This is a genomic window from Schleiferilactobacillus perolens DSM 12744 (assembly GCF_001435585.1).
In the GTDB taxonomy this organism is placed as follows: domain Bacteria; phylum Bacillota; class Bacilli; order Lactobacillales; family Lactobacillaceae; genus Schleiferilactobacillus; species Schleiferilactobacillus perolens.
In genome coordinates this window covers 1-230,686 of the sequence record NZ_AZEC01000005.1, presented here as the reverse complement: position 1 = coordinate 230,686, position 230,686 = coordinate 1, and the positions used below count along the sequence as shown (strand labels likewise).

Here is a 230,686-nt window from a genome sequence, read left to right as displayed (position 1 = left end):
TCAGCGGCTGCATTAGTTTGGTTTAGTATTGTGGAATTGTCACTTGGAAAGGCTTTTTTGTCAGGGTTGGTCTGAGCATAGGGTCCCCGCATCAGTGTCATGGTCTGATTCATCGCACCCATGATGGGATCGTTATTACCGTCAAATTCCTTTCCCGGTACAGGCGCTGGAATATAAGTGCCATTTAACATGTTCATCGTGTTGTACATGGCATTCATGACCGGACTCTCATCACCATGAAAAACCTTGGTGTCGGGTTCAGCTGGGTTATACTCCCCATTCATCTGGTCGATAGCCGCATTCATGGCAGACCGCACCGGGTTTGAATCACCTTCCAACACTTTCGGTTCCGGATTCTTAGCGGTATTGTAAAAGTCGATATCAATACCAGCATCAATAAGCTTTTGTTTAGCATCTGAATCGTTGATCAACAATTGCTTAGTGATGTCATCCAACTGACCAAATAGGCCATACTTAATGACCATATCCGCTAGAGCTGGCGCACCTTGGGCATTTACAACTGCTGTTTTTTCTTCCAGCGACATATTTTGCCACTGGTCGGTTTTTTGCAGGAGCGTAACAAGCGGCACGGTGGCCTTATCCTTGACAATCGCCTGCTTCTCTTCAAGAGTCATTTCGTTCCACTGGCTAGTTTCCACCAGCGCGTCCACGATTGCTGTGTAGTCACCCTTAATGACCGCTTGCTGTTCCTTTAAACTCAGGCTGTCCCAGGACATAAAGTTATCCATGACTTCGGCTAACTCTTTATGCCCGGTGGACTTGATGACAGCAGTTTTTTCTTCCGGTGACAGGGAGTTCCACTGGTCTGTAGCAACCAGTGCCTCCGCGATGGACTGTTTGGCGTTGGTGCTAATCTTGGCGTGCTTTAAATCAAAATACAGTCCCGCCCAACCTTCTTTGGTCTTGGCTGTATTCGCCAACACCTCCGGCAGATTTGTCACAACATTACCGGTTTTTGGATCAAGTACCAAGTTGTTCCATGCCTCACCGGCTTTTCTAGCGGTAGTGCTGACCCTGCCCGCGGTGTCCGCCACCCATTCGGCCATATGTTTCTTTGACCGGTCAGCCGCGGAATCGAACTGTGCAAAGGCCGCACTGATTTCCTTTTCCGAAAACCCATCATGGAGCATATCCTTCATGATTTGGGCAGTTTCTTGTCCCATGGACTTTCGAGCTTGAATTTCTGTCAGAGCTAACCCGGCCATTTTACTGTTATGGGTTTGCTCTAGAGCTTCCAGGGCGTCGTTTCGTGTTTTAGCCGCAATTGAACTGTCACTGGAAATTGTCTTTTGTTTTTTACGATAAGCGCTAATTTCTTTTTGAGCCGAGTCATTAACGGTGAATAATAGCTTGTTGGCTTCTTCCCGAGATAGGTTTACCCGCTCTCCGGTCATACCTTTAAGGACGGCAAGTTCTTGTTTTTTAGATAGCCCAAGGGTTTTAACCGACTCCTGAGCCATCTTGTAGTTGATGTTGCTGATCATTTGCCGCTGGTCATTCGTGAGGGCTACATTTTTATCTCGTGCCTCTTTAGTAATGGTCTCGACTTGCTTAGCATAGCCTTGCATTACTTTGATTCGGGCGGTGTTTTCCTTTTTGTCTTTTTCAGCTTGATCGCTGATAATCTTGCCAGCTGCGCCGCCTACATCCTTTGCCACTTTCTGCGCGTGCTCATAGGCTTCGTCAGCAGATTTTTTTGTGTCACGGACCATCTGGTCAAAGGCTTGGGTGATTAACTTGGCATTCTCTTGTCCAGACTTTGTTTCGTCATCAAGCGCTCGACTGACCGTCGTCTGATGGGACTGCATCTTCGTCGCGGAACGATCAGCAGCCTCGCCAATATCCGTGCCCCAACGTTGTGCACGTTGACCTGACTCATAGGCTTTCTTGCCCCATAATTCCCAGACAGTAATGCCTGCAATCACAGCGGCCCCAGCAATTGCTAAACCTGGTGCGATTGGACTAATGGCGGCTAGCAACCCCTTACTACTGAGGGCTGCACCGCCTAATGTTGTTTCTAATCCTGTGGCGGCATCTCCTGTCGCCGCTATTGCTGGAGCGGTTTTCAAAGCCTCAAACGCCGTCTTGGAAAAACCAGACTTAAGGACATCAAAACCAGTGGCACCTAACTTGGCTGCCGTCGATGCCCGGCCAATACCCCCGGCGACGGCCATAAAAGCACCGGAGCCTTTGGACACGACGTTGAATACTGATCCAAGTGTACGACTCACGGGGCCAATAACCATTGCGAGTCCTGCCCACTTGATAATGTTTTGCTGAGTCGCAGAATCCAGTTTGCCGAACGCCTGAACCATCTCGGTAGCATTTTTGACGACAGGCATCAATGCAGGTAAGACCTGTTGCCCGACCGTGATACTCAATACTTGGAGACTCGACTTAAATTTATTAAAGTTGGCCTGAGCCGTGTTGCCCATGGCTTCAGAGACTTTCTTCGTGGCACCAGTCGCCTTTTCGGTCTCGGCAGTCAACGTCCGTAAGGCAGGTGCACCTTGGTTCATCAGCGCCAACATCGCTCGGCCGCCACGCTCGCCAAACGCGGCGTTGATGGCGGCAATCTTTTGCACGTCAGACATCTTGCTGGTGGACTTTGTGACCTGCTCGATCACTTCCGGCAAGCCAATTTGGCCCGCCTTAAAGGCCTTGACGTTTACGCCTAATTTAGCCATTGGCTTATCCGCATCGGAGGATGCAGCCGCCAGCTTTTGCAGCATGGCGTTAAAGGCAGTCCCGGCCATGGAGCCTTGCAGACCTGCATTGGATAGCAGACCGATAGAGGCCACCGTCATGTCCAGAGACACACCTGCCGCGTGGGCGGATTGCCCAGTGTACTGCATGGCCTCACCCATGTCACCAAAGCCAGACTTAGTGGCATTAGCCGCATAGGTCATGGCGTCGGTCACTTTGGTGGTGTCCTTAGCGCTCACGTTAAATTGGGTCATGGTGGACGTGACTACATCCATCGTGGTGTTAAAGTCATCACCAGACGCTCGAGAGGCATCCAAGATAGCGGGCATCATTGCCATGGACTGTTGAGCCGAATAGCCGGCCCGGACTAGATCAGCCAACCCTTGGTTGATTTGGGTGGTGGAAATGCCGTACTCGACAGCCCACCGTTTGGAGGCCGCAGACATCTGGTCCAGCTCTGCCCGGTATTTGCCAGTGACGGCGGCACCATTGGTCAATAATGGCCCGATGGAGTCAATTTCGCTGTTGAAACTCATCGCGGACTTTGCCGCTGCTGTAAATCCCAGCGCCAGCGGTGCGGTCACTCGGGCGGTCATCTGAGTGCCAAAAGTACTTAAGGCGCCGCCTATTTTACCGGTAACGGACGAAAACTTACCCGCTGCCTCAGATGCTTTGGTCCAACCGCTGGATTGCAACGTCATCTCTTTGTTGAGCTGACCCATCTCCGCTTGGAGCTTAGAAATTTGTGCTTGAGTCCGGTTGTAAGCTGAGGCAGCATTAGCCGTCCGGGTATTGAACTGTTCCTGAGCCTCTGCGGATTCAGCAGATTTTTTGGAGAGGGTGTCATAAGTCGCACCTTGCTGTTTGAGCTTGGCTTGTAGCTGGTTCATTTGCTGGCCCATCGTTTGATAATGAGTCCGCAAAGAGTCGATCCCGCGCTCACTGCCCTTAAGTGCTGCGTCCTGAGCTCGCAAAGCGCTCGCAGTGGTCTTGATAGACGCGTTTAGGACTCGTGCGGACGCCTGGAATGGGTTGATATCCAAGGTAACTGTCCCGGCGATTCTGCCTAACTTCCCGACCATTATTTACCTCCTTTCCCCAAAAATAGCCACGGGAAGGCCTTGTCGATTGTTGTTTCAACGACGGGCTCTTCTTCTCGGGGCTGACCTTTGCTGTCTTGACGCGGCATGACTTTAAGTATTTCGGAGTACCGCCGCATTGCTTGGATCGGCATGTTGTCTATCTCAGCGAGCTTGTAACCGTCTTGGAGACGGGCGGCATAGAAGCGTTTGATGTTTTTAAGCGCCGCTTCGTAGTCTTCGCCGGTGATTTTTTTGGGTTTTTACCGTCATCCTTCGCGTCAGTGCTGGTGTTGTACTGCATGGTGTCGGCAATCGCGGCATTGATGGCGTCAACGGCGGCGGAAGTGGCACCGTTGATAATATCGTCCAACGTAAATTGACCGTGCCAAAAATCGACCGCGAACTGGGCCAACAATTTTTCATTGACATCAAAATCATTTTCCGAGGGGCCCTCTGGCTTGCCCCACATTTGGAGGCGTTGTTGCTGGAGTTTCAGGCCATTAGTAATGTCGGCCAAATGGGGTTCATCATTCCGGACAAATTTTGCTGGTTTGTTATTAATATCAAGCGTTATTTCGTGTACCATAATTTCCTCCAATCAGCCGCCCGGTTATCCGCATTGTTTATTTCGATGGCGACTAAAGTCCTTTATTAAGCGGGTTCGGTAATGGTGATTTTGCTGGTGGCGATTTTGCCGCCATCTGCGGTGGTGACCGTAATGGTCGCCTCACCAGCTTTAACAGCAGTCACCAAGCCCTTGCCGTCCACAGTAGCCAGCGTGTTGTCGCTGGACTTAAAGGTGATGGATTTATTGGTCGCGTCTTCGGGAGCAACAACGGCAGCCAGTTGTGTGGTCTTACCAACGGCCACACTTGCTGTTGCCGGAGTTAAAGTCACTCCCGTTACGCTTTTGGGACATCTTCACTGATGACCGCTTCTTCCTCGGTCTTCGGAAATACCCACTTCTTGAATTGAGCCAGGCTAAACTCTGGGTCAGATTCACGGCCGACCAATACCAAGTTGCCGGTATCCGCATCACCACGTGGTGCACCCGTACCCTCAATTTCATCAGCATTAGGATCGGGAGCACCATCTACCGTCTTGGTGTCCACACCGGGGATGGTGTACTTAGCCTTTAACAGGGCGAAGTAGATACCCTTACCCTCTTCGTCCTTCGTCCGAAACATCAAAGCAATGTCGTTGGGCTTTAAATTTTTGGAGTAAACTTGCACACCCTTGATGGTGGGCACACCGTAAAAGTCCTTTTGTGCATCAGGACCCACGTCCCAGGTATTGACCGTCAGCTTAGCCTCGGAAATGCCGCCAGACAGCACCACATACGGACCATCATCAGCAGTCAACTGCTTAAGTTCAGCAGTCATTTCCAATTTTGCCGTGGTCAAACCAGGGAGTTTCTTAGTGCCATCGGGGACTAAGTCACCCGTTACAACACCGTACTCACCTTGGCTCACACCAAATTTAACTTTTGTCATTTGTAAACCTCCATTAAAAAGGGCTACCCGATGGGCAGTCCTTGATATTGATATTGTGTAATCACCATACGGAGCTGAGGTGTATCGCCGTCGATCATCGAGTATCGGTAGTATCGCTCCCAGCCCGCCTTGTGCATTTTGTCGTAAAGATAGTCCTCTATCTCATCACAATCCGCAGTTTTTGTCTTATCCACCCAGTAGTCCAGCTGGACTTTGGGATATTTGACCACCCGCTGGTCATCGGCATAGATCGCATCATCGCCAGGAATCGGTGTCACGCGGATCCAGGGAGACAGATCAATAATTGTCTGGCTGGTTTGGTTCGTGAAGTCAGGTGTACTGGAGTACACCGGAATATCACGTGGCTTGTGACCCCGAACGCGCGTCATTAAAGCCATCAGGTCTGTATCAGCAGACAAGAGTTTCACAACTGTTGTTTCAGGGGACAAGTCTATTCACCAACTTTCAGATTTTTAAGAAATGCCTCCAGCACTGGTGTGGTGGCCTCTTCTTGGGCGGCCTCCATAAAGTGCTGCGGGTCTTGCTTGGTTGTGCCCCAGTTAGGGAAACGGATATAATTCGCCGATTTTGGACCGTAACCGACGTCAACAGACAAATCACCAGTGGTCTGACTCACGCTGGAGTGCGTCACGTCATCAGCTGCATGGACGTTGTCCGCGTTAGGCCCGGCCACGTATTCTGGGGTCTTGGCTTTGAGCACTTTTTCGTAGGCTTCCGCACCATCAACAAGCGCTTTTTTGGCTCGTTTTTGCACGCCAAAATTAAGCTCCTCAATGGCGGCGATCATTTCGTCGTCACCCGTTATCTTTAGACCCATTAGTCACACTCCTTGCTTTAGCCGTGATGGTCGTGATATCCCGCCGTTGATAATCAGGATCAACCCCGGTAATCTCATACTCCTGGCCACGCCAAAGGACCCGCCAAGTTGGCTGAATTTCCTCAGCGGTTAAAAACCGGACTAGAAAAACTGGACTGTCTCGGCGGGTGCCAAGTTTAGTCTGCGGGTCCACCACTTCGCGGATAGGCACCTTAGGCACTTCCGCCCAGAGCGTCAGATGCGTCGTCATCACGTCGTCGACAGGCACACCATCGGGCGTGCGGCCGGGGTCATAACTGATGAGTTGGATGCGTTCCGTCATCCGATTGGTCCGCATCAAGATCACCACCAATCTCCGTACGTAACTGATTAATAATGTTTGTCGCTGACGTTTGGAGCGGGAAGCGCATGACTTCTGCGCCCATGCCCCGGTAGTCATAATCCTCTTTGACCTGCTTCATCAGAGCCGTGAAGAACCGGTCCCGTGATACAGGTTTATTAAGATAATCCTCCGGAGTACTGCCGAATTGAACGGCCTTGGCCAACTCATCCGCAGCATCATGGACAAGCATCATAATCATGTCGTCCTCAATGTCTTGGTCCACTTTGAGATACATTTTGAGCACGGCAAATTGCTCTAGGGTTAATGGACTGGTATTAAGCTCAGCCATTAGCAATCACCTACTCTGCTGGGACTAATGCAAGCAAATCCGCCTTAGTGGTTTTACCCGCGAAGTCAATCTTGTGGGCGGTCAGCCACGCTTTAATTTGGTCGACTGTCTGTGCCTCTGTTGGCTTCACACTGCCTGCCGGGTCAAAACCCCCGTCATCACCGGGGGTTACGCTTTTGGGGTGTAGGTCAAGAAATAGCCTGCCTTTTCATCGGCCTTGGCTACACCAAATCGCATACCGGCTTGTAAAAACTGACCGTAAATTTGGTCGTCGACCCAACGCACCATAAAGTCTGCACGGTTAGCAAATAACACTGCGCGCTTGACATCGCCTAAGAAGGCATGGGCCTCGCCAGCAGCACCAAGAGTTTTGTCGGAAACCACAGCGATGGGCATGCCCAGAACAGACTTGCCAGACGGAGTTAGGATGGAATCCTGTAACAAGTACCGACCATTACCATCCTTGACCGTGTCCAACCATTGATAGAAGCTTTGGGACGCAATAATGGCCCGGTTATAGGCTGGGTCCAGGTCCACATTGTTGATATGCTTCAAATCATCAATCGTGCTGACCGTCTTGGTAGCAAAGGTTACCAAAGCCGCCGCAATAGCACTGTTGGTCGTGTTGACCTTGATTTGTTGCGCATTAGTTTGGATCAGGCCAACCAAGTCAATCTGAGAATCATCGATGGATTCTTGGGAGATGGGCAGGGCCTGACGGTAGGTCGCAACTTCCCAAGGCACCTGCTTGAATTCAGGCTTGGCCATCGCCGGGTTCTTTTCCAGCTCAGCCACGGTGGCCATCTTGGTAGTGGCGTTGGCTACTGTAGGATAGTTACCCTTTTGGGTTGACGCTTGGAACACTTGGGCAAAGGGCTTTAAATCCACAACCGTCTGCAATTCACGTTGCGGCACATAGCTAATGGTTTCTGGGATTGTCGGCTTTACGTCGGGAGACTTAACACCAGCATTCGCTACATCGCTGGCGTCAGTTGGATCCGCCCGTAAGACAGCAAATGTGCCTTGGTCTGTCTTTTCAAACTGGATGCCTTCGCTTTCTCGGCCACGAGAGTGCAAATAACGATTCATTGCTTCTCGGTAGTCATGCTTTTCTGGTTTCTGCGCGGGTGTGTTGGTTGGTTCTTCGGTACCCTTGATGGCCGCCTCATACAAGTCCCGCTTTTCCTCCAGGTCCTTAATTTCTTGTTCAGCAGCAGCCACGGCGTCGCGCTTTTCCTTAGCCGCCTTAAATTCTTCGTCAGAGTCGGCCTTTTCGATTAAAGACCGAGCTTCCTTGGTTAATGCAGGCAGCGCGTTGCGCTTTTCTTCAAGCGCCTTCTTCGCAGCTGCCAGTTTTTCGGCAATGTTCATTTGATAACCTCCATTTTTTGAGTACTAAAAAAGCCCCCGATTGAGGGCCTCGCGTTTGAGTTCTTTGACCAGCTTGTCACGCTCGACTTGCCATTCTGGCGGGGCGTCGAGAGCTTTAATATCCTCCAGCGACCGAGCGCCAATAGTGACCTCAGTATCGGGGTACGCTGGCGTGGTTACGGGGGAGACATCATATAGGTGATCAATACTGCGGATAATCCGATGGTATTTCACACCGCGTTCATTGGACTTTTCCCATTTTTGAGCGTCCTTGTCAGGCGCAATCGTAAAAGCAAAAGAGCTTTGAGAGATGATCCCAGCGCGGATGTTTTCGACCAAATCGCGACCGAGTTGCGTATTGGGTGGCGTCAGAGAGTATTTGAGGCCCGTCTCGTCGACGGTCAGCTCCAAATTGACACCCGTCCGGCCCAGGACCTGGCTTTGGTCGTGATTAAAGAGGGCCACGACATTACGCATGTCCGTCTTGTCCAACGCATGAGGGTCGATAGACTCGCGGAAATTAAGTCCGCCGCCCATCACCTCCGATGCCCGATTAAATTTAAGGGCATACCCCTCAATGACTGCCGGGTGATCATCATCACCCTCACGCACCGTGACCGGCGTCGCGGTCATTCGAATTTCCTTGCTTGGCAGTGCCATTAGCATCACCTCCCTTCAATGCGCCTGAATTACTGGCTTGATAAGCCTCTTTGACATCTAAAAAGACCGTATTCAGAGTTGATTGAATACGGTCCATATTCTTGTCTTTGAGCGGCTTCTTACCTATATCCGTGCGTCCCTCGTTGCCGGTGAGCAAACCCGCATTAAGAGCAGCCGTCGCATCCTGTACAGGCAACCCTGTCACGCTACGGGTGTCAAAACTGACTTGATACTGATGCCGTTGCGAGTCGTTGAGATATTTGAGCTGGTACTCGCTGGTGATCCCCTCAAAGTAAAAGGGTAAATCATTTTTGATGTAATCATCAGAAAGCTGTTTGACCGACTGGTTGGGGCTGTTTTGCGCTAACCGATAGGCGGGCACCCGCAAGGCCTTAGCAATTTGCGCCGTCGAGTAGTTGTTGCTGTTGATTAGATTAAGCACATTGGTATCGACCTCCAGCGGTTGATAATCCATCGTGGAGTCAATCACAATTGGCGCTCCAGCGGATGCCCCTTCTTGCGCTTTTTCAAAGTCTTCGCGCATTTTCTTACGTGCATCAGCACTCAGCTTGCTGTTCTTAGCCGTCAGGATTGAACCCTTAAGCCCATTCTGGAAAAACTTTTGCAAAGTGCTAACCCCAGACTCTTGCAAGCCGATCTCGTCCCCCAATGAGAGCAGCGGTGAGCGGCCCATCAGCGTGTCGTAGGAAAAGAATTTCCAATGCACCACATCATCAAACGAACACACCTTTTGGTAGCTGGAATTGTACGGCGTGAACCGGTAAATTGGATTGTCTGGGTCGTTGGTATCCACTTGGGTCTGACTGGGCGCGTAAAACTCCAACATCGAGGGTTCCCCAGTAATGGGGTCCCGAATGATTCGAGAATAAGCGTTGCCAGTCAAAATAGCGTTGACCATCATGCTGAATTTCCATTGATAAGCCGACAATCGCTGATTGACCTTGGTATTCATCAGATAATCCAGCTGGGGCAATTCCACAATAGCATCGTTCGACCGGTCTTTGATGACCAGCGGAAAACGACTTACATCACCCGCCACAATGGACACCGCTGTTAACACATCGGAATTGCGCAATGCAGAAATACCTAAATAGCCACCCCGAAACGACGGCAGAATGCCATTATCCAGCAGTGTATTGGCCCAATTTGGGTCAATATCGGTGGCGTAATCCAGCCCACGAAATAGCTTCATTTGTCATCACCCCCTCCCTGCTGGATCGGGGAGCCACAGAATGACTGCTAAAAGCACCATCAACCCGCCAGAAACAAACAATCCGACTGTTCTGCCCAGGCTAAAAGCACCCGCGCCAAGTACAAAAAAGCCGGAAATTGCAAGAATTCCGACCAAGTTATGCCCTAATAAAGCAAAAAACGCCAATATTTGCGTTTGTAGCGATTTCATTCCATCACCTCCTAAAATCCAAAATCGTCCGAGAATACGCGCTCATCGTCCAGAAAGTTGTCCAAATCCTCGGTAAATGCGATTGCATAAGCATCCAAAGCAGCGTCGATCATGTCTATTTTGTTGGCGTACTTGTTTTTGTTGATCCGCACACCGTTGTTGTCGGACATCAAGACCGCGTTCATCGCCGCCGCCCGCAGAATCCGATTATCGGAGTGCTTAATTTTGCCGCTAATAATATCATCCCGAAACTGCTTGGTGGGCATGGACAGTGTCAATGTACCTTGACGAACCGCAACCATTGACCATTCTGGATGGTTCTTTTCAATAGTCGTGAGTAATGGGCCAAACTGATAAGGGTCGTACATGATCCCCTGGACATCCAGGTCATTGCGCTCGATAAAGTCTTCGAGCCATTCATAAACGCGGTCATTGTCGATAACGCCCGACTCCAGCCGAGATATTTCGCCTTCGCCAGCTTTTTCCGCCGCCAGGTAATCCACACGGTCAGTCTTAATCTTGTTTTCAATTCCACCTTTAGAGGCCACAAAACCATAACCATCAAGCCACCACCAGCCCTTTTGCGGAACCAGCCATGTTGTGGCAAATAAGTCACTGGTCCGACCCACATCAACCCCCAACCAAACTCTTGAGCCTCGGATATCGGGCTTTTCTTTTAGCTCTGAGGATTCCCAGCTGTCCGCATCTAGATAACTATCCTCGGAGGCTTGCCGCCAGATATTCCAGTTCTTGACCAACTTTGAGTTGAGCGTGCCATCAGCGCGAGCAGATTTAAGCTTATCGGTCAAATAGTCCATAATCTGGTCATGCACCACATCCACATCAAGCAAGGGGTTGGCTTTAATCCAAAGCTTCGGGTCATCAACCTCTGAAACATCATCCATCTCTGCGATAAACGCAAAGTACCGTTCTGCCTCGACTTCACCGGCGAGCACTTTCTTCGCGTAAGGATAGTTTTGGGTAAACATCGGCACGTTCATGTCAAAACCTGCGGTACTGATAATAAAGGTCAAATAAGACGGCAACAGCACTTGCCCCGAGGCCAGGGTCTCAAGCATGTCGGTGGTTTTAGCGTTGGCGTACTCATCGACTACTGCCACGTGTGGCTCATATCCATCGACTAGCCCAGCGTCGCGCGAGAATGAGCGGATAGTCGAGCCATCCTCCAAATTGACTATCTCATCTCGGGTGATTTTAACCATTCGTCTGATGTTCTGGTCTTTTCTAATAAGTGCTGTGAGCCGCGTTTTGACCATGTCAAACACGATACCGGCCTGCTTCCGATCATTGGCAGCGGTGTACAATTGCCGCTTGTTGGCCGGATTTTTGCCAAATAGGAACTCATATAAAATGACCCCACTAATCAGCAAGGACTTACCATTCTTCCGCGCCATTGAAATGAACACGTCGGTAAATCGTCTGATTGTGGAGTCCTTTTTATCAACCCAACCGTAGATGACGCCAATAATAAATTTTTGAAATGGTGCGAGTGGCTGTGGCTTGCCAGATTTTGGTTCCGGCAGCAACTCCATAAACTTAACGGCTTTTCCTGCCAGTTCTGGATCATATCGCCAGCGCCAATCCGCCCGCTTTAAATCATTCTCTTGCCGTTTGACTGCGTCGAGTACCGCGTGAGAAGTGACCAGTCGGTTTTCGAGCACACGTTTAATAAAATTGGGTAGCGGGTCTCTAAATTTAGCCATTTTCTGGTCACCTCCTCCATTAGCCGAACATGTCGGTCAGGCTCTGGGTTTCTTTTGGCTCTTTCGGCATATTCATCGCCATCCGACTGTTCACGTTCAGCCCCAAATCACTGGCCAAGCCTTTAATGGCGACCGTCGCTTTGTTCAGGACACCGACATAGCTGTAGTATTCTTCTTCATCACCAGCGCTGAGCGCGTGCTTCATGTTGATCGACGTATTTTTATAGACCGAATACCATGTGCAGTAGTTTTCCAGCTCTGCCCGATCCAGGTTTCGAAGTGGCAGCTTGCCGAGACTCGCGATGATCCGCTTATATTCTTGTCGAGCAATCGGGTCCAGGTGATTGGGCGGCGAAACCTGGAGCGGCGTTAAACCATCCGCCGCCAAAATCTCCGCTTGCAGCTTGGCTTCCTGTTGTTTCTTGGTCAGATTGCCCTTGGACATTTGTAGCACTTTATATTTTCCTGCCATCCCCACTTTCACCTCCTAAACCATCAAAAAATGGGTTATATCACCCCCCTGACCCCCTAAAATCGTTAGAAATTGGGATGCGAAAAAGAGGACGCCCGTTCAAGAGCGCCCGTTTTCATAACCCCCGATAAAATTGGCGGGGGTAGGTCGGGAGTCTCCAGTCCCCGTGGCGCGCGGTTTACGTCGTCGGGAAACTGGAATTAAATATCAAAATTAAATTCAAAAACTTTTTTCTTTTTGAATTTTGTGTTTTTAACAACTTTGAATTTGTCGAATTTGTTTTCGGCTTTTAACTTGTCGACTTTATCCAAGACTTTGAGTAATGAGATCACATCTCTCTTGTCATGACTCAATCGCTTGATGCAATCATCTTTGCTTGTGTCCAACATGATGTGTCGCAAGTCTCGACTCGCAAGCAATGAGTCAAGCTTGTCATCAGGATATGTCATGACCAGCCACACATTGTCGAAGGTCTGCTCAGCCTTAAGCTTGCGAACGATGAGTTCGTAAAACAGCTGAATGTAATCATTGACGTCAATGTTATGATCGTGTCCAGGTTGACCAGTGAGTGCTGACATCAGTCTGTCATAGTCATAGATCAGGTCATGTGATCCCGCATGGTCAAGCACATATGTACTCTTGCCGCTGCCAGGATACCCAGCCACTACCGTGATTGTCATAGCCCTTTGCTGTCCCTTCTTGCGCTTGGTTGTTTCACGTCGAGTCTTCCAGTAATGACAGTCGCGACACAACGCTTGCAGATTGTCTTGGTTGAGTCTGTCGTCCCAATCATCCTCACTTGGAATAATATGATCGACTAATGATGCAGCCAAACCACATCGCTGACAGATACTGTCATCCCTAATGAGGACTTGCTCTCTGGTCTTTAGCCAGGCAGCAGAGTGATAAAACTTGACGTACTCTGATTGTCTTTGGTTGCGGGCTTGATTGTATTGGCGATCAGAGTCCTGTCTGATTTTGGTGGCAGCATCAACTAAGACACGTCGGCCATTAATCATCGCCAGCTTCTTATTCGCCATTGTACTGACCAAACTGTTCCTCGAAGTATGCAACACGCCCTTGCATCAGCATCTTGGTTACTAGCTGCACCTTCTTCATTACAACATCACTCTCAGCAGCTTCGACCCATAGTGCTGGGGCAATCCCAAAGTATTTAACCTTCAAACCATCTGTGTGAAGCAAAGTGTTGACTGACTCGCAACAAACCTCATCGGGATTCACATAATACTTTTGATACATTTTTGCCTGTGCTTTATTCGCACAAATTAGCAGCTCTTTCTGCAAGATAATCAACCTCCAAAGCATAATAAAAAGGAGCCGCATACCACTGGACGGCTCCCTCAAAAGGAGAAAGATAATGAAGAATGTGGGCTGGGAGTCTGTTGTCAACCAGCCAAAGAGTTGCACGGGATTTGCACCCGCACAACCCAGATAATCAGTGCACCGCTCTTATCAAGACGACTGGTAATGGTCCAGTCAATGCAGTAGTTTGCCGGCAACTCAATTATCTTATACTACCAGTATCAACCCTAAAAACTTTTATATGTTGCAGTTTTGTCTCACTCTCGCACCCAGCCGAGTTTAACACCGAGACAGGTGATGAATTTACGTCGGAGACGGCTCACTTTGGACTTATCCATGTGCAATAGTTGGCCAAAGCCTAAGAGCGACAAGTTAGGATGCGGGTGGAGATAGATTGCCTCAATCACATCCCGGGTCTCGTTGTCACTCTCATCCCAGGTCCGTTGAATCTGGAGTTGATAATTACGCAACTGACGGATAGACCGCTGATTTTCCAACATCAAGACCCCAATCAGTTTATTTTCTGTAGCTTGGGGGTTTGGTGAATGACCACCCCCAATGTTTTCATCAGTATTCTCCTGCCGGAAGGCAAATTGCTCATCGGCAATGATCTCTTCTATTTCTTTATCCATGTGCGGATACTGTCGCAACAGCGACTCAATGTGTTTGTAAATGCCGTAGTCAACTCGTGCCAAACCCAATCACTCCCCTAACTGTGCTTTAACCGCATTGAGCAGTGCGGCTTGACCCCTGGCTTTGCCTTGCAAAACTGTCATGACCCGCTCGTCGATGGTGTCCTTAGTGATAATGTGATGGACGATCACCGGCTGAGTCTGACCTTGACGCATCAGGCGGGCATTGGCCTGCTGATAATACTCCAGCGACCAGGTCAGCCCGAACCACACAATGATATGCCCGCCCGCTTGGAGATTCAGTCCGTGCCCAGCTGATTGCGGCTGAGCCAAGAGCATTGGTATCTTGCCCGCATTCCACCGATGGACATCATCGCTACCTGTGTCCAGCCGTTTAGCCTGCGGAAACTTTTTGAGTATCCGCTCCGCGTCGTGCTTAAATTGATAAAACACCAGCACCGACTGGCCTTGGGCCTCGTCAATGATATTAGCCAGTGCATCCAGCTTGTGGTCGTGGACCTTGATTGTTTTACCATCATCGTCATAGATGGCCCCGTTGGCCAGCTGGAGCAGTTTGTTAGCCAGGACTGCTGCATTGCTGGCAGTGACACCATCGTCTCCCAACTCGGGAAGGACATAATCCTTTTGCAGCTGCTTGTACTGCTCCGTCTCCTTTGGTGTCATCTCCACCTGCACAATGTTGTCGGTGCGTGGCGGCAAGTCCAGCAACTCTTTGGACTGCATGGAGATGGTGATGTCGCCAATGCGATCGTAAATCGTCTTATCCGCTCCCGGGTTGAGTACCCAGTTGTAAACGACATATCCTGACTGCATTCCTGGGTGAAAATAGGTTCGACGATAGTCGCCGATGGTCAAGCCCAGCCGTGTTCCCCGGTCCAGCAGATACATCTGCGGCCACAAGTCCATCAGGGAGTTGGGTGCGGGTGTTCCAGTAAGTCCAATCACTCGATGCATCAGCGGCCGCACTTTGCGTAATGCCTTAAACCGTTTTGCTTGCGGTGACTTAAAGCTGGAGAGCTCATCGATGACCACTGTCTTAAATGGCCACTTACGACCGTAATACTCGACCAGCCACGGCACATTTTCGCGGTTCGTGATGTACAGGTCGGTTGTCTGCTGGAGTGCTGCCGACCGTTGTTGAGCTGAGCCGAGTATTGTTGAGTAACTCAACCCTTTTGTTGAGTCCCATTTGTGGATTTCATCCGGCCAGGTGTTTCGGGCGACAGCCAGCGGTGCAACGATCAGCACCTTGCCCAAATCCTCCAGCAGCTGCAAGTCAGCAATGGCCGTCAGCGTGGACAAAGTTTTGCCAAGGCCCATATCAAGGAACAAACCGCAATACCGGTTGTTGATGATGAAATCTACGGCGTATTGCTGGTACCCTCTGAGTTTTGCTTCCAAGATTTCACCTCCTCAACAAATTCACTGGCGGCGATTTTACTATCCACGATGTTCACCTTGAAACCCTGACGAGCTAATCGCTTATGCATCATCACCTGATTCATTCGTGGCTTCTTGCCCGGCTGCTGCAATTCAACAAACCAGATTCGTCCCGCATAAATCACTAACCGGTCTGGTACTCCTCGCACACCTGGAGCGGTCCACTTGAAACATTCCGCCCCGATCCGTTTGACTCGTGTCACCAAGAAATTCTCCACGTCGCGTTCAATCGTCAATTTTTCACCTCGTCATGGTTGTGTGTCAGAAATCGCATTTTTTGCTCAACTATTTATACGCTATATACTTTTTACTTTTTACCCTCTGCCCTTTACTCTTTATATACTCTTTTTAAACCTCTATATAATAGTAGTAAAAGTTGAATTTCTGACACAGAATAGGCTATAGCCCTTGAGGCTGTTGAGTTTTCCGCTGTGTCACGAATTGCCTTTTGTGCCAGAACAGCGGCACAAAGCACTGAAATCAGTGGACGAATTTTTAGGTGCGTGCTCCGACAGCCAGATCGGTCGGCCACGAATTCTATTCTTCATCAATTCTGTCTCCAAATTCTGGAACTCTGACACATTCAGTCAAAATCTGACACAGCCAATTTAACGTCCTGCCAGATCCAAACTGGGTTTTTTTCGATTCGCTTTCGAGTTCTCGTGAGTCCCAGTTCTTCTAGCCGCTGGCCAAACTTATATCGGCCCAGAGCCTTTTCACCGTTCTCCATGCTGTAATTGGTATAGGCGTTGTACATATCCTCAACTGTAGTAACTTGACCGTCGACCTTGTTAACTGCCTCGGTGACAAAGCGTCCCACCTGGTCGTTGCCGATTACCCAGTCTTGCAGCTCGCGTTCCATCATAGATGATTCCGTAAAGCTGCCACTCTTAATCAGTCGCCGCAGGCCATCCATCGCCCGGTTAAAGATACCCGGTGCTTCTTTGAGCATCTGCTTAAGCGGGAATTGCTTGATAATCTCAGGTGTCACCTTCCGGTTGATTTTCAAGATGATCGCCCGCCGAGTCAGTCCGCCGCTGAAATCCCGCATCGCCGGCAGCTTGTTCATGGAAAATGTCAGCTTGGCGAAATTGTAAAATTTCAGCGGGTCGGAGAATTTCACGTCGGCATAGGTGATATCCTCACCGGTCAGTGTCTTAAGGATGGCGCCATCTTCCAAGTACTGGCTCTTGGCATCACTGTCGAAGTTGGCCGTCTTTTGATACAGTCCCGCTGGCGCAAAAGGCTTGGTCATCAGGGCCTCTAAGGTGACTGCCGCTGATGCCTGCTCGCCGATCGCGTTGCGGATGACGTTGATGAGTGTCGATTTCCCAGTTCCGCCGCCGCCATACAAGAACAGCATTTTTTGAATGGGGTAGCCCCGGAAAAACATATAGCCGATCCACTCATAAATGAAGGGCATGTTCTCCTCACCCAGCAGCCACCGGGCGTAGCCGTCAAACGTCGGGCAATCGGCACGGTGGTCATACTGCACCGGATAAAAGGCTCGTGCGTGCAGGTCTGGGTGATAGCCCTCGCTAAACGTGTTGTCCTGCCAGTTATAGATGCCATTGGCCAGCACCAGCTGACTGGTGTCTGGTGCCGGAAATGGGTCATCCGCTTTGATCAGTCCCTGGATGGCCGTCTTGGTCTCTCGTATGAGATTGATCTTAGTCAGCTTGCGCAGGTAGTCTTTGGTCAGAATACTGGTCAGATAGGTGTCCGTATCATCCCGCCAGATGCCGGTCTTGTCGTCGTACCGTAGAAACTCACGCTTGTCGAAAAACAGCGGGTGCTCAGCGATGACATGCTCGGCCAAATGATATGTGTTGATGACCGGATTGCCCTTATCTGTGATGGTCAGCCATTCAGCCAGGTCCTTGGTCTTATCCGCCTCAGCGCCGTCCTCTTGGTCTTCCCACGTGTCAAAATCATCATCGGCGGTTCCGATCACGTCTTGCTTCCACTCGGCGTTGACGCCTTTATCTTCTAAAGCAAATTGCGTCATTGCTTTGGTACTGGGCAGTTTGTTGACGGGTGTGCCATCTTTGGCTTTGGCGTCCAAATCATTAAACTTGTGCAGCCGGACCAAATCAAACGCGTTGGTCAGCTGGCCCCCAGTGGGGTCTGTCCCGTGGTGAGAATAGGCAAACTGGTCATCGTACAGCACCAGTCCGCCGACCGTGCTTCCCGGAATATAGGTGTAACGGTCCGGGTGTCGAGTTGGCGCATACACGTCTGGCAGAAACTTTTCGATGGCCTCACGAATCGGGTACACCCGATTAAAAGCGCCAATTGCCCCTGGTTTGGTCAAGGGGTCGCCAGCCATTTTGGCCTCATGCTGGTGGACTTCGGCCTCCCGGTCAGATACCGGCCAAAAACTGGAATCTTGCCAGTCGGTGTACTCCCCCAGCACTTTGTCCGGGTCGAGCAGCTCCCCGTCTTGGTGGCGGTAGAAATACTCCGCGTCCTGGGAGTGCGACGGCCAAAACATCAGCCGTTCCGGCTCATAGGTTGAGTCGTCGAAATTGTTCATGCCTAACTCTGACGCGACTTTTCGAGCCAGCGGTACGTATTCCTCTGCTGTGACCACACGGGACAAGGGAATCACAAACCGCATCCGGGGATTGTCCGGCCGATACTTATGCGTGCTGTACACGGCCAGGCTGAACCCCCAAAGCAGCTCCGCGTCGTCCCACAGGTTGTGATCTGGGAAGTCGACGTCCAGGGTGAGCAGACTGCGGTTTTGCACGCTGCCGACTTTCCGGCGGCCCTGTTTGAGCCAGCCACCGACAAATCCACCGACATCTTTAATCTCTTCCTGCTGCTCCCGCGACATTTTAGCCCACTCGGCCATTGTCTCGGGTGTTATCGTCGGATGGCTGAGCCGGTCCAGCAAGTCAGACCAGAGCATCACTTTATTGCTCCACTTCTTGGTCTTGCGGCTGGGAGCCATAGCAATATGCAGCTCGGGATTTGGCTTAGATTCGGTATTTTGTTCCAGCATTATCCGCTCTCCTTCCTATTAAAAATCTGACCAACCATCTTCGCTCTCTCCAGGTTTCAACTCAGCCAAGTTCACTTCTTCGCCCCCTCCTCTTTTTTGATTAGCCGATTGAGATACGTGCGCGCCTTGTACAGGTCTTCCACACCGTTCTTGCCCTTGTATCGGTAGACATACTTGATGATGTTACCGATGAGGAATGTCCGGGCATTCGCGCCATACAGATCATACATGGTGTCGATCACGTCTCTGCCGTCGTGCTGGTAATAGGTAGGCTTGATGTCTTTCGTCATTGTGCGCCCCCCTTATCGCAGGTCCTGAATTAATGAATACACGGGTGAGATGGCGTCAGCGAAGCTACTAAGTGAGGCCATTAATAAGATGAATGCGAGAATGGCAGCAATGCTAGCGATAGTAACAAACATGAAATGCATGGAATCTTCATGCACAGACCGCTTCTCATAAGCTGGTATTTTCATCGATTGCCGCAAGCAGACAAAACTCGCCACTCCTAAAATCACTACCATAACAGCAAAGACCGATCCAATCATCCACTTACGCAGTGCATATTGCTGGACAATGATGTTCAGTGATTGAGGTAATTGCTTAACCCCTTGATTCAAAAGCCGCAGCAACTCTTCAATTTGTTTTTCCATTAATTTTCCTCCAATCGACGGCCACACATTGGGCAGAAATTCACACTTGCTGAATTTCTGATGCCGTTCGAGCTCGCATCACTGACAAGCTCATCTTGTGCATTGAGATGGATGCTTGCTCCGTCCCACGAACGGTTTTTAACGATTTCGTCGAATGGCTCATGGCAGTATGGGCATTTTTTTTGCTTTTCTGTTAAAGGGGTCGATTTCGACCCCTTTTCTTGGGAAACCGCCTTGGCGAAACGCTGCCGAATAGTCATGTCATATACTGACAATCCTCTTGGCCCACGGGGACATCCTTGCCCGATCTCCAACTCCAAAACACTGCAAACCAGCTCATATCGGTTCCACAGCTCGTCAAACACGTCCTGTACTGATTCAGTCATGTTGTGCCTCCAAGATGTTCCCGTTCAGTTCACGCAACCAAACCTCCATCAACATATCGTGATCGTTATAGTACAGTTGCTCATTCTCATCTCGTTCAACATCTTGCAGATCGATGTCCATGAGTTTAGCAATTCGCCAAAATTCGGCTTCCAGCTTTTTGGGGTCATCAAACGCACCAACAACCGGGTTGTCTTGCATTGATGCCTGGAAGAGCAATACATAAATCATTCGTTTCATTTCTCCGCCTCCAATTTCACGATTTCACCGGTTTCCTCAACGCGCCAGGCGCCTAGCACCCATGCAGTAGCGAAGGTGTTTTGATTGGCAATTATCCATGCCAATGGCTCACTAACCTTATGTCCGTTTCTGGCCGTGTCCAACACGCCAAGCAAATTAGTTTGCCCGTGTGCTGATTGCAACATCTCTCCCACCACTTTCGGAATCACCGGCAGATCATCTGGCAGGGCGGCGGCGTAACGAGCACTATAATCAGACAGACTTTCCGACCAGTCTTCAAATGACCCGTCCCTAGGCAAACTACTAATAAAATTTTGTTTCCAATCATCTAGTGCCCGCTCTATAACGTCCCGCTTCGTCTCATTGCTCAATCTAAGTCGCCCCAATCCCTCGCGGTCATGGCCGCTTCTGAGCCTTCTGTGTGTGGCAATAGGGGCAGCTACTCTGGGCATCAGTCTTGCCTAATTCAATCATTCTTATTCCTCCAAATCGGTAATTCGGTCTAATACTGCTTGCACTGGCTTGTGCTCGGGTTTAATTTTGTCGACAATGGCGTATAAATCGGCGGCAAAAGCCGGTGCACTCTTGCCACTGGCAAAATAATTGGCAAACGCCATGTGGATTTGAGTTTTTGCTTCTTCCTTATTCATGTTCTCGTTTCTCCATATTGATGAGCAGCCGATCCCGGCCCTCTTGCTTGATACTGGCTTTAACTCCCCAGCTCCAGAGCGCTGACGCGATGAGCTGGTCCAGCGCACCAGTGTGCTCAGGGTTATAGTTGAGCACGTCAACTGTGATTTGAGTTTTCATCGTTCCACCTCATGCCATTCGTTATCATAGTTGACCCAGATCCCCTGCGAGATGCGCCAGCCGTTTTCCGTGACGCGAGGTATCATTCTGAGCTTCCACCGCAGACTCATAATCCCTGATTTGTCCCGGGCTTCGTTCAAGCTGATAAAGTAATGCGTGCTACGATCGACCAGTTGGTATCCCAGATAATGGGCAACCGGATAAACGGTCAGCTTATTTTCGCGGATGATTCGCCATACTGATTTCGGCTGGAGTCCCACCAAGTCTCCGATTTCGGCCTTAGAGTAGCCCAGCTTAAGGCATTTCTGGATTGCTTCAATCTGCTTGCCTTTTGCTTGTGCTCGCAAATTTGATGCTTTGGTCGGCGTATTTGTCGGAACATGCGGCTCACGCCAATTTCCAGCACCGTCTTGATACCAGCGGCCATGCTGCACGCGCCAGTTTCTAACGGTCGTGTCCAAGTCGCCATCGTTGAGTACCAGCCGATTCCGACCAAGGCGGACCATTTTGTAGACTGCCGATCGACTCTCGGGGTAGTTCACTTCGCCTGTCTCCAAATTTGTGACGCGCCAGTAACGGTGGGGCAATACCTCGAAATGTCCATAGCGCAGGTCGCTTGTCACGGTAGTTGATGAGACCCCGAGAACAAAGGACATATCCATTACGTGCAGACCCGCTTTAATGAGTTCCGAGTAGCGTCTCATTCGAGCTAAACGGGCCTCACGCTTTTCAACAATGTTGTGTGCCAGTTTTGGTTTGGTCACCTTTTTGTTGACAGGGTCTTCTCTTAATGCTTTCCGGATTGGCTTCCACCGGGGGTCTTTTCGTGGTGCATTGACTCTTTCTAGAGCGATGATCTGCTCCAAAATTTCAGGGTGTTTCGATAGTCGTACCCTTTTCTTTCCCTCCAGAATCGTTTCAGCTGGGCCTTTTAGGGCTTACTCGTCTCTGTTTCTTCTTAGTCTTTCTTGTAATACAAGCTTTCAAATCCTGCAGCGTTCAGCGGCAAGCCCTTGGCCCACGGCTCTGCCTGACACATAATGTCGCGCAGCCGAAGCCGTCAGGCACATCAGCCACGGCCTCATCGTGGATGTGCATGATCACCGGATACCCGCCGGCCTCCAGCCGGAGCATGGCATCGGCCAGTAAATCACGGGCCGTAGCCTGCACGATGTTTTCCACGATTTTGCCGCCATAGGTGTCGAGCCGCATGAACCCAACCTTGTCGCCTTGGCCGTCGTAAGTGATGTGGCTGCGGCCATCAGGCTGCTGCTCCAGTCGAGGCTTGGCATAAGCCAGCCGCCGGCCACTTGGCAACTTGATAAAAAGAAACCCTTTGCGTTTGTAAAACATCAAACCCTTTTGTAGTCGGACAACGCCGCCGCCAGACAGCACGGTCTCCACCGCCCGTTGACAGTCATACCAAAACCGCACGATGTGCTTATTGGCGTTGCGCCATTTGTCGACCAGCTCCGGCAGCTCATCCTCGGTCAGGCCCATGTTGAGCGCCCCCATCGCTTTGAGCGCGCCGACCGACCCCTGATAGCCCAGGGCCAGCGTGGCGACTTTGCCCTTCTGCCGGGTCTGTTTATCAATGCGGTCCATGGGGATGTTAAACATCTGACTAGCCGTCGCCTCATAGATTTTGCCGTGCGTCCTAAACGCATCCAGCGTCCATTCCTCACCGGCATACCAGGCAATCACTCGCGCTTCGATGGCCGAGAAATCGCAGACCACCAACCGGTGACCAGGGCTTGCCGTGAGACCCGTGCGGATGAGTTGCTTGAGCACGTCCGGCACATCGCCATAGAGCAGGTCGATGGCTTCAGCGTCCTGGGCTTTGACCAGTGATCGGGCCAAGTCCAGGTCCGGCAGATAGTTTCTGGGCAGGTTCTGGACTTGGAGCAACCGGCCCGCCCACCTTCCGGTTCGCGAGGCTCCGTAGAACTGGAGCAATCCGTGGACCTTGCCGTCAGCGCACCGCGCATCCTCCATCATCAGATACTTCTTAGTGCTGGAGTTGGACAGCTTGAGCCGTGTCTCCAGGGCATCGGCAACCATCGGCGGCAGCTTGCCGCTGTCCAGTGCTTCCTGGACCAGGGCCTTGCCGAGTTTCTCCATCGGGGTGCCTTGGTCCCGCAGCCACTGTTTGAGCTGCATCAGGCTGTTGGGGTTGTCGAGACCCGTGACAGTCTTGAGATGAGCCATGTTAATGGCATTGGCGTGCTCCATGATGTGGATGGCGCCATCGGCCAAAGGCACGTCCACAGCCACACCTCGGTCGTTGATGCGCTGGTCCATGGCCCACAGATCCCACTCATGGGCTTGCGTTTTGATGGCAGCCAGCTTGTCGCTGATGGCCGCTTCGGTCCGCACGTCTTGAGCGTTGTAGGACTTGTATAGCTCCCAGTCCTCAGGTGCGTCTGCCGGCATATTGCGCTTGCTCTCCGGCTGCTTGACCGTTGGTTTCGTCGGCGTTGAGAAATACCGGATGAGCCGGACCCCGCGGGGGTCCTTGACCTGATCCACACCGAGGTAGTTGGCGGCTTGCTTTAGGCTAGCGGGCAGGCCCAGCTCCATTGCTTGGACCATGGTGTCGCGCCACTGGCGTGGGTCCAGCCACTCGTCGGGTCCCAGCCGTTTCAGCCGCCGCAGAATCCGAGTAAATGACACCCGCTCAAACTGGGCATTCCAAGCTTCCTTGACATACTCCGGGTCGGTCAGCGCATCGAGGAACCACTCCGGTATCGACTGCTCGGTCAAGTCCACCGTCTCCACGTCTGCGTCGTCGATCTTGTAGCTGAGCAGAATAATCTCAAAACTCGGGTCATCGGTGTAGCGGTAAACCCCGACGCTGGGCAGGTCGGCAGCCGAATACGTTTCGATATCACATAGCAAGCGAGTCAAGTAATCGCCTCCTTTAACCACCAGAATGTCCGCTTGTGTTTAATGGAACTGATGGCATTTTCGGAGACTTGATACATGTAGGCTAGATTTACAACCCGGTTGTCTCGTGGATTTCCATTTAGATGCCGAACACCTCGTGCAGTCTTTTGAACACGATCTACACTTTTGATTCGGCCGCAGTTTGAGGCTCGGTATCGTCCTTCAAAGCCAGGAATATCTTTCCAAATCTCGGCTTGTTCCATAAGCTAGAACGTCCGTAGCGGCGTGATCAGATAGCTAATGCCCCCGTCGTCTACAGAGAGAGTGATCGGCCGCAGTGCGCCGTACCAGTCGACCCGGACGAGTCCGTCGGCCCGCCCAAAGTAATCAACGAACAGGCGGAAGGCGTTGTACAGGTAGCGCGGGTTGATTCCGGTCGGCTCCAACTGGTCCACACCCAGAGCATTGTGCGTGATCATCGTCACCTGACTGGTGTCAGAGCCGATTTGCAAATAATCCTCCGAGCGGTCGTCTTTGCGGAATTGCATTCGCACGACTTGGCTATTGTCGGGACCCGCTGCCGGGTAAAACATCGACTTAATGACCGGCAGAGCCTTGCGCAGCTCCGGGGTCAGCAGTTCGAACGTGACATCACCTGGTCCAGCTGGAATCAGCCGATCAGTATCTGGATAAGCGCTACCGATGAGCGGATCACCCTCTTCGAGTTCGGGCATAAACTTAAGCAGGTTTAAATTGACATTGATACCTAGATTGTGAAACTTCCGGACACGGAGCAGGACATGTGTATCGGTCGCCACCGCACTGCCATCGCTGGTCAGGTGCAGATTTTGCAAAATGGGGCGATTATCATTCTTGCTGACGACATCCTTAAAGGCCCGCTCCAGTGCACCGGGGCGCATGTTGTCAAATCCTGGCAACCGTTTGATAGGTTGTTTTGTTGCTTTAATCAATTTGCTCACCCTCCTAGCCTAACAAGTCGTCATCGTCTTCTTCGTCGTCATCCCATTCGTCGAAATCATCATCCGCAGAAGTCCGACCGTCCAGATGCTCACCATCAGCAACCACCTGGACATTATTCAGACCAGCCGAGATACCCTTATTGCCACTAGTGTTATACGCATAAGTGTTCAGGCTCACCCGGGCGTACACGCCGGAGTAGACTTCTGCTTCCGAGGTCACCGGGTTCTTGGCGCCGTCAATCACTTGGGGTTGGGTAGTGCTGGAAAGGTTCATAAAATAATGACCCTTCAATTCTGGATAATCGCCGGTATTATCGTTGGGGTCATCGCCATCTCGCAAGGTGGTCTTGACCTGTTCAAACGTCAGTCCCTTAAGCTTGTCGGCCTTAGCCGCGTCATATGCGACCTTCTGAGCGCTCTTAATTTTTTTGAGCGTCGCCTTGTCTGCCTTGTCGATGATGATCATCGTTGAATACTTGGCATCCCCGCCGTTGATTGCGTGTGGTGCCAGCAGGTGGACAAATGAGAGACGGACTTTTCCAGTAACTACTTTTGTTGTTAATTTAGCCATGATTATTTTTCTCCTTTGATTGTGTCTTCGTTGTATTCGTCAAAATCGTCTTGCGCTGAGCTGGGTGTGAAGGGCTTGCGGTGGTCCTCTTCCGGGACCAGCGTTGGCTTGCCTTGCGGCTTGTCGACCAGCTCGCCCAGCAGCTCATTAAATTCTTTCTTGCCGACTAATCGCTCCAGCGCGGTGAGGGTCTTAAGCTCTTGGGGCTTAAAGATATCCTCGATCCCCGCCGACTCCAGAATGGACTCGGCCTTATCCTTGTCAGTGATCACGCGGACACTGCGGCCTTCGACCACCTTGTACCCAGGAATCTCTTTGCCGTGCGTGAGTACCTGGTCGGTGGCGTAGTCCTCTACTGCGGTGAGCCAACGCTTGATGCGTGGAGCTTGGTCGAGAATGTCCGCAATCTCTGCATCCGTGAGGGTATTGGCCTCTTTAAACTTGTACTTGCGGATTTTGAGATTAGCCTCAGCCAGATGCTTATCAAACCCCGCCGCCCGATAGAACGCGGTACTGCTGGGGTTTTCAAAGTTCCACGGGCCCTCGCCATTGAGTGCTTTGTCCGCCGCCGGCATCACGACATTTTTGCCCCAGTCCAGCAGCTCTTGCAGGCTCATTTCAAAGCTGGCGAGATTGTCAATTCGGGGCTGGTTGATGGTCATCCGCACCGTGGAAAAATCGTACAACAGACCTAAGTCGTGATATGCTCCTAACGCGTATAGCATCAGCTGCACGTTGTGGTCCGCCCGGACGCGAACGCCCTTGCCGTACTTGTAATCCCAGATGGATAAGACATCATCGTTGACAAGGATCGTATCGGCTGTCCCCCAGCCGCCGGGTGCCCACTCCCCGAAGTCGACACGCGTCTCGGAGTACAGGTCGGCGCCCGGCATACTGGCCAGGTCCTCCATGACCAAATCGACGTGTTGCTGGGCATAATCCTCCATGGACTGGCCATAATACTGTGAGCTGGCTTTGAGCCGCTTGACCTCGGTGTTGTATTTGCGCTTGGTGATCTGCTCGGTGACCAGTTTGAGTTTGAGTTCCACCAACCGGTGGGCGTCGGTGCCTTCTTGCGCATAGGGACTAGACGGGTTGGGGATGCCTTCTTCCATCCAGAGAGACGGTGGGTTGTTGAGCCACTTTCCTGCTCCGCTCGCGCTGAGCTTGGAGTGCTGTGTGGGTGTAGCCATTTATTTCAGCTCCTCGGTAACCTTGTTGGCGAACCAAGCAAAGTCTGTGGGGTCCAATTCTGAGAGATTGGTGACCCCAAAGCTCTTAAGGATGGTCTTGAGCTTCTCCCGACCGCCATTTTTGTGGATGAGGTCGGTGGCGATTGCCCGGATTTGCGGCAGCGTGTAATAGCTGGAATTGTTATCCGGCTCAGGTGTCTCGGTGTGGGCCTTGGGTGCCTCAATCGCGGGATCGGGTTTAGGTTTTGGTTCGGTCTTCTTAACTGGCGTCGGTTTTTCAACAGGTGCTTTGGCCTTAGTGGCCACTGGTTTCGGGTCCCAATTTGCAGGGCCGTCCGTGAGCGTGGCCAACAGTGTCTGTAAGCCGTCGACGAGTTCTTTGCTATTGTTGCCGGTAACTTTTACTTCTAACATTCTTCATACCTCCAGGTGTGTGGTATACTTGTGACGAGAAATGTTTTGCTGTGCGACCTTTACCGACTACCATCGGTGGGTCGCTTTTTTAGTACACTCAATTTGCTTCACCACCTTTAATGAGCTGTTCCAGGCGTGGCCGCCAATCGGCGTAGACACCGTTGATATTGCTGTTGGCATCGCGTCGCGCACTGTCTTGGCGTAGCCGTTTGTCCGTCATTGCAATTGATGGGGCGCCCTTGACCGGTTGCAGGTAATTGGCTCGCTCCCAGTCCTTCCCTAAGTCAAATTGCTCTTGGAGAGTGGATGCAATTTCGTCCAGCAGTGCGTTAAGTTCCTTGTTTTGCTTCATGCCAGTGCCTCCTCCTGGTTGTGTTGACGGACCAGACGCTGAATCTTGTTATCGGCGATACGGTGTAGGTCATTGAGTGGTTCCGATGGACCTGCCAGGATACGCATCACTGTGATTTTGTTCCGCCACTTAAGCAGATTGACGAGGTGCTGTTCTTCAATTGTCATTTGGTTTCTCCTTTCCGCCGATCCCGTCGCAGGTAGCACTCCTGATAATCATTCGAATTGTGTCCGCACGCCCTGACGCAAATCCTAGAAGGAAATATGGATTCTGCGCGCGGTCAAGTGCTAGGCCTTTAATGCTGTTGGCTAAGTCGTAAATCCGTTTTAAGTCGTCTTCGTAAATTGATACTTTCTTGTCGTTCATTGCGACCACGAAGGGTTCAACTCCTTCCTTTTCTTCCAGCCCAATTAGATAGGCAGTTGGTACGTTGAGCACCCGACTTAGGGATTCCCATGTTTGCGTTCGTGGTTCTCTAGCTCCGCGTTCCCAATTGCTGATCGTTTGCCTGGTGACGCCAAGTTGTTTGGCAAGATCGCCTTGGCTAACCCCCGTTTGCTCACGTGTTTCCCTCAACCTGTTGGCTGATATCATAACTTCACTTCCTCTCTTTACTGGCTTCCCGCGCAATTTCCGGGAAATAGTCGCTCATGAATTTGCCAAACCGCACCGGGTCGCATCGGTAGCCCTTGACACCACTGCCCGGATACATCACTGACTGCCCCCGCAGCATTCCAATAAATCGTGGATTTTGAAAAATATTGTCAGAGAACCAGGTCACCTTTTGGTGATACCGCTGAGCCAGGTCAATTGAATCCCACCACCGATAGGTATCTGCTTGTTCGACGAGCCGGTCATACTCGGCCTTGCTGATAAGCACCTGATCGGCGGGAATCTCAATACTGATGGTTGGTGTGATGGTGATTGATTGCGTCATTGCCCTCACCCTTTCTTTGGCTTCGGCGGAATAAAGGCGTCAACCCCATCCGGCAACTCTTCAACGCCATGGTATTGAGTCACCAGATAATCGTATGTGGCCGCCAATCCACGCATCGCTGCCACACGGTCTGTGATTTCGCTGAACTTTTTTCCCGCGAGCGAGGATTCGGTGGAAACAATGCGTTTACCGTCCTTATCCAGGTCGGTGATGAAGCCGTCAGGGTTGAGGACGAAATCTGCGCAGTCGGGAATATCATTGGCAATTCGCATAAACTCGCCGCTAACACCGTCAATCATGTCGTCGAGCAACTGAAGTTTGATGTCTTTCCACTTTTTGATGCTGATTGTTTCCGTCATTTTGCTTCACTCCGTTCAATCATTGGCAGAATACCGTGTCCCTTTAGCTGGTCGTAGATAAACAGCCGACCTTTTTGTGTCCAGTAGGTGTTCATGTGGGAAGTCTCCGTGTCATCTACGAAGGTCTTGCTCTGGGTGTAGCCTAGGTCCTGATATGCGGCATACAATAACCAGATCCGACCTTGCTTGTATTGAATACCGTAGTCATGCAGTAGATCATTCAACTTCCGGCCGCTAAGGCCATAGTCCTTAGCAATTTTCGTGATGGACATCAGCGATTTGTTCCGCAGGATCAGGTCATAATAGGTAGCTTTGGGTTCCAGTTCTGCCACTCGCTGCTCGGCGATCAGGCGCCCCTGCTTCTGTTTGTCTCGCTCTTCGGCCAGGTCCGCCGCCAACCGCAGGGCCTCTGGTAAGGACTGCGGAATCGCTGGTGCGGTCGACGGGTTGAAGTAGTTCTCTTCCAAACTGTCAAATACATCCCATGCATTATCCGTTCCCAGCATTTTAGAGTGCCGCGCGGCGCCCCGGCGAGTCCAAAGATAGAGGTGTGCTGTTCGATCTGCGACCAGGGAGCTATTTGCTACTTGGTCCTTGAACCCCTTAAGGGCCGCGCCCTCAAGCAGAAAGTAATGAAGACCTTCAGCAAATTTGTCGGCATTGCGCTGAAAATTCTGCTTGATTCGGTCAGCCGTGGTTCCATATAACCCGGCCAGTTGTTCCGTGGTCAGCACCCGCTGCCCCTGATTTTCGATCGGTTTCAGTTCGTTCATTTCTGGTCTCCTTCTTTCTTCAGTCGGGATAAATCCAAGATGTACGTGCTTGTCACCCCGAGATAGTCGGCGACACGCTGGAGGGCTTTCGCCGAGGGATCATGTCTTGCCCATTTCGAGATACGCCCCGTGGTCAAATCCAAGTCCTTTTCAATCCGATAAATTGAGACACCTTTGTTCTTGGCCACGGTTTGAATTGCAGAGTATATAGTCATAGGTTCTCCTTTCTAAATGCTGAATAATCGGTAACCGCAATTTTCCCTAGATTCGACGAAACGAAAAAGTGCGGTTGGACAATATTATTTTTCTGGGTGTCGGTGCTCAACTACAAATGTTTTGTAGTCGTCAGGCAAAAAAATAATATTGTCAAAGGGCTGGTTATAAAGCCCAGCCAGTTTGTAGGCCATGTTGATACGCAAGGACTTCCGGTATTTCTCATAATCAATGTACGTCTTTTGGGAGAAACCCAGGCGTTTAGCGGCTTCATACTGGCTCAAACCGGCGTTTACGCGAGCCGCTTCGATGGTAATCATTGTGCATCGCTCCTTTCGATAACCATAGCGTACTACAATTTATTTGTAGTTGCAACCCCTATAAATAAATTTTTTGCTTTTTGCACTTTACTTTTCTACAAATATATTGTAGTATTTAGATATATTAAGTAGTAGGGAAAACGAGGGATGACCAAATGAGCGTAGGGGACAACATTAAACACCTCCGGAAAACACATAAAATGACCCAGGAAGAATTAGCCAAGAGGCTGGATATTGCCGCGACCACGGTATCAGCTTGGGAAACTGGGCGAGCTAATCCCTTAATGGATAAAGTCACGCTGATGGCTCGTATGTTTGGTGTGCCGCTTTCGGACATTGCCGGTGATCCCTCTACTATTCACTCCAACAGCAAATCGAAACATGTGAAATTGTTGGGAGTAGTTTCAGCGGGGGCGCCATTGGAAATGTTTGAAAATCAAGAGGATGTGGAAATTCCAGAGAACATCGCAGAAATGTGGCCCGAGGCCTTTCTGCTCGAAGTCGGAGGTGACTCGATGAATTTGGTCATCCCGCAAGGATCTTATGTGCTAATTAATCCACAGCACGATTTTTCTGACAAAGATGTCGTCGTGGTTGAATTTGATGGGGAGGAAGCAACACTCAAACGGCTGTATCATGCGGGTAAAAACCTTGTGCTCCAGCCAGAGTCCACAAACAAAAATTACACCCCAAAAATTTATACCCCACAACAGGTCGAAGAAAACGAGATCAGTGTGCTGGGCAAGGCGGTTTGGTTTATGGCTAATCCAAATCAACGGCTATAAAAATAGCCCTTACACCGCTGCAACGGCATAAGGGTTGGGGTTGGTTCTTTTGCTCAAAATAATTGTATCACATGGGAGAGACTAGTAATGGAGAAATTTAAGCACTTACTCAAAACACCGTTGTTTTGGGTTGCGACAGTTTTGGGGGTACTGGTTATTATCATGGGGGTCAACAATGTCCGAAACTCGGACAAGTACGAAAAGATGTATGCCCAATTGGTGTCAGTGACTAAGCAAAACACCAAACTGGACAAGAAAAATAAGTCCTATGAAAAAATATTCAGGGCGTTGGCGGGCGGATCTAGCTCCAGTGACTCTGATGACTCGGGGGATGATGATGACAGCTCCTCCGCCGATACCTCGCACAGCGGGGATGTCGGCGGCACAATGGAGTTTAAGAGCGGCGAGAAGGTAACCGTGAATAAAATCGCAGATGATCCCAGTGCTCCTGTACACGATATGGCAGCAGGTGAGCACCCCGTCGCCGTCACCGTCACCGTGGAAAACACCAAGTCCACTCCACTCAGCTTTAACGCTCAAAACTTTGACCTATATGATGGTCAAAAAGAGATTGGCGATTTTAACGCGGGGAGCTACAGCAACAATATCCCAAATTCGATCGCAGCGGGCATGAAAGCAACGATGACCATTTACTTCGGGGCAAAGAACAATGGCCCTTACTCTGTCACCTTTGGTGATTATACTTGGGTCCAAAAATAAAAAATAGCACCTACCCTCTTAACCTTTGGCCGGGTCTGGGTAGATGCTGACAAGAACCACACCATTAATGCGCGCCCTTTGGTTACATTATATCAGAAACGGAGTGATAAAAATGGCCAGTATTACAAAACGCGGCGGGAGCTGGCAGTATCGAGTCAGCTACAAGGATAAAGATGGCAAGCGTAAATACATCAATCTCTCCGGCTTTCCAACCAAAAAAGCGGCATCCATCGCCGCCGCCGAAGTGGAACGACAGTATAACCGCGGGGCAGATCTGTCTGCGCACAACGTGACTCTAATCGAATATTGGGACCGCTGGTTGGCTCTTTATAAGACTGGCAAGCACGCTCGCATCACGGAGGCCAGATATCCAACTATCCGTAAGCACCTATTGAGCTACTGGGGCGAGGAACGAGAGCTTAAATCCATCAGCAAGTCCGACTGGCAAGAGTTTATTAATGCTTTTGGCAAAGGCCGCGCCAAAGACACCGTGAGCAAGCTTAACGGCTATGTGCGGTCTATGGTCAACTCCGCTATCGACGACCAGATTGTCTACTCAAATTTCACCCATGGCGCAATTCTGACGGGCCGCAAGGGCAAAGCCCAGGACTTAAAATATCTTCAGCTGAGCGATATGAAGCGCCTCTACGACTACTGTGCCGACCACGCCTCGCTCCGCTCCCTCTATAATTACATCATCACCACGGGTCTCAAAACGGGAGCGCGCTTTGCGGAGATCATCGGACTCCAGTGGGACGATGTGGACCTTGACAATTCCCTCATCCACATCACCAAGACCTGGGACTACATGTATCGGACGGGCTTTGCTCCGACCAAGACGCCCTCCAGTGTCCGCGATGTGGAGATTCCGACCAGCCTAGCCACCCTGCTCCGTCAACTCAAAAAAGAGCAGACCGCCGACAATCTCAAAAAGGGCTATCGCGATCCGCTCAATTTGGTTTTTCGGAACAACCGCCATGAAGTCCCCTCTAATGCCGCCATCAACAAGGCTCTGCATCAGGTCGAGGAAAAGCTGGACATCAATCCACGAATCACCTTTCATGGTCTCCGCCACACCCATGTCAGCTATCTCATCTCCCAAGGGGTCGATATTTATTACATCTCCCACCGGTTAGGCCACAGCAACATCGAAATTACACTCCGTGTTTACAGCCATCTATTAGACCAGACTCGGCAGGAACAGGCCGTCAAAGCCATTAAGGCCCTCGACGCTCTCTGATTTTCCCTAAAAAAGTCCACCAACTGGTGAGCTGCATCTCAGGCTTGGTTTCGTCGTTGTTGAAAGTGGCGTGGTAGCGGGCCAGAATTCGAATCTCCTTGTGCACCGTTTGTGCACCGCGGGTGCACAACGAGTAGAATTCAGGAGAAATGAAAAACCGTAAATGCTGATTTAACGGCGTTTACGGTCTCAGTAGAACTGTATAGAAACATAAAAAAGGAGAGTACAGGATTTGAACCTGCGCGCCGGTATTAGCCGGTTCGCCGGATTTCGAGTCCGGTGCATTACCACTCTGCCAACTCTCCAGAACGCCTACTATCTTATCAAAAAGTAGCAGGCTTGTCCATGACAGAACTGAAAAAAGCAGTCATCCAAGGACTAATACTGCATCAGCGTAAACATGTCATAACCCTTGATCTTGTCCCGGCCGTGAAGATCCGTTAACTCAATCAAGAAGGCCGTGCCGACCACAATTCCGCCTAGCTCTTCGACCAGCTTAATCGTGGCGGCTAACGTACCGCCAGTGGCCATCAAGTCATCGACAACCAAAACCCGTTGACCCGGCTTGACGGCATCTTTATGCATAAAGAGTGATGCCTTCCCATACTCCAAATCATAAGTCACGGAAACTGTTTCCCGTGGCAATTTGCCCTTTTTCCGTGCTGGTGCAAACCCAACACCTAATTTATAGGCAACTGGACAACCCACAATGAAACCCCTAGCTTCCGGTCCGCAGACCATTTCCACGCCCTTGGCCTGGGCGTAATCAACAATTGCATCGGTCGCCGCCGCGTATGCCTTGCCATCTTCCATTAAGGGCGAAATGTCGCGAAAGATAATGCCCGGATCTGGAAAGTCCTTTACATTTGCGACGTAATCTTTAAAATTAATTGCCATTGTTTTCTCCTACCTTATAAGTTAATGAAACTGCTGATTAAGAATCGATCGTACTTTGTCCCACGATCCTGTTTGTAAGGTTTGTACCAATTGAATATGTTTTAACCGTGCTTGATAGTGCGGCGCCTGATCTAACGGTTGCGGAGTCAGATCATTTTGAAACGTGATTGCTTGTCCGTCCATCGCTAAGAAGCCAAGATCAAAGAACACTTGAATTATAAAACGCAACGTGGCCATATCCAGTTGCAATCGCTTGGCAATTTGCGGTAACTGATCTGGATTCACCGGGGTATGCGCTTTGAACTCGTTAAACACAGATCCGAACATCCGCTTGTCTGGCATCGCGGTACCTAATAAAGATTGCGATGCATAGAAAATGACCCATACTTGTTCCGGTACCGCATTTTGTCCCAACTGTTGTAACTGTTGAATGCTTGTCGGCGCATCAACCAATACCAGCTTAGTGTACTGTTTGAGTTGGGGGTCGTCAAACATTATTCGGGGTTGATCGTTTAAATATGTGGCCAACCGCTTAGCATAGGCTTTCTGAAAAAAAACATAGGCCGCATCTAAACTGAATTGGGAACGTTGGAGGCTGGGTGACCTTAAATCGTTCAGAACAGGTGTGACGACGTTAATATCCATTAATTGAAACTGGGGAGTCGTCCGTCCTTGCCACGTATTTTTCTGCAAAGTCCCATACATCGTGACGTCTTGGGCATTCATTAAACCGGCACCGCTTTTTGCCAGATTAAAACCGACGGTATTGACCACGCTTTGACCACTCACCATTTGACACCGTAAATGCGCGTTGGTTTGTCCCATCGTTTGAACACCTCGGACTAATTCCGGCTGGACCGCGAGAATTGGTTGGGTGTTGTCCGTACCAAAGGGCGCTAACACTGCTAATTGATCGTCAAAATCCAATGTCAATTGCGGTACTGTCACGGCCAAATCGGCAGCTTTAGTTGGTTTAGCGCCAGGCTTAAACTGTTGATCCTGAGCCGCTTGTTCCAAAACGGCCGCCAATTTCGCCATTTGCTCAGCAGCAATGGTTAACCCAACCGCTGCGGCATGACCGCCAAACTTAATATAGTCTTCACGGTGCGGATCCATCGCGTCGAACAAATTATAAGCTCCAGCCGTGCGTCCGGACCCCTTATAATCATCGGTCAACTTTTCCCGACTCAAGACAATCGTCGGCTTGCCGGTATCCTCCGCAATCCGGTTTGCGACGATACCCAAGATGCCCTCGTGCCAGCCCTCACCCGCAATGACTAGCGTCCGCCGCTGCTGATTGGCCGAATTACGCGCTTGGACCAATGCTTGATTCACCACGTCTTGGACCCAAGAACGGCGCTTTGTATTGGTGTCCTCCACTTGCTGTGCCAACGTATCTGCCTCATCCGGATCAAAAGTGGTGAGCAGGGTCACTCCGACCGTCCCATCATCCACCCGTCCCAGCGCATTCAGCCGCGGCGCAATGACAAAGCCAACCGTTTCTTCATTAATCGTAGACGGATCAATCTTAGCCACTTGGTACAATGACTGCAATCCTAAGCGATCAGTGGTCTGCAGCTGCTGCAGACCGTAATAGGCAATGATTCGATTTTCATCCACTAAAGGCATCACGTCGGCCAGCGTCCCAATCGCCGCCAGATCCAATAAATCAGCGGGTACGTCTTCCATTAATGCACTGGCAACTTTGAAAGCCACCCCCGCACCGCTCAGCTGACCAAAAGGATACGCGGTATCGGGATAACGAGCATGCACGATGGCGTAGGCTTCTGGCAAAACGGTCGGCAACTCGTGGTGATCGGTCACAATGACGTCGGTGCCGTGATCTTGAGCGTAAGCAATCTCGTCATGGCCGGTAATCCCGTTGTCCACGGTCACGATCAGCTTAGTCCCAGTTTCTACTAGATATTTATAAACCGCCATGTTTGGCCCATAGCCATCGGTAAATCGGTTAGGAATATAAAACTCCACTTCCCCACCAAGGTTTTCAATGGCCTCTTTCATGATGGCCGTGCTGGTAATACCGTCTGCATCGTAGTCCCCATAAATGGTGATTTTTTCACCTGCAGTAACGGCTGCCTTAATGCGGTCACAGGCCTTTTGCATGTCGTGTAGAACAAATGGGTCATGCAGATTCGACAATTCTGGGCGCAAAAATTCATTGACCGCCGCCGGGGTAGCCACGCCGCGCTGCCGTAGCAGATGGGCGATGGTCACGGGTTGGTCAATTTGTTTGGCAAATTCTTGATCCTGTTCATCAATGGCTTTGGGGCCAGTCCACGTAAAGCGATTCAAACAATTACCCTCCGTCTTTCTTCCAGAACACAGGCTTCCATTATAGCAAAAGCCGGGACAAACCAAAACAGCCGGGACCACCACACCCACCGTTGTTTCTTCGGCCAAAATAATAAACCTTCAGAATCTGGAAAATAGATTCTGAAGGTTTATGACGCTTGAACAACCAGTCATTGTGAACATGTGAATGACCACATTACTGCGCACTGAACACAGCCAAGGTTTGTTTGTTTGCTGGCTCTCGACTCACCAAATGGCCGCGAATGGCCCACCGGTTGACCCCGCCATCGGCACAGGTGATTAATGTGACCATTGTATCCCCAGACACATCGTTAATCAGGTACACCGCCGTCGGGTCGACAATCTTTTTCCAAGTAATCTTATAAATATAGACATGTTCCAAATCAGTCAGATAAACTTGCTGTCCTAATTGAGTATCTTCTAAAGGAGAAAACAAGATACCCTTGTTAGTCATATAGTGGCCGGCAAGGGCATAATTACCCTCGCCCATAACCTGATCGGGTTTCATCGTACCGCCGCCAGTGGACAAAGCCGCGTCACTAAGGCCTTTCACAATAGGCAGACGCATACCAACAGCAGGGATGGCCAATTTGCCAATCACACTCACATCACTGTTGACAGCGGCTTGGACCACCTGGGTCGTATCGATGCTCTTAACCTTGGCAAAGTCGAATTGTCCCTTGTGCAGCTCGTTCTCTTGAATTTGCTGCCGAGACACATTCATTTGCCGTTCCGACATTGTTGATACCAGCCAATTTTTGATCGGTTCATTGAAGATCAACAATATCCCCACCACAAACACAATAAATAGGAGAACACGTACCAGTACCTTTCCCGCTTTTTTCACACGCGGAATGCTCCTTCCCCGGTTTGGAAACCTGCTGACTATCCATATCATATAGAAAACACGAATTGCGGTCAATTTTTCTGTTCGCCAAAAAAGTTGTAACGGTTACAAATTATTTACTAAATTTTACTAAATGCATGTTATACTGAGGCTGTAAAATTATTGAAAGAGGTGCTCATTATGGATCAAGCAACAATGTTAGAACAATTCCAACAAACCTTCGACAAACCCGCCACAGCAATGTACTTTGCCCCCGGCCGGATCAATTTGATCGGCGAACATACTGATTATAACGGCGGACATGTTTTTCCTTGTGCTATCAGCTTAGGGACATACGCTGTGTGTGCGCCAATCAGCGCGCGTGAGTTGCATGTTTACTCCGCCAACATCCCCGATAAGGGAGTCATTACTATCGACTTGGATGACCTTGTAAACAAGAAAGAAAATGATTGGGCAAACTTTGTCGCCGGCACGACCAAGTTCATGGCTGAAAACGGCACGATTGACCACGGCTTCGATATCTTCTACTGGGGCAATCTTCCAGATGGTGCTGGCTTGTCTTCCTCCAGTGCCCTGGAGATGTTAACGGCAATGTTGTTAAACGATCAATTCCACATGGATATGGATCGGGTCACCATGGCTAAGTTAGGCCAACGGGTCGAAAACCAATTTATCGGCGTTAATTCGGGCATTATGGATCAATTTGCTATCGCCATGGGTAAAAAGAACCACGCCATTTTATTGGATACCAACACGATGGAATATGCCTATCAAAAACTAGACCTGGGTGATGCCAAAATCATCATCATGAACACGAATAAAAAGCGCCAGCTGTCCGATTCCAAGTATAACGAACGCCGCGCTGAATGTGAAAAGGCTCTGGCCCTGATCCAAAAAAAAGATCCAGTGAAGAGCTTAGGGGCACTGTCTTTGGATCAATTTGATGAGGATACTTACCTGATTAATGATGCCACCTTGCTGAAGCGGGCCCGGCACGCCGTTTTTGAAAACCAACGGACGATGCGGGCAGTCGACGCCTTACAAAACCACGATCTAACCGAATTTGGTCACTTAGTCAATGCCTCCCACATTTCTTTGGAGTATGATTATGAAGTCACTGGTATCGAATTGGATACTCTGGTGCATACTGCGTGGGCGCAGCCTGGTGTGATTGGTGCCCGGATGATTGGTGCCGGTTTTGGCGGATGCGCTATTGCAATTGTCAAAAACGACGCCATCGAAGCTGTCGAAAAGGCTGTTGCGACAACTTACAAAGAGAAGATCGGTTATGCCGCTGACTTCTATGTGGCTGAAATTGCCGACGGTCCCCACCGTGTGGCACTTTAATCCCATTGGCCTTTGACCCACAGAACAAATTCGCGAACCCATTACATTTGGAGGTAATAGTTTATGACAGTATTAGTACTTGGCGGTGCCGGTTATATTGGATCTCACACTGTCGATCGGTTAATTGATAAGGGTTACGATGTGGCCGTGGTCGACAATTTGATCACCGGCCACCGCAAGGCTGTGAATAAGAAAGCCCGTTTCTATCAAGGCGACGTCCGCGATAAACACTTCATGCGGGAAGTCTTCGACAAGGAAAACATCGAAACGGTGATCCACTTTGCCGCTTTCTCCGTTGTACCGGAATCAATGGCTAATCCGCTTAAGTATTTTGATAATAATACTTACGGGATGACCGCTTTGCTGGAAGTGATGCACGACGCTGGTGTGAAACGGATCGTCTTCTCTTCTACGGCCGCCACTTATGGCGAACCAAAGCAAGTACCGATTAAAGAAACTGATCCGCAAATTCCAACGAATCCATACGGTGAAAGTAAACTGGCCATGGAAAAGATCATTCACTGGGCAGACGTGGCCTACGGGATCAAGTTTGTTGCGTTACGCTACTTCAACGTGGCGGGGGCCAAAGCCGATGGTTCCATCGGTGAAGACCATCATCCTGAAACCCACTTAATTCCCATTATTCTGCAAGTTGCGGCTGGTAAACGGGACAAGTTAACTATTTATGGCGGCGACTACCCCACTGAAGACGGTACCAATGTTCGAGACTATGTTCATGTGGTCGACCTGGCGGACGCCCATATCTTGGCCATGGAATATCTGACGAAGGGGAACGAATCGGCCGCTTTCAATTTAGGTTCTTCCCACGGCTTCTCGAATAAAGAAATTGTCGATGCGGCTCGGAAGGCTACTGGCAAACCGATTCCGGCTGAAATTGGGCCCCGCCGTGCCGGAGATCCAGCCGTTTTAGTGGCATCCAGTGAAAAAGCAAAGAAAATTCTTGGTTGGCAGCCGCAATACGACGACATGGAAAAAATTATCGCGACGGCTTGGCAGTGGGATGAGAAACATCCCAACGGTTATGGCGATCGGTAATTTAGACCAGCAGAAAGAAGCGACTAACTGATGACACAACATACCGGACTTGTCGCAGCATTTGTTAAAGCGGTGATTGCGGCTAATCCAGATTACGGCGCGTTGGATCGTGTCTATCTCACGAATCGCGTTCTCGCTTTAGTCGGTGATGGTGCCCTTGCATTGACCACCACCACGACGAATACCATTGATCTAAAAAATGAATTGGTTGATTTCGCCCAGCAGCAGGATCAAATTGGTGCTTCCGCACCAGAACGGGATATTTTAGGTGCCCAGTTAATGGACCTTTACACCCCCACTCCGAGCACGGTCAACCGCACTTTTTGGAAACAGTATGCCCGCTCTCCCCAAGCTGCCACGGAATATTTCCATCAGCTGTCAGAATCCAATGACTATATTCAAACCCGCCAAATTGCGAAGAATATTCGTTATTTGGCGCCCACCGACTATGGTGATCTAGAAATTACCATCAATTTATCCAAACCGGAGAAAGATCCAAAGGCGATTGCAGCCGCTGCGAAGCAAAAAAGCAATCACAGCTATCCGCAGTGCCAGTTATGTTTGGAAAACGAAGGCTATTTAGGTCGTTTGGACTTTCCCGCTCGAAGTAATCACCGTATCATTCGTTTTGACATTAATGGTCACCATTGGGGTTTCCAGTATTCGCCGTACGCTTATTTCAATGAACACAGTATCTTCTTGGACACGATTCATGAACCGATGCATATCACTCGCCAAACCTTCGTGAATCTTTTGCACATTGTCGATATTTGGCCGCACTACTTTGTCGGCAGTAATGCTGATTTACCCATTGTGGGTGGTTCAATGCTGGCCCACGAACACTACCAGGGCGGTCGCCATACCTTTCCCATGGCCGTAGCTCCGCTGGACTATGCCTTTGCTTGGCCCGCCCATGCCGACGTCTCTTGTGGTGTCGTGCATTGGCCAATGTCTTGCATCCGGTTAACAGCCAGTAATGAGGCACCGCTAATTGCGGCAGCTGAAAACGTTCGCAGTGCTTGGCAGGAATATTCTGATGAATCCCTGGATATTCGCGCTTATACAGGCGGCACGCAGCATCATACGGTCACACCAATCGCCCGCCGCACTGCAAGTGGTGACTATCAACTGGACCTGGTGCTACGGGATAATCAAACATCATCCAAGTACCCAGATGGTATTTTCCATCCCCATCAGGATGTCCAACATATCAAGAAAGAAAATATTGGATTGATTGAAGTGATGGGCTTGGCTGTTTTGCCTGCGCGTCTAAAATCGGAGTTGGCTGAGGTAGAAAAATTTGTGTTGGGCCAACCCAACGCAATGAAGGAATACCACCGTCCCTGGGCGGACCAACTCGCCCATGCTCATGCTGGCCAGATTACAGCGGACAATGTTCATGGGATTGTCCAACAGGCTGTGGGTCAAGTCTTCCGTCGGGTCCTGCTCGACGCGGGTGTCTTCAAACGAGATGATGCTGGTCAAGCGGGGTTCAAACAATTCGTCCGCGCATTAACCCAGTCAGCCAAATAAGGAGGTTTACACCATGGCCACGATTAAGGACATCGCGGCGCGTGCAGGAGTTTCCAGCGCCACTGTCTCCCGGGTGCTCAATTACGATCAGTCCCTGAATGTGACAGAAGAGACTCGACGCAAGATCTTCCAAGTGGCCAATGAATTGCAATATACCAAAAATCGACGTCAACCGCCCCGTGAAAAACGCATTGCCATCCTCCAATGGGTGGACGAAGCCGATGAGCTCAGTGATTTGTATTACTTGTCGATTCGGATGGGCGTGGAGGAAGCTGCCGCCGAACGTGGTTATTCCGTCATTCGCCTTTTTCATTCACTGGACACAAACGAGTTGAAAAACATCGTGGGGATCATCGCTATTGGAAAATTTGGCGATGAACGCCGCAAACTATTGCAACAATTTCAGCTCCCCCTGGTTATTGTTGACGACGATGTGCTCGCCAACGGCGTCGATTGTGTCGTTGCCGATTTTACTGGGGCAGTAAACCAGGTGGTGGACTTTTTCATTAGCCACCATCTGGAACGGATTGGACTGCTCCAAGGAACTGAAAAAACGAGTGACGGGCAGCCATGGTTTGATTTACGGCCGGCTGTCTTCACCCAAGCGATGAACCGTCTGGGATTATTCCATCCAGAATGGGTGTTCAAAGGGCCTTTCAAACCTGCAACTGGGGAAGAAATGATGACCACTGCCATTGCTCAACTGGGAGATCAGTTGCCCGATGCGTTTTTCGCGACCAGTGACGCCTTAGCCATTGGTGCACTGAAGGCTTTGCGTAAAGCTCATATTGATGTGCCTCATCGGGTGGCATTAATTGGCTTTAACGATATTTCGATCGCCAAATACTTGGAACCGCCCTTGACCACTGTGCAGGTGGACACAAAAGCAATGGGCCACCAAGGGTTTGACCGACTGGCCCAATTGATTGAAAAAGGACCGGATATCGCGATGAAGATGACGTTAGCCACGCACCTGGTCATCCGCCAATCAACACCGCAGAAACATTGATTAATTCACTTGCCAACATGTTTTCTTTACACTAAGATTAAAAGGTTGTCTTGACGTCCGCATTTATGCGGATGTTTTTGTGTCGGAAATGTTCCCATTTTCGTATAATAGAATTAAGTAGACGAAAGGGAGCTGGATGCCGTGAGTACCGTCTTGTTGGTTTTGTTCGCGATCGCCGTCTGTACGTCAGTGGTCGGCCTAGTTTGGTCGATTATTGTCGCTGTGCGTCCCCATCACCGCCGTTCTTGGCGCAGCGCTGCCGCTTTATTGGGCGTTGGCCTGATTGTGAGTGTTCTCTCCTTCACAGGTCTCGGGGCAGCCGTCCAGGGAGAAGGCCGCGAATCTGCTGCACAACAAACCAGCACTCCTGATCCGCAGGCCGCATCATCGTCTAAAGCGGCCAGTGAACGGGCTGAAGCGCAGGCCGCGCAGGAAAGCAGTCAGGCGCAATCTGAACAGGAATCGTCCTTGGCCGCACAAGCTTCAGCCTCGTCAGCTTCGTCGGCCAGCATTGCCGCCAAGAATAGCGAGATCGCACAAAGCGCCGCTTCATCTTCCGCCGCCCAGGCGGCCAAGGAAAGTTCCCAAGCCGCTTCCGCTTCTCGGGAACAGGCAGCCCAATCTTCATCCGCTGCCAGTCAATCAGCCAGCACATCTTCAGCCAGTCAAGACAACCAATCTGTTGTCGGTGATTCTCGCAATCACGTCTATTATCCGGCGAATCAAGTCCCATCCTCCGTCCCGGCCAACGCCCGGACATCGTTTGCCAATGCTGCCGCGGCTCAAGCCGCAGGGTATCAGGCAAGTGGACAATAAGTGCCATTATTTCTGTCCGTATATTTTGATTTGTCATGGCAGTGACCATTCGCGCGCTCCCGCTGCACCACGCAAATAGCCGCCGCTTTTTATATTTAGAAAGTAGGAAATTATTATGGATTTTGCACTCACCGCGCGATTGGCTGCGGAAATGATTGGTACCGCCATCATGGTCATTCTTGGTAACGGCGCCGTGGCCAACGTCGATTTGGAAGGAACAAAAGGGAACGGCTCCGATTGGATGCTGATCGCAGTCGGGTACGGTGCTGGGGTCATGATCCCTGCCCTCTTGTTTGGCAGCATCTCTGGCAACCACATCAACCCTGCCTTCACCTTGGGCTTGGCCACCGCGGGGCTGTTTCCTTGGAGCGAAGTCGCACCATACATTGCCGCTCAGTTTACCGGCGCCATTGTCGGACAGCTGATCGTGATAGCTGCTTACAAACCGCACTATGATTTAACCACCAACTCTACACGAATCTTAGGCACATTCTCCACTATCGATGCGACTGCAAGTCAAACGAACGGTTTTATTACTGAATTTATCGGTTCCTTTATTCTATTTTTCTCTGCACTCGGGATTACTAAAGCCCCCTTCTTCCAAAACAATCTCGGTACCGCCCATCTGGCCTTGGGCTTCCTGGTCGGAACATTGGTTGCTTCCTTGGGTGGTCCTACTGGCCCCGCGCTAAACCCTGCCCGTGACTTGGGCCCACGAATCGTTCATGCCCTAATGCCTTTGAAGAACAAGGGAGATTCCCAGTGGTCTTATGCTTGGATCCCAGTCGTCGCACCCATATTGGCGGCCATCGCGGCCGTTGGATTGTACAAAATCATTTTCATGTAAAATAAAACCGCGCCAGACAAAATTTGCGATGTCTGGCGCGGTTTTTTTATTAATTAGCGATCGTGAGTTTCTTCTTCGTTTGTTTTCAATACCACCATAAAGGCTTCCTGTGGAATTTCCACATTGCCCACGGCCTTCATTCTCTTCTTGCCGGCTTTCTGTTTCTCTAGCAGCTTGCGTTTTCGCGTGATATCCCCGCCGTAACACTTAGCCAAGACGTTCTTACGGTATGCCTTCACGGTGGTCCGCGCAATAATCTTATTGCCGATGGCTGCCTGAATTGGGATTTCAAATTGCTGCCGAGGAATCGTGGCTTTCAATTGGGTAGTGATGTCGCGCCCGCGCTGATAAGCGAAGTCTTTATGCACGATAAAACTCAATGCATCAACCGGTTCACCGTTAATCAGGATATCCATCTTCACCAAGTCGCTGGCGCGATAACCCACGATGTCGTAATCCAACGAGGCATAGCCTTTGGTGCTCGACTTGAGTTCGTCGAAAAAATCGTAAATGATTTCAGACAACGGCATCTCATATACGATACTAACCCGGTATTTATCCAAGTAATTCATTGTGACGTATTCGCCGCGTTTACGCTGGCAAAGTTCCATAACAGCTCCGATGTAGTCACTGAGTACCATGATTTCTGCTTTGACATACGGTTCTTGAATTTCTTTGATCGTTGTCGGGTCCGGCATATCCGCCGGATTATCCACCACGTGGGTATCGCCATCCGTGGTAATGACGTGATAGTCCACACTGGGGGCAGTCATGATCAAGTCTAGATCAAATTCCCGCTCCAGGCGTTCTTGAACCACATCCATATGCAAAAGACCCAGGAAACCGCACCGGAACCCGAAACCCAGGGCCTGGGATGTCTCCGGCGTAAATTCTAACGCCGCGTCATTCAGCTGCAATTTTTCCAACGCTTCACGCAAGTCGCCATATTTGGCATTTTCCACCGGGTACATTCCTGAGTAAACCATGGGCTGGATTTGGCGGTAGCCTTTCAATTCTTTGGCCGTTGGATTGACTGCGGAGGTGACTGTATCCCCCACCCGGGTATCCTTAACCGTCTTGATAGAGGCCGCCAAATAACCCACGTCACCAGCCATCAACATATCCCGTGGTTGAGCTGTCGGGGACATCACACCGACCTCGGTGACTTCGTAGGTTTTGCCAGTACTCATGAGTTTGATTCGATCGCCGACTTTGACCGTCCCGTCAAATATGCGAACGCTCAAGACCGCACCACGATAATTATCGTATTTGGAATCAAAAATCAGCGCCTTGAGCGGCGCATCCAAATCGCCGTCTGGTGCCGGAAAATCATGAACGATACGTTCCAATAACTCAGGAATACCGATCCCCTCTTTAGCACTGGCCAAAACGGCATTCGAAGCATCAATACCGATCATGTCTTCAATTTCTTGTTTAACCACATCTGGCTGCGCACTGGGTAAATCAATTTTGTTAATGACTGGAATAATCTCCAAATCATTATCCAGAGCCAGATAGACGTTGGCCAAGGTTTGGGCTTGGACCCCTTGGGCAGCATCCACCACCAGAATGGCACCTTCACACGCCGCTAAAGAACGCGACACTTCATAAGAGAAGTCCACGTGTCCCGGGGTATCAATGAGATGGAAGATGTATGTTTCGCCATCCTTGGCTTGGTAATGCAGTTCCACCGCGTTCAACTTGATCGTGATGCCCCGTTCTCGCTCCAGAGGCATATTATCCAATAACTGATTGGTCATATCGCGTTCCGCCACCGTATGGGTCATTTCCAAAATACGGTCAGCAATCGTGGATTTGCCGTGGTCGATGTGGGCCACAATGGAAAAATTACGAATGTGTTTTTGCCGTTCGATCATTTGTTGCCGATCCATTTTCAGCCTACTTTCCGTGTGTTCAATATTGTCGATTATACCATAGGAATCCCGCTAAGCGTGACTGGGCCGTTTCGTCGATGAAGATACGAAAAGGACCGCTCCCAAGATACCGGGGCGGTCCTTCAACAACTCATTTTATTTGTCCGCCACGGTAAAGCGAGTATCTTCATGGGCGGGTTGTTCAATTTCATTGAGGACGGCCACGGCCATCGTACCAGCTGATGTGTGCGAATCACCAGCAGCGTTGTGGAGCAACACATCCTCTCCCAACAACGCTTCTTTCGCTGGACCTGGCGCAAACTGTTGACTCGGCGAAACGCCGACCCAGTTCACGTTCTTTACTGTCCGCAGAAACTGTAATTCGTCATATTGATTCTCTGGGACGGCAATAAATGTCTCACTTTGGGGAAGTTTGCGCAGGTCATCAACCAATAAATGATGATCCGCGCCCGTTTGCAGAGAACCAGCACCTAAAATAAACACCAGGCGGGGTGTCATCGTTTCTCGAAACATCGTCACTAACCGAGTGGCCAGATCCACATGCCGATAAGCATGTGCCGGATCCGTCGCAAAGGCATCGACAATTGCATCTGCGCCGGATAATTCCGGCGCAGAAAGTGAAAAAACATCAGCCGCACGGGTATGGATTCCCGGATTTTTCTTAGTCAGCTCATCCAAATCTTTCTGTGACCGGGCGATCCCGGTCACCTCATGCCCCCGGTGCAATGCTTCCTGGACAATGGCGGAGCCGGCCATACCGGTGGCGCCAATCACAATAATTTTCATGTGCGCTCAACCTTTCTCAACAGTTTTTCTAAACAATACTTGAATCAAAAGCACGAAAGCAATGGCCAGAAGCGCAATGACAAAGAATAATGCATTTTGTGCCCCGTTAGCGGTCCCGACCGCCTGTGTCACATGCGGCGCCGATTGTCCCAGCGCGACAATTGCCGCGACTATCGCAGTGCCGACCGCACCGGAAATTTGTTGAATGGTGGTCATAATCGCATTACCATCACTCTTGGTCGGGCCAGTCAAGTAAGACAAGCCTTGAGTCATAATGTTGCCAAACGACATCCCCAATCCCACCATATAGACCGTATACAACACGGCGATGAGACTATTACTCAGCTGATGGGCAAAAATTGCCAGCGTGACATTACTGCCTAACGCCAAAAGGATGCCGGTCATCAGAGGCGGTTTAGCACCCCAATTATCATAAATCCGACCGCCCAGCGGTGACATCACAGCACCCAACAGCGCCCCTGGTAACACCAGCAATCCGGCTGCGTTAGCACTTGTCCGATTGACTAACTGAATATAATTCGGCAAAATAAACGATAAGCCAATTGTCGCAATCTGAAAGGCAAACAGACCAAACGTCAACGAAGCAAATCCACGATTCCGCAGTACGCCAAAATTAATAATTGGGGTTGCGATCCGCTTTGACCGCCACAATAGGAATCCAAAAGTGACCACTGCCACAATCAGCATACCACCCACCGTCAAGCTGATAAACGGCTGCGCACCGAGGCTGGAAAAGCCCAAGATCATCGTGACAAAAGCCACAGCCAACAGAATAACACTGGGGCCATCCAAAGTGGCCGCACTCACCGGATTCTTTTGATGAATCGACACAATACCAAGCACCAATGACGCCACCAGCAGTGGGGTGAGGAATACGAAGATAAATCGCCAACCCAGTGTATCGACAACAAATCCACCAAATGTCGGCCCAATGGCAGGGCCGACAGCGGTAATCAATGTTCCCACACCCATCATCAATCCCAACTTAGCCATTGGGACTTGGTCGATAATGATATTAAACATCAGCGGTAGCGCGATACCGGTGCCCAAGCCTTGAATACCCCGCCCCAACAATAAAACGGCGAAAGATGGCGCCGCGGCATCAATCAGGACACCGGCCAAAAACAGCAAGTTCGCAGTGATAAAAAGTGTTTTCGTAGTGAAGCGCCGTTTCAGAAAAGCCGACATCGGCACAATAATTGCAACCACCAACAAGTAAAGTGTGGTCATCCACTGAACCGTGCTGGTGGTAATGTGGAATTGACGCATCAGGGTGGGAAAAGTGATATTCATCGCCGTTTCAACGATCGTGCCACACAGGGACATGACACCAGTGGCCACAATGGCACACATGACGTACCAGGGAATCTGTTCGTTATTTTGTTTTGTTTCAGTCAATTGTTTACTCCTCATCAATATGGGCAATCTGGTGCAGAAAGTGCGTAATTAACCGCACTTCTGCCGCCGAATAGCTTTTAGTCAGGGTCTGATCGGATTGTTGCATATAGTGCCGGACCAATTGAATCTGATCCTTGGCAGCGGGGGTCAAATGCACTTCCTTTTGCCGGGCATCAGAGGTCGCGTTTTGCCGCCGCACCAGGCCCTTCTTTTCCATGGCTTGCAATACCTGCGTCGTCGTCGAGCGCTGAATTCGAAACTCATGCTCAATGTCCCGCTGCAAAATCGTACGGCCATTTTGGGTCTCCCGATATAAGTAATCAATAAACGACATCTGGGTCCCCGTTAACCCATGCTGTTGCGCAAACTGATCCAATTCCCAAGAAAGCCGATTACTCGCAATTTTCAATAAGCGTCCAATTTGAGCCGTCATCATAATCCCCTCTTTTCGTTAGGATGCTAACGTATTATACAACCATTTTCAGAAAATAAAAAGCCCCCTGACATTTTTGTCAGAGAGCTGAGAAAACCATTGGTAAAAGATTGCGCAATTTGTTTCTTGAAAATTTGAGTAACAAGAATTTTGAAAGGTGGTGGGTGATTCTAGTGCCAATGCGGAGCAAGCGAAGGTGGCATGGGGGCTCAGTGGTGGAAACAGCAACAATCTTGGCCTGGTTTTGGCCAAGATTGTATGCTGTTAGGCGACTTTGAGACCGCGCTCCTCAGCGGGCTCAAAGCGCCGTCACCACGTTCCAGCCCCCATGCCGCCGAAGCTTGCGCAGCATTGGCACGGCCGTGCACGCACTTTCTAAATGCCTACTCGTCCCCGCGCAACTTGTCCCGCATCTTCTCAAACAAATTCTTCTCTTGCGGTTTGATCTTGTCACCGCCAGCGTCTGAAAATGCCTGCAATGCTTCTCTTTGCTTCGAGTTCATGTTCTTCGGCGTAATCACTTGCACCCGCACATGCTCGTCACCATTACCGCTGCCCTGTAGTTTCGGCACACCCTTACCGCGTAAACGGAAGTTAGTACCCGACTGTGTGCCAGCTGGGACCTTCAATTTCACCTGGCCGTGAACCGTGTCCACACTAATCTCGTCCCCCAGAGCCGCCTGGGCAAAGGTGATCGGCACAGTCACATAAATCTCATAACCATCCCGTTCAAATTCCTTCGATGGCGTTACCTTAAAGACGACATAAAGATCCCCATAAGGACCGCCGTTTTCGCCAGCATCCCCTTGGCCGTCTAGCCGCATTTGCTGACCATCATCAACACCGGCCGGAACCTTCACCTTCAAGGTATGTCGTTGTTGCTCATGACCAGTACCGTGACAAGTTGGGCATTTGTCTTTAATTTCTTTACCGGTACCATGGCAGACATCACACACTTCACGTGTACGCATTACACCAATTGGAGTTTGCCGCTGAATTTCAATATACCCTGAGCCATGACACTTGTGGCAGGTGACCGGACTCGTGCCCGGCGCCGCACCACTACCATGACAGGTGTGACACACGGCAGTCCGATCATAGGCGATCTCAGTATCTTTACCAAAGATGGCTTCTTCAAATGATAAATCCATCCGGTACTGCAAATCCTGACCTTGACGTGGTGCAGTCGCATTCTGCGTTGTCGCACCACCGCCAAAGAATTGGGAAAAGATGTCGTCGAAACCGCCAAAACCGCCGGCACCGCCGCCAAAATCTCCGAAACCACCGGCGCCGCCAAAGCCGCCAGCACCGGCGCCAGCGGCACCGTTCATGCCTGCTGCGCCATATTGGTCATACTGAGCACGTTTTTGGGGATCGCTGAGCACTTCATAGGCTTCGTTAATTTCCTTAAACTTCTGCTCGGCATCCGGTGCTTTATTGACGTCAGGGTGCCACTTCTTCGAAAGCTCGCGATAGGCATGTTTAATATCGTCATCGCTGGCATCCTTGCTGACCCCTAACACATCATAGTAGTCACTTTTCGCCATCAGGCGTCCTCCTTGATTCGTTCAAAATTTACACAGACTGTCACCAATATACCATAGGTGCCAGAACAACAAAAGCCTGCCCAAAGGCAAGCTTTTGAATGGTTGAGGCGTTCAATTCAAATTACTTATCGTCGTTGTGCACTTCTGAGAAGTCGCCCTCAACGGTGTCGCCATTACCACCGTCTTTACCTTTGTCGCCGCCATCTTTCTTATCGTCGGCAGCACCAGCACCAGCATCAGCACCGCTGGCTGCGCCAGAAGCAGCTTGATCCTGTTGCGCTTGTTGATACAACTTCACAGTTAAGTCTTGAACGATCTTGTTCAATTCGTCCCGTTTCTTCTTCATGTCCTCCAAGTCATTAGCTTGTTGGGCTTTCTTCAAAGCGTCTTCAGCATCTTGAGCCTTCTTGATCTCATCGTCAGAAACCTTGCCCTTGAGTTCTTTCAACGTCTTATCAGTTTGGAAGATCAATTGATCGACATCGTTCTTCAGATCAACTTCCTCTTTCCGCTTCTTATCGGCGTCTTCATTTTCTTTGGCTTCGGCCATCATCTTCTTGATTTCTTCATCGGAAAGACCTGATGAACTCTGGATGGTAATCTTCTGTGATTTACCAGTGCCCAGATCCTTAGCAGAAACGTTCACAATGCCGTTCTTATCAATATCGAATGTCACCTGAATCTGCGGTACGCCCCGGGGAGCAGCTGGAATATCCGCTAATTGGAACCGACCCAGCGTCTTATCATCGGCAGCCATCGGCCGTTCACCTTGCAACACATGGATATCAACAGCAGGTTGATTATCGGCCGCAGTGGAGAACACTTGGGACTTGGATGTGGGGATCGTCGTATTGCGATCAATCAACTTCGTGAAGACACCACCCATGGTTTCAATACCCAAAGACAGTGGCGTCACATCCAACAGAACCACATCGTGAACATCGCCAGTGATTACCCCGCCTTGAATGGCAGCGCCTAAAGCGACGGCTTCATCAGGGTTGATGGAGTGATCAGGTTCCTTACCAGACCACTTCTTCACAGCTTCTTGCACAGCCGGTGTCCGAGTGGACCCACCATTTAAGATGACCTTGTCAATGTCGGCATAGGTTAACTTGGCATCACGCAATGCATTGTCCATCGGAATCTTAGTCTTTTCCACTAAGTCGGATGTTAATTCATCGAATTTTGCCCGGGTTAACGTCTTTTCCAAATGTAACGGACCATTAGCACCAGCGGAAATAAACGGTAAGGAAATCTGCGTACTGGTTACGCCAGAAAGATCCTTCTTAGCCTTTTCTGCCGCGTCCTTCAGCCGTTGTAAAGCCATTTTATCTTGACTCAAGTCCACACCGTTGTCGGCCTTGAAATCTTTGATCAACCAATCCATGACCCGTTGGTCAAAGTCATCACCGCCAAGATGCGTATCCCCGTTCGTAGAGAGCACTTGGAAGACGCCGTCGCCCAATTCCAGGATGGAAACATCGAATGTACCACCGCCCAGATCATAGACTAGGATCTTCTCGTCTTTCTTCTCATCTTTATCGACCCCATAAGCCAAGGCAGAAGCAGTCGGTTCGTTAATGATCCGATCCACCTTCAACCCGGCAATTTTGCCGGCATCTTTAGTGGCTTGCCGTTGGGCATCGTTAAAGTATGCAGGAACAGTGATGACCGCATCCTTAACTTCTTCGCCTAAATAATCTTGAGCGAAGTTCTTAATATACTGCAAGATCATCGCAGAAATTTCTTGGGGTTTATACGTCTTGTCCCCGACCTTAACGGTGTAATTGGGATCGCCCATATGCCGCTTGATAGAAGAAATCGTATCTGGGTTCGTAATGGCTTGCCGCTTAGCGACTTCCCCAACTTGAATTTCGCCATCCTTAAAGGCAACAACGGACGGTGTAGTCCGATTACCTTCTGGATTTGCAATGATCTTCGGTTGGCCGCCTTCCAAAACAGCGACTGCGGAGTTTGTGGTGCCTAGGTCGATACCAATGACTTTTGCCATACTCAAATTACCTCACTTTTACATTTCGTTATTAAATTAATTGTGTATCTGATTACTGTGCCACAACGACCATGGCAGGCCGCAGGACCCGGTCTTGAAGCATGTAGCCCTTTTGCAAGACTTGAACCACCGTTTCAGCAGGGTGGTCATTATCAGCAGGGACAGTAGAAACAGCTTGATGCTTGGTGGGATCAAACTTCTCACCGGCAGCCTTGATTTCAGTGATGTGATTTTCCTCCAGTGAATGGATCAAATGCTGCTGAGTCATCTCGACGCCTTTATGCAATTGATCTAACCCACCGGCCTTCACCTCTGCGGCCAAAGCTCGCTCCAGGTTGTCTGCAACCGGTAAAATTGATTTTGCCAATTTTTGCCCATCATATTTCAACATTGAGTTGATTTCTTTTTGCTGACGGGCACTCATGTTACGAATCTCTGCTTCAGCCCGTAAATATTTATCTTCAGTTTGGGCCAGTTTGTCTTTTAACTCTTTATTTTCTTGTTGTAACTTCGTGTCGCCGCTACCCTTTAACAATTCATCAAGGTCGGCTTTGGTTTCATCCAAAACCTGATCCTCAACGGATTCGGTGGCGTTGGTCTTTTTATCTCGGCCAGCAGCCACATGGGCATGGATTTGCGCGGCGGTATCTTTGTCCTGAACATGTTTTTCGTCAGGAAAAGTTGATTTTTTTGTTTCTGATTCTTTCTCCTTAGCCAATCTGCAAAACCCCTTTGTCAATTTAATCGTGGTCCCGGTAATAATCAGCAATCCGCCGAGCCAGTTCATCCCGGAACAGATCCAACAATCCAACTACCCGGGAATATGGCATGCTAGATGGCCCGAGAATGGCAATGATCCCATCCCCATATTCACCTGCATGGTACGTTGCCCGAATCAGAGACATGTGAGACAGCAGCTGGTTAGGAAATTCATGGCCCAACCGAACTGTCACCCCATGTTCACTGGGTTCGTTGGTGGTGTCATCCAAACTGAGTAACGCCGTTAATTGATCTTCTGTATCAATTAAATGATACAACGATTTCAGCTGGTCCACATCATCCATCTGGGCATAATCCAGGATGTTCATCTTACCGCTAATATGGAATCGATCCGCGTTGGCTTCATTCAAGATGCGGTGAACCACATCCAAGAAGAAGTCTGGCGAATGAATATAGCGACTGATCAACGGCACTAGATGAGTATCCAACTGGTTCATGACAGTACTAATAGGCTTGCCCACCAGCGTATCATTAATCACTCGCATGACGGCCTCTAATTGCTCGCCAGTGACGGTATCCGGAATCACAAAGGTCTTATTGACCACTTGTCCGGAAGTGGTAATGAGCAATGCCAAAACGCGGCGATTACCCAAAGGCATCAGTTGAAAGCCAGACAAACGTAAATTATTCACCTCTGGTCCCAACGTAATGGCCGTGTAATGGGTCAATTCGGAAAGGATCTTGGCCGATTGCGCCACTAGATCATCACCTTGGTAAAACTTCTGATGAAAGATCTGTTGAATCATATTCAAATCTTCTGGATTGACCATCGCCGGTTGCAGCAAATGGTCCAGGTAATAGCGATAGCCCTGATCGGAGGGAACTCGTCCAGAAGACGAATGGGTCTTTTCGATAAGCCCGGCGTTCTCCAGCGCCGCCATGTCATTACGAATGGTGGCCGAAGACACTTTCATCGGTAGTGTACCCATGATCGTCTTCGAACCGACGGGTTGGCCAGATTCGTTGTAATGCCTAATTATTTCCTTTAACACCAACATCTCACGTTTGGTCAGCATCGTTACCACCTCTTTTTAGCACTTAATGATGTTGAGTGCTAATACACTACATAATATACCAACCAAACGTTGTGAAGTCAATACGTCGCTGGGTATTTTTAGCAGGTTTTCTAGTGGACTGCCAACAATGCAAATCAAGCATACAAAAAAACCGGCCCCAGATGCATCCATCTTTGGTCGGTACTTTTTGTCGGTCAAATGTCAGTCCACATCATCCAGCAAGAACTGCTCGAAGACATCATTTCCCATAAACCGGCCCCGCTTGGTCAATGCAATATGCTGCCCATCATCTGTAAGCAGCCTGCGCTGCACTAAATCGGCCACAGTGGTGCCGAAAACATCTTCGACGCTCATGCCAAAACGTTGGGCGAAAGTGTGTCGATCAACGCCAGTGTTCATCCGTAACCCCAAAAACATTTGCTCTTCCATTTGTTCCTCTGGGGAGACTAACTGCCGGGCAAAAACCGGCACTTTATTATCCCGCAACGGCGCTAAATACTGCTGAATAGGGCCAAAATTGTGGTACCGATCACGGTCCAAATACCCCCAGGCGCCCGCGCCAAAACCAAAGTAATCTTGATTTTGCCAATATTTTTTATTGTGCACCGATTCAAATCCCGGCTTAGCAAAGTTGCTGATCTCGTATTGATGCAGGCCATGGGCTGCAAAGAAAGCCATCGCCTCTTCATACTCATCCGCTTCAGTATCATCACTGGGCAGCTGCAATTTACCCGCGCGCATCAAGTTGTAGAAAACGGTCCGCTGTTCAAGGATCAACGAATAGGTCGCGTAATGCGGCAAATCGATAGAGATTGCTTGCTTTAAACTATCAGTGAAATCAGCTTGGGTTTGTCCCGGTAACCGATAGATTAAATCCATACTCATGTTTTCGAAACCGGCACGGCGAGCATTGGCAAAAGCCGTGTACACATCTTTGGCTCGATGCGTACGGCCGATTTTTTTCAGCACGTCATCATTGAATGATTGAACACCCACACTTAACCGATTCACCCCATGGTCGCGAAAGACATGAAGTAAATCCATGGTTAATAAGTTGTTTGGATTACATTCAATGGTAAATTCAGCATTTTGCGGCAACGGCAGCAATTCATTGACCCCCGTCAGCAGCCGATCCATCTGTGCTGGTGTCAACGCACTAGGTGTACCGCCGCCAATATATACGGTTTCAATCGGTTCATCGGGATATTGCGCCGTCACCAGCCGAATTTCCTCCAATAATCGGGTAATATACTCCCCGACCGGTTGGCCTTGGATAAACACTTTGTTGAAATTGCAGTAATAGCAAATGTGTTCACAAAATGGAATATGCAGATATGCCGCCGCCATGTTAAAAACTCCTTTGCTGGTAATACCGGCGTGTGTTTTGAGCATCCTGAGCCATTTGTTCCGTTAACGCTTCAGCCGAAGCAAACTTGATCTCCCCCCGCAAATAATGATCCCAAGCAATTTTAGCGATGCGGTCATAAATGTCGCCGGAAAAATCGAGAATGTGACTTTCTACTGAAAGCGGATGGTCTGCCGTAAATGTGATGTTATACCCTACCGACGTCATTGCCTGATGCCACTGACCATCAACTAAGAAACGGGTGGCATAAACACCCACCCCAGGAATCACTTGGTTTGCACCAATGGCCAAATTCGCCGTGGGATATCCCAAGGTACGGCCCCGCTGGTCTCCATGGGCAATCGTTCCTGTATTACAGAACGTCCAACCCAGCAGCGTGTTGGCCCGATCCACATGCCCGGCGACTAACATTTCCCTGATTTCTGTGGCGCCGACTTTGACCCCATTGAACGCAACCGCGGGTACCGCCACTGACTGAAAGCGTCCTTTCGCAAAATCATGGATCGTATGCATGTTAGCAATCTCTTTGGGTCCAAACGTATAGTCAAACCCAGCAACTACAATCTGCGCGTTGAGCCCTACCACATATCGATCAATGAATTGGGCGGAAGTGACCTGCGTAAATGAATCATCCGTTTGAATGACGAATAATTGATCCACCCCAAAGCGCGCCATCAACGCCGTTTTTTCAGCAATGGGTGTCAAATATTGAAAAGTCGCCGGATCCGCATGCCGATATAAAATAGCGGGATGGTCTGCAAACGTCAAAACACTGAGGGGCCACCCGTGTTCTTGGGCAATTTTTTTACCCTGCGCTATCACCGCTTGGTGGCCGCGGTGCACGCCGTCAAAAAAACCCAATACTAATACCCGCGGTTCCTGCCATTGCTTTGTTTCTGGGATGGGACTGGCTAGTGAAATGACCTGCATTATTCCTTTTCCTCCACTTCATGCAACAACATTAACTCAGCGCGCCAGGTGTGACTGCTTTCAGCATACTGGTAAATTGCTTGAATATCGCCGCGATAGCGCAAAAACAATTCATCACCGTCTTTTGCCGGCCGATCGATCTTTAAATAATTACCATGCTGTACCCGTTCCCACCCTGCCGAGTTTAAATCGTAGTGAGGCACATCAGTAAATACGGCCTGGATCGGCTGCACATAATCATTTAATCGATCTGCCGCGGCGGCATCATCCAGCTCGGCTATGGTGACCATGTCTGCTAATTGAAAACCACCACTGGACTGCCGGGTCAATTGACTCATGACTGCCGGTACATGCAATCGAGTACCCAGGTCCGACGCCAAGGTCCGAATGTACGTCCCTTTGGATACCTTGGCGGTGAATGAAAATGTTTGTTCACCCGCCGCCGCATCGAAGACTGGCTCTGTGGTGCGGCTAAACTGATAGACATGGACCAGCCGGCGCGGACGTTCCACGCTTTCACCGGCACGAGCGTACTCATACAAATGCCTGCCGTTTACCCGGACTGCCGAAAAAAGCGGTGGTGTTTGCTCATAATCGCCTTGAAAAGAGGCCAAAGCGGCATCAATCTGATCGTTAGTCATTGGGACTTGTATTCGTTCTCGGGCAATTTCTTGACCACTAAGATCCTCTGTATCTGTGGCAAAGCCCAATGTAATTTGGCCCGTATATGTTTTCGGCATCGTCTGTAACCGATTGACCAGTTTCGTCGCCACCCCTAAACAGATCGGCAATACACCATCCACATCTGGGTCCAGTGTCCCGCCATGGCCGATTCGTTTCTGTTTGACAATTTTTCGGACCGCTGCCACGCAAGCAAAGCTCGTCATTCCCACTTCCTTATGCAGTGGAATAAAACCGTTGATCACAAAAATTCCTCCAATATACCGAATAAAGATATGTATCCTTCAGTTTACACCGGAATTGCCCAGGAACCAAAGGATGGCCGCGGACCACCGGAAAAATTACCCGACACTCATTTTTTAGACCATTGCTTAGCTAATTCACATTTTCGGCATTGTAGGATACACTAACAATAAAACGAGAAAGCGGGCACGCATATGGAGATCGCTGTCATTGAAGACAATCCGGTGATGCAAAAAGCTTTAACCACGATGTTGGCTGATTTGCCAAGAGATTTAACTTGGCATGTTTTTGCCTCTGGAGAACAGTTCTTATTTGCGTGGCCGGATCATCCTCACCTCGATTTAGTGTTATTAGATATCAAATTACCTGGTCTCAACGGGATGGCCATCGCCAAAAAAATTCGCCAGCAAGACGCCAAACTACCCCTCGCTTTCCTTTCCAATTATGATGATTACGTTTTTGACGGTTATGACGTTAACGCCCTGGATTATATTTTGAAGCCTATCACCCGGGCAAAAATGACCAAATTACTCGATCGTGCCGCTGCGATGAAGCGTCCGGCCTTCATCGTACTTCCCTTCAATACTGGTCCCACGCAGGTGCATCTTTACGACATCATGGCTTTCACCGTGGATGGCCACTATTTAACGACGATTACTCAAGAGGGGCAAAACAGGTTCAAGGAGAGTCTGGCGAATATCCAAACCCAACTGGACAATCGTTTCATTCTCGTCCATCGCTCGGCTTTAGTGAACATTGATCATATCCGGACCATCGGCAAAGACACGGTGACCCTGGCCAATGGCGTACCAGTGCCGCTGGCCCGTAATCGCACCCAGGCAGTTAAACAAGCCTTTTGGGATCGTTACCGGAAGCTGGTTCAGAAATGATGGCAGCAAACTCATTAAACTGTTTTCTTTTTTTAACAATTTCCGGACTCATCTGGTGGGAGGCGCAACCAAAGGCGAAGGCGCGGTGGTCGGTCCTGTGTTTACTGCCAATTGTTGGGGCAGCATATTTTTCACCGTGGGGAATTGTGCTGGCCGCCATGTTGACGATTGGTTTGGCCATCTGGCTGCCCCATGACAATCTGCATGCCCGCTGGCCGGATATTGTCCTCGCTGCTTTGTTACTGGCGGCTGCGATTTCTGCGATTTGGCTGCCTATTGCGACCAGTGCCACTGCCCTGTTCACAGTACTCGTCGGCGGCAGTGTGATCCATATTAGTCGCAGCCAAGCTTATCGGCCATTATGGTGGCTGTTGGGCAGTGGTGGCGGCATCATGGCAGGTCTCTTTTTCTTAACCGGCACGCTGGTCCGTTTCTTACTGCTAATCCTGTGGGTGGTCATGGTGCTTTTGGTAACGCGCTTACTCAACTACCTCTTCCAACAAACCGACATGGTCTATGCCCGTTCGCTGGATGGCATCATGGCCAACTACATCAAAGAAGTCAACGATCTGTATGCCCAGATTCGCGGTTGGCGGCATGATTACCACGACCACTTGCAGTCCTTAAAAGTATATCTGGATACCGGTGATGTCGCCCAAGCCCAACATTATCTTGGTGAACTGGAAACATCGCTGGGTGACATTGAGCAAATCGTCCGTTCCGGTAATCCCATGCTGGACGCTGTCCTCAATGCCAAACTGACCATCGCCAAACATCACCATATTCCCATGAACATCAAAGCTTTCGTTGGCCCACAACCGCTAATTAAAGATGTGGATCTGGTCGTCGTACTGGGGAATATTTTGGACAACGCCATTGAAGCAATCGAGGCTCAATCTGCTGATGACGACCGTTTTTTACGCGTGTACATTGCCATTATGAAACAGCAGCTCTATATTTCCGTCACCAATACGCGTCCGGCTGATCAGTATATTAATTACGACTATGCTTCGACAAAAAATGACAAACGCGGCCTGGGAATTCGCCGAATCAATGCCTTAGTCAGTAAATACAACGGTATGATCAATCGGCAGTATGAAGAAGGCGTGTTTGTCACTGAAATTGCCCTGCCGTTACCCGCCAAAAAGGTCGTTGACAGCGCAAACTGACAACGACCCAAAAGCAATTTGTTAGCTGATAGCATATGTGGCATCAGCGTTTTTGCGTTCCTCCTTAATTTTGTCACTGGTATAGTATTGTGCCTGGGCTTCAAACAACCGATAATACAATCCCTTGGCCTGCATTAAGGATTCGTGGGTGCCGTCCTCCACGATTTCCCCATGATCAAGCACGACAATCCGTTGACTGAAGCGCGTGGAACTCATGCGATGCGAGACATAGATGGCCGTCTTGTTCTCCATCAAATCATCAAACCGCTGATAAATTTCATACTCGGACACAGGGTCCAGTGCCGCCGTGGGCTCATCCAGAATGATGAAAGGGGCGTCTTTATACCATGCGCGGGCGATCGCAATCTTTTGTGCTTCCCCGCCAGAAATATCGACACCATCCGGGTCAATATTTTTCGTCAAACTGGTGTCCGCCTGCTTGGGTAAGGTCTGGACCTTATCCCAAACACCCGCAAGTGTGAGGGCCCGTTTCATCCGTGCTGGATCCTTGTGGGTATTGACAGCGACATTATCTGCCACAGAAAACGCGAACAGTCGATAATCCTGAAACACCACGGCAAAGATTTGCTGATATTCGTGAATGTCGTACTTTTGAATATCGATTCCATTTAAGAGAATATGTCCTTCTGTTGGCTCGGCCAACCGCGTCAGTAATTTAATTAACGTGGTCTTGCCACTGCCGTTGGGTCCGACGAGCGCCAGCCGCTGCCCGACTTTGAAGTCCAATGTGACATGACGCAATGACCACGCTTTGGCCCCAGGGTACCGGAAGCTCACATCATCCACTTTGATGGCGTACTCATTGTCCAAACGTTTTTCAACAGGTAACTTGCCCGTGGCTGGCGCATCCGGATATTCGATGAAATCGATAAACTGATCCAACCCTTTCAAAGTGGCTGCGCTAGTTCCAACCGTGTCCATCATGGTGGTCAGTGCGCTAATGACTTGTTGCAGATAACCCACGTAAGCAATCACGGCCCCGATTGAGATCGCGCCGGCCAGGCCTTTGATTCCGACCACAACATAAAGGGCGCCAACGATCACGCTCAGTACAATATTGTTGAGACTGCGGACGGCTGTGGCCTGGGTTAACAATTTGTTGTCCTGCTTGATCTGAGTTCGATTCATCTCGCCAAAATGGTGCACCAGATGATCGTGGGGATCGAATATTCGAATCACTTTGCCAATCGAGTAGTCTTCGAACACCTTTTGAATATAATACTCACCGATCCGGTTAAACTGGATATTATACTGATAGAACTTCTGAGTGAATCTGCCGCTCAATTTTGCTAATGGGAAAGCGGCAACGACCGGGATGGCAATGATGAACAACATCAATATGAGCAGCCATGGAGAATTAGCAAACTGAGCCAATGTCGTGGTCTGTGTACTCCGCGCACCGAATAAGGCGACCAGCGACGCCCCAGAAAGCAGCACGGCAACCAACAAACCACAAACGCTATTCACAATTTCGGTAATAAATGTGGCGAATCCGCCAGAATAATTAATACTGGTGTTGGCCGCCGCGTAGTTATCTCGAAACTTCGGATCAATAAAGGTTGGATAGGTGACTGTCAGCATCTTTTTGTTAGTCATTGCCTGCATGCCAAACCACGCGGACCACCCGTTCGCCTGTGCATGCATGTTCAACCAGTAGCCCAATACGGCTAAGCCAAATATAATACCCAAAAAACCTGCTGTAATTGGCCACAATTGGTTGACAGTGACATTTGGCCTGGTCAGTTGAGAGACTAACAGCCCCAAGAAGGTGACCGCCACATACCCTTGAAGGAGTGTCACTATCGCCAATGCAGCTTGGACGGCCACAGAATGCGGTTTTATCAAATTAGCGTAATGGAGATATTCACGGTAAGTATGATGATTTACTTTTTAGGCATCTTGAACCGCCTCCTCTGGCGTTTGTTTTTCGGAATAGTATTGACTTTGGGTGTGATACAACACAGCATACGCCGGACAATGCGCTAACAACTGCGCATGCGTGCCGCTGGCCGCAATTTGCCCGTGTTGTAAAAACAGAATGCGATCTGAGAAGCGCGTGGACGCCAACCGGTGAGAAATGAAGAGACTCGTCTTTCCCGCCGCCATCTTTTGGTAATTCTGATACAAATCACTTTCCGCCAGTGCGTCTAATGCCGCCGTGGGCTCATCCAAAATCAAAATGGGAGCATTTCGATACAATGCCCGGGCAATCATTAACTTCTGGGTTTGCCCACCAGATAGTGTGACCCCGTCATCCTGGATGTAGTTCGTCAATTTCGTATCAATACCATGGGCTAACTTGGCAATGTCGGCAGTTAACCCGACTTCGGATAACGCTGCCTGCACCCGCTGGGCATCATAATCTCTTGTCATTGCAACATTGTATGCCACACTACCAGCAAATACTGTACCTTCTTGGAATACTGGCGAGAAATAACTGCGCAGAGTGGCTGGCGGAATGCTTTGAATATCCACGCCATTGATTGTGATCGTTCCCTTGTCTGGTGTCAGTAAACCCATCATCAGCATGGTGATCGTTGTTTTACCGGCACCATTCAAGCCAACTAATGCGACTCGTTCACCCGCCTTCAGAGTCAGAGAAATATCCTTCAACACCGGTACTTGGCCATCTGGATACGTAAACGTCACATGATCAAAAGATACTGTAAACGGTTTGTGCCGGTCAAAGCTTGGTACTGCTTTACCTTTGGGCATATCATGGATCACCGCGTCGGCCCAATCCAGAAAACGCCGCCCCGTATTTGTATCCGTGTTGGCGCCTTTCAGCAAACCATATTGCTTTAGCAGTGCTTCAACCGTGGCCCCCACCGTACTCAGTAAAGTAAAGTAAAACGTGAACCGACTGATACTCAATTGATGGTTAACCATCAAGACAATCAACGCCCCATAACCGACCGCATTGCGAATCAAAGTTAGCAAGGCCGAACCCGTGCTAATCCAAAATTGGCGTCTTTCAATTTTCATCTGGGCCGAATCTGTGGCCTCGACAAAATGTTCATATTTGCCCTGATACCAATTCGCCATGTGATAAAGCCGAATGTCCTTCCCATTTTCTTCTCGAAAGCCAGACCGGGATATATATGTCCGGGGAGACCAACTATCTTCAATCACCTTTTGTTGTAAGCGGCGATACTGTTGAAAAGACTGTTGTGGAAAAAATGCCAGCACCGTCGTGATACCAATGATTAGCGTGATCCACCACGATGCCCAACCAAGAATGAGTGCGTCAACAACAATTAGTATGCTGTTCAACGCGGTATGGACCAGCGCATTGTAGAATATCTCAATCCCTGAGTTGTCACCGCCATAGCCATAATTCATGCTTTCACTGCGCTTGGCGCGAACTTCCGCATTGGCTGCAGCGACATATGGGATATGCAAGTAATCGGCACCGTCTTTGGTAAACATCTCCATCCGTACCACACTAGTGGCATTATGCATATACGTATCTAACACTGTCTGGCCAAACTGTAAACACCCGAGTCCCAGACCAATCCCAATCATCACCAAGGTCAGTGTGGGTAGTCCGGTTTGTTGACCCAATAAACGGACTAGCACCGCGGGAATTGCCGCACTAATTAACGTTACCCCCAACTGAATGAGCAGAATGCCGGGCAGCCACCACTTCACCTCGTCGGCCAGACCGCGTCGTTGAATTTTAAACCACTGCAAATTTTGCCAGATTGTATAATGCTTATCGGCCATTTTTCGAATCATTACGATCACCTCTCAAAAATCAAATCCATCAATTAACTGTATTCAGCATACCGCAGATGAGAATCTAAAAATCGAGATGAGCGTGAAATGAGCATTTTCGTGCCTGAAATGCAAAAAGAGGCACCAGTTAACGTTAAAACGTTGACTGGTGCCTCTTTAGTACAGTTGAGAAAGGGAATTATCCCTCTTCGTGTCCATCCACGTGCAACTGACGAATCAACTGATCAATATGCTCCCCATAACGGACAGATGGGTCCTGATGGAAAGACAGTTCTGGAATCTTGTAAGTCGTTAACCGATGACTCAACTCACGTCGAATCAGCGGTGTGGCCTTGTCTAGACCAGCTTGTGCTTTTTCTGCGGCAGACGCCAGATCAGAAAGGATGCTGTAATAGATCTTGCAGTATGCCAGATCTTGGGTCACATCCACGCCGGTAATCGTGACGCCTTCAACCCGTGGATCGCGCACACGCTTCAATAGGATGTCGGTGACTTCCCGTTGAATTTCTGCTTCTACTCGACCAATACGATGTTTCACATCAGTTCACCCCGCTATCATTATTGAACTGGTACTTCTTCCATGACGTAAGCTTCTAATTCGTCGTCAACCTTGATGTCATTGTAGCCATCAATCGTTAACCCGCATTCAAAGCCCTGCCGAACTTCCTTCACGTCATCTTTAAACCGTTTCAGGGAAGCCAGTTTACCTTCATGAACGACAATACCATCTCGGATTAAGCGTACACCGGAATCCCGAGAAATGTAACCACTGGTCACCATACAACCCGCAATTGTCCCAAGCTTAGAAGCATGGTAAATTTCTTGGACCTTCAAGTTCCCAGTAATCTTTTCTTCGTATTCTGGTTCCAACATACCCTTCATGGCCGATTCAACTTCATCGATCGCTTTGTAAATTACCCGATGCAGTCGAATATCGACCTTGTCAGAGTCAGCTTGTTGCCGCGCTAACGGAGTCGGCCGAACGTTGAAACCAATAATGATGGCGTTGGAAGCTGCTGCCAACGTCACATCACTTTCGTTGATCGCACCCACGGCCTGGTGAATAATGTTCACTCGGACGCCTTGGACTTCGATCTTCTTCAGTGAGCCAGCCAGCGCTTCAACGGAACCTTGGACATCAGCCTTGATGATGACGTCAACTTCTTTCAGTTGACCTTCCTTCATCGTTTCAAACAGATTGTCCAGAGTCACATGGTTCGTGTTCTTCCGTTCCTCTTCTTGGGCATTCTTAGCCCGCTCTTCACCGACAGCGCGAGCGGTTTTTTCGTCCTTAAAGACAACGAAGTGATCAGCCGCATTCGGTACATCACTCAAACCAGTGATCTCCACAGGTTCAGCGGGTAAAGCTTCTTTAATCCGCCGACCGCGATCATTGGTCATGACCCGAACTTTACCAAAGGTATCGCCGACAACAATTGGGTCGCCTGTCTTCAGTGTCCCTTGTTGCACCAGCAATGATGCCACTGGGCCCCGGCCCTTATCCAACTTCGCTTCCAAAACAGTACCCACGGCAGGTTGTTTCGGATTGGCCTTCAATTCCATGACGTCAGCCTGCAACAGGATCATTTCCAACAATTCATCCAAGTTCTTACCGTACTTGGCCGAAATATTGACGAAAATCGTGTCGCCGCCCCAGTCCTCTGGAATCAAATCATATTCAGTCAATTGTTCCATGACGTGATTGGGATTGGCCCCGGGCTTATCGATCTTATTGACGGCCACGATAATTGGTGCTTTGGCCGCTTTGGCATGGTTGATTGCTTCAATAGTCTGAGGCATGACACCATCATCGGCAGCCACAACCAAGATAATGATATCTGTGACGTCTGCACCGCGCGCCCGCATTTCTGTGAACGCCGCGTGCCCAGGGGTATCAAGGAAGGTGATCACCCGGCCATCGAGCTTTGTCTGATAAGCCCCGATATGCTGAGTAATCCCACCAGCTTCGCCCTCGGTCACATGGGTATGTCGTAACTTATCCAGCAAAGTGGTCTTCCCATGGTCAACGTGTCCCATGATGGTCACCACTGGCGGCCGTGGTACCAAATTATCCTTGCTTTCTTGTTCCTTTTCAAAGACCGCATCCAAGTCAGAAATGTCTTGTTCGACCTTCTTCTTAGCATCGATACCATAATCGGTGGCCACGAGTTCGATCGCTTCATCACCCAGGGATTGGTTTTGGTTGACCATCACGCCCAGCATGAACAACTTCTTGACGATTTCGGCAGGTTCCCGGTGCAGCAATTTACCCAGGTCCTGAGCGTTCATCCCTTCGGTGTAAACTAATACATCGGGTAACGGACGATCCTTACGCTGGGGCATTGGCTTCTTGTGTTCATTCTCCCGGCGCCGGTTATTACGTTTGTTGCGGCGATTCCGCTTGTTGCCGCCAAACCGATTATCGTTACTGCGATAATTGTTGTTATTGGTATTACTGTTGCGATTGCGATTCCGGTTGTTGTTCCGGTCGCTGCTCTCACCTGTCGTCGCCGCGACTGGTTGGCGACTAGTTTGCGTATTACCAGTGTTGGGCCGGTTGCGTGATTGACTAGTCGTATTTGTATTCGGTCGGTTGCGATTTTGGCTCTGGTTCTGGTTGCTGCTCGCATTCCGATTGCGGTTTTGATTGCTGCCGGTGTTGTTGCTCCGGTTGCGATTTTGACCTTGATTTTGATTGCGACTCTGGTCTGGGCGGGCACCTTTTGTTTCATTTCGATTGGTGCTGGCGTTTTGAGTGCGTTGTTCCTGGCGCGGACGATTTGTACTCGTCGCGCGGGCGTCTTTTTCTTTTGTGGTTGTAACCGTAGCTTTAGGCTCCTGACTGTTGGTAGTGTGATGGGTCGGTGGCGTGGTCTGTTGAGCAGACTGAACGGTGGGCTGTTTGTCTGTTTGCGGGGTCGCGGTCACGGATTTCACCGGCTTGGTTTCTTCCTTGGCCACGGGTGTCGGCTGTTTAGCCGGCGCCGCGTTCACTGCAGGTTGCACAGTCGGCTTCGTTTCTGGCCGCTGGCGCTCCCGCCGCGGTAAGTCCCGCGGAATACGGGTCGTACTGCGAACGCCGTGCACACTGGCATGGGCCGCATTCGGCTTGCTCTTCGGACGACGAATCGCAGAGACCAAAATTTTGGTCTTCCCTGTGTGTTCGTCTTTTTGTACTGGCTTTTCATTGTTGACACTTGGGCGCTCTTGAGCACTCGGTTGTTTAACAGGCGTGGTTTGCCCGCCCTGCAAGGCCGCTTTGACCTTGGCTTGTCCAGCATCGTCAATCATGGCCATATGATTCTTAATGGCCAAACCTGCCTTTTCAGCAGCCTCGACGACTTGTTTGCTGGGTACTTTTATTTCTTTTGCGAATTCATAGACACGCTTTTTCCCCATATCTTCACACTCCTCTGTTCAGTTACATAAGAGCCTCCATACTGCGGGCGAAACCAGCCTGGGTGACCGCAAGAATCTTGCGAGGTTTACCCAACGCTTGCGCGATTTGCATACTGGTTAATGCCTGCGTGAGGGGAATCTGGTAGAAGGCACTCTTGTCTGTGATGCGTTTGGTCGTCGCGGCACCGGCATCTGCCGCCAGGATGACAAGTTTTGCCTCCTTGGCGCGAATAGCCGCCAGTACCTGGGGCTCACCAGCAGTCAGCTGTGACGCTGCCTGGGCAAGACCAATCAAATTCATCAATTTCTGCGTATTCATTGGCGTCATGCGTCTGGCCCAAATAGTTCGACGCGGGCTTTGCGATGATCCACATAAGCGTACAGATCATCATAGAATGTTTCTGAGACGGTACCAGTCAATGCCCGTTCCACCAAATGCTGCTTTTGCGCTGTGGCAATTGCTGCTGGATTCAAGGAAACGTAGGCACCACGACCAGATTTTTTGCCAGAAGAATCAATACTGATCAGACCTTCTGGATCGCGGACGATCCGCACCATCTCTTTTTTCGGACGCATTTCATTCGTGAGCAGATCCTTACGCATCGGGATCTTGCGCACTTTCTTTTGTTTCTTAGCCTTTGCCATTATTCTTCATCACCATTTAAATCATCATCTGGCTGACCATCATCGTCGACAAATTCCACTTCTGATTCTGGTTTGATGTCAATCCGGTAGCCCGTTAGGCGCGCTGCCAACCGAGCGTTTTGGCCTCGTTTGCCGATTGCTAAAGATAGTTGCGAATCGGGCACGATCACTGTGCAATTACGCTCGTTATCATCGGCGAATTGAACGGCAATGACTTCAGCAGGATTTAACGCATTAGCGATATATTCCGCCGGATCATCTTCATACTGGATGATATCCATATTTTCACCGTGGAGTTCATTCACCACGGCCTGTACCCGTTGACCCTTTGGTCCCACACAGGTGCCGACAGGATCCAAGTTCGGGTCATTGGACTTGACTGCAATCTTCGTGCGGTCGCCGGCCTCCCGGGCGATACCAGCAATCTCAACAGTACCATCGTAAATCTCTGGCACTTCTTGTTCAAATAGCCGTTTAACAAAATCCGGGGCAGTCCGAGAAACGAATACTTGCGGACCCTTCGGACTATTTTCGACTTTAGACACATAGACCTTGATTCGGTCGTGCGCATTGTAATTTTCGTTGGGCATCTGATCCTGCTTGCTCAAAACCGCCTCAATGCGGCCTAAGTCGACATAGACGAAGCGATTATCACGCCGTTCTACAACACCCGACATAATCTCATTCTCGTATTGGCTATATTCGTCATAAACGATGGAACGCTCGGCCTCACGGATCCGCTGCATAATCACTTGCTTAGCGGTCTGCGCCGAAATGCGGCCGAAGTTGGTGGGGGTGACCTCAAAACGAATGTGGTCACCGACTTCGTAAGCTTTATTGAGCGCTAAGGCGTCCTTCAACGCGACTTCCAATCGGGAATCAAAAACCGTGTCCACGACTTCTTTCACGGCGTAAACATGGAATTCACCCGTTTTATCATCAAAGTCGACCTCCACGTTTTGCGCCTGGCCGTAATTGCGCTTATACGCAGAAACCAGCGCTGCCCGAATGGCGTCAACCACCACTTCTTTTTTGACGCCCTTTTGGCGCTCCAATTCATCTAATGCGGTGAGCATTTCAGCACTCATATTTACTAATCCCTTTCCTCAAAATTCAATGGCTAAGCGGGCGTGGGCCACTGCTTGGCGCGCAAATGTTTTATCAATTCGCCGCGTTTTATCTTTAACGGTCAAAGTCAAAGACTCTGGCGTGACCTCTTTCAGCGTACCCTCGAATACTTTTTGACCATCCTGTGGCTGGTATAGCGAAATATGAATATAATCGCCGACCGCATTCGTCATATCCTGATCCGTCTTCAACGGCCGCTCTGCCCCGGGAGAAGAAACTTCCAATACATAGCTGGCGGGAAATGGATCAGGCTTAATCGCATCCAGTGCCGTGCTGATGGGTTCACTGATCTTGGCGATCTCTTCCACGTCAATACCGCCACTTTTATCCACATACACTCTGAGGTACCAATTCTTGCCCTCTTTCACATACTCGACATCGACGAGTTGTAAATGGGCATCGGCCACGATTGGCTGCACAATGTCAGTCACCGTTTCGACAATTGTTTGCTTTGCCACGACATCAACTCCTCTCTGGCGAAACGAATTTTTGCAGACCGTTTCGCCCCTTGCTTATTGAACGTCTGAATTCATTATGAAAGCTTGCTGTTAACCTATTTACACGGCTTTTTTCTCATCTTTCGATAGACTCGATTAGTAAAACTAATTCCAAAAAAAAGTGAGCATCACTGCTCACCCCTACCGAAGTATGAGAAATCCTGCATATAATGTACCATAAACCGCACCAGTATGCAAACAGAGGGCACTTTTCAGCCCTCCTCAATTGATCCTGAATTAATTAGCAGAAGAGGCCGCAGAACCAGAAGCGGCTTGAGACTTCGCATAGTCAATCGCCAATACCAATGCCACAACCAATCCTTCGTAATCGTCATCTTCGATGTCCAGTTCATAAGCATGGCCAAAGGAAAAGACATCTTCATGAATAGACGCGACTTGCTGACCGTTCGCGAAGACGCCAAATTGGAAGTTTGTCCAACTGCCTTGAACGGTCACCGTCCCACTGTCGATATCGAAGCGGCTGCGGAAAAAGCTGAAGCGTTGCCGAATCGTGGCCACCACCGTCCCGTTCATTTCCACGTCGAACGTAGAGAAGAAATGAAACGGCTGGTGCACGACTTTGGCGATTTCCCGACCGGTATGATCGTAAATCGTAAAGTATTTAGGCACTTTCAAAAAACTGCCAGTGACGGAATAAACGGGTTTTTCATTAATGTCAGTGACATCAAATTGACCGCGAAGACTAAATACGTGCTGGTGGACGAATAATTGACTCATGGGCATCTGTCCTTTCTGGTCGTCAATTTCTAATCAGTGCGACCGCTGCTTTGTTTATGACTCCAAAAAATGGCGAGTGTGATGGCGACGACTAAGCCTTCATAATCTTCATCAAGAATTTGAACGCGGGTACCGCCGCCGCTTTTAAAGGGCGTGGCAATCGCGGCCACTTGAGTATCGCCCACTATCACGTCATAGCCGTTGAGTTGAGAATCGACGTGCCGGGTAATCTTAATTTGACCACCGTCGATGATGAAGTCACTATCCGCTTTCCTGGTGGTGCCCTCAATCGTCGCAATGACCTTTCCTTGCATCTTGATCACAAAATGGTTCACTAGGTCGCCGGGTGCTTCCAGTCTAGCGATCTCATTGTCCTCTGCATCTCTGATTGCATAGGCTGTCCGGATGACTCGGCCGTTGCCATGGATGCGGTAGCGGACGGTCTGGTCATCGTCGAGGATGTCGTACTGGTTGCCTAGGCTGAGCGGGTACAGTTTGAATGTTAGAGTGCTCATTTTAACATCTCCCACCTTAAGTTACGTTAAAGATAGCACATAGGGGCGGGGCGTCAATGAAAGTGACAAAAATGTTAGAAAAAGGGTTGAGGCTAAAGCTGTCGATGACGGCCGTGCCAATGCTCCGCATTGGCACTGGAGACGTCAGGATTCGAGCTTTGGTCTCAACCCTTACTTGTTAGCACAAAATTTAGAACAACGACAACTGGTTCGCGTCTGGTAGGCCTTCTAGGACGCCATTGTGGTCCAGGTATTCCATTAGCGTCTTGGAGACGCCGCCGCGGGATGCGATGTCCTCTTTGGAAAGGAACGGTTTTTCTGCGCGGGCGGCAACGATATTTTTGGCTACACGGTCGCCAAGAGATGGGACGGCGTTGAAGGGTGCAAGTAAGGTGTGGTCGTCGAGAATCGTGAAGTTTTGAGCCTCTGATTTATCGATGTCGACCATTTTAATACGGATCCCCCGCTCCCAGCATTCGTTGGCAATTTCCAATACTGTGAGTAAGTTCTTCTCTTTGGCACTGGCATCATTGCCCTTCTCATTGATTGCTTGCATAGCAGCCTTAATCGTTTCCTTACCATTAGTCATGGCGACTAGGTCATAATCATCGGCTCGGACGGACATGTAAGCACAGTAGTAAGCCAATGGGTAATAAACTTTGAACCATGCAATGCGCAATGCCATTTCGATGTAAGCCGTCGCATGGGCCTTGGGGAACATGTACTTGATCTTCAAGCAGGAATCAATGTACCAGGATGGAATGTTTTTGTTCTCTCGCATCTTGTCCTGCCAATCATCAGGGATACCACGCCCCTTACGGACATGTTCCATGATTTGGAAAGCCAATTGTGAATCCAGGCCCCAATGAATCAAGTCCATCATGATGTTGTCCCGACAGCCGATCACGTCCTTCAGTTTGACTACACCCTGTTGGATCAATTCCTCTGCATTGCCCAGCCACACATCCGTCCCATGGGACAGACCAGAAATCTGCAATAATTCGGCAAACGTGGTCGGGTGCGTTTCCTCCAGCATCCCCCGCACAAAACGGGTACCAAATTCCGGCACACCCAATGTGCCAGTCTTCGATTGAATTTGCTCTTCAGTCACACCCAACGGTTCTGTCCCAGAAAATAACCCCATCACGCCGGGATCATCATACGGGATGGTCTTAGGATTAACCCCGGACAGATCCTGGAGCATCCGGATCATCGTGGGGTCATCATGACCTAAAATATCAAGCTTCAAAATATTGTCATGGATTGAATGGAAATCGAAGTGAGTCGTCTTCCACGCTGCATCCCGATCGTCCGCCGGATACTGAATCGGCGTGAAATCATAGATATCCATATCATCTGGGACAACAATGATGCCCGCTGGATGTTGACCAGTGGTCCGTTTGACCCCCGTACACCCTGCAGCTAAGCGGTCAATTTCCGCGCCCCGAATCTTTTGCTCAGTCACTTCTTGGTAATGCAGGACGTAACCATACGCTGTTTTCTCCGCCACCGTGCCGATGGTACCGGCCCGATAAACGTAATCTTCACCAAACAATACCTTGGTATAGTTGTGGGCAATGGGTTGGTAATCCCCGGAGAAGTTTAGATCGATATCAGGTACCTTATCTCCTTTGAAACCAAGGAACGTTTCGAAGGGAATATCCTGGCCCTCTTTGATTAACTCAGTACCGCACTTAGGACATTTCTTATCGGGTAAATCGAAACCAGAACCGATTTCGCCCTTGGTGAAGAACTCTGAATAATGACAATTGGGACAGCGATAATGCGGCGGCAACGGATTGACCTCAGTGATCCCGGTCATGGTTGCCACCAGTGACGAGCCGACACTGCCCCGGGAACCAACCAAGTACCCATCCTTGTTGGACTTATGCACCAACTTTTGAGCAATCAGGTAAATGACTGAGAACCCGTTACCGATGATACTCTTTAACTCTTTATCCAAACGAGCCTGGACAATCTCAGGTAATGGATCACCATACCATTCTTTTGCTTGGGTCATCGTGAGTCGGCGGATGTCCTCTTCGGCGCCAGGCATGTGCGGGGTGTACAATTTGTCCTTCACTGGGGTGATATCATCATCGACCCAGTTGGCCACGGTATGCGTATTGTCGACGACAATTTGATGGGCAGTTTCCTCACCCAAAAAGGCAAAATCTTTTAACATTTCATCTGTTGTGCGGAAATGCAGATCAGGGAAATACAACTTACGATGGGCGTTGATCTTCATTGATCGCTGTAAAATTTCCCGATAAATGGCATCTTCGGGATTCAGGAAATGGACATCACCGGTGGCGACCACAGGCTTATCCAATTCTTGGCCGAGTTTGACCATGTTGCTCAAAATTTCTTCCAGCTGGTCGTTCCCTTTAATCATTTCAGTCGCTAATAAAGGTTCATATGCCGCATGGGGCTGAACCTCCAGATAGTCATAGTAGGTTGCCAGTTCTTTGGCGTCTGCGTATCCTTTTTGCATCATCGCAGTGAAGACTTCGCCATCTGCACAGCCAGATCCGACGATAATGCCCTCGCGATACTTATTCAAAATACTGCGGGGTACACGGGCCACGCGATGGAAGTAATCTGTGAGAGAGAAGGACACGATCTTGAATAAATTTTTCAACCCTGCTTGAGTCTTAGCAATAATGATTGCATGACTAGGCCGGCCGGTACTCCAAGCATCCTTGCCGCCGATATGGTCGTTGACCTGGTTCACATTGGCTGTCTGGAATCGTTCCACCATTTCTTTCAACAGGGCAAAATACAGATATCCAGTGGCTTCCGAGTCATCAGAAGCTCGGTGATGCTGCGTTAACGTAATCTTGTACACCCGCGACAAGCTGTCTAAGGTATGCCGGCCCCGTTCAGGATGTAAGGTCCGAGACATAATTAACGTATCGATAATTGGATTCGGCACAGACGGCCAGCCGAGCCGGTGGCGAGCGACGTTAATGAAGCCAATATCAAAAGTGACGTTGTGCCCTACGACAATATCGTCCCCCACAAAATCAGTGAATTTCTTGATGATTTCCTCTTCACTGCCGCCGCTTTGGACCATTTCGTCGGTAATTGTGGTCAGGTTGATCGTGGTGGCACTCAAAGGAAAGCCCGGATTGATAAATTCATCAAACTTGGCTAACACCTTATTATTCTTCATTTTGACCGCACCGATTTCGATAATACGGTCGGTCGGTGCAGACAGTCCCGTCGTTTCGATATCGAACACGACATACTCTTCATCGCCATTCAAGGCTTGGTCGCGGAGATTATAACCAATCGGGGTGGCGTCATCCACGAGGTTGATCTCCACCCCATACATAACTTTTAACTTATTTTTTAATCCGGCCGTGTGGGCCTCAGGGAAGGCCTGAGCGACGGCATGGTCCGTTACGGCAATGGCTGGCATGCCCCACATGGCGGCCTGATTCACATAATCTGTGGCAGAATTAGTGGCATCCATCTGTGACATCGTGGTATGCAAATGCAACTCGATCCGTTTGTCACCTTCGGCCGTATCCTGCCGTTCAGGATGGGAGATCGTTTGAATATCGTAGGCATTAATCATCAGTTCTTGAGAATACTTATCCTCTTGCACCGGACCCCGTACCTTGACCCATTGGCCAACTTGTACCTGTGCAAAATCCGGATCTTCACCAGATTCACGAGAGAATTTTTTCACCGTAAAGGAAGATGTATAGTCTGTCATCTCAAACAACAGCATTTGTTTGCCACTGCGCAAAGTCCGCACATCACAGGAGAAAATCTTGCCTTGGACCACGATCGTGCGGTCCGGTTCCGTAATATCCCCCATCTGTTTGACAGGCGCATCGCTGGGAATAGGCTTGCCGATATGCACCCCGTCACCACTGGACGCGCCACCGCCATTACTGGAACCGCCAGTCACAGCCTTCTCTTGGGCTTTGATCAACGCCTGAGCCGACAGCTCTTGGTTGTGCTGTTCCTGCTGCTGGCGTAACGCCTCAATTTTTTCCTGGGTCGCAGAATCGTCCACGTAGACATGAATGTTAAACGCAGGGAAACCCAATCTGGCATAGGCCTCTTCCACGCAACTCAAGGCGTTCTCCACGACGTAGTTTTTTACCACTTCGTTGTCGACACTGATGGCCACTCGGTCGCCTTGCAAAGTCGGTGCCGCCACTTGGGCTAATGCTGGTGATGAGGCCGCACAGGTTTGGACGATATAGGGCCAATAATCGGCCAATAGTTGATTGTCGAATTGCGGGTTGGTCACGTTCAATCGGACGGCCACGGAGGCAATGTCGGCAAAGGCCTTGGTCAACTTGCTTAGAAATACACTGTATGCAGTAAACGGCAGTAATTGCGGCAAACGCAATACAAATTCCCACTGCTTGGTCTGCTCATGAACGATGACCTTCTCCACGGCGCCACCAACAAAACGGTCCCCGCCGGGAGCGGAGACCGTCATGTCGATCTGGTCGAGGAGTTGGGTCAACATTTCTTCCGGAGATAATGCCAAATGACTCAACCCTTTCTGTCAAACTAAAAAACGGTGACTTAAATCAGTGGTTACTCGGCGCTGCCTTGACCATCTAATTTGGCCCGTAAAATCGGCAGCACATTCGCCAATTCATCTTTGCGGACTTCAATATTATCACCAGTCGCCCGTAAATGCACCTCCACAATATCGTCGGCGGCCTTCTTGCCCACTGTGATCCGAATTGGGATACCAATCAGATCGGCGTCAGCAAACTTAATGCCCGCTCGCTCATTACGGTCATCCAGTAATACTTCATAGCCGGCCTTGGTCAGCATACTATCAATTTCATCGGCCAATTGTCGTTGATCATCGTTTTTCATATTCACCGGAACAACATGAATATCAAAAGGCGCAATGGACTTGGGCCAAATGATGCCGTGTTCGTCATTGTGCTGTTCCACAATCGCAGACAGCAGACGGGATACACCGATCCCATAACTACCCATGATTACGGGTACAGAACGGCCATTTTCATCTAAGACGGTGGCATTCATGGTCTCGGAATAACGGGTACCTAGCTTGAATATGTGCCCAATCTCAATGCCCTTCGTAAATCTCAGTTTACCCTCACCGTCTGGAGAAATTTCCCCGGCCTGGGCAACGCGAATGTCAGCGAAGTCATCGGGCGTGAAGTCGCGGCCCACATTGACGTTAGCCAAGTGATAACCTTCTTCATCAGCGCCGACGTAAGCGTTAGCCATATTCTTAATCGTTAAATCAGCCACCACCCGAATGTCGTCGTCAATACCCACTGGACCCAAGGAACCTTCTGGTGCATGGAGGTAATGTTGAATTTCGTCTTCAGAAGCCAAGCGCAATTCGTCCGCATCCAGGAAGTTCTTCAGCTTCACATCATTGATTTCATGAGTGCCCTGAATCAAAGCCAGGACCGGTTTTTCATCAGCAATGAAAAGAATTGATTTCACGATTTGATCAACGTCTGTCTTTAGATAATCGGCCACTTCTTCAACCGACTTAGCCCCTGGTGTCGCTACCTTTTTCAGTTCACCAAGATTTTCATGGACTTGAACAGCCGGTAATTGACTGGTAGCCATCTCCAAATTGGCTGCATAATCGCTGCCATCAGAGTAGGCAATGGTATCTTCACCAATTGGCGCAATGGCAGAAAACTCCTTGGAATCCCGACCACCCATGGCACCAGCATCACCAATAATGACCCGGTAATTTAAATCGACCCGATTATAGATATTGATATAGGCACTTTCGACATGGTCAAAAATCGTATCCAAATCGTCATTGTTCACTGTGAACGAATAAGCATCCTGCATGATGAATTCACGACCGCGGAGTAAACCGTTGCGTGGTCGATCCTCATCCCGATACTTCGTCTGAATTTGGTATAACAACAACGGCAGCTTCTTGTAAGACTTCACGCTGCTGCGAATAATGTCCGTCATGGTTTCCTCATGGGTAGGCCCTAACAGCAATGTTCGGTCATGCCGGTCTTTCAACTGATAAAGGTTAGGCCCATAAGTCTCATACCTTCCAGATTCTTTCCATAATTCAGCAGGAATCAAAGTGGGGAGTAACATTTCCACCCCATCGATTTTATCCATTTCTTCGCGAATAACTTTTTCAATCTTTTGCAGTACCCGCCAAGCTAAAGGCAAATAGACATATACCCCGGCCGCTTCCTGCTTGATTAAGCCGCCTCGCAACATAAGTTGGTGGCTGATGGCTTCCGCGTCGGAAGGTGTTTCTTTAAGTGTCGGAATTAACATTTTGGATTGACGCACAACAAAATCTCCCTTTCTGCCTGAACCGTTTAGTGGGCTCAGTGCGTGAATAACCGCTGAAAATCATTCCAGGTGACGGCAACCATTAAGAGCAGCAATAGCCCGAACCCGATCAGCGTAATCACGCCTTCTTTTTCCTCTGAAATTGGCTTGCCGCGAACACCTTCAATAATGTTCAAAAGCAACTTGCCGCCGTCCAGTGCCGGAATCGGCAGCAAGTTCATTAACCCCAGGTTGACGGAAAGACTGGCCATCATCGTGACTACCGAAATCCAGCCGAAACTGGCGGCTTGACTAGAGGCTTGATAAATCGCTACCGGCCCACCAAGTTTGTTCAAACTGAAACCACCTGTGAAGAATGATCCCAGGATTTGCAAGATGTGGGTAATGATATACCACGTTTCCGTAAAGCCATATTTAACTTTGGCCATAAACGACGTATCCAAACCGGGTGAAACCACAACACCGATCTGCGTCACCTTTTTGCCCTCTTGAGTCACCGTATGGGGTTTCACTGTGAGTGTCCGCCGGCGGCCATTCCGCAAAACTTGGACCTGAACGTCCTGGTCTGCTTTGCCCTGGATCTGTTTAGAAAAGTCGCTGAGGCCAGCCACCGCCTTGCCATCAACCTTTTCGACGATATCCTTGGTATGGAGGCCTGCCACCATGGCGGGTGAATCCGCCTGCACTTGAGCGATCATGGTCTGATCTGTGTTGGGGGCACCCCCGTTCACGAAAGCCATAATCATGAACGTGATGATGCCCAACAAGAAGTTATTCAACGGTCCGCCAAAGTTGGTCAGCATCCGTTTAGGCAAGCTGGCCGATTGAAATTGAACGTCCAAAGGCGCAATCTGCACCACGGTGCCGTCTTTTTCAACAATTAACGCATCATGATCCACCGAATAGCGTTTCAACGAACTTTCGTCGCCATTCTCATAGCCCTCGATCCAAAGTTCCTTCTCAAGATCGCTTTTGGCCACTTGCACGGGTATGCCGCTCACATTGGTGGCTTTATCACTCGTATTGATGGTGGTAACCACCCCTTGATCGTTCATCTCCAAGGTGGCCATGGTGCCTGGCTCGAGTTCATCTTCATCATCTGCCGTGCCAGCCATGCGGACATAACCGCCCAGGGGCAAAATTCGAATTGTGTACGTCGTCCCATGCGACCGGTGCCAGAATAGTTTGGGTCCCATGCCAATAGAGAATTCCCGCACCAAAATACCAGCGCGTTTGGCAAAGAAGTAATGGCCAAACTCATGCACCAGTACGATGATCCCAAAGACCAGGATAAATGCAATAACGCCCTTCATTGATTCACTCCTTTACAACGTTCGTGAAAGGTTACAGTAACCCAAACACCTGGACCAGCGGCAAGACGAATAGCAGACTGTCGAATCGGTCGAGAATACCGCCATGACCAGGTAAAATCTTGCCGGAGTCTTTGACACCGAAATACCGCTTATATGCCGATTCAACTAAATCACCAAACTGACCCACCACAGACAGCATCAAGATGATCAATACCATCCGCCACATTGCCCACGCCTGGACCTCAGGGAAAATCAAACAGTACACCGTACCCACAATGACAGCGGCCACTGTGCCGCCAATTGAGCCCTCCCAAGTCTTGTTGGGAGAAATGGGCGTCAACTTATGTTTACCAAACTTACGACCAAACATATACGCACCGGAATCTGTCGTCCAAACGATTAATAATACAAAGAGCAATTTGATGAAGCTGCCTTGATTACGCACGATTACTAAGGAGCCAAAACCGCCGCCCAAATAAGCCATGGCTAATGCGGAGATGGCAATATCTTCGACGTTGATCCGATTTTTGCTAGTAACCGTGATCACCAGCATTAACATGAACAGAATCATCAAGAACTCGGTGATATTGAACCAGTGGGAAACGTTGTTAGGCAGCCAACCTTTCAGCCACCCGTAAAACCCGGCCGGCAAGATTATGACAATGATGCCCAAACCAGCCACAAAAAAGTCTGGCGACACCACAATTCGTTTGCGCATCAAGAAGAACTCAGACAGACCAACCAGTCCGAGCAGAATAGCCAAGACCTCAATGGCCCACCCGCCAAACCAAATTGTTGGTATAAAAATTGCCAAAGCCCAAATCGCTGTGATTACCCGTTGTCGCATGCCAAACTTCCTCTCGCTTACTTTAATCCGCCATAGCGGCGCTGTCGGTGACTAAATGTCTGAACAGCTTTCTCTAAATCCTGGCTGGTAAAATCCGGCCAATGGACATCTGTAAATACAAATTCGGAATAAGCCAACTGCCATAGTAAAAAGTTAGACAGCCGTTCTTCGCCGCTAGTCCGAATCAATAGATCTGGATCCTGCCACTTGCCTAATGAGGCGGTAAATAAATGATCGGCGACGGTTTTTTCATTAATTTCGTCAACCGCTAATTGGCCTTCGGCTACAGCCGATGCAATTTGTTGGACAGCCGTGGTGATCTCTTTGCGGGCGCCATAGTTGAACGCAAAATTCAAAACCATACCGGTATTATTCTTGGTCTGATCCATGGCGTCCAAGGTCACCTGCCGAGTTTGGGCAGGTAATTCGTCCAAATACCCCATCACGTTCACCCGAACATTTTCAGCCATTAAATCGGGCATATAGTGGTTAAAGAATCTCACCGGCAAACCCATGAGGTAATTCACCTCATCAGTCGGCCGCCGCCAATTCTCCGTAGAAAAGGCATAAACCGTTAATACCTTGATTCCCAAATGGCTGGCCGCAATCGCAATCCGTTTAACGTTGTCCATGCCTTCCTTATGCCCAGCAACCCGGGGCAAATGGCGTGCCTTAGCCCAGCGACCGTTACCGTCCATGATAATGGCAACGTGCTTAGGAATCGTAATTTCATCTGATTGTGCAGCCATCGTTTCGCCTCGCTTTTTTGCAATGAAGAAGACCCGCTGCATCGCACCAACGGGTCTGATCACTCAATTAGACTTCAGTGATTTCCTTTTCCTTGTCTTGGGCGATTTTATCGACACCTTTGACCGCGTCATCTGTCAGTTTTTGCACCTTGTTTTCTAAATCGTGCATGACATCTTCACTGATCTCAGCCGCTTTTTCAGCCTTTTTTAATTCGTCCATGGCATCTCGACGAACATTGCGCACCGCAATTTTAGCTTCTTCCGCATCTTTACCAACTTCTTTGGCTAATTCTTTACGGCGCTCACCCGTTAATTGAGGAATCACCAAGCGGACGACATTCCCGTCATTGGCTGGTGTTAACCCCAAATCTGATGCCAGAATTGCTTTCTCAATATCATTCAAGGAAGACTTGTCGTAGGGTGTAATCATTAATACCCGCGGTTCAGGGATATTGATAGCCGCCATTTGATTCAAAGGCGTGGGTGCACCATAATAATTCACTTGAATTCGATTGAGTAGACCGGCATTGGCCCGACCAGCTCGAATATTAGCCAGATCGTTGCGCAGGGCATCTTGAGCCTTGCCCATTCCCGCCTTAGTCCGTTCTAATAGATCTTCTGTTGCCATTTGTTGTGGCCTCCTTAATTATTATTTTTGTCTTCATCGGCTTCCGCTTTAATGGTGGTGCCAATTGCTGCACCCTCAACCACTTTGACGATATTGCCTGGTTTGTTCATATTGAAAACCACTAACGGGATGTCATTATCCATGGATAGTGAGCTGGCCGTGTTATCCATGACCTTCAACCCCTTCTGAATAATATCCAATTGGGTCAATTCATCATATTTTACAGCGTGGGGATCTTTATTGGGATCAGCAGAATAAACACCGTCCACGTTGTTCTTGGCCATAAGAATCACGTCAGCCCCAATTTCAGCCGCCCGTAAAGCTGCAGTAGTATCGGTTGAGAAATACGGGTTACCGGTACCGCCAGCAAAAATGACAACCCGTCCCTTTTCAAGATGACGAATGGCCCGCCGGCGAATGTATGGTTCAGCGATTTGGCGCATTTCAATGGATGTTTGGACCCGGGTGGGAACATCCATATGTTCTAGGCTATCTTGCAATGCCAGAGCGTTCATGACTGTCGCGAGCATACCCATGTAATCAGCCTGGGCACGCTCCATGCCCAATTCGGCGCCGGTTTCACCTCGCCAGATATTTCCGCCGCCGCATACCACGGCAACTTCGACACCTAAATCATGGACAGCTTTGATTTGTTTGGCAATGCGATCAATGACCGGCGGGGTGATACCGAAACCCTTATCCCCAGCCAAAGCCTCGCCGCTGACTTTCAAAACGATACGATGATACTTGATCCCACTCATTGCGATTCCTCCGTTAGTTTGCTGTGTAATAGTTTACCATAAAAGAAGGCAGAGGGCGAAACGACCCGGGTAGCTCCCGACATCTAAGGACAGCCTGGACACAAATCCACCGCACTTGTGGATTTTTGGCCAGGATGGCCTTAGATCGAGGGAGCTGGGTCGTTTCGCCCGTTTACACAGAAGCGTCGGTTCTACCCGCACTTAGGTTTTTTTGCCTGCCGTCTCTTCTGTGCTAGCTTCTGGTCGGCTTCGCCCGTTTACGCGGGAATGTCGGTTCTGCCCGCACTTGTGGATTTTTGGCCAGGATGGCCTTAGATCGAGGGAGCTGGGTCGTTTCGCCCGTTTACACAGAGGCGTCGGTTCTGCGATCCGGAAAATAATTTCTTTACCAAATCAAAGCCAAAATAAAAAAACCGCACCCCAGCTTAACGCTGAAACACGGTTTTCTGACTAAAAAGTCAAAAGAAAATTAGTCCTTGATTTGGGACATCACTTCATCAACGAAGTTTTCTTCCTTCTTTTCGATCCCTTCACCGACTTCATAACGTACGAAGGAAACTAACTTGCCGCCCTTGCTGGCCACATACTTAGCCACAGTTTGGTCAGGATCCTTGACGTAATCTTGGTCAGCCAAAGCGATTTCAGAAAGATACTTGTGCAAACGACCTTCAACGATCTTGGGAATGATCTTTTCAGGCTTGCCTTCGTTTTTCGTCTCTTCCGTCAACACTTCTTTTTCGTGAGCCAAAACGTCAGCCGGTACGGCATCTTTATCCAAATACTTCGGGTTGATGGCAGCAACGTGCATCGCAACATCGCGGGCAGTCTCTTCATCAGCACCTTCCAGTACAGTCAATGCAGCAATTTGGCCGCCATTGTGCAGGTATGCACCAAAGTTTTGGCTATCTGTTTTTTCAACAACCTGGAAACGACGCAAGGAAATCTTTTCGCCGATAACCACAGTCAATTCAGTGATTGCTGCTTTCAGCGTATCTTTGCCCATTGGTAATGCCAACACAGCGTCCATATCGGCGGGCTTGTTTGCTGCAATCGTATCCGCAATATTCTTCACCAAAGTTTGGAACTTGTCGTTTGCAGATACGAAGTCAGTTTCAGAGTTCACTTCAATGATAGCGGCAGCGTTGCCGTTGATCGAAATGTGGGCCAAGCCCTCTGCAGCGACCCGATCGCTCTTCTTAGCCGCTTTGGCAATGCCTTTTTCACGCAATACATCAACAGCCTTGCTCATATCACCGTCTGCGGCAACCAATGCTTTCTTGGCATCCATCATGCCAACGCCGGTCTTTTCCCGCAGTTCTTTAATTTGTTGTACAGTTACTGCCATGGGTAAAATCCTCCTAATATAATATATGAATTTTCATCTTAATTGGCAAAAAGTGGCCCCGACCCATAGTCTTCTCCGGGGCTGGCCACTTTTCACATGTGTTCAATAATTATTCAACGGTATCATTGACATCGGTGTCACTGTCGTTGTCGCCTTCAACAGTGTTGACGATATCTTCCATGGAATCTTTCGCTGGGGCAGCTTCGCCCTCAGCAGCCGGCTGTTCCGGTTGTTGATCGTCGTTGTCTTCGCCTTGACGGCCTTCGACAATGGCATCAGCCATCTTAGAAGTAATCAAGCGAACGGCACGGATAGCGTCATCGTTTGAAGGAATGATGACATCAATCGGGTCTGGATCAGTGTTGGTATCGACCATCGCAACGATCGGAATGTTCAACTTGTTTGCTTCGTGAACAGCAATGTCTTCCTTGCGAGGATCAACAATGAACATCACGTCTGGCAAGTGCGGCATGTCTTCAATACCGCCTAAGAAACGTTCCAGTTTTTCGCGTTCCTTACCAAGTAAAGAAACTTCCTTCTTTGGTAATACGTCGAAAGTACCATCTTCAGCCATCTTCTTCAGATCCTTCAAACGCTTGATCCGAGTTTGAATGGTTTCCCAGTTCGTTAAAGTACCGCCCAACCAACGATGGTTAACGTAATATTGACCAGCGCGTGTGGCTTCTTCTTCAATAGAATCTTGGGCTTGCTTCTTTGTACCAACAAACAGGAAAACAGCACCCTTGCTAGCTTCATCCTTAACAAAATCATAAGCCGTATCGATCATCTTAACGGTCTTTTGCAGATCGATGATATAGATACCATTCCGTTCAGTGAAGATGTACTTCTTCATCTTCGGGTTCCAGCGACGTGTTTGGTGACCAAAATGCACGCCGGCTTCAAGCAATTGCTTCATTGATAATACAGCCATTGTAAAAACCTCCAAATAGTTTTGTCCTCTGCATATGTCATCCCGGCGGCGAACACCAAGTGCACCACGCCGCCGATCAATATGCATGTGTATTTAACAAATACTAAACCATTATACAGAACGAATCCGGTAACTGCAAGCAGTTCTACCATTTCACCGCATGCATCGTCAAAAAATGTTCCTTTTGTTTACGCGTCAAACGTTTAAATTTAGCCTCCGCACTGAGCGCATCATGTTTAGTGGTGAATGATTCCTGATAAATCCGGTGTACTGGGCGCCGCGACCGGGTATATTTGGCCCCCTCACCGGCATTGTGCTCCGCCTCCCGCCGTACCGGATCTGTCGTAAAGCCGCCATAAAAGGAACCGTCCCGGCACAGCAGTACATAAAACCAAAAGACCCGATCCTCAGTCTGTGAAGAGTGCACGTTTGACCTCCGCTTCATAATTTCCTTGTTCATCATACACGACGAGCGGGGGTAATACCCGCAAACCATTGGGCCGGCCACCGCGAATTGCCTCAATCAGCACCATGTTAGCCTCCCGTCCGGCCTTGGGGTATACAAACCGCAATCGCTTGGGTGCGAGTTGGTGAACTTGCAATTTGCTTAGTATCTCGCCCAATCGATCAGGCCGATGGACCATGAACAACTTACCATTAAACTTCAGTAAATCCGCACTCAACGCCACCACTTCTGTCAGCGTGACGGTCAATTCATGACGGGCCAGTGCGAAATGGGGATTACTTTTCTTTTCAATTGTCGGTGAATCCTTAAAGTAAGGTGGATTAGTCATCACAGCGTCTACACTATCCTTGGGAATCTCAGTCAGAATTTCTTGCATTGGCATATTTAATACCGTTAACCGTTGTGTGAGATCATTGAGCACAATAGAACGCCTCGCCATATCCGCTAGCCGCGGCTGAATCTCCACCAATGTCATCTGCGCCGTGGTGTGATGGGCAGCAAACAAACTCACCGCGCCGTTGCCGGCGCCTAAATCCACCACTTGCCCGCCGCGCTTTGGCAACTGGGCAAACGCCGCCAGCAACACCGCATCTAATGAGAAAGCAAATACGTGGGGATGTTGAATGATCCGAATCCCCGCAGGTGCCAACTGGTCGATCCGCTCTCCCGGTAAAAGTGCGACTTCCCCCACTATCTCAGGCCTCTTTTCTGTTATAATCGAAAACAGATTATGATCTGATGTGTCACAATCTCCGTCCTATTTTAACTGTGAACGAAATTAATTGAAAGAAGTTGAACACCCGATGTTCTATCGAATATTCCGTGTTATCGTCCGGTTCATTATTTTTGTACTCAATGGCCACATGGTGGTCTTAGGCAAAGAAAACATTCCAGAGGGCACGTACGTCTTAGTCGCTCCCCACCGCACTTGGTGGGAACCCGTATTATTCGCAGTCGCCGGTAGTCCGATGGAATTCTCTTTCATGGCCAAGGCCGAATTGTTCCATAATCCCATCATCCGCTGGATTCTCACCCACGCCCACGCCTTCCCCGTGGACCGAGCCCATCCCGGCCCCAGCGCGATCAAGACGCCGGTCACGAATCTGAAAAAACGAAACTTATCCGTGATCATTTTCCCCACCGGCACCCGTTATTCTAATGACGTCAAAGGCGGGGCAGCATTAATTTCTCGACTTGCCAGAGTTCAACTCGTGCCGGTGGTTTACCAAGGGCCGTTGACCTTCTGGGGCCTGTTGAAACGGCAAAAGCTGATCGTCGGGTTTGGCGAACCCATCACCGTCTCCCGCCAGGGCCGGCTGGATGAGGCCGCGATTAATGAAGTGGACAAAGAAATGAAAGCCGCCTGGAAGAAAATTGACGATGGTATTAACCCGGATTTTGTTTACGTACCGGATACGCACAAGGCGGAATTAGAGCACGAAGAAGGAAAACTTTAAATTGATGAAAACACCCATACGCTGGGTGTTTTTTCTTTCCCCATGTCAGGAACCTTGCCATAACCTATCGACAACGACGGATACCACCAATTATAATGAGATCCATGTGAGATAATTAGAAAGTGGGTGCGTCATGCATCGAAAATCCTATTTAACCGCGTTTACCACACTCTTTGTGGCTCTCCTTTTCACACTTTGGCCGGCCCCAACTGCCCAGGCCGCTGAAAAGACTTACACCATTGGAACCGATGTGACCTATGCACCGTTCGAATTTGCTAATGAAAAGAACCAATACGTCGGGATCGACATTGACTTAATGAACGCCATCGCTAAAGTAGAAGGCTTCAAAGTTAATATCAAACCAGTCGGCTTCAACGCCGCCGTACAGGCGCTAGAGGCTGGCCAGATTGACGGCGTGATTGCCGGCATGTCCATCACACCTGAACGTCAGCAGAAGTTCTTGATGAGTGACCCCTACTACAAAGTCGGAGTGGTCATGGCCGTCAAACAGGGTAGCAAGATCAAGAGTTTGAAACAACTCAAGGGTCAGCGTGTGGCCGTCAAAACCGGGACGGCCGCTGGCGCTTACGCCTTGAGCGTGAAGGATAAATACGGTTTTTCCACCGTCACCTTCGATGATTCCAATAATATGTATCAAGACGTGACTACTGGTAATTCAGTGGCCTGTTTTGAAGATTCCCCGGTCATGCAATACGCGATCAATACTGGGATGAAGCTGAGCATTGTCACAAAACCGGCGAACCCCACCGGATATGGTTTTGCTACCAACAAGAAGAACACTGCCCTCATGGCCAAATTCAATGCTGGTCTAAAAAAATTGAAGGCCAACGGACAATATACGAAAATCGTGCAAAAATACTTAGGGACAGGTTCTAAGAAATCCCAAGCCGCTGCCAATAAAAAAAACCAAGAGACGGATCGCTCCTTTTGGGGATTGCTCAAAGCCAACTGGGGCACATTAATGGGCGGTCTGCAAGAAACTTTGCTAGTTACAATCGTGGCAATTATCTTCGCAACCATCGTCGGAATCTTGATTGGCCTGTTGGGCGTGTTGCCAAATGTATTTGCTCGAGGCATATCGACCACGTTCATCTATATCTTCCGGGGATTACCGCTACTGGTGTTGGCTTTATTCATTTATACGGGCGTGCCCAGCTTAATTGGCACCAAAGTACCGGCATTTGTGGCCGGGATTATTACCTTGACCTTAAACGAAGGAGCCTACACAGCCGCCTTCGTCAAGGGCGGCATTGAGGCTGTGGATGTTGGCCAGATGGAAGCCGCCCGTTCCCTGGGACTTCCCTTTGGCAAGGCATTGCGCAAGGTCATTTTGCCCCAGGGTATTCGCATTATGGTCCCCAGTTTCGTCAACCAATTCATCATTACCTTGAAGGACACCTCCATCCTGTCCATCATTGGCATTCTGGAACTGACCCAGACCGGGAAGATCATCATCGCTCGCAATATGGAAGGTTTCAAAATTTGGACCATGGTAGCCATCATTTACGTCGTTATTATCACATTGCTCACTTGGTTCTCTAAGTGGGTCCAGAAGAAGGTGCAAGCGTCATGACAGACACAACTTATCGAGTCCAGATGCAAGATGTCTATAAAGATTATGGGACGAATCACGTCATCAAAGATGTCAACTTAAATGTCAAAAATAACGAAGTGGTCGTCTTGATCGGACCCTCAGGCGCCGGCAAGAGCACGGTGCTGCGGATGATCAATGGATTAGAAACCACCACGAAGGGCCATATTCTCATCGACGGTGCCGACATCAGTCAAGCCCATGTGGATATCAATCATATTCGGGAAAAAATCGGCATGGTTTTCCAACATTTCAATCTTTTTCCACACATGACAGTTCTAGAAAACGTGATTCTGGCGCCAGTGGAATTGAAGAAAGCCGATAAAGCCGCCGCCACTGCTGAAGCCCGGCAATTCCTCGAAACGGTGGGCTTAACGGAAAAAGCGGACGCCATGCCTGCTTCATTATCCGGCGGCCAACAGCAGCGGGTCGCCATCGCCCGGGCGCTCGCAATGCATCCGGACATCATGTTGTTCGATGAACCCACCAGTGCGCTAGATCCAGAAATGGTCGGCGATGTGCTGCAAGTCATGCGCAAACTAGCCCAACAAGGCATGACCATGGTGATTGTGACCCACGAAATGGGCTTTGCTAAGGAAGTGGCCGATCGGGTCGTCTTCTTTGATGGCGGTAAGATTCTGGAACAAGGGACACCCACAGAAATCTTCGACCATCCGCAAGAAGAACGGACACAAGCATTCTTAAACAAGGTACTGCAAGCCTAATCCATGCTAAAGGGACCAGGACGCTCAACAATTCAGTTGAGCCCTGGTCCCTTTTTAATTATCTGTGGGTTAGTCAATATCGACATGTTCGCCCATTTGCAGCCGATACATATCATAGTAACGACCCTTTTGGGCCAATAACTCTTCATGGGTGCCCGCCTCTACGATTCGGCCCTTATCCAGAACCAGAATCTGGCTGGCATCTCGAATCGTTGATAACCGGTGGGCGATGGCAATCGTGGTCCGACCTTGGCGCAGCTTGCGCAGACCGTCTTGAATCAATGTTTCAGTTTCAGTATCAATATTTGCGGTGGCTTCGTCCAGAACCAAAATCTTAGGATCCGCAGCTACTGTCCGGGCAAAGGAGATCAATTGGCGTTGACCGCTGGAGAACTGCGCTCCCCCCTCGATGACCCGCGCGTGGTACTTATTCGGCAATTTTTCAATGAAAGAGTCTGCCTGAACAAATTCGGCCGCTTTTTTTACGTCATCATCACTGATCTTTTCGTTGAATAATCGGATGTTAAAAGCAATATCCCCATAGAAGAGGAATGAATCTTGCAACACCAATCCCAGCTTGCGCCGTAATTCCGCAATCGGATAATCTCGAATATCCCGGTCATCAATCAGAATCTCACCGTGATAGAACTCATAAAACCGCATCATGACGTTAATGATGGAACTCTTACCAGAACCGGTATGACCAACCAGGCCAATCGTCTCGCCCGGTTTCACAATGAAGCTGATGTCATGAAGCACTTCGTTTTCACCATCATAGGAAAAGGACACATGACGAAACTCGACTTTCCCCTCTTGCACCACAGCATTTGCATCTGGATTTTGCTTAGGAGCCAATTCCTGACTGTCTAAGATATGGAAAATTCGACTGCCCGCCACAACCCCATCTTGAAAGAATTGAAGTTGATCCATTAAGTTCCCTAAAGGATTGAAGAAGCTTTGGATATAGGACGAGAAAACATAAATTGTCCCAGCCGCCACCACCGCGGTTTGGGCCATGATACCGAAATGAATCAATACCGCCGTCAAGGCAAAGACATAAATCAGGTTCAAAAATGATGAAAGCAGCAGCGAATTGGTCTTGATCATTGCCCGCCGTGAATCCAAGTAATCATTATTGACGCTCTCGAACTCACTGTCGACCCGTTTTTGTTGTTGGAAATTTTGAATAATTTCCACACCTTCGATTGATTCATTCAATTTGGCGTTGAGTTCCGATAATTTCGCCCGCATATGGCGGTAGACCTTGGAACTGTATCGGTTATACGCCCAAGTGACGAGGAGCAGGATGGGGATAAAAGCGGCCACGATCCATGCCGCCGTGTGGTTATTGGCATACATTGCCACCAATGCCGTAATGATAGAGAAAACACCCACCAGCAAAGACATGAAGACATTCCAAAAGTCCGTCAAGGTCATCGTATCGTTCGTGACCCGGGACACCACGGAGCCAGCGGGGGTTAAGTCAAAATACCGCATCCCCAGGCTGTGCAATTTGGCAAACAATTGTCGCCGCACATCTTCCATCGCCCGTTCAGCCCCCATTGAGAAGAAGAAGTTACTGCAAAACTGGACGATGGCCTTGATGATTGTCCCGATGGCGTACACCAGGCCCACCCCTAAGATGACTGCGGTGGTCGCATTGTGTTTTGCCAGGGAACCATTCATGAATTCCTGAATCACCCGTGGCAGCAAAATATTGATGATTGCTAGTGCGAAAGACATGACAATAGCGCCAATGAATTGTTTCTTGTAATATCGGGCAAAGCCCAATAACCGTCCGGTAATCTTTAGCTGCTCTTTAACCGGCAGATGCTGGTTCCAAGCCGATTCATATGGATTCTTCGAGGCCATTAGTCATCGCTCCTTTCAGACAGAGACTGCATCAATTGCTGTTCATCCCACATCTTGGCGTACCAGCCATTTTCTGCAAGCAGTGCATCATGATTTCCGCGCTCTGTGATTTGACCACCATCTAAAACTAAAATTTCATCGGCGTGCATGACGGAACTGAGACGTTGCGCCACAATAATGGTCGTCTTACCCGCTCGGTCTTCCTTCAAACCGTCCAAAATTTGTTCCTCTGTCTTGGCATCCACAGCCGATAAGGCATCATCCAAGATCAGGATGTCCGGTTGCGCAATTACCGCACGGGCAATAGCTAGCCGCTGCTTTTGCCCACCAGATAGAGAAACACCCTTCTCTCCGACTAAAGTGTCGTATTGCTCAGCAAATTGCAAAATATCATCATGAATAGCACTGGTCTTCGCCGCAGCCTCCACGGCCGGTTGCTGCTTGTCATACGCAGAAAACCGGATGTTATTGCGAATATCTGTGGAGAAAAGGAAATTGTCTTGCGGGACGTAACCAATGGAATTACGCAAGGCGGCCAGTGTGTATTGGCGAATATCATGCCCGCCAATTTGAATTATCCCATCATAATGATCAAATTCGCGGAGCAACAATTTAATAATCGTGGTTTTCCCTGCTCCGACTCTCCCGGTAATGCCCAATAAATGACCTTCAGGCAAGGTAAACTGAATATTTTGCAAAGTGACCTTGTCTGCGCCAGGATAGGTAAAGCTTTGTAGATCATACTGAATGTCGCTGTGCGGCACGGTGGTCAATGCATGGGGGACTTCCACCACCCGGGACTTTTCCTGCAAGAGTGATTGTACCCGATCGTAACTCGCATTACCCCGTTCAATCACATTGAACAGTCGACCAATGGCAAACATCGGCCAGACTAAGGCATTCACATAAGCCACAAACGAAATCAACGCCCCGATGGTGATGGTACCGGCATTGACCAATGTCCCGCCATAAATAATTGCAATCACGTAAGTCGCACCAATGATAATGGAAATGACCGGGTCAAACATGGAATCGATCCGATTGACCCGTTTATTAATGCCGATGGTCCGGTCTACAATGTGATTGAAATCATCCAAATCTTCGGCATCTTGACCAAACGTCTTGATTACTTTAATACCAGAAACGGATTCCTGAGTTTTATCGTTCAAGCGAGAAAAAGCCGCCTGGGATTCGGAAAAAGCTGCGTGTAACTTCATGCCTAACCGCCGGGCAGCCACCGCCAGCAGCGGCATGGGAATAATGGCCACTAGCGTTAACCGCCAATCCACAAAGATCATCATGGCGACTAAAGTGGAACCACCAGTGATAATGGAATCCGCAAAAGTTAAAATGCCTGCACCAGCAACATTTTGGATGGCATTCAAATCGTTAGTGGCATGGGCCATCAAATCCCCGGTCCGATGCCGCTGGAAGAAGGTATCGTCCATTTCCATAAAATGCCAAAACAAACGGCTGCGCAACTGTTTCTCCAGTTTAGCCGCACCGCCCCAAATCATGTTGCGCCACCCGTAACGGAAAATATACTGAAGAATCCCGGCTGTGACCAAAATTCCTATCCACCACCACACTGCTGTACCATGCACATGACCTTGGTCAAAAATATCCGCTAAAATACCGATAACCCGCGGGGGAATCAAATTCACCAGCGCCGTGCCAATCAAGGCTACGACCCCAAATATGTATCGCTTTTGTTCTTGTTTAAAATACCAACCGAGTTTCTTAAAGATGCCCACGAAGGCGCCTCCGTTCAGTGTTTAATTAGTGCCGAAAAAGGAAAGAACGGGACAAAGGATGCGTTCGTCCAGTAACGAACGCATCCTTTGTCCCGCGATAGTGACCACCCTGCGGTGATGCCGACATCTCTTATTTCGTGTCTTCTTGTTGCCGCATTGCCGCCAGCATTTGATGCAGCTTCTTCTCTGACGGTTTCTGTCCCATTTGCATCATCATCGAACGAAGCATATCTTCGTTGACGGGGGGATTATCCCGGAAATAATTTTTCATGTAACGACGGGCGCCGAAGAAACCTAAAACGGCACCGCCAATAATACCTAAAATGATCAACAACACTGCTAACCACATGGCCATCATGATGTACACCTCACTTATTCAATACTAACCAGTTTACACAATTCTAAACAAAAATTAAACACCCCGACAGAAGAAACTAGTCTTTCCGGATGCCTTTTTCACGTTGAATCCGTTTTAATTTGTCAGGAGTTACTTCTTTGCCCTCTTTGTCGACCACTTTCAAATGCTCAATTGTCTGGCGGAAGCCAGCCCGAAAGTTCGCCAGATAGGCTTCACGTAATTCATGTTGCTCTCGTTCTTCGTCGGCGCTGAGCCCTTCTGCCTTGGCTTTGTGGGCTAGTTCATTAATCCGCGCCAGTCGTTTTTCCTCTTCTGTTTGTGCCATTGATCAAAACTCCCTTCATTCGTCATTGTTCGCTATCTTTGATGGTACCACGCGCGTGGGTTTTCTGAAACAGTCAGAGGGCGGAGACCAGCGTTTAGAAGCGTAGGCGTAAGAGTAAAGACCCAGAAAACCCGCACTTAGGTTTTATGGGTCTTCGCTCTTACGACCTAGCTTCTGCTGGTCTCCGCCCGTTTATGGGAGCTGGCAGAAAACCCGGTCTTAGGTTTTATGTGCCTTGGCTCTTGTGCACTAGCCCCTGGTCGTTTCCGCCCGTTTCTGCGAGCCATGACAAGCCAATCCACCCCAGCCGTGCCAAAGCTGCGCAATCTCCAGTGAAATGGGGCTGCGACGCGCAGCTAGTGCGTAGCCGCAGGCGTAGCAAGTGGTGACGGCGGTTTGAGCCCGCAAAACCCGCGGTCTCAAACACGCCTAACCACACAGCGCGGAAGACCACCGCGCTGTGTGGTTTCCACCACTGAGCCCCATTTCACCTCCGATTGCTCCGCATAGGCACGATACCGTCGAATCCCATAATTCATGTCAACGTAGCCATAAGAATCAGTGAGATTTGCTTCTTACTTTCACTGTGAACGCATAACAACGCAACACCAGCGACGTTCTCATGAGATATCACACGGTTCTACCAAAATTACGTTGATTTCTGTGATATTTTTCTGGATTGGCCTAAGTGTTCGAATTCATGTGAGAACACTTGTCGCCCGGTTTGTACGAACGTTTGTTTGAAAAACGTTTTATTTCTTGGTATACTTAACTCAATAATATGAATGAGGTGGCATTATGGCCAAATTAGGAGAGAAACAAGCCGCGATTCTGCGGTACATCTATGACACAGTGAAAGACCGCGGCTATCCGCCGACTGTTCGGGAAATCGGTGCTGCCGTCGACTTGTCTTCCACTTCCACTGTCCACGGTCACTTGGATCGATTGGAGCGTAAGGGGTTGATCCTGCGGGATCGGACGAAACCGCGGGCCATTGAAATTACTGAAGACGGTCTGGATGAGCTGGGTGAGACTCGGGACGAGATTCCTTTGCTCGGTACAGTCACCGCGGGGGTGCCCATTTTAGCCGTGCAAGATGCCACTGAATATTTCCCGGTGCCACCGGATTTAGAGAATAATGGCGACTTGTTCATGCTGACGATCCGTGGTGAAAGTATGATCAACGCTGGCATCCTCGACGGTGACAAAGTCGTTGTTCGCCGGCAGCAATATGCAGACAATGGCGATATTGTCATTGCCATGACTGACGAGGATGAAGCCACCTGCAAGCGATTCTATCGGGAAAAGGATCATTTCCGCTTACAACCGGAAAATGATACCTTTGCCCCCATTATTTTGCAGGAAGTCACCATCCTGGGTAAGGTCGTCAGCCTGTATCGCGCCCACGTCTATTAAACATCAATAACAAATTGCACACTTCGTCTGGCGGCGAGGTGTTTTTTTGTGTACTCTATTTAATTCATCCGCACCCGCGCCACCGCATAGTGCCCTTCTGGTATCGGCATTTCTGCGTACGGCGCCTTCTCCAGAATGGCCACAAAACCCGTGGCCCGTTCTTTGGTGGAAAAAACCCGCAGTAATCGAAAAACAGCGTCTTTTTTTTGCGTATCTTCATAATAGACGACATAAACAAATTGCTGGGCCATCCTGTGTATTCCTCTCCCATTCACTGATTTTGCCAAAAAAATAACGCCCCGCACCGCCAAGAGACGATTCAGGACGCGATTTTTGCGATTTAGACGTCGCGCCGCTTCTCGCTGATACGAGCTGCCTTACCACGTAATGCACGCAGATAGTACAACTTCGCCCGGCGAACACGACCATGACGAACGACTTCAATCTTAGCCACCCGCGGTGTGTGTAACGGGAAAGTCCGTTCTACACCAATGCCGCTGCTGATTTTACGAACAGTGTAAGAAGCACTCACACCAGTTCCGCGACGCTTAATTACGACGCCTTCGAAAATCTGGATACGTTCACGGGTGCCTTCAACAACTCGGGCATGGACCCGTACCGTATCACCGGCACGAAAATCGGGAATATCGTCACGCAATTGTTTTTGCGTAATCTGTTGAATTAATGGATTCATTAAAAACTTCTCCTTATACCGGTATTCATGCGCCTGGTCCCTCGCAGCGGAATATCGTTACTATGTGGTCTTGCCACAAGATAAAACTATAGCATAGAAAACTGGCTAACGCAACGACCACGGGGACCCGTCTTCCATGCCTCAAAATTTGTGGTGCTGTTGGCAATCATTTTTCGGAGTGTTGCTGACTATCTTCGTCCCTGATCTCCCGCAGTAACTCTCGGCCAAGATCATCCATCGGATATGTCTTCAATAAATCTGGGCGCCGTTCCAACGTGCGTCGCAATGCCTCTTTATATCGCCAGCGTCCGATTTTACCATGATCGCCGTTCATCAATACCTCTGGCACTGCCATCCCGCGGTATTCTGGTGGCCGCGTATATTGGGGATACTCCAAGAGTCCAGTCGCAAAAGAGTCGGTGATGGGGGAATCTTCATTGCCCAAAACACCAGGCAAAAGACGCACGGTCGCGTCGATCATCGTCATCGCCGCTAATTCCCCACCGGTGATGACGAAGTCGCCCAGCGACGCTTCCTCGGTCACCAATGCCCGGATGCGTTCATCATAGCCTTCATAATGACCGCAAATAAAAACCAATTGATCACTTTGGGACCATTCGTCTGCGACTTGCTGATTAAATTGTCGGCCCGCAGGATCCAATAGGATCACCCGGCGTTGGGGAAGTTTTGGTAAGGCATCCATTGCCTCGTAGATTGGCCCTGGTTTTAACAACATACCAGCGCCGCCGCCATAAGGAGTATCGTCGACATGTTGGTGTTTATCATGAGTGTAATCTCGGAAGTTGACCACATTCAGCGACCATAGATCCCTGTCCAGTGCTTTCCCTAATAAGGATTGGTGCAGGGTCGCAAACATGTCTGGAAACAATGTCAATATATCGACGCGCATCTTACCGCATCCCTTCCATCAAAGTCACATACACTTTACCCGCTGGCAAATCGATTTTATGGACCACCGGGGGAATGTATGGCAACAACAGGTCCGGTGTATTCGGCTTGGTCACAACCCACACGTCGTTGGCACCCGGGCTGAGTATTTCCTGCACCTGCCCCAGGTCTTCCCCGGATTCTTCATCGATGACTTGCAAACCAATGATTTGGTGATAATAATACTCGCCATCTGCCAACGGCGGCTCATCTGTCGCCGCCGCGTATAGCGTCTGTCCCTTAAAGCCAAGCACCGCGTCAATTGTGTCATAGTTGGCCAATTGCACCAAAATGAATTGTTTATGCGGTCGCGCACTCACCACCGTCACCGGCTGGGCCTCGGCAGCACTGGTACCCACATACAGTGTTTTCCCAGCAGCGAAGCGGTCTGCGGGGAAATCCGTGATGGCAATCACCCGCAGTTCACCTTTGATGCCCTGGGTATTCACAATTTTTCCTACCCGTAATAAGTCCATCAGTTGTCTCCTCTTAAATAAATAAAAAAACGGGTCGGCGCCTCCTCAAGTGAGAAGTCAGTCGACTCGCTACAGTGCTAAGAATTTTGATCGACGATATTTAACCGTACCCGTTTGGTGTAAGGACTCCGCACAGAGTAGACAATCGTCCGAATGGCTTGAGCAATGCGGCCTTGTTTGCCAATTACTCGACCGACATCGGCATCGTCCACCCGCAAATCAAACTCCATAAAATTGTCGGTCTCTCGACGGGTGATCTGAATCGAATCCGGCTCGTTAACCAGTGGGGTCACGAGGGAACAAATTAAATGCTCGATATCTACCACGTGAATCTCCCTACTTCTTGGCGAAGCGGGCTTCGTGATACTTCTTCATGATGCCCTGAGTAGAAAGCAAGTTGCGAACTGTATCAGACGGTTGAGCACCATTTTGCAACCAACCCATGATCTTTTCTTCGTCAACCTTCAAAGTTTTAGGTTCGGTCAACGGATTGTAATAACCAACTTCTTCGATGAAGCGGCCATCCCGCGGTGAACGAGAATCAGCAACGACCAAACGATAGAACGGTTTACGCTTAGAACCCATACGCGTTAAACGAATTTTAACGGACAATGAATCCACCTCCTTGTTAATTTCAACAGGATTTACTATATCAGGAAATAGGAAGGCTGTAAAGGGGTTTTTCTTGACAGAGGGCAAAACCAAGCGGTAGAAGCGGAGACACAAGAGCCAAGGCACATAAAACCTAAGACCGGGTTTTCTGTGCCTTGGCTCTTGTGTCATAGCTTCTGCTTGGTTTTGCCCGTTTACACGAATCTCTCGGATCGCCCGCACTATATTTCATGTGTGCAACTTCTAAACGGTTTTACCCGTTCTCCTCAAAAATTATTCCTGCTTTCAGGCCAAGTCGTCACCCTACCGACTCTTAAACCGCTTCACATTCTTCAACCGCTTCTTCTTATTCTTCTTCGTCTTCCGCACCATCGAATGCATCGCCATCTTACCCAACTTGCCCTGAACACCCTTGCCAAACATACTATCCATGCCGTTAAAGTTCCCCTTCGACATCTTGGACATCATGTCCTTAGACATATTGAATTGCTTGATCATCCGGTTAACTTCCTGCACAGTCCGGCCAGAACCGGCAGCGATACGGCGACGGCGGGAAGGATTCAAAATATCAGGATTCTCTCGTTCTGTCGGCGTCATCGAATAGACAATCGCCTTGAGGTGATCGATATCCTTCTCGCCAATATTCATATTGGCTAATTGCGGATTATTCGCCATTCCTGGAATCATCTTCATGAGGTCGTCAATCGGTCCCATGTTCTGAATCTGGCTCATCTGATCCAAGAAGTCATTAAAGTCAAAAGAATTCTCCCGCATCTTCTCGGCCATTTTATTGGCTTGCTCTGCGTCGTAATCCTTCTGTGCTTTTTCAATCAGAGTGAGCATATCGCCCATGCCGAGAATTCGGTTGGCCATCCGATCAGGATAAAAGACATCTAATTGATCAAGCTTTTCCCCTTGACCAGTGAACTTAATTGGTTTGCCGGTGACGGCGCGAATCGATAGTGCCGCCCCGCCGCGGGTGTCGCCGTCCAACTTGGTAAGCACCACGCCGGTAATGTCCAATTGGTCGTTAAAGCCTTTGGCCACTTCCGTTGCATTTTGCCCAGTCATGGCATCCACGACCAACAAAATTTCGTTGGGGTGGGCCAATTCCTTAATCCGGACCAGCTCGTTCATCAGTTTTTCATCGATTTGCAGCCGACCGGCAGTATCGATGATGACATAATCATTCTTCTGAATCGCGGCCTGGTTCAAACCTTCTTTAACGATATCCACCGGGTCGTGATCTGTCCCCATTTCAAAAACAGGCACATCAATTTGTTTACCCAAGGTCACCAGCTGATCCACGGCGGCTGGCCGGTAAATATCCCCGGCAATCATTAATGGCCGCGCATGTTCCTCGTTCTTGAGCTTTAATGCCAATTTCCCGGCAGTCGTTGTTTTACCAGCCCCTTGTAGACCGACCATCATAATGATGGTGGGAATGTGGGGTGCCTTATTCAGAGGGACTGCTTCGTCCCCCATTACGTTCGTTAATTCCTCATTGACGATCTTCAATACTTGCTGGGTCGGCGTCAATGAATCCAGTACTTCGCTGCCCAATGCCCGTTTACGGACAGTGTTGACGAAGTCTTTGACAACGGTGAAGTTGACATCGGCTTCGAGTAAAGCCAAGCGGACTTCCCGCATCATATCACGGACATCACTATCGGTAATCTTGCCTTTACGGCGTAGTTTGCTAAAAGCACTTTGCAGTCGTTCTGTTAATCCTTCAAAGGCCAATGAAATCTTTCCTTTCTCGTTAACGGCCGATCTGGTCTTGCAGCGCAGCAATCAGCTGATGCAGCTGACCATCTGCCGGATAGTGGGCCGTCACATACTCGCCCAACCCGCTGGCAGTCTCTGCCAAGGTGTGGTACTGGGCGCGTAAATGCAGCTTGTTTTCATATTCTTCCAGTAAGCGTCCAGTCCTTCTGATATTATCATACACGGCTTGCCGGGACACAGAAAACTCGTCGGCAATTTCCCCCAAGGACAAATCATCGGCATAATACAACTCGATATACCGCCGCTGCTTGGCGGTTAACAAATTGCCGTAGAAATCAAACAAGTCGTTCATCCGTAAAGTTTTAACTAATTCGGAATCATCACTGGCAGCGGTCATTGAACAATCAAATCCTTAAAGAGACCATAGACAAACTTGTTGGGATCAAAGTCTGCCAGATCATTCATTTTTTCGCCTAAACCAACGAGCTTAACCGGTAAATGCAATTCATTACGAATGGCTAAAACGATCCCGCCTTTGGCCGAGCCGTCCAGCTTGGTCAAAACGATTCCAGTGACCTTCGTCGTTTTCGCAAATTCCTTCGCTTGATTCAATGCATTTTGACCCGTTGTGGCATCCAGGACCAGTAAGACTTCCTGGGGTGCCTCCGGTAATTCACGGGTGATGACCCGTTTGATCTTCGCCAATTCGTTCATTAAATTGACCTTATTCTGGAGCCGACCGGCGGTGTCCACCAACACAATATCGGCCTGCTGTTCTTTGGCATGATGGACAGCATCGTAGACAACTGCAGCAGGATCGCTTTCCTTTGGCCCGGTGACCACTGGCACATGGACGCGTTTGCCCCATTCCACTAACTGTTCTGTCGCTCCTGCCCGGAAAGTATCCCCAGCAGCCAAGATCACCTGCTTGCCCTGTTCCTGGAAACGGTGCGCCAACTTACCAATGGTCGTCGTTTTACCAGCACCATTGACGCCAACAAACAGAAAGACTGTGGGTGTCTTGTCCGTCGAAAAGTGCAACGCATTGTCCTCACCCTCACCGGCTTCACCGTATAGATCCACCATTTTGGCCACAATGGCTTTGGCGACTTCGTCTTTCTTCTTCACATTGCGCAACTTGACCTCGTCCCGCAATTGGTCGGTAATTTGCATCGCTGTTTCAAAACCCACATCGGCCTCGATTAAGGTTTCTTCCAAGTCGTCAAAGAACGCATCATCCACAGACCGGAAGCGGGCTAAGAAACGGTTGAGCCGGGCGCCAAAAGAGGACCGCGACTTAGCCAGGCCCTCGTCATATTGAGCGAGCGTATCAGCCTCTGTCGGCGCAAGTTCTGTTTCTTCTTCTGCTGCCTTTTCTTCAGGTTCTGATGCGGATTTCGGTTCTGGTACTGAAGACGCCGAATCGGAAATTGCAGAAACCGCAGATTCAGCAGAGGCAGACTCTGTGCTGTCAGTTGGCGTTGACGAGGCGGTTTGACTCGTACTCTCCGGCTTGACAGGAATTGGTTCTGCATTACCCGCAGGCGCAACCGGCGTTTCCGCTGGTTCCGGTTCTACCGGCACGACCGTTGAGTTGTTAACCGGTGCAGCGACTGGGGCTTCTTCTTCAGACTTGACCAGTGGTTCCCCATTGCTGGCACTCGCAGAGACTGATTCACTAGCGGTGGCCGCGGCCGACTCTGCCGTCGACGCTGTGGTCGATTCTGCAGTCGAATTAATATTCTGTTCTTTGTGTTCCTCTTCGTCCACGTGGCCACCGAAGGCCTTGCGTAAGCGATCAAATAATCCCATGATTTATCGAAATCTCCTTCACTTCGTCTGAGCAAATTCCTTCAAGGATACGGAAACCATCTGTGACACTCCGGATTCCTGCATTGTGACCCCATAAAGGCGGTCCGCTGCTACCATTGTACCCCGCCGATGAGTAATCACAATAAACTGCGTATTCTTTTGGTACTGTTGCAGGAAGTGGGCAAAGCGATCGATGTTAGCATCATCTAAGGATGCCTCCACCTCATCCAACACACAAAACGGCGCTGGGCGCACCTGGAGGATGGCAAACAATAGTGTGATCGCGGTCAACGCCCGTTCACCACCGCTCAGCAATGATAACTGCTGCAGTTTTTTGCCCGGCGGTTGGGCCGAGATGTCCACCCCGGTGTGGAGAATATCGTCCGGCAAAGTCAGACTTAAACGTGCCGCCCCGCCGCCAAACATGACCGGGAAGATTTTGGCAAAGGCCGCATTGACCGCTTTGAAGGTGGTCAAGAAGCGATCGGCGACGGCACTGTCCATTTCATTCATCGTGTCTTCCAATTGTTTCTTCGCCGCCAGCAAGTCATCTTGCTGCTGTTGAAGAAAGTCCATCCGTTTTTGCAACCGTTCTTGGTCGGCGATCGCGTTTAAGTTGACTGGACCGAGTTCATCAATACCCCGCTTCAGTAATTTGACCCGTTTTTGAGCGGCAGCCAAATCAAAATCTGACGGCATTTCTGCCTTGGCCGCCTCAAAACTCATCTGATAGTCATCACTCAACATTGCCAAGCGACTGGCAATTTGATTCTTGAAGCGGTCCACGTTCACCGCGACATCTTCTTGTTCTGCCAAGGTCTGATGCCGTAATTCTTGATCCCGATCCACTTGATTTTGGGCCTTGGCAACCCGTGCACTGGCGGTTTCTTTATCCTGTTGCCAGGTGGCAATCTGTGTGGAAAAATGATCAATTGCGGTCGTTAATGTCGTGATCTCGGCCTGAACGGCAGGCACATCAATGTGCTCACCAGTCGGTTGGTCCTGCGTGGTTAAAAACGAGGTGAGCTGATTGATCTGTGCGGTCAATGCCGCTTGTTGTTCCTGGCCGCTGGCCACTTGTGTCTCCAAACGCGCCTGGTTTTGACTCAACTGGACTTCTGCGTCTTTCAATTTGGCCAAGCGGCTGCTTTTTTCTGACTGGGACAATGCCGCCGCATTGATCTGGTCACTCACCGTCTTGGTGGTTTGCTGCAACTGCGCGACCCGTTCAGTCACGGTACGTAATTCTTTTTCTTTGGCAGCTTGTTCAGTCGTTAATTCCGTTTGCTGCTGGGCACGTCGTTGCTGTTGTTTCGTTAATAGCGCCTGTTGCTGAGCGGCCAAGGCATCCTGCTCGTGCAGACGGTGATTCTCCTCCTGGACGGCGGTTAACTGCTGGCGATGCTCAGCTAGTGTTGTTTGCAGCCGTTGACGATCCGCTTCGGCGGCAGAAATCTTTTCTTGCAACTGTTTAATCGCCGACTGTCGCTTATCCAACTCAGCGGACATTTGTTGAACTTGCGTATTAAGCTTAGCCTCTTCATTGCGCCGGGACAGCACCCCATTTTGGTTGTGTTTCCCCGCACCGCCGCTCATTGAGCCGCCTGGATTAATGAGGTCGCCAGCAAGCGTGACAATCCGATACCGATGGCTGCTGGCCCGAGCAATCGCCACCGCCGTGGGTAAGTCTTGCGCCACGATCAATTGTCCCAAAATATTCGTTACAATATTGCGATATTCTGGCGAACTCGTCACCAATTCACTGGCAATACCGACAAAACCGCTCATGCCCTGGATCATTGCGACAATGTTGGCGGGTATCTGCCGAGCGCGAATGACATTTAATGGTAAAAAAGTCGCCCGGCCGGCGTGATTGTCTTTCAAATAGTTAATAGCGGCTGTCGCACTGCGTTCATCGTCCACCACAATGTGCTGCAATGAGGAACCCACCGCCATTTCCAGCGCAGTGGTATATTGCTGGGGCACGGTGATGAGTTCTGCCACCGCGCCATGGATGCCTGACAATCGCTGTTTTTGTTGTAAAACAGCCTTGGCTCCAGTATAGAAACCGCCGTACTCCTCATTCAGTTCCTGAAGCGAGCTCAGCCGTCCCTTAGCTTGTTGGTAAATCTCTAATGCGGCATACCACTGTTTCTGGCGCGTATTCAGACGATCTTGACCAGCACTTAAGTTAGCCTCTACGGTGGCCAGTGCGGATTCGTCTGCATGCACTGCTTCTTTGGCGGTGACCAATGCGGCATCACTCGCCGCTAATTGATCAGACACCGAAGACGTCACCGAATTGCCAGTGGCGGGTGCTTCGGCCTGCAAACGGGCCAGTTGTTTCTTCAGTTCTGTGATACCGTTGCGCAAAGATGCCTGCGCCTGTAATGCATCCATCGTGTCGTTACGCAATGCGTCTAATTTGTTTTGCAAGGCTGCACGACCGGCTTCATCACCAGCAGCCAAACTCTTCTGTGCGTTTCGGTTATCCGCCAAGGTATCTTGTTGTTCCTTTAAAGCGGCTTGATGGATTGCCACTTCCTTCGTGAGCGCGGTTAACTCCTTCTTGGTTGAAGCGAGGGCCGCCTGCTTTTCGGCCCGAGTGGAGGCGGCGTATTCTGATTGTTGTTGGGCTAATTTAAGTTGGCCGTTTTTTTGTTCTAATTGCTTACTGTTGGTCAGTAACTGGTTTTGCGCATCCGTCAACCGGCGATCCAGTGTGGCTACGGCTTCTTGATTTTCGCCCAAGACGGCCTGGCCAGCTTTAATCGCTGTTTCCAGTTTCAATTGAGTAGTCTTCAAGTCTGCCAAGTGATCGGCTTGCGTCTTTTGTTGCCGATGCAGCTGGTCGATTTCACCGGCCAATACAAACTTGTTTAATTGGTCGTACGCACCCTTTTGATTCTGATAATCACGGGCGATGGACGCTTGTTCCGCTAATGGTGCTAATTGCTCTTTAATCTCATGGGTAATATCAAATACCCGGTTGAGATTGTCCATCGTGGTGGCCAATTGATTTTCAGCCTGCTTCTTTTGCAATTTGTATTTATAAACTCCGGCCACTTCTTCAATCAGATCCCGGCGGGTTTCTGGTTTGGAATTAAGAATCTCATCCACCCGGCCTTGGCCAATAATGGCAAAAGAGCCCTTGCCCAGGCCGGAGTCCATAAATAAGTCTGTAATGTCCTTCAACCGGCATGCTTTGCCATTGATGGCATACTCACTGGTCCCATCAACATATAAACAGCGTTTCACCACAATTTTTAGTAATGGTGATTTCAGTGCTTTATCGTGATTATCAAAATCCATCGTCACTTCCGCCATGTTCACTGCTGGTCGCAGCTCGCTGCCAGCAAAGATCACATCAGCCATCTGGTTGCCGCGCAACCCCTTGGCCGATTGCTCTCCCATCACCCAGCGCATGGATTCTGATAAGTTGCTCTTACCACTGCCATTGGGCCCCACGATACCAGTGATACCCGGGGAAAAATCTATTGTCGTGGTGTCGGCAAACGACTTGAACCCCTTCAGTTGTAATCGTGTTAATCCCATGAGATTTCCCCTTTATTCCATTAATCACTTGGTCCTTGGTGTTTCAAATCCGCCAAGGCGTGTTTGGCCGCATCCTGTTCCGCCGCCTTCTTGCTGTGACCCACACCCTTCGCTAGACGTTTGCCATCCACCGTCACGGCGACAGCAAAACTCCGGTCATGGGCAGGTCCTTCCTCATCGAGTAATTGATACTGAATTTCCACCGGACCTTTTTTTTGCAAATACTCCTGTAAAAAAGTCTTATGGTCACTGGCCGCAGAGAATTCGCCGGCAGCAATCTTGGGGAATACAATCTGATCTAAAAACTTCACGACCGCATCTTTGCCTTGGTCAAGATAAAGAGCACCATTGAAGGCTTCAAACGTGTCTTCTTGCAATGTATGCCGTTTACGGGCACCGGATTGCTCTTCTCCTTTACCAAGACGAATATACTTGTCAAAATGGGCCTCCCGCGCAAAAGACGAAAAACTCCGGGTGCACACACTCGCCGCCCGTAGTCGGGTCAGTTCCCCTTCCGGCCAATCCGGATACCGTTTGTATAGCCATTCCGATACCGTCAATTCCATCACGGCATCCCCTAAAAATTCTAACCGTTCATTATCCCGCAGTCCCAGTTCCGGATGTTCGTTCGCATACGACGAGTGGGTGAAAGCTTCATCCAACAAGTGCAAATTCTTGAACTCAATCCCGTACCGGTCCCTCAGCTCAGAAACAAATGCTGCAGCCACCATAGTCTGTTCCTCCATTATTAATATGCAATACAAATAAGACCATTATAAAGGACCCCACCGTAAAAAAACAGGGACGGTGGACTGATCTCTTGCTCCGTATAAAAAATACCGTTATTCCCGGATTGCGAGAATAACGGTATTTCGATGAATCACCAGTAGCAAACTACCGATAATTACTTAGTTTGTAAAGAGTTCGATGTCACAGAAACGTCAGCCCAAGCACCGATATTGGCACCGCCAGCATCAGTTACGCCAACACCATAATCTTTAACCCGGTTGTTGACTGCACTAACACTCCACTGGTTAGTCATCGGTACGACATAAGCTTCTTTGTTCATCCATTCTTGCCATTTCTTGAAAGCTTGGATCCGGTAAGAATCGTTGAAAGCCTTTTGCGAATCGATGTCTGCCAACAGTTTAGTCTGTTCCGGATTATTCATCCGACCGTAGTTAAACGGAGCCTTCGGATTGTACAGATCGTTAGGTGAAGCTTCAGAACTCAAACTCCAACCCGCGATGTACATGTCGATATCCTTCGAATCAGATTGTAACTTGTCATAGAAGGAGTTCGGTTCGGTCAACCGGCCGTTAAGCAATTGGACATCCAGACCAATCTTCTTCCATTGTTGGATGTAGTTCTTGATGGCCGCTTCCTTGGCACTGTTAGTCGCATAAGAGGCAATGGTGATGGTCAGCTTCTTACCCTTTGGTGTAGTCCGATAGCCATCTTTGCCCTTCTTGTAGCCGGCCTTGTCCAAGATGTCTTCTGCCTTCTTCAAGTTATACGGGAAGCCCTTAGCAGACTTGTCATAATACTTGGTGAAGTTTTCAGGAATCAAGGTGTTTACTCGGAAGTTCAAGTCGTGGTAGAACTTCTGGTCAACTTGGTCAATGTTCATCGCATAAGCAATCGCCTGACGCAACTTGGGATCATTCATCTTCGCGTTCTTATCCTCGACGTTTTCACCCTTCTTGTCGTCCCACTTACCAACCTTGAAGGCTAAGTAAGAATATGACAGAGGCTTATTACCAATGAATGTGACACCCTTAGTGTTCTTGACATTCGGATATTGGTCGTTGTTCACGCCAATAATGTCATAGCTGTGACTCTTAATCGCACTGGGTGCTGTGTTCGGCGACACAACAGAAGCAGTAATACTCTTCAATTTAGGTTTAGCACCATAATAATACTCGTTAGGCACCCATTCTGTGGATTGACCAGAAACCAGTTTATTCAGCTTATACGGACCAAAGAATACCGGGTTCTTCCGAATCTTCGGTGAAGATTGCAGATCCTTGAAAGGCACATCCTTCAAGTAATGATAAGGCGCCGCGGCTTCCCAATAGTAACCATTGCCAGAATAAGCCATGCCTGGTTTCATCACTTGGAAATGCAGAACAACAGTCTTACCAGTGCCGCCATCTGGAGTTTGGATCCCAGAAATTTGGTCAGACTTACCAGTGTGGTAGTCGGCCAAACCCACAATGTTTTGCAGGCTGTCTGTGTACCGTTGTGACTGAGTCTCTTTGTTAGCCAAAATCTTATAGGCATAAACGACATCGTCAGCAACAACGGGTTGGCCGTCAGACCATTTAGCCTTTGGATTAATGGTAATGGTCGCCGTCTTTGCTTTCTGATCAAGTTTCAGATTAGCGGCCCCGCCATCAATGATCTTGTAGTTTTTGTCAGTCTTGAACAAAGGCTCTGCACCAAACTGCATGATCGTTGAGTCACCAGTATCGGTTGACAACTCTTCATTGAAAATGCCCTTAAAGGAAGTCGCCATGACTAACCCATAAGTTAAATTCCCACCGCTAACCGAAGACTTCGTATTATTCATCTTCGCAGGAAATGAGATTTTTGTCGCAGAAGTACTTGAGCTGCTGCTGGCACTGTTGGAATTACTGTTGCCACAAGCGGTCAAAGTAACCGCCAGAACAGAACCCAACGTCACCAGACCAGCGACTGTTGCTTTCTTCATAAAATATTTCCTCCTCGTCTAACTTCCCAATCAGAAGCTAGGATAACCTAAATCTTTATCAATGACGATTGGCCTCGGCCAACGCACGATAATTATATCGTAACACGCTCAATTCTCATATTCAACACTGAAACACTCATCAGAAGCATTGCCTTATGAAAATGAGAAAAGACTAGCCTAACCGTTGACGTGCATCTGCCGCTCGGCGTAATGCCCGGCCAGTGTAATTCACAGATAGCGACAAAATTAACAAGAGCAGTGTCGCTGGTAACCAACTCCACGGATACGAGGTGATTGTCACTGGGTCCTGGGCGAATGAAATTAAGCGGCCAATACTGGGTGTGTTATCAGGTAACCCATATCCTAAGAACGTCAACCCGGTTTCGACGCCCACACTCGTGGCAAAGGTAAGTGTGATATCCACCAAGAGCAATGAACTAATGTTGGGTAGTAACTCAAAGAACATGATCTTGAAATTGCTGGTACCAGAAGTCTTCGAAGCTAAAATGTAGTCTCGGTTGACTTGGCTTAAAACTTGCGAACGATAGAGACGGGCAGTGGACATCCACCCTAATGCTGTAATCATCAGAATGAGCACCCAGATACTGAACTTGGGGACAATCGTGATGACCACAATTTGGATCATCAAAGCGGGTAAAATCATGAAGAAGTCGGTAATTCGCATTAAAATGTTATCGACAATACCACCAAAGTAGCCGGATGTTAAACCGACAACAATCCCGATGATTTCAATCAAAGCAGCAACTGCCCAGCCGATACCAATGGAATTACGCATTCCCACAATTAACTCGGCAAACACATCCCGACCACTGTCATCACCACCAAGAATCAAACCGTCAGTCCCGGGCTTCGCCCACTGGGTCATAATATTAATCGTGGTGTAACGTTCAGGATTAATAAAGAAACTGCCCAGCACTGCCGCTAAAATAATGAACACCATGATACTAAAAGAAATCATGGCCGTACGGTCATGGGTAAACTCCCGGATAATGACCTTTAAGCCTGTAGGCGGCTCGGAAATGATGGGATTACCCTCTGAATCTAACTTTTGCTTCTTCTCTTTCTCAGCCATTCTGGGTCCTCCTAATCTATCCGAATCCGTGGATCAACGATACTCATGATGATGTCTGACAATAAGTTCCCCAATAGGGTTAAAAAGCCATACATGACAATCAACGCGGTCATCACAGAATAGTCTCGTGCTTGAACTGAATCAATAAACAATTTCCCCATCCCTGGATACGAGAAGATGGTTTCTGCGAAGACTGAGCCACCAAGCAGACCAGTAATGACGTTCCCGAAAAACGCCGCAATTGGCAGTAAGGAATTCCGCAAAATGTGCTTGTTGAATACTACCCGTTCTGGCACCCCTTTGGATCGAGCTGTGCGGACATAGTCTTCCAACTGGTTGTCAATAATTCCTGACCGTAGATATTGAATGTTCCCGGCGGTTGACATCAATGCGATCAGTACCCCAGGCAGGATAATATGATATAGCCTACTCAACGTGACACCGATGAAGCCCGAGGCTTGCACAGACACCGACCCGCTCGTGGGGAAAATATGCCAAACAAAGCCGAATAATGCGATAGCCAATAAGTACCATACAAAAGAAGGTACGGAAATCGAAACAAAGTTGTAGAACTGAATGCTGTTATCAATCAAACTGCCCTGGTAACGACCAGCCCAAATTCCCAGTGGAATGGAAATCAAGTAAGTCAAAATAACGGAGAAAACAGCCAAATATAATGTATTAACAGCCCGTTCACTGATCAAATCAATAACCGGTTTGTGGAACTGGTAGGATAAGCCAAAATTACCGTGCAGGGCGTTACCTACCCACCGGAAATATTGCACCGGCCATGGATCGTTCAGCCCGGCCTCTTGCCGAATTTGAGCAATCTGAGAAGCCGAAGTTTGGGGATTAATCAAACCCGTGAAGGGATCCCCTGGCATCATCTTGGCCAAGATAAACACGAATAAACTCAGAATTATGATCTGCGGGATCATCAACAGGACCCGCCGCAGTATGGTCTTCCACATGAGTTAACCCACCTCCGACTTCAATTCAGCCACTTCATCGGGTGGTAAAGCCACCGAATGGGTTGCTGAAATCTGCTGCAGTGGAAAGACCTTGCCGTCTTTGTCATACCATTTGCTCTGGTGCTCTTGGTATTCCTTCTCGACTGCTCGCCGATTGGCCTTGTCTTTTTCCCGACCGGATGGATTCACCTTGGGAATCGCCGCCAATAGACGCTTTGTGTAGATGTGCTGGGGGTGATTGTAAATATCATCCCGCGTACCCACTTCGACCAATCGGCCCCGATGCATGATGGCCAAATTGCGGCACATATGTTTCACGACACCCAAGTCATGGGAAATGAACAAGTACGAAATGTTGTATTCACGTTGGATATGCTTCATGAAGTTCAACACTTGGGCTTGCACCGACAGATCCAACGCAGATACGGGTTCATCCGCAATGATTAGTTTGGGATGCGTCGCCACGGCGCGCGCGACCCCGATCCGCTGACGCTGGCCGCCGGAAAATTCATGGGGATATTTATACATGGCGTCCGAAGGCATACCAACGATATCCAATAATTCTTTGACCCGGGTCCGTTCCTCGTTGTCGGTCATCTCTTCAAAGTTGCGAATTGGCTCCGCAATAATGTCTTCGATCCGCTTACGGGGATTCAAGCTGGACATAGAGTCCTGGAAAATCATTTGGACATCCTTGTTGTATTTCATTTGTTTCCGGTTGTGCTTGTTGGTCACGTCCTCGCCATTATACATAATTTGGCCAGAGGTAACCTTCTCCAAGCCCACAATAGCTTTCCCGGTCGTTGATTTACCGGAACCGGATTCGCCGATTAAGCCATAGGTTTCGCCCTCTTCAATATCGAAGTTGATGCCATCCACAGCGTACACATAATCCGTAATGCGGTTAAAGAAGCCAGAGCGGATGGGGTAATGAATGTTGAGGTCTTTAATCTCAATTAGTGACATAAATTCTACTCTCCTTCACTGGCATTTTGACTACTGCCGGCACCAGCTGCGGCCGGTTGTTTGTCATCTGGGAAGTAAAAGGTCTTGTAACAAGTGCACCGCACCAGATGGCCGGGTTCCACTTCATGTAAGACCGGATTCTCCTCATGAGACGACGCGGGCATCCACGGAATCCGCGGTGCAAACCGATCACCGGTCCGCTGCATATCCACCAATGACGGTACAGTGCCTTGAATGACATGCAATTCTTCATCATCCTGGTCTGCCTGCGGCATGGAACGCAAGAGTGACCGGGTATAAGGATGTAACGGATTATCAAAGACCTGATAAACACTGCCCTGTTCCACAATTTGCCCAGAGTACATCACAGCGACGGTATCCGCTGTTTCGGCCACCACCCCTAAATCGTGGGTAATCAGCAAAATGCCGGAACCAATTTCCTTCTGGATGTCTTCTAACAAGTCCAAAATCTGTGCCTGAATAGTCACATCCAGCGCAGTGGTGGGTTCATCCGCGATAATGATCGGCGGCTTACAAGCAATGGCGATGGCGATAATCACCCGTTGCCGCATCCCCCCAGATAATTCATGGGGATATTGATGCGCTGTGAGTGCCGGGTCAGGAATACCGACTTGATCCAGTAATTCCAATACCCGGGCGTTGCGTTCTGATTCGTTCAGCTTGGTATGATACACCAAGCTTTCCGCAATCTGTTCGCCGATCCGCATTAGCGGATTCAGTGCGGCCAAAGGGTCTTGGAAGATCATGCCAATGTCGTTGCCCCGAATTCGGTTAAACAGAGCTTCGTTCAAGCCCACCAAATTCAGTTCGTTATACATAATGTCGCCTGTCACGCGCGTATTGCGCGGATTGTGCAACCCAATAATGCTGGTTGCTAATGTGCTCTTACCCGATCCGGATTCCCCGACCAATGCCAAGATTTCATTCTTGTGCAAAGTCAAAGAGACGTCGTCAACGGCGTCAAAAAATTCATCGTGGACCCGGAATGCGGTATGCAGATGTTGGATATCGAGCAATAATTCGTCGGATGTATCCAAATCCATTCCTCCTCTTGTAGAATCGCTGTCACACACGTTGATGAGAAAGCCATAAGAATGGTTTACAATGCGTCAATTATATCGGTAGCCCGCTTGTATTGCAAGAAAGTGCCAAGGAAAAAACACGCTCTCGCCACAAAAAAGCCACATAAAGACGAACGCTGATTCTTATTTACTGGCATTCTCCTGGTGAGCGGCAATGTATTTCACAACGTCGCCCACGGTATTCAGCTGGTCGGCATCATCGTCACTAATTTCGCCGCCAAAAGTATCTTCCAGCGTCAGTACAAATTCAACCAAGTCGAGTGAGTCTGCGGACAGATCTTCCTTAAAGTTGGTGGCGTTGGTGATTTTGCTCGGATCGATTTCAAAGCGATCTGCGATTAATGCTTGAATTTTGTCAAAAATCTCTTGTTCTGTCATGAAAACTATTCCTCCTTGGCGGCTGCAACCGTCTCTTCAGTGTGGGTCGAAAAGTATTGAATCACGCTTTGGACCGTGCCATGATTCAGCATCGCCCGCAATTGTTTCTGCACATAATACACCGCATTCTCGTCCGAGTTGCCGTGGCTCTTGACCACCGGTGCATTGACGCCGATTAACACTGCGCCGCCCGCCCGATCGGCATCAAACATCGTCGCCAACTTCTTCAGTGCCGGTTTGGCTAAAAGTGCACCTAATTTAGGCCGTAAACCATTATCCATCAAATTGGCCTTCAGCAAGTGCATCAGTGTGCTGGCGGTTCCCTCCATCGTCTTCAATGTGGCGTTACCAGTAAATCCATCGGTCACCACCACATCGGCTGGCGCATTAAATAGGTTGGTCGCCTCCACATTTCCCACAAAGTTGATGTCCGGATCCTTTTCCAATAAATCGTGGACCGCCTTATGCAGACTATCACCCTTATCGGCTTCTGTCCCATTATTCAATAGCCCAACCCGGGGATGATCCAAGCCCAGGACATCATGGGCATAAAACTGGCCCATCAACGCAAATTGATGCAGATAGCTGGGTTTGCTTTCCGCATTGGCACCCACATCCAGCATTAAAAACTGCTGGTCTTCGTGCACCGTAGGAAAGACCGTGATCAACCCGGGGCGTTCAATGCCCTTGATGCGACCGACTAGTAACACACCCGCCGTGAGTACCGCACCCGTATTGCCGGCGGAGTAAAAGGCGTCCGCTTCACCCGATTTGGCGGCCAGTGCAGCGCGCACTAAGCTGGAATCTTTCTTCCGGCGGACCGCACGGGTGGGTTCATCTTCTCCGGTCACGACTTCGGTTGTCGGCACAATCGTGATCCGCTCCGAGTTTTTCAGTAATTTGGTCAATTGGCCTTCATCGCCGTATAACTGGAATTGCAGATCCGGGAAGTCATCCCGGGCCATTTCAATCCCCTTGACGATCGCTTCGGGCGCATTGTCGCCGCCCATACCATCCACAGCAATTGTTTTCATTGGTATCCTGCTTTCCTAATCAAAATATTGATTGCGTTTCTTTAATTCCGCTAAGTAACTGGCAATGCCTGTGTGATCCGGAGCCGCTAAACTGGGATCATCTTGAAAAATCTCTTTGGCCGCATCATGGGCAACTTCCAACATCGCGGAATCGCCAACCGGATCAGCCACATTGAAATGTGGCAAACCCGATTGTTCATCTCCGAAGACATCGCCAGGACCGCGCAATTGCAAATCTTTTTCCGCTAGCACAAAGCCGTCGGTAGTTTTTACCATGGCTTCCATGCGAGCGATGGCGACCTGGTTCTTAGGGTCGGCGATCAAATAACAAAATGCCTGCTGATTGCCCCGGCCGACTCGCCCGCGCAGCTGGTGCAGTTGCGACAAGCCAAACCGGTCTGCGTCAAAAATAATCATCATATTGGCGTTGGGTACGTCCATGCCGACTTCCACTACCGTGGTGGCCACCAGAACTTGGACCTCATTACGGCTAAACGCCCCCATAATGGCGTTTTTTTCTTGATTCTTCAACTGGCCATGGAGCAGCGCCACGTGGTATTCCGGTAATGCTCGCTGCATGCGTTCATACAGATCCTCTGCATTACGCAAATCGACCGCTTCTGATTCCGCAATCAGCGGAGTGACCACGTAGGCTTGTGCCCCCGTCGCCAGTTGGGTCTTCAGTTGGGTCAGTACGCGGCCGGTTTGGTTAGATTTCAGCCAGGTGGTTGCAATCGGTTGGCGCCCAGCAGGTAATTCATCAATGGTCGACACATCCATTTCCCCATAAGTGGTGATTGCCAGCGTCCGAGGAATCGGCGTGGCAGTCATCATCAGCACATCAGGATTGATTCCCTTTTGCCGCAATGCTCGCCGCTGATTGACACCAAACCGGTGCTGCTCATCAATGATTGCCAATCCTAGTTTAGCAAATTTCACCGTATCTTGAATCAGGGCATGGGTCCCAATAATCACATTCATCCGCCCTGTTTCGATATCATGAAGCGCATGGGCCCGGTCTGACGCGTTTAGTGAGCCCGTGAGGATTCCCACTGTAACATGCATCGGCGCTAATAATTTCGCAATTTTGGTATAATGCTGTTCCGCTAAGATTTCTGTCGGGACCATCAGCGCAGCCTGATAGCCAGCGGTCACGGCCGCAAACAAGGCCAGCACGGCTACGATCGTTTTTCCGCTACCCACATCACCCTGCAACAGTCGATTCATGTGATGCGCCCGTTTCATATCGGCACAAATTTCGTTGACCACACGCTTCTGAGCACTGGTCAATTCGAACGGCAGTGTTTTGATGAACTCGCGCATGGCAGTCAAATCATAGTCTAGCGCTAATCCCGCATCCACCTGATTGTTGTCGCGCCGTAAAGACTGCATCCGACATTCAAACAGAAACAATTCGCGAAATGCGGCACTGCGCCGGGCCAATCGCGCTTCCTCCCCATTTTTGGGGAAATGCATGTTGTGTACCACCGTTTCTGTGGGTTCCAGCCGATAATGGGTCCGTAAACTGTCTGGCACCACTTCCCGCAGCAAGCCATGATACTTTTCGTAGGCGGTATGAATCAAATCCACCAGTGTCCGTTGCCGAATATTCTTATTCACGGAATAAATCGGACTCATTCCGGCATCACCGCCGTCCGCTTGGGCAATCAGCCGCTGTCCTGCCAGACTGTGCCGTTTGGCATTCCAGGTACCAAAGACGGCGACTTCACTATTTTCTTCGATTTTATCTTTCAGCCAGGGCTGATTGAAGAATGTCACCACAATGGGCAAATCTTCAACCAGGAGGCGCAGGCTGAGACGATTACGGTTGCGGCCAAACCGGGAAAGAACGAGCGGCGCAATCACTGTGCCCTTAAGAGTGACTTTTTCACCATCGCCCAGTTCTTGCCACGACCGGGTGCGAATATCGTCATAGCGAAAGGGAAAATAAAATAATAAATCACCCACAGTCACAATACCGAGTTGACGCAATGCACTTTCCCGTTTTGGTCCTACACTGGGCAGCATTGTCACGGCATCCATTAAACTGGCCACACTTTTTCTCCCTTCCTTTTTCTTTCAAAAAAGGTCCTGTAAAAACCAAGAATACGGTTTTCACAGGACTGGAAAGACACATCCGCTAATTGGCGGTCGGTCATTATTCTACAGAAACCAGATACGCGTAAACCGGTTGATCGCCCTCATGAATTTCTACTTCCAGATCGTCACTTTGGGCGGTAATCGCATCAGCCACTTGTTGGGCTTCTTCCTTAGTGCCTTCTGTACCATACAGAATGGTGATGATCTCACTATCTTCAGTGAGCATCTTCAAAATCATGTCAGTCATCACCTGCACCCGATCGGTTCCGTTCACCGCGATATCGCCATCCACAATACCGATAAAATCATCCTTGTGAATGGTCAGGCCGTTAATCGATGTGTCCCGAGTGGCCACGGTCATTTCACCACTGGCCACAGTATCTAAAGAGTCGCTCATTTCTGCCACGTTTTCCTTCAATGTTTCATCTGGATTGAAGGACAGCATAGCGGTCATTCCTTGTTGAATGGATTTAGTCGGCACCACCGCCACATGATTCTCAGCTTGCTGGGCGGCTTGCTGAGCGGCCATGAAGATATTGCCGTTGTTGGGTAAGATAATCACATTCAGTGCATTAGCCTTCTTCACCGCCGCTAAAATATCCTGGGTCGACGGATTCATTGTTTGGCCACCCTCTAAGATCTGAGTCACCCCTAAGGAGCGATACAGTTCCGCAACACCATGACCAGATGCCACGGCCACGACCCCGAACTTAGCGGGCGCCTGTGGTTTAGCGGCTTCGCTGGCCTGGCGCTCCACGATGTCATCGTGTTGAGCACGCATGTTATCAATCTTAATCTTATCCAACTGACCAAATTGTGCACCATAGCGATACACCTTACCCGGGTGCTCCGTGTGCACATGGACTTTGACCACTTCATCATCGGCCACCACCAATAGTGAATCGCCGAGATCATTCAAATAATTGCGGAACGTATCGTAATTGAATTCGTGTCCCTCAGCCGGTTTTTGATTCAGCTCTACCATCATTTCAGTACAATAGCCATATTTAATATCCGCTGTTGACAACTGTCCTTGAATAGATTGGTGATGGACGGCATTCACCATTTCATCCATTTCAGTATCACTGATGACGTATTCATCACTGGTGACCTTGCCGTTCAACGCTTCTAAGAAGCCCTCATAAATGAAGACTAGCCCTTGACCGCCGGAATCAACCACACCGACTTCTTTCAGTACCGGTAAAAGGCTAGGCGTCGCTGCCAGAGACCGCTTAGCACCGTTCACAACGGCCTGCATGACGACAACCGCGTCATCACTATTTTGGGCAGCCTTATTACCGGCCTTAGCGGCCTCCCGCGCCACAGTGAGAATTGTGCCTTCCACTGGCTTCATAACTGCCTTGTAAGCCGTCTGGACGCCACCCGTCAAAGCATCGGCTAAGTCCTGGGCCGTCAATGTCTTTTTATTTTCCGTGGCTTTGGCAAACCCTCGAAACAGTTGCGACGAAATAACACCTGAATTACCCCGGGCCCCCATTAAGGTACCCTTGGCTAACGCCTTAGTCATAGCCCCCACTGTGGCGGCATTGGCATTGTTGACGTTTTTAACGCCGCTGGCTAAGGTCAGCGACATGTTGGTGCCGGTATCCCCATCGGGTACCGGGAACACATTCAATGAATTTACAAATTCAACATTTTTACTCAACCGGTGGGCGGCGACCCGAATCATATCGGTTAGTCTTTCCACGGTGATTTCTGTTACTGCCACTTCGCGATTCCTCCTCGAATTATTGGATCGTTGTCCACGCACTAATCGCCCAAGACGACAACGCCCTGAACAATGACATTAACGGCCTGCGCAGTGATTCCCAACATCGATTCGAGATTGTATTTTACTTTATCTTGGACATTACGGCAAACCTCGGAGATTTTCAGACCATATCCAACAATAATATACACGTCAACTGTGATGCCTTCATCATTTTGTCGAATCACGACCCCGCGAGCGTAATTATCCCGATTTAGGATTTCGTTGAAGTTATCGCGAAAGATTTGTTTAGATGCCATGCCCACGATGCCGTAAACTGCGGTGGCGCCACCGCCGACGACTGTGGCAATGACATTGTTGGCGATCGCAATGGTGCCGTATTTAGTCTCAATTTTGACAGCCATGTAAGAACCTCCTTCGATAGTATTTCCAGATAATAATACCATAATTTGCCACTTGATTGATGCCCCTTGCCCGAATCCCCTTGTCCAACACCGACTGATCATGCATTTGCGGCCGGTAAACATTGCCTGTCAAGTATTTTTCCTTGTAAGGTGCTTGCATTGACTAGGGGGGTATGGTAACTTAGATAAGTAAATTTTGACCGTGGTCGTAAAGGAGGGAATCGTTTTGGCAAAGGATTATATCACTGGCCGCAAAACAGAATTTGGTAACAAGCGGTCCCACGCATTGAACTCTGCTCGTCGTTCTTGGAAGCCGAATCTGCATAAGGTCCGTATTCTTGTTGATGGCAAGCCGAAGCGCGTTTGGGTTTCTGCTCGGGCACTAAAGTCTGGCAAGGTTACCCGCGTTTAGTTTTCGTTTTTGTGTCTGCAGACATAAAAAAGTCACCGTCATGTTCCAGTGTTTTTAACTGGAATGTGGCGGTGTATTTTTTTGCTTGAAGATTTGGCTTCGCCTGCCGTGCCAATGCTACGCAAGCTTCGGTGGCATGGGGCTGGAACGCTGTGACGGCGCTTTGAGCCCGCAAAGTGCGCGGTCTCAAAGTCGCCTAACTGCATATAAACTTGGCCAAAACCAGGCCAAGTTTATTGCAGTTCCTACAGTTGAGCCCCATGCCACCTACGCTTGCTCCGCATTGGCACTAGATTGTGGTCATTCAAAACGACAGACTGTTTCAAAATCAAGAAAATAATCAATCCTTGCTGTAAATTGCCGCAACAACGCCCTTGGTGAAGGCAATCTGGATGGGTTGGCGGTCGTCTAGGAATTCGTTGCTGGCCCAGGAGACTGGGTAGTCGCTGGTGAAGGAAGCTAACGGATATTTGGCATTGTGAATTTCAAACTCGCGGATTGGGGTGAGGTTCACGAAACCGATGTACTTGTAACCTGTTTCGGGAAACAATAGGTGCGCTTGGGGCAAGTAAAAACGGATCAGGTTTTGCCGATCCACGATAGCCACATGGTCCGCATATTCCTTGAAACGCGGCTCAGCCAACAGCCATAAGTTCACTAATAGATGGTCCAATCGGCCGCCAGTAGCGCCAAAGATAGTCACCTCATCCGCCCGTAAGTCTTCAAAGGCAATCTGCAGGGCTAGTTCTGAGTCGGTGTCATCTTTTTCTGGCTGCGCATAACGCACATCGTGGACCGTGTGCTCCACTTGACGGCGTTCTGCAGGTGTCAGTGAATCATAATCCCCGATAGCAGTCACCGGGACAATCCCCTTCTCGAGCAATCGCAAACTGCCGCGATCCACGCCTAGCCAATCGGTAATGGGCGCATCATTGTCGCTATGCAGGGTACTGGGCCACAAATCTGTCGGCCCGCCCAGCATCACCCCAATATGCTTCATTCCACAAGCCCCCGCAAACGCTGAATTTGCGCCGCTGGATCAGCACTGTCGAACACAAATGAACCCGCCACAAAAATATCGGCACCTGCATCCGCACACTGACCGATCGTGTCCGCATTGACGCCGCCGTCCACTTCAATCGCGTAATCGCCATTCGCAGTGGTGTCTCGGTTTTGGGCCAAGTGATTAACCTTACTGAGCATATCGGGTAAAAACTTTTGCCCACCAAATCCAGGGTTAACTGTCATAATCAGCACTTCGTCGACAATATGCAGCACGCTGCGTACCATCTCAATCGGGGTGCCCGGATTCAATACCACGCCGGCTTTAACGCCGGCCTCTTGGATCATTTGGACGACCCGATAAATATGGTGGGTACTTTCTGCGTGGACGAGAATCGTATCTGCGCCCGCTTGAACAAATGATGGGATGAAACTTTCGGGATTTTCCACCATCAGATGGACTTCCAAAGGCAATTTGGTCAATGGCCGCAGTGCCGCCACAACTTGGGGACCAAAGGCCAAATTGGGAACAAAATGCCCGTCCATCACGTCCACATGGATTAAGTCACCCACTCCTTCGATCTTGGCAACATCTGTGGCCAGATTAGCAAAATCAGCGCTGAGAATGGATGGTGCGATTTTTAATGCCATTTCAATTCCTCCATTTCTTAATAGCGGGGCTTGCGTTCAGCAGCCTCACTCTGTAATTGTTGATAATTGGCATACCGACTGGCCATAATAGCGCCATCGGCCACCGCCGCTTTCACAGCACAGCCCGGTTCTTGCAGATGCAGGCAGCTGCGGAACCGGCATTGCGGCGCAAAACGGACAAATTCTGGGAATAGTTGCGGCAATTCAGTTTTGTCCACGGTGGCCAAATCAATGGCCGAAAAGCCAGGCGTATCAGCTACCAAGCCGGCTCCCACCGGATATAATGCCACCCGCCGTGTGGTATGTTTGCCGCGGTTGAGCGCTGTCGAAATTTCACGGGTCGCCAAAGCTAAATCTTGATTCAAATGATTCAGCAAAGTAGACTTCCCCGCCCCGGTTTGGCCAGTCAATACGACTAGGCGGTGTTCAAAATACCCCACTAAGGTCGCCAGGGCGGCGGCACTGAATGGCGGCCGCGGGGCCAATACTGGGTAGCCAATCTGCCGGTAACCGGCAATGAGCGGCTGGAGCGCCGTCCATTCGGAAGAGGTCAGCAAATCACTCTTCGTCAAATAAATCACCGGTTGAATATGCTGCTGTTCCAGGCTTAATAATTGCCGATCCAACAGACTGGTTTGTAAATCAGGTTCTTTGGCTGCCGTGACCACCACCGCCAAATCAATGTTAGCCACCGGTGGACGGCTTAACACGTTGGTGCGCGGTAAGATGCGCAACAAATAGCCAAGGTGATCAGTATCATCTGGTTCAGTAAAAACCACCCGATCGCCGACCACTGGTTTTTGTTTCTGATGTCGCAAATTCCCCCGCGCTCGCGTCCGAAAATCCTGACCTGCGGCAGTGCGCACATCATAGTAACCGCTCAGTGATTGGGTAATTTGACCCGTGAGTTCTGAATTGTCAGCCATTAAGGATTCACCGTCTGTTCATCAATCGTGGAACCATCGCGAACGATCCGATACCGGGCGGATTGGCCCGATTCAACCGTGAACGGTAACTCCACAGGCGTGTCTTTGGTAATCGTGAATTGCCGATACACTGTATTGATACTGTGGGAGCGATCCTCAATATAGATAATAATGTTATTGGGTACCGGACCGCTGCTGGCAGACGAAGTGCTGCTGCTTTCACTGTCGCTACCGCTTTGATCACTGCTCGAAGACGAACTAATACTACTGCTGCTGCTTGCGGGCGCTTGATACGGAATTTTCACTTCTTTGACAAAGTTAATAATCTTGACCTGCTTTGCACCTGCCGATAACGTCACTACGATGGCGGTGTCGGCGGTGACCAATGTCCCTGCCGCCGGATCCTGGCTCATGACCAGTCCTGCAGATACGGTACTTGAATTGGCTTCTCGGAACGTCACGTTCAACCCATTTTCATCCGCATAATCTTGAACATTCTTCTTACTGTAGTTAGAAAGGTCTCGCAGCGTGATCTGCCGCTTGCCCCGGGATACGGTCAACGTAACCGTATCATCCCCCGGAATGACGGTCTTACCGGCTGCTGGTGATTGCCGCATGATTTCTCCGGACGGTACCGTCGAGGAATTGGCATAGGCCCGTTTGACCTTGACTCCAGCCTTTTTCAGCGTTTCCGCCACAGTGGTATAACTGTTGCCGACATAGTTGCCCAGTTTATACCCTTTTTTCCCTCGTGAAATGACCAGACTGACTGAACTACCCTGTTTGATTACTAGTTTTTGCGCGGGAATCGTACGAATCACTCGATTTTTTTCAACCTTTTCAGAATAGGCTTTTTCAATCGTGCCAACTTGGAGATCCGCATCCTTCAAAGTGGACTCAGCCTGAGCCTGAGTCATCCCAGCCAGTGAGGGCACCGTCACATCTTTCTTTTGTGTCAGGAAAAACACCGCCACAAGGATAATGACGATCGTCCCTGCAGCGATCGATGCCCAGAACCACCAAGGCCGTTTTTTCCGCGGTTTCTTTGTCTTGCGGACAGGCGACTTTTCGTCCGTATCTTTTTCATCCGTATTGTTCGGATTGTCGGTTGCCGCTTCAGCGGTTTCCGGGGTCAGCCCATTGGCTGCAGCAATGGCAGGCAATACCTTGGTCTCTTCTAGATCCTTGCTATTATCCGGCGCCCATTTTGGCTCCCCAGCTCGTTTTGGGGACAATGATGTCTTAAGATCCGCCGCCATATCTGTGACGGCCGCATAGCGTTGAGAGGGATCCTTCGCAGTGGCCTTAAGAATCACATTTTCCAGTGCCTGCGGTACCCGCGGGTCATAATCACGCACGGAGGGCATTTCATTTTGAAAATGTTTAATCGCAATGGACACCGCTGATTCGCCTTCAAAGGGGACGCTGCCAGTGAGCATTTCATACAAAATAATTCCGAGCGAATAGATGTCAGATTGTTTCGTCGCCATATGGCCCCGGGCCTGTTCAGGGGACAGGTAATGGACCGAGCCCAGGAGCGAATTTGTTTGCGTAATGGAATTATCAGAAAGCACCACGGCAATCCCAAAATCAGTGATCTTCACATTGCCCTTCTCATCCACCATAATATTTTGCGGTTTCAAATCACGATGAATAATACCATGGGCATGGGCGTGCGCAACTGCAGAGAGCACCTGCTCCATCATATCGACGACGCGCTGATAGGGAATGGGGAAATGCTCAACAATATATTTCTTGAGATCTTCCCCTTTGACATATTCCATCACAATGTATTGCATACCGTCTTCTTCACCGACATCAAGCACCGAGACAATGTTCGGGTGGTTCAATTCACTGGTGGCTTTGGCTTCGCGCTGGAAGCGGCGTTGGGTCTCTTGATCATTGCGTAAATCAAGACGCAAAACCTTCACGGCCACGTCTCGGTCTAAAATCTCGTCGTGAGCCAAATAGACGTTGGCCATACCGCCTTCGCCCAACAGGTTCTTGATCCGGTAACGATCGGCCAGCAAATAGTTATTTTCCATCATGATCATCACCACCCTGTCTGTGCATAATCAATACGGTAATGTTGTCCAGACCGCCGGCATCATTGGCCCAGTCAATCAACTGGGCACACTTGTCTTCTAGAGCCGACTGCGTGGCCAACACTTCTTGAATGTCCGCATCAGACACCATATTGGTTAAACCATCACTGCAAAGCAATAAATATTCATCTGGGCCAAAATCAAAGACAGTCACATCCGCATCCGCATCACTGGACACACCGAGCGTGCGCGTGATGACATTCTTTTGCGGATGGTGGGCAGCTTCTTCCGGTGAAATCTCACCGTGTTTCAGCAATTCATTGACCAGTGAATGGTCTTCCGTTAACTGCTCAAGGGTGCCGTGGGCATAGCGATAGCAGCGTGAATCGCCGATGTTAGCGACAATGTATTGATTATCCACGACGATGACGGCCACAAAAGTGGTGCCCATCCCCCGTAGATCGGCATAATGATCAGACACGGCTAAAATTTTGTCATTTTCCCGTTGTAAATCATAAATGAGCCATTTGACGACATCTTCGACGGAATGTAAATCGGTTTGGGAAAAGTCATGACCGAGATGGGACACGGCCATCTCACTGGCCACATCCCCACCCTGATGGCCGCCCATGCCGTCCGCCACGACCGCAAAAAGCGCCCCGGCTTCATTTTTAAAGACCCCGGCAAAATCCTGGTTGTCCTCCCGGCGCTTGCCGACATCGGATTGATAGGCGTATTCCATTAACTGTGACACCTCACTATTGAATGTTGTTCTTGACTAATTTGGCAATGAAAAAGCCGTCACTGCCGCAATCATCCGGCGTCAGCTGAAGCGCTGGCGAAATCGAAGTCGCCTTAATTTGCGCCGGAATCGGTGTGGTGGGTACTTGGTGGAAATCAGGATGGCGCTGCAAAAAAGCAGTGACTACTTCTTGGTTTTCCGCTGGTAAAATAGTGCAGGTACTATACACCAATGTCCCACCAGCCGTTAACGTCGGCGCCACGGCGTCCAGGATGGCTCCCTGAATCGCCGGTAAGTGGGCAATATCCTGTGCATTCTTAGTATACCGGATTTCCGGCTTTCTGCGCAGCAAACCTAAGCCAGAACAGGGCGCATCCACGAGTATTTTGGAAAACTTACCGGTGCCAAAATGCGCCGCTGCCGCCCGGGCATCCAATGTTTCGGCCTCAATCCGGTCCGTCATGTGCAGCCGTTTGGCATTTTGCATAATCAGTTGAACCTTGTGGGCATGAATATCCAACGCAGTCACCCGACCACCCACTTGGGCGTCCAAAAAACTGGCAATATGGGTTGTTTTGCCCCCTGGTGCCGCACAGGCGTCTAAAACCTGATCATCGGGTTGGATATCCAGGGTAGGCGCCACTAACATGGAGCTTTCATCCTGTAATGTCACCATTCCGTCGCGAAAAGCAGCCGTTGCGGCTAAATGGCCGCCATCGGCCACCAGCCCCACCGGACTGACCTGACTAGGCTGGGTCGTAATATGCTCGGCCGCGAGAGACTGCTGAATCTCAGCCACTGAATAGGCGGGGGTATTCATCCGCAAGGCCGGTCGCGGTAAAGAATTCACGCTAGCAGCAATTTTCGCAGTTTTTTCCAGCCCATAAATGGCCAGCAGTTGTTGAACGAGCCACCGTGGCAAGCTGGCCGTAATGCTTAGACGTTCAACGGGATCTTTGATCGATTCCGGTTGGCGGAAGCCCTTACGCTGTGCGTTACGCAACACACCGTTGACCAAACTGGCCAACCCGGGATTGCCTTGCTCCTTGGCAATTTCGGTACTGTCAAAAAAGATCGCACGATCTGGTACCCGATCCAAATACTGCATTTGGTACAGTGCCGTCCACAAAACGATCCGGACCCACGGTTTGATCTTTTTGCCGGTGTAAAACGGTGCCAGTTGCCAATCTAGTGTCAACTGATGCTGCAGCACGCCATAAACGATCGTGGTGGCTAAACCCGCGTCCACACTGCTAATGTGGGTATGCCGGAGGGCTTCATCCAACGCAATATTGGCGTATGCGCCCTGCGTATCGACTGCGGTTAAGACTGCCACGGCTAATTGCCGACCGGGATTAATTTTACTCATCAGCACCATCCACAAACTTATCGCCCACGGATACATGTTGACCCGCACCATTCAAATAACTCGTGATCGGCATCTCAGCCTTACCAGCGGGTTGGAGCTTGGTGATCACTAAAGCGCCGGTGGCACAGGCAATCGCTAACTCATGTTTGGTCCGCGTAATGACGGTGCCCGGGACATGGTTGTCCGGGTCTTCACGCACAATGGCCGCCCAAACTTTGATCCGTTGACCATCATGCCGCAAATAAGCACCGGGATCGGGACGCAATGCCCGAATCTGGCGTTCTAACGCGATGGCAGAATGATTGAAACCGAGTTCTTCTTCTTCCGGCTTAATGTTATAGGCAAACGACACCTTGGTCTCGTCCTGAGGAATACGCTTGGCTTCACCGTGGATGATGAAAGGTAATTGGGCCAATAACAAGTCCCGACCGACAATGCTTAACTTGGCGAATAAAGTCCCGGAATCATCATCATCGGCAATGGGCAATGCTTTTTGCGCAATAATATCCCCGGCATCCATTTTTTTGGCCATAAACATGATCGTAATGCCGGTCTCCGCATCTCCGTTCATGATGGATCGTTGAATCGGCGCGCCGCCGCGATAAGCGGGCAAAAGACTGCCATGGACATTGATAGCGGCGATTTTGGCGGCCTGGAGCAGTTTGGTGGGTAAAAACTGGCCGAAGGCGGCAGTGATGATCAAATCCGGTTGAGCGGCAATAATTTGGGCCATCTCGGGACTGCCAGATAGCTTGCTGGGCTGCAGTACGGGTAAATGCAGTTCAGTTGCTAATTTTTTGACAGGTGACGATTGCAACCGCTGTTTGCGCCCCACGGCTTTATCTGGTTGGGTTACAACGGCTTTAATGTCGTAATGTTTATCGACGAGACCCTGCAATACAGGGACTGAAAAATCGGGTGTTCCCATAAAAACGACTGATGTCATTAATTCTTGACTCCTTTTTTAATGATAGGTTGGAAAAATTTACATGATTTGCTGCGGTTCAAAGTCGATGGCGACTTGAACTTTGCTTTTAATGAGACTTTGGGAATTCTGCAATAGGTTATGCAATCCGCGGCCCAGAGCAGGTTCTTTCTTGAATTTGACTAGGATTTGATAATAATACCGGTTATTGATTCTGGTGATGCTGCGCGGGGTTGGGCCGAGCACAATCGCGGTCGGGCTGAGTAATGGTTTCAAATCATTGGCAATCCGGTAGGCCTCTTGAGCCGTGACGGTTTCCTGCGGTGCTGAAATCGTTAGCAAGACGGTGTAGTAATATGGCGGATATTTGCCTTGGTGACGGACAAACATTTCCCGCTTGAAGAAGCCCTCATAGTCCTGTTTCGCCGCGTATTGAATGGCGTAATGATCGGGATTGTACGTCTGAATGATCACTTGACCTGGTTTGTCGCCTCGTCCCGCTCGGCCAGCCACCTGGGTCAGCAATTGAAAAGTGCGTTCGCTGGCCCGAAAGTCCGGCAAACCTAACGCAGTATCCGCGTTGATCACCCCGACCAGTGTCACCGTCGGATAATCCAATCCTTTAGCGATCATCTGAGTGCCCAACAAAATGTCGGCCTTTTGTTCGCCGAAAGCCTTCAAGATTTTGGCATGGCCGCCTTTTTTGCGGGTCGTATCCACATCCATCCGCAGAATTCGGGCCGCGGGAAGAATCTCTTGTAGTTGGTCTTGAATCTTTTCGGTTCCAGATCCAAAGAAACGAATCTTATCGCTGTGGCACACGGGGCATCGAGTGGGAATTGGCTCTTTATGGCCGCAGTAATGGCACACTAATTCATGCTGAGACCTGTGTACTGTCAATGAAATATCGCAATTCGGGCAGCGGGCGATCCAACCACAATTCCGGCACATGGCTTGAGTCGAATAACCGCGCCGATTTAATAATAAGACACTTTGTTCATGCCGCGCTAATGTCGTATTCAACGCGGTTAACAATTCTGGCGAAAAATCCGGCTGAACCCGATTGCCGGTATTCTCTCGCATATCGATCACATGCACCGGGGGCAGCGGCTTTCGGTTGATCCGCTCCGGCAGCCGCACCAGCGTATAAACATTCTTTTCCGCGCGCGCACGGGACTCCAGAGACGGTGTCGCACTGCCCAGAATCACTGGACAATGAAATGTCTTCGCCCGTTTCAGTGCGACATTGCGGGCATGATAGCGCGGTGAATCTTCCTGCTTATAAGACGTTTCGTGTTCCTCGTCAATAATGATGACGCCAATGTGAGTTAACGGTGCAAAGACCGCAGACCGGGCGCCCACAACGATTTGGGCTTGATGGTGTTGAATACGCCGCCATTCGTCATATTTTTCGCCATCGGATAAGCCGCTGTGCAAGACAGCGACGGCACTGCCGAAGCGGGCGTGGACCCGATGAACCATCTGGGGCGTTAAGGCAATTTCCGGCACCAGCATCAACGCGGTGCGCCCTTGATTCAGCGCTTGTTGAATGGTTTGTAAGTAGACTTCGGTTTTGCCAGAGCCAGTGACTCCTTCCAAGAGAAATGTGCGCGGTTGGCGTTCTGTGACAGCGGCAATGAATTGACCCGCAGCCTTTTGCTGATCTGCAGTCAGCTTTTTGGGCTGATCCCGCTTGACAGCCAGATCTAAGGGATTACGGCGCACTTCAATCACTGCTGGCAACAACCAACCGGCTGTCCGGGCAGCCTCCACGACACTCGGAGACACATCATATTGTTTGGCCACTGTCGTGATGGGTAACGCACCACTAAATGGTGCAGCCTGGATGCCCGCCAGCAATTGTCGCTGACCCTTGGCTCGGGGAGATAAGGTCTGGGCCGTACTGGCCAACTTGGCTGCGTCAGGTAAACGGACCCCTTGGCGGGTTTTTGCCCGGGCTTTATTTTTGACCACATATTCTAACCGCACCAGATCCTGTTGCAGCCATTGCCGCAACTGCTTGGCCTGGACAGGGGTAAGCGTCTCGGGATAAGGAATTGTGTCCCTATCGCCAAACAGCGCTTGGCCAGCTGCAGGTAATGGTGCCGTGCGGATGAGCTGCCGGGCATAACTGGCTTTCATCGCTGCGGGAAGCATAGTTTGCATCGTAGTCATCCAAAAAGAAAAGGTAGTGTGCGCCACCCATTTGGAAAGTGCGAGTAACTCGGGATTTAATACCGGCTCGAGATCCATCACCGACTGAATGGGTTTTAGTTTGCCATTAAAGTCAGCCTGGGCTTGCAGTGCAACGACAAATCCTTGTACTTTGCGGCGACCAAAGGGAACGACCACCCGCATCCCAGGCTCGACTTGGCCCGTCAGACTATCTGGAATGGCATAATCGTATGGTTGATCTGTCTGCCGTGTCGCCACATCCACCACGACCCGGGCAATTTGCGCCATTTTCGTTCCCTCCTTGAATTATTGCTGAGCTGATTGGGCGCGGCCAATGATGTTGATCAATTGGACCGCAATTTCCGTTTTTGGTGCTTTGCTTAAAGAAATGGGGGCTGCATCTGGCTGAAGTACAGTCACCGCATTATTGTCTGCACCAAAACCCACGCCATCGCCGCCCACGTTATTGGCGACAAGCATATCTGCCCGTTTACTAGATAGCTTCTTAGTGGCATTGGCTAAAAGGTCCTGGGTCTCAGCAGCAAAGCCCACTAAGAACTGATGTGTTTTAATCGTCCCTAAGTGCGCCAATATGTCTGGATTGCGCACCAAATCAAGATGCCAGGTTTCCTGACCCGGTTGCTTCTTCAGTTTTTCCTGGGCGACGGCTCGTGGCCGCCAATCCGCCACCGCCGCGGCCATGATCACAATGTCAGTGGTATCAAAATGATCCGTTAAGGCCTGCTGCATCTCCCGCGCATCAGCCACCGGGATATAGTTAATACCGAAAGCAGGCAACTGACCAGTGGTACTAATCAAAGTCACGTTGGCGCCCGCAGCCAAAGCCGCCACCGCCAGGGCATAACCCATCTTGCCACTGGAGCGATTTGTAAGCTCCCGGACCGGGTCGATGGCTTCCTTCGTGCCACCAGCGGTAATGACAACCTGGGTGTCTTGCAGTACCCCTTGGCCGCGGCTCAACACATAGGTGACAAACTCCTGCGCCGTTTCCGGAGATAACAATCGCCCCTCCCCTTTGTAACCCTCAGCTAAAAAGCCCGTGTCTGTGGGGGCCACAGTCACGCCATCGGTAGCCAGTTGAACAATATTACGCTGGGTCGCACTTTGATTCAACATATGCTCGTTCATGGCTGGAAAAACGATTTTCGGAGCAGTAGTCGCTAGCCAAGTGGTACTGGCCATGTTGCCCGCCAAACCGTTGGCGATCTCTGCAATGAAGTTGGCCGTCGCCGGATAAGCCACCGCCACATTCGTCCAATCGGCCAAGGCAATGTGCGACACCTCACCTGGTTGCGGTTCAGCAAAATTATCCGTGACCACTTCTTCTTGGCTCAATGTAGCCAATGTGAGTGGGGTAATAAATTTAGTGGCACTTTCCGTCATAACCACCCGCACCATATGCCCTGACTTCTTCCATAAACGAACTAAACTGGCCGCCTTATACGCTGCAATTCCCCCAGTGATGTAAAGCGTGATGTGCAAACTGGACACCCCCGCCACTCCTTTCAATAATGCCTAAAAAGAGGGTTCCTTACCGTATTGCGACAAGGAACCCCCGACATTTAACCCATTAATCCTGATTTTCTTCTTGTTTCTTCAGTTTCTTTTCGGCTTCCTCTTCCATCAACACTGAATTGGGATCAATGATGACTTTGCCCTTGGCAATTTCTTCCAAGGCTTGACCGACTGACTTCGGTGATTCATAACTGGCCAACATCTTGGGTTCGCCCTGTTCCAGTTGATGCGCCCGCTTGGCGGACAAGACAGCCAACGAATAACGGGAATCGTAACGTTTGAGTAATTCATCAATAGAAGGATAAGAAATCATTTCGACTACACTCCAATCATTTTGCGGTACCGATCGATCACCCGGGGCACCCGATTGTGCTCGCTGGTGATGATCGCTTCGATCCGTTTGACAGCTAAGTTTACTTTATCATTGACGACGGCATAATCATAGTTCTCCATCATCTTAATCTCGTTGCGGGCCTTCTCCATCCGCTTCAGAATTGTTGCGGCATCATCCGTACCCCGCTTCTCGATCCGCTGTTTTAGTTCTTGCAGATCAGGGGGCGTGAGAAAGATAAAGACACCGTCGGGACACTTCTCCCGGACTTGCATGGCGCCGTTCACTTCAATTTCCAATAGGACGTCTTGACCTTGATCCAAAGTGGCATTCACCGGGCCAAGGGGCGTGCCATAGTAGTTATTGACGTAACGGGCCCATTCTAACATTTCTCCATCAGCAATGTGCTGTTGGAATTGTTCTTTCGTTCGAAAAAAATAATCCGCCCCGTCTTTTTCGCCGGGCCGCGGTTTGCGGGTCGTCATGGAGACGGAATATTTAAAATCTTTGAAGGAGTCCGCCAACATGGCTTGCCGAACCGTTCCTTTACCGACACCGGATGGACCAGATAACACGATTAACATTCCACGATCTGTCATCAAATGATTGTCTCCCTAATGATTTTTAACCACTATTTTGGACTATTGAGCGATATTTAGCAAGTGCCCACCGTGCTGCACCGCTTACAAGCCTGCATTTTGGATAATCTCTTTGAGCGCATTCATCTCATCATTACTAAACGTGATGCCCTTGCCCATCTTCAGATGATCTGGTGACCAACTGCGAATATCAAACTTCGGCGGTTGATCATTCCACGAAACCAGATTCAATTCTTTTTGCCAACCATTGGTACTGCTGCTCAAAACGCCAATGGATTCTTCAATTTTGAACTTAATCGGTTCACTCTTATTTTGGCGTGCCATCAGTAAACTCCCTCCTGAGTATCCGTAATGCTTGGTACAATGGATCGTGCCGCTGAGGCCGAAAAATGCGTAAGCGACGGTTCACGATTCTCACAGTATTTGTCTGTCCTGGTGCTCTCAATGCGTCCACCAATGTGCTCACAATGTAAGTCTTGGCTGGATTAATATGCTGCTGGGCAGCATAAATTTGAAAAAGATCAGTGATTTGACCGCTCGGATCGGCACCGCTGCTCAGCTCTGGAAACCAATGGGCCAGAGCCGCCGACCAAGCGGAGCGACTCGCCATTAGAGCCTGCCAGCCAGGCGCAGACACTGCCCTTTGCCATTCCGCCAGGTTGGGCGCGACAATTGTATACCAACCAGTATCACCGGCCAATAACCGAACTATGGTGAGGCGGCCAAGAAGGTACCCGTAACGGCTTTGGACCGGATTAAAATTCAAAAATCCACCGAGTTCCCAGGGCGTGTCGATACGCTTCACCTGCATGCCCGACAGTGGCGGATGAATGGGACCATAACCAGCAATATAAATGGCCAGCACATGACGATATCCCAAATTTCCAGCCACTGACACCGGCAGATCATTCCACATCCCGCCATCAGTTAACCACCGGTGCCTCTTTTTTTGCGGCTTCAATAGCGGAAAGAAACTGCCGCCGCCTATTATCTCAGTCAGTTGCTGGGAAATGGTTTCGACTGGTACCACCTGGCCACCGCCGGGGATTTCGGTGACGGTCACCCACAGTGGGATGTTCAACGGATTCTCTGACACATAATCGATTAACATTTGTCGTAACGGAGACGTGTCGCGCAAGGGTCGCTGGGGATGGACGAAGACGTCCGCCGCCGTAATCGATTGCCACCGCGCCCACGCTTTATTCGGGCCGCCCTGCAGCAACACCCCATTCAATCCACCAATCGAACTGCCCACAATGGCAGCGGGCAGGCGATGAATATCCCAGAGTATTTGGGCCACACCAATTTCAAAGGCCCCCTTGGCACCCCCGCCACCTAAAACCAAGGCGTAAGGCTTCTCAAAAAATGTCTTGAATTCTGCTTGCATTTTAGAACAGCCGTTCGTATAATGATAGTTGCAAACAATTGTTCGGGAGGCGTAATGCGTTATGGAAAATAAACAATCGGTCTTCACCACTTTCAAGAGTCATATGACCCACCAGATGCAGCAATGGTTCACCTTACCAGAGTCATTACCTGCAAAAATGCCCACCAGCCAAGTGTCTATCTTTTTACAACAAAGCAGTGAACGGCACTACCAGGTCACCCTGACCTTCGATGCCCCGCCCACCTTGTTGACGGCCACGGGATTTGTCACTCCCCATGGTGCACAGTGGCTGTTCACCAGCGACGACCGACGGCTATACCGGCTATTCACCGCGAACCAAGTTTACTCACTACAACGCGCGGCATCGGCACCCCGATTACAAGAAGCTGATTAAGCTGACCGTCTAATTAGTACATACGCAATTGACAATAAATTGAAGCAAAGACAACATTTTGGATGTCACTGGCTATAGTGCCAACGCGGAGTAATCGGAGGCTGAGTGGCGCTCAGTGGTGGGAACAGCAATAAACTTGGCCGGTCTTGCCAAGTTTATATGCTGTTAGGCGACTTTGAGACCGCGTTCCTCAGCGGGCTCAAAGCGCCGTCACCACTTGCTACGCCTGCGGCTACGCACTAGCTGCGCGTCGCAGCGCCACTCAGCCGGAGATTACGCAGCTTTGGCACGGCCTGCAAAGAGGGGATTAGTTCCTCCTCTTTTTTTATGCCGTTTTTTCCTTCGCCTGTTGCGCACGATCCTGTTCGGCCAGCCGGAGCAGTTCTTGCGCATGCTCCAAGGTTAGCTTGGTCACGGTGGTCCCAGCCAGCATCCGAGCTAACTCCTCAACCCGACCAGTCCCTGTCAGCGCCGTTAACTGCGTCATCGTGCGGCCCTTCTTGATTAGCTTCTGAATGTGTACCTGATGATCCGCCATCGCAGCCACTTGAGGCAGATGGGTGATACACAGTACTTGCGAATGTTGACTAATCCGACTGATCTTCTCTGCAATGGCTTGGGCAACCCGACCGGAAACGCCGGTGTCCACTTCATCAAAAATGATCGACGTCACGCCGTCGGCTTGGGAGAAAATTGTCTTGAGGGCCAGCATGATTCGCGACAATTCACCGCCGGATGCTGTTTTTGCCAGCGGTCGCAATTTTTCACCGGGATTGGTTTGAATGTAAAATTCTACCCCATCAATCCCTGTGGGCGCCAATTGGTCTTCATGAACATTAAAATGGACATCAAACACAGCTTTGCCCATATAAAGATCAGCCAATTGCTGGTGAATGTCTTTGCTCAATTGTTTGGCGGCCGCTACCCGGGCAGCGGACAACGCACGCGCCCGGGCCATCGCTTCTTTCTCTGCTTCAGCGAGTTTTTGCTTCAACTCATCGCTAGAACCACCTGTATCATTCATTTCCGCCAACTCATCATCGACTTGCTGGCCAAACTTAATGACCTCTGGAATGGTACTGCCATACTTGTGTTCCAACTGCTGAATGGTTGCCAAGCGATCTTCGACTTTATCCAAACGCCCCTCATCCCATTCCAAACCGTCCAGCTGATGATTCAAATCACTACCAACATCTTGCAACGCGTAATAGGCATTTGTCAGCGATTCACTCATATTTTGATACTGAGAATCCAGATGACTAATATCTTGCAAGGCACTCATGGCGACCGCCAATTGGTCGATCACACCACCGCCATCGCTGTCGTCATCGCCGCCATTCAAAATACCATACCCGGTCTCCAAGGCCTCTTGGATTTGTTGAAAATGATTCAACCGGTCCCGCTCATTGGTCAGTTCCTCTTCTTCCGTGGGTTTCAATTGGGCATTATTGATCTCATCGGATTGAAATTGGAGCATGTCCAACCGCTGGGCCCATTCCCGTTCATTGGCCACCCGCTCCTTGACCCGCTTGCTCAGATCACGCCAATTCGCATAGCTCTCTTGATAAGCGGACAAAAGCGGCTGAAGCTTATCTGCCGCGTACTGGTCCAATAACCCCAGATGCTTTTCTGGATGCATTAATTCCTGGTGTTCATTTTGACCGTGAATATCAACCAGCGTTTCTCCCACCGCTTTAAGTGTACTGGTATTGACCAAGTGCCCATTGATCCGGCACACATTCCGACCGCTTAAAAATATTTCCCGCTGAAGGACCACACTATCCTCGTCAGTGTTGACCCCAAATTTGGTCAATAAATCTTGAGTGGCCGCATGGGGTGGAATACTAAACATCCCTTCCACTGTCGCCTTCTTTGTACCAGTGCGAATAAAGTCCGCCGATCCGCGACCACCGACCAAAATACCCACTGCGTCGATAATAATAGACTTACCTGCGCCAGTTTCACCGGTCAAAACGGTCATTCCCTGGCTGAAATCCACAGATAATTGTTCAATAATTGCGAAATCATGGATCACGAGTTCTTGTAACATGGTCCTCACCTTTCAAACGCTTGTTCGCGTACTCTATGATGATTATATCAAATTATCTGAGGGAAGAAAGTGTTGCGGCTTGCAAATTCTTCAACCATTGTAAGACCCGTTTAGCTCCGCCTTCCTCGCGACACACTAGTAAAACGCCAGCATCATCGCTTAAAACAATAAAGACATCCGTTAATGGCAGCATGCGTAATGTAGTGGCCACGGCGGGGGCAGCACCAGGATGAGTGTGAATCGCGATCATGGCTGCTTGTTGGTCAAAAGTCGCTTGGGCAGCGATAAGTGCCCGTTTTAACCGACGTTCTGCTTCGGGGGGTAAAGGATTAGGCAGCATATAGCGTAATTGCCCTTGAGAATCCACTCTTTTCACGGCCCCCAATACAGCCAGATCCCGGGACAGGGTGGCTTGTGTCGTCACAACAGCGTGACGCTGCAAAACTTGGCGCAATTGAATTTGCCGCGTGATGACCTGGTCACTGATGAGTCTGGCGATCAAGCCGCGCCGATTAGCGGTGTTCATGGTGTTGCCCCGGATGTTTCAATGTCGCCCAGGCGGCATCCACCACGGATTCGATCCTGTCCATGGGCAAAGAAGTTTGTGGATCAAGTTCATTTTGTAAAGCTAGCAGAAACTCGATGTTGCCAGACCCGCCGGTCACTGGTGAAAAATCTAATCCGGTGATGGCATACCCGTCTGCTGCTGCGAACTGAATAATCTTTTGCAATACTTGTACGTGAATCGCCGGATCTCGAACAATGCCGCCCTTCCCCACATTTTCTCGGCCAGCTTCAAACTGGGGTTTGACCAGCACCACCGCCTGGCCATGGGGGGCCAAGATTGCCTTCAGCGGCGGTAAGATCAATTCTAACGAAATAAACGAGACATCAGTCACAGCAATACTAGGCACACCATGCGTAAAGTCTTCGGGTTTACTGTACCGGAAATTGACCCGTTCCATCACATCCACCCGGGGATCTTCCCGCAGTGAATAGGCCAGTTGGTTATACCCCACGTCCAGCGCGTAGACCAGACGAGCGCCGTTTTGCAGCGCAACATCGGTGAAGCCGCCAGTCGATGCACCAATGTCGAGGACAATTTGGTCCTGAAAATCCATGTGGAAAACGTCTTTAGCTTTTGCTAATTTCAATCCTCCGCGGCTGACATAGGGTAATTTGTGACCCTTGTGCACCAGCTCAGTATCCGCTGGAATTTTTACACCAGCCTTATCCAGTCGCTGCATATCGCTGGTATAGATTTCGCCAGCCATGATCGCCCGTTTGGCTTGTTCGCGAGACGCAAAAAGGCCCTGATTCACTGCGAGTACATCGACCCGTTCTTTGGTACTCATTTATTTACCCCTTTTTCCAGTGCATCCATTAAACTGACTAAAACTGGCGGAATCACGGTTAAATTGAACGATGCCAATAATGCCGGTGTCCACACCGCCTTAGCCGCGGTGATCGTGTCAGTAAACTGCGCCTGCGCTCCGGCAAGGCCAAAGTGACTGGGATACGTATTCTTTTGTTCCACAATATCCTTCCCCGCCGTTTTGCCCAATTGCGCCGTCGTTTCAGTCACATCCAGAATATCATCCCGAATTTGAAAGGCGCGGCCCAACTGTAGCGCAAATTGGGTGAGTGCGGTCTGTTGTACCGTCGTCAGATGTGCCGCTAACACCCCAATTTGGACGGACCCAACAATCAGTTGAGCCGTTTTATTGGTGATCAATTGCTGTAATTCCGCGGCGGTAATTGGCTGGGCTGTATCTACCATATCTTGGGATTGACCGGCTACCATTCCCGCAGGACCGGCTGCGTTAGCTAATACCTGGACCATGGCGACCCGATCTGTACTGTTTAATGACGCCCGCGCTAACCATGAAAAGGCCAAAGTTAATAAGCCGTCTCCAGCTAAAATGGCCTGGGCCTCGCCAAATTTAACATGATTGCTGGGCTTGCCCCGACGCAAATTATCATTGTCCATGGCAGGCAAATCATCATGAATGAGCGAATAAGTTTGAATCAACTCAATCGCTCCAGTGGGAAACAGCATGTCCGTAATATTGGCGGGGGATTGACCTAACTGGGAAACTACCCAAGCTAAAACCGGCCGTAACCGTTTGCCACCGCTGGCCAACGTGTATGCCATGGCGTCATGCAACGGTTGTTGGTGGACATCCGTATCAATTTGTTCTTGCAAAAATGGGTTAAGCACTGCCGTGAAGTGCTCAGTGGCTTCTGACCAACTACTGGTCAGAATCGACATCGGATGCTTTGTCTTCATCTGCGGACTCCTTTGGAGACAACGGCTGCTCACTGCCATCAGCAGTGACGATTTTGGCCATTGATTGCTCTGCTTGGGTTAACGTTTTTTCTAGAGTGCGGGACAACTTAATGCCCTTTTCAAATTCGGCCAGGGCCTCTTCCAGAGGCACATCGCCGCCCTCCAATTTATTCACGATCGTAGTTAACTCATTCATGTTTTCTTCAAAAGTCGGTTTCTTCTTTGTGACCATGGGCCGCTCCTTCCTTCTTCTCTGTCTTCAACACCTGTGCTGTGGCAGTGCCATCGGCCAAATGAATCGTTACCGGTTGCGCCGCGGCTAAACGGGCCACCTGACGCACGACAGTCCCGTCTGGGAGAGTCACGTACGCATAGCCGCGATCCAGCACTCGCAAAGGACTCAGTAAGTCCAGGGCATGCATCGCATTAGCCAGCTGTTGCCGTTGTTGTTGCAAACCATGATGGGCCACATTCGTCAGCCGCCGCTGGTTATCAGCCAACTGTTGCTGTGCGAGATCCAACCGGTTCTGAGGATTATGCCGCCACAACCCAGTTTGCAGTGTATTGACCTGTTGCCGGGTCCGTTGAATACGACTTTGAGTCGTATTGATCAAGCGGGTACGCAATGTATCCAGTCGCTGAGTGGGTAACGCATAAAGCCGTTCCGGTTGGTGCAACACCGGGGCATTGACCAAATTTTGCATTTGATTGCGCCAATTGGTTAACGCGTGCTGCATCACGGATTGCAAAGTATTGGCCGACTGACGGATGCGCAATAACAGATCCGCAACATTCGGCGTGGCCAATTCTGCTGCCGCAGTCGGCGTGGCGGCGCGCACATCGGCTACCAGATCCGCGATGGTCGTGTCCGTTTCATGACCCACAGAAGAGATGATGGGAATCGGGCTTTCAATAATCGCCCGGGCTACGCTTTCTTCATTGAACGGCCACAAATCTTCGATCGAACCGCCACCCCGCCCGATAATCAAGACATCCAAGCGGGGATGAATAAACGCCCGCTGCAGCTGATGCACAATGGATCCGGCGGCTGCGTCCCCTTGAACCTGGGCTGGAAATAACACGATTTGAGCCAAAGGATCACGGCGGGCAGCGGTAGTCAAAATATCTCGGATCACCGCTCCTGACTGGCTGGTAATCACACCGATCCGCCGCGGAAAAGCTGGCAACGGCCGTTTAGTACGATCAAACAAACCCTCCGCCGCCAACTTCTTTTTCAGCTGTTCAAAGCGGATATACAGTGCACCGACTCCGGCTGGTTGCATTTCCTCGACATAGAACTGGTAATTGCCATTCGGCGGGTATACAGTCACCCGTCCCACGGCCTCCACCTTCATCCCTTCTTCAGGGACAAAGGCCACTTTGGCAAAATCACTCGCAAACATCATTGCATTAATTTTGGCCTTTTCATCCTTCAAACTGAAGTATTGATTGCCGGGCCGGGAGCGGAAATTAGAAATCTCCCCGGTCACCATCACCCGCCCAAGATACGGATCGACATCAAATTTCCGCTTGATGTACTGGGTAAGTGCGGTGATGGTGAGATACTCCGGTGCCCCTTCACTCATGCCCTACACGCTCCTTTGCCAAATTCACTGTTTGCTGCATTAACATGGCCACAGTCATCGGACCCACTCCTCTAGGGACTGGTGTAATCAGTGCTGTTTTAGGCGCTACGGCCGCAAAGTCCACATCGCCAGTGACCTTGCCCTCGGCAGTCCGATTAATCCCGACATCAATAACCACCGCGCCGGTTTTTACCATGTCGGCCGTGACAAAATGGGGTACACCGACCGCCGCAATTAAAATATCGGCTTCCCGGGTCACAGCGGGTAAATTCACAGTCTTTGAATGAGCCATGGTCACGGTGGCGTCCCGGTTCAAAAGCATTGCCGCTAATGGCCGCCCGACAATCTTTGAGCGGCCAATCACGACCGCCCGCTTTCCTTGAATCGGCACTTCATAACGGTCGAGGATCGCCATAATCCCTGCAGGGGTAGCCGGAACTGGTCCTGGGTCACCCTGCCACAGATGGCCGAAATTAACAGGGGTGAACCCATCGGCATCCTTTTGCGGATCAATGGCCGCCACCACAGCGCTTTGGTCAATCTGGGGCGGCAACGGTTCCTGCACCATGTAGGCATCAACTGTTGGATCAGCGTTCAGCCGGGCCAATACATGCATGAAGTCTGCTTGCGAGATTGTCGCGCTCAGATGAACAACTTGGGCATCAATCCCCAGCTTCTCAGCCCGACGTAGTTTGTTGCGGATATAAATATTACTGGCAGGATCATCACCCACTTGAACGATCCGCAACTGCGGAATCACACCTTGCTGAGCCAGTGCTGTTACTGTCTTTTGTAATTCTGCCATGAGCGTATTGGCCAAGGCACGGCCATCCACTATTGTTGTCATATTGCCCACCACCTGTTCTTAATTAAAAAACACCGTACCCCGAAACACAACACAAGCGCAAGAATTCACCCTTGGTGTTCGTCAGTACGGTGTCTCAAATTTTATGCTTGGGCTGTATCCCGGTTTTTGGCCACTGCTGCAAGCAAACCGTTCACGAATTGGGACGCAGAATCGCCGCCAAATTCTTTGGCCAACTCGATCATTTCATTCAAAATGACACTGGTCGGCAAATCAGGTTCATATTGCAGCTCGTAAACACCCAACCGCAGGATCACTAAACTAGTCCGCTCGATTCGGGTCAACGGCCAATTACTGCGTAGATGTGCTTTAATGGTCGTATCCAAATCAGGTTGATGGGCTAACACGCCGGTGACCAATTCATCGAGATACGCCGGTACATCCTTTTCCGTGATGCCTGCCAAGCTGAACACAGTCGGATACACATCCGTCGGCTGCGTAGCACCATCCGCAAACATCACATTAAATAATGTCTGGAAGGCTAGTGCCCGCGTCTCATGCCGATCAATCATGGGCGGCCTCCCCAGCATCATCCTCATCGGTATCCGGGTCGTCTTGGTCCTTGAATAAAGCGTCTGGATCCGGCTTACTTTCCTTCTCGGGCACCAAACCTTCGACATGAACGTTCACTTGAGCCAGTTGCAAATCCGTCATAAACAAAAGTTGTTCTTGCAAACTCTTTTGCATGGCCAATGCCACCTTGGGCACTGAGACACCGTAACGCAAATAGACATAAACATCCGCTAAGAGTTGGCCATCATCCTGGGTCGTGATCTTGACTCCGTGACCATGGCTGTCCTTGCCAAGCAATGATGAGATGTTGTTGGCCAAGGACCCCCGCATCGCATAGACACCATCTACTTGTTGGGCAGCAATACCCAAAACGACTTCAAGTACGGCGGGGGTAATTTCGATATCCCCGGAGTGATCCGGCTCAGCGGTCAAAATGATGCGTTTATCTTCTGCCATAGGGCAAGCCTCCAATTCTAATGTATCCTGGATTAACTATTCGCCCGTGAAATATAAGTTCCGTCGGTCGTATTAATCGTCAATACATCACCCTGATTAATAAAGAACGGCACTTGAACGATCAACCCAGTTTCCAACGTAGCCGGCTTGGAACCGCCGCTGGACGTATCGCCCCGAATCCCGGGTTCAGTCGCTGTCACGGTCAGATCGACAGTATTGGGCAAATCGATTCCCAATGTTTCCGAACCAAACATGTTAATATTGACGTTCATGTTTTCTTTCAGGTAGTTCAATTCGTTTTTAATTTCACTACCTGGCAATTCCAACTGCTCATAGGTATTGGTATCCATGAAGACATAGTTGTCACCATCTTGATACAAGTATTGCATTTGCCGGGAATCAATTTGTGCTTTCTCTACTTTTTCAGTAGCCCGGAACGTTTTTTCTTGGACAGCTCCTGTCCGCAAATTTTTCAGCTTTGAACGGACAAATGCAGAGCCCTTGCCTGGCTTTACGTGCTGAAATTCAACGACGCGCCATAAGTCGCCATTGACAAGAATGGTCAGGCCATTTTTAAAATCGTTAACAGAAATCATGTAGTATCCTCCAATTTGTTGTCAGTACAATCATAGCAAAAAAGGCCAGTCAGGGGAACCCAAATGGGTGCCGACAATCGTGGCTGCCCGTGTCGATCCAAAACAAAACCGCCCCGAGACATGGTGTCCCGAAGCGGTTTAGTATCCGACTGAGACTGATTATTCAGCAGCGGCTGCTACCGGATAAACAGAAACCTTCTTACGGTCCTTACCCAACCGTTCAAACTTCACAACACCATCTTGTACTGCAAAGAGGGTGTCATCGCCACCGATCTTAACATTGGTGCCGGGATGGATATGAGTTCCGCGTTGACGATAAAGGATGGAACCGGCGGTCACAAATTGACCGTCTGCCCGCTTAGCGCCTAACCGACGGCCAGCAGAATCACGACCGTTGGCAGTCGAGCCGCCCCCTTTATGGTGAGAGAAGAACTGCAAATTCATTTTCAACATTGGTTTCACCTCCGTAAACTTAATCCCTACACAGCCTCTTCCGGCCGTGATTGTTGGGTTGTCGATACGTGAATGAATTGGCCGTATTCATCTTGAATACTTTGCAATTCAAGTAATAAATTTTCGAGTAAAATTTGAGCAATAGTCAATTTTTCTTGAACCACGACTGAGGGCAGCGACGCAGTGAGCAGTCCGCCTGACTTATCATCAGACTGGACCGCCGGCGTAATTCCTGCTAGGCTTTCGATCCCGTTTACAGTACCAATCGTCACAGACGAAACCGCAGCACAGACAATATCGTACCCGTACGGGCCTGAATCCGCATGACCGGTCACCGAAAACTTTGTGATGTTGCCTTCTGAATCACGATAAAAACTTGCTTTTATCATCGACTGCACCTCATTTTAGATTCAATTGTGACTACGCGTTGATCGCATTGATGACAACCTTAGTATAAGGCTGACGGTGACCCTTCTTTTGATGACTGTGCTTCTTCGGCTTGTACTTGAAGGTCACAACCTTCTTTTCCTTGCCCTGCTTTTCAACAGTTCCTGTCACAGTGGCACCATCAACGTAAGGCGTGCCGATCTTTGTGTCATCACCACCGACCAAGATCACTTGGTCAAATGTGACAGCGGCACCGGCCTCAACGTCCAGCTTTTCGACGTAGATCGCAGCGTCCTTTTCGACTTTGTACTGCTTACCGCCTGTTTGAATAATCGCGTACATTATTAGTTACACCTCCCAATTTTCTCAGACTCGCCAGTCGAGGTGGCTTGCGCACTTAAACCCCTTCCTGAGCGGTTGCAGATGTGGAAAGTGTCCACAAATACAACGAGAGTAGCATAGCAAAAGAAGCACCCCAGTGTCAAGCAAAATTGTATATCCAGTATTAGTCCGCACGTCTTTGATACTGTCGGCCGCAACTGGGACAGGTATACAATCCGATGAAGTCCGGTCCTTCTAACTCATTTTCTTCGTGTTTCGTGTCGTAGCAATACTTGCAAATGGGGTGTGGATTATCTTTGGCATAATACAAGGCATGGTCTTCCCGCAGACCAGACTTTGTTTTTCCCTCTTCAACAGGTTCTTCCTGATTCTTATCACGCCGGTGGAAAAATAATCCCATTGGTATTCCCTCCATTTTCTTCTTTCTCAAATCATGTTGAAAAAGTTGTCAGCACCGAGACGCACAATGGCCCTGCGCCCAAATTAGGACGGCAGGGCCATGCACATTGCTATTCAGTGGTCGAGCAGCATGATCATCATGCTGTTTATTGACCGAATCCTGCTCTCCGGGTGTCTTCCACATCGTAATGGATGATCTTCTTGAAATCAAAGACTTGACCATTTTGACCGGTCATGGTGCCTGTCTTATGGGCAATGCGGTCCACTAAATCGTCGTGGGCGGCGGTATTGCTGGAAGAGACTTGTACGGGCACTTCCAGCGTGCGTCCGTCAGAAAACTGAATATAAAAATACTCTGTGCGTTGGTTCTGCTGTTTCAACAATTTTTTGATTGTTTTCTTCTTCATCATTAATCACCATGTTTTATTCTACCGTAGATTCGCATTTTGGAAAAGGTATCAAGAGATAAAACACGGGAGCGAAACAGTGCTGTTTCGCTCCCGTGTTGGTCGGTTGGACAAAATCATCTCAACCAGGCGCCCCTGCCAAGGAACTTCATTATACCATCGATACTGAAAAATCGGCTGTTCTACTTGGTTTGGACGGCTATCTATTCTACAATAACGAATAGCATCAACGAGGGAGGATGGACATGGCAAAGCGGCGAGGTTCAAATCAGCGCACACGGCGCAATCAGTATACTGATCGTCAACGGCATACCCGGTGGCTGGCATTGGCTGTCACAGGTGCATTGATCGTCGTGATTGGCGGCTGGTTGGCATGGTTACTGACCCAGCCCAAACCAGCAGCCACGCCCCATGCCAACCAGCAATCTTCTGTGCGTCATGCAATCGTCACCCGAAAGAAAGCCAAAACCAAGTCAGCCAGTACCACCAAATCAGCAAGTTCACTATCCTCAGCATCTTCACTGTCCCTGGCCAGTCGGTTTAGTCACGACACTTATTCCACACCGACCATCACTTTTCGGCTGACCAATGCCAAAATCATTACTGCCAAAGATGATCAACCAGCCCTTTTTATCCAATTTACATTTATCAATAATGGCGCCACGGCGATGACGCCTGCAGCCGTTTGGCGACAATTGACCATTTTACGGCAAGGAAAAACGGATGCCCCGGCCAAAGATATCACCCCCCTCACAGAAGCCACCTTATCTGACAGCGATGCTCGCGGCAAGTTGGGGAAAATGACAGAGGCGGCAGATGCCTCGGTCGCACCTAATAAAGAGGGCACTGGGGCGATGGTTTATGCATTCAAGACCAAAGATCCGATTTCACTGCAATTCATTGACCGCCAAACCGGTCGTCCGGTGGGTACCAAAACTTATGAAATCACTGGCTGATCATTGATTGAAACAAAAAACGGCACAATGGTTGCGAATCCAATGTTGGATTCTGCACCATTGCGCCGTTCGTGCCCGCGACTGATCGTCAGTCTGGTGATGATTAATTTATGCGACAGGTGGGGTTCGAACCCACGACCTACGGTTTAGAAGACCGTTGCTCTATCCAACTGAGCCACTGTCGCAGCAACGAGATTCATTGTAGCCAAAACGATGAACCCTTGTCAACGCATTTTTGCAACCCTGTGCCCTGCACAACCAAAGGAGAATTATTATCGATGAAGTTTAACCAATTTGGTCGCTTGACCCCTGATCTGACCAATCAGATTAGTGAACTTGAGAGTATTCACTTCTTACCTCGCAATTGGAACCAACAAGCCCCAGCGGATCTGCTGGCATACCTATTTTCTCGCTGTTTCCCCGAAGTACACGAAAATAGTGAGGTCCAGGATCGCGAGCATCGCATTCTGGTAGACGCCCATACAAGCCTGGCTGATCTTCTCGCCGGCCAACCAACAAGTATTCGCCGCACTGAATTCTATACTGCTGCATTGCAATTGTTAGGTTTTGTTGTGGCTGATGATTTCCCAGATTTAGACAGTCTTGGTGCAATGGCTAAATGGCAATTACCGACAATTGAAGCCGACCCCATCAAAGGGACAGATCTGGTGGCGGCGTTTTACCTCTTATTGAATACTCGGGGGAAGAACGGACAGACATTTCTGGATATCCTGACTAGCCGTGGCTTCTTTAATCAATTCTTTGGGGCGGGCGAGCAACCGCATTTTGTCATTTTCAATGGCAAGAGCCAGGCTGTTTTTGACACCCGCCGCATCATTCGAGAAGTCGTCTATGTGGAAAGCGATCTGGATACTGACGAAGACGGTCAGCGAGACTTATTACAAACCACCATTTTTCGCCCCCGGGAAACTGAACACGGATTGGCAGTACCCGTTTTGTATACAGCCAATCCCTATTTCCGTGGTACCAACGATATGGCTCCGGTCAGCTATAACGTCAATGCGGGTTTAACGCCTAAGATTCCCAACCAAACTACTTATGAAGATATCGCCTATCACGCACCGCAACAAACCCCGCCCAGTGCGCGGCAAGCAAGCGGCACAGCCAAGGAAGCCAGCGAACTGCCGGTGGATCCTGGCATTTATTCCTTAAACGATTACTTCCTTGCTCGTGGTTTTGCGACGGTCTACGCTGGCGGAATCGGTACGCGGGGTTCAGATGGCATTCGCACCACCGGTGGTCCAGAGGAAACTGCCTCCACTATTGCGATTATCGAATGGCTGCACGGTGATCGGGTCGCTTATACCAATCGCACCGATAACGTCGCCATCAAAGCCTGGTGGAGTACTGGCAACGTCGCCATGACGGGTAAATCATACTTAGGTACACTGGCCATCGCGGCCGCGACCACTGGGGTGGCCGGATTGAAAACCGTCGTCTCTGAAGCTGCCATTTCCAGCTGGTATGACTACTATCGCGAAAATGGCTTAGTGGTGGCACCTGTGGATTGTCAGGGGGAAGACACCGATGTGCTGGCCTTGGATACTTTCTCCCGCCGCAAGGACGCCGCCGACTTTGCCCGAATCAAACCAATCTATGACAAGATGATGGCAGATCTCAAGAAAGGCCAAGATCGGGACACGGGTAACTACAATACATTTTGGGATGCGCGCAACTACCGCAATCAGGCAGACCGCATTAAAATCGATTTTATTAGTGTCCATGGCTTGGAAGACTGGAATGTGAAACCCCGCAATGTGGAGCGGTTATGGGCTAAATTACGGGATCTGCCGATCAACAAGAAACTTTTCCTGCACCAGGGTAAACACATTTACATGAACAACATGCAATCCATTGATTTTACGGACATGATGAATCTGTGGTTCTGTTATGAATTGCTGGATGTTCAAAATGATGCACCGACAATCCTGCCAAATGTGACTGTGCAAGATAATGCAAAACCAGAAACTTGGCATCGTTATACGGATTGGAGTGCACCGACGACACCCCGGACGCAATATTTCTTCACCGGTCATGATCTGCAGGCCGCCCCGCCCCGCCAAGAAGAAATCGTGGCGTTTCGTGACGACGGCGTGCCTTTATTCTTAGCTGGCGATCAAAACGACCATACCTGGGAACAATTACTCATGAGTCAACAACCTTCTGTATATGAACATACCCGCCGGCTGTTCACTACAGCGCCGTTCACAAAGGATCGTTACATTGATGGTGTCATGACCGTCACGATTCAAGTCGCCGTGAATAAAGATGCTGGTCAAATCAGCTGTATGGCGGTGGATTATGGTAAAGAACGGCGCCTGCAAGAGAATCCTGCCATCCTGCAAGCCGGCGGTCAACTGCTTGGCTATCAGTGGGCCACCGACGACGTGAAAGAATTCAAGCTGGCCAAACTGCCCAACGAGTGTCAACAAATTGCCAAGGGCCACATGAACCTGCAAAACCGGCACACCCCTTGGCAAAATGAACCGTTGGCGCCCGATCAGTTCGTCACGTTACATTTTGCACTCCAACCTACTGCATATCATCTATTGGCTGGACACCGCTTGGGTTTACTGGTCTACGCCACAGATATGGGCATGACCAAACGCCCTACCACCGCGGCAACCTACCAGCTTGATCTGAATGCCTGCCGGCTGGAGGTACCATACCGCCGTTAATCAAGAAATTAAATACCAAAAAGGGACTGGATTAAAGTTTTTGAATCCAGTCCCTTTTAATATACCCCGATACAAGTTTACCTTGATTTAACGAAAGTCGACCCATCCGCAGCTGGCGCTTGTGACTTACCAATAAAGGCCACCAGCACAATAATAGTGATCAAATATGGCGCCAATGTGAACCACACATTGGGAATGTTGGCAATCACTGGAATATATTTACCAATAATCGCCAAAGATTGGGCAAAGCCGAAGAAGATAGCCGCCCCCATCGCACCGATCGGATTCCATTTACCAAAAATCATCGCCGCCAACGACATAAACCCTTGGCCGACAATTGTCGATACGGAGAAATTCAAAGTGATACTTTCCGCCATGATAGCCCCGCCAATTCCGCCCAGTAAGCCGGATAGCATGACCCCCATGTACCGATATTTGTACACCGAAATACCAACAGAATCCGCCGCTTCCGGGTGTTCACCCACGGACCGCAACCGCAGCCCAAACCGGGTATACTTTAGCACCCACCAAGCAAAGATTGCGACGAAGACTCCCAGATAGGCCACCAGTGACGTATTGCGGAAGAAAATCGGTCCAATAAACGGAATATCTGACAAACCGGGGATCGTGACGTTGGCTAATGGTTGTTTAATAATATCCGTTTGCCCTTTACCTGCAAAAATCAGTTTTGTCAGATAAACCCCTAATGCCGGGGCCATCAAGTTCAAGACGGTCCCAGAAATAATATGGTCGGTCCGCCAGTTGATCGTGGCCACGGCGTGCATGAGTGAGAAAAGAACACCCACGAGACCGCCAGCCAGCAAACCAAACCACGGGGTAGCGGCACCAAATATGTCCGCTGTGAAGAGATTGAACACAACGCTGGAGAAAGCTCCCATCACCATGATTCCTTCTAACCCGACGTTGACGATCCCGCTGCGTTCGGAGAATGTACCGCCAAGAGCGGTAAAAATCATTGGTGCGGAATACACCAGCGTTGTGGAAACTACCGTCAGCAGTAATGTCGTGATGTTCATTTGGTGTCCTCCCCTTCCTCTTCGGCTTGGGCTGCTCTTTCGGCAACCGCCGCCTCCGGTTGCGTGTCACTGGCCACCGCTTCTGGCTGCCGCGGATGTCTGCGCAGCTTGACACTGAGATAACGAATCAAGTAATTAGCCCCGACAAAGAAGATGACCGCAGCAATCACAATATCAACGATTTCCGGCGGGGTTGTGGACGCGATGGAAATATTCAAGCCACCAATTTTAAGCATTCCGAACAGTAATGCGGCTAAAACAATCCCCACCGGCGAACCGGTAGCCAGCAGCGAGACGGACATACCGTCAAAACCGATGCTGGGTAGGGCGGTATTTACAATAATGTTTTGAAAGTTGCCCAACCCCTCCATCGCACCGCCTAATCCGGCCAAACAGCCAGAAATCAACATGGCGGAGATAATCGTCCTTTTCGTGGACATGCCCGCGTAGCGAGAGGCATCCTCATTCATTCCCACCGCGCGAATTTCAAATCCGAGAGTCGTTTTCTTCATCAACCACCAAACGACGACTACTGCGGCTAACGAGACGAGAATGCCCCAGTGGAAAGTCGAGTTTTGGGTTAAATGTTCCAGAAACGGGGTGCGTAATCGTGCTTGAACGGGAATCGTTGGCGAATAATCCCCGTCACCCTTGGCTAAGAAACCCTTCACAATCGCGTTGGTGGCATATAACGCAACATAGTTCAACATAATGGTGGTGATGACTTCACTGGCGCCGAAGTACGCCCGTAAAAAACCGGCAATGCCGGACCAGAGTGCACCAGCAATCGCACCGGCCAAAATAGCACCGGGTAATAGAATGAATCCAGGTGCGTGAGGAAATGCCAGGGCGAAGGTCACGGACGCTAACCAACCGGCCAGTGCCTGCCCTGCCAAACCAATGTTGAAGAATCCTGCTGAGTTAGCCACGGCAAAACCCAGTCCGGTTAAAATCAAAGGCGTCGCCTCTCGCAAAACTTCACCGATGGCATTGGGACTGCCGACCGCCCCCGTGAATAAGCTGACATAGTTTTCAATCGGATTGAAACCCGATAATAACATAATGATCGCGCCGACCAGCATTCCCAAGATGACTGAGGTCACGGAAATCCATAAATTGCCGAACCGCAAATTCTTAATGCGCATTGAGCATTTCCTCCTTCCCGGAAACTGTTTCGCCGGCCATCAGCAAACCAATCTCACTTTCCGATAAGGCGTTTGTTTCCGCCTGACCAACGATGGTGCCGTCGTGGATGACGGCGACACGATCGGCCAACTGCCGAATTTCATCCAGCTCATACGAAATCAGCAAAATGGCGTGGCCAGCGGCGCGGGCCGCCAGTAACTGTTGATGAATGAATTCAATGGCGCCGACGTCCAGCCCCCGGGTGGGATTGACCGCAATCAAAAGCTGCGGTTCCCGGCTCAATTCACGGGCAATGATTAGTTTTTGCTGATTACCACCGGATAAAGAGCCGGCGGGTTCTTCAATATTACTATGCCGAACATCGTATTCACTGAGTAAGTTTTCCGTATTAGCAATCATTGCTTTCGGATTTAACACGCCATGGTGCGAATAAGGCGCCAGGGTATAAACCTGCAAAGACATATTGTCGACCAAACTCATCGGCAAAATCAATCCATAACGCTGCCGGTCTTCCGGAATATGGCCCACGCCTGAGCGAGTGATTTGGCGCGGAGTCGCACCAGTTCGATCCTGACCAGCAATGGTCACCTGGCCGCCAGCAGTTGGCATCAACCCGGTGATTGCCCGGACTAGTTCACTTTGCCCATTACCATCAATCCCGGCCAACCCGACAATTTCACCACCGTGAATGGTTAAATCAAAATCATGGACTCGGGTAACTTTTTGCTTGTCAACCACGCGCAGGTCTGTAATTTTGAGAATTTCTGGGCCAGCAGGCATCGGTACCCGCTCACGTTGAAAAGTGACGTGCCGGCCTACCATCAGTTCGGCTAATTTTTCAGTGGAAGTGGTCTTGGTATCGACAGTATCGATCACTTTTCCCCGCCGGATGATGGTAGTGACATCCGCCACAGCCTGCAGTTCTTTTAACTTATGGGAAATCAAAACAACTGCTTTGCCTTCATTGGCCAACCGCCGAAAAATTGCCAGTAATTCCTTGATCTCTTGGGGGGTCAACACAGCGGTTGGTTCATCAAAGATCAGGATATCCGCATTCCGGTAAAGGACCTTCAAGATTTCGACCCGTTGCTGCATACCCACGGAAATATCCGCTACTTGCGCATCGGGATCAATCGATAAACCGTATCGTTTGGATAACGCCATAATTTTGTCCCGGGCGTCGTGACGATTCAGTACACCCGGCCCCTTAGTTTCTTCAACACCGAGCATAATGTTTTCCAGTACAGTGAAGTTTTCCACCAACATAAAGTGCTGGTGGACCATACCGATTCCTAACTGGGTCGCATCCTTGGCGGAAGCAAGATGGACTGATTGACCATGGACTAATATTTCGCCGCTTGTGGGCTGCAGGATACCCGAGAGCATATTCATCATAGTCGTTTTACCAGCGCCGTTTTCGCCCAACAGGCCATGAACTGTACCACTTTTGATTTGCATTGAAATGTGATCATTGGCCACAAAATCACCAAACCGCTTTGTCAAGCCGCGCACTTCAATGGCAATATCTGTTAATGCCATAAATGGACTCCTTTCTGAATAAATAGAAAAAATTAGGGGCTGGGACACAATTCTAAACCCGGATGATACAGTGCCAATGCGGAGCAATCGGAGGCTGAAATGGGCTCAGCTGTGGAAACCACACCGCGCGCTCTTTGCGCGGATGTGGTTAGGCGTGTTTGAGACCGCGCACTTTGCGGACTCAAACCGCCGTCACAGCTAGCTTCGCCTGCGGCTACGCACTAGCTGCGCGTCGCCACCCATTTCAGCCGGAGATTGCGCAGCTTTGGTACAGCGCATCAGGAAGAATTTTGTCCCAACCCCTAATAAGGTAGGCAATTACTTCTTGTTCAATTGTGACGGCTTTTCGGCAACCTTCAAGGAACCGTCAATAATCTTCTTTTGATAGTCTTGAACGCTCTTCCAAGCGGCCGCACTTAAATTGCCCTTGGTCAAACTAACTCCTTTTTCTTTCAAGCCATAAACCGTGGTTTTACCGCCAGGGAATTTGCCGTCTTTGGCATCGTCTGCCAATTTTTCCATCGCCGTACCGACACCCTTAACAGTAGAGGTCAAGGTTAAGTTACCACCCTTATATTGACCTTCAGCCGTTTGGTCTTGGTCGACACCGATGACCCAAACCTTCTTCTTCTTGATTTGGTTCTTGGCAGCGGAGAAGACTCCGGCACCAGTACCGCCAGCGGCCTGATAAATGACGTCTTCATCGTTGTTGAACATCGCGTTGGCTAGTGCCTGTCCGACATCGGGTTTGCTGAAGTCATTGGCGTATTTCACGTCCACGCTGATGTTCTTGTCCACAGCAGCGACACCCTGACGGAAGCCGGCTTCAAAACGATCGATGACTGCACTATGCACACCACCGATGAAACCAACCTTCTTTGTCTTGGTCGTCTTAGCCGCGGCAACCCCGGCCAAGAAAGCCCCTTCGTTATCTTTGAAAGTGACTGAGGCCACATTCTTAGCAGGAATCACATCGTCAATGATGACAAAGTTAGTCTTTGGATTAGCCTTTGCGGCGTTCTTGATCGCACTTTCCAACTTATAGCCGATCCCGAAAATTGTTTGATACTTAGCTTGAATCAATTTATTGATGTTCGGGGTGAAATCAGCATCAGAATTAGATTGGGCATAATTATAACCGCCCACGCCTTTCTTCAAACCATTCTTTTTACCCCACGCTTCTAAGCCTTCCCAACCGCTTTGGTTGAATGACTTATCGTCCACCCCGCCGCCATCAGTCACTAATGCTGCGGAATACTTTGTTGTCTTGGCACTACCAGCATTCTTGTTATTGTTGCCACACGCGGCTAGTGTGAGACCAACTGCCGCGATGGATGCAATTAAACCGATTCTCTTACTGAGCTTCAAGAAAATTTCCTCCTCGTTGGGTCCTGCGCCCTTGATGCACTTATCATAACATGGTGAAAGGCCGCAAACAACAACACTCACCATTATATTTTAGTGTAATGTTCGTTATTGAAACGCTAACACTCCGTAATGGACAATTAGCGTATCGTCTTTATTATTCATTGCGAACTCAAAAGACAATACGCTAATCGACACATCAAATCATTTGATTAATACAGTTCTAAATATTGGTCTCTTTCCCACTTAGACACGGATTGACGATAGCCATCCCATTCCATGCGTTTGGAGTCCACAAAGCTTTGATACAAGTGTGAACCCAAGGCATCGATCACCACTTCATCACCAGCCAATGCCTTCAGTGCATTGTGCAGTGTGGACGGTAAATCAGTAATGTGGTTGGCCTTAAGTTCTTCTGGCGTCATCTTATAGATATTGCGGTGAACCGGCGCCGGCGGGGTCAGTTTGTTGTTCAAGCCATCCATGCCAGCAGCCAAAATGGCGGCAATCGCCAAGTATGGATTGGCTGTCGGATCAACACTCCGCATTTCCAACCGAGTAGAAAGACCACGAGATTGCGGTACCCGAATCAGCGGACTGCGGTTGCGGCCGGACCAAGCCACATAAGTGGGTGCTTCATATCCCGGTACCAACCGCTTATAGGAATTGACAGTCGGATTGTTGATGGCCGTCAGTGCCCGTGCATGAGTCAGTAAACCGGCTAAGAAATGACGGGATTCTGCAGATAATTGATCATCCGTAGCAGGGTCAAAGAAAGCGTTATCGCTGCCCTTGAACAAGGACATGTTAATATGCATCCCACTACCGTTGATGCCAGCTAAAGGCTTGGGCATAAACGTCGCATGCAGGCCGTGCTGGCGGGCGATAGTCTTGACCACCAGCTTGAAAGTCTGAATGTTATCAGCCGCATGAATGGCTTCCGCATACTTGAAGTCAATTTCATGTTGACCAGGCGCCACTTCATGATGGCTGGCTTCAACCTCGAAGCCCATCTTTTCTAATTCCAAAACGATGTCCCGCCGTGTGTTTTCGCCGAGATCGACTGGTGCAAAGTCAAAGTAGCCGCCCTTGTCATTCAATTCTAGTGTGGGGCGATCGTCTTCGTCCAACTTGAAGAGGAAGAATTCTGGTTCAGGGCCAATGTTGAATGTCGTATAACCAGCTTCCTTAGCTTCTGCCAAGACCCGGCGTAAATTGTTTCGCGGGTCGCCCGCAAACGGTGTACCGTCTGGATTGTGGACGTCGCAAATCAACTGCGCAACCCGCCCGTGTTCAGAACCCCATGGGAAGACTAACCAAGTACTCAAATCAGGGTACAGCAGCATGTCACTTTCTTCAATCCGGACAAAACCGTCAATGGAAGAACCATCGAACATAATCTTGTTTGCCAAGACCTTCTCCAATTGATCCACGGGAACTTCCACATTTTTAATAATACCGTTAATATCCGTGAACACTAACCGTAAGAACTGAACATTTTCATCTTTTACGGCCTGCCGAATCGAATCCGCAGTAATTTCTGGACGCGCCATCAAACCCACTCCATTCTTTATTCTCTAGTGCTGGGGAACCGGGTGTCATGAAGGAAGCCGGCGGTCCGGAACATCTCATCGCGTAATAGTTCACGGGCTTTTTCGTCTGACACACCACCGTTTTTGGCCGCCATGCGGCGGGCTTTTACCTCGGCTAGACTATCTCCGGCCTCTAAATCATCTTTGATGGCCAACAATACGTCAATATCATTCATCGAGTACTGCCGCTGACCACCCTTGGTGCGATGCGGCGTCAACAACTCTTGGGATTCATAATAACGGATCTGTCGCGCTGTTAATCCGGTGATCGTTTCTGCTGTGCCAATCGACAATACAGGCGTCGATCGCCGTACTTCATTCTCTGCCATCCAGTTCACCTCCTTCAACAGTGACCACTATACAATGCTGAAAAAAGGTGTGTCAACGGCAATTGTCAGGTTTTCTGACATGGTACCTCACTTTTTCGCCAGATACTTAACATGGTCCAGACCAATTTCACTATTTAGCAAGAAAATCTGTGACGGCCTGGTCAATATTGGCGGCGGCATTCGGATCATTCAGTAAATCAAACCACTGGACCGGCAATTGATGTCGAAAATACGTCAGCTGACGTTTGGCATAATGCCGGGAGTCCGCCTGAATCCGCTCCACCACTTCTGCCTTGGTCCGTTCACCGGCAAAATAAGGCCACCATTCCCGATAACCGATGCCTTTGCCAGCGGCCACTTGGGTACCGTCATGGGCATAAAGCCAGCGGGCTTCGCCTTCTAACCCCGCCGTTATCATTTGCGTCACCCGCTGATTGATGCGGGTGTAAAGTTGCTGTCGATCTGTATGCAAGCCGATGAATAACGCATCCATCGCGGGTTGTAAAGTATCCCCTTGATCCGAAAAAAGATGTCCGGTCGCCGCAATGACCGCCAGTGCCCGGTCAACCCGACGGCGATTCGTCACTGGGATCTTGGCAGCGGCGACGGGGTCTTTTTGATGCAGCTGGGTCCATGCCGCAGCATCATCCAAAGCCGTATCTTCATCATCCGTGTGCCGTTCATGGCCAAGTGTCCACCCCAGCCAAAACATTCGTAGATAAAAGCCCGTACCACCGACCACAATTGGCACATGACCCCGCCCCGCGATTTCATCCACTAATTGCGTGGCGGCTTGTTGAAAATCGTAGGCTGAAAACGATTCGTCCACATTGCGAATATTTAACAGATGATGGGGAATCCCCGCCATTTCTGCAGGGAATACTTTGGCCGTGCCGATATCCAGATGACGGTAGACCTGCATAGAATCGCCTGAAATAATTTCTCCTTGAAATTTTTGAGCCAACTGAATCCCCAGACCCGATTTCCCCACTGCAGTGGGACCGACGACCATGATTACTTTTTCCAATATTCCTTGATACCGCCTTTCAAAACCTGGTATTGATTATAACGTAGCTGTTAATCCCGTGAAAGGTGGGAAGAAAACGCTAAATTCTTTGCACTTGACCGCCAAATACGTGATAATAGAGTAGACAGAAGAGATTGGAGGAATGCATTATGGCAAAAAAATCAAAGTTTGGTCGCGGCTTTTTATTCGGTGTATTAACCACCGCAGGAGCTGTTGCTGGTACTGTTTATGCATTTAAGAAGCAAGTTGTCGAACCAAGTGAAGACGAAGTATCCCGGATCGAAGAGAACCGCAAACGGGCTAACCGGAAGGCTCACCAAGCTCATCAGGGTTAACGCCAATTTACTTAATTGACTGAATACAAAAGGACTGCCTGCAATTTGCTTAAGCAAATTGCCGGCAGTCCTTTTTTTGTGGTACCAATGCTTATGCGTTGGCGCCTTTAATTTTACCGCTCCAGTCCTTCATGCCGCCCTTGAGCCAATGAATATCCTTGAAGCCCTTTTTACGTAATTGCATAGCCGCCTTGATGGCCAGTGTAGTGCCATCCTCATACAAATAAACGGGTAAATCTTTCCGCAGACTGCCCATATCCTGTTTCAGCGCTGCGAAAGGAATATTACGTGCGCCAAGAATATGCTTGCTGTCAAAAGTCTTTCGTTCCCGTAAATCAATAATTTGAGCATGGGTACGGCCCTTTTCGAATGTTTCACCATCAATGGCGCCATTGATCTGACGGCCACGGAACCAGTAATAGACGGGACTGCCGACCATTAAAATGATGATGATAATCAAAACAATGTTAATCACTAAGAAAACCGGGTTGACACTTGCCAAATACATACGATAAATTCCTCTATTCCTGTTGATCTTGCAATACGAGTGAGGCGGCGCCGATAACCCCAGCCTCATTGCCTAGTGTTGCCAGGCGTAAAGCAGTTGTATGGCGCACATTCGGGAAGGTGTTTTCTTCAAAATATTTTTGCACACCGTTTAACAGAATATCACCGGCCGCACTCACACCACCGCCAATAACAATATACTTCGGATTCAGCATATTGCCAACATTAGCCAACGCCAGCCCTAAATAGAAGCAAACCCGATCAACCACTTTTGAAGCTAACGGATCGTTATCTTTAGCCAAATCAAAGACTGTCTTGGAACTCACGTCTTGACCGTCATCCACCATAAATTTTAGCTGCGCATCGCCGGAATATTCTTCTGCCATGTCTCGGGCAATATGCACGACCCCTGTCGCAGATGCATATTGTTCCAAGCAGCCGCGTTTACCGCAAGTACATAGATAGCCGCCTGGTTGCACTGTAATGTGCCCCAATTCACCGGCAGAACCAGCGACACCATGCAATAAGTGACCATCTGCGATCACACCGCCGCCAACACCGGTACCAAGTGTCACAAAAGTCACATCGGGATCGTTATCGCCCGCGCCTTGCCAGCGTTCGCCCAACGCTGCCACATTGGCATCATTGTCGATCTTAAAATCAATATGCGTGGCGGCTTCAATGTCCCGCTTAGGATAAACAGTGCCTTCCCAATTCAAGTTATACGCACCGCTGACAGTCCCAGCTGCCAAGTCCACAGAACCGGGTGAGCCCATACCGATGCCAATAAATTGCTCTGACTTCATTTGATACAAATCCAAATGGTGGTTAATGGAGTCGATGATATTGGGAATGATGTGTTGCCCATCTTCTAAAATATCCGTTTCGATACTCCAACGCTGCTGAACTTCCCCAGCAGGTGTAATAATAGCAAACTTGGTGGTCGTACCACCTAAGTCAATACCGATCAGTTTCTTATCGTCCATGATGATTTACGCTCCATTTACTCTTATCTTTTTGCGTCCGCAACTCGTACTCCCGCTCGCGATTAAGCACGGCTCGGGCATTCATATATATCTTAACATCAATTAAGCCAGCCGTGTATACGTGTTCAAGCTCAATCGTCATTAATTCAATGTCCCACAACCGCTTTCCCAAATGAACAAGAATGTTGTACTTTTCCAAGAGCTGTTGGACATCATAAAGTGTCCGTAATTGCGGGCTAGCCGCCATAACGACTCATCCCCAAGGTATATAATACCGCTGCGGCCACGACGGTCACAGCAATGCCTAATATTCGCTGCCACCACGGCAATTTACCGTAGCGCGCCGGCAACGCCAAACCCATACCCAATAAGTAGCCGCCGATGGCCCCGCCGATATGGCCCCAAATATCAACCTGGGGCATGACGATATCAATCACTAAGTTCAAAATAATCAACGTCGCAAACTGCCGTCCGGCCATCTGAAAATATGGTTCTTGCCGGTAACTGACCCCGAGCATTAAGAAGGCGCCGAACAGACCAAATAAAGCCGTACTGGCTCCTGCTGAGAGTGTATTCATGCGCCCCAAAGCAAAGGATGTTAAATTGCCCAGGATGCCGCTGCCTAAATAAATCACCAAGGTGCGCCAGTGACCAAATAATTGTTCAATCTGCGTGCCCACAGCGTATATCATGACACCGTTTGTCGCGATGTGCAGAAAACCAATGTGAATGAACATCGCCGAAATCAGCCGCCACCACTCACCATTGGCGACAAAGGGACCATAATTAGCCCCCACTGTGGCTAACGTTTCACTATTGGTACTGCCCCCAAGGAGAGATTCCGCCACAAACATCAAGGCAGTCAAAATGAGTAAAATGTACGTCACAAACGGCATCAGTTTCAGCCGCGTCATGTAATAACGCCATTGCGTGTTATCCAATTTTTGGCGCCTCCCCTAATAAAAGTGTCTGCACAGGAATATCATGCGGCTGGACCGGCCAAGGCGGTGCCGCAAAGGTCATCGCGCTGGTGGCCATGGCCACTGTCGCACGATCTGGATGGGCAGCCAAATAACGGTCATAATAGCCCGCCCCAAAACCGACCCGGGCATGACTGTCCCGAACAAACGCAACTCCCGGGACAACAATGATGTCGGGAACCTCATACGCATCAGCCAGAGGTTCCAAGATACCATAGTCAGTCTTCGCTAATTCTTTAGTGTCACCGTGATACGCGACAAAATGCATGGATCGATCGGCAAATGTCTTCGGCAAAAGCACCGTTCGTTTGGCTGCCAGCAAAGTCTCAATGATTGGCGCCGTGGCGACTTCGATCCCGCCCGCCATGGTTAAACCAACACTGCCATGGGGGGCAGTGGTTGAAAGATAATCCAGGAGCTTTTGTTGGACCCGCTGGGACTCTTCCTTAAAGGCGACAGTCTTGGCAAACTCAGCCATTCTGGGGATTTGCAGTGCGCGGAAATCTTTTTTCTTCAGTGTGATGACCTCTTCACCTACTTAATATTGTTCAACTTGTAGTATTGCTCGATCATGGTCCGAGCCACTTGTTGGTTATAGTTACCCTCTGAGTCCGCATCCAGATTAGGGAACACGATTGCAATGGCGATTTGCGGATCATTCGACGGCGCAAAGCCGACAAAGCTGGAGTTAGTCGTCTCAGGCGGATTAGCGGTGGGGTGGTCCGGATCGATATAGAATGATTGAGCAGTCCCCGTCTTCGCCGACATCGCTGGCGTAATATCCTTTAACGGGTGAGCCGTACCCCAAGCCATAGAACCATGGACAACATTGTACATTCCTTGTTTAACGACATTCAATTCATCCTGGGTAAACGGCACCCGATTCAAGATGGTCGGTGTAGTAGAATCCACGATCGCCCCCTTGGTACCTTCTGTGCCATTTTCTTGAATGGACTGAACGATGTACGGCTTCATCCGATACCCGCCGTTGGCAATGGTGGAAATGTATTGGACCATCTGGACCAGTGTGTACTGATCATAGTTCCCGTAAGATAAGTCCAGCGCTTTCCCTGAATTCAACTGACCTTCGTCATTATGGGTTGGACCCAGATAGGAGCCAATTTCGCCGGGTAAATCGATCCCGGTTTTCGGGCCAAGGCCAAACATCGAAAAGTAAGACCGCATAATCGTAAACACGTTATTTCCGAAATTAATGAGTTGATGCGGTACGTACCGCGCCTTCCCTTCCTTGAGGGCTAAATTCATCATGTAAATGTTAGAAGACACTTCCAATGCTTGAACAGCATTCAGTGATGAATAGGTGCCCGCCGGATAAACAGATTTCTTCACGGGTGTGGCGGGCAAATAAATGGGATCATCTACCTGCGTGTTGCTGCTGGGTGTGATTACTCCATCCATCAACGCTCCTAATACGGTCGCCCCTTTGACCGCAGAACCCATGACGAAGTTACGATTGATGGTGCCCAAGGCGTCGTCTGATTCTTTCTTGGTCTTGGGATCATTTTGCACTCCGGCCATGGCCAAGATGGCCCCCGTCTTCGGATTCATTGCAATTGCGTAGGCCCCATCGGAATACTGGGCATCGCCAGCGCTCTTAGCCCGATCAAACTGTTCCTTCAGTACTTTTTCTACAATCTTTTGATAATCACTATCTATGGTGAGATTCAGATTGTCACCGGCTTTACCGCCATAAATGGTTTGTTCATCCGTAACCGAATTATTGGCGTGGACGTCCACTTGCGTTCGCGATTTAGTGCCCTTGAGCACCCCCTCGTAAGCTTTCTCCAAATAACTGGTGCCCACCCGATCATTGCGGGAATATCCTTGAGCCAATAACGAATTCAACTCATCTTCTGGTAGGCCTTGTTGTTCCGAGGAAACCGACCCGATGACGCTGCGCATTGAATTCCCATTCGGGTAGGACCGTTCCCAATCGGTACCCACACTCACCCCAGGGATCTCGGTTAAATGTTCTGATACCTGGGCAACTTCTGTGGCGGTCACTCCGCTGTTTTTAATGGTCACCGTGGATAGTTGGTAAGCGCCAGCCATGCGGGCGTATATTCGCGCGGCGTCCTGCTCTGATTTAGATAACGTGACACCTTTAGCCATGGTATTAGCCACTTCGAACTGATATTGCTCCGTACCGCTGCGTTCATCACCCGCTGCATTATACTTTTGACTCTTGGTTAGTGCTTTACCAGCTGCTTCCAAATTTTCCTTCTTTGCCAAATAGTAATCGACTTCGTCCCGTTTGGTGAGCTTAATAGTGTCCGGCATCTGAATCAATGTGGCCAATCGATCGGCTACTGCTCGAATCTGAGCCGCTGTCACCGAGGCATTCTTCGTGTAAGTGATGGCACTTTCCGGTTCGTTGCCTACCAGTAAGCGGCCTTTACTGTCGTAAACTTGTCCCCGGGCGACTTCTTTAGTTACGATGCTCGAATCGGTCCGCTCCACTTCGGCCTGGAACATATCGCCGTTAACCACCTGCAAATAAGCCAATTGCGCCATCAAGGCAGCAAAAAGCAAAAAAACTAGTAATAGTAAAAAGTTTAAGCGAAAGGGAATCTTTGATTTCTTTCGTTGCGGTGTTTGTTGATTTCCAGAATGCACGTTTACTCGACCCCGATCTCATTAATGTTCTCGTTGACTCATTGTAGCAAAAAAGCCGCCCACTCACTAGCACCTTACCAAGGCCTTAACGATAATGTATGATAGACGTACGTTGAGATAGAAAGGCGGCCCCTTATTGCGCAACCAATACCGACACTCCCGGGTCACTCCGGCTAGATGGCCCTTGGTCTGGAGCTTCTTAGTCCCATTTTTATTTATTTTGGGTTATTTTGCCATTCTCAAAGCCTGGCCTTTGGGCAATCAAAGCGTCATGACCGTAGATTTGGGTCAGCAGTACATTGATTTTTTTGCATACTTTAAAAAAACTTTAGCAAGTCACCCCGAAACCTTCTTCTATTCGTTCAGCAAGGGCTTGGGCGGCGAGATGGTGGGCACATTTGCCTACTACTTGATGAGTCCGCTCAATTTTTTGCTTTTCCTATTTCCGGGGACCAGTTTGTCCGTGGGCGTGTGGTTGTTGATGGCGGTGAAATTAGGACTGGCTGGGCTTTTTGCATGTCTATACTTGCGGGCGCCTAAGCGCCGATTGGCGCCAGTCGCTCAAGCGGCCTTTGCCACAGCATATGGCCTATGTGCCTATTTAATTGTCAACCACTACAACGTGATGTGGCTGGATGGCGTTTACTTATTACCATTGGTGTTACTGAGTTTGGATTGGCAACGAGAAAATCGATACCTGTGGGCGTATCCGTTATTGCTGGCGATCACCTTCATTACCAACTACTACATCGGTTACATGGTTGCCCTCTTCTTGGTGCTGTATTGGTTCTGGTACCAGAGTCAATTTGCCCAAACTTGGGCGCAATGGTGGCGGGGAGCAGGTCGCTTCGCCTGGACTTCCCTGTTGGGGGCCGGACTCAGTCTTTTCATGCTGCTGCCAACGTTTTTTGCGTTGACCGATTCCAAGGGGACCTACACCGTCCGGGCAATTCACTGGCAGTTTGAATACAATCCCTTGAAGTTATTACCTAAAATGGTTTCGGGGGCATACTCATTCGACCAAATGTCCTCTGGTCAGGCCAACATTTACACCACCATGATCATTGGTCTGGGCGTCATTTTATACTTTTGCAACCGCTGGCTGCCCTGGCGGGAAAAAATCGTGGCCGGCTTGGTCTCCCTATTTTTAGTAGCGAGTCTCTTTGTCGAACCGTTGGATCTGTTGTGGCATGGCTTTCAATTTCCCGTTTGGTATCCTTACCGATTTAGCTTTGTGGTGAGTTTATGGGCAATTTTACTCACTGCCCGAGTCTGGCCGTTACTGCCCCACTTTAGTTGGCGCCAGGGTCTGCTCATGGCTATCCCAGGCGTCATCGTCATTGGCTACAGTACTGTTCAATTGGCTAATTTGGAATTCATTCATCCGTTTGCCCTAATCGTGACGGCAATATTTGCCGTGGCCAGCATCGCTCTCGTGGTCACCCATGATCGGCAGTGGCGCTGGTGGCCGGCAGCACTGCTGATTTTGGTCAGTGTCGACATCATCACCAATGGCGTCTTGAGCTTGAATCAGCTCAGTTACATCAGCCAAAGTGACTATGCCAATTATACGAATAATTTGCAAGCCGCCGTGGACGCGGTGAAGCAAGAGAACCACAGCCCGTTCTACCGCATCGGTAAAACTTTTGAGCGCACGAAGGACGATGCGATGCAGACGGACTTCTTTGGTGGTTCCCATTTTAATTCCATGATGGAACCGCGTCAGCCCAAACTCTATGACGAGCTGGGATTGCCCGCAGGCGATGGTCAAATTTCCTATACCAACGGCACCATGATTACGGACGCATTGTTAGATATGCAATATTATCTACAGGACACTAAGAGTTACAGCGTCCTTCAGGATCATAATTTGGCTGCCAACCCGATTATGTTCCCGAATGCGTATCGTCCTGATTTGGCCTTTTACCCAACTCAGAAAAAGCTGACATTGACGACCATACATAAGAATCCCTATGCGTTGCCTCTGGTCTTTTCTGGAAGTTCGCGTGCCCTGCACCATACCCAGTTGCCTAATTATCCGTTATCGGAACAGGAGGCGCTTTGGAATGAGCTCACTGGGAACAAGAATTGGCAAAATCTGTTCATTCCATTGCTGCATCCGACAATCACCACCACTAATACCCGTCAGGATGGTGAAAACAACGTGAGTGGTACGTATTATCGCCGCAATAAAGAAAAAGAGGCCACGGTAACCTATTCGTTCATTGCGACCACCAATGACCCTTTTTACGTGACCTTTGGCGCGAATCTGCCAGTTAAGGATCTGACCATTCGGGTCAATAATCGCGAAGTCAAACAATATGACACCTTCCGCTCACCTGTGGCCTTCAACCTGGCCGCCCGCCAGGCCGGTCGACGGGTGACACTGTCGTTTACTTTCAACAGCGACTCAGTGACTTTTGACGGCTTAGCCTTTTACCGATTGGATATGGCACAATTCGTCAAGATGGATCGCCAACTTCAACAACAGGGAGGGACGGTCACCGGCTTCAAACAGAACCAGATCCAGGCGACTGTGAACACGACGAAAAAGGCCCCCACGATTTACACCACGATCCCGGCTAGTCCCGGTTGGCAGCTATTACTGGACGGCCAGCCAGTCAAGACTAAGGAATTTCTAAAATCATTTCTCGCAGTGACACCAAAAAAAGCCGGCCGCCACACGTTATCGTTCCGCTATGTGGCACCCGGCTGGCGAGTGGGAGTGACAGGTTCATTATTGTCGCTAATTCTTTGGCTGCTGGTGATCGTGCTGAGTCGACGCCGTCATTCGCCAATCGTGTCATCACCATTTGAATCATCCTTGACGAGATGGTGACGGAGCGCATAAATAGCGGCTTGGGTGCGATCTTCCACTTGCAATTTAGCCAGGATATTGGACACATGGGTCTTCACTGTCTTGAGGGTGATAAATAATTCGTCCGCAATTTCCTGGTTGGACCGGCCCTGGGCAATCAGTTGAAGTACTTCCATTTCCCGGTTAGTCAAATCCTCAAAGAGCGGTTTCTCCTGACCATGGGCCATGCGATGCATCATCTTGTTGGTCACTGCCGGTTCCAAGACACTCTCGCCACGGGCCGTTTGGCGAATCGCCTGGGCAATTTCTTCCGCTGTCGATGTCTTCAAAATATAACTGGCAGCACCGGCTTCAATGGCTGGATACACCTTTTCATCATCAATAAAACTAGTCAAAATGATAATCTTTGCCCCTTTCCATTGGGCAAGGATTTTTTTAGTGGCCTCAATGCCATCCATGTTGGGCATCACCACATCCATCAAGATCACGTCCGGACGCAGTTCCAGAGCCAATTTAACTCCCTCTGCGCCATCTGCTGCTTGACCCACGACTTCAATATCATCTTGCACACCAAGATACGTACTGATCCCCAGTCGTACCATTTCATGATCATCCACAATCAACACTTTAATCATCACTCACCGACTCCTTCACGATTGGTACGCGCACTTCAATACTGGTGCCCTGTTTGGGAATGCTGACAATATGCAGGTTGCCGCCCATACTTTTAGTGCGTTCAGAAATATTTTGCAGACCATAGCTGCCAGCCGCTTGGGCGGAATCCTGGTCAAACCCCACCCCGTTATCCACCACTTTAAGTAAAACGGTTTGCCCGATCTGTTTCAAGTATACTTCCAAGGTTGATGCCTTGGCATGGCGTAATGTATTGGATAACAATTCCTGGACGATCCGGAATAGATTATCCTCAATCGCACTAGGCAAGCTCAGGGGAGCCAGATCGGCGGTAATTTTGATTTGCACCTTGGTTTTTAGTTCATTCAACAACGACGTGATTCCTTGCTGCAGACTCTTGCCTTCCAGGTTGACTGGCCGCAGATGGAGCAAGAGTGCCCGCATCTCCGACTGGGCTTCGTTGATCACACTTTCAATCGTGTTGATTTGCTTAGTCAGCGTCGCGGGTAAATCTTCTTTCGCTGCCGTCGCGTTTAGAGCGGACAGCATCATGGTGGCTGCAAATAATTGCTGACTGACCGAGTCGTGCAGTTCCCGAGCCAAGCGGTGGCGCTCTTCTTGTAAGATTTCTTCCTTGGTTTGACTGCCGACAATGATCGGCTGATCGGCCATGGTTTGAATATTTGCCTGTAACGTTTGCAATTTATCGCGTAACTGCTGCAGCTTTTCCACCACATTAACGCACACCGAAGTGACCCGTCCAGTGGGAGTCGTGAGCGCAGTTGAATCATACTGATCGGCCAACAGAGCCGCGACTGCAGCATCTGCGCGTTGCAGCGAACTACGGACGACCATCGAGGTTGCGGCGGTCAACAGCACCCCAATAATCAGCGCCACAGCAAAAAAGCCCAGCACTAAGGGCACCCCCAAAAAAGGCTGGGTCAATTCTTTTTCAACTAGCGGCCAGTTGCCGATTCGATACGCACTGTAAGCCACCACCCCAGAAACCAGAAAAAAGGTAATCAGAGTGACGAGACTGCCCAACACGATCTTTTGTATTCTCGTCATACGTACCGCACCTCCAAGTCACCAATTAATACGCTCGTCACAATTTTAATCGTGCGGACTTTACCGTCCTTCTCTTGATGATGCACTTGAAGACGCTCATTTTGCAACTGGTAATGATCATCGAGGAATTGTACTTTGCCGTACAGGGCACTGTGATCCAGTTCAACATCCACGCCAACAGGAACTAAGATCCGAGTCCGCCCCACCCCCTTGCGGATCATGATTGTATTATCCTGATCTTCTGGCAAAAGGGTATTGCCTAAATCGATGATGGTATCGCCATAAAGGGCAACGAAATTAATATCGTCCCAGGGAAAGGTGGTGGTACCAATAGTGTGGTCACCAAACCAAGGGGACCGTTGCAGCTGGGAATGTTCATTATCTTGGGGAGCTGTCGTCTTGAAATGGACATATTGTTTCTGCCGCCATGGGACCCAATTGCGCACACCGCCGGCACTAGTCGCTAAAAATAGAAGCAGCGCCAGGAAAGTGAGGACGAACAGGCCCCAAAACGCTGAGTTCATGGTGATTCCGATGGTAATAAAAATCCCGGCAAACATGCGACTGCTGCCGCGACGTTGTTCACTGCGGCGACTCACGAGCAGGATCGTGCCGACGACAATCAGAATCAAGCTCATCGGCTCGGTCACGACTTGCCAGCCTAAACCGGCGAGACAGCCAACGATGGCCACGCCTATTAAAAACCAAAGGAAACGCACGTGTTGCCCCTTCTTTCTGTTACCCGCTTGGTGCAAGTATCATTCTGTTATTAGTATACCGTACTCTGGATGATTCACGACCCGCCAGCAGACCTTATTTGGGTGCGACTTTAGGCTGAAGTGTGGGGTTGGACGTCGTGCCAAAGCTGCGCAAGCTACGGTGGCTCCGCATTGGCACTATATCCGACCAACTTCATACTTCTAAAGCATCCAAAAATGCCTGGAAACTAAAAGGTCAGCAATCCGTTGTGTGGGATTGCTGACCTTTTGTGAATCGTCTCCAGTCGTTTTTACGCGACTGACCGATTATTGTACTGCCGTGATCTTAACGTCCATTTCGCCGCCTGGGGTTTTAATGGCCACGGCATCACCCTTGTGTTTGCCGATTAATGCTTTGGCAATGGGTGAGTCGTTAGAAATCTTGCCATCGAAAGGATCGGCTTCTGCTGCGCCGACGATTTGGTAGGTTTCTGGTTCATCTTCGCCGTCTTCTAAGAAGGTGACGGTCTTGCCGACGGATACTTCGTTCACGTCAACTGAATTGACATCTACCACTTGAGCAAAATGCAGCATTTCCTCAATTTGGGAAATCCGGGATTCGACGACACTTTGTTCATCTTTGGCAGATTCGTATTCTGAGTTTTCAGATAAATCCCCGAAACCGCGGGCCACTTTGATACGGTCAATGACCTGTGGCCGTTTTACTGTTTTCAATTGTTCCAATTCGTCTTCCAGCTTCTTTTTGCCTTCCGCCGTCATGGGATAAGTCTTGTTTGCCATTCTTTCTTACACCTCTAAAAATGCGATCAATTTCTTTACCTCGGCACACCAAAAGGACATTATACCGAATCGGTGCGCACTTGTCTTGCTAAAATATCACGAATTTTTGTTACAAGCAAATCGATTGCAACCTGATTTTGGCCGCCCTCTGGCACAATGATGTCGGCATAACGCTTTGTCGGCTCCACAAACTGGTGATACATTGGGCGAACCGTTGCCAGATATTGGGTGATGATACTATCCAAACTACGGCCCCGCTCTTTCATATCCCGTTTAATCCGCCGAATCAAACGAATGTCATCATCAGTGTCCACGTAAACCTTGATATCCATCAAATCTCGCAGTCGGGGATCATCCAAGATCAGAATACCCTCAAGAATAATGACATCCTTGGGATCCTGGCGGACAACCTCCTGGGAACGATTGTGTATGGTGTAATCATAAACCGGTTTGTCAATCGGCTGGTAATCACGTAACTGTTTCAACTGCTCAATCAGCAGATCTGTATCGAAGGCTAACGGGTGGTCATAATTAATCTTCCTTCGCTCAACAAATGGCGCAGTGGATGCCTTGTAATAAGAATCCTCCTGCAGCATAAGAAGTGAATGGCCGGCGAACTGGTCAAAGATTGCCCGGGACACGGTGGTTTTACCGCTGCCGGACCCCCCAGTAACGCCAATGACGATCGGTTTCTTCTTTACCACGCTGCGTTCTCCCTCGTTGAAAAATTCTCCTCAGACCTCATTGGCCGAGATTGGAAGTGGTGCTTTGATGTTGTTCATAGGTCTGTGAATAGTAAATCTTGCCAGTCTTCAGATCGGCCTGGAAATACAAGTAATTCTGGTCTCGATCAGCGGGTTGCAGCACCGCCTGAATCGCATTGATACTGGGATTATTGAATGGTCCTGGACCAAACCCCTTATTGACATACAGGTTATAAGGGGAATCCACGGCTGTATCTTTATTGGTCAAGTGCGTCTTGTGAGTATTCAACGCATACATGACGGAAATATCCGATGGCAAAGCCATGCCGATATCTAATCGATTGAAGAAGACACCTGCGATTTTTTCCCGGTCCTCGGTCTTTACCCCTTCGCGTTCAACCAACGACGCCAAGGTCAATGTGTGTTGGACGGTTAAGTTTTTATCCGCAATCGTCGCGAATAACGGCGACAACTCCTGTTGTGACTTGTGCACCATCATGATGACCAAATCTTTTAAGCTGGTATCCTTATAGATATCATACGTGGCAGGGGCTAAATAACCCTCCAACCGGTAGCGGACATCTTTGGCGGACATCGCCGAACCTAACAGCTTGGGATACTTCTTAGCTAACGAGGACATAAAGGAATCATCCTTCATCAGTTTGATAAACTGGGCTTGTGTCCACTTCTTGTTCTTCTTAGTCTGATCCGCAACGGCGGCAGCCACTTGATCAACCGTCACCCCTTCTTTGACCAGTACCCGCCCTATCCGGTCCTTAGGTTCTGACGCCAACCCCTCTTTTTGGAGCTGACTGACGACTTGATCCAAGGTCATGGATGGCTTGAACGTGTGCCACCCAGCGGTGAAGTCGGTGTAATTGTGGGTCTTGACATAATAGTTAAACACAGTTGCACTGCGGACAATCTTGTTTTTTTCTAACTCCGCGGCAATTTCCTTGTTCGACGAACCAATCGGAATTTTGATCGCCACAGTGCGGGTATCAGTCGCACTGTAAGGTTGCAGACTATTGTGTACATACCGATAACCTAACACGCCGATCACAACCAACAGGACCGCCAAAATACTGACGATCCAGACCACGATCCGATTCGCCACTTTTTGTTCCTCTTGACGGTTTTCAGCGCGCTGCTTGGCTTGATCAGCCGGATCTAACGGTGCCTGTTGCCCATCATCTTTTTTATTATTGGGCGTTTGCTCTGACTTCAAATGAGGTGGACCCCCCTCTACCTAGTAATCACTGATAGCCATTATACAAAATGGCACCGGAGAATGCTACCGAATCTGGGCATGCAATTGTTTCTCTAATTGTTCACTAATCCGGCTGAAGTCTGCATTGACCTGGGATTCTTTCAATGTATCAGCAGGGTTCAAGAAAGTCAGCGTGTACGCAAGTGACTGGGTGCCAGCCGGCAGCTTCTCACCCTTGTATACATCAAACAGCTGGACATTCTGCAAGAACTCGCCGCCATGGGCACGGATGGTTGCCAGGACTTGGGCATTGGTGACCTCTTCTGGCAGCAAGAGTGCAATATCCCGGGTCACTGACGGATACTTCGGTGCGTCTTGGGCCATTAGTGCGACCTTCTTCGCGGCCAAGATAATGTCCAGGTTCAGTTGGAAGACGAATGTATCGGCCGCATTAATCGCTGCCGTGCGGGCTGGATGCACTTCCCCAATGAAACCAAGTAACTGGTCCCCAAGGTAAATGTTAGCCGTCCGGCCAGGATGCATTTCTGAATATTGATCTGTCGCCGTATAGCGAATCGGATCAGCCAGGTGTAATGGGGCCAAATAGTTTTCAACGATTCCTTTGACTAAATAGAAATCCGCAGGCTGTTCGGTTGTTTCCCACGCGCGGCCTTGCCATTGACCAGAAATCAGGCCGGCCAAGTACTCCACTTCACGAGGACGCACCGTTTTTTCGTCATCTTTGAGGAACACCCGGCCTTGTTCAAATAAGGCGACATCTTTCACGCTGTGAGCGATGTTATAAGCCAAATCATCGATTAGCCCCGGTAGTAAACTCTGCCGCAGTACTGCATGGTCCTTAGTCATCGGCCAATCCAAGTGGGTCGGTACCGATTTTTCCTGCATGAACTCAGTCGCTTCATCTTCGTTCACCAATGCGTAACTAATGGCTTCATTCAGCCCCGCCGCCAGCAGACTGCGCTTGCTGTAGCGAATAAGCTTTTGAATGGGTGTGAACCGCGCAACAGTGGTGGTTGCTTCCGGTAAAGTGCTCGGTAAGTTGTCATAGCCATACAGCCGGGCTACTTCTTCGATGAGGTCTGCTTCAATGCTGATATCCCAGCGCCGAGGGGGGATGCTGACGGTGAATAAACCATCGGCTTCCTCCACGCCGAAGCCTAACCGACCAAAGATGTCTCGTACGGTATCGGTCGAAAGTGTTGTCCCCAATACGTGATTAATCCGATCAATAGAAATATCTACCACCACCGGCAAAACGTCCATATTGGCCGGCGATAATACCCCTTTTGCAGTATTTGCCTCAGCCAATTGTTCAGCTAATTGAGCCGCATGATCAAGTGCGGTCAACACGTCGGCTTTATTAATGCCCTTTTCAAAACGAGTAGATGCCTGAGAACGTAAATTGTACCGCTGGGCAGTCTTACGAATCGGCGTCGGTGGGAAAACGGCTGCTTCAAAGACCACGGTCTTGGTTTTCTCAGTCACTTCTGTGCTCAGTCCACCCATGACACCAGCTAAAGCGATTGGGTCTTGACCGTCGGTGATGACAATATCTTGGGCCACGAGTTCGTGATCATTGCCGTCCAATGTGGTGAGCGTTTCACCCGGTTGGGCATGCCGGACTAAAATTTCCTTATTTTTCAACTTATCATAGTCAAAAGCGTGCAGAGGCTGACCATATTCCAGCATTACATAATTGGTGATATCGACAATATTATTGATCGGCCGCACTCCGGCATTCCACAAACGAACCTGGAGCCATAATGGGCTCTCGTGAATGTGGACGTTTTGGACGATGCGCAGATGATAACTCAAAGACGCATCATCGGCCACTTTTGCTGTCAACAAATCATCGATTGGTGCACCTGTTTCCGTCACCGTGGGCTTCGTGAATTGCGGCTTTTCGTTGAGCATTGCCCCAATTTCCCAAGCAGCCCCATGCATACCTAATGTATCGGCCCGATTTGGTGTAATATCCAAATTTAAAATTGGATCGTCCATGCCCAGTAACGGGAAGACAGATTCACCGGGAGTGTGCGGCTCATTGAATACATAGATACCGTTGGCATAAGCCTTGGGCACCACAGCTTCAGGAAAACCGATTTCTTGCAGGGCACAGATCATGCCCATGGATACTTCGCCGCGCATCTTGCTCTTTTTGATTTTAGTGTGATCAGCAATCCAAGAATTAGGTAAAGCGACAATCACATACTGCCCGGCCGCCACATTGGGTGCCCCACAGACAATTTGGTATGGCTCGGATTCTCCCACATCTACCTGACAAATATGGAGGTGATCAGAATTCGGATGGGGTTCAGACTTTAAGACGTGGCCGACGACGACCTTCTTCATCCCTTGCTCCCGCAAAAAAACCTCTTCCGTCTCAATCCCAGTCCGGGAAATTTGATCCGCCAATTTTATCGGATCTTCTGTTACTGGTAAGTACTCGTTCAACCATTTGTAAGAAACTAACACGTCTTTAGCCCTCCTGTTTGAATTGCGTCAAGAATCGTTGGTCATTCAGATAGAAATTACGGATGTCCTCAATGCCGTATTTCAACATGGCAAAGCGGTCAGGGCCTAATCCGAAAGCAAAACCACCATAGACATCGGCATCCACCCCAGCGCTCTTCAAGACGTTGGGGTGCACCATGCCGGCACCCAGCACTTCCACCCAGCCATTGTCCTTGCTGGTCACGTCATCACTACCGGCCTTACTGCCCCAAGACACGTCAATTTCTACAGAAGGTTCCGTGAATGGAAAGTAGCTGGGTCGTAACCGAATCTTGTGGTTAGCGCCAAAGACGTGTTTCGCCAGCACCTCCAAAGTCCCCTTCAGATCTGCCATGGTGATGTGTTTATCAATCACCAGACCCTCAATTTGGTGGAATTGATGGGAGTGGGTCGCATCATCGGTATCCCGACGATAAACCCGTCCAGGAGAGATCATTTTCAGCGGACCTTTAGAAAAATCATGCTTCTCCAATGTTCGCGCCTGCACAGGACTCGTTTGCGAACGCATCAGCACCTCTGGCGTGATGTAAAACGTATCTTGCATATCCCGAGCCGGGTGATTCTTGGGTACGTTAAGCATTTCGAAATTATAATGATCCGTTTCTACTTCCGGACCATCCACCACTTGGTAACCCATCCCCATGAACAGCTGTTCAACGTCTTCCATGACCTGGTCCAACACATGCATGGTACCTTCGTGGACTGGTCGACCAGGGAGCGTCACATCCAATGTTTCCTTAGCCAATCGGGCCTGCAACGCATCGGCTGCTAGTTCCGTATGGCGCTGATCAATGGCCGCTGTTAATGCGTCCCGGACCGTATTTGCAAAACTGCCAACGACGGGCCGCTGCTCTGGTGTTAAATCCTTCATACCCCGTAAGACACCTGTTAAAGCGCCCTTCTTCCCCAGCGTTTGAACTCGAATCTGGTTTAATGCATCCAAATTTGCTGCAGCGCTGATCTGGGTCAATGCATCGTTCTTAATCTTGGTTAACTCATCTTGTAAAGCCATGTGTCTACCTCGCTTTGATTGGGTGCTACCATGCTTCGTGCCAAAACAGGATTGGATAAAAAGTATGCCTGACCTGCCGTGCCCCTCCGATTGCTTCGCATTGGCACTATAATTCATCAGGATTTAACATTCTATTCAAGCTGTAAAAAGGGGAAATTACTCTATGGGACAAAAAAAATCCCATCCCCCAAAGGGACGAGATCCGCGGTACCACCCTAATTTTATTTATCTGTCGACAAATAACACTTAATCCAGATAACGGTCTGTGACCGGACATCGTTACTGTCGTTTCACGATGCCGACTCCGAAGTGAATTGGCCGAGCGGTTGATTTCCTCACACCATTGCAGAAATCTCTCTGTCGATGCCCGGTGACTATTCTTCATCAATGTCGTTAGATTATGCTTCCATCATAATAACGACTTACTGAAAAAGCAAGTCGTTATCCAGAAACAAACCTATTCGTTGCATTCTTCAGGCGTGATCCATTCATCAGCCCAATGGTGGATGTCGGTCATGACAGGCTGTAAAGACGCCCCCCGAGCGGTTAATCGATATTCGATCAACGCTGAGTCATCATGGGTCACCCGTTCCACAAAGTTTTCTGACTCTAATTCCCGCAACCGTTCCACCAATACCCGATCGGAACATGCAGGCACCATAGCAGCTAATTCCTTGAACCGCTGAGTCCCATTCTTCAGTAGAGCTTCAATAATGAGTCCGTTCCATTTCTTACCTAGTATGCTAAAAATCTTAGCAAATCGAGGACAAAGCCCTTCTTCTGTATAGGGCTTCGCGGCAACTGTTGTGATTTTATCCATTTTACTGTCACCCCGTTCACTTACATAAGGTAAGTATATAAAAAAAACACACCGGTTGCAAGGAATGCTGCCGATGTGTGGATTATTCAGGTTAAAATGTGGAAACGAGCTTGCGCTTCAGCTCGTGCCATTGACGCTTGGCCGTGGGTTTGCCAACTTCCTGCATGGCGGCGTAATCATCCACCAAAGAAACCACCCAGCTCTCCTTATACCGCGGTACGGCTAAGGTCGCGCCAAACATGTGCTTCAGAATAATATCGCGCTCCATGTCTGACAATGCGGTGATCTTTTCTGCGTTATGCACAGCGATTCGGGGATGGATATAGGCATGTGTTCCCAAATCAAACTTGGTATTGCGCCAATCATAGTAAAACATGTCGTGTAACAAACCCGCTCGCGCCAACGCACGGCAGTTCAAATGAAGTTTCTTGCCGACTAAAAAGCTATCATACGAAACGGTGATCGAATGCTGCAGTCGATTTGTGTAATGGTGCTGCGTATATTGTGCCAATTTTTGCACTTCTGGGGTGGCCAGGAGGTCATCCACATAACTGCGGTACTCCTCGTTCTCTTGCCAAGGCAGTTTCGCCAAATATGTCACTCCTTATTGAACATCAGACACTTCAATTTTAATTCAAACTCCATTATACACGAAGCTGACCAAAAAAAGCTACTTTGCCACACAAATGTAATCGTTACCGGTACCGGTCTTAAGATTTCCTTACACCATTTGAAACATTAGCACGCCGGCAGCGATGGCTGCGTTCAATGATTCCGCCTTGCCAGGCAAAGGAATCACCAAATTCGCTGTTGTCTCTTTAGCTAACTCGGGGTTCATCCCGTTGCCTTCGTTACCAATCACCAATCCAAAGGTGCCAGTCGGTTTGACCGTACGATAATCCACAGCGTCTTGATTGACCAAGGTGCCATACACTGGTGCTTGAGCAGCCTGGAATTGGGCAATGGCATCTGCCAGCGGCATCTGAACTAGCCGCAAATGGAACTGACTGCCCTGCATAGCGCGGACGACTTTCGGATTAAAGGGCCAGGCAGTCCCCGTGCCTATAATCACGCCCGCATAACCGGCCGCATCAGCTGTCCGGATCATGGTGCCCACATTGCCGGGATCTTGCACAGCATCCAACAATAACCAGCCGCCGCTGATTTGTTCCGGCAAAGTCATGGTCGGAATCGGCGCAATGGCAAACATGCCCTGGTTAGTCTCGGTAGCGGCCAAGTGTTTAGCCACATTGTCGGCAATCACCCAGCTGTTGTCGTAATATTGTTTGACCACATGATCATCTTCATGATTTTCGGTGATCAATAATTGTTGCAGCGGTACCCCGGCGGCCACTGCTTCATTGATCAGGTGCGGTCCTTCAAGAAAATACGCATTTTCTTTAATTTGGTATTTCTTGGTCTGCAGCTTCACGGCATTCTTGATCTGCTCGTTGCGAATCGATTCAATATATTCCAAAATGTTCCTCTTTCCTGGATTGCAAACAAAAGTTAACGTGCTGGGGCCGTGCCAAAGCTACGCATTGGCACTGGCTTCGCTCTCACTCAACATTTTATTATGCATCCTTTTTCCGCATGCAATGGACGAAATATCCTACACGTCTTTCATCCCATTATGCAACCGCGGCGCAACATAGTAAAATGGGATTAGATCAATTTTTCGTTTGGAGGGTTTTTCATGCGTGCAGTCAGTTTACATGTCTATGGCCGCGTTCAAGGCGTCGGCTTCCGCTGGTTAACTAAAATGGTGGCGGACCAATTAGGAGTTACTGGTTTCGTTGAAAACAAAGCAGATGGTTCTGTCTACATTGAAGCGGCAGGTGAAGAGCAGCCGCTGGATAAGTTTATTGGCGCAGTGAAAGCGTCACCCACACCCAGTGGTCACGTCACAAATGTCGATATGGTGGAATTGTCCCCCCTGCCAAATTACAAGGGCTTTCGTGTCACGGCTTGATTTTTAGTTAATAATTCGTTCTTCGGGCTGATTGTCAAACCCTGTCGTTTACCGTAAGATGGGTGTTATTGAGATTTTCGAAGAACGGAAGGTAAATTGTGTTGAAGAAGAAATACATTCGGTATGCATTAATTCTGAGCAGTCTGGTGATTCTGGTCATCGTCCTCAGTGGTTGTGCACCGCAGGGAATTCAAAACTACAAAGCCCCCACTAGCGGCCCTTGGGGTTGGACATATAAGTATTTAGCCGTGCCTTTACAGCGTTTTATGTATTGGTGTGCAGACCTAATCGGTGGTCCCAATGGGTTTGGTTGGGGCATTGTCAGTTTGACCTTGGTTATTCGTCTATTGTTAATGCCACTTATGTTGCGGCAACAAAGTAATGCGGCCTACCAACAGGAAAAGATGGCCGCCATTCAGCCGCAAATTCAGATCATCCAAAAGCTGAACAAGCAAAATCTGACCATGGAGCAAAAGCAGCAACTGTCTGCCAAGCAAATGGAACTGTTCCAGCAGAATAATGTGTCCATGCTCGGGGGGATCGGCTGTTTACCGTTGCTGATTCAGTTGCCGATTATGACGGCCCTGTATCAGGCAATCCAGTTCGCCCCGCAAATTTTCAACGCCACTTTCTTTGGCATCAATTTGGGCCAGCGGAATTACGTCATCGCCATTGTCGCCACCCTCATTAGTTTGCTTCAGGGCTGGATGATGACCATCGGCGTGCCTGCCGCACAAAAGAAGACAATGGCCACCACCATGCTGATGAGTCCATTGATGACATTATTCTTCACATTGTTCTTACCAGCCGGTCTGGGCCTTTACTGGTTAGTGGGTAACTTGCTGTTTGCCTTTCAGCAAGCCATCACGACTTGGATTCTGCAGCCGCGGATGCGTAAGCGCGCAGCTCGGGAATTGAAGGAACACCCAATTCAACAGGTGGTGACAGAGGATATGTTTGGCAACATGACTGCGGAAGCAGCGGCCAACGATCCCAAGGTACAGGAAATCCACGAAAAGAACCGCGAACGTAATGCGGGCAAACAACAACGTCCCCGCGACTAATAAGAAAAAATAGGACCTTCCAGTGAAAAAAGCTGAAGGGTCCTATTTTTATTTTGCGTTTAACCAATCAAAGACTGCCTTGCTCAATGCTTGTTGATCATTAGCGGGAAGAATTTTATCTGGGTAAATCGGATCCTCGTGGTACACTTTTACCGCATTATCCTTGGCCCACGATGTCGTCATGCTGACTATTAGTGTATGGCCCAGATACGAATATGATTGACCCACATTGCCAGAAAGAAAGCCGCCAGTCGGGGTGCCAAAAATTTTCACCTTTGGATTGTTCCGTAATGCCAGTGCGGTGAACTCTGCGGCACTGGCCGTGCGCTTACTGACGAGTACGGCGACTTTCAAACCGGTACGTTTCGGAAACGGCTTATCCAGGGTTAACTGATCGCCGCCTGATCCATTGGCCACAATCCCTTGATTTTGCAGGGTCCAGGGCTGAGCTGGGCCATTCTTTGGCACTAATGAAAATATGTCTCCTTGGGGCACCAGCGCCGCAACTGCCATAATCATAACCTGGGGAGACCCGCCATAGTTGTTGCGCAGGTCAATGATAATGCCGCCTTGGGCTTTTTGCACTGCCCGATTGACCGTGTTGATATATACAATAACGGATGGTTCCTTGAAGGAGTTTGGCCAAAACGATGGTAAGTCAATCCACTCGTATCCCTGTTCCGTCACGACGGTAGGCCGAGTGATATCTCTTGCTTCCCCCGGCAAATATACCGACGAGTGCGGATTGGCCTCCGCCACAGCAGCACGCAAATCTGTTAGATTGTGAATTCGCGCGGCGACTTTTTGTGGTGTGCCATATTTGGCTACCCAAGCGTGCCGATTCGTAGCTGTCATGACGGCGTGCTGCCGGACATCATTGATCACTGCTTCTGGCCGCTCATCACCCAGCCAAGTGGGCCAAAAACGAGTTTCTGCGCTGTGCCAGAACGCAAAAAATGCGCCGCCAGCAAGGACGACCACGGCCAGTAACAGCCACCATCGACGGTGCTTGAATCGACGCATTTTTACTCCCCCTTGAATCAAGACATCTTGATAATGCCTGGCGGTAAGCCCGGATCATCATCATGATGATGATCCGTAGCTTCAGCCGCCTCATCCGGCGGCAAAGGACCTTTAAACAATGGCAGATCAATACGGAAAACAGAACCGTGCCCTTCAGCGGATTCAACCGAAATTTGGCCGCCATATTCTGTAATCAACCGGTGAGCAATGGATAATCCTAACCCGTTACCAGAGACGTCTTCATCACTGCGCGCCTCATCAGCACGGTAGAAACGATTAAAGATTTGCGAGACATCCTTGGCGGCAATGCCCCGACCGAAGTCTTGGACAATGATCGACACATTGCGTTCGTCTGTGGCGGCGCTCAGATGAATCTCTTTGCGCTGGCGCGAATATTTAACCGCATTATCAATCAGAATAATCAAGACCTGTTCAAGGTGATTGCGATAAATTTGAACAGCCGCGGATTGGGGTAAATCAAAATCACTTTCGATTTGAAAATCTGGATGGAGCATCTTACTGTTGTTATACACTTCCTGCAGAAGCGGGGTAATCACCGTCACGGCTGTCGGGTGGGTCGTGGCGGCAGAATCGGCCCGCGTCAAATCGAGCATTTCTTGAATCAAGTGTTTCATTCGCCCCAGTTCCTGCAAGGACGCGTCCAAGGATTCATCCAGCACTTGGGGGTCATCCTTGCCCCAACGGTTCAGCAACTGCAAGTGGCCTTCCAATACGGCGACGGGTGTACGTAACTCATGGGAAACATCCTGAACGAACTGCTGTTGTTGTTGAATATATCTTTGGAGCCGATCCAACATACCGTTAAATTCGTCCACCAGCTGGCTCAACTCATCATGACCACGTAACGGTCGTAACCGAATATCGGTATTCGGATCATCATGCACGACGGCCATCGTTTCCGTCATTTCTTTCACTGGCCGCAGCAGCTTGGTCATCAAATACACACTGACCGCCAATATCAGAACGAATACCAGTGAACCAATGGAAATAATTTGCATCAGAAGCCGATACATACTCGCGTTGTAACCAGTCAGACTGTTCTTTACGATTACCGAACCAATATTTTGACCCGTCATGGCCGATTGAATTTGCAGAACACCAAACATGCGATTGCCGCCATCCTGCTTAATGACATGCACACCGTTGGTCATATTGCGATAATCAATCGCTGGATTGCGAGAATTGAAGACCACTTGATGCTGGCGGTTAAATACCGTCACAGTCACTTGTTCCTGCATCATCATCGCGACCAGTGAATCCTGCGAAAAGCTGCCTTGATCTGGCCTGCCCCGCTGATCGTCGTTACTCACGACAAAATTGGGATTCAAGACGGGGTTGACGTCATTGATCGTCAAATCTTTCTTGAATGGTGAGAGGCGTTGCGAAACGGCTGTCAATGTGTTCTGCACGCTCCCCTGCTCCCGGGCTAAGAGGATTTGCGACACAGAGTGATATAACACACCGGTGAAAATGCCGAAGAAAATGACCATTGTCCCAGCCACGATCAACGTCCACTTAGTGCGCAGAGATAAGCGCCAGTCGATCCGCCGCTTCTTTTCTGATTTGTCTTCTGTGTGCTTCGCCATAAAAAACGATCACGACCGCATAACGTACCCGGTACCCCGGACAGTCTGAATGTAACTGGCCTTGTCGGGAACGTCAATCTTGTTGCGCAGATAACGAATGTAAACATCAACGACATTGGTTTCCGCGCTGGAATCATAACCCCATACTTTCCGCAGGAGGACATCCCGGGAAAGGACGACATTAATATTCTCCACTAACGCCAATAATAATTCGTACTCCCGCTTCGTTAACTCAATGACCTCGTCACCACGCCGTACGATCCGATTCTCTTTCTCGATGGTTAAGTCACGATAAGTGATGGTGTGCTGCTTATTTTGCGTATGCGCATTCTCGATGTCGATCCGTCGTAACAACGCCCGCAACCGAGCCAGTAATTCTTCGATGGCAAAAGGCTTGACGATATAATCGTCCGCCCCATGGTCCAAACCGGATACGCGATCAATCACAGAATCCCGGGCAGTCATCATGATAATGGGCGTATTCTTTTGTTGGCGCACACGCCGACAAACTTCCAAGCCATTTAATTCGGGCAACATGAGATCCAGCAGAATTGCGTCCCAATCATGCTTTAATGCGGCCTCCAGCCCCGTGCGGCCGTTGTTGTGCACTTCCGTCTTGTAGCCTTCATGTTGTAATTCGAGTTCCACAAACCGGGCCAAGTTCTTTTCATCTTCAATAATCAATATACTTTGCATTATGCGTTTGCCACTCCCGTTCTTGCTAAAAAAGTCACATGTAATAAGGAAATAATTTGTCATACATGAGCAGATTTGTTCTCATTCTACCACAGAAACACAGAGAGCGAAACTGCGGCGAATGCCGAAAAAACAAGGTGCTCGCCCAGTTGGCAAGCACCTTGTCCAAGAAGATTTGATTAAATTGACCGATTATTGTTCTTTGTACCAAGTGTAGTGAAACACGCCTGGCCGATCGTTACGCAGATACGTGTGCGCACCAAAGTAATCCCGTTGGGCCTGAATCAAATTGGCGGGTAAAACAGCACTGCGATAAGAATCATAGTAGTTGATGGCTGCAGAGAAAGCAGGAGTCGGAATACCCGCTTGGACGGCAATGGCCACCACGTCCCGGACACTTTGCTGATACTTATCGGCAATGTCCTGGAAATATTGATCCAGCAGCAAATTACCCAGTTCTGGATCACGCTTGTAAGCGCTCGTGATCTCTTGCAAGAATTGAGCTCGAATAATACAGCCAGCACGCCAGATCTTAGCAATCTCACCAAAGTCTAAGTGCCAATCATATTGTTTAGAAGCTGCACTCATCTGGGCGAAGCCTTGCGCATAACTCATGATCTTTGCGAAATACAGAGCTTCCCGAATCTTTTCAGTGAGCTTAGCGTGATCGCCTAAGTCCGGCTTGCCAGTGTGCACCGGCAACACCTTGCTGGCGGCCACCCGTTCGTCTTTTAATGCGGAGATATAACGGGCGTATACGGATTCTGTGATCAGGGTTTGCGGTTGGCCTAATTCCAACGCATTTTGAGAAGACCATTTACCAGTACCCTTATTACCCGCAGCGTCTAAGATGACGTCCACCACTGGTTTACCAGTGCCTAAGTCATCTTTCCGCGTTAAGATATCGGCGGTAATTTCAATCAAGTAGCTGGACAGTTCGCCTTTATTCCATTCGGAGAAGGTATCTGCCAAGTTTTCTGGCGTTTCACCGAGTAATTGCCGCAAGAGATTATAGCTTTCTGCAATTAGCTCCATATCACCGTATTCAATTCCGTTGTGCACCATTTTGACATAGTGGCCAGCACCATTGGGCCCGATATAAGTGACACAAGGTGCACCATCCTTAGCTTTTGCAGAGATTTGCTCTAGGATAGGCGCCACCAAATCATACGCTTCTTTTTGACCACCAGGCATTAGTGACGGACCTTCTAGGGCCCCTAATTCACCACCGGAAACGCCCATGCCGATGAAGTTGATCCCGGACTTATCCAGTTCGGCATTGCGCCGCATTGTGTCTTCGAAGAATGTATTACCCCCATCGATCAACACGTCGCCCTTATCGAGCAATGGCAATAACTGTGCGATCACAGCATCCGTTGGCTTACCGGCTTTAATCATCATCACAATCCGACGCGGTTTCTCTAATGAATTAACAAAGTCGGCCAAGGTGTAACTGGCCACTAACTTTTTATCGCTGTGTTCTTTCATGACTGCTTCCGTCTTAGAACCAGTCCGGTTAAAAATTCCGACTGTGTATCCCCGGCTTTCAATATTCAAAGCCAAGTTCTTGCCCATGACGGCCATACCGATGACGCCAATTTGTGGCTTGTCCATTATTAAACCTCCATTTTTATCAGGTAATCCAATCCATTAGTCCCTTGGGCAAACGGATTAGAAGACCTATTTACTCTTCATTTCAATGATACCAGAATCGAACGCGAGCGCCACTATTCGTTACTTGGCGGGATCATTGTCATCTGTTTTTTGGTTCTTGTCTAACAAGTCCTTCAATTTCGCTAATTCCGGGTTCGGCTTCTCGTCAGCCTTCTTTTGCGCATCATATTCCGCTTCAGAGATGACATGCCAATCCTTGCCAGCCGGCATGACGCCTTCCTTGGCCTCATCTTCTGTCAGAATTTGAGACGGTAATTCCAACACAATATGATCGGAAACAGCGGAATAAATGTCAATCATATCGTGCAGCATGGGAATTGTAAGCACGCTAGTAGTATCCATCAAGGTATCCGCCGCATCAGAACCCCAGCGATCTTGGGGGATCCATAATTCCGCGAAGGTGAAATCTTGGGCCACCCGAACCGGGGCCAGCGAGCGCGTGGAATGGGCAGTCACTTCGCCAGTGGCTTGGACCGTGGCTAACCAGCCCACGCCATCCTGCTCAATCGTGCCCTGTACCCGGTAATTCGACGCATCACTCACCGATTCAAAGCGATCGGCCAGCTCAGGCATCAGTTTGATTTCCTGGTCAAAAGTGATTGGTCGATTACCCTGTTTGCGCAATTCTGCTTCTGTCCATTGCAACATGCTGATGGTCATTCATCCTTTCTGTATTGGAACGGGGCACGGCCGAAATTTTGGGAATGCCCATTAACTAATGTATACACACGATCCGCCCGAATCGTCAAGCCATAAGGCGCAGTGTCTGCCCCATTTTTTGCGTTCACGTTGGTAATTACCGTGGATTCTTCCTGGGAACGTATCTGTTTCAAATAGCGCTGCCCGATTGGTGAAAACCCCAATACCCGTAATGGGCCCTGGGTGTTATTCATTTCTTGATTGGTGCAAGCCAATAAAGTATATAGGGCGACTCGGCTCAGACGGCTATAAGTAAAGCGTTTGGTCTTCACTCGTTGGAGTAGATCAGAAAAACTGGCTGCGTCCCGATTTTGTTGGATAAATCGGTATTCCAGTCCCTCCGTCATTTGATAAATTTCCCGCAGCTGCACGGGTGTCATGGTGAGTAACCGATAATGCAAGTATGGCCACAGATCTTCCCACCGCACCACGGGCGCATCCTGGTACAGCTGCCAGGCACTGGTCGGTACATAGGCTGATGCAAAATCACTTGTCCACATCTGCCGCAGTGCACTCGCACTGGCAAAATGACCCACGGCGCTCGGTTCATCATGACCCACAGCGACCCGCGGTACGGGTACCAGTGTCATGGGATTCATCAGGCTAGCATTCGCAGCGGCGTAGCCCAACGCTAAGATGACATTGGGATCGTCTAACCGAACATGCAACCGCTCCTGATAGACTGCATTCAGCTGAGTGGCGTAGGTCTGGGAATAGTCGATGAACGCGGCCGGTTCGGCAGGTAAATCATTAATTTGCTGACCCAATTGAGCATAATTTAAGTCCGGCTGTTCTGTGCCAAAAGCCACCGCAGCACAATTCAAACCAGCCAGTGCGTAGATACCGCCCCGGGCAAAACGATCCGCCGGCTGAACCGCCGTATTGAGGGGCAATTCCATGACTAAATCCGCACCGTTTTCGATTGCCGCGGCCGACCGCGTCCACTTATCCAGTAAAGCCGGCTCTCCCCGCTGAACGTAATTGCCACTCATCACCACGATAACCACATCGGCACCACTCAGATGCCGAGCCTGCTGCAGCTGATAGCGATGACCATTATGAAAGGGGTTATATTCGGCAATAATTCCCACTGCTTTAAGCATGGGCGCGCACGGCTTGCCAAAACCACCGAGTAGTATCTGGCCGCACTTCTCCCCGCCCAAAATCTGCCGTCAACTGAGGCGGCAAAAAGCCGGCCTGGATCAACGCCTGCCGGTAATCCGCTGCGGGATACGTGCGCTCCGTTTGAATCTCCATCGCTCGCGTATAGCCGTCAATGGTGTCGTCATAAGTAAAGAAAGTGAGTTCATGTTCGACACTGTGGGGGACTTTGCCCTCATAACTGCTCCAAAGGAAAGCACTGTCTTCAGTGATATCGTTGAACATGAAACCCGGAAATACATCATCTACCTGGTGCAGTGAGTGGACGTCAAAAAAGAACGGGCAATCCGCCGGCAAGACTCCCGCCACGGCTTCAAACGTAGCCTGGACACTCGCCAGATCAGGCAAATAACAGATGGAATCATCGAATGACGTGACCACATCGAAAGTCCCTAAGCCGGCCAGTTGGCGCATATCTCCCTGGATCCAGTCCACTGTCACGTGCGCCTTGTCCGCGCGCTCTTTGGCGAGTGTCAACATGTCAGCCGACAAATCAAGACCTGTCACTTGCCAACCCAACTTAGCCATCCGTACAGCAAAATCCCCTGTTCCGCAGCCCAAATCGAGCAACCGACCAGGGGCAGACTGGGGATAATGTTGTGTGACGAAATCTTGCCAGGACTGATACATGGTTTTATCCATCAAACGGTCATAAACCTGGGCAAAGATGGTGTAATCTATGCGGTGATCCATTGCTGAACATCCACGACTGGTGCATCTGACCATAATTTTTCTAGATTATAGAAGGCCCGTTCTTCCTTTTGGAAAACATGGACAACCACATCACCCAAATCAATCAGAATCCACCGCGAATTCTTGTTACCTTCGACCCCTTGGACACTGACATTGGCCTTTTCTTCGGCTTCAATGACACCTTCGACAATGGCTTGGACCTGCCGTTCAGAATTACCGCTCATAATCACAAAATAGTCTGCCAGTAGGCTGACTTCCTGCATATCGAGGGCGACAATGTCTTCAGCCCGTTTATTATCGGCCGCAGTGACGGCGATTTGTAATTTCTCTTGACTGTTCAAAAAGTATTTCACTCTGCTTTCTTTGCTTGTGTTGTTTGGCTAATCCGCTTTACCCATGCATTATAACTGGTAAAAGTCAGAGGGTAAATTGGTTCTTGTTTTTCCACTAAATAGGTTAGCTCATGACTTAATTGAAACAAGACACCGGCTTGTAAATTTTTGGCCGTAATCGCCCGAGCTTTTTCCACGCCAGGAAATGAGCGGCCCGGTTCGATGAAATCAGCCATATAGATAATCTGAGCCAATAGTGGCATCTCGGGTGACCCCGTCGTGTGTTCTTGGACCGCCTGCAGAATTGCTGGGTCATGGAGACCTAGCTCATCTTCAATAAAGTAAACCCCGACGATACCGTGCCAAATGGCGTTCCCATAATGCAACAAGTCATCCGGTAAATGATGATCGTGAATGGCCTGGATAAAATCAGCATCGGGTATTTGCTTTGCGTAATCATGAACAAGGCCGCCAATCTTGGCCCGTAAGACATCGCCGCCATTTTGCTCAGCTAATTTCACGGCCATCGCACTTGTCCGTTGACAATGAGCAAACCGTTTCTGAGTCATGCGAGCCTGCACCCGCTTTTCGAGTTCTGCCCAATCATAAGGAAGGATTGGTTCAAGCGTGCTGTTTTTCATACAAATGATGCTCCTTAATATACGCGGCCACTCCGTCGGGGACCAAATAACGAATGGATTCACCCTTCTCCACCCGGCGGCGAATACCGCTGGAAGAAATGGCCACCTGCGGTACATCCACCCAAATTACTGGATACTGGCTCTGCGGTGTGACTCCTGGCCGGCGGACCGCTACAAAAGTCACTAACTTAACCAATTCATCAATTTGATGCCAATTGGGTAAATCATTGACCATATCCGCACCAATGATGAAATAGTATTGGGCCAGCGGGTCCCGGCGTTTTAATTCTTTCATTGTATCCACTGTGTAGGATTTACCACCGCGTTTAACCTCAATCTGATCCAAGCAGAAGTGCGGATTGTCCGCAATGGCTTCTTTCACCATCGCGACCCGCTCTTTGGCGGGAAGCGCGTGTTTCCCTTGGATGTGCGGCGGCGTGGCATCGGGAATGAACAGAATCTTATTAAGGTGCAATGCATTGTAAACTCCCTCGGCCACTAGCAGATGGCCCAAATGCGGGGGATTAAATGTTCCGCCCAGGATACCAATTTGGTGTCCCTGCATGCTGGCCAGCAGCACGCGTTTGATCTCGGTACCAATGACCGGCGCCGTCACTGTGTGGGCAGTCACGTGAGTCTGGGTCAAAGTGCGGCATGTCATTGGGGGGTCCCCAACTTTTGGACTTCAACCGAGTAATGCCGATTCTTCTCTTTGCTGGCCGGCCGATAAAGCAGTGCCGTTTTGCCAATCGTTTGGGCCACTTCCACGGTCGGCAGTGCATTTTGCAAACCACTCAAGGCTTCTGTTAACGAAACCTCTGCTGCGGGCAGCAATGAGATCTTAATCAGTTCCCGTTTGGCCAATGCCGTATCCACTTGGTCGATAAATTCGGGGGTCACAGCATTCTTGCCCACCCGAAACAACGGCTTCATCGTTTGTCCTTGGCTGCGTAAGTAGTGTTTTTGTTTACCTGTTAATGTCATTCTGTGTGTACTCCTTTTAACTCCCAATGAGTGATGCCCGCATGCTTACGCCAATGCCAGCAGGGGCATACATCGCTAAGACCGCACGGGCCGGTACGTTGATCCAACCCAAACCGGCAATCACCACGTCTGAACGTTCACCGGGGGTGAAATCGTATCGCTTTTGGGCTGGCATGGCCGACAGTTCCGCCTGACTCGGCGGCGTGAGCAGTTCACCCCGATGCTTTTCCCAAAACGCATCGGCATTGGTCTGTTTCGTACGATGGACCGTGAGTTGATTATCGACATAGACTGTGAAACTGCCTGCAGGCCCATCGGTGAAATCCATGCGTCCGAGACCGCCAAGAAATAACGTCTGTCCCGGTTGTAACTGGAAGGTCCGCGGCCTCATTTCCTTTTGCGGACTCACAATCTTCAAATCATTAGCTGACAAAAGATGGGCCATCTGCGCGGGTTGAATAATTCCGGGGGTGTCAATCAACTGCTGACCATCATCCAACGGAATTTCGATCCGATCCAACGTCGTTCCAGGAAAACGGGAAGTCGTGACAAGGTCTTGAATCCCTGCTTCCTGTTTGATGATGGCATTGATCAGCGTCGATTTACCCGTATTGGTCGTCCCAACAAAATACACATCCCGGCCGCGCCGCTCCTTTTCAATCAAAGCCAAGAGTTCCGGTACCTGCCAGCCCAACTGGGCACTGACCAGCTGAATGGCCACTGGCCGCAGTCCCTGAATACTGGCCTGGCGACGCAGCCAGTCAGTCACCCGCCGGCGTTTCACTGAATGGGGAAGAATATCAGCCTTGTTACCCACTAAAATGACCGGATTGTGCCCGACGAACCGGTGTAATCCTGGAATCACACTGCCTGCAAAATCGAAAACATCCACCACGTTGACAATCAACGCATCGACTTTTCCAAGTTCATTAAGCAACTGGGTAAATTTGTTGTCATCCACTGGGACGTCCGTGATCTCGTTATAGTGCCGTAATCTAAAACACCGCTGACAGTAAAGTGTCTCACCTCCGGCAGCCTGCTGTTTGGCCAACGCCGCCGCCGGAATATACCCCGCTTGATTGGGTCTGTCTGTCTGCAGCTGTGCACCGCACCCCATACAATACAGGGTATCGCTTTGCGTTGTTGAATCATTTGAATTTTGCATGCCCACGCTCCTTTGCCCACGGTTTTGTCCATTCACGTTGGCGAATGAAATGCCGTACCGGTTTTTCAAGTAATCGATTAATTTTTGTATTCCACCCATCGGTATGCACTAATGGGGACACAATCAGCGTATCCACTCCAGCAAAAGTGCCTGCCAGCATGTCGGTAAAAAACTGATCGCCCACCATCACGGCCTGCCCCGCTGGGATGTTAAACTTTGCCAGCGCTCGTTTAATACCCACAGGTAACGGCTTTAACGCCCGGGCAATAAACTGAATTGGCAAATCTGCCAATGCTTCAGCCACCCGGGCGTGATTGTTATTCGACACGACGATCACTTCAATGCCATGCTGATGTAAGTTGGCAGCCCAGTCCCGCACTTGGTCCAGTGCATCCTTTTGGTTCCACGGGATTAAAGTATTATCCAAGTCTGTCAAAACGTACTTTTTACCCCGGGCAAGAAGTTGCGCCGGGGTCACAGTAAAGATAGACGATACCTTCCAAGTTGGCCAAAAACTCATTGAATATTTTTCCTCCCGCTATTTCTGTCGCATCTTATTATACGTGAAAAAAATATGTAAAACCACCGGGACACCCTAGATCAACATAATCCACCAAACTTGACCACCGTCAATTTTACTTTCATCAATCCTCGATACACTACAGTCAATGAGTTGAAAGCGAGGTTAGATCGAAAAATGATTAGTGAAAAAATTGAGCAGCATAAATACACCGCCATGGTGGCGGGCGGGATAGCCACTCTACTGGGGTTGCTGGTCAGTCATTGGCTCATGCCAATGGGTCAATCACTGCTCATCGTCGGCACTGTACTGGCGGGGACCCCGATCGCCCTCAACGCCTTTTCTGCCTTGAAAGTCAAAGTCATTAGCATTGAACTCTTGGTCACCATTGCCGTGGTCGGCGCCATGATTATTGGTGAATATCATGAAGGCGCCATCGTAACATTTCTCTTTTTATTCGGTGACTGGTTAGAAAACAAATCGTTGGCCAAAACCCGCAGTGCGATTGAAGATTTAGCCACCGCACTGCCCACGACTGTGAAAACCCTGGACGATGCCGGCCAGTTACAGGACACGCCGGTGGCGACCATTCAGGTGGGTGCAACCGTGCAATTAGCTACCGGCACCACTGCTCCAGTAGATGGCACAGTTGTTGACGGTCAAGCGCTGTTGGATGAATCCCGTGTCACTGGGGAGTCAACAGGGCGCACAAAAGCGGTTGGTGATCCAATCTACTCCGGTAGTACCGTCGTTAACGGCCGGCTGTTGATCAAAGTCACCCAAACCGGTGATGATACGGTCTATGGGCAAATTATCGACTTGGTCGAGGAAGCTCAAGATGCTGAAAGCCCAGTCGCCAGTTTCATCCAACGGTTTGCCAAATGGTACACCCCCCTTGTTCTGTTGATCGCCGCTGCCGTGGGTGTATTCACTGGTAATGTGCGACTGGCAATCACGATCCTCGTGTTGGGCTGCCCGGGAGCGTTGGTAATTGGTGCACCAGTGACCAATGTGGTCGGTATCGGTACCGGCGCACGTCAGGGTGTTTTGCTCAAAGGCGGTAATGTGGCAGCCGCATTAACTAAAATCGACACGGTCGTTTTTGATAAAACCGGGACGTTAACGGCTGGTCAAACGACCGTCCAGTCAGCCCACTGGTTTGTCTCAAAACATGAGCAAGCACAGTGGTTGGGACTGATTGCAGACGTTGAAAAGCAAAGTAATCATCCGCTGGGCGAAGCACTGATTACTTTCGCCAAAAGCCACCGTGCGCCAGTCCCAGCGACCAGTGCGACAGACTTGGCGGTGATCCCCGGTCAAGGACTCACCGCCAATACCGCCCAGGGGCAAGTCGCCATTGGAAATGAACAATTATTGAATGCGCAAGGGGCATCCACAGATCATGCCACCCATCAGTTAATCACTGCGTTAACCCACCAAGGTGATAGTCTCGTCTTCATCATCCATCACCAGCAACTCATCGCATTGTTTACCATTGCCGACCCGTTGCGCCCCCATGCCCGAGCGGCATTACAACAGTTGCGGCAACAAGGCGTACACCAGTTGATCATGTTATCCGGAGATACCCCGGCTGCTGCTCAAAAAATTGGTCAACAAGCAGGGTTGGATGTGGCCCGCGGTGGTTTGCTTCCGGCTGATAAAGCGGCTGTGATCAAAGAATTACAAACCGCTGGCCACCATGTCGCCTTCGTCGGTGATGGTATCAATGACAGCCCCTCCCTAGCCCAAGCTGATGTCGGCATCGCCATGGGCAGCGGCACCGATGTCGCCATGGATACGGCGGATGTCATCCTCATGAATAATCAGCTGCCTACTTTAAATCAGCTCTTTACTTTGGCCGTCAAGATGACCCGGAATGTCCAAGAAAATATCGGCATTGCAGTGGGTACAGTTGCTCTGCTCTTACTGGGTTTGCTCATCGGCGTGGTGACCATGGGTAGTGGAATGCTTGTTCATGAGGCCAGTATTTTATTCGTCATTGGCAATGCACTGCGGTTACGTCGGATTTTTTCCAAAAAAAAGCAAAGCTTGACGACCGTCAATTTTTCCACTGCACAATTAGCTGATAATAATCACGAAGACCATTAGAAAGGACGATAAATATGCAAAAGGTCACGATTAAGTTAGGCGGGATTACCTGCCCGAGTTGTTTACAAAAGATTGAAGGCGCGATGAATCAGATCAACGGCGTTGCTTCCGCCCGGGTCTTGTTCAATGCATCTAAGCTGAAAGCTGAGATCGACCCAACTCAAACCACTGTCCAGGCATTGGCCGATGCCGTCACCAAGTTGGGGTATCAAGTCGAAAGTATCAAACAACAGGAGGTCACTAAATAATGACATTCACCAAGACAGATCCACAAACCATCGAAGCCGCCTATGCCATCGAACAGAAGCAGGTCGATCATGATCACCACGTCCCCACTGCGGGGGCGATGAGTGGACACATTATCGCCAACAATGTAGTCTTATCCACCAAATTGCAGCAAATGGTTTGGACAATCACTGGTCCCACCATGATCGCTGATCGCGCCCAACTGACTACCATGCAGCAGGATTTACACACTCAACGGGACCAGCTCATCTCTGCCCTATTGGATTTAGGCGAAAATATCCCCACCACCACCGCGGAGTTCTCACAGTACACGATGCTGCACGAAGATCCCCGCAACAAATATGCTTCCGCCGACGAAATGTTGGCTGACGTGGTGACTGACCTGGATACCAGCATGATGTTCATCACCCGGGCAATTGCCCTGGCCGATCAAGAGAAGAAAGCACCGCTCAGCCAATTATTGACGCGTCTGTTAGGATGGTATCAGCACACCTTGCGTAATCTCCAGGAACGTCTGGATCGGCCTTTAACCGCCGGTCGCCCTCTGCTTGAGGAAGACGAAGACGACGATTAATGGGGGACTAGCCAGCGTGCAGGAGGAGGATGTTCTAGTGACGACAATTTTGCATCATTGTACACGACTCGTGCCGTTGTTTAAGGCACTATCGACGACTGCGAAAGACGAGATCGATACATTAACCCAGGAACGGCAGTTGGCCAAGGGTGAACAAATTGCCCGCCCAGGAGACAGTGAACGACTCATTGTCGTGGCCAAAGGACTGCTCAAAACATATCAACTCACCGCTGCCGGCAACGAACAACTCTTGACCATCACCGCCCCCGGTCAGTATGTGGGCGAACAAGCCTTGCTGGGCGCGCCTAATCCTGCGGCCTATACAGAAGCGCTGGCCGCCAGCACTGTCTGCTTCATCGAGCGGACGGACTTCACCCAATTACTGTTGACCCATCCCGATCTCAGTGTCAGTCTGCTCACGGCCACGGCCAAAAAGATTCAACAAGCCGAACAACAGTCTGGCTATTTGGCGGATGAGTCCGTTCCCCAACGCATTCGCCAATATCTCCACGATTTGCAAATTGAAAGTGGCCGTGATGTCATCACAATTCCCTTTGCCTGGAAAGAGCTGGCCAATTATTTAGGCACCACGCCTGAAACAATGTCGCGTCAACTGAAAATCATGGTCCAAAACGGTGAAATCAGTCGGCAAGGCAAAACAATTCACTTTTTATAACCCAAAAGCGTTCACGGTTTCCAATAATTCACGAACAATTCACAATTACCACGACAAATTTGTTTGACTTTGTCTCGCCACTTTGTTATGGTACCTGAGGCAGAATGATAACAACGTCGTTCTGAATAATGTTCGGCTTTGGAGGAATGCCCCGTGAACGTTTTTGATTATGAAGATATCCAATTGATTCCTAACAAGTGCATCGTCAAGAGTCGTAAGGAATGTGACACCAGTGTCCATTTGGGCGGGCGGGAATTCAAGATTCCCGTCGTCCCAGCTAATATGCAAACCATCATTGATGAACCGTTGGCCATGTGGTTGGCCAACAATGGCTACTTCTATATTATGCACCGCTTCACGCCTGAGACCCGGGCGGACTTTGTCGCAAACATGCACGCCCATGATTTGTATGCATCTATTTCAGTCGGCGTCAAAGATAGCGAATTTGATTTCATCGAAGAATTGGCGGCCAAAAACTTGGTTCCCGAATATATCACCATCGATATTGCTCACGGCCACGCCCAGGTGGTCATCGATATGATTCACCAAATTAAGAAGTTTCTCCCGGCTTCCTTCGTCATTGCCGGTAACGTGGGGACGCCAGAAGCTGTCCGCGAATTAGAAAATGCCGGCGCGGATGCCACGAAAGTCGGCATTGGACCCGGTAAGGTCTGCATTACCAAGCTGAAGACTGGTTTTGGTACCGGCGGTTGGCAATTGGCGGCAGTCCAATGGTGTGCCAAGGCTGCCCGCAAGCCCATCATTGCCGACGGCGGTATCCGGCACAACGGTGATATTGCCAAATCGATCCGCTTCGGTGCGACGATGTGCATGATCGGCTCCCTCTTTGCCGGCCATGAAGAAACGCCGGGCCAAAAGGTCACTGTCGACGGACAGCAATTCCAGGAATATTATGGCTCGGCGTCTGAATATCAAACCGGCTCCCACCACAATGTGGAGGGCAAGAAGATGCTTGTGCCAGTCAAGGGTAAGATCTCCGATACGTTGAAAGAGATGCAAGAAGATCTGCAGTCCAGTATTTCATATGCAGGTGGTCGGGACTTGGAATCTCTGCGCAAAGTGGATTATGTTGTCGTGAAGAACTCTATCTTTAACGGTGATGCGTTCTAATTCATCGAACACAAAAAGGACTAAGACATAGTTATTCCTCCCCGTCCGTGCCAAAGCTGCGCAAGCTTCGGTGGCCTGGGGCTGGAACGCTGTGTGGTTTCCACAGCTGAGCCCCAGGCCACCTGCGCTTGCTCCGCATTGGCACTGGTTACAACGGGATCGAGACTCTTGTCTTGGTCCTTTTTATTTACCCTGAATTTATAATGTGGAATGGTAGACGAATGCACCGTCTAGACCGAAGTTGCGTTGGTCGGCCACTTGGCCTGGCTTCAGGTCGGATTCGGCCATGCGCATCATTTCCATGTGTGCATCAAGATCATCCACGTGATGCAATAACATAGCTTCTGGAGTCGCCGGTTTGATGGCAGCGCCGTATTCCAGTTTGCCGTGGTGGGACAAGACTAAATGACGCAGATTCAAAATATGTTCGTCGTTTAGGCTGGCGGCATAGCTGAGATGGAGCGTGTTGCGGGCATAATCAACAATCATCCCGTCCATGATGGCGACATGCTCTAACAAATTGGCCTGCTTCGTGGCCGTGTGGTCAGTCGCATTAGTGTAACAAAAGGCCTTGCCCAGATCGTGGAGCAAGATGCCCGCATATAGTAATGACTGGTTAATTGTTTTGGCATAGATGGTGTGGGTCAAAATCCCCTCTGCCTCGTAAGCCATGGATAATGTGTGGGTATACAGACCGCCAATGAATGCATGGTGCATCCGAATGGCCGCGGGCATTTCACTGAGCTTATCAACAATGGCATCATCCACATCATTGTACAAGGTCCGCACCAAATGCTGATAAATTGGGTCCGTGATCTTCATTAAGAAGTGATTGAAGCCATCCTTCAACTGGGCATTATCCCAGTAACTAGCCGGCAGCAAGTCCCGCAACTGTAAGGTCGGGTTGATCGAGAAGGAGTCCAATACAAACTGTAATTTGCCGTTGTAATCTGAACGGGTCGCTGTGAAATCAATCGCCTTATTATTGTAGGTCATGATCGAATCTGGTTGGATCTCCCAAATCTTGACGGGAACCGTCTCGTCATGATTGGTAAGATTGGCGTCCGCGTATTGAGAACCGTTTTTGGCCGCTTTGACCGTGATTCCTTGGATAATTGCCTGTCCGGCAAATTGCCGTCCGTTCTTCACTTCTTTAAACATATGGCGCCTGCTTTCCGTGTTTACTTTATTGTAACGTTTATCTCAAATTTCCAAAAGCCCTGCTGCCCTGAAAGCAAAACAGCGCCGTCCCGATTTGGGGCGGCGCTGTTTCTAGGAGGAAGCAATCTGCTCAAGTGTGCTTTAGAATGTGGACTTTGGACCAGCCCATTCGTCGCGGATGATTTGAGCCATATCGGCGATCAATGGTTCCTTCGGGTTGGTGATCGTGCAGTTATCTTCGTAAGCCAATTCAGCTAAACGATCCGCAGCGTCATCCACTTGTTTCTTGCTGATGCCTTGATCCTTCAAGGACATCTTGATACCCACGCTCTCGGCCAGCTTCACAATGGCATCAGCCAGCTTGTTCACTAACTCTTGCGTGCTGCTGCCAGTCAAACCAACGTAGCGTGCAATTTCTGCGTAGTCTTCGTCTGCCCGGAAGTAGTTGTATTTCGCCCAAACAGCACGTTTTTCAGGCATCTTCGCATTGTAGCGGATGACATGAGGCATTGTGATGGCAATGACCCGTCCGTGCGGCAGATGGTACTCCCCACCCAGTTTGTGGGCAATCGAGTGGTTAATACCCAGCAAAGCATTGGCGAAGGCCATACCGGCCATCGTGGAAGCATCGTGCATGTTACTCTTTGCTTCTTGATTACCATCGTAACTCTTCTTCAAGTTGTCAAAAACCAATTTGGCAGCCTGCAAGCTCAGTCCCCGCGTGTAGTGGGAAGCCATAGTCGATACATAACTTTCAATTGCGTGGCACAATACGTCAATCCCAGAATCCGCCACAACGGTCTTGGGAACTGTTTCGATGAACTTGGAGTCCACGATGGCCACATCAGGAGTCAAAGCATAGTCAGCCAAGGGATACTTCACACCAGTCTCGCTGTCAGTAATCACTGCGAACGGTGTCACTTCAGAGCCAGTCCCAGAAGTTGTCGGGATACAAATCAACTTCACATCGTTCAACTTAGGGAACTTGTAAGTCCGTTTACGAATATCCAAGAACTTCTGCTTTGCGCGGAAGAAAGAAGAATCCGGTGCTTGATAGAACATCCACATACCCTTGGCGGCATCCATCACGGAACCCCCGCCGATGGCAATCACTGTATCCGGTTTGAAATCATTCATGGCGGATTGACCGTGGAATACTGTATCGCTGGAAGGATCAGGTTCTACATCCAAGAATGTTTGATATTGAACTGGGTTGTGCCGTAATTTCAATACGTCTTCAACGATCTTCACATAGCCCAGTTTTTCCATCCCGTGATCGGCGACGATAAAAACGCGGGAAATGTTTTGCATTTTTTCAAGATAGTTCACTGCGTTTTTTTCGAAGTAAATCTTGGGTGGCAACTTTACCCATTGCAAGTTATTCCGACGCTTAGCCACTGTTTTAACATTCAACAGATCAACCGTGCCCACGTTATGGGAAACAGAGTTCATTCCGTAAGAACCGCAGCCCAGAGTCAGTGACGGGATCATGTTGTTGTAAAGATCGCCGATACCGCCGACAGAACTTGGCGAGTTAACCAGAATCCGGCAAGCCTTCATCCGCAAACCGTATTGAACGATCAAATCATCATCATCCGTGTGGATACAAGCAGAGTGACCCATACCGCCTAATTCCAACATTTCTTCGGCCTTCTTGAAGCCATCTTCGTGATCTTTAGCTTTAAGCAAAGCCAATACTGGGGAAAGTTTTTCCCGGCTCAACGGATATTCATCACCGACACCGTTAATTTCAGCCACCAAGACCGGTGTCCCCTTTGGCACCTTCAAACCAGCCCATTCAGCAATGGTGTTAGCTGATTTACCGACCACATCTGGATTCACTGAATGGCGTTCTGCATTGATCACGACCTTGGATAATTTGTCAATTTCATCCTTCTTCACCATGTAAGCACCCTGGCGAATGAATTCAGCCTTAACTTCGTCATAAATATCAGCATCGACGATGGCCGCCTGTTCAGAAGCACAGATCATGCCGTTATCGAATGACTTCGAAAGGACAATATCGTTAACTGCTTGACGAATATTGGCCGTCTTTTCAATGTAAGCAGGCACATTTCCTGCACCGACACCCAGGGCAGGTTTACCCGTGGAATATGCGGACTTAACCATGCCTGGACCACCAGTGGCCAACACTGTGGCGACACCTGGATGATTCATCAGTGCTTTAGTGGCATCAATACTGGGTGTCGGAATGTAGCTCAGCGCATCTGCCGGCATCCCTGCAGCAATGGCGGCTTTCTTAATGACTTCCAGTGCTTCAGCAGAACATTTTTGAGCCTTCGGGTGGAAAGCAAAGATAATCGGGTTACGGGTCTTAATACTGATTAAAGCCTTGAACATGGTCGTGGAAGTGGGGTTAGTGACCGGTGTAACACCCGCAATGACGCCCACTGGTTCTGCAATTTTCATGATCTGATGTTGCTGATCGTCTTCAATGACCCCAACGGTTTTATCATCCTTGATGGCGTGCCAAATTTCTTCGGTGGCGAACATGTTCTTGACCGCTTTATCTTCATAAACGCCCCGGCCGGTTTCTTCCACCGCCATCTTGGCTAACCGCATGTGCGCATTCAAACCCGCAATCGCCATTTCATGGACAATGTAGTCGATTTTTTCTTGATCAAAAGTTTCCAGCACCTTCAGTGCTTCATGGGCATTATCTACTAAAGAATTGATCATTTCGTCAACTGACGGTGTCAGTTCCTTAACGGTTTGGTTTTTCTTGGCAGTCTCGAGCATAATTCTACCTCCGTAATTGGTTTAAGTTATGTTTATCACTTCACAAGAATAATATACACAACTCCGCCCACTTTGTAAAGCTTTTTTGTGATTAATTTCACGGTTTTTCGAAAATATTTTTTTGGAGCGCTTAAATAGCTGCTGTAAAAGGGTTTATGTGCATATAAGAAAGACCGGCATCTTATTTTGGTAGGGCATTCTTTGGTTAGTTTGGTCAATGGAATGCTTGGCTGTGGGAATTAAATTGGTGCGACGGAGAACGAACTTGATTCACTTGACATGTGATGGCACAGTGTAGCACAGATATTGGTGTGTTGGTATTTGGTTGCGCATCCCAGAAGCTGGGGGGCGCTCAACCGACCCGCTTTACGTAAACGGGCTTCGCCGACCAGGGGCTAGGGCACAAGAGCCAAGGCACATAAAACCTAAGTACGGGTTTTCTGTGCCTTGGCTCTTGTGCCTACGCCCCTAACCGGTCGGCTGCGCCCTCTGCAAAAAAAGAGACTCAATCATCCCAACATGATCAAGTCCCAAAAACAAAATGTGTGCTATGTGTGCTTCTGCTCGGTCAGCAACCAGGACCGAGTTATTAAGCGCTTAATGTTGCTCCTTTTACCACTCGTTCAATGTTCCCCAAAGTGCCGATTCATATCACCATACAGAGGACTGGTGAATTCCCGCTCGGCTACTTTTATAGAATACCGGAAAAAGAATGCGATGTGGACCTAATATTGACAATGATTCTTTATGAAAAGTGAATGGTCTACTTGACTAAACCAAAAGCAAACACTACCGATCATTATCTTTCGACTCACGCAACAGCAATTGCATTATTCTGCCTGGTGCGGCGACGCAGGTGTCTCATCGACCGGATGAATGGCCTGAAAGACGAACTTAAGTCGGCCATCCGGCTGGATATATACCACCAGTTGGGTGTTGGCCAAATCTTGGGTCTGCATAATCCACGGATTGTGATACGGGCTGTATTGGTAGTATGGGGCCATGGGAACATTCTGGCCACCTGGATTAAAGAATACCGGATCTGCCATGAAAACCACCTCCACACATGTGTGTCAAACAGCATTGATTAGAGTCGATATCGGTTTTTCTGCCGGCACTGATACCACCTAAATTATAACGTATTTTCGATCAGAAATGACGTATTTAACCTCTGAAACAACAAAGATCAGCGTCACGCCACTAAAAAACGCCATCCTCATAATGAGAAGTGACGTCTTTGGTAAACAAAATTATTCGTTCTTGGCAGAATCATCTGTCTGCTTGTCTGAACTGTCATCACTGGCCGTTGTATCGGCAGCTGAATCAGATGCAGTGTCATCGGTCGTCGCGGCAGCAGGTTGATTATTCTCCACTGCGGCGGCACCGTTACCCGGAGTGACATTCCGAATGGCCCCTAAGTTGAAGGTCAAGTAGATACCATCACTATCAATGACGACGGTCTTGTCTGCATTATTGATCGTATCCACCACACCATGCAATCCGCCGATCGTCACGATCTTGTCACCCTTCTTCAATTGGGTCAACATTTCTTGACGTTTTTGTTGTTGCTTCTTTTGTGGGCGCATCATGGTGAAATACATAACCAAAACCAGCACGACCATCATGATAATCATGCCCATCCCGCCACCAAGCGGGCTAGCTGCTGCTAAAAAGAAATTCACTGTCTTGTACACTCCTTCAATAGTTTCTCGTTAAACACTTTAGCATATTTTCCGTGAACACGCTTGAATTTGCTAAAAGTTTTTCGCGTGTACGTCGTCATATCCATATTGTTCAAACAAGTTTTCACGGAACTCCAGTAAATTATCATCCATAATGGCCTGGCGCACATCGGCCATAAGATGGATTAAAAAGTACAAGTTGTGATAAGTCGTCAAGCGCAAGCCGAATGTTTCGTCAGCTTTGATCAAGTGACGAATGTAGGCCCGGGTATAGTGGGTACAAGTATAGCAGTCACAGTCGGCATCCAGCGGTGTGAAGTCGTGGGCATATTGGGCGTTTTTGACCACCAATCGGCCATGGTGGGTCATCACTGTACCGTTACGGGCAATCCGGGTCGGCAATACACAATCGAACATGTCAATACCGCGAATAACACCATCAATCAAGGCATCCGGCGAGCCCACACCCATGAGGTAACGGGGCTTGTTCTCCGGCAGCAACGGTGTGGTGAAGTCCAAGACATGATTCATTTCTGCTTTGGACTCGCCGACTGATAAACCACCGATGGAATAACCAGGGAAATCCAAACTAACCAAGTCCCTGGCGCTTTGCTCACGTAAATCTTGGAAGCCAGCGCCCTGAACGATTCCAAACAAGCCTTGCGTATCTGGATTACGGTGGGCCTTCAAGCCTCGCTCTGCCCAGCGGCTAGTACGGGCCACGGAATCCCGAACATATTCGTAACTCTCAAAGAAAGGAGGACATTCATCCAGTGACATCATAATGTCGGGGCCGAGATCGTTCTCGATTTGAATCGCCTTTTCTGGGGACAAAAACATCTTCTCGCCAGATAGATGGCTGCGAAAATGAACGCCTTCTTCAGTCAGATCCCGGTTATTTGCCAGCGAGAAAACCTGGAAACCGCCAGAATCCGTCAAAATTCCCTGATCCCAGTTCATGAACTGGTGCAGGCCGCCCGCTTCTTTAACAATCTCGGGGCCTGGCCGTAACCACAGATGATAGGTGTTGGATAAAATCACACCCGCTCCCATCTCTTTCAATTCCTCTGGACTCATCAGCTTAACGGAAGCTTGGGTACCGACAGGCATAAACATCGGCGTGGGAAATGTCCCGTGGGGGGTAATTAACTCTCCCAGCCGGGCGCCGGTGTGTTTCTCCTTTTTGATTAAATGATATCTAACTGGTACTGTCATAGAAATTTTGCTCCTATTCGTAGTGACTATCGATCGACAAAACGCCCTACCATCTTATCAGAAGAAATGCAAAAGGGAAAGAATTGTGTCTGGTCTGACATTTTTTACGATTTGTGCGCAATGTTGTCCCCTTTTGCGAATATAACGATTGAGCAGAAAAAAATCAATTAAGTCGCAAAAGAACCATTGACTTTCCGCCTCACATTTCATATCATTTGTACCAACCTCTTTCACAGGGGTGCCTTTGAGCCGTATGAATTGTCGTGGGGACAGTTCTGCTACGCGACTTAACAAGGAGGGGAAGGTTTATGAATAACCTTAAAGTGGGACAATCAGTGATTGCCACCAGCTATACAATGGAGGACCACAGTTTTTCCAAGCTACCCGGAAAGATCGAGGTTATCTTAGAACAGTCCGTTATTTTGTCCGTCGCCAATCAGTGGCTGGTCAACAATGCTAACGGTCGGATCTGTGTTTCTAAGAAGAAGCTCACCGCAGCGGATGGCGACAAGCAGTGTTCTGCCAGTTAACAAGGTGCCCTGAGTGACTCCCGGTATATCAGCAAGACCCTGAAGCCAATTCCTTCAGGGTCTTACTGAATTCAACACAAAAATGTTCAAAAAAGAGGGCCGCATGGCCCTCTTTTTCATTGTCTAAAAATTGCTTAGTCCATTTCTTTCATAGGTTGCGGATGCGGATTCTCGCTATTGTAGATGAACATCGCATCGCCAAAACTGAAGAACCGGTATTTCTCTTCAATAGCATGCTGATACGCGTTTAAAATCATGTGCCGGCCGGTAAAGGAAGCCACCAGCATCACCAGTGTGGACTTAGGCAGATGGAAGTTGGTAATAAAGGCATCGACAATTTTCCATTGATAACCAGGTTTCAAGAAAATGTCCGTCCAACCGCTGTCGGCCTGGATTTTTCCATCAAATTTGGTGCCAATGGATTCCAATGTCCGAATCACAGTGGTCCCTGTGGCAATAATGCGGCCGCCGTTTTGCCGAACCGCATTCAAGGCAGCGGCGGATTCTGGCGTTAACCGATAGAATTCGGAGTGCATCTTATGGTCTTCCACATTCTCTTCCAACACTGGGCGGAAAGTACCCAATCCGATGTGCAGGGTCAAATACACCAGCTTAACGCCCTTATCCTGGGCCTTTTTTAACAATTCTTTGGTCCAGTGCAAGCCTGCGGTGGGAGCAGCAGCAGAACCCACTTCCTTCGCGTACACTGTTTGATACATTTCGGGATCATCCAGTTTGGCCTTAATGTACGGTGGCAAGGGGGTTTCGCCTAATTTATCCAAAATTTCCATGAAAATCCCCTGATAAGTAAAGCGGATCATCCGAATACCCTCATCGCGCTCTTCAATGACTGTTGCTTTTAACAAACCATCACCAAAATCGATCTCTGTACCCACATGCACTCGTTTGGCAGGTTTCATTAAAACCTCCCAGTCATCACCGCGAGTATTATTCAGCAGTAATACCTCGACATGGCCGCCGGTATCAGGTTTGACCCCATATAACCGGGCCGGCATCACCCGCGTATCATTCAACACCACAGCGTCGCCAGGGTTTAAATAATCCAGAATGTCATAGAAATGCTTATCGGTGGTTTTGCCAGTCGCTGTATCTAAAACCAGCATACGGGAGGCATCCCGCTCTGGGAGCGGTGTTTGGGCAATCAATTCCTGTGGTAAATCATAGTCAAAATCTTCTGTTGTGAGCACAATTACACTTCCAAATTCATATTTTGTGAGGGCGGTGTGAGCCCTAAATGTTGATAAGCCAATGGTGTGACTTGACGGCCGCGGGGGGTTCGGATCAGCAAACCGCGCTGCATGAGAAATGGTTCATACATCTCAGCAATGGTTTGCTCCTCCTCACCGACATTGGCAGCAATGGTTTTAACACCGACTGGACCGCCCTGATAATGATCGATCATTAGTCGAAGAATCTTACGGTCCAGGGTATCTAACCCCATGTCATCCACCTGTAATTTGGTTAACGCAGATGCCGCGATTTGCTGGGTGATGGCTCCGTCGCCGTTCACTGTAGCGTAGTCCCGGACCCGGCGCAATAGGCGATTGGCGATTCGCGGGGTCCCCCGCGACCGACGGGCAATCTCCAGTGCCCCATCCTGATCAATCTGTAATCCAAATATTTTGGCAGAACGATTAACGATTTGGGTGAGTTCGGCGGTGGAATAATAAGCCATGTGCATCGATATGCCGAAACGATCACGTAGAGGCGCAGACAACAAACCAGCGCGAGTAGTTGCACCAACCAAGGTGAACGGTGGTAAAGCAAAGTGAATTGGATGAGCAGCAGGTCCCTCACCGACAATGATATCGATATAGAAATCTTCCATTGCCGAATAAAGCACTTCTTCCACCGGTTTAGGTAAGCGGTGGATTTCATCAATGAAAAGGACATCGCCTGGCTGCAATTCATTCAATTGGGCAACTAAATCCCCACTTTTTTCAATGGCGGGCCCACTGGTCTGACGCAACTGGACACCCATCTCATGGGCAATAATGGCCGCCAAGGTGGTTTTCCCTAAGCCTGGCGGGCCGTACAGTAATACATGGTCCAGCGATTCTTCCCGGGCGCGTGCTGCTTGAATGAAGACGCTCAACTGATTTTTAAGCGCCGCTTGGCCGATATATTCGGCCAGTGTGGCCGGTCTTAAAGAGTTGTCCAAACCGTCTTCATTGTCTTGGGCTTCATTATCCACAATCCGCTCAGAATCTGTCACGGCGACCTTCCTTTCCCAACAAAATTATCGTGTCTTCGTCAATAACCGTAATCCCAGTCGAATGTAATCATCCGTTTTCTGGTCTGGCTTCTCCCGCAAGCTCTTGGCCACCCGGGCCACGTCCTTTGCATTGTAACCGAGGGTGGTTAAAGCAGCCAACGCATCGGTCAATGCGGGAGAGTCATTTGCCGCTGCGGGATCTGTCCGGGTCGGTGGCGTAACCGGTCCACCCGCGGCCACCTGACCCAATTTATCCGCCAACTGTAAAATGATCTGCTGTGCGGATTTTTTACCAATCCCCGGAAAATGAGTCAAATACTGGACGTCATTACCTTGAATTGCTTGTACTAGGGCCGGAGCATCACCAGTGGCCAAGATTGCTAACGCCGATTTAGGACCAATCCCCGTGACACTGGTCAACCGCTGAAATAATTGTTTCTCAGTCAGGCTGGAAAAGCCATACAGAGTAATGCCAATATTGTCCCGGACTGTTTGTTCGACGTAAACCGTCACGGTACTCTCCCCCACCGTAAAGCGATAGGGATTGGGCACAATTAACTTATAGCCGATCCCTTGCACCGTCATCACCAAATAATCAGCGTGCACGGCAGCAATGGTCCCGGTAAAAAACTCGTACATGGCGGCTCGTCCTTTCTCACATCTTTTTCTAGTCTAACACAAACGTCTGTGCGTTACTCGCCGCCCCAGGCATGATGCGAGTCCTGAATTCGTTTGAACATTCGCGCCAAATCACGATCGGTGAAATGGGTGATCGTCGGCCGGCCATGGGGACAGTTGAACGGATTTTCACAGTCGCGCAAACTATCCAGCAAATGCTGGGCCTGTTGCGGCGTAATGTAGGTGTTGGCCTTGATCGATGCCTTACAACTAATCAAGGCCGTCGCTTTATTTAAAAACTTGGTAAGGCTTAGGGTGTGATCGGTCAAAAAGTAATCGATCATTTCTCGAATCATGGCTTCTGTGTCTTTTTGGGCAAACCATGCCGGGTGGGAATGCACCACAAACGTATTATCACCAAAAGGCGCCAGCTCAATGCCCGCCTGCGCCAGATCAGGCAAATGCGCTGCAATCGTGGTGTAGTCCGCCGCCGAGTAATCGAGGATCAGCGGCACCAGCAATGTTTGCTGATCAGGTTTAATCTGTCCCACTTGAGCGCGATACTTTTCGTAATTGACCCGTTCTTGGGCGGCATGTTGATCCAGAATATACAGGCCATCTTCGCCTTCAGCCAGCAAATAAGTCAGATGCACCTGAGCCAAAAAATGAAGTTGTGGAAAACGTTTAGTTGGTGTATTGGTGTTATCCACCAATGCCGTTTGTGTGACAGCCTGGGGGTAAGATTGGGTGGAAAACGCCAACGCCGGCTGGTCCTGAGCGACCCGCTGATCCCACGCCGCCAGCACCGCCGGATCCGCGAAGGCGTCCTCGGGATGCAAGGCGTCAGCAGCAATGAATTGCCCATTCGTCGCCACATGGGCCTCGGCTTCTGCCACCACGGGTTCCTCAGTGGTGGCATGGCCGGATTGCGTCGGGACAGCTGTTTGACTCATTGTATCCAACTGCGCTGACAGATCCGCCCATTCTTTGGGCTGGGGCACCGTATTCCGACTATGGGAATACAGATTCTCTAACGCACTGGGAATCAACCGTTGCTCGCCCAATTGTTTGGCCACCAGATCTGTGAGCAAAGTAGTCAATTCATTTTCCTTACTTAACCGCACCTCCTGTTTCGTGGGATGCACGTTCACGTCCACCAGCAGCGGATCCATGTGCACTGAAACAACCGCCACTGGATAGCGACCCACCATCAGCTTCGTCCCATAACCAGCAATTAAAGCCTTATTCAGCGCATAATTCTTAATGTAGCGGCCATTGATCAGTAATGAAATAAAATTGCGCGATGCGCGGGTAACTTCCGGTTTAGCGACAAAGCCTTGGACCTGGTAGTCCAGGGTATGGCCCTTAATGGGAAGTAAACTGCGGGCAACAGAATTACCATAGATGGCCGCAATGGTCTGCTGCCAATCATCATTACCCACTGTGGCCACCATTGTTTTGGTGTCATTGACCAAACTAAACGCCACATCTGGGTGGCCCAGTGCAATCCGGTCCACAATATCAGCAATATGCGCCAGTTCAGTTTGGACAGACTTCATGTATTTTAAGCGGGCTGGCGTATTGTAAAACAAGTCTTTTACAGTAATCGTCGTACCCTTGGGTTGGCTGGACTTCTCCTGTTTGAGCAGCTCACCGCCATTCACAACTGCAGTCTCCCCTAAACCATTTGCCGTACTGGTGGTCATCGTGACTTTGGCGACCGCGCCAATACTGGCCAGGGCTTCACCACGGAAACCCAAGGTGCCGATTTTGAACAAATCAGCGCCTGTGGCAATCTTGCTGGTGGCGTGCCGCGCAAATGCCAACGGCACATCCTCGGAGGCGATCCCGTCACCATTATCGCTGACACTGATCAGACTCAAACCACCGTCCCTGACCTGCACCCGAATCTGGGTGGCTTGAGCATCCAATGAATTCTCAACCAATTCTTTGACCACTGAGGCGGGGCGCTCAATCACTTCTCCTGCTGCAATCTGGTTGCTCACTTGGGCTGATAGGGCATGAATCTTACCCATCCGCAATCGTCTCCTTTCATTTAAGATTCCGCACGTTCATCTTTCTTTTTGTTCGTAGCCCGCCGCAATTTTTGCTGCCAAGCATCCACTTGATTCATTAACTGAATGGGGGTCATGTGGCCAATGTCTAAATCTTTGAGGCCGTCCACGACTCGACGTTCCACGGAGTCCGTTAAAACCACCGTTTCTGGTCGAAACAGGGCCAATTGCTGCTCACTGTTTTCCGCCACCGCAGCCGGTTGGTGGGCTGGCACTTTCTGCATCACCGGTGCCGGCACAGCTCGCCTTTTACCTTCTAATTGCTGCAAAATCACATCGGCTCGTTGCAATACGGTCTCTGGTAAACCGGCCAATTTTGCGACATGAATCCCGTATGACTTATCGGCCGGCCCTGGTTCAACCCGATGCAAAAATACCAGCTGACCATTTTCTTCAGCGGCCCCCACATGGACATTGTGTAAATGCGGTAATGTGTCCGCCAATTGCGTCAGCTCATGATAATGGGTAGAAAACAACGTCTTAGCTCGGACATGATTATGAATATACTCAATAATTGCCTGAGCCAGGGCCATCCCATCATAGGTCGCGGTACCCCGGCCGATCTCATCAAAGAGAATCAAACTGCGCGGAGTGGCATGCATCAAAGCATCGTTGGCCTCCATCATTTCCACCATGAATGTACTGTTGCCGGATAACAAATCATCAGCAGCCCCAATCCGAGTGAAGATATGATCAAATAATGGCATCTGGGCAGAGGTTGCCGGCACGTAACTGCCGCACTGAGCCATGATCACGGCGAGTGCCAACTGCCGCATGTACGTCGATTTACCAGACATATTTGGCCCAGTAATCAATAGAATCTCTGTCTCTGGGTCCATTGTGACTGAGTTTGGGACATAAGCATTGGCGCCTAATACCTTCTCCACCACCGGATGGCGACCATCCACAATATTTAGATCCTGTTGATGCTGGACGAATGTCGGCCGGACATAGTGATACTGTTCGGCAATCACCGCAAAGCCCTGGAGCACATCCAAACTTGCTAATTGAGCGGCAAGCGTTTGAATGCGCGCAATCTCTTTTTGAATTTCTCCCCGGACCTGGGTAAAGAGTTGATATTCCAACGCCGTTGATTGTTCGGAAGCTTCCAATACCAACCGTTCTTGGTCCTTTAACGCCGGTGTAATGAACCGCTCCGCATTCGTCAGAGTTTGTTTGCGCTCATAACGGCCTTCCGGTACTTTATCTAAATTAGAGCGGGTAATTTCGATATAGTAGCCAAACACCTTGTTGTAACCAATCTTCAAATTATGAATACCGGTAGCGGCCCGTTCCTTGGCCTCTAAGTTGGCAATCCACCGTTTGGAGTGATGCATCGTGTCCCGGTACTGATCTAATTTTTCATTATACCCATCCCGAATAACGTCGCCCTCTGTGACAGAAATCGGCGGATCATCTACAATGGCACGACTGATCAAGTCGGCGACTTCCGGTACCGGATCCATGGTCTTCAACAAGTTGTCGAACGCATGGCTCTTCAGTTGCCGTAACGTATCCATAATTGCCGGTACTTGCTGCAAAGAAGCCTTGAGCTGTAAAAGATCCCGGCCATTGGCACTGCCCAAGGCGATACGGCCGGCTAATCGTTCTAAGTCATATACTTTGGTCAATTGTTCCTGCAGTGTCACCCGTTGAAAATAATCATCAACCAACGCCGCCACTTTATCTTGTCGCGCCGTAATTTCCTTTTCCGAAAGCAGCGGCCGTTCTAACCACTGTTTGAGTAAGCGGCCACCCATCGCCGTACGAGTTTCGTCCATCACCCAAAGCAATGAACCCCGTTTATTCCCATTCCGTCGGGAGGAAATCAATTCCAGATTAACTTGAGCATCGTGATCCATCTGAAGGAATTGACTAGGAGTGTATACCACCGCTTTCTGCAAATGGGCCAAAGCCCGTTTTTGGGTGGCCAAAAGATAGCCGACCAACCGCGCCAATACCTGTTTTTGCCCATCGTTAGCCGCATCTTGGCGGACATAGCTGACTTCTGCAGAAATCTCTGGCAATTGTTGAGGGGATTGTAACACGCTGAGGGGTTTGAAGGCATCAGCCAAATCACTGGGTAAATTATCCGCCACGACGATTTCTTTGGTCTGTAAAGACATCATTTCATTCAATACTTCATCCACACTGCCCAGCGTGGTCACCCACACTTCCCCAGTAGATAAATCCGTATAGGCAAAATGATATTGGCCATTTAGCTCATCCACGGCAGTGAGGTAGTTATTGTCTCGCTGCTTGCCCGGTGAATCCGGCATCTGTGTCCCTGGCGTCACCAATTGAATAACGGCACGCTTAACCATGCCCTTAGCCAGACGGGGATCTTCCATTTGCTCACAAATGGCGACTTTGTATCCCTTGTCGACCAAAATGTCGATGTAGCTTTGGACGGCATGGTGGGGTACACCGCACATCGGGACTGGATCTGATACACTCTTGTTCCGTGATGTCAGTGTCAACTCCAGCATCTGCGACCCTTTGATCGCATCATCGTAAAACAGTTCATAAAAATCCCCGATCCGATAAAACAGAAAGGCATCGGGGTACTGGTTTTTGATGGCGAAGTATTGCTGCATCATTGGCGTTTGTTTAGAATGACTGGCCATGCTGCACTCCTTTTTTGTTTGCCGATTCGTTACTTTTGTACCCTCTAATATATCACAAACTGGGTGAATAGGTGGTTTGCAGGTACGTGTAGCCGCTGTTGACACCGAAAAAAGGGCACCTCCCCTGTGTGGTACAGCGGTGGTGTCCCGATTGGTTAAACTGGAGGTGGAGAATGATCGATTTATCCCAAATCCATTTGTGCTCCCCTCGTTGGTAGGAAGCGCTTCGCCTAGCCTCGCCAGTTCTACAAACACACCATACCATGGGCCCTTTTAGTGGTGACCGCAATATTTGTAAACTTAGTTTGTGGAAGTTGCAGAGGCCAGAGGGCGCAGCCGACCGGTTAGGGGCGTATGCAGAAGGCAGGGCAGGCAGAAAACCCGGGTTTAGGTTTTATGTCTGCCCTGCCTTCTGCACTAGCCCCTGGTCGGCGGAGCCCGTTTATGGAGGCTATGGTAAAGAGTCCCATTACTGCCGTGCCAAAGCTGCGCAATCTCCGGGTGAACGGGGCTGCGAAGCGCAGCAAGTGCGTAGCCGCAGGCGTAGCAAGCTGTGACGGCGCTTTGAGCCCGCCAAGTACGCGGTCTCAAAGTCGCCTAACCGCATATAAACTTGCCCAGGACCGGGGCAAGTTTATTGCGGTTCCCACAGCTGAGCCCCATTCACCCTCCGATTGCTCCGCTTTAGCACTAGATTTGTCAGGCTTCGAAAAAGAAGACCGATCCAAATTTCTCAGTTCAAGTTTCCCATACAAAAACAAAGCCCCGATCCAAATATGGACTCGAGACCTTGTTTGAGAAGTACTAGACAACTACTGAGTTGTCACTAATTACATCATGCCGCCCATGCCTGGGGCGCCTGCACCAGGACCGGCTGCAGGAGCATCATTCTTGGGTTCAGGCAATTCGCTGACAACAGCTTCTGTGGTCAACAGTAAGGCCGCAACAGAGGCAGCGTTTTGTAATGCAGAGCGCGTTACCTTAGTGGGGTCAATGATCCCTGCTTTGACCATGTCTTCCCACTTGTCGTCGCGGGCGTTGTAACCGAATTCGGCCTTTTCACCCTTTAAGCGTTCAACAATGACAGAACCTTCCTTGCCGGCATTCTTGGCAATTTGGCGAACTGGTTCTTCCAAAGCACGCAGAACAATGTTGATACCAGTTTGAACGTCGCCCTCTTCGTGCAGTGCAGCCACAGCAGGGATCACGTTAACCAGTGCAGTACCACCACCAGCGACGTAGCCTTCTTCAACGGCTGCACGAGTCGCATTCAGGGCATCTTCGATCCGGTACTTGCGTTCTTTCAGTTCAGTCTCAGTGGCCGCCCCGACATTGATGACCGCAACACCGCCGGCTAACTTAGCCAAACGTTCTTGTAACTTTTCACGATCGAAATCAGAAGTAGTTTCGTCAATTTGCTTACGGATTTGGCCAACCCGTTCTTGAATGGCATCCTTTGCACCAGCGCCTTCAACGATCGTCGTATCGTCTTTCGTCACTGTGACTTTACCAGCTTGACCTAATTGATCAATCGTTGTGTCCTTCAATTCCAAACCAAGGTCGGAAGAAATGACCGTACCACCAGTCAAAATGGCAATGTCTTCAAGTTGTGCCTTACGCCGATCACCAAAGCCAGGTGCCTTCACTGCAACAACATTGAAAGTGCCCCGGATCTTGTTCAATACCAAGGTCGGTAAAGCTTCCCCTTCAACATCATCAGCAATGATCAACAGGGACTTGCCTTGTTGAACGATTTGTTGAAGCAACGGTAAAATGTCTTGGATGTTGGAGATCTTCTTATCCGTAATCAATAGATATGGATTGTCAAGATCAGCTTCCATCTTGTCGTTGTCGGTCACCATGTATTGAGACAGGTAGCCGCGATCAAATTGCATCCCTTCAACAACCTTCAAGTCTGTTTCAATACCTTTAGACTCTTCGATCGTGATCGTACCGTCATGACCAACTTTGTCCATGGCGTCTGCGATTAATTTACCAATTTCTTCACTGGAAGAAGAAACCGCCCCGACAGAAGCAATTTGATCCTTTGTTTCCACTTTGTGTGAGTTCTTGTGCAGCGCTTCAACTGCTGCCTTAGTTGCCTTCTCAATACCAGTCCGGATACCAACGGGGTTAGCGCCAGCAGTGACGTTCTTCATACCTTCACGCACGATGGATTGAGCTAAGACAGTCGCAGTGGTAGTCCCGTCACCGGCGATATCATTGGTCTTCGAAGCAACTTCGGAAACTAACTTAGCACCCATGTTTTCGTAGTGGTCTGGTAAATCGATATCCTTGGCAATCGTTACACCATCATTAGTGATTTCCGGTGCACCATAGGATTTTTCCAAAACAACGTTCCGACCCTTGGGTCCGAGTGTTGTCTTGACAGTGTCGGCTAATTTATCGACACCGCGTAACATTGCAGCACGTGCGTCTTCAGAGAACTTGATTTCTTTTGCCATTCGAACTTTCACCTCATATAATTATTGTGTTTTATATTCGTAGATCACAGCGGGAAAAATTATTCCACAATCGCCATGATGTCCTTATCATGCAAAACCAAATACTTTTGATCGTCGTAACGTACTTCGGATCCTGCATATTTGTCAAACAGGACCTTATCACCAGTTTTGACGCTGGGTTTGATACGGCTGCCGCTATCAGTCAAAGCACCCTCGCCAACCGCAACGATTTCACCCGTTTGTGGTTTCTCTTTGGCGTTGCTAGCCAGCACAATACCGCCGACTGTTTGTTCCTCTGCTTCTTGGACCTTAACGATGACCCGATCGCCTAATGGTTTTAACACGAAGAATCCCTCCTAAAACAGTTATCATCAATAGTTGTTAGTCACTTAGCACTCAACACAGCTAAGTGCTAATCACATGTTCTATGATATCATTTTCGGGTTGGAATGCAACACTTTTCAGCAAATTATTTGCACTGTTGGCCATAGACTGCTAATCGTGCTGGGAGATTTTCCATTTCTCACCGGCAGCGCCAAGTGCGCCATTGACACTGCTGGCAAGAAAGCATGATGAGCCGAGTACAACCAAAAAGCTCCGCAGAAGCATATTCCTCTGCGGAGTTAATGTGCGCCGATTCAATTACTTTGTTTCGTTTGTTTCTGGTTCTTTCTCTTTTTTGCTCTTGTCTGAATTGGGATAGTGGTCGATGAAGTAGATTAGAGTCTGGAGTTCATTGACTAGGTCCACGTTTTGTACCCGGACGGTGTCTGGGACGGAGATGCGGATCGGCGTGAAGTTTAAGATGCCATGAACGTTAGCTTTCACTAAACGATCCGTGATATCCTGAGCTGATTGGGTCGGTACCGTCAAGATGACGATATCAATTTGCTGATCTAGCAATTGGGTCTCCAATTCGTCCATCGGATAAATGGGCACGCCGCTTTGAATCTTGCCGGTGATATCGGGATCGATGTCAAATGCCGCTGAGATGCGCACCGAGTTAGTCTGCCGAAAATTGTAATTCAACAAAGCATGACCGAGATTGCCCACACCGATGAGTGCGACGTTGGTGAGGTGATCTTGATTCAATGTCTTGGCAAAAAACGTCAAGAGCGAATCTACATCGTACCCATAACCACGCTTGCCTAACGCACCGAAGTATGAGAAATCTCGCCGGATTGTTGCCGAATCAACCTTTACTGCTTCGGATAACTCAGTCGATGAGACTTTACCTTTCCCAGCAGTATGTAAAAAGTTGAGATAGCGATAATATAACGGTAGACGCTTGGCAGTTGCCTTTGGAATTTTAAAATCTGCCATTTTGGCCCTCCTTGTGCCTGATTGCACGGCCTCCAAGGAGGCCGTGTGAATTGCTCAAGAATGTTCGGGTTTGGTGGGATTAAAGGGGTCTCCCAAGTCACCACGAACATTTCGTAAACAAATGATACGTTTTCTCAAGCTAAAAAGCAAATAAATCACAAATTATTTCACATTGTTGTCTGCCTGTTTCTTCGGTACAATGATTTGTGAAAATAACTGTGTATTCAAGGAATAAAATTTGCCCGTCAGAAAGGTGTAAACTCGTGATTTTATTACAAGCACAGCATGTGCGCAAAGAATTCAATGCCATACCAATATTTACAGACGCCAATCTAGTCGTCCAGGACCATGACCGCATCGGACTGGTGGGCCCTAACGGTGTCGGTAAATCAACATTCATTAAAACCATTATCGGCGAGGAGGAACCAACCGCTGGTCAAATCAGTTTTGCCAACAATCTGAACTGGGGTTATTTAGCACAGGATTCTGGCTTAGATACAACGCGAACAATCTATGCGGAAATGTTAACAGCGTTCACTGATCTTCGAAAGATGGCTACCCAAATTCACGAATTAGAGCAGCAAATGGGTGCTGATCCGCATAACGAAAACTTACTCTCGACCTATGATCGGCTCAGTCACGATTTTACGGAGCAAAACGGTTATGGCTACGAGGCCGAAATTCGTACTGTCTTAGCTGGGTTCAAGTTTGGCCCAGATGTTTATGATAAGCCAATTGCCACTTTATCTGGTGGCGAGAAATCGCGCTTAGCCTTGGCCAAACTCTTACTGGAAAAACGCCAGCTGCTGATTCTGGACGAACCAACCAACCACTTAGACATTGATACGCTCACTTGGCTGGAAGGTTACCTGCGTAATTATCCTGGAGCGTTATTGCTAGTTTCTCATGACCAGTATTTCCTGGATAAATTAACCACTCAAATCGTCGAATTACGCCCCACTGGAACGACTCGTTACACCGGCAATTACTCAAAATACTTAGGAGAACGGGAACAACGCTCCGAGTTGGCCTGGAAAGCATACGAAAAACAGCAAGAAGAAATTGCTAAATTAGAAGACTATATTCAAAAGAACATCGTCCGCGCCTCCACCACAAAAATGGCCCAATCGCGCCGGAAGAAACTCGAAAAAATGGTTCGTTTGCCAAAACCCACCGGTCCAGATAAAACCATTCGTTTTTCGTTTACCCAAGAACGCAGCAGCGGCCATGATGTTTTACGGGTCAAGGACGCAACGGTGGGTTACACAGCTGATCATCCCATGTCTGGACCCATCAACATCAACGTAGACAAAGGTGACCGTACGGCCATCATCGGTCCCAATGGGATTGGTAAATCGACTTTATTGAAGAGTATTTTAGGCAAAATTCCCTTCCTCGCGGGCACGGTGTTATTCGGCACGGGCGTCGTCGTGGGATACTACGATCAGGAACAAATGATTTTGCATCCAGAAAAAACCGTACTCAATGAGGTCTGGGATGATCACCCGACCATGGCCGAAAAAGATATTCGGGCAGTCCTGGGTAGTTTCTTATTCCGCGGTGATGATGTACTCAAAGGAGTCGCTGATCTATCCGGTGGCGAAAAGGCCCGTCTTAGTCTGGTGAAGCTGGCGTTGGACCACGACAACTTCTTGATCTTAGATGAACCAACCAACCATCTGGACATCGAATCAAAGGAAGTGCTGGAAAACGCCCTGACTGATTTTGCCGGGACAATTCTATTTGTTTCCCATGACCGGTATTTCATCAACGCGCTGGCCAACCATACTTACGTCCTTTCAAAAGACGGCAGCACCCATTACTTGGGCAATTACGATTACTACATTGCCAAAAAAGCTGAAGAAGACGCCTTAGCAAGTGAACAGGCCACACCGGCTGATGCCCAACCGGTGGCAGTAGAAAAGACGGAAAATCAGCAAGACTTTGAAGAAACCAAGGCGGCCCAGCGTAACCAACGCAAGTTAACCAGAGAAGTTGCCGCTTTGGAGGCCCAAATCGACCAATACAGTCATGAGGAGGCCAAACTGCAGGAAAGCATGGCCGATCCAGCAGCATTAACAGACTACAAAAAAATGCAGTCACTGCAAGAACAGCTCACTGCACTTCAAAACAAACGTCATCAGGCTGAACACGATTGGGAAAACAAATTAACCGAGTTGGATGATCAAACCGACTAACCGACGTGGTTAGTCTTTAGAATTTCCTCAAAAGCATCTCTCACCGGACCTGCCGGCTTTTGCCACTCTTCCCACTTGGTAAAGTCTTCCGGCGGCATTTTGTACGTATCATTGATGTATTTTTCATACGCCTGTACGGCCCGGGTATGGGCAATATTAAGTTGGATAATCCGCACTTCTTTAATCATCCCCCGATTGGCCGCTAATTCTGCGCGGCCATTCATAAACATATTACTCACTTCAAAATATTGGGAACCGTCCAACCGGGTGATTTGTTCAATCAAATCCAAGGTCTGGTAACGATTCACTGCTTTATCTGGCACATTAATTCCCGCTTTCTAAGCATCCAAATTTTTTACTTTGCTGAACACAATTAAATCGGTGAGCTGATCACCGATCCGTTGAAATTGACGCAACCGCCCTTCCTGGATGAAATGATTGTGCGTCAAAACCTTCTGGGAGGCTAAATTATCCGGCAGCACCCCGGCGCTGACTCGATTTAAGGACAGCGCCCCCCACGCCTGGCGTACCATGGCAGCCACGATACGCTGCCCGAGGCCCTGCCCTTGAAATTCAGGGAGCACCTCATAACCAATCTCAGTCCGTGCATCCGTTTGATCAATGTCATTGAAGCCAACGATCCCAACCGGTCGGCCAGATTTGACGACCACATAACGGCCAGCTGCGCCAATCTGTGCTTGCCCCAGATCGTAACCAAGCTTCGTCTGGACAGCGCTTAAACTAGCGGCCGGCACCATCCCCAATTGGCGCGCCACCACCGGGTCTTTCCACTGGGGATAAAAGGTGGCGCCGTCACTGGGTTGCGCCAAGCGAAATACCAGCCTTGTCGATTCATCTTGCCATTGCGCAGGTAATGCTTGAAATATGTCCATCAATTAGTCGTCTCCTCTGTGGTCCACTTGGTCCCCAAGCGAACCAACCTTTTGGCGTTTTCTAACACATCATTGCTTGGTGTCTTAACCTTCCAATTTGTCGGAACAACGAGTGCCAATGTGGAATAACGATCCGGCGTAATAAATCCGATTTGCCGATACCGACGATCGTTGAGTGTGTATCGATATCCCGTCAAATAAGGCGCCGTGACCTGTTTTTTTGTCACCGGACCGCTATAATTGACTGGCGTCACATTTTGGCCGACATAGAAGTAATAACTGCCATCTGCGTAGCCCACTAGGCGGACAGTTTCGCGCACAGGCTGTCGACTGTACATCGTTAGCTGCTTCATATCCTGATCATTTTGCACGACCGAATAAGCCCCCACGATCCGCTCACTTTCCGGTGTGTAGCCGAAAAAGGATGGCCGTTCAACGCGCACGCGCGGGGTCACATGACCGAATTCTTTCATATAATGACGTGTGCTAGGGGTAAACATAAAAATGGCAGCCGCCGCTAAGCCCACTGCACTGATTACCATCATGCCAATCCCCCATCGCCGCCGCTCCTTATATCGCGGTCCGAGCAGGAGTGCGCCAATGGTAAACACAATCAGCCCACTGACCAAAATCACGGGCAGTGCCGTATTAATAAACCGCTCAATAAAAACCCATTGATCAAAATCCATCCAACGTCCCCTCCTCACTTTGCAGGCATTGGTTCAATTAGTCTTTTATTAAAGTGATCACCAGTGCCATTGCGGAGCAGTCGTAGGTTGAAAGGGGCTCAGCCGTGGAAACCACACCGCGCGCTTTTTGCGCGGATGTGGTTAGGCGTGTTTGAGACCGCGCACTTTGCGGGCTCAAACCGCCGTCACAGCGTTCCAGCCCCTTTCAACCGGAGACTGCGCAGCTTTGGCACGACGCAGCAGCGACTCTTAAACCCGCTGCGACAACGCTCTTTGCTTTTTTATGATACACTATTTTCAGCAATTCGCTAAACAGGGAAGTGTCAAGATTCGTGAGAAAATGGTCCGTTTTGTTTCTGTTACTCGGTATATATGTATTGACCACGGCATTTGTTGTGGTTGGTCACCGCGGTGATCCGCTCAATGCCCCAGAAGAAACTTTCCAAAGCATCGACTCAGCGTTCACCCATGGCGCTAACTATGTCGAACTCGATGTCCATGTCAGTCAAGATAATGTGCTGGTGGTCAGTCACGACCGGGATCTTTACCGTGTGACCAACACCCACGCCATTGTCAGTGAACATCCTTTTGCCGAGTTGCAGAAACTGCATCAAGCTAACGGTGAACCCATTCATAGTTTGGACGAGGTTTTTGCCCACTTTCAAAGCAATCCAAAGGCCAAATTTTTGATCGAGACCAAAAAGACGAAACATGGCAATCCTAAAAACATGGAAGCGTTACTGGTGGCACTGATTCAAAAGTACCATATGGAGAATCGCGTGATGGTGCACAGCTTTTCATATGAGAGTTTAGCCGAAATGAAGAAACTGATGCCCGCCATTCCCCGTATCTTTATTGCTGGCTCTCTGGGCCGGTTGAACTTCGAACGATTCACCGTGACCACCGGCGTTAATATTTCTTCAGAAATTGTCACGCCACAATTGGTCAACCAATTGCATTACATTGGCCAAAAGGTCTATGTTTGGGATGAAATGACTGAAAAGCAAAAGCACTGGGATTCAGTCGTCAATCTGCCCATCGATGGGGTCGTCACAAATTATCCTGAAGTGGGCCATGAATACCAACAGCTCAAAGGTGAAGCTGACCTGAAGACCATTAGCGATGATGTAGCGGTGGTCAGTGACCGCCCCATTGCCACTTATGAAAACCCCTACGCCCTCGTCCCCAATCAACATACCGCCACCCCGGGCATCACTTTGCATGCTACCCAATACGTGGCCATGAAGGGCCGCGCGTTTTATCAAGTGGGTGAAAACACCTTTGTGGATGCCGATTACGTGAACCCCGAAACATTGTGTCCAAATTTAGTGCCTTTTGTGGATGCCAAAGTCCAATTACGAGCGCATCAATCATCAGCAGTGGGTTACAACTCACCGACGCATCCCCAAAATAAAACAGGATCTTTACGGCCCAACCGCCAGTATACGATTGATGCCATTAAAGTGGTCAACAGTTCCGTATGGGTAAAAACTGACCGCGGTTGGGTAAATACGGCTTCTCTTTTACTTACTCTGCCTTCTGCCCGGCCGACCCAATTCACAACCCAATTAAGTGCTTATTTTGGTGAAAAAGCCGCTGATCGGATTGCGTTATTGAATCTGGCGGCACTTGTTCCTGGCAGTCAACTGATTAAACCGGCAGCCATTGTCAGCCAGTCTGGACCTTTTGCCACAGTGACCCCTGGGACAATCACCGCCCAGTCAATTAAGAAGGAGCGCACATCATGATGTCAAGAGAAGATCCCAGTCAAATTGATCACATCGGGCTGGTGGCCGAAGTGAAGGATAAATTACCTACTGAACCGACCATTACAGCCATGACCAGTATGTTAAAAATGTTTGCCGATGGAACCAGGGCCAAGATCCTGTTTGCCTTGTATGAATCAGAACTTCGGGTTTACGATATCGCAGATATTCTAGAGATGTCCCAATCTTCTGTTTCTCACCAACTGCGGTTGCTGAAACAATCCAAGTTAGTCAAAAGCCGCAAAGAGGGCAAAGAAGTATATTATTCACTGGCTGACGATCACGTCATCAACATCTTCTCCCAAAGTCTCGCCCACGCATCCGAGAAACCACAGTAATCACTGTATCTTTTACTTTTTAAGGAGTGTTTAATTTATGACGATTGATTGGCAAGCAGAAGTTGATAAGCGTAAGGGTGCGCTTCTTGCAGATTTACATGATTTATTGCGCATTAATTCTGAGCGGGATGTTCAACACGCCACTGCAGATTATCCGTTGGGACCAGGACCAGCCAAAGCATTAGACACAATGCTCACTTTCGGCCGCCGCGACGGTTTCACCACGAAGAACGTGGATAATGTCGCTGGCCGCATTGCCTATGGCAGCGGCGCCGAAATCCTTGGTCTCTTTGCCCATGTGGACGTAGTGCCCGCCGGTGATGGCTGGCAGACCGATCCGTATCAGCCTGTGATCAAGAACGACCGACTATATGGCCGCGGTACAGCTGACGACAAAGGACCGGCGATGGCGGCGTATTACGGTCTCAAAATCGTGAAGGATTTAGGGCTGAGCGTCCACAAGCAAATTCATTTTATTTTCGGCACAGATGAAGAAAGTGAATGGGTTGGTATTCACCGCTACCTTAAAACAGAACCAACGCCCGATTTTGGTTTCTCCCCTGACGCAGAATTCCCCATTATCAATGGTGAAAAAGGGATCGCCTCATTTAAGATCGACGTCTTACCACCAAAAAACAAGATCAGCGGTGAATACACATTACAATCCTTCACCGCTGGAATTCGCGACAACATGGTGCCTGGTACGGCCAGTGCGGTCATTACCGGGGCAAATCCAGGGGAACTGCAACAACGATTTGACTCGTTTCTGGCATCCCATCCCGTGGACGGAACAATCACCGGTCATGGGGATGCAATTCAATTGAACGTCACTGGTAAAGGCGCGCATGCCTCGCAACCGGACACCGGCATCAACGCGCCAAATTATCTCGCATTATTCCTGGACAGTCAGCCATTGAGCGGTCACGGTGCTGCATTCGTTCATGTGATCAGCCAATATCTGGCCAAAGATACAGATGGTACCGCACTAAGGATCGCACATCATGATGATTTGATGGGTGATTTGACCAGCAGTGCTGATCTGTTCAACTTCTCCCTTGAAAATCATCAAGCCAATGTGACGATTAATGTGCGTTTTCCCCAAGGAATAACGGCAGAGCAGATTAATCGGCGCATTGTCCAAACGATCGGTGCCAATGTTGTGACCAGTACGATTCTGGGTACACCGGAGACCCCGCATTATGTCAGTGGGAAAGATCCATTGGTGAAAACCTTGTTGCAGGTCTATAAAGATCATACAGGGCACCAAGGCAGCGAGGGAATTGTCGGCGGCGGCACCTATGGCCGCATCATTCCCCGTGGTGTCGCCTTCGGTGCCGAGATGCCCGATCAAGAAAGTGTCATGCATCAGGCCAATGAATACATCCCCTTGGCCGAACTGTGGCAAGCCACAGCAATTTATGCAGATGCCATTTACCGACTTGCCCAATAACCGATTTACACAACCACGCCGCGCGTTTGGTTACAGCTTAACGCGATTGTAACGTGGCTGTGTTTTTATTGGCGAAATGGTTACGTTATAATGGCAGGGTGTAATTTTTTAAGGTGGTGCAGTTTTGAAGCATATCCGACAATGGTGGGCACAATTTCGTGCTTGGATAACGCGACGGCGTAAACTGTCGCAAGAAACCCGTAAACAAGCAGAGCGGTCTGTCCTGAGTGAACAGGATACGCCCTTTGCTGCTTGGTTGCGCACTCGTTTTTCTGCCGGTTGGGCAACCAGTTGGAAGACTTTGGCATTTTGGTTCAACGTCGTTATGGCTGCCGCCCGCACGATTTGTATTCGCCTGCTGGCGGCAGCTATTGTCATCGGTGGACTAGGTATGGGCATGGTCCTGGGGTACTTTGGTGCGCTCGTCCAAACTGTCAAGGTTCCCACCCGCAGTACTCTGACAAAGCAAATCAATACGACCACCCAATCGTCCCAGTTATATTACGCGGACAACGTCAAAATGATGAATTTCAACACTGATCTGCGCCGGACACCCGTCGCCAGTAAGGCCATTTCACCTTGGTTGAAAAAAGCGATTGTCGCTACCGAGGATGAAAACTTTTACGTGCACTCCGGCGTGGTACCCAAGGCCCTAATTCGGGCCGGGGTGGGTGACATTACAGGGATCGGCGGGCAAACCGGCGGATCGACCCTGACTCAGCAATTGGTCAAAATGCAGTTGCTGTCCTCTGAAACAACCTTCAAACGTAAAGCCAGTGAAATATTACTGGCCTCCCGCATTGACAAATTCTTTAGCAAAGAGGAGATCCTCCGGGCGTATTTGAATGCCGCCACTTTTGGCCGCAACAATAAGGGCGAAAACGTGGCCAGGGTGGAGGAAGCGGCGCTAGGGTTGTTTGGTAAACACGCCAATCACTTAAGTATTGCTCAGGCCGCTTTCATTGCTGGCTTGCCGCAAAGTCCCTCTGTCTACACGCCCTATACACAAACCGGCACGCTGAAGAAGAATCTCAGCGCTGGGATTGATCGCAAAAATACCGTCTTGTTTCGCATGTATCGCGCTGGCGTATTGACCAACAAACAGTATCAATCAGCCAAAAAAGAGGATCTGAAATCCGAGTTTTTGGCTAAAGCCACCCCAGAACGGACTGACAGCAAATTAGGTTATCTGTATGATCTCATTTCCGACCAGGCTGTGTATTATTTGGCACAATACCTGGCAAAAAATGATGGCCTGAAATGGGCCACCGTGCGGCAACACAACGATACCTATGCCGAATATCGGCAACGGGCACTCACGTTGTTGACTACCAAGAATTATCAGGTACACTCAACAATCAATAAACCCGTTTACGATGCCATGCAAACCGCCATGAATCAATACGGTGACTATTTAGGAACGACCCATTCGTACACTGTGACCAATCCCACCACTGGGAAGGAAGAAACTGTGACTGAACCGGTGCAAAATGGGATGATCCTCCTCAACAACCAGACTGGGGCTGTACTGGGCTTTATTGGCGGCCGCAACTATTCGGAAAATCAGAGCAACCATGCCTTTTACACCTATCGCTCTCCTGGTTCTTCGATCAAACCATACTTAGTTTACGGTCCGGCAGTGGACCAAAAACTAATCGGGACCGAATCGCAAATTGCCGATTTTGAAGTTAACTACAACGGTTATTCTCCATCAGACTACGGCTCAACGATTCAAAATCGATTCATCAGTGCCAAAGAAGCCTTGGCCCAATCCTATAACATTCCTGCGGTTAATCTTTACAAGGAATTAAGGACCAAGACAAACCCGAAAACGTATATGGATAATTTGGGTGTCCCCCTGACCGACAAAGAGCTCTCTCGTCTTGGTGTGGCCTTAGGTGGTACCGACAATGGGATTAGTGTTCAGCAAGAAGCTAGTGCCTTCTCGACTTTCGCCAACGAGGGTGCACATACAGATTCCTTTGTGATTGACAAAATTGAGACACCCACCGGTCAAGTGGTGTATCAGCACCATGCCGAAAAGAAACAGGCGTTTACTGCTGCGACATCGTATATCATGCGAGATATGCTGCGCAATGTCGTCACTCAAGGAACGGCTGCATCCCTATCCTATCAAGTAAACTTTGATACCAGCTCCCTATATGGTAAGACTGGGACGTCGAATGACAACAAAGATGTGTGGTTTGTTGGCTCCACACCAGGCGTCACCATGGCTTCTTGGATCGGTTATGACAACTTCTGGGGTCACTCGTATAATCTGAACGACTCTGGGACCAACATCAATCAGGCACTTTGGGCACGGGTGGCCAATGCAGCCTATGCAGCTGATCCTAAGGTCTTCCAGCTCGATAAGACGTTTAAAAAACCAGATACGGTGAAATCAGTCAGTGTTCTGGCTAAGACTGGCCTGCCTGCTGGGAGTATTACTTATAAGGGCAGCCGTACCAGTGTGAGCGGCAACACCGTCACCAGCTTGTTCAACAACTTCACACCGGCAGCCACCTCGTTTACATTTGGCATTGGTGGTACCACAAAGAACTACAACCTATTTTGGGCCAACTTCTTTGGTGCCAAGAACGGCTATGGAACGGTCACTAAATACACTGGCGAAACCATTCGCGATCCCAATGATAAAGTGGGAGATGTCTCGGCGGCAAATGCGACTGACGAATCCGGCAGCGAGGAATCTAACGACGTGGGCAGCAGCTGGCAGGGTAATCAGTCCGGTAATACCAATCAACAGGACTCAGGCAGCACCGGCACGACCCAGAATCAGAATCCAAGTACTGGTAATACTGGTCAAGGTCAAACCAACCAAGGACAAACTGGACAAAATCAGGGGCAAGGTACCAACACTGGACAAACTGGTAACGGTCAAACAGGCAGCGGCGGCACCGGTTCTGGCGGTACTAGCACTCCCGGTACGGGAACCGGTACTGGTCAAGGTTCCGGTGGCTCTACTGGCGATTCCGGCGGTACGGGCACTGGTCAATCTGGCGGCCAATCCGGCGGCAACAATAACAGTGGTGGTCAGCAACAATCGCCATAAGAAAACAAGCGGTCCTGGGGTTCAATTAAGCCCCAGGACCGCTTGTTTTTTAATTCCTAGTGATCGTTGCGATACCGTTCTTGACCGTCCAGATAAGTCGCAGCCAACGACATATCATCATTCAAAACAATATAATCGGCTGCCCGACCCGGCAAGATTGAACCGCACTTTTCGCCGACACCGCTGGATTTGGCAGGCACATAACTGCCCATTTCCACAGCGTCTTGGGGTGCGACACCATTCCAATCAACCACATTCTTAATGGCTTCATTCAGCTTCAGTACAGAACCAGCCAGATTATTGCCGCCCTTCAACCGGGCCATCCCGTCTTTCACATAAACCGGAAATTCACCCAACACGTAGTCGCCATCGGGCATCATCCCAGCGCGCATGCAGTCCGTAATTAAAGCAATGTGTTCCGGTCCCTTCTCTTTAATTAAGATTGTTGCCACTTCTGGCCGTACATGATGGCCGTCGCAGATCAATTCATCATCGACGCGGTTGAGGTACATCGCTGCCCCCACCATGCCAGGTGCCCGGTGATTTAAGCCGCTCATCCCGTTAAATGTATGGGTGAATACACTGGCCCCAGCTTCGATACAAGCCTGCGCCTGTTCAAAGGTGGCGTCACTGTGGCCCAGGGCGACCACGGTCCCGTCGGCAGTCACTGCTCGAGTGAATTCCACTGCGCCGTGACGTTCTGGCGCGATCGCAATTTTCCTCAATAAGCCCTTTGCAGATGCTTGCCATTGTTGATATTCAGAGAAACTCGGATTCTTAAAGTATTTCGGATTTTGTGCACCTTTGTGTTCTGTGGTGAAATAAGGTCCTTCAAAATAAATACCCTGAATCTTTGCGCCAGTTTCTTGTCCGGCATGGTCGCCAATCGTCTTACACACGGCATTCAATTGATCGAACGAACCCGTTAAAGTCGTCGGTAACCAGCTGGTGACCCCAGCCTTCAGCAGACCCTCTGACATTGTCTTTATGGCTTCCCAGTCATTATCCATCACATCATGTCCTAACAGACCGTGGATGTGCGTATCCACCAACCCTGGGGCAATCCATTGACCGTTCATTTCTTCAATTTTACCCGTCGGCTTTTGGCTTTCTGGCAGATACTGACCAAACTTACCCTCGTCAGTGATTTCCAAGTAACCGCCGTTTTCAGTATTGGACGGTAAAAAGAACTTTGCAGCATGAATATAGTAACTCATCTAACAATTCCAGCTTTCCATAAATTCATTGAAATTGGTCATTGAACATCAAGAGACTAGGCCTCGTAATCGTGCAAAATGACCCCTTTGACCACTCGGTTGACTGTTCCTGTGGGAGAAGGCGTATCTGGTTTGTTGCCAATCTTGACGGATGTGAGCAGTGCCAGTGTTTGCGCCACCATGACGTCGGGTAACGCGAGATACGCCTCTGGGAGGCTTACATCATTGCGATTGAATAGGAAGTTGTCCCCCGCAAAGTGCCGCCCCGCATCTTGGCCAATCGCCACGACCCGTTGGGCAATATGATCTCCGTCAATTTCCGCCAAGACATCAATATCATAATCCCGGGTATAGGCATCATTGCTGATGAAATCAAATACCAAGGTTTTGTCATTCACAAAACTCTTCGGACCATGCCGGAAGCCCATGGATGTATCAAACACGGTAGCCACCTGGCCAGCGGTGAGTTCCAAAATCTTCAGTTGAGCTTCCCGGGTCAAACCATCCAGACTACCGGAACCAAGGTAAGTGATACGGTCAAAGTCATCAGCAATATAACTTTGCAATGTGTCCTCACGGGCGATGACATCGTCACCCATCGCCACAATATCGTCGATCCATTGCGCTTTATCCGCATGGCTGGCCGTGTCAAAGACCAACAAGGCCGTTAAAGTCATACAGCTGAAACTGCCGGTCATGGCAAAGCCTTGATCGTTGGAACGGGCTGGCTGCAATAATACGAGGTTGTTGTCCTCGTCTTCTGCCCGCTTGGCCAAATGGCCCTCTGGTGCACAGGTGATCGTTAATTGATACAGCTGGTGCACCAACTGCTCTGCCAACTCCACCGTTTTCACACTTTCCGGCGAGTTGCCAGAACGGGCAAAGCTAACGAGCAGCGTGGGTGTGTCTGGTTCAAAGTAATCGGCGGGTGAAGACACTAGGCTCGTGGTGGGCAGTGCTTCAAAGTAAAACTGGTGGCGATCCCCCTGCCGGTTCAGGTACGGGGTAATTGTATCCCCGACATAAGCCGAGGTCCCTGCCCCGGTAAAAATCACACGGACTGGTCCGGTGACACTTTCGCTCACCTTTTTTAAGAACGCCTCAATCTCCGGTTGCTGGCGCTCATAATTGGTCCAAGCCTCACGCCATAACTCCGGTTGCTGTTTAATTTCGCGGGTAGTGATCTCGGCGCCTAATTTTGTCAATTCAGCTGCTGACTTCTCAAACATGGACGACACTCCTCTTCTCTTTCACGATTGCGCGACATTCACATGACGCACTTGATAAACAAATTGATCTCCCCGACAAACACTCAGGGTATATTCCACAATCCGCTCCTGGGGATCGGTGGTGCTGCGCTGTACGTTCAAACACGGGGAACCAGCAGGTACGGTCAACCGCTGAGCGTCTTTACCGTTAATGATCCCCGCATAGAACGCCTCGTTGGCCTCGGCGACTTTCACACCATAATCCTCGGCCATCACGTGATACAACGAATGATCGGTCAATTGCGCCACCGTTAGCCCAGGGAAAATACGGACTGGTAAAAATGTCCGTTCCACCATCAACGGCACACCATCGGCACAGCGAATCCGCTTCAGCTTAAAAATTGGTGCCCCCAACGGCAAATTCATGTGCGCGGCCAAAAACTTCGGTGCTTCCAGTTGCTGCAGATAAAGAATCCTTGTTTCAGGATGACGTCCTTCTGCGCGCATCTGATCCGAGAAACTATAAGTCGTGGTCAAATTGGTGGGATTAGCTACTCTGTTGGCGACAAACGTTCCCTTCCCATGCTGACGGTAAATATAACCCATCATTTCCAGTTCGGATAATGCCATTCGCACAGTATTGCGGCTCACTTGATATGTCTGGGTAAGCATCCGTTCGGAGGGCAGCCGGTCGTGGGGGTGCATTTCCTGCGTGATCTTGTGCCGCAGTAACTCGACTAATTGTTCATGAAGTGGTTGTTCATACGTTGACATCGCCTCACCTCACTGGTTCACTGGTACCAACCACTTCTTCATTGTAGAAAGCCTTACCACGAATGTCAATGGAAAGAAGGCAACAAAAAAGCCCGCAGGCATTAGTTGCCGACGGACCTTACCAAAACTGCGCAAAATCAGTTACGCCTTAGTTGATTGCCGTTCTGTGATGGTGAAGGGCAGCAGGACTGTCTTTTCAGTGACTGCTTCCTTATTCATCATCTTGGTCAATAACCGCATCGCCACCGCACCGATATCATATAGGGGTTGGCTAATCGAGCTGAGTTGTGGCCGTGCCATTTCAGTCAGCACCGTGTTATTGCTGGTGATGATTTGGAAATCATCAGGCACCTTAATACCGCGGTCAATGGCTCCGTCCAGTACACCAATCGCTAATTCGTCATCGGCGATATAGGCGGCGTCAGCACCAACGGCTTGCAACTTGTCCCACAGGGCGGCACCGGCACGGAAGTTGTACTCTGTTTCAAATACCAGGTTGCCATCATATGGAATCTTGGCGTCTGCCAAGGCATCGTTATATCCGGCCAATCGATATTCGCCATTAATCGGCTCAGACAGTGGACTGGAAATAAACGCGATCTTCTTGGCCCCTTTGTTCAGCAAAGAAGTGACCGCCTCTTTCACAGCACCCTTATAGTCGATATTCACACTGGCGACTTGTTCGTCAGGATCTACTGAACCAGCGAGGACGATGGGCGTCTTTGCCCGGCTGAATTCCGCTCGTACGGCATCGGAAATGTTGTGACCCATGTAAATCAGCCCGTCTACTTGCTTGGCAAACAAGTTATTCAATGTGCTGACTTCTTTTTGACTATTTTCGTCAGAGTTGGCCAAGATAATGTTATATTTGTACATTGTCGCCACATCATCAATCCCCCGTGCGAGGGTTGAGAAATAGATGTTGGTAATGTCTGGAATAACGACCCCGACAGTCGTGGTTTTCTTGCTGGCCAATCCGCGGGCAACCGCGTTGGGACGATAGTCCAATTTTTCAATGACCTTCAATACTTTTTGCCGAGTGGCGGGCTTGACGTTGGGATTACCATTGACGACTCTGGAGACAGTCGCCATGGAGACATTCGCTTCACGCGCCACATCATAGATTGTAATAGTTTGTTTATCCATTCACACTTACCTCACATTTTGCTTTCGTTTTCAATTTGACAATAAAACAATACCAGGTTAAGCACGGAAATGCAAGCGTTTTATTGAAATTTTCATGAAATTCTGCCATTTAATCAACAAGTTGTTTTCAGTAACTCGTTTAGCGAAAATGGAAGCGATTGTGTTAAACTAAATGCACCTAATTAAGGAGGATGTGTAACAATGACTCATTTAGAAAAACTGCAACAATGGATCAATGATCAGCACGTCGATGTTGCCTATATCAGCGACCCGACGGACATTAATTACTTTACTAACTTTTACAGTGACCCTGAGGAACGGGTCTTAGCACTTTTTGTGTTTCCAAACGCAGAACCATTCCTATTCACCCCGGCCCTCTCAGTCGAAGCGGCAAAGAAAGCTGGCTGGTCTGGCGACGTATTTGGTTATTTAGACCAAGAAGACCCGTTTGCCCTCATTGCCCAACACATTAAGGCACGCACCAATCAACCCCACGCTTGGGCAATTGAAAAGGATAGCTTGCCTTACGCACGTTTTGCTGCGATTAAGCGGGCCTTTCCAGCGGCTGAATTTCCAGCGGATGCTTCCCGTTACATGGAACGGGCCAAATTGATCAAGTCTCCGGACGAAATTGCCAAAATGGTTGCCGCTGGTAAAGAAGCCGATGAATGTTTCAGAGTAGGCTTTGACGCCCTGCGTACCGGTATTACGGAGCAAGGCGTCGTGGCAGAAATCAACTACGCCATGATGAAGCAAGGGGTCATGCACATGAGTTTTGACACGATTGTGCAAGCGGGCGTTAACGCCGCTGATCCCCACGGCGAACCAACCTCGACTGCCATCGTCCCCAACGAACTCGTCCTCTTTGATTTAGGCACTAACCATCAAGGTTACATGAGTGATGCCAGTCGAACAGTCGCCTTTGGTGCCCCCACGGCTAAGCAGAAGGAAGTATTCGATGTCTGCTTGGAAGCCCAATTAGCCGCCATGGATGCGGTGAAACCGGGGTTGACAGCTGCGGAACTGGATAAGATTGCCCGGGACATTATTACCAAGGCAGGTTATGGAGATTACTTTATTCACCGCTTAGGCCATGGTATCGGCACGTCTACCCACGAGTTTCCGTCGATCATGGCCGGTAACGATATGCCACTGACTCCTGGTATGTGCTTCTCCATTGAACCAGGAATCTACATTCCAGGTGTGGTCGGCGTTCGGATTGAGGACTGTGTGCACGTCACTGAAACTGGCGGTGAACCATTTACCCACACTGACAAACAATTACAAATCATTCCGGTTAAAGACTAACCGAGCGAACAAAAAGGGCAGCCAGCAAAAATGTGTTGGTTGCCCTTTTTCAATTGTCTAACTCTTATTTTTCAGGTGCGGCTGAATCTGGTTCAACCGGTGGGACTGGTGGAACTGGTCCGTGCGCCTGATCTTGATCGTTCGGCGTATCCGGTGTTTGCGGTTCATCCTGTGCGGTTGGATCAGTATCTGTCGCAGTTTGTGACTGATCAGCATCCGCATTCTCTTTGGCGGCTTCAAATGCAGACTTGCCATCAATGACAATGTCATCAAAGTCTTGATCACTGTCTTCGCCCGCTGCAGTTAGCGCATCGCCAATGTCGTCAGTTTCCGCATCAAACGCCGCCCGATCTGCCTCATCGGCTTGGTCCGGTGTGTTGTGCGCAGCCATATTGTCCTTCAAAGCGGCAAATGTGGACTTCAAATCTTCAATCTTGTCGCCAGCTTGATCCCGCAGAGTATCTGTCAGATCAGAAGCGTAATGGTAATAGTCCATTGCGCGGTCCTTGCCGTCAGTCCCCTTTTTCTTTAACTTATCCGTTAATTGTGCCCCGGTTTTGGGTGCTAATAATGATGCAGTCGCAAACGCCACCGCGCCACCAATCAAGAAACCAATTAAGAAATGACCCTTCTTCGCCATATGCCCAACTTCCTTCCTAAAACAATTGTTTATTTGCGTCTAAAGACGCCCATTGCTTTACTGGCTAAACCTACCGCTGCAGTGCGTTTACCGTTTCGCTTCACACTGGTGACCAGATGGCGGGAACTAGTATTTAAATCAGATACCGTTTCCCCCAACTCACCAATTGCTTTGAACAACGGGTCTGTATCCGCCACTTTGCCGTTAACGTCTGCCAACAATGTATTGGACTTCACGAGCAGCGCTTCCACTTGTTGTGATAACACGTCCACATCACCGGTCACGACGTCCAACGTTTTAGTGGTTTGAGTCACAGTCTCATTCACGCTCGCTAGAGTTTTGTTCACTTTAAGCAATGTTGAAATGAGGAATACGACCAAAAGTAATAACGCAATTGCAGCAATCAGCGCCGCAATTTCAATACCCGACATAACATTCACCATCCGTTCACTTCATGACTTCAATCTTAAGGATAACATCATCAAGCGGTGCCTTCAATCAATTCTACCACCTGTGCTAAACTCTTAGAGTAAATAAAAAGGAGGAATTGCCGTGTTTTTGGCCACTACAAGTGGGACCACAGACCCACTCAGTACTTGGGAAGATTTTCTCGCTAAATTCCGTTGGCAGAACATTGTCGCTATCGTGGCGCAAAAAGCCTTAGAATTGCTGTTCTACACTATCTTGTTCATTATTCTGCAAAGAGTCGCAAAACTTGTCTTGCAGCATGTCTTTAAGCAATATCGCCGCTCTGAAAAGTATTCAACTTCCCGCGTGAATACTATGGACACGCTGGTCACCAATGGGACCAATTATATTTTGTTTTTCCTTTATTGTTATGCTTTGCTCAGCGCATTGGGGGTTCCCGTGGGCACCTTGATCGCTGGTGCAGGGGTGATATCTCTAGCCCTAGGCTTAGGCGCCCAAGGCTTCGTGAGTGACGTGGTGACCGGATTCTTCATCATCTTGGAGAAACAGTTCGAGGTCGGAGACGTCGTCCAAATTGACGAAATTACCGGTACTGTGAGTGCGATCGGCATTCGCACCACGCAGGTCACCAGCTTCGATGGGACGTTAAACTTCATCCCCAATCGGAATATCAGTATCGTATCCAATAAGTCCCGAGGTGATATGCGCGTATTGATTCAAATTCATGTCTTCCCAACGACACCTTTAAGGCAAGTGCAGCAAATCATTGCGACGAAAAACAAGGAACTCGTCCCTAAATACGACGCAATCACCCGCGGACCGGATGATTTGGGAGTTACTGACCTAGGTCAGGGTAATCTAGCGCTGCAAGTGCAGATGTATGTTAAAAACGGCGCTCAAGTCAAAGTACAAAACGCCTTTTTATCTGCATATCTGGCCGCCATTCACGATGCGGGAATCACCTTACCGACGAATGCGTTAAATCTAACAAAATCTTAGTACAAAAATACACAAGGTTCTGGTAAGCTGGAAATACTGACGTTTGGGCGGCCCTATTTGGTCCGCACCACGATGACTATCAAAAGGAGTCTCTCTATCTATGCTTATGAACATTATCAAAGGCTTTCTCATCGGTATTGCGCTAGTGGTTCCCGGCCTTTCTGGTTCCATTTTTGCCGTGGTGGTGGGGGTTTATGAACCTTTGCTCGCCAGCATTAACCATTTCCGCAGTAATCCACGCCAAAACTTACGGTTGCTGGTCCCTATCGCTATCGGAGTCGTGATTGGGATTCTTGCTTCTACCAAATTAGTCCTTTACTTAACTGAAATCTATCCCATTTTGGCGTATGCCTTCTTTACTGGCTTAGTACTTGGTGTTATTCCATTTGTCTGGAAGAAAATGCGTCAGATTCCTTTTAAACCAGTTTATGTATTGCTGCCATTGGCCGGTTTCAGCATCATCTGGTTGCTGGCTCAATTGGGTGAGAGTGCCAGCACGGCCACCGTGGCGATTCGCCAGGTGAACGGCTTTCCTGATATCGCCATGCTGCTCTTCGCCGGTCTGTTTTCCGTCTCCTTGATGGCCATTCCAGGCATCTCGGGTTCTATTATGTTGATGGTGATCAACCAATATGGTACGGTCTACCACGCTGTCAGCCAGCTCACCGACGCCGCGGGTCTACTGCTCAGGGGGGATAATGCTGGCTGGGGCATGATTAGCCAGGGCTTGCTTATCTTGCTGCCTTTCATGATCGGTGCGGCAATCGGCTTGGTCTTAATTGCTAAACTCATGGAATGGCTGCTCAAGCACTTCCCGGCGCAAGTCTATTTTGCTGTCTTAGGCGTGGTCGCCGCCGCTATTGTCATTCTTCTCGACACCGGCGTCCTCCCGCCATTCGCCACACTCCCTACCAATCAATGGCTGATTCAAATCATCCTCGCTATCGTCCTCACCATCCTCGGCATCCTCTCCGCCCTGTTCTTCGATAAACCGGAAGAAAAAGTGGCGGAAGACGTCGAAACTATGTAAAAAGGCAAAAGAAAAACGAGATAAAGACAAGTTAATGATTTCTCACACACTAGTGCCAAAGCTGCGCAAGCTTTGGTGGCAGGGGAACCAACTTTGTCTTTATCTCGTTTTTTGGTGCCTAGAATTATTTAGCATCATGCCCGGCAGTCAGGTAAGCATTTGCCTTTTCCAAAATGACCTTCAACGAATCATACGTCAACGTCGTATGCGCGTCTTCATAGTTAAACCAGCCAATATGACTGATCTCCTCATCCTGCTTTGTAATCTCCGGGTCACCAGTCACTTCCGCCAAGTAGAGGATCGTCCGTTTCTGATTACCATTAGGCAGTGGATATTCATCAGTCTCCTGAAATTGCGTGGTATCCACATGGACATGCAGTCCAGTCTCCTCACGAATTTCCCGCTCAGCCGTCTCTTCATAATTCTCGCCGGCTTCGACGTGTCCTTTAGGAAATCCCCAAAAATGGCTCGACGTACTCTCCTCCAATAAATATTGCAGTTCGTCATTGAAGCGGCGATAAACCACTGCCCCAGTCGAAACTTCAAGTGTCATAAAAAAAACCTCCTTAATTAAGAATGGTGAACCGGATGACGGACCGGTACTAAATCATATTCCCGGTTAAGATTATGGACGAGTTCATTGAAGCTCTTCATATATTCCCGCCGTGTAATAATCCCTTGAAAAATATTATCATCATCGACCACAGGGATAAATGGATTGTCGACTAATAAATGTAAGATTTTTTCGACATCTAAAATATCATCCACCACGGCTTCGTCAGCCGCCTTCTCCATCACGTCGGCCACTTTCAGCTGATCCAGAGGAGCCAAGGACACGTGATCTAAAGCAAGCATCTTATCCGTAATCATGGCCAGTGAAATGAAACCAAAAAAATGATTGTCATTATCGAGTACCGGTATTTTTGCATAACGTACCTTGGTTAATACCAAAAATGCGTGGCCAAGTCGGTTATCGACTGACACATTGGCGACAACATCTGCCGGAATTAAATAATGTTCCCGGTTTTTGAGTAGAAATTGTTGTAGTTCTGGAATAATCATGCCATTTCTCCTTTCACCGGGTAAAAGATTCTGCCAATGCTGGAATTGGCTGCAGCTGATGGTCATAAAAGTCCACTGCAGCGGTTGTGGCATTGACGTTGACGATGGCGAAAGTACCGCCATATTCCTGATAACTGCGCGGTTGGCTGATAGAACCAGGATTCAGAATTAACATTCCCTGCTCCATGTGGGCTTCCAACATATGTGTGTGCCCGTAGAATGCGCAATCCGCATTCACCGCATGGGCCCGTTCTGCTAACTTACCAGTGCCCATACTGACTCCAAGTCGATGCCCATGGGTTTCATACACCGTGACCCCTTTAACATGCTCTACCCGGGCCATTGGAAAATCAGCATCAAAATCCATATTTCCGCGCACAGCATACATCACTTGCCAGATGGAATCACTGGCCGCCAATTCAGAATCACCGCAATAGAAGAATGCATCGACCTCATTTTGAAATTGTTGATAGATCGTCTCCAAAATTGCGCGATCACCATGGGTATCAGACACAACGAGTGTACGCATTATTTGGCCTCCTCTTTTTGCCACCAGTCAGGCCAAACGATGGCAAGCTTCTTTAACGCCAGACCACGGTGACTGATTTCATTTTTTTCATCAGGACTCATTTCAGCAAAAGATTTTTGTTTGGGCGGATAGAAAAAGAGCGGGTCGTAGCCGAATTGATTGTCACCCCGGGGGACAGTCAATATTTGTCCCCTAGTTTCCCCGACAACAACCAAATCATCCGCTGGCCGGTCCGGCCAAGCCATGACCAAGGTAGAATGAAAGGTAGCCCCCCGTTGTTCCTCGGGCATGCCTCCCATTTCCACGAGTAGCTTAGCATTGTTGGCGGCGTCATTATGATCACCAGCAAACCGGGCAGAACGAATCCCTGGCTGTCCGTGAAGTGCGTCTACCATCAGGCCAGAATCATCTGCCAATACAGGTAATTGGAGTACATGGGCAAAATGATCGGCCTTTAATCGAGCGTTTTCTTCAAAAGTGGTCCCCGTTTCGTTGACTTGTTGCGCATTCGGGTAATCCAGCAGAGTATGGATCGTGATGCCGCTGCTCGCGAATGACTTGGCAAATTCCCGAGCTTTACCCGGATTTTTTGTCGCCACGACTAATGTGCGCGGTACTGCCATTAAGACACCATTTCCTTTCCGTTTGCGGCTGGCAAATCAGTCACGTTGACTTTTGTCACCGGTAAATCGGTCATGCGCAGCCAATCTTCAGCAATTTCTCCAAACATTTTAGGAGAACCGGTCGTAAATAATTTAGGCGCCGACTGAGGCCCATGCTCCAGATTGCGGATGTCAAAGTAATCCAGCAATGCAGAAATTTCGCTGACCGTTTCTGCCCCGGAGTCAATCAATGTAACGTGCTTGCCCATATAATTTTGGATGAGCGGTCGTAACAAAGGGTAATGCGTACATCCTAACACTAATGTATCAATATCCTTATCCGGTAATTGTTGTAAGGTTTCCGCCACAATTTTTTTAGCCACCGGTGAATGATACTGATTACTCTCCACGACCGGCACAAACTTGGGGGCAGCCAGTGTGGATACCTCAATCTCCGGGGCTTGCGCTTGAATAGCCCCATCATAGGCGTGGGAGCGAATCGTCCCCACAGTGCCAATGACTCCGATATGGCCGTTACGCGTGGCCCGAATGGCGGCACGGACACCGGGGGGGATCACCCCCACAATGGGAATGTCGACTAGTTTGCGAATCAGCGGCAACGCTTCAGCTGTCGCTGTGTTGCAGGCAAAGACGACCATTTTCACATCAAATTGCAGCAAGAATTGGGTCAATTGCCACGCAAATTGCTGCACCTGTTCCGCGGGACGCGGACCATACGGCATGCGCGCTTGATCACCAATAAAAAGATAACTTTCATTTGGTAATTGTCGGACAAATTCTTTGATCACCGTTAAACCACCAACGCCAGAGTCCAAGAAGCCAATTGGCCGCGCATCAGAACGCATTAAACAACAGTCCTTTCCTGAAACTACATTATACCACGGCCAATTCAGCGCTTCCTTGGCACTAAGACTGAGAACATCACCATCCCGCCAAAATTTCCCATTTTTCAATATTTTTTATTGTTCCTTAATGACCGGAACAGGTTTCTCCCTTTTATCCGTTCCCGTTCTTCGTTATAATGATTCAGAAGTGGAGGCAAAAACAGGATGACCAATTCTTTATATGATCAACTGCAACAAAGTCGTTTTTCGGTTGCCCTATTACGGGATGTGGCTTTACCCATCGCGCTGGGTCACGATCATGCTAATCTGGAATACTGGCTTGGTAAACAAATGGCCAGGCAGCTCCCGGTGAGCAATGAAGAACAATTGCCCATTTTTACCGAACAGGCAGAATTTGGGACGTTAGCAATTCACCATACTCGCCGTAAAACGATCACGGCCACCTTGACGGGCGACATCGTAGCCTCCCGGTTGGCCGCGGCTACCCCACCCAGTTTTGCTTTAGAAACTGGGTGGTTAGCCCAGGAATGGCAAATGCTGACCAACATTTTTACTGAGGGCACTTACAGTGTGCAAAAAGGGACAGTGTTGATCACCCTGCATCAAGACGCCAAAGAACCTGTTTTGACCGCCGAGCAAGCCCAAGCGGATGCCATTACCCCGTTACAAAGCAGCATGGAATCACCCAAAAAGTAAAATCTAGTCTTTACGAAAACCCTGTCCTGACAAAATAACAGTCAACAGGGTTTTTTTGTGTTTGTAATAACCGCCAAACGCCAAGTCGCTCAATGAGTTTCACGGTTAGAGAAGTGCTTGAATAATGTGATTCTTTCGTTCTTATGACATTTCGTAACGATGTCGTAATAACAGTCACGTAATTATAATAACCTCTGTATCCCTTGCGTACCACCGAGTCTAGTGCATCGCCTACTTTTATAAGCTCATCAACCCTTGGAAAATAGGTTGAACGTGTTATTATTATTCTCGACCTGTACGTCAGGTTGAAGTTATTCGTAGATAACGATATAGCAATCGAATTGCTCACACAAGGTATTAAGAGAGGAATGTAGTTATGTCTCACAATAAAACACTGTTCTCCATTGGTTTAAGCGCCGCCGCATTGATTGGTACGTTGACCCTCAGTCATGGTCAAGCACAAGCGGCGACCACTGGTACGACCACATATGAAGGCGGCGCAACTACCGTATGGAGTTCACCAGCCTTTTCCACACCAACCCGGTACCTTACCCACGGTCAGCAAGTCAATATCATCGATAGCAAAACCGTGAATGGCACGACTTGGTTTGAAGTGGGTCAAAACGAATGGGTGCCGAGTATTTATATGCAGTCCGCTAATGATACAACTGCCACATCCACTGCGGCTCCTGCTAACACAGCGACTGCAGTTGGATCTGTCAAAGTTAACTATACAGCTGGTTCAACCACCGTTTGGACCGGTGTCGATAGTGGCAAGGCCGCGGCCTACTTGGCTCCTGGCGAAACTGCCCAATATAGCGAAACCAGTACCGGAAACGGTTATACTTGGTACCATATCACCAGCGGGTGGGTGCCGAGTAAATATGTGAGTGTCGTGGGGGCGAATACCCAACCAACGACTCAGCAGACGCAGACTGCCCAACCTGCCCACCAGCAACAAGCTCAACCAGCGGTTCAACAGCAGGCCGCTCAGCCGAGTCAGCAACAGAATACGCAACAGCAAACCAATACGTATTCAGCTAATACCCAACAAAATTCAACAGCCTCAACCAATACTGTTAGCTCCGCGAGTGCGACGGTTAAGGTGACGTTCTATGATCCCGCCTCCTTGGGTTCTAACATGGGCTACAACGGTGTTGCTGCTAACTTAGCCAAGTATCCCAAAGGGACTCGCCTGAAGATCACGTTAGCTGATGGGACTGTTCTGCATCGGGTCGTGAATGATACCGGTACATTTGTCAGCAGTAACCCCAATCAGATTGACTTGGCTTGGCCGAATTCATCCGTGCCTTCATACGGTGTGACCACAGCCTCTGTATCTGTAGAATAATCAATTTCCTCCTGAACATAACAAAAGATCCGGTCTGTCATCACTGACAGATGAAGTGCCCCATAATTGTTAGAC

The 230,686-nt window shown here is 49.4% G+C and carries 232 protein-coding genes, 2 tRNA genes, 2 pseudogenes and 2 other annotated features (1 of these 238 cut by a window edge); of the genes and pseudogenes, 39 read left to right on the top strand and 197 right to left on the bottom strand.

Annotated elements, in window-relative coordinates:
* The 42 genes and pseudogenes from FD09_RS07820 to FD09_RS07635 all read right to left on the bottom strand — a co-directional run.
* Positions 1–3,809, bottom strand: partial view of a phage tail tape measure protein gene (locus tag FD09_RS07820; protein ID WP_057820044.1) — the 5' portion only. The gene continues 736 nt to the left of window position 1, outside the view; only the first 3,809 of its 4,545 coding nucleotides appear in the window; it begins with the start codon at positions 3,807–3,809; the stop codon falls past the left edge of the window.
* A 157-nt stretch (positions 3,810–3,966) separates the two neighbouring features.
* A complete protein-coding gene (gene gpG, locus FD09_RS15915; RefSeq protein WP_235812235.1) occupies positions 3,967–4,395 on the bottom strand; it encodes a phage tail assembly chaperone G in 429 nt (142 codons plus the stop codon).
* Positions 4,396–4,460: 65 nt separating this feature from the next.
* The gene (locus tag FD09_RS07810) at positions 4,461–4,679 is read right to left on the bottom strand and encodes an Ig-like domain-containing protein (RefSeq protein ID WP_235812234.1); all 219 of its coding nucleotides are present in this window, start codon (positions 4,677–4,679) and stop codon (positions 4,461–4,463) included.
* A gap of 32 nt (positions 4,680–4,711) precedes the next feature.
* Positions 4,712–5,302, bottom strand: coding sequence for a major tail protein (locus FD09_RS07805; protein ID WP_057820040.1), 591 nt, complete (start codon positions 5,300–5,302; stop codon positions 4,712–4,714).
* 23 nt (positions 5,303–5,325) lie between these two features.
* Positions 5,326–5,691: a phage tail protein gene (locus FD09_RS16260; RefSeq protein ID WP_157053719.1), complete on the bottom strand. Its 366-nt coding sequence runs from the start codon at positions 5,689–5,691 to the stop codon at positions 5,326–5,328.
* Positions 5,692–5,753: 62 nt separating this feature from the next.
* Entirely contained in the window at positions 5,754–6,140 is a 387-nt protein-coding gene (locus tag FD09_RS07795; protein ID WP_057820038.1) for an HK97-gp10 family putative phage morphogenesis protein, read from the bottom strand.
* The gene (locus FD09_RS07790) at positions 6,118–6,477 is read right to left on the bottom strand and encodes a phage head completion protein (RefSeq protein WP_057820036.1); all 360 of its coding nucleotides are present in this window, start codon (positions 6,475–6,477) and stop codon (positions 6,118–6,120) included. The genes FD09_RS07795 and FD09_RS07790 overlap by 23 nt, the downstream gene beginning before the upstream one ends.
* Positions 6,431–6,811, bottom strand: coding sequence for a head-tail connector protein (locus FD09_RS07785; RefSeq protein ID WP_057820034.1), 381 nt, complete (start codon positions 6,809–6,811; stop codon positions 6,431–6,433). The genes FD09_RS07790 and FD09_RS07785 overlap by 47 nt, the downstream gene beginning before the upstream one ends.
* A 168-nt stretch (positions 6,812–6,979) precedes the next feature.
* Positions 6,980–8,182 carry a phage major capsid protein gene (locus FD09_RS07780; RefSeq protein ID WP_057820032.1) on the bottom strand — a complete coding sequence of 401 codons (1,203 nt, stop codon included), beginning with the start codon at positions 8,180–8,182 and terminating at the stop codon, positions 6,980–6,982.
* 24 nt (positions 8,183–8,206) lie between these two features.
* Positions 8,207–8,842, bottom strand: coding sequence for an HK97 family phage prohead protease (locus tag FD09_RS07775; RefSeq protein WP_420806847.1), 636 nt, complete (start codon positions 8,840–8,842; stop codon positions 8,207–8,209).
* Positions 8,787–10,055, bottom strand: a complete 1,269-nt coding sequence (locus FD09_RS07770; protein ID WP_057820030.1) for a phage portal protein — start codon at positions 10,053–10,055, stop codon at positions 8,787–8,789. Before FD09_RS07770 ends, FD09_RS07775 begins: the two co-directional genes overlap by 56 nt.
* Positions 10,056–10,061: 6 nt before the next feature.
* On the bottom strand, positions 10,062–10,265 hold the full coding sequence (locus tag FD09_RS07765; protein WP_057820028.1) for a hypothetical protein: 204 nt from the start codon (positions 10,263–10,265) through the stop codon (positions 10,062–10,064).
* An 11-nt stretch (positions 10,266–10,276) separates the two neighbouring features.
* Positions 10,277–11,989 (bottom strand): terminase large subunit, encoded by a 1,713-nt coding sequence (locus FD09_RS07760; protein ID WP_057820026.1) that lies wholly within the window; start codon positions 11,987–11,989, stop codon positions 10,277–10,279.
* 19 nt (positions 11,990–12,008) lie between these two features.
* Positions 12,009–12,461 carry a P27 family phage terminase small subunit gene (locus FD09_RS07755; RefSeq protein ID WP_057820024.1) on the bottom strand — a complete coding sequence of 151 codons (453 nt, stop codon included), beginning with the start codon at positions 12,459–12,461 and terminating at the stop codon, positions 12,009–12,011.
* A gap of 200 nt (positions 12,462–12,661) precedes the next feature.
* Complete coding sequence (locus FD09_RS07750; RefSeq protein WP_057820017.1) at positions 12,662–13,501, bottom strand: HNH endonuclease; 840 nt, start codon at positions 13,499–13,501, stop codon at positions 12,662–12,664.
* Positions 13,491–13,766: a hypothetical protein gene (locus FD09_RS07745; protein WP_157053718.1), complete on the bottom strand. Its 276-nt coding sequence runs from the start codon at positions 13,764–13,766 to the stop codon at positions 13,491–13,493. The genes FD09_RS07750 and FD09_RS07745 overlap by 11 nt, the downstream gene beginning before the upstream one ends.
* A 275-nt stretch (positions 13,767–14,041) precedes the next feature.
* Complete coding sequence (locus FD09_RS07740; RefSeq protein ID WP_157053717.1) at positions 14,042–14,479, bottom strand: hypothetical protein; 438 nt, start codon at positions 14,477–14,479, stop codon at positions 14,042–14,044.
* 6 nt (positions 14,480–14,485) lie between these two features.
* Positions 14,486–15,838: an SNF2-related protein gene (locus FD09_RS07735; protein ID WP_057820011.1), complete on the bottom strand. Its 1,353-nt coding sequence runs from the start codon at positions 15,836–15,838 to the stop codon at positions 14,486–14,488.
* Complete coding sequence (locus tag FD09_RS07730; protein WP_057820009.1) at positions 15,799–16,113, bottom strand: PDDEXK family nuclease; 315 nt, start codon at positions 16,111–16,113, stop codon at positions 15,799–15,801. Before FD09_RS07730 ends, FD09_RS07735 begins: the two co-directional genes overlap by 40 nt.
* A gap of 347 nt (positions 16,114–16,460) precedes the next feature.
* The gene (locus FD09_RS07725; protein ID WP_057820007.1) at positions 16,461–18,884 is read right to left on the bottom strand and encodes a DNA primase family protein; all 2,424 of its coding nucleotides are present in this window, start codon (positions 18,882–18,884) and stop codon (positions 16,461–16,463) included.
* Positions 18,885–18,955: 71 nt separating this feature from the next.
* Complete coding sequence (locus tag FD09_RS07720; RefSeq protein WP_057820005.1) at positions 18,956–19,174, bottom strand: DUF3310 domain-containing protein; 219 nt, start codon at positions 19,172–19,174, stop codon at positions 18,956–18,958.
* Positions 19,175–19,186: 12 nt separating this feature from the next.
* Positions 19,187–19,537, bottom strand: coding sequence for a hypothetical protein (locus FD09_RS07715; protein ID WP_057820003.1), 351 nt, complete (start codon positions 19,535–19,537; stop codon positions 19,187–19,189).
* The gene (locus FD09_RS07710) at positions 19,537–19,923 is read right to left on the bottom strand and encodes a hypothetical protein (protein ID WP_057820001.1); all 387 of its coding nucleotides are present in this window, start codon (positions 19,921–19,923) and stop codon (positions 19,537–19,539) included. The genes FD09_RS07715 and FD09_RS07710 overlap by 1 nt, the downstream gene beginning before the upstream one ends.
* On the bottom strand, positions 19,916–20,161 hold the full coding sequence (locus FD09_RS07705) for a hypothetical protein (RefSeq protein ID WP_057819999.1): 246 nt from the start codon (positions 20,159–20,161) through the stop codon (positions 19,916–19,918). The genes FD09_RS07710 and FD09_RS07705 overlap by 8 nt, the downstream gene beginning before the upstream one ends.
* Positions 20,158–20,460 (bottom strand): hypothetical protein, encoded by a 303-nt coding sequence (locus FD09_RS07700; protein WP_420806850.1) that lies wholly within the window; start codon positions 20,458–20,460, stop codon positions 20,158–20,160. The genes FD09_RS07705 and FD09_RS07700 overlap by 4 nt, the downstream gene beginning before the upstream one ends.
* Positions 20,461–20,637: 177 nt before the next feature.
* A complete protein-coding gene (locus FD09_RS16255; RefSeq protein WP_157053716.1) occupies positions 20,638–20,811 on the bottom strand; it encodes a hypothetical protein in 174 nt (57 codons plus the stop codon).
* Entirely contained in the window at positions 20,804–20,971 is a 168-nt protein-coding gene (locus tag FD09_RS16250) for a hypothetical protein (protein ID WP_157053715.1), read from the bottom strand. Before FD09_RS16250 ends, FD09_RS16255 begins: the two co-directional genes overlap by 8 nt.
* Entirely contained in the window at positions 20,968–21,837 is an 870-nt protein-coding gene (locus FD09_RS07695; RefSeq protein WP_057819996.1) for a hypothetical protein, read from the bottom strand. Before FD09_RS07695 ends, FD09_RS16250 begins: the two co-directional genes overlap by 4 nt.
* 92 nt (positions 21,838–21,929) lie before the next feature.
* A pseudogene (locus tag FD09_RS07690) lies at positions 21,930–23,878 on the bottom strand (DNA polymerase).
* Positions 23,875–24,120: an NUMOD4 domain-containing protein gene (locus FD09_RS15910; protein ID WP_083487656.1), complete on the bottom strand. Its 246-nt coding sequence runs from the start codon at positions 24,118–24,120 to the stop codon at positions 23,875–23,877. Before FD09_RS15910 ends, FD09_RS07690 begins: the two are co-directional and overlap by 4 nt.
* Positions 24,121–24,123: 3 nt before the next feature.
* Positions 24,124–24,828: a beta clamp domain-containing protein gene (locus FD09_RS07685; protein WP_057819994.1), complete on the bottom strand. Its 705-nt coding sequence runs from the start codon at positions 24,826–24,828 to the stop codon at positions 24,124–24,126.
* Between the two features lie 13 nt (positions 24,829–24,841).
* Positions 24,842–25,408 carry a DUF2815 family protein gene (locus tag FD09_RS07680; protein ID WP_057819991.1) on the bottom strand — a complete coding sequence of 189 codons (567 nt, stop codon included), beginning with the start codon at positions 25,406–25,408 and terminating at the stop codon, positions 24,842–24,844.
* A gap of 2 nt (positions 25,409–25,410) precedes the next feature.
* The gene (locus FD09_RS07675; RefSeq protein WP_057819989.1) at positions 25,411–26,601 is read right to left on the bottom strand and encodes a DUF2800 domain-containing protein; all 1,191 of its coding nucleotides are present in this window, start codon (positions 26,599–26,601) and stop codon (positions 25,411–25,413) included.
* On the bottom strand, positions 26,602–27,015 hold the full coding sequence (locus tag FD09_RS07670; protein ID WP_057819987.1) for a hypothetical protein: 414 nt from the start codon (positions 27,013–27,015) through the stop codon (positions 26,602–26,604).
* 97 nt (positions 27,016–27,112) lie between these two features.
* On the bottom strand, positions 27,113–27,367 hold the full coding sequence (locus FD09_RS07665; RefSeq protein ID WP_057819985.1) for a hypothetical protein: 255 nt from the start codon (positions 27,365–27,367) through the stop codon (positions 27,113–27,115).
* Complete coding sequence (locus FD09_RS16245) at positions 27,364–27,534, bottom strand: hypothetical protein (RefSeq protein ID WP_157053714.1); 171 nt, start codon at positions 27,532–27,534, stop codon at positions 27,364–27,366. Before FD09_RS16245 ends, FD09_RS07665 begins: the two co-directional genes overlap by 4 nt.
* Positions 27,524–27,961, bottom strand: a complete 438-nt coding sequence (locus tag FD09_RS07660; RefSeq protein WP_057819983.1) for a helix-turn-helix transcriptional regulator — start codon at positions 27,959–27,961, stop codon at positions 27,524–27,526. Before FD09_RS07660 ends, FD09_RS16245 begins: the two co-directional genes overlap by 11 nt.
* Before the next feature lie 4 nt (positions 27,962–27,965).
* Positions 27,966–28,304, bottom strand: a complete 339-nt coding sequence (locus tag FD09_RS07655) for a DUF771 domain-containing protein (RefSeq protein ID WP_057819981.1) — start codon at positions 28,302–28,304, stop codon at positions 27,966–27,968.
* Positions 28,305–28,309: 5 nt separating this feature from the next.
* A complete protein-coding gene (locus FD09_RS07650) occupies positions 28,310–28,663 on the bottom strand; it encodes a hypothetical protein (RefSeq protein ID WP_057819979.1) in 354 nt (117 codons plus the stop codon).
* The gene (locus FD09_RS07645) at positions 28,660–29,436 is read right to left on the bottom strand and encodes a phage antirepressor KilAC domain-containing protein (protein WP_057819977.1); all 777 of its coding nucleotides are present in this window, start codon (positions 29,434–29,436) and stop codon (positions 28,660–28,662) included. Before FD09_RS07645 ends, FD09_RS07650 begins: the two co-directional genes overlap by 4 nt.
* Complete coding sequence (locus FD09_RS07640) at positions 29,433–29,651, bottom strand: helix-turn-helix domain-containing protein (RefSeq protein WP_057819975.1); 219 nt, start codon at positions 29,649–29,651, stop codon at positions 29,433–29,435. The genes FD09_RS07645 and FD09_RS07640 overlap by 4 nt, the downstream gene beginning before the upstream one ends.
* An 84-nt stretch (positions 29,652–29,735) precedes the next feature.
* Positions 29,736–29,969, bottom strand: a complete 234-nt coding sequence (locus FD09_RS07635) for a helix-turn-helix transcriptional regulator (RefSeq protein WP_057819973.1) — start codon at positions 29,967–29,969, stop codon at positions 29,736–29,738.
* A 155-nt stretch (positions 29,970–30,124) separates the two neighbouring features.
* On the opposite strand from FD09_RS07635, the gene FD09_RS07630 reads away from it, so the two are divergent.
* The 3 genes from FD09_RS07630 to FD09_RS07620 all read left to right on the top strand — a co-directional run bounded on the left by FD09_RS07630 (position 30,125) and on the right by FD09_RS07620 (position 32,714).
* Positions 30,125–30,754 (top strand): LexA family protein, encoded by a 630-nt coding sequence (locus FD09_RS07630; RefSeq protein ID WP_057819971.1) that lies wholly within the window; start codon positions 30,125–30,127, stop codon positions 30,752–30,754.
* Positions 30,755–30,841: 87 nt separating this feature from the next.
* Entirely contained in the window at positions 30,842–31,474 is a 633-nt protein-coding gene (locus tag FD09_RS07625) for a DUF4352 domain-containing protein (RefSeq protein ID WP_057819969.1), read from the top strand.
* Positions 31,475–31,586: 112 nt separating this feature from the next.
* Positions 31,587–32,714 carry a site-specific integrase gene (locus tag FD09_RS07620; RefSeq protein ID WP_057819967.1) on the top strand — a complete coding sequence of 376 codons (1,128 nt, stop codon included), beginning with the start codon at positions 31,587–31,589 and terminating at the stop codon, positions 32,712–32,714.
* 217 nt (positions 32,715–32,931) lie between these two features.
* Here FD09_RS07620 and FD09_RS07615 read toward each other — a convergent pair.
* The 4 genes from FD09_RS07615 to FD09_RS07600 form a co-directional block, all read right to left on the bottom strand.
* A tRNA-Ser gene (locus tag FD09_RS07615) sits at positions 32,932–33,019 on the bottom strand.
* A gap of 73 nt (positions 33,020–33,092) precedes the next feature.
* Positions 33,093–33,611, bottom strand: coding sequence for an adenine phosphoribosyltransferase (locus tag FD09_RS07610; RefSeq protein ID WP_057819965.1), 519 nt, complete (start codon positions 33,609–33,611; stop codon positions 33,093–33,095).
* Between the two features lie 21 nt (positions 33,612–33,632).
* Positions 33,633–35,924: a single-stranded-DNA-specific exonuclease RecJ gene (gene recJ, locus FD09_RS07605; RefSeq protein ID WP_057819963.1), complete on the bottom strand. Its 2,292-nt coding sequence runs from the start codon at positions 35,922–35,924 to the stop codon at positions 33,633–33,635.
* A 196-nt stretch (positions 35,925–36,120) separates the two neighbouring features.
* Positions 36,121–36,801, bottom strand: a complete 681-nt coding sequence (locus tag FD09_RS07600) for a class A sortase (RefSeq protein ID WP_415649453.1) — start codon at positions 36,799–36,801, stop codon at positions 36,121–36,123.
* Between the two features lie 171 nt (positions 36,802–36,972).
* Here FD09_RS07600 and FD09_RS07595 point away from each other — a divergent pair, with 171 nt between their 5' ends.
* The 6 genes from FD09_RS07595 to FD09_RS07570 all read left to right on the top strand — a co-directional run bounded on the left by FD09_RS07595 (position 36,973) and on the right by FD09_RS07570 (position 43,400).
* Complete coding sequence (locus FD09_RS07595; RefSeq protein WP_057819960.1) at positions 36,973–38,139, top strand: galactokinase; 1,167 nt, start codon at positions 36,973–36,975, stop codon at positions 38,137–38,139.
* A 63-nt stretch (positions 38,140–38,202) separates the two neighbouring features.
* The gene (gene galE, locus FD09_RS07590; protein ID WP_057819958.1) at positions 38,203–39,195 is read left to right on the top strand and encodes a UDP-glucose 4-epimerase GalE; all 993 of its coding nucleotides are present in this window, start codon (positions 38,203–38,205) and stop codon (positions 39,193–39,195) included.
* A gap of 30 nt (positions 39,196–39,225) precedes the next feature.
* The gene (locus FD09_RS07585; RefSeq protein WP_057819956.1) at positions 39,226–40,728 is read left to right on the top strand and encodes a UDP-glucose--hexose-1-phosphate uridylyltransferase; all 1,503 of its coding nucleotides are present in this window, start codon (positions 39,226–39,228) and stop codon (positions 40,726–40,728) included.
* Positions 40,729–40,741: 13 nt separating this feature from the next.
* On the top strand, positions 40,742–41,737 hold the full coding sequence (locus tag FD09_RS07580) for a LacI family DNA-binding transcriptional regulator (RefSeq protein WP_057819954.1): 996 nt from the start codon (positions 40,742–40,744) through the stop codon (positions 41,735–41,737).
* Between the two features lie 141 nt (positions 41,738–41,878).
* Positions 41,879–42,553: a hypothetical protein gene (locus FD09_RS07575; RefSeq protein WP_057819952.1), complete on the top strand. Its 675-nt coding sequence runs from the start codon at positions 41,879–41,881 to the stop codon at positions 42,551–42,553.
* A 115-nt stretch (positions 42,554–42,668) separates the two neighbouring features.
* Positions 42,669–43,400, top strand: coding sequence for an MIP/aquaporin family protein (locus tag FD09_RS07570; protein WP_057819949.1), 732 nt, complete (start codon positions 42,669–42,671; stop codon positions 43,398–43,400).
* Between the two features lie 53 nt (positions 43,401–43,453).
* Here the strand turns inward: FD09_RS07570 and lepA are convergent, their stop codons facing one another.
* The 11 genes from lepA to truB all read right to left on the bottom strand — a co-directional run bounded on the left by lepA (position 43,454) and on the right by truB (position 56,506).
* Positions 43,454–45,292, bottom strand: coding sequence for a translation elongation factor 4 (gene lepA, locus FD09_RS07565; RefSeq protein ID WP_057819947.1), 1,839 nt, complete (start codon positions 45,290–45,292; stop codon positions 43,454–43,456).
* Between the two features lie 138 nt (positions 45,293–45,430).
* The gene (locus FD09_RS07560) at positions 45,431–46,081 is read right to left on the bottom strand and encodes an NAD(P)-dependent oxidoreductase (protein WP_057819945.1); all 651 of its coding nucleotides are present in this window, start codon (positions 46,079–46,081) and stop codon (positions 45,431–45,433) included.
* A gap of 6 nt (positions 46,082–46,087) precedes the next feature.
* Positions 46,088–47,455 (bottom strand): MFS transporter, encoded by a 1,368-nt coding sequence (locus tag FD09_RS07555; RefSeq protein WP_235812241.1) that lies wholly within the window; start codon positions 47,453–47,455, stop codon positions 46,088–46,090.
* 49 nt (positions 47,456–47,504) lie between these two features.
* The gene (locus tag FD09_RS07550; RefSeq protein WP_057819941.1) at positions 47,505–47,933 is read right to left on the bottom strand and encodes a MarR family winged helix-turn-helix transcriptional regulator; all 429 of its coding nucleotides are present in this window, start codon (positions 47,931–47,933) and stop codon (positions 47,505–47,507) included.
* Between the two features lie 383 nt (positions 47,934–48,316).
* On the bottom strand, positions 48,317–49,480 hold the full coding sequence (dnaJ, locus tag FD09_RS07545; RefSeq protein ID WP_057819939.1) for a molecular chaperone DnaJ: 1,164 nt from the start codon (positions 49,478–49,480) through the stop codon (positions 48,317–48,319).
* A gap of 121 nt (positions 49,481–49,601) precedes the next feature.
* Complete coding sequence (dnaK, locus tag FD09_RS07540) at positions 49,602–51,491, bottom strand: molecular chaperone DnaK (protein ID WP_057819937.1); 1,890 nt, start codon at positions 51,489–51,491, stop codon at positions 49,602–49,604.
* 52 nt (positions 51,492–51,543) lie between these two features.
* Complete coding sequence (gene grpE / locus FD09_RS07535; protein ID WP_415649344.1) at positions 51,544–52,209, bottom strand: nucleotide exchange factor GrpE; 666 nt, start codon at positions 52,207–52,209, stop codon at positions 51,544–51,546.
* A 22-nt stretch (positions 52,210–52,231) separates the two neighbouring features.
* Positions 52,232–53,287, bottom strand: coding sequence for a heat-inducible transcriptional repressor HrcA (gene hrcA / locus FD09_RS07530; protein ID WP_057819934.1), 1,056 nt, complete (start codon positions 53,285–53,287; stop codon positions 52,232–52,234).
* A 201-nt stretch (positions 53,288–53,488) separates the two neighbouring features.
* Entirely contained in the window at positions 53,489–54,634 is a 1,146-nt protein-coding gene (hemW, locus tag FD09_RS07525) for a radical SAM family heme chaperone HemW (protein ID WP_057819932.1), read from the bottom strand.
* A 1-nt stretch (position 54,635) separates the two neighbouring features.
* Complete coding sequence (gene ribF / locus FD09_RS07520) at positions 54,636–55,583, bottom strand: riboflavin biosynthesis protein RibF (RefSeq protein WP_057819930.1); 948 nt, start codon at positions 55,581–55,583, stop codon at positions 54,636–54,638.
* Positions 55,583–56,506, bottom strand: a complete 924-nt coding sequence (gene truB / locus FD09_RS07515; protein ID WP_057820219.1) for a tRNA pseudouridine(55) synthase TruB — start codon at positions 56,504–56,506, stop codon at positions 55,583–55,585. Before truB ends, ribF begins: the two co-directional genes overlap by 1 nt.
* 195 nt (positions 56,507–56,701) lie before the next feature.
* On the opposite strand from truB, the gene FD09_RS07510 reads away from it, so the two are divergent.
* The gene (locus FD09_RS07510; RefSeq protein WP_057819927.1) at positions 56,702–57,397 is read left to right on the top strand and encodes a LytR/AlgR family response regulator transcription factor; all 696 of its coding nucleotides are present in this window, start codon (positions 56,702–56,704) and stop codon (positions 57,395–57,397) included.
* Here FD09_RS07510 and FD09_RS16680 read toward each other — a convergent pair.
* Entirely contained in the window at positions 57,351–57,578 is a 228-nt protein-coding gene (locus FD09_RS16680; protein ID WP_235812232.1) for a hypothetical protein, read from the bottom strand. The two genes, FD09_RS07510 and FD09_RS16680, sit on opposite strands and share 47 nt — an antisense overlap.
* Here FD09_RS16680 and FD09_RS07505 point away from each other — a divergent pair.
* Positions 57,556–58,566, top strand: coding sequence for a sensor histidine kinase (locus FD09_RS07505; RefSeq protein WP_338054153.1), 1,011 nt, complete (start codon positions 57,556–57,558; stop codon positions 58,564–58,566). The two genes, FD09_RS16680 and FD09_RS07505, sit on opposite strands and share 23 nt — an antisense overlap.
* 21 nt (positions 58,567–58,587) lie before the next feature.
* Here the strand turns inward: FD09_RS07505 and FD09_RS16675 are convergent, their stop codons facing one another.
* From FD09_RS16675 to FD09_RS07400, 21 genes and pseudogenes are all read right to left on the bottom strand, one after another.
* The gene (locus tag FD09_RS16675) at positions 58,588–60,432 is read right to left on the bottom strand and encodes an ABC transporter ATP-binding protein (protein WP_235812231.1); all 1,845 of its coding nucleotides are present in this window, start codon (positions 60,430–60,432) and stop codon (positions 58,588–58,590) included.
* A gap of 45 nt (positions 60,433–60,477) precedes the next feature.
* On the bottom strand, positions 60,478–62,325 hold the full coding sequence (locus FD09_RS07495) for an ABC transporter ATP-binding protein (RefSeq protein WP_057819920.1): 1,848 nt from the start codon (positions 62,323–62,325) through the stop codon (positions 60,478–60,480).
* Positions 62,326–62,503: 178 nt separating this feature from the next.
* The gene (gene rbfA, locus FD09_RS07490) at positions 62,504–62,863 is read right to left on the bottom strand and encodes a 30S ribosome-binding factor RbfA (protein WP_057819918.1); all 360 of its coding nucleotides are present in this window, start codon (positions 62,861–62,863) and stop codon (positions 62,504–62,506) included.
* Positions 62,864–62,883: 20 nt separating this feature from the next.
* A complete protein-coding gene (infB, locus tag FD09_RS07485) occupies positions 62,884–65,724 on the bottom strand; it encodes a translation initiation factor IF-2 (RefSeq protein ID WP_057819916.1) in 2,841 nt (946 codons plus the stop codon).
* A gap of 22 nt (positions 65,725–65,746) precedes the next feature.
* Positions 65,747–66,043, bottom strand: a complete 297-nt coding sequence (locus FD09_RS07480) for a ribosomal L7Ae/L30e/S12e/Gadd45 family protein (RefSeq protein WP_057820218.1) — start codon at positions 66,041–66,043, stop codon at positions 65,747–65,749.
* 5 nt (positions 66,044–66,048) lie between these two features.
* Positions 66,049–66,369: an RNase P modulator RnpM gene (gene rnpM / locus FD09_RS07475; RefSeq protein WP_057819913.1), complete on the bottom strand. Its 321-nt coding sequence runs from the start codon at positions 66,367–66,369 to the stop codon at positions 66,049–66,051.
* A gap of 2 nt (positions 66,370–66,371) precedes the next feature.
* A pseudogene (nusA, locus tag FD09_RS07470) lies at positions 66,372–67,457 on the bottom strand (transcription termination factor NusA); the annotation flags it as partial.
* An 18-nt stretch (positions 67,458–67,475) separates the two neighbouring features.
* Positions 67,476–67,955, bottom strand: a complete 480-nt coding sequence (rimP, locus tag FD09_RS07465) for a ribosome maturation factor RimP (protein WP_057819912.1) — start codon at positions 67,953–67,955, stop codon at positions 67,476–67,478.
* Positions 67,956–68,231: 276 nt separating this feature from the next.
* The gene (locus FD09_RS07460) at positions 68,232–68,732 is read right to left on the bottom strand and encodes an LURP-one-related/scramblase family protein (protein WP_057819909.1); all 501 of its coding nucleotides are present in this window, start codon (positions 68,730–68,732) and stop codon (positions 68,232–68,234) included.
* 29 nt (positions 68,733–68,761) lie between these two features.
* The gene (locus FD09_RS07455) at positions 68,762–69,247 is read right to left on the bottom strand and encodes an LURP-one-related family protein (RefSeq protein WP_057819907.1); all 486 of its coding nucleotides are present in this window, start codon (positions 69,245–69,247) and stop codon (positions 68,762–68,764) included.
* Positions 69,248–69,437: 190 nt separating this feature from the next.
* Complete coding sequence (locus FD09_RS07450; protein ID WP_057819905.1) at positions 69,438–73,763, bottom strand: PolC-type DNA polymerase III; 4,326 nt, start codon at positions 73,761–73,763, stop codon at positions 69,438–69,440.
* 50 nt (positions 73,764–73,813) lie between these two features.
* Positions 73,814–75,541: a proline--tRNA ligase gene (locus tag FD09_RS07445; RefSeq protein WP_057819903.1), complete on the bottom strand. Its 1,728-nt coding sequence runs from the start codon at positions 75,539–75,541 to the stop codon at positions 73,814–73,816.
* A gap of 38 nt (positions 75,542–75,579) precedes the next feature.
* Entirely contained in the window at positions 75,580–76,857 is a 1,278-nt protein-coding gene (rseP, locus tag FD09_RS07440; protein WP_057819902.1) for an RIP metalloprotease RseP, read from the bottom strand.
* 31 nt (positions 76,858–76,888) lie between these two features.
* Positions 76,889–77,704: a phosphatidate cytidylyltransferase gene (locus tag FD09_RS07435; protein ID WP_057819900.1), complete on the bottom strand. Its 816-nt coding sequence runs from the start codon at positions 77,702–77,704 to the stop codon at positions 76,889–76,891.
* Positions 77,705–77,721: 17 nt separating this feature from the next.
* Entirely contained in the window at positions 77,722–78,453 is a 732-nt protein-coding gene (locus tag FD09_RS07430) for an isoprenyl transferase (protein WP_057820216.1), read from the bottom strand.
* 67 nt (positions 78,454–78,520) lie between these two features.
* The gene (frr, locus tag FD09_RS07425; protein ID WP_057819898.1) at positions 78,521–79,081 is read right to left on the bottom strand and encodes a ribosome recycling factor; all 561 of its coding nucleotides are present in this window, start codon (positions 79,079–79,081) and stop codon (positions 78,521–78,523) included.
* Between the two features lie 14 nt (positions 79,082–79,095).
* The gene (pyrH, locus tag FD09_RS07420) at positions 79,096–79,842 is read right to left on the bottom strand and encodes a UMP kinase (RefSeq protein WP_057819896.1); all 747 of its coding nucleotides are present in this window, start codon (positions 79,840–79,842) and stop codon (positions 79,096–79,098) included.
* A 469-nt stretch (positions 79,843–80,311) separates the two neighbouring features.
* Positions 80,312–81,187, bottom strand: a complete 876-nt coding sequence (gene tsf, locus FD09_RS07415) for a translation elongation factor Ts (RefSeq protein WP_057819895.1) — start codon at positions 81,185–81,187, stop codon at positions 80,312–80,314.
* A gap of 109 nt (positions 81,188–81,296) precedes the next feature.
* On the bottom strand, positions 81,297–82,118 hold the full coding sequence (gene rpsB / locus FD09_RS07410) for a 30S ribosomal protein S2 (protein ID WP_057819893.1): 822 nt from the start codon (positions 82,116–82,118) through the stop codon (positions 81,297–81,299).
* Between the two features lie 145 nt (positions 82,119–82,263).
* Positions 82,264–82,545 carry a GIY-YIG nuclease family protein gene (locus FD09_RS07405; protein WP_235812230.1) on the bottom strand — a complete coding sequence of 94 codons (282 nt, stop codon included), beginning with the start codon at positions 82,543–82,545 and terminating at the stop codon, positions 82,264–82,266.
* Positions 82,526–83,275 (bottom strand): tRNA1(Val) (adenine(37)-N6)-methyltransferase, encoded by a 750-nt coding sequence (locus FD09_RS07400; protein ID WP_057819889.1) that lies wholly within the window; start codon positions 83,273–83,275, stop codon positions 82,526–82,528. Before FD09_RS07400 ends, FD09_RS07405 begins: the two co-directional genes overlap by 20 nt.
* 112 nt (positions 83,276–83,387) lie before the next feature.
* On the opposite strand from FD09_RS07400, the gene FD09_RS07395 reads away from it, so the two are divergent.
* From FD09_RS07395 to FD09_RS07385, 3 genes are all read left to right on the top strand, one after another.
* Positions 83,388–84,041 carry a lysophospholipid acyltransferase family protein gene (locus FD09_RS07395; RefSeq protein ID WP_057819887.1) on the top strand — a complete coding sequence of 218 codons (654 nt, stop codon included), beginning with the start codon at positions 83,388–83,390 and terminating at the stop codon, positions 84,039–84,041.
* Positions 84,042–84,216: 175 nt separating this feature from the next.
* A complete protein-coding gene (locus tag FD09_RS07390) occupies positions 84,217–85,635 on the top strand; it encodes an amino acid ABC transporter substrate-binding protein/permease (protein WP_420806849.1) in 1,419 nt (472 codons plus the stop codon).
* The gene (locus FD09_RS07385) at positions 85,632–86,378 is read left to right on the top strand and encodes an amino acid ABC transporter ATP-binding protein (RefSeq protein WP_057819883.1); all 747 of its coding nucleotides are present in this window, start codon (positions 85,632–85,634) and stop codon (positions 86,376–86,378) included. Before FD09_RS07390 ends, FD09_RS07385 begins: the two co-directional genes overlap by 4 nt.
* Positions 86,379–86,447: 69 nt before the next feature.
* Here the strand turns inward: FD09_RS07385 and FD09_RS07380 are convergent, their stop codons facing one another.
* The 4 genes from FD09_RS07380 to FD09_RS07365 form a co-directional block, all read right to left on the bottom strand.
* Positions 86,448–88,250, bottom strand: coding sequence for an ABC transporter ATP-binding protein (locus FD09_RS07380; RefSeq protein WP_057819881.1), 1,803 nt, complete (start codon positions 88,248–88,250; stop codon positions 86,448–86,450).
* The gene (locus FD09_RS07375; RefSeq protein WP_057819879.1) at positions 88,250–90,004 is read right to left on the bottom strand and encodes an ABC transporter ATP-binding protein; all 1,755 of its coding nucleotides are present in this window, start codon (positions 90,002–90,004) and stop codon (positions 88,250–88,252) included. Before FD09_RS07375 ends, FD09_RS07380 begins: the two co-directional genes overlap by 1 nt.
* Before the next feature lie 130 nt (positions 90,005–90,134).
* Positions 90,135–90,359, bottom strand: coding sequence for a YneF family protein (locus tag FD09_RS07370; protein WP_201782865.1), 225 nt, complete (start codon positions 90,357–90,359; stop codon positions 90,135–90,137).
* 79 nt (positions 90,360–90,438) lie between these two features.
* On the bottom strand, positions 90,439–90,687 hold the full coding sequence (locus tag FD09_RS07365) for a DUF896 domain-containing protein (RefSeq protein WP_057819876.1): 249 nt from the start codon (positions 90,685–90,687) through the stop codon (positions 90,439–90,441).
* 798 nt (positions 90,688–91,485) lie between these two features.
* On the opposite strand from FD09_RS07365, the gene lexA reads away from it, so the two are divergent.
* Positions 91,486–92,103 carry a transcriptional repressor LexA gene (gene lexA / locus FD09_RS07360; protein WP_057819874.1) on the top strand — a complete coding sequence of 206 codons (618 nt, stop codon included), beginning with the start codon at positions 91,486–91,488 and terminating at the stop codon, positions 92,101–92,103.
* 59 nt (positions 92,104–92,162) lie between these two features.
* On the opposite strand, the gene FD09_RS07355 is transcribed toward lexA, so the two are convergent.
* The 21 genes from FD09_RS07355 to FD09_RS07255 all read right to left on the bottom strand — a co-directional run bounded on the left by FD09_RS07355 (position 92,163) and on the right by FD09_RS07255 (position 114,419).
* A complete protein-coding gene (locus FD09_RS07355; protein ID WP_057819873.1) occupies positions 92,163–92,354 on the bottom strand; it encodes a hypothetical protein in 192 nt (63 codons plus the stop codon).
* A gap of 89 nt (positions 92,355–92,443) precedes the next feature.
* Positions 92,444–92,797 carry a 50S ribosomal protein L19 gene (gene rplS / locus FD09_RS07350; protein ID WP_057819871.1) on the bottom strand — a complete coding sequence of 118 codons (354 nt, stop codon included), beginning with the start codon at positions 92,795–92,797 and terminating at the stop codon, positions 92,444–92,446.
* A 166-nt stretch (positions 92,798–92,963) separates the two neighbouring features.
* Positions 92,964–93,707 carry a tRNA (guanosine(37)-N1)-methyltransferase TrmD gene (trmD, locus tag FD09_RS07345; RefSeq protein WP_057819869.1) on the bottom strand — a complete coding sequence of 248 codons (744 nt, stop codon included), beginning with the start codon at positions 93,705–93,707 and terminating at the stop codon, positions 92,964–92,966.
* 1 nt (position 93,708) lies between these two features.
* Positions 93,709–94,221, bottom strand: a complete 513-nt coding sequence (gene rimM, locus FD09_RS07340; protein ID WP_057819867.1) for a ribosome maturation factor RimM — start codon at positions 94,219–94,221, stop codon at positions 93,709–93,711.
* Positions 94,222–94,298: 77 nt separating this feature from the next.
* Positions 94,299–94,547 (bottom strand): KH domain-containing protein, encoded by a 249-nt coding sequence (locus FD09_RS07335; RefSeq protein WP_057819865.1) that lies wholly within the window; start codon positions 94,545–94,547, stop codon positions 94,299–94,301.
* Between the two features lie 10 nt (positions 94,548–94,557).
* On the bottom strand, positions 94,558–94,833 hold the full coding sequence (gene rpsP, locus FD09_RS07330; RefSeq protein ID WP_057819863.1) for a 30S ribosomal protein S16: 276 nt from the start codon (positions 94,831–94,833) through the stop codon (positions 94,558–94,560).
* A 303-nt stretch (positions 94,834–95,136) separates the two neighbouring features.
* On the bottom strand, positions 95,137–96,576 hold the full coding sequence (gene ffh, locus FD09_RS07325; RefSeq protein ID WP_057819860.1) for a signal recognition particle protein: 1,440 nt from the start codon (positions 96,574–96,576) through the stop codon (positions 95,137–95,139).
* Between the two features lie 19 nt (positions 96,577–96,595).
* Entirely contained in the window at positions 96,596–96,958 is a 363-nt protein-coding gene (locus FD09_RS07320) for a putative DNA-binding protein (RefSeq protein WP_057819858.1), read from the bottom strand.
* On the bottom strand, positions 96,955–98,373 hold the full coding sequence (gene ftsY / locus FD09_RS07315) for a signal recognition particle-docking protein FtsY (RefSeq protein WP_057819856.1): 1,419 nt from the start codon (positions 98,371–98,373) through the stop codon (positions 96,955–96,957). The genes FD09_RS07320 and ftsY overlap by 4 nt, the downstream gene beginning before the upstream one ends.
* A gap of 18 nt (positions 98,374–98,391) precedes the next feature.
* Entirely contained in the window at positions 98,392–101,928 is a 3,537-nt protein-coding gene (gene smc / locus FD09_RS07310; RefSeq protein WP_057819854.1) for a chromosome segregation protein SMC, read from the bottom strand.
* A gap of 20 nt (positions 101,929–101,948) precedes the next feature.
* Positions 101,949–102,659, bottom strand: a complete 711-nt coding sequence (gene rnc, locus FD09_RS07305) for a ribonuclease III (protein WP_057819852.1) — start codon at positions 102,657–102,659, stop codon at positions 101,949–101,951.
* Between the two features lie 173 nt (positions 102,660–102,832).
* A complete protein-coding gene (locus FD09_RS07300) occupies positions 102,833–104,641 on the bottom strand; it encodes an oligopeptide ABC transporter substrate-binding protein (protein ID WP_057819850.1) in 1,809 nt (602 codons plus the stop codon).
* A gap of 172 nt (positions 104,642–104,813) precedes the next feature.
* Positions 104,814–105,734 carry an ABC transporter permease gene (locus FD09_RS07295; RefSeq protein ID WP_057819848.1) on the bottom strand — a complete coding sequence of 307 codons (921 nt, stop codon included), beginning with the start codon at positions 105,732–105,734 and terminating at the stop codon, positions 104,814–104,816.
* A gap of 11 nt (positions 105,735–105,745) precedes the next feature.
* Positions 105,746–106,705: an oligopeptide ABC transporter permease gene (gene opp4B / locus FD09_RS07290; protein ID WP_057819846.1), complete on the bottom strand. Its 960-nt coding sequence runs from the start codon at positions 106,703–106,705 to the stop codon at positions 105,746–105,748.
* Positions 106,706–106,708: 3 nt separating this feature from the next.
* On the bottom strand, positions 106,709–107,671 hold the full coding sequence (locus FD09_RS07285) for an ATP-binding cassette domain-containing protein (RefSeq protein WP_057819844.1): 963 nt from the start codon (positions 107,669–107,671) through the stop codon (positions 106,709–106,711).
* A 5-nt stretch (positions 107,672–107,676) separates the two neighbouring features.
* Entirely contained in the window at positions 107,677–108,735 is a 1,059-nt protein-coding gene (locus tag FD09_RS07280; protein WP_420542937.1) for an ABC transporter ATP-binding protein, read from the bottom strand.
* 162 nt (positions 108,736–108,897) lie between these two features.
* Positions 108,898–109,152: an acyl carrier protein gene (acpP, locus tag FD09_RS07275; protein WP_057819842.1), complete on the bottom strand. Its 255-nt coding sequence runs from the start codon at positions 109,150–109,152 to the stop codon at positions 108,898–108,900.
* Between the two features lie 5 nt (positions 109,153–109,157).
* Positions 109,158–110,186 carry a phosphate acyltransferase PlsX gene (gene plsX / locus FD09_RS07270; protein ID WP_057819840.1) on the bottom strand — a complete coding sequence of 343 codons (1,029 nt, stop codon included), beginning with the start codon at positions 110,184–110,186 and terminating at the stop codon, positions 109,158–109,160.
* 15 nt (positions 110,187–110,201) lie between these two features.
* Positions 110,202–112,241, bottom strand: a complete 2,040-nt coding sequence (gene recG, locus FD09_RS07265; RefSeq protein ID WP_268873285.1) for an ATP-dependent DNA helicase RecG — start codon at positions 112,239–112,241, stop codon at positions 110,202–110,204.
* Positions 112,242–112,344: 103 nt separating this feature from the next.
* On the bottom strand, positions 112,345–114,015 hold the full coding sequence (locus FD09_RS07260; protein WP_057819838.1) for a DAK2 domain-containing protein: 1,671 nt from the start codon (positions 114,013–114,015) through the stop codon (positions 112,345–112,347).
* A 41-nt stretch (positions 114,016–114,056) separates the two neighbouring features.
* Complete coding sequence (locus tag FD09_RS07255) at positions 114,057–114,419, bottom strand: Asp23/Gls24 family envelope stress response protein (RefSeq protein ID WP_057819836.1); 363 nt, start codon at positions 114,417–114,419, stop codon at positions 114,057–114,059.
* A gap of 226 nt (positions 114,420–114,645) precedes the next feature.
* Between FD09_RS07255 and rpmB the strand changes: the two genes are divergently transcribed.
* A complete protein-coding gene (rpmB, locus tag FD09_RS07250; RefSeq protein ID WP_057819834.1) occupies positions 114,646–114,831 on the top strand; it encodes a 50S ribosomal protein L28 in 186 nt (61 codons plus the stop codon).
* A 340-nt stretch (positions 114,832–115,171) separates the two neighbouring features.
* On the opposite strand, the gene FD09_RS07240 is transcribed toward rpmB, so the two are convergent.
* The 13 genes from FD09_RS07240 to FD09_RS07180 form a co-directional block, all read right to left on the bottom strand.
* Positions 115,172–115,831: a thiamine diphosphokinase gene (locus FD09_RS07240; RefSeq protein WP_057819830.1), complete on the bottom strand. Its 660-nt coding sequence runs from the start codon at positions 115,829–115,831 to the stop codon at positions 115,172–115,174.
* Positions 115,828–116,484 carry a ribulose-phosphate 3-epimerase gene (rpe, locus tag FD09_RS07235; protein ID WP_057819828.1) on the bottom strand — a complete coding sequence of 219 codons (657 nt, stop codon included), beginning with the start codon at positions 116,482–116,484 and terminating at the stop codon, positions 115,828–115,830. Before rpe ends, FD09_RS07240 begins: the two co-directional genes overlap by 4 nt.
* Before the next feature lie 17 nt (positions 116,485–116,501).
* Positions 116,502–117,410 carry a ribosome small subunit-dependent GTPase A gene (gene rsgA / locus FD09_RS07230; RefSeq protein ID WP_057819826.1) on the bottom strand — a complete coding sequence of 303 codons (909 nt, stop codon included), beginning with the start codon at positions 117,408–117,410 and terminating at the stop codon, positions 116,502–116,504.
* Positions 117,410–119,458: a Stk1 family PASTA domain-containing Ser/Thr kinase gene (gene pknB / locus FD09_RS07225; protein ID WP_057819824.1), complete on the bottom strand. Its 2,049-nt coding sequence runs from the start codon at positions 119,456–119,458 to the stop codon at positions 117,410–117,412. Before pknB ends, rsgA begins: the two co-directional genes overlap by 1 nt.
* On the bottom strand, positions 119,445–120,197 hold the full coding sequence (locus tag FD09_RS07220; RefSeq protein ID WP_057819822.1) for a Stp1/IreP family PP2C-type Ser/Thr phosphatase: 753 nt from the start codon (positions 120,195–120,197) through the stop codon (positions 119,445–119,447). The genes pknB and FD09_RS07220 overlap by 14 nt, the downstream gene beginning before the upstream one ends.
* 16 nt (positions 120,198–120,213) lie before the next feature.
* The gene (gene rsmB, locus FD09_RS07215; RefSeq protein ID WP_057819820.1) at positions 120,214–121,566 is read right to left on the bottom strand and encodes a 16S rRNA (cytosine(967)-C(5))-methyltransferase RsmB; all 1,353 of its coding nucleotides are present in this window, start codon (positions 121,564–121,566) and stop codon (positions 120,214–120,216) included.
* Complete coding sequence (gene fmt / locus FD09_RS07210; RefSeq protein WP_057819818.1) at positions 121,559–122,512, bottom strand: methionyl-tRNA formyltransferase; 954 nt, start codon at positions 122,510–122,512, stop codon at positions 121,559–121,561. The genes rsmB and fmt overlap by 8 nt, the downstream gene beginning before the upstream one ends.
* Before the next feature lie 39 nt (positions 122,513–122,551).
* Positions 122,552–124,954 carry a primosomal protein N' gene (priA, locus tag FD09_RS07205; RefSeq protein WP_057819816.1) on the bottom strand — a complete coding sequence of 801 codons (2,403 nt, stop codon included), beginning with the start codon at positions 124,952–124,954 and terminating at the stop codon, positions 122,552–122,554.
* An 18-nt stretch (positions 124,955–124,972) separates the two neighbouring features.
* Complete coding sequence (gene coaBC / locus FD09_RS07200; RefSeq protein WP_157053711.1) at positions 124,973–126,178, bottom strand: bifunctional phosphopantothenoylcysteine decarboxylase/phosphopantothenate--cysteine ligase CoaBC; 1,206 nt, start codon at positions 126,176–126,178, stop codon at positions 124,973–124,975.
* A 79-nt stretch (positions 126,179–126,257) separates the two neighbouring features.
* Entirely contained in the window at positions 126,258–126,515 is a 258-nt protein-coding gene (gene rpoZ / locus FD09_RS07195; RefSeq protein WP_057819813.1) for a DNA-directed RNA polymerase subunit omega, read from the bottom strand.
* Between the two features lie 5 nt (positions 126,516–126,520).
* Positions 126,521–127,132 (bottom strand): guanylate kinase, encoded by a 612-nt coding sequence (gmk, locus tag FD09_RS07190; RefSeq protein WP_057819811.1) that lies wholly within the window; start codon positions 127,130–127,132, stop codon positions 126,521–126,523.
* A gap of 84 nt (positions 127,133–127,216) precedes the next feature.
* Positions 127,217–127,456 (bottom strand): YdbC family protein, encoded by a 240-nt coding sequence (locus FD09_RS07185; RefSeq protein WP_057819808.1) that lies wholly within the window; start codon positions 127,454–127,456, stop codon positions 127,217–127,219.
* Entirely contained in the window at positions 127,440–128,519 is a 1,080-nt protein-coding gene (locus tag FD09_RS07180) for a patatin-like phospholipase family protein (RefSeq protein ID WP_057819806.1), read from the bottom strand. Before FD09_RS07180 ends, FD09_RS07185 begins: the two co-directional genes overlap by 17 nt.
* Positions 128,520–128,580: 61 nt before the next feature.
* Between FD09_RS07180 and FD09_RS07175 the strand changes: the two genes are divergently transcribed.
* Positions 128,581–128,913: a hypothetical protein gene (locus FD09_RS07175; protein ID WP_057819804.1), complete on the top strand. Its 333-nt coding sequence runs from the start codon at positions 128,581–128,583 to the stop codon at positions 128,911–128,913.
* A gap of 325 nt (positions 128,914–129,238) precedes the next feature.
* Here the strand turns inward: FD09_RS07175 and recN are convergent, their stop codons facing one another.
* The 15 genes from recN to FD09_RS07100 all read right to left on the bottom strand — a co-directional run bounded on the left by recN (position 129,239) and on the right by FD09_RS07100 (position 139,260).
* Positions 129,239–130,963 (bottom strand): DNA repair protein RecN, encoded by a 1,725-nt coding sequence (recN, locus tag FD09_RS07170; RefSeq protein ID WP_057819801.1) that lies wholly within the window; start codon positions 130,961–130,963, stop codon positions 129,239–129,241.
* Between the two features lie 52 nt (positions 130,964–131,015).
* Complete coding sequence (locus tag FD09_RS07165) at positions 131,016–131,489, bottom strand: arginine repressor (protein WP_057819799.1); 474 nt, start codon at positions 131,487–131,489, stop codon at positions 131,016–131,018.
* Positions 131,476–132,318, bottom strand: a complete 843-nt coding sequence (locus FD09_RS07160; RefSeq protein ID WP_057819797.1) for a TlyA family RNA methyltransferase — start codon at positions 132,316–132,318, stop codon at positions 131,476–131,478. Before FD09_RS07160 ends, FD09_RS07165 begins: the two co-directional genes overlap by 14 nt.
* Entirely contained in the window at positions 132,315–133,253 is a 939-nt protein-coding gene (locus tag FD09_RS07155) for a polyprenyl synthetase family protein (RefSeq protein WP_162261488.1), read from the bottom strand. Before FD09_RS07155 ends, FD09_RS07160 begins: the two co-directional genes overlap by 4 nt.
* The gene (locus FD09_RS07150) at positions 133,216–133,485 is read right to left on the bottom strand and encodes an exodeoxyribonuclease VII small subunit (RefSeq protein WP_057819793.1); all 270 of its coding nucleotides are present in this window, start codon (positions 133,483–133,485) and stop codon (positions 133,216–133,218) included. Before FD09_RS07150 ends, FD09_RS07155 begins: the two co-directional genes overlap by 38 nt.
* Positions 133,457–134,839, bottom strand: a complete 1,383-nt coding sequence (xseA, locus tag FD09_RS07145; RefSeq protein WP_057819791.1) for an exodeoxyribonuclease VII large subunit — start codon at positions 134,837–134,839, stop codon at positions 133,457–133,459. Before xseA ends, FD09_RS07150 begins: the two co-directional genes overlap by 29 nt.
* Positions 134,832–135,686, bottom strand: coding sequence for a bifunctional 5,10-methylenetetrahydrofolate dehydrogenase/5,10-methenyltetrahydrofolate cyclohydrolase (locus FD09_RS07140; protein WP_057819789.1), 855 nt, complete (start codon positions 135,684–135,686; stop codon positions 134,832–134,834). Before FD09_RS07140 ends, xseA begins: the two co-directional genes overlap by 8 nt.
* A 101-nt stretch (positions 135,687–135,787) precedes the next feature.
* Positions 135,788–136,216, bottom strand: a complete 429-nt coding sequence (gene nusB, locus FD09_RS07135; RefSeq protein WP_057819787.1) for a transcription antitermination factor NusB — start codon at positions 136,214–136,216, stop codon at positions 135,788–135,790.
* Positions 136,209–136,673: an Asp23/Gls24 family envelope stress response protein gene (locus tag FD09_RS07130; RefSeq protein WP_057819785.1), complete on the bottom strand. Its 465-nt coding sequence runs from the start codon at positions 136,671–136,673 to the stop codon at positions 136,209–136,211. Before FD09_RS07130 ends, nusB begins: the two co-directional genes overlap by 8 nt.
* 32 nt (positions 136,674–136,705) lie before the next feature.
* Positions 136,706–137,269, bottom strand: coding sequence for an elongation factor P (gene efp, locus FD09_RS07125; RefSeq protein WP_057819783.1), 564 nt, complete (start codon positions 137,267–137,269; stop codon positions 136,706–136,708).
* Positions 137,270–137,428: 159 nt separating this feature from the next.
* Positions 137,429–137,722 carry a 50S ribosomal protein L27 gene (rpmA, locus tag FD09_RS07120; RefSeq protein ID WP_057819781.1) on the bottom strand — a complete coding sequence of 98 codons (294 nt, stop codon included), beginning with the start codon at positions 137,720–137,722 and terminating at the stop codon, positions 137,429–137,431.
* Positions 137,723–137,748: 26 nt separating this feature from the next.
* Entirely contained in the window at positions 137,749–138,111 is a 363-nt protein-coding gene (locus FD09_RS07115) for a ribosomal-processing cysteine protease Prp (protein WP_057819779.1), read from the bottom strand.
* 31 nt (positions 138,112–138,142) lie between these two features.
* Entirely contained in the window at positions 138,143–138,451 is a 309-nt protein-coding gene (gene rplU, locus FD09_RS07110) for a 50S ribosomal protein L21 (RefSeq protein ID WP_057819777.1), read from the bottom strand.
* Positions 138,452–138,467: 16 nt separating this feature from the next.
* Positions 138,468–138,538: a sequence feature (ribosomal protein L21 leader region), on the bottom strand.
* Positions 138,539–138,614: 76 nt separating this feature from the next.
* Entirely contained in the window at positions 138,615–138,851 is a 237-nt protein-coding gene (locus tag FD09_RS07105; protein WP_057819775.1) for a hypothetical protein, read from the bottom strand.
* 145 nt (positions 138,852–138,996) lie between these two features.
* Positions 138,997–139,260 carry a hypothetical protein gene (locus tag FD09_RS07100; protein ID WP_157053710.1) on the bottom strand — a complete coding sequence of 88 codons (264 nt, stop codon included), beginning with the start codon at positions 139,258–139,260 and terminating at the stop codon, positions 138,997–138,999.
* A 242-nt stretch (positions 139,261–139,502) separates the two neighbouring features.
* Between FD09_RS07100 and FD09_RS07095 the strand changes: the two genes are divergently transcribed.
* Positions 139,503–140,213, top strand: a complete 711-nt coding sequence (locus tag FD09_RS07095) for a DUF5067 domain-containing protein (RefSeq protein ID WP_057819771.1) — start codon at positions 139,503–139,505, stop codon at positions 140,211–140,213.
* A 111-nt stretch (positions 140,214–140,324) separates the two neighbouring features.
* On the opposite strand, the gene FD09_RS07090 is transcribed toward FD09_RS07095, so the two are convergent.
* Positions 140,325–140,398: transfer RNA gene (locus FD09_RS07090), tRNA-Arg, on the bottom strand.
* Positions 140,399–140,491: 93 nt separating this feature from the next.
* On the opposite strand from FD09_RS07090, the gene FD09_RS07085 reads away from it, so the two are divergent.
* Positions 140,492–142,912 carry a Xaa-Pro dipeptidyl-peptidase gene (locus tag FD09_RS07085; RefSeq protein WP_057819769.1) on the top strand — a complete coding sequence of 807 codons (2,421 nt, stop codon included), beginning with the start codon at positions 140,492–140,494 and terminating at the stop codon, positions 142,910–142,912.
* A 77-nt stretch (positions 142,913–142,989) separates the two neighbouring features.
* On the opposite strand, the gene FD09_RS07080 is transcribed toward FD09_RS07085, so the two are convergent.
* From FD09_RS07080 to miaA, 7 genes are all read right to left on the bottom strand, one after another.
* A complete protein-coding gene (locus tag FD09_RS07080) occupies positions 142,990–143,949 on the bottom strand; it encodes an ABC transporter permease (protein ID WP_057819767.1) in 960 nt (319 codons plus the stop codon).
* Positions 143,946–145,094: an ABC transporter permease gene (locus FD09_RS07075; RefSeq protein WP_083487638.1), complete on the bottom strand. Its 1,149-nt coding sequence runs from the start codon at positions 145,092–145,094 to the stop codon at positions 143,946–143,948. Before FD09_RS07075 ends, FD09_RS07080 begins: the two co-directional genes overlap by 4 nt.
* Positions 145,084–146,634: an ABC transporter ATP-binding protein gene (locus FD09_RS07070; RefSeq protein ID WP_057819765.1), complete on the bottom strand. Its 1,551-nt coding sequence runs from the start codon at positions 146,632–146,634 to the stop codon at positions 145,084–145,086. Before FD09_RS07070 ends, FD09_RS07075 begins: the two co-directional genes overlap by 11 nt.
* 318 nt (positions 146,635–146,952) lie before the next feature.
* Positions 146,953–148,002, bottom strand: a complete 1,050-nt coding sequence (locus FD09_RS07065) for a BMP family lipoprotein (protein WP_057819763.1) — start codon at positions 148,000–148,002, stop codon at positions 146,953–146,955.
* A 209-nt stretch (positions 148,003–148,211) separates the two neighbouring features.
* Entirely contained in the window at positions 148,212–149,552 is a 1,341-nt protein-coding gene (glnA, locus tag FD09_RS07060) for a type I glutamate--ammonia ligase (RefSeq protein ID WP_057819761.1), read from the bottom strand.
* A gap of 17 nt (positions 149,553–149,569) precedes the next feature.
* On the bottom strand, positions 149,570–149,920 hold the full coding sequence (locus FD09_RS07055; protein WP_057819759.1) for a MerR family transcriptional regulator: 351 nt from the start codon (positions 149,918–149,920) through the stop codon (positions 149,570–149,572).
* A 130-nt stretch (positions 149,921–150,050) separates the two neighbouring features.
* Positions 150,051–150,947, bottom strand: coding sequence for a tRNA (adenosine(37)-N6)-dimethylallyltransferase MiaA (miaA, locus tag FD09_RS07050; protein ID WP_057819757.1), 897 nt, complete (start codon positions 150,945–150,947; stop codon positions 150,051–150,053).
* 149 nt (positions 150,948–151,096) lie between these two features.
* Here miaA and FD09_RS07045 point away from each other — a divergent pair, with 149 nt between their 5' ends.
* Positions 151,097–151,282 (top strand): DUF3042 family protein, encoded by a 186-nt coding sequence (locus FD09_RS07045; RefSeq protein WP_057819755.1) that lies wholly within the window; start codon positions 151,097–151,099, stop codon positions 151,280–151,282.
* A 91-nt stretch (positions 151,283–151,373) separates the two neighbouring features.
* Here FD09_RS07045 and FD09_RS07040 read toward each other — a convergent pair whose 3' ends face one another.
* Genes FD09_RS07040 through FD09_RS07015 form a run of 6 tightly spaced genes read right to left on the bottom strand, consistent with a single transcriptional unit; the run spans position 151,374 to position 156,392 of the window.
* Positions 151,374–151,790: a rhodanese-like domain-containing protein gene (locus FD09_RS07040; RefSeq protein WP_057819753.1), complete on the bottom strand. Its 417-nt coding sequence runs from the start codon at positions 151,788–151,790 to the stop codon at positions 151,374–151,376.
* Between the two features lie 13 nt (positions 151,791–151,803).
* The gene (locus tag FD09_RS07035; protein WP_057819751.1) at positions 151,804–152,775 is read right to left on the bottom strand and encodes an ROK family glucokinase; all 972 of its coding nucleotides are present in this window, start codon (positions 152,773–152,775) and stop codon (positions 151,804–151,806) included.
* Entirely contained in the window at positions 152,765–153,022 is a 258-nt protein-coding gene (locus FD09_RS07030; protein ID WP_057819749.1) for a YqgQ family protein, read from the bottom strand. Before FD09_RS07030 ends, FD09_RS07035 begins: the two co-directional genes overlap by 11 nt.
* On the bottom strand, positions 153,012–153,716 hold the full coding sequence (locus tag FD09_RS07025) for a rhomboid family intramembrane serine protease (protein WP_235812229.1): 705 nt from the start codon (positions 153,714–153,716) through the stop codon (positions 153,012–153,014). Before FD09_RS07025 ends, FD09_RS07030 begins: the two co-directional genes overlap by 11 nt.
* A complete protein-coding gene (locus FD09_RS07020; protein WP_268873286.1) occupies positions 153,709–154,272 on the bottom strand; it encodes a 5-formyltetrahydrofolate cyclo-ligase in 564 nt (187 codons plus the stop codon). The genes FD09_RS07025 and FD09_RS07020 overlap by 8 nt, the downstream gene beginning before the upstream one ends.
* 17 nt (positions 154,273–154,289) lie before the next feature.
* Positions 154,290–156,392, bottom strand: a complete 2,103-nt coding sequence (locus FD09_RS07015) for a peptidoglycan D,D-transpeptidase FtsI family protein (RefSeq protein WP_057819745.1) — start codon at positions 156,390–156,392, stop codon at positions 154,290–154,292.
* A 136-nt stretch (positions 156,393–156,528) separates the two neighbouring features.
* On the opposite strand from FD09_RS07015, the gene FD09_RS07010 reads away from it, so the two are divergent.
* The gene (locus FD09_RS07010) at positions 156,529–159,231 is read left to right on the top strand and encodes a YfhO family protein (RefSeq protein WP_083487634.1); all 2,703 of its coding nucleotides are present in this window, start codon (positions 156,529–156,531) and stop codon (positions 159,229–159,231) included.
* On the opposite strand, the gene FD09_RS07005 is transcribed toward FD09_RS07010, so the two are convergent.
* From FD09_RS07005 to FD09_RS06955, 11 genes are all read right to left on the bottom strand, one after another.
* Positions 159,180–159,845: a response regulator transcription factor gene (locus tag FD09_RS07005; RefSeq protein WP_057819741.1), complete on the bottom strand. Its 666-nt coding sequence runs from the start codon at positions 159,843–159,845 to the stop codon at positions 159,180–159,182. The genes FD09_RS07010 and FD09_RS07005 overlap by 52 nt on opposite strands.
* Positions 159,838–160,911 carry a sensor histidine kinase gene (locus tag FD09_RS07000; RefSeq protein ID WP_057819739.1) on the bottom strand — a complete coding sequence of 358 codons (1,074 nt, stop codon included), beginning with the start codon at positions 160,909–160,911 and terminating at the stop codon, positions 159,838–159,840. Before FD09_RS07000 ends, FD09_RS07005 begins: the two co-directional genes overlap by 8 nt.
* Positions 160,908–161,630, bottom strand: coding sequence for a cell wall-active antibiotics response protein LiaF (gene liaF, locus FD09_RS06995; RefSeq protein ID WP_057819737.1), 723 nt, complete (start codon positions 161,628–161,630; stop codon positions 160,908–160,910). The genes FD09_RS07000 and liaF overlap by 4 nt, the downstream gene beginning before the upstream one ends.
* A 306-nt stretch (positions 161,631–161,936) precedes the next feature.
* Positions 161,937–162,410 carry a transcription elongation factor GreA gene (gene greA / locus FD09_RS06990; RefSeq protein ID WP_057819735.1) on the bottom strand — a complete coding sequence of 158 codons (474 nt, stop codon included), beginning with the start codon at positions 162,408–162,410 and terminating at the stop codon, positions 161,937–161,939.
* 59 nt (positions 162,411–162,469) lie between these two features.
* Positions 162,470–163,114, bottom strand: a complete 645-nt coding sequence (udk, locus tag FD09_RS06985) for a uridine kinase (protein ID WP_057819732.1) — start codon at positions 163,112–163,114, stop codon at positions 162,470–162,472.
* Positions 163,115–163,151: 37 nt separating this feature from the next.
* The gene (gene mltG, locus FD09_RS06980; protein WP_083487632.1) at positions 163,152–164,342 is read right to left on the bottom strand and encodes an endolytic transglycosylase MltG; all 1,191 of its coding nucleotides are present in this window, start codon (positions 164,340–164,342) and stop codon (positions 163,152–163,154) included.
* A gap of 66 nt (positions 164,343–164,408) precedes the next feature.
* A complete protein-coding gene (gene pheT, locus FD09_RS06975) occupies positions 164,409–166,820 on the bottom strand; it encodes a phenylalanine--tRNA ligase subunit beta (RefSeq protein WP_057819730.1) in 2,412 nt (803 codons plus the stop codon).
* Between the two features lie 4 nt (positions 166,821–166,824).
* Positions 166,825–167,871, bottom strand: a complete 1,047-nt coding sequence (gene pheS / locus FD09_RS06970) for a phenylalanine--tRNA ligase subunit alpha (RefSeq protein WP_057819728.1) — start codon at positions 167,869–167,871, stop codon at positions 166,825–166,827.
* A gap of 188 nt (positions 167,872–168,059) precedes the next feature.
* Positions 168,060–168,268 (bottom strand) — a binding site (T-box leader).
* Between the two features lie 60 nt (positions 168,269–168,328).
* The gene (locus FD09_RS06965; protein WP_057819727.1) at positions 168,329–168,691 is read right to left on the bottom strand and encodes a winged helix-turn-helix transcriptional regulator; all 363 of its coding nucleotides are present in this window, start codon (positions 168,689–168,691) and stop codon (positions 168,329–168,331) included.
* Positions 168,692–168,782: 91 nt separating this feature from the next.
* Positions 168,783–169,283, bottom strand: coding sequence for an HD domain-containing protein (locus FD09_RS06960; protein WP_057819725.1), 501 nt, complete (start codon positions 169,281–169,283; stop codon positions 168,783–168,785).
* A 129-nt stretch (positions 169,284–169,412) separates the two neighbouring features.
* Positions 169,413–170,168 (bottom strand): TrmH family RNA methyltransferase, encoded by a 756-nt coding sequence (locus FD09_RS06955; protein ID WP_057819723.1) that lies wholly within the window; start codon positions 170,166–170,168, stop codon positions 169,413–169,415.
* A gap of 219 nt (positions 170,169–170,387) precedes the next feature.
* Here FD09_RS06955 and FD09_RS06950 point away from each other — a divergent pair, with 219 nt between their 5' ends.
* A complete protein-coding gene (locus FD09_RS06950; RefSeq protein WP_057819721.1) occupies positions 170,388–170,663 on the top strand; it encodes an acylphosphatase in 276 nt (91 codons plus the stop codon).
* Positions 170,664–170,761: 98 nt separating this feature from the next.
* Positions 170,762–171,727 (top strand): membrane protein insertase YidC, encoded by a 966-nt coding sequence (yidC, locus tag FD09_RS06945; protein ID WP_083487630.1) that lies wholly within the window; start codon positions 170,762–170,764, stop codon positions 171,725–171,727.
* A gap of 48 nt (positions 171,728–171,775) precedes the next feature.
* Here the strand turns inward: yidC and FD09_RS06940 are convergent, their stop codons facing one another.
* From FD09_RS06940 to FD09_RS06880, 13 genes are all read right to left on the bottom strand, one after another.
* Positions 171,776–172,750, bottom strand: coding sequence for a S41 family peptidase (locus FD09_RS06940; protein WP_057819719.1), 975 nt, complete (start codon positions 172,748–172,750; stop codon positions 171,776–171,778).
* Positions 172,751–172,767: 17 nt separating this feature from the next.
* Entirely contained in the window at positions 172,768–174,357 is a 1,590-nt protein-coding gene (locus FD09_RS06935; protein ID WP_057819716.1) for a HAMP domain-containing sensor histidine kinase, read from the bottom strand.
* 9 nt (positions 174,358–174,366) lie between these two features.
* Positions 174,367–175,053, bottom strand: coding sequence for a response regulator transcription factor (locus FD09_RS06930; protein WP_057819714.1), 687 nt, complete (start codon positions 175,051–175,053; stop codon positions 174,367–174,369).
* Between the two features lie 192 nt (positions 175,054–175,245).
* On the bottom strand, positions 175,246–176,667 hold the full coding sequence (gene gndA / locus FD09_RS06925) for an NADP-dependent phosphogluconate dehydrogenase (RefSeq protein ID WP_057819712.1): 1,422 nt from the start codon (positions 176,665–176,667) through the stop codon (positions 175,246–175,248).
* A gap of 120 nt (positions 176,668–176,787) precedes the next feature.
* Positions 176,788–177,387: a DUF177 domain-containing protein gene (locus FD09_RS06920; RefSeq protein ID WP_057819710.1), complete on the bottom strand. Its 600-nt coding sequence runs from the start codon at positions 177,385–177,387 to the stop codon at positions 176,788–176,790.
* Positions 177,384–178,529, bottom strand: a complete 1,146-nt coding sequence (locus tag FD09_RS06915; RefSeq protein WP_057819707.1) for a nucleotidyltransferase — start codon at positions 178,527–178,529, stop codon at positions 177,384–177,386. The genes FD09_RS06920 and FD09_RS06915 overlap by 4 nt, the downstream gene beginning before the upstream one ends.
* On the bottom strand, positions 178,522–179,280 hold the full coding sequence (locus FD09_RS06910) for a class I SAM-dependent DNA methyltransferase (RefSeq protein ID WP_420806844.1): 759 nt from the start codon (positions 179,278–179,280) through the stop codon (positions 178,522–178,524). Before FD09_RS06910 ends, FD09_RS06915 begins: the two co-directional genes overlap by 8 nt.
* A complete protein-coding gene (rsfS, locus tag FD09_RS06905) occupies positions 179,265–179,621 on the bottom strand; it encodes a ribosome silencing factor (RefSeq protein WP_057820202.1) in 357 nt (118 codons plus the stop codon). The genes FD09_RS06910 and rsfS overlap by 16 nt, the downstream gene beginning before the upstream one ends.
* Positions 179,622–179,629: 8 nt before the next feature.
* A complete protein-coding gene (yqeK, locus tag FD09_RS06900) occupies positions 179,630–180,253 on the bottom strand; it encodes a bis(5'-nucleosyl)-tetraphosphatase (symmetrical) YqeK (RefSeq protein ID WP_057819705.1) in 624 nt (207 codons plus the stop codon).
* Positions 180,234–180,818 carry a nicotinate-nucleotide adenylyltransferase gene (locus FD09_RS06895; RefSeq protein ID WP_057820200.1) on the bottom strand — a complete coding sequence of 195 codons (585 nt, stop codon included), beginning with the start codon at positions 180,816–180,818 and terminating at the stop codon, positions 180,234–180,236. Before FD09_RS06895 ends, yqeK begins: the two co-directional genes overlap by 20 nt.
* 92 nt (positions 180,819–180,910) lie before the next feature.
* A complete protein-coding gene (locus FD09_RS06890) occupies positions 180,911–181,237 on the bottom strand; it encodes a YhbY family RNA-binding protein (protein ID WP_057819703.1) in 327 nt (108 codons plus the stop codon).
* 16 nt (positions 181,238–181,253) lie between these two features.
* Positions 181,254–182,402, bottom strand: coding sequence for a ribosome biogenesis GTPase YqeH (yqeH, locus tag FD09_RS06885; protein ID WP_057819700.1), 1,149 nt, complete (start codon positions 182,400–182,402; stop codon positions 181,254–181,256).
* Complete coding sequence (locus tag FD09_RS06880; protein WP_057819698.1) at positions 182,386–182,922, bottom strand: YqeG family HAD IIIA-type phosphatase; 537 nt, start codon at positions 182,920–182,922, stop codon at positions 182,386–182,388. Before FD09_RS06880 ends, yqeH begins: the two co-directional genes overlap by 17 nt.
* A gap of 177 nt (positions 182,923–183,099) precedes the next feature.
* Between FD09_RS06880 and FD09_RS06875 the strand changes: the two genes are divergently transcribed.
* The 5 genes from FD09_RS06875 (at position 183,100) to FD09_RS06855 (ending at position 187,658) form a co-directional block, all read left to right on the top strand.
* Positions 183,100–185,031, top strand: a complete 1,932-nt coding sequence (locus FD09_RS06875) for a heavy metal translocating P-type ATPase (RefSeq protein WP_057819696.1) — start codon at positions 183,100–183,102, stop codon at positions 185,029–185,031.
* A gap of 14 nt (positions 185,032–185,045) precedes the next feature.
* Positions 185,046–185,279: a heavy-metal-associated domain-containing protein gene (locus FD09_RS06870; protein ID WP_057819694.1), complete on the top strand. Its 234-nt coding sequence runs from the start codon at positions 185,046–185,048 to the stop codon at positions 185,277–185,279.
* Positions 185,279–185,851 (top strand): ferritin-like domain-containing protein, encoded by a 573-nt coding sequence (locus tag FD09_RS06865; RefSeq protein ID WP_057819693.1) that lies wholly within the window; start codon positions 185,279–185,281, stop codon positions 185,849–185,851. The genes FD09_RS06870 and FD09_RS06865 overlap by 1 nt, the downstream gene beginning before the upstream one ends.
* Positions 185,826–186,527, top strand: coding sequence for a Crp/Fnr family transcriptional regulator (locus tag FD09_RS06860; RefSeq protein ID WP_157053709.1), 702 nt, complete (start codon positions 185,826–185,828; stop codon positions 186,525–186,527). Before FD09_RS06865 ends, FD09_RS06860 begins: the two co-directional genes overlap by 26 nt.
* A gap of 153 nt (positions 186,528–186,680) precedes the next feature.
* Positions 186,681–187,658, top strand: a complete 978-nt coding sequence (locus tag FD09_RS06855) for a GMP reductase (protein WP_057819691.1) — start codon at positions 186,681–186,683, stop codon at positions 187,656–187,658.
* Positions 187,659–187,856: 198 nt separating this feature from the next.
* Here the strand turns inward: FD09_RS06855 and FD09_RS06850 are convergent, their stop codons facing one another.
* The 5 genes from FD09_RS06850 to tgt form a co-directional block, all read right to left on the bottom strand.
* Positions 187,857–188,819, bottom strand: a complete 963-nt coding sequence (locus FD09_RS06850) for an HD domain-containing protein (protein WP_057819689.1) — start codon at positions 188,817–188,819, stop codon at positions 187,857–187,859.
* Between the two features lie 141 nt (positions 188,820–188,960).
* Complete coding sequence (gene adhE / locus FD09_RS06845) at positions 188,961–191,519, bottom strand: bifunctional acetaldehyde-CoA/alcohol dehydrogenase (RefSeq protein WP_235812240.1); 2,559 nt, start codon at positions 191,517–191,519, stop codon at positions 188,961–188,963.
* 890 nt (positions 191,520–192,409) lie between these two features.
* Positions 192,410–192,628, bottom strand: coding sequence for a hypothetical protein (locus FD09_RS06840; RefSeq protein ID WP_057819685.1), 219 nt, complete (start codon positions 192,626–192,628; stop codon positions 192,410–192,412).
* Positions 192,629–192,829: 201 nt separating this feature from the next.
* Complete coding sequence (gene yajC, locus FD09_RS06835; protein ID WP_057820196.1) at positions 192,830–193,219, bottom strand: preprotein translocase subunit YajC; 390 nt, start codon at positions 193,217–193,219, stop codon at positions 192,830–192,832.
* Positions 193,220–193,333: 114 nt separating this feature from the next.
* Positions 193,334–194,476, bottom strand: coding sequence for a tRNA guanosine(34) transglycosylase Tgt (tgt, locus tag FD09_RS06830; RefSeq protein ID WP_057819683.1), 1,143 nt, complete (start codon positions 194,474–194,476; stop codon positions 193,334–193,336).
* A gap of 308 nt (positions 194,477–194,784) precedes the next feature.
* Between tgt and FD09_RS06825 the strand changes: the two genes are divergently transcribed.
* Positions 194,785–195,006: a hypothetical protein gene (locus FD09_RS06825; protein WP_057819681.1), complete on the top strand. Its 222-nt coding sequence runs from the start codon at positions 194,785–194,787 to the stop codon at positions 195,004–195,006.
* 134 nt (positions 195,007–195,140) lie between these two features.
* Here the strand turns inward: FD09_RS06825 and queA are convergent, their stop codons facing one another.
* The 8 genes from queA to FD09_RS06780 form a co-directional block, all read right to left on the bottom strand.
* Entirely contained in the window at positions 195,141–196,217 is a 1,077-nt protein-coding gene (gene queA, locus FD09_RS06820; protein WP_057819679.1) for a tRNA preQ1(34) S-adenosylmethionine ribosyltransferase-isomerase QueA, read from the bottom strand.
* Positions 196,217–197,242 (bottom strand): Holliday junction branch migration DNA helicase RuvB, encoded by a 1,026-nt coding sequence (ruvB, locus tag FD09_RS06815; RefSeq protein WP_057819677.1) that lies wholly within the window; start codon positions 197,240–197,242, stop codon positions 196,217–196,219. Before ruvB ends, queA begins: the two co-directional genes overlap by 1 nt.
* 24 nt (positions 197,243–197,266) lie before the next feature.
* Positions 197,267–197,881, bottom strand: coding sequence for a Holliday junction branch migration protein RuvA (ruvA, locus tag FD09_RS06810; RefSeq protein ID WP_057819675.1), 615 nt, complete (start codon positions 197,879–197,881; stop codon positions 197,267–197,269).
* A gap of 53 nt (positions 197,882–197,934) precedes the next feature.
* Positions 197,935–199,896: a DNA mismatch repair endonuclease MutL gene (gene mutL, locus FD09_RS06805; RefSeq protein ID WP_057819673.1), complete on the bottom strand. Its 1,962-nt coding sequence runs from the start codon at positions 199,894–199,896 to the stop codon at positions 197,935–197,937.
* 20 nt (positions 199,897–199,916) lie between these two features.
* Complete coding sequence (mutS, locus tag FD09_RS06800; RefSeq protein WP_057819670.1) at positions 199,917–202,562, bottom strand: DNA mismatch repair protein MutS; 2,646 nt, start codon at positions 202,560–202,562, stop codon at positions 199,917–199,919.
* Positions 202,563–203,392: 830 nt separating this feature from the next.
* Complete coding sequence (gene groL / locus FD09_RS06790) at positions 203,393–205,027, bottom strand: chaperonin GroEL (protein ID WP_057819665.1); 1,635 nt, start codon at positions 205,025–205,027, stop codon at positions 203,393–203,395.
* Between the two features lie 59 nt (positions 205,028–205,086).
* Complete coding sequence (groES, locus tag FD09_RS06785; protein WP_057819663.1) at positions 205,087–205,371, bottom strand: co-chaperone GroES; 285 nt, start codon at positions 205,369–205,371, stop codon at positions 205,087–205,089.
* A 298-nt stretch (positions 205,372–205,669) separates the two neighbouring features.
* A complete protein-coding gene (locus FD09_RS06780) occupies positions 205,670–206,350 on the bottom strand; it encodes a redox-sensing transcriptional repressor Rex (protein WP_057819661.1) in 681 nt (226 codons plus the stop codon).
* Between the two features lie 263 nt (positions 206,351–206,613).
* On the opposite strand from FD09_RS06780, the gene FD09_RS06775 reads away from it, so the two are divergent.
* On the top strand, positions 206,614–208,548 hold the full coding sequence (locus FD09_RS06775; protein ID WP_057819659.1) for an ABC-F family ATP-binding cassette domain-containing protein: 1,935 nt from the start codon (positions 206,614–206,616) through the stop codon (positions 208,546–208,548).
* On the opposite strand, the gene FD09_RS06770 is transcribed toward FD09_RS06775, so the two are convergent.
* The 3 genes from FD09_RS06770 to FD09_RS06760 are packed head-to-tail and all read right to left on the bottom strand — an operon-like array spanning position 208,545 to position 210,130.
* Positions 208,545–208,871 carry a hypothetical protein gene (locus FD09_RS06770; protein WP_415649408.1) on the bottom strand — a complete coding sequence of 109 codons (327 nt, stop codon included), beginning with the start codon at positions 208,869–208,871 and terminating at the stop codon, positions 208,545–208,547. The two genes, FD09_RS06775 and FD09_RS06770, sit on opposite strands and share 4 nt — an antisense overlap.
* A 15-nt stretch (positions 208,872–208,886) precedes the next feature.
* Entirely contained in the window at positions 208,887–209,441 is a 555-nt protein-coding gene (locus FD09_RS06765; protein WP_057819657.1) for a GNAT family N-acetyltransferase, read from the bottom strand.
* Entirely contained in the window at positions 209,441–210,130 is a 690-nt protein-coding gene (locus FD09_RS06760; RefSeq protein ID WP_057819655.1) for a hypothetical protein, read from the bottom strand. The genes FD09_RS06765 and FD09_RS06760 overlap by 1 nt, the downstream gene beginning before the upstream one ends.
* Positions 210,131–210,507: 377 nt before the next feature.
* Between FD09_RS06760 and FD09_RS06755 the strand changes: the two genes are divergently transcribed.
* The 4 genes from FD09_RS06755 (at position 210,508) to FD09_RS06740 (ending at position 216,754) form a co-directional block, all read left to right on the top strand.
* Entirely contained in the window at positions 210,508–211,878 is a 1,371-nt protein-coding gene (locus FD09_RS06755) for a glycerophosphodiester phosphodiesterase (RefSeq protein ID WP_162261485.1), read from the top strand.
* Positions 211,875–212,234 carry an ArsR/SmtB family transcription factor gene (locus FD09_RS06750; protein WP_057819651.1) on the top strand — a complete coding sequence of 120 codons (360 nt, stop codon included), beginning with the start codon at positions 211,875–211,877 and terminating at the stop codon, positions 212,232–212,234. The genes FD09_RS06755 and FD09_RS06750 overlap by 4 nt, the downstream gene beginning before the upstream one ends.
* A gap of 37 nt (positions 212,235–212,271) precedes the next feature.
* Positions 212,272–213,684 (top strand): dipeptidase PepV, encoded by a 1,413-nt coding sequence (gene pepV, locus FD09_RS06745; protein ID WP_057819649.1) that lies wholly within the window; start codon positions 212,272–212,274, stop codon positions 213,682–213,684.
* Between the two features lie 124 nt (positions 213,685–213,808).
* On the top strand, positions 213,809–216,754 hold the full coding sequence (locus FD09_RS06740; RefSeq protein ID WP_057819648.1) for a transglycosylase domain-containing protein: 2,946 nt from the start codon (positions 213,809–213,811) through the stop codon (positions 216,752–216,754).
* Positions 216,755–216,810: 56 nt separating this feature from the next.
* On the opposite strand, the gene nagA is transcribed toward FD09_RS06740, so the two are convergent.
* The 4 genes from nagA to ccpA form a co-directional block, all read right to left on the bottom strand.
* The gene (nagA, locus tag FD09_RS06735) at positions 216,811–217,971 is read right to left on the bottom strand and encodes an N-acetylglucosamine-6-phosphate deacetylase (RefSeq protein WP_057819646.1); all 1,161 of its coding nucleotides are present in this window, start codon (positions 217,969–217,971) and stop codon (positions 216,811–216,813) included.
* Positions 217,972–218,027: 56 nt separating this feature from the next.
* Positions 218,028–219,200, bottom strand: coding sequence for an SIS domain-containing protein (locus tag FD09_RS06730; RefSeq protein WP_057819644.1), 1,173 nt, complete (start codon positions 219,198–219,200; stop codon positions 218,028–218,030).
* Between the two features lie 21 nt (positions 219,201–219,221).
* Positions 219,222–219,953, bottom strand: a complete 732-nt coding sequence (locus FD09_RS06725; protein WP_057819642.1) for a GntR family transcriptional regulator — start codon at positions 219,951–219,953, stop codon at positions 219,222–219,224.
* 141 nt (positions 219,954–220,094) lie between these two features.
* Complete coding sequence (gene ccpA / locus FD09_RS06720; RefSeq protein ID WP_057819640.1) at positions 220,095–221,099, bottom strand: catabolite control protein A; 1,005 nt, start codon at positions 221,097–221,099, stop codon at positions 220,095–220,097.
* 201 nt (positions 221,100–221,300) lie between these two features.
* On the opposite strand from ccpA, the gene FD09_RS06715 reads away from it, so the two are divergent.
* Positions 221,301–222,407 (top strand): M24 family metallopeptidase, encoded by a 1,107-nt coding sequence (locus FD09_RS06715; RefSeq protein ID WP_057819639.1) that lies wholly within the window; start codon positions 221,301–221,303, stop codon positions 222,405–222,407.
* A 64-nt stretch (positions 222,408–222,471) separates the two neighbouring features.
* On the opposite strand, the gene FD09_RS06710 is transcribed toward FD09_RS06715, so the two are convergent.
* Positions 222,472–223,047: a YtxH domain-containing protein gene (locus tag FD09_RS06710; protein ID WP_057819637.1), complete on the bottom strand. Its 576-nt coding sequence runs from the start codon at positions 223,045–223,047 to the stop codon at positions 222,472–222,474.
* Between the two features lie 29 nt (positions 223,048–223,076).
* Positions 223,077–223,478 carry a DUF948 domain-containing protein gene (locus tag FD09_RS06705; protein ID WP_057820192.1) on the bottom strand — a complete coding sequence of 134 codons (402 nt, stop codon included), beginning with the start codon at positions 223,476–223,478 and terminating at the stop codon, positions 223,077–223,079.
* A gap of 115 nt (positions 223,479–223,593) precedes the next feature.
* Between FD09_RS06705 and FD09_RS06700 the strand changes: the two genes are divergently transcribed.
* Positions 223,594–224,475, top strand: coding sequence for a mechanosensitive ion channel family protein (locus FD09_RS06700; protein WP_420806848.1), 882 nt, complete (start codon positions 223,594–223,596; stop codon positions 224,473–224,475).
* A 100-nt stretch (positions 224,476–224,575) separates the two neighbouring features.
* On the top strand, positions 224,576–225,505 hold the full coding sequence (locus FD09_RS06695; protein ID WP_057819633.1) for a DUF368 domain-containing protein: 930 nt from the start codon (positions 224,576–224,578) through the stop codon (positions 225,503–225,505).
* A 124-nt stretch (positions 225,506–225,629) separates the two neighbouring features.
* Here the strand turns inward: FD09_RS06695 and FD09_RS06690 are convergent, their stop codons facing one another.
* The 5 genes from FD09_RS06690 to racE are packed head-to-tail and all read right to left on the bottom strand — an operon-like array spanning position 225,630 to position 228,564.
* Positions 225,630–226,058: a bis(5'-nucleosyl)-tetraphosphatase gene (locus FD09_RS06690; RefSeq protein ID WP_057819631.1), complete on the bottom strand. Its 429-nt coding sequence runs from the start codon at positions 226,056–226,058 to the stop codon at positions 225,630–225,632.
* Positions 226,059–226,075: 17 nt separating this feature from the next.
* A complete protein-coding gene (cbpB, locus tag FD09_RS06685) occupies positions 226,076–226,567 on the bottom strand; it encodes a cyclic-di-AMP-binding protein CbpB (protein ID WP_057819630.1) in 492 nt (163 codons plus the stop codon).
* 13 nt (positions 226,568–226,580) lie between these two features.
* Positions 226,581–227,096 carry a YfcE family phosphodiesterase gene (locus FD09_RS06680; RefSeq protein WP_083487622.1) on the bottom strand — a complete coding sequence of 172 codons (516 nt, stop codon included), beginning with the start codon at positions 227,094–227,096 and terminating at the stop codon, positions 226,581–226,583.
* Positions 227,096–227,719, bottom strand: coding sequence for an XTP/dITP diphosphatase (locus tag FD09_RS06675; protein WP_057819628.1), 624 nt, complete (start codon positions 227,717–227,719; stop codon positions 227,096–227,098). The genes FD09_RS06680 and FD09_RS06675 overlap by 1 nt, the downstream gene beginning before the upstream one ends.
* Positions 227,719–228,564, bottom strand: a complete 846-nt coding sequence (gene racE, locus FD09_RS06670; protein ID WP_057819626.1) for a glutamate racemase — start codon at positions 228,562–228,564, stop codon at positions 227,719–227,721. The genes FD09_RS06675 and racE overlap by 1 nt, the downstream gene beginning before the upstream one ends.
* A gap of 204 nt (positions 228,565–228,768) precedes the next feature.
* On the opposite strand from racE, the gene FD09_RS06665 reads away from it, so the two are divergent.
* Positions 228,769–229,260, top strand: a complete 492-nt coding sequence (locus tag FD09_RS06665; RefSeq protein WP_057819624.1) for a DUF2507 domain-containing protein — start codon at positions 228,769–228,771, stop codon at positions 229,258–229,260.
* A gap of 376 nt (positions 229,261–229,636) precedes the next feature.
* Positions 229,637–230,611, top strand: a complete 975-nt coding sequence (locus tag FD09_RS06660; RefSeq protein ID WP_057819621.1) for a hypothetical protein — start codon at positions 229,637–229,639, stop codon at positions 230,609–230,611.
* The last annotated feature ends 75 nt before the right edge of the window (positions 230,612–230,686 follow it).

What these genes read in the sequence shown, in the direction of transcription:
- pknB (WP_057819824.1), bottom strand. Translation starts at nt 119,458, where the DNA reads ATGATGGAAAATAACTATTTGCTGGCCGATCGTTACCGGATCAAGAAC.
- FD09_RS06950 (WP_057819721.1), top strand. Translation starts at nt 170,388, where the DNA reads ATGCGTGCAGTCAGTTTACATGTCTATGGCCGCGTTCAAGGCGTCGGC.
- gpG (WP_235812235.1), bottom strand. Translation starts at nt 4,395, where the DNA reads ATGGTACACGAAATAACGCTTGATATTAATAACAAACCAGCAAAATTT.
- ftsY (WP_057819856.1), bottom strand. Translation starts at nt 98,373, where the DNA reads ATGGGATTATTTGATCGCTTACGCAAGGCCTTCGGTGGCCACGTGGAC.
- ccpA (WP_057819640.1), bottom strand. Translation starts at nt 221,099, where the DNA reads ATGGATAAACAAACTATTACAATCTATGATGTGGCGCGTGAAGCGAAT.
- FD09_RS16250 (WP_157053715.1), bottom strand. Translation starts at nt 20,971, where the DNA reads ATGAAAACTCAAATCACAGTTGACGTGCTCAACTATAACCCTGAGCAC.
- FD09_RS07285 (WP_057819844.1), bottom strand. Translation starts at nt 107,671, where the DNA reads ATGTCACTAATTGAGATTAAAGACCTCAACATTCATTACCCCATCCGC.
- FD09_RS07030 (WP_057819749.1), bottom strand. Translation starts at nt 153,022, where the DNA reads ATGGCGGCTAGCCCGCAATTACGGACACTTTATGATGTCCAACAGCTC.
- tgt (WP_057819683.1), bottom strand. Translation starts at nt 194,476, where the DNA reads ATGACAGTACCAGTTAGATATCATTTAATCAAAAAGGAGAAACACACC.
- FD09_RS07240 (WP_057819830.1), bottom strand. Translation starts at nt 115,831, where the DNA reads ATGAAGCATATTGGGGTGATGCTGGGCGGGCCGACAGATTTGTGGCCC.
- yqeH (WP_057819700.1), bottom strand. Translation starts at nt 182,402, where the DNA reads ATGCAAAATTCAAATGATTCAACAACGCAAAGCGATACCCTGTATTGT.
- rplU (WP_057819777.1), bottom strand. Translation starts at nt 138,451, where the DNA reads ATGTACGCGATTATTCAAACAGGCGGTAAGCAGTACAAAGTCGAAAAG.
- FD09_RS07075 (WP_083487638.1), bottom strand. Translation starts at nt 145,094, where the DNA reads ATGCGCATTAAGAATTTGCGGTTCGGCAATTTATGGATTTCCGTGACC.
- FD09_RS07385 (WP_057819883.1), top strand. Translation starts at nt 85,632, where the DNA reads ATGACAGACACAACTTATCGAGTCCAGATGCAAGATGTCTATAAAGAT.
- FD09_RS07595 (WP_057819960.1), top strand. Translation starts at nt 36,973, where the DNA reads ATGGATCAAGCAACAATGTTAGAACAATTCCAACAAACCTTCGACAAA.
- FD09_RS07705 (WP_057819999.1), bottom strand. Translation starts at nt 20,161, where the DNA reads ATGAAACGAATGATTTATGTATTGCTCTTCCAGGCATCAATGCAAGAC.
- FD09_RS07550 (WP_057819941.1), bottom strand. Translation starts at nt 47,933, where the DNA reads ATGACGGCTCAAATTGGACGCTTATTGAAAATTGCGAGTAATCGGCTT.
- FD09_RS07680 (WP_057819991.1), bottom strand. Translation starts at nt 25,408, where the DNA reads ATGGCTAAATTAACAACAAAAGTAGTTACTGGAAAAGTCCGTCTCTCA.
- FD09_RS07775 (WP_420806847.1), bottom strand. Translation starts at nt 8,842, where the DNA reads ATGGCACTGCCAAGCAAGGAAATTCGAATGACCGCGACGCCGGTCACG.
- FD09_RS07150 (WP_057819793.1), bottom strand. Translation starts at nt 133,485, where the DNA reads ATGGTCACAAAGAAGAAACCGACTTTTGAAGAAAACATGAATGAGTTA.
- gndA (WP_057819712.1), bottom strand. Translation starts at nt 176,667, where the DNA reads ATGGACAAGCCACAAATTGGCGTCATCGGTATGGCCGTCATGGGCAAG.
- lepA (WP_057819947.1), bottom strand. Translation starts at nt 45,292, where the DNA reads ATGGATCGGCAACAAATGATCGAACGGCAAAAACACATTCGTAATTTT.
- FD09_RS07300 (WP_057819850.1), bottom strand. Translation starts at nt 104,641, where the DNA reads ATGAAGAAAGCAACAGTCGCTGGTCTGGTGACGTTGGGTTCTGTTCTG.
- FD09_RS07785 (WP_057820034.1), bottom strand. Translation starts at nt 6,811, where the DNA reads ATGGCTGAGCTTAATACCAGTCCATTAACCCTAGAGCAATTTGCCGTG.
- FD09_RS07460 (WP_057819909.1), bottom strand. Translation starts at nt 68,732, where the DNA reads ATGAGTCAATTATTCGTCCACCAGCACGTATTTAGTCTTCGCGGTCAA.
- FD09_RS07005 (WP_057819741.1), bottom strand. Translation starts at nt 159,845, where the DNA reads ATGATTAAAGTGTTGATTGTGGATGATCATGAAATGGTACGACTGGGG.
- FD09_RS07040 (WP_057819753.1), bottom strand. Translation starts at nt 151,790, where the DNA reads ATGTATTTGGCAAGTGTCAACCCGGTTTTCTTAGTGATTAACATTGTT.
- FD09_RS07155 (WP_162261488.1), bottom strand. Translation starts at nt 133,253, where the DNA reads ATGAAGACAAAGCATCCGATGTCGATTCTGACCAGTAGTTGGTCAGAA.
- cbpB (WP_057819630.1), bottom strand. Translation starts at nt 226,567, where the DNA reads ATGATTATTCCAGAACTACAACAATTTCTACTCAAAAACCGGGAACAT.
- FD09_RS07655 (WP_057819981.1), bottom strand. Translation starts at nt 28,304, where the DNA reads ATGACGCAATCAATCACCATCACACCAACCATCAGTATTGAGATTCCC.
- FD09_RS16245 (WP_157053714.1), bottom strand. Translation starts at nt 27,534, where the DNA reads ATGACAATTGAAGAACAGCACCTCGTCAATCTGCTTAAGTGGCGGAAC.
- infB (WP_057819916.1), bottom strand. Translation starts at nt 65,724, where the DNA reads ATGGGGAAAAAGCGTGTCTATGAATTCGCAAAAGAAATAAAAGTACCC.
- dnaK (WP_057819937.1), bottom strand. Translation starts at nt 51,491, where the DNA reads ATGGCAAAAGTCATTGGTATCGACCTAGGCACCACAAACTCCGCAGTC.
- FD09_RS07640 (WP_057819975.1), bottom strand. Translation starts at nt 29,651, where the DNA reads ATGACTATATACTCTGCAATTCAAACCGTGGCCAAGAACAAAGGTGTC.
- FD09_RS07635 (WP_057819973.1), bottom strand. Translation starts at nt 29,969, where the DNA reads ATGATTACCATCGAAGCGGCTCGCGTAAACGCCGGTTTGAGCCAGTAT.
- FD09_RS07650 (WP_057819979.1), bottom strand. Translation starts at nt 28,663, where the DNA reads ATGACGGAAACAATCAGCATCAAAAAGTGGAAAGACATCAAACTTCAG.
- nagA (WP_057819646.1), bottom strand. Translation starts at nt 217,971, where the DNA reads ATGAGTTACTATATTCATGCTGCAAAGTTCTTTTTACCGTCCAATACT.
- mutL (WP_057819673.1), bottom strand. Translation starts at nt 199,896, where the DNA reads ATGGGTAAGATTCATGCCCTATCAGCCCAAGTGAGCAACCAGATTGCA.
- FD09_RS07430 (WP_057820216.1), bottom strand. Translation starts at nt 78,453, where the DNA reads ATGGCTGCACAATCAGATGAAATTACGATTCCTAAGCACGTTGCCATT.
- FD09_RS07630 (WP_057819971.1), top strand. Translation starts at nt 30,125, where the DNA reads ATGAGCGTAGGGGACAACATTAAACACCTCCGGAAAACACATAAAATG.
- smc (WP_057819854.1), bottom strand. Translation starts at nt 101,928, where the DNA reads ATGGGATTAACACGATTACAACTGAAGGGGTTCAAGTCGTTTGCCGAC.
- FD09_RS07560 (WP_057819945.1), bottom strand. Translation starts at nt 46,081, where the DNA reads ATGAAAATTATTGTGATTGGCGCCACCGGTATGGCCGGCTCCGCCATT.
- opp4B (WP_057819846.1), bottom strand. Translation starts at nt 106,705, where the DNA reads ATGTGGAAGACCATACTGCGGCGGGTCCTGTTGATGATCCCGCAGATC.
- rnpM (WP_057819913.1), bottom strand. Translation starts at nt 66,369, where the DNA reads ATGGCAAAGGCTAAGAAACAAAAGAAAGTGCGCAAGATCCCGATGCGT.
- FD09_RS07570 (WP_057819949.1), top strand. Translation starts at nt 42,669, where the DNA reads ATGGATTTTGCACTCACCGCGCGATTGGCTGCGGAAATGATTGGTACC.
- greA (WP_057819735.1), bottom strand. Translation starts at nt 162,410, where the DNA reads ATGGCAAACAAGACTTATCCCATGACGGCGGAAGGCAAAAAGAAGCTG.
- groL (WP_057819665.1), bottom strand. Translation starts at nt 205,027, where the DNA reads ATGGCAAAAGAAATCAAGTTCTCTGAAGACGCACGTGCTGCAATGTTA.
- FD09_RS06920 (WP_057819710.1), bottom strand. Translation starts at nt 177,387, where the DNA reads ATGACCATCAGCATGTTGCAATGGACAGAAGCAGAATTGCGCAAACAG.
- FD09_RS07370 (WP_201782865.1), bottom strand. Translation starts at nt 90,359, where the DNA reads ATGGCCATGTGGTTAGCAGTGTTGTTGATCATTTTAGGTATTATTGGC.
- FD09_RS07555 (WP_235812241.1), bottom strand. Translation starts at nt 47,455, where the DNA reads ATGTGTGCCATTGTGGCCACTGGTGTCATGTCCCTGTGTGGCACGATC.
- FD09_RS06965 (WP_057819727.1), bottom strand. Translation starts at nt 168,691, where the DNA reads ATGGATAAAATCACAACAGTTGCCGCGAAGCCCTATACAGAAGAAGGG.
- rpe (WP_057819828.1), bottom strand. Translation starts at nt 116,484, where the DNA reads ATGGCATTAAAAATCGCACCATCCATTCTCAGCGCTGATTTTGCTAAT.
- acpP (WP_057819842.1), bottom strand. Translation starts at nt 109,152, where the DNA reads ATGACAGAACAAGAGATTTTTGACAAAATTCAAGCATTAATCGCAGAT.
- recN (WP_057819801.1), bottom strand. Translation starts at nt 130,963, where the DNA reads ATGTTACAAGAACTCGTGATCCATGATTTCGCAATTATTGAACAATTA.
- FD09_RS07720 (WP_057820005.1), bottom strand. Translation starts at nt 19,174, where the DNA reads ATGACGAAAGACATCAAGCCTACCTATTACCAGCACGACGGCAGAGAC.
- FD09_RS07675 (WP_057819989.1), bottom strand. Translation starts at nt 26,601, where the DNA reads ATGGCTACACCCACACAGCACTCCAAGCTCAGCGCGAGCGGAGCAGGA.
- FD09_RS07035 (WP_057819751.1), bottom strand. Translation starts at nt 152,775, where the DNA reads ATGGACGATAAGAAACTGATCGGTATTGACTTAGGTGGTACGACCACC.
- tsf (WP_057819895.1), bottom strand. Translation starts at nt 81,187, where the DNA reads ATGGCAGTAACTGTACAACAAATTAAAGAACTGCGGGAAAAGACCGGC.
- FD09_RS07660 (WP_057819983.1), bottom strand. Translation starts at nt 27,961, where the DNA reads ATGATATCAGCCAACAGGTTGAGGGAAACACGTGAGCAAACGGGGGTT.
- FD09_RS07610 (WP_057819965.1), bottom strand. Translation starts at nt 33,611, where the DNA reads ATGGCAATTAATTTTAAAGATTACGTCGCAAATGTAAAGGACTTTCCA.
- FD09_RS07100 (WP_157053710.1), bottom strand. Translation starts at nt 139,260, where the DNA reads ATGATGAAGAAGAAAACAATCAAAAAATTGTTGAAACAGCAGAACCAA.
- FD09_RS06690 (WP_057819631.1), bottom strand. Translation starts at nt 226,058, where the DNA reads ATGACACTTGAAGTTTCGACTGGGGCAGTGGTTTATCGCCGCTTCAAT.
- FD09_RS06780 (WP_057819661.1), bottom strand. Translation starts at nt 206,350, where the DNA reads ATGGCAGATTTTAAAATTCCAAAGGCAACTGCCAAGCGTCTACCGTTA.
- FD09_RS07585 (WP_057819956.1), top strand. Translation starts at nt 39,226, where the DNA reads ATGACACAACATACCGGACTTGTCGCAGCATTTGTTAAAGCGGTGATT.
- FD09_RS07220 (WP_057819822.1), bottom strand. Translation starts at nt 120,197, where the DNA reads ATGGAATACGCCTATCAATCCGATGTCGGCAAGCGCCGGGAGGACAAC.
- gmk (WP_057819811.1), bottom strand. Translation starts at nt 127,132, where the DNA reads ATGACAGATCGTGGAATGTTAATCGTGTTATCTGGTCCATCCGGTGTC.
- FD09_RS07095 (WP_057819771.1), top strand. Translation starts at nt 139,503, where the DNA reads ATGGCAAAGCGGCGAGGTTCAAATCAGCGCACACGGCGCAATCAGTAT.
- FD09_RS06840 (WP_057819685.1), bottom strand. Translation starts at nt 192,628, where the DNA reads ATGGCAGATCCGGTATTCTTTAATCCAGGTGGCCAGAATGTTCCCATG.
- hemW (WP_057819932.1), bottom strand. Translation starts at nt 54,634, where the DNA reads ATGGCGGCGGCATATCTGCATATTCCATTTTGTGAACACATTTGCTAT.
- FD09_RS07620 (WP_057819967.1), top strand. Translation starts at nt 31,587, where the DNA reads ATGGCCAGTATTACAAAACGCGGCGGGAGCTGGCAGTATCGAGTCAGC.
- yajC (WP_057820196.1), bottom strand. Translation starts at nt 193,219, where the DNA reads ATGGGCATGATTATCATGATGGTCGTGCTGGTTTTGGTTATGTATTTC.
- FD09_RS07480 (WP_057820218.1), bottom strand. Translation starts at nt 66,043, where the DNA reads ATGAATACGCAGAAATTGATGAATTTGATTGGTCTTGCCCAGGCAGCG.
- FD09_RS06705 (WP_057820192.1), bottom strand. Translation starts at nt 223,478, where the DNA reads ATGTCGGGTATTGAAATTGCGGCGCTGATTGCTGCAATTGCGTTATTA.
- FD09_RS07495 (WP_057819920.1), bottom strand. Translation starts at nt 62,325, where the DNA reads ATGATTCGAAAAATGGCCGATAAGCATTATACAATCTGGCAAAATTTG.
- FD09_RS07435 (WP_057819900.1), bottom strand. Translation starts at nt 77,704, where the DNA reads ATGCGACAACGGGTAATCACAGCGATTTGGGCTTTGGCAATTTTTATA.
- FD09_RS07645 (WP_057819977.1), bottom strand. Translation starts at nt 29,436, where the DNA reads ATGAACGAACTGAAACCGATCGAAAATCAGGGGCAGCGGGTGCTGACC.
- FD09_RS06875 (WP_057819696.1), top strand. Translation starts at nt 183,100, where the DNA reads ATGATTAGTGAAAAAATTGAGCAGCATAAATACACCGCCATGGTGGCG.
- FD09_RS07795 (WP_057820038.1), bottom strand. Translation starts at nt 6,140, where the DNA reads ATGGGTCTAAAGATAACGGGTGACGACGAAATGATCGCCGCCATTGAG.
- FD09_RS07140 (WP_057819789.1), bottom strand. Translation starts at nt 135,686, where the DNA reads ATGACAACAATAGTGGATGGCCGTGCCTTGGCCAATACGCTCATGGCA.
- FD09_RS06765 (WP_057819657.1), bottom strand. Translation starts at nt 209,441, where the DNA reads ATGGACATATTTCAAGCATTACCTGCGCAATGGCAAGATGAATCGACA.
- plsX (WP_057819840.1), bottom strand. Translation starts at nt 110,186, where the DNA reads ATGAAAACAATTGCTGTGGATGGTATGGGCGGCGACAATGCGCCCGAA.
- FD09_RS07395 (WP_057819887.1), top strand. Translation starts at nt 83,388, where the DNA reads ATGTTCTATCGAATATTCCGTGTTATCGTCCGGTTCATTATTTTTGTA.
- FD09_RS07365 (WP_057819876.1), bottom strand. Translation starts at nt 90,687, where the DNA reads ATGGCACAAACAGAAGAGGAAAAACGACTGGCGCGGATTAATGAACTA.
- FD09_RS16255 (WP_157053716.1), bottom strand. Translation starts at nt 20,811, where the DNA reads ATGAATAAGGAAGAAGCAAAAACTCAAATCCACATGGCGTTTGCCAAT.
- FD09_RS06660 (WP_057819621.1), top strand. Translation starts at nt 229,637, where the DNA reads ATGTCTCACAATAAAACACTGTTCTCCATTGGTTTAAGCGCCGCCGCA.
- FD09_RS07175 (WP_057819804.1), top strand. Translation starts at nt 128,581, where the DNA reads ATGGAAAATAAACAATCGGTCTTCACCACTTTCAAGAGTCATATGACC.
- FD09_RS07805 (WP_057820040.1), bottom strand. Translation starts at nt 5,302, where the DNA reads ATGACAAAAGTTAAATTTGGTGTGAGCCAAGGTGAGTACGGTGTTGTA.
- mutS (WP_057819670.1), bottom strand. Translation starts at nt 202,562, where the DNA reads ATGGCCAGTCATTCTAAACAAACGCCAATGATGCAGCAATACTTCGCC.
- FD09_RS07320 (WP_057819858.1), bottom strand. Translation starts at nt 96,958, where the DNA reads ATGACCGCTGCCAGTGATGATTCCGAATTAGTTAAAACTTTACGGATG.
- priA (WP_057819816.1), bottom strand. Translation starts at nt 124,954, where the DNA reads ATGGCGCAAATTGCCCGGGTCGTGGTGGATGTGGCGACACGGCAGACA.
- FD09_RS07790 (WP_057820036.1), bottom strand. Translation starts at nt 6,477, where the DNA reads ATGCGGACCAATCGGATGACGGAACGCATCCAACTCATCAGTTATGAC.
- efp (WP_057819783.1), bottom strand. Translation starts at nt 137,269, where the DNA reads ATGATTTCTGTTAACGATTTTAAAAATGGCCTGACCATTCTTGTCAAT.
- FD09_RS07180 (WP_057819806.1), bottom strand. Translation starts at nt 128,519, where the DNA reads ATGCAAGCAGAATTCAAGACATTTTTTGAGAAGCCTTACGCCTTGGTT.
- FD09_RS07080 (WP_057819767.1), bottom strand. Translation starts at nt 143,949, where the DNA reads ATGAACATCACGACATTACTGCTGACGGTAGTTTCCACAACGCTGGTG.
- FD09_RS07780 (WP_057820032.1), bottom strand. Translation starts at nt 8,182, where the DNA reads ATGAACATTGCCGAAAAACTGGCAGCTGCGAAGAAGGCGCTTGAAGAA.
- FD09_RS07510 (WP_057819927.1), top strand. Translation starts at nt 56,702, where the DNA reads ATGGAGATCGCTGTCATTGAAGACAATCCGGTGATGCAAAAAGCTTTA.
- FD09_RS07765 (WP_057820028.1), bottom strand. Translation starts at nt 10,265, where the DNA reads ATGAAATCGCTACAAACGCAAATATTGGCGTTTTTTGCTTTATTAGGG.
- glnA (WP_057819761.1), bottom strand. Translation starts at nt 149,552, where the DNA reads ATGGCGCGTCCAGAAATTACTGCGGATTCGATTCGGCAGGCCGTAAAA.
- FD09_RS06730 (WP_057819644.1), bottom strand. Translation starts at nt 219,200, where the DNA reads ATGTTTGAGAAGTCAGCAGCTGAATTGACAAAATTAGGCGCCGAGATC.
- FD09_RS06940 (WP_057819719.1), bottom strand. Translation starts at nt 172,750, where the DNA reads ATGCGTCGATTCAAGCACCGTCGATGGTGGCTGTTACTGGCCGTGGTC.
- hrcA (WP_057819934.1), bottom strand. Translation starts at nt 53,287, where the DNA reads ATGCTGACCAAACGTGAGATGTTGGTGTTAAAGGAAATAATTAGGCAT.
- rnc (WP_057819852.1), bottom strand. Translation starts at nt 102,659, where the DNA reads ATGGTGGCTGCAGCATTTGTTTCTGAGCTGAGGGACCGGTACGGGATT.
- FD09_RS06930 (WP_057819714.1), bottom strand. Translation starts at nt 175,053, where the DNA reads ATGCAAAGTATATTGATTATTGAAGATGAAAAGAACTTGGCCCGGTTT.
- FD09_RS07725 (WP_057820007.1), bottom strand. Translation starts at nt 18,884, where the DNA reads ATGCTGGAACAAAATACCGAATCTAAGCCAAATCCCGAGCTGCATATT.
- frr (WP_057819898.1), bottom strand. Translation starts at nt 79,081, where the DNA reads ATGGCAACAGAAGATCTATTAGAACGGACTAAGGCGGGAATGGGCAAG.
- nusB (WP_057819787.1), bottom strand. Translation starts at nt 136,216, where the DNA reads ATGATTGATCGGCATGAGACGCGGGCACTAGCCTTCCAGACATTATTT.
- FD09_RS07255 (WP_057819836.1), bottom strand. Translation starts at nt 114,419, where the DNA reads ATGGCTGTCAAAATTGAGACTAAATACGGCACCATTGCGATCGCCAAC.
- FD09_RS06850 (WP_057819689.1), bottom strand. Translation starts at nt 188,819, where the DNA reads ATGTTTAAAGAAGTGAAGAACGGACGGCAATTTGCCGGACAGGCAATT.
- FD09_RS07160 (WP_057819797.1), bottom strand. Translation starts at nt 132,318, where the DNA reads ATGAGTACCAAAGAACGGGTCGATGTACTCGCAGTGAATCAGGGCCTT.
- FD09_RS06680 (WP_083487622.1), bottom strand. Translation starts at nt 227,096, where the DNA reads ATGCGTACACTCGTTGTGTCTGATACCCATGGTGATCGCGCAATTTTG.
- FD09_RS06715 (WP_057819639.1), top strand. Translation starts at nt 221,301, where the DNA reads ATGACTCATTTAGAAAAACTGCAACAATGGATCAATGATCAGCACGTC.
- FD09_RS07055 (WP_057819759.1), bottom strand. Translation starts at nt 149,920, where the DNA reads ATGGCAGAGAATGAAGTACGGCGATCGACGCCTGTATTGTCGATTGGC.
- FD09_RS06710 (WP_057819637.1), bottom strand. Translation starts at nt 223,047, where the DNA reads ATGGCGAAGAAGGGTCATTTCTTAATTGGTTTCTTGATTGGTGGCGCG.
- ribF (WP_057819930.1), bottom strand. Translation starts at nt 55,583, where the DNA reads ATGCAGGTCATTTCACTAGCCAGTCCCATCCCAGAAACAAAGCAATGG.
- FD09_RS07665 (WP_057819985.1), bottom strand. Translation starts at nt 27,367, where the DNA reads ATGAAGCAAAACAAGGAACTTAACGCACTGCTGGACGAAATTGCATCC.
- FD09_RS07750 (WP_057820017.1), bottom strand. Translation starts at nt 13,501, where the DNA reads ATGGCGAATAAGAAGCTGGCGATGATTAATGGCCGACGTGTCTTAGTT.
- racE (WP_057819626.1), bottom strand. Translation starts at nt 228,564, where the DNA reads ATGCGTTCTGATGCGCGGCCAATTGGCTTCTTGGACTCTGGCGTTGGT.
- FD09_RS07070 (WP_057819765.1), bottom strand. Translation starts at nt 146,634, where the DNA reads ATGGCATTAACAGATATTGCCATTGAAGTGCGCGGCTTGACAAAGCGG.
- yqeK (WP_057819705.1), bottom strand. Translation starts at nt 180,253, where the DNA reads ATGAAAAACAGCACGCTTGAACCAATCCTTCCTTATGATTGGGCAGAA.
- FD09_RS06695 (WP_057819633.1), top strand. Translation starts at nt 224,576, where the DNA reads ATGCTTATGAACATTATCAAAGGCTTTCTCATCGGTATTGCGCTAGTG.
- FD09_RS07380 (WP_057819881.1), bottom strand. Translation starts at nt 88,250, where the DNA reads ATGGCCTCGAAGAATCCATATGAATCGGCTTGGAACCAGCATCTGCCG.
- rpmA (WP_057819781.1), bottom strand. Translation starts at nt 137,722, where the DNA reads ATGTTGAAAATGAATTTGCAGTTCTTCTCTCACCATAAAGGGGGCGGC.
- FD09_RS07670 (WP_057819987.1), bottom strand. Translation starts at nt 27,015, where the DNA reads ATGTTAGAAGTAAAAGTTACCGGCAACAATAGCAAAGAACTCGTCGAC.
- FD09_RS06825 (WP_057819681.1), top strand. Translation starts at nt 194,785, where the DNA reads ATGAATAACCTTAAAGTGGGACAATCAGTGATTGCCACCAGCTATACA.
- pheS (WP_057819728.1), bottom strand. Translation starts at nt 167,871, where the DNA reads ATGGCTTTACAAGATGAGTTAACCAAGATTAAGAACGATGCATTGACC.
- FD09_RS07770 (WP_057820030.1), bottom strand. Translation starts at nt 10,055, where the DNA reads ATGAAGCTATTTCGTGGGCTGGATTACGCCACCGATATTGACCCAAAT.
- dnaJ (WP_057819939.1), bottom strand. Translation starts at nt 49,480, where the DNA reads ATGGCGAAAAGTGACTACTATGATGTGTTAGGGGTCAGCAAGGATGCC.
- FD09_RS07505 (WP_338054153.1), top strand. Translation starts at nt 57,556, where the DNA reads ATGTTGACGATTGGTTTGGCCATCTGGCTGCCCCATGACAATCTGCAT.
- FD09_RS07710 (WP_057820001.1), bottom strand. Translation starts at nt 19,923, where the DNA reads ATGACTGAATCAGTACAGGACGTGTTTGACGAGCTGTGGAACCGATAT.
- rpsB (WP_057819893.1), bottom strand. Translation starts at nt 82,118, where the DNA reads ATGGCTGTATTATCAATGAAGCAATTGCTTGAAGCCGGCGTGCATTTT.
- FD09_RS06935 (WP_057819716.1), bottom strand. Translation starts at nt 174,357, where the DNA reads ATGGCGAAGCACACAGAAGACAAATCAGAAAAGAAGCGGCGGATCGAC.
- trmD (WP_057819869.1), bottom strand. Translation starts at nt 93,707, where the DNA reads ATGCGCGTCGATATATTGACATTGTTTCCAGACATGTTTGCGACCCTG.
- FD09_RS07355 (WP_057819873.1), bottom strand. Translation starts at nt 92,354, where the DNA reads ATGGCCCAGCAATTTGTTTATGTCGTCTATTATGAAGATACGCAAAAA.
- FD09_RS07085 (WP_057819769.1), top strand. Translation starts at nt 140,492, where the DNA reads ATGAAGTTTAACCAATTTGGTCGCTTGACCCCTGATCTGACCAATCAG.
- FD09_RS06750 (WP_057819651.1), top strand. Translation starts at nt 211,875, where the DNA reads ATGATGTCAAGAGAAGATCCCAGTCAAATTGATCACATCGGGCTGGTG.
- FD09_RS07105 (WP_057819775.1), bottom strand. Translation starts at nt 138,851, where the DNA reads ATGGGATTATTTTTCCACCGGCGTGATAAGAATCAGGAAGAACCTGTT.
- FD09_RS07580 (WP_057819954.1), top strand. Translation starts at nt 40,742, where the DNA reads ATGGCCACGATTAAGGACATCGCGGCGCGTGCAGGAGTTTCCAGCGCC.
- FD09_RS07715 (WP_057820003.1), bottom strand. Translation starts at nt 19,537, where the DNA reads ATGGAAAAACAAATTGAAGAGTTGCTGCGGCTTTTGAATCAAGGGGTT.
- rimM (WP_057819867.1), bottom strand. Translation starts at nt 94,221, where the DNA reads ATGGACTTATTACGGGTAGGAAAAATTGTGAATACCCAGGGCATCAAA.
- ruvA (WP_057819675.1), bottom strand. Translation starts at nt 197,881, where the DNA reads ATGTACGAGTTTTTTACCGGGACCATTGCTGCCGTGCACGCTGATTAT.
- rsgA (WP_057819826.1), bottom strand. Translation starts at nt 117,410, where the DNA reads ATGGCTGACAATTCAGAACTCACGGGTCAAATTACCCAATCACTGAGC.
- FD09_RS07115 (WP_057819779.1), bottom strand. Translation starts at nt 138,111, where the DNA reads ATGATAAAAGCAAGTTTTTATCGTGATTCAGAAGGCAACATCACAAAG.
- adhE (WP_235812240.1), bottom strand. Translation starts at nt 191,519, where the DNA reads ATGATCAATTCTTTAGTAGATAATGCCCATGAAGCACTGAAGGTGCTG.
- FD09_RS07165 (WP_057819799.1), bottom strand. Translation starts at nt 131,489, where the DNA reads ATGAACACCGCTAATCGGCGCGGCTTGATCGCCAGACTCATCAGTGAC.
- FD09_RS06890 (WP_057819703.1), bottom strand. Translation starts at nt 181,237, where the DNA reads ATGACATTAACAGGTAAACAAAAACACTACTTACGCAGCCAAGGACAA.
- FD09_RS06870 (WP_057819694.1), top strand. Translation starts at nt 185,046, where the DNA reads ATGCAAAAGGTCACGATTAAGTTAGGCGGGATTACCTGCCCGAGTTGT.
- FD09_RS07455 (WP_057819907.1), bottom strand. Translation starts at nt 69,247, where the DNA reads ATGAGCACTCTAACATTCAAACTGTACCCGCTCAGCCTAGGCAACCAG.
- pepV (WP_057819649.1), top strand. Translation starts at nt 212,272, where the DNA reads ATGACGATTGATTGGCAAGCAGAAGTTGATAAGCGTAAGGGTGCGCTT.
- FD09_RS06675 (WP_057819628.1), bottom strand. Translation starts at nt 227,719, where the DNA reads ATGGCAGTACCGCGCACATTAGTCGTGGCGACAAAAAATCCGGGTAAA.
- FD09_RS06725 (WP_057819642.1), bottom strand. Translation starts at nt 219,953, where the DNA reads ATGTCAACGTATGAACAACCACTTCATGAACAATTAGTCGAGTTACTG.
- fmt (WP_057819818.1), bottom strand. Translation starts at nt 122,512, where the DNA reads ATGACATCAGTCGTTTTTATGGGAACACCCGATTTTTCAGTCCCTGTA.
- FD09_RS07130 (WP_057819785.1), bottom strand. Translation starts at nt 136,673, where the DNA reads ATGGCAGAAGATAAACGCATCATTTTGACCGCTGAGCCGGATCACTCC.
- FD09_RS07760 (WP_057820026.1), bottom strand. Translation starts at nt 11,989, where the DNA reads ATGGCTAAATTTAGAGACCCGCTACCCAATTTTATTAAACGTGTGCTC.
- lexA (WP_057819874.1), top strand. Translation starts at nt 91,486, where the DNA reads ATGGCCAAATTAGGAGAGAAACAAGCCGCGATTCTGCGGTACATCTAT.
- FD09_RS06865 (WP_057819693.1), top strand. Translation starts at nt 185,279, where the DNA reads ATGACATTCACCAAGACAGATCCACAAACCATCGAAGCCGCCTATGCC.
- galE (WP_057819958.1), top strand. Translation starts at nt 38,203, where the DNA reads ATGACAGTATTAGTACTTGGCGGTGCCGGTTATATTGGATCTCACACT.
- FD09_RS07295 (WP_057819848.1), bottom strand. Translation starts at nt 105,734, where the DNA reads ATGGCTGAGAAAGAGAAGAAGCAAAAGTTAGATTCAGAGGGTAATCCC.
- xseA (WP_057819791.1), bottom strand. Translation starts at nt 134,839, where the DNA reads ATGAGTGAAGGGGCACCGGAGTATCTCACCATCACCGCACTTACCCAG.
- FD09_RS06910 (WP_420806844.1), bottom strand. Translation starts at nt 179,280, where the DNA reads ATGGATCACCGCATAGATTACACCATCTTTGCCCAGGTTTATGACCGT.
- FD09_RS06895 (WP_057820200.1), bottom strand. Translation starts at nt 180,818, where the DNA reads ATGCAGGGACACCAAATTGGTATCCTGGGCGGAACATTTAATCCCCCG.
- FD09_RS06665 (WP_057819624.1), top strand. Translation starts at nt 228,769, where the DNA reads ATGACCAATTCTTTATATGATCAACTGCAACAAAGTCGTTTTTCGGTT.
- rsmB (WP_057819820.1), bottom strand. Translation starts at nt 121,566, where the DNA reads ATGAGTAAAATTAATCCCGGTCGGCAATTAGCCGTGGCAGTCTTAACC.
- FD09_RS07045 (WP_057819755.1), top strand. Translation starts at nt 151,097, where the DNA reads ATGGCAAAAAAATCAAAGTTTGGTCGCGGCTTTTTATTCGGTGTATTA.
- FD09_RS06915 (WP_057819707.1), bottom strand. Translation starts at nt 178,529, where the DNA reads ATGCTTAAAGCAGTGGGAATTATTGCCGAATATAACCCCTTTCATAAT.
- rplS (WP_057819871.1), bottom strand. Translation starts at nt 92,797, where the DNA reads ATGAATCCATTAATTCAACAGATTACGCAAAAACAATTGCGTGACGAT.
- rpoZ (WP_057819813.1), bottom strand. Translation starts at nt 126,515, where the DNA reads ATGATTTCTTATCCTTCTATTGATGAATTACTCAAACGTTACGATTCC.
- FD09_RS16680 (WP_235812232.1), bottom strand. Translation starts at nt 57,578, where the DNA reads ATGGCCAAACCAATCGTCAACATGGCGGCCAGCACAATTCCCCACGGT.
- FD09_RS15910 (WP_083487656.1), bottom strand. Translation starts at nt 24,120, where the DNA reads ATGGAACAAGCCGAGATTTGGAAAGATATTCCTGGCTTTGAAGGACGA.
- rseP (WP_057819902.1), bottom strand. Translation starts at nt 76,857, where the DNA reads ATGAAGGGCGTTATTGCATTTATCCTGGTCTTTGGGATCATCGTACTG.
- FD09_RS07755 (WP_057820024.1), bottom strand. Translation starts at nt 12,461, where the DNA reads ATGGCAGGAAAATATAAAGTGCTACAAATGTCCAAGGGCAATCTGACC.
- FD09_RS16260 (WP_157053719.1), bottom strand. Translation starts at nt 5,691, where the DNA reads ATGACGCGCGTTCGGGGTCACAAGCCACGTGATATTCCGGTGTACTCC.
- FD09_RS07280 (WP_420542937.1), bottom strand. Translation starts at nt 108,735, where the DNA reads ATGGATTTGGATACATCCGACGAATTATTGCTCGATATCCAACATCTG.
- FD09_RS07000 (WP_057819739.1), bottom strand. Translation starts at nt 160,911, where the DNA reads ATGACGAGAATACAAAAGATCGTGTTGGGCAGTCTCGTCACTCTGATT.
- FD09_RS06880 (WP_057819698.1), bottom strand. Translation starts at nt 182,922, where the DNA reads ATGAGTTTTTGGCCAACTTGGAAGGTATCGTCTATCTTTACTGTGACC.
- FD09_RS07625 (WP_057819969.1), top strand. Translation starts at nt 30,842, where the DNA reads ATGGAGAAATTTAAGCACTTACTCAAAACACCGTTGTTTTGGGTTGCG.
- FD09_RS06760 (WP_057819655.1), bottom strand. Translation starts at nt 210,130, where the DNA reads ATGGATTTTGATCAATGGGTTTTTATTGAGCGGTTTATTAATACGGCA.
- FD09_RS07185 (WP_057819808.1), bottom strand. Translation starts at nt 127,456, where the DNA reads ATGGCACGCCAAAATAAGAGTGAACCGATTAAGTTCAAAATTGAAGAA.
- pyrH (WP_057819896.1), bottom strand. Translation starts at nt 79,842, where the DNA reads ATGAGTGGGATCAAGTATCATCGTATCGTTTTGAAAGTCAGCGGCGAG.